The following is a 171,395-nucleotide window of genomic DNA, read 5'->3' as shown; positions in this document are numbered from 1 at the left end:
CTTTGGCGGCAAGCCGCCAAAGAGTGAAAGGCTTCGCTGACGCTCCGCCAAATTCCCGCGCAAGCGCGGGAATTGAATTCCGCAAGCGGAATTCTAAAGGGAGTGCCTATTCGCGCAAGCGCGAATAGGGGGAGCCCCGCAAGCGGGACTCCGGCCCGGTCCGCTGCGCTCCCTGGGCAGGGCGTCCGCTAACGCTCCTGCCCAGGCGGCTACGCCGCCGCTGGCAACGAGGGAGGGTGCATCACCTGCGGGCACTGTGTAGGATCCGGGATTTTCCACCACCACCCCCCAGGACGAGAGGTGACGGGCCGACACCTGACAGGAACTCAAACCCACCCGAATGGAAGGGCTCCGCTGCGCTCCACCCTTCACCCCCGACAGAGATATCGGAGGTGCACAGCCTACCCCCTTCCGGGGTGATGCAGCATGTACCAATGGCGGAAATCGGGGACACCCTGAGGGAAACGCCGGGCCCGACTTCCTGACCAGCCTGCCAAGCCCCTGCATCAGCAGGATGCACTGTGTAGGATCCGGGATTTTCCGCCACTACCAACCCGCCACACACCACGCGACTGCCTAGGAGCACGTCGGCACGGCGCCGGTACTGCGGTGACGCGTGCCGGGCCCAGGCGTACCGAGACCGGCGCACAGCGGACCATGCCTGGGTGCTCGGGCTGATGCTGGCCGAGGCGGAGTGGAACGGCGATACCCGCATGATCAGCCTTCTGACCTGCCCGGAATGCGGCCTGATCACGTTCGCCGGCGGGGGCCGCCGCCAGGACGCGGTGTACTGCTCCGGCCGCTGCCGGTCGCGGGCGTGGCGCAGGCGCGCGGCCAGTCGGGCGCAGCGGTCGTGACGAAGAGCCGTCACGAAATCGAGCGGTACTGGCCGGTATGACGGATTGACGTCACGGGTTGGGTGAGGGCCCGGTGGCGGCGGGGCCCGTCTTCAGCAACAGGAGAGGGCCCGCGCGAGGCCTCAAACGCCCCGCTGACCGCCTCTCACCCGCCCCCGCCAGGGAAAACGTCTGGCAGGCGGGCAAGAGGCCGCCACCGGGGCGTGCAGCGCCCCTTGGGCGCGGGGCGGGTGGTGAGCGCCGCCCTCCGCCGGCACGGCGGCGCCGACACGGCGCTGCCGGCCCGTCATCACCACCGCGGTCCCTCCGTCCAACAGATGGGTGCCCGTCAAGCCCCGAGTTTCAGGGTCATGACCAGCAAGCGGTCGCTGAGGCCCAATGGATTCAGGCCCAACAGGGTCCCGCCGGGCAGGGCCGGTCCTCCGGCCGCCCGGTCGTCTCGCATGTCAAGGAGCACCCTCATGACCCGTACCACCCTGACCCAGCGTCTCGCCCTCCTCGGCGCCTCCGGGGCCCTCGCCGCCGGTGGAGCGCTCCTGCCCACCACCGCCTTCGCCGCGCCCGCACCCTCGCAGGTCACAGCGGCGCAGACCGTACATGAGCAGCCGGAGCACACGGGCCGCAACACCACGACCACCAAAATTGAGACGGGGACCACGACCCGAAACCTGCCCAACGGCAAGACCTTGACCACGAAGACCCAAACGGTCACCCAGACCACCAGGGACCATCACGGCAACAAGGTCAAGGTCGTTACGACCACCACGGTCACCAAGACCCTGAAGGACCGCCTCGGCAACATCAGGAGGACGGCCACGGTGACCAAGCACCAGCAGAACTTCCCGGCCCCGAACCACAACGAGGAGAGGACCACCGGCTACACCGACGGCTACACGGCGGTCAAGGAGAACTGCCAGGCCAGGCAGCGGCACCAGTCACGAAGCCTCACTGCGCCTTCGGCCTACGACAAGGCCTGGAACGAGGGAGCCTCCGCAGCGGCCGACAAGTACTGCTGATAAACGACCCGGCCCGGCGGCCCCGCGCCCGCGGCGGTTGGGGCGGCCCGGGGGTACTGCTTGCCCCAGACAGTGGTTGTGCTTTGACTGATTGGCCGCCCAGTGCCCCGCGACGACACCGCCCCTCCTCTGACAACGGCGTTCGGGCCGCGCACCCGATGGGTGCGCGGCCCTCGCCGTTGCTGGGTTCCCGGCTCGGCCGGGAGAACGTCACCTCCGGCGGATGAGGGCGAACGTTGCGGCCAATGCTGCCCCCACGGTGGCCACTGCCCCGATCTGGGCGGTCAACGACGGGTGGACGACGCACACGTAGCCCGTACCAGCCAGAACGATGACGATCACGAGAACCAGGAGCAGCGTCTGCACCGGGTCCATGCCCTGCGAAGCCGGGTGGGCCAGCTGGGGCTGCTGCGCGGGCTGCTGCTGTTCGTTGGCGGACAAAGAGGTTCCCCCTCGGCCTCGAGGGTCCGCCGCGTGCTGGCGCCGACGGACCCGACTCTCCAGGCCCACGCACCGGCCTGCCTGTCGTCAGAGGCGGAGGACGACCAGGGCGGTGTCGTCGGTCATGCCGGCGGGCGGGATCAGATCGGCCAGGAGGGCGTCGGCGAGCTGCTCGGGGGCTGCGGTGCGGTGGCGCGTGAGGGATTCGGCAAGCCGGTGGAGGCCGGTGTCGATGTCTTCGTGGCGGCGCTCGATGAGTCCGTCGGTGTAGAGGACGAGAGTGGAGCCGTCGGTGAAGGCGGCCTGGCTCTGGGGGCGGGGTACGTGTTCGGGGCGGGCTCCCAGTGGGGGGTCGGTCGCCTGGTCGAGGAATGTGATGGTGCCGTCCGGGTGGCAGAGCAGGGGCGGCGGGTGACCGGCGCTGCTGTAGGTGAGGGTGTGGCCGGCCCAGTCGACGAACACCGAAACGGCGGTGGCGGACTCCGCGCCGTCGACATGGCGGGCGTACAGGCCGAGCACTTCAAGGGCCTGGGCGGGCCCGGCTGCCACCCGGGAGGCGGCGGACAGGGCGCTGCGAAGCTGGCCCATGACGCCGGCGGCGTGCAGTCCGTGGCCGACGACGTCACCGACGGCGACGGCGGTGTGGTCGCGGTGGGGCAGGTCGGTCAGGTCGATCAGGTCGTACCAGTCGCCGCAGACGTTGAGGGAGCCGGTGGCGGGCCGGTAGCGCACCGCTGCGCGGTGGCCGAGCGGGCCGGGTGCGGGCAGCATCGACTGCTGGAGGTGGAGTGCGATTTCGCGTTCGCGGGCGTGGGCCTCGCGCAGGCGCTGGTTGAGGTCCTGGAGTTCCCGGGCGCGGGTGTAGAGCTCTGCTTCCAGGACCCGGTCTTTATCGCCGCTGCGGGTGCCGCGGGCGTGGATGAGCGCGGTGACCTCCTCCACCCGGTGCAGCGCCATCGCCACGGCGCCGTCCGGACCGCGCACCGGGACGTTGACCGGGCTCCAGTACCGCTCCTCCCACACCCCCGGCCGCTCGGGGTCCTCCACGTCGTAGCGCTGCAGTGCCATGCTGTCGCTTTCCCCGGTGGAGGCGACCCTGCGCAGGGACGCCTCCACGTTGCGCATGCCGCTCGCAGCCGGGTCGTCGGGGTTGTCGGGGAAGACGTCGAATAGGTAGCGGCCCACCACCTGCTCGCGCGTGCGGCCCGACAGCGCCAGGTAGGCGTCGTTGGCTTCGGCGAACACCAGGTCCGGGCTCAGCAGGGCAACGGCGCCCGGCAAGGCATGAAAGACCGCCTCGAAGTCGATCTCGGAAGTGCTCACCGATTCCCCCTTCAGGGTGGGCCGTCGTGCTGCGCGAGTGCGTTCCCGCAGGGCCCGGTGTGACGCGGAGGGTCCGGGTAGGCCATGCGCTGTAGCGGTCGCCTAGGAAAGGCCTTGAAAGATGCGGAGTCGGACCCTATGGCTCTGCTGGCCAGGCCACGGGAACCCGACTCCCAACGCGCTCAGCTCGGCTCAGTCGGCCCAGCGAGCGTCGGTCCCACCGGGCCACTGCGACGCAACTGCGGCTGGGGCCGCGCTTCCGTGGGTGGCTACTGCGGGCGTGGCCAGGGCGAGGGCGGCAGCAGCGCCGAGCGCCGAGGCGATGAGAATTGCCGGAGTCTTCACGCAAGGTGAAACGATCACGAAGACCACGGGTGCGGGTGATCTTGCGTAGAGGGAACGGCGCACGGAAGGCAGCCACACCTCATGAGACCGGCGGCGCGGCTGCGACGTCGTCTCGCGGCTCCTGTTGCACGCTGCCGCCCGTTCTCAGGTACCGGCTCAACTGCTGTGGTGCCGTTTCGACGCTAGTACGACGGGACCCTGAATGACGAGAACCAGCAGGTCAGGGGACGCGGGCTCGGCGCGCACAGCGCAGCTCACACAAGTTGAGCCAGAACGGGTTTGGGTTTCGGATCAACTTCTGTGGACCTGCGTCGCGCGCTCGTGGCCACGGCGGACCAATTCACTGACCCCCTGGTTTCATCGTTCAATGCTCCGATGACTCGAGGACCGAGCCGTCACCACAGATCTGGCTGCGCAGGTCGCCGCCGCCTGCGTGACGGGCATCAAGCCGGGGGGCGGACTGGCCCTGTCCGTCCGCTACGCCGACCGAAGTAGCAGCACCAGCAGCCGCACCCCCGCAAGCCACCGCCCCACCCGCCGATCGCCGCGACCGCGTACGAGCTCTACGACCTGGTCGGTCCCCAGCACGCCCGTGTCCGCGCCATCCGCCTGCGCGCACAAGACCCCGCCCCTCGAACGAAGCCACTCAGTAACTCACGGTCGACTTCCCGGCGACGATCGCGAGCGCGGGGGCCACGGCGTCTACCAGCTGGTGCCTACCAGCTGATCAGCATCACGCCGCCGCTGGCGCCGCTGGCCATACCGAACAGGACCACCTGTGTGCCCGGGCGTAGTCGGCCTTGGTCGGCGGCGTGGGCGAGTTGGAGGGGGATGGTGGCTGCACCCATGTTGCCGGTGCGGTGGAAGGTGGGCACAACCGTGTCGGGCTGGATGTTGAGGCGTTCGCAGAAGGTGCGGACGAAGGGGACTGACGGCTGGTGGAGGCAGACCAGACCGTGTTCGTTCGGATCGGCGTGCTGTTCCTTCAGCCACTGCGCGGCGCGGGTGTCGATGCCGAGAAAGGAGGCGAGGAGCTTTTCGGAGTCGATGTGCAGTCCCGGCGGGCCGTCGGGGGCGTGGTGGGGGTTGAAGAGGGTGGCAGCCGGCCAGCCCGCGGAGTTGGCCATGAACGTGTGAGCGATGATGCCCGGCCGGGGGGAGGCTTCGACGAGCAGGGCGGCTCCCATGTCCCCGCCGGTCAGGGAAGTCAGGCCGGTGCGCAGGGTGGTGGGAGTCAGGTTCCATCGGCTGAGGCGGCTGAGGGTTTCCCCGCATGCGATCAGGATCCGCCGGTAACGGCCGGTGCGGATGAAGGCGTCCGCGACCTCCAGGGCGTTCAGGACACTGTTGCAGGCGTTGGAGACGTCGAAGACTGGACAGGACAGTCCGGTCTGGGCGGCGACGATGTGGGCGTTGGCGGGTTCCTGGACGTCGGCGCTGACCGCGGCGAACAGCAGCAGGTCGACTTCGCCCGGTTCGAGGTCTGCCTGGGTCAGGACACGGCCGACGGCATGGGAGGCGAGGCCGGAGGGCAAGTCGCCGTCCGCGGCGACGACGCGCTCTTCCAGCCCGTAGAGCCTCTGCAGCAAGCCGGCCGGAACCCGTACACCGCTGTGCTCATGCAGCCGGTCCTCGATAGCTCGCGCGGTTTGGCGGTCGTCAGGCAGATGGACGGCGACCTGAGTGATGCGGCTGTAAAGACTCATGCCAACTCCTTCACCACGTCGGCATGCGCCGGTGCTTGGCGAGGCAGGCCGCTGACCGTGTGTTTCACCCAGTCCGACAGCCACAGCGGTGACACGGTGTGAAGCGGCACCAGGAGGCGGGCGTCGAAGCCGACGGTGTACCGGGCCTTGGGCCGGGGGGAGGTCAGCGCCTTCTCGATGATCCGGGCGACCGGCTCGGGACCGGGGACACGTGCGTTGACAGCCCCGAACAGAGACTGCGATCGGTCGTAGCCCGCCGCCCCGCCTCGGTCGACCTGGGCGAGATCGTCGACCGCCCGGTCCAGCATCGCGGTGGCGAATGCTCCAGGCTCCACCAAAGACACGCGGACGCCAGCATGCGCCATCTCCACGCGCAGGCAGTGGGTGAGCGCGCTCAGCGCGTGCTTGCTCGCGCTGTACCAGCCGCCCAGCGGCCAGGGCACTCGGCCGAGACCCGACGACACGTTCACGATCCGACCCTCACCACGTCGACGCATCTGCGGCAGGGCGAAGCGGCAGATCCGCATGGCCCCCAGAACGTTCACCTCCAGCAGGTACCGGGCCTGCTCATCACTCACGTCCTCGAGCGCCCCGGCCTGCGGCACCCCGGCGTTGTTCACCACCGCCCACAAGACACCCCCCGTCATCTCCGCGATACGCGCAATCGCCTCCTCGCAGGAAGACGGCTCGGCGACATCCAGTACCACCGTCCTCAGCCGCTGCCCCCGCGCCGCGGCGGCAGCGAGCAGACCGTCCGCCTTCTCCTGGCTGCGCGCTGTACCGATCACATCGAAACCGCAGCCGGCCAACCGCAGCGCCGTCGCCGCGCCGATCCCCCCAGTTGCCCCCGTAACCAGCACACTGCGTTGAACCCGCCGGCCGCTCGAGGTATCCATCGCCATTCGTACGTCACTCCCGAGGGTCCACAGACGTCCCGGCACCTGGTGTGCCACCGCTCAGTGGGCAACGACCAGGATGAAGCGCAGTTGTGGCCTCGCCGCGGAATCACTGCGAGCCTTCCCTCGCAGGTCGGGGTCACCCTTGGTGAGCATGAGCACGAACCGCTTGTGGTTGGGCCGTCGCGCCTACGACCAGGTCCGGGACGTTTGCGCGGCTGCCGGTATTCGGTGGGGTGAAGACCGTGGGATCGCAGAGCCTGCCTGGACTGCCCCACGAGGAGAGTCGGCCCGCAGGCCGGCGGACCAGACAGGGGGTCCCCACGCAGTTCGTCCTCGCCACGGGTTCACCACCAGCACGGACGACTCATTCGACGAAATCAGTAACTGAGATCCCTGGCCAGTATTTGACCTTGATACTCCCGTCAAGGGGTGCTGCCTGTGCCGTGCCAGCAGTGCTCATGGCAGGTGCGTTTCCCAGGCTGGTGGCGCTGGTGCGGCGCCGTGATGGTGACGTTCAGCGCTGCCGTGTCCTGGCGGCTGCTGCTGCTGGTGGCACGGGAAGTGTTGACGCGTCAGGGTGCGGAGAAGAGTAGGACTGAGTTGTGGCCGTCGAAGCCGAAGGAGGTGGAGATCGCTACGTCCATGGAGCAGGTGCGTGGCCCGCCAGTGACGACGTCGATTTCGCAGGCTGGGTCCTGGGCGATGAGGTTCGCGGTCGGAGGGACGCGCTGTCTCTGCAGGCTGAGGATGGTGATGGCCGCTTCGATGGCCGCCGCAGCGCCGAGAGCGTGGCCGATCACACCCTTGATTGCGGTAACCGGAGGGGTGGCACCGTTGTACAGCCGGTGCAGGAGCTGTGCCTCGATCGCGTCGCCCAGGCGTGTCGAGGTGCCGTGGGCGTTGATGTGTCCGACGTCCCTGGGGGTGCATCCGGCGTCGGACAGTGCGGCGCGGATGGCGCGTTCTGCGCCGGCGCCTTCGGGGTGCGGTGCGGTGGCGCTGTGTGCGTCGGAGGTGGAAGCGAAGCCGCGGAGGATGGCGCGGGGGGTGACGCCGCGGCGCCGTGCGTGACTGGCGCGTTCCAGAACGAGCAATGCGGCACCTTCGCCCAGGACGAATCCATCGCGGTCGGTATCGAAGGGGCGGCTGGCCAAGGCGGGGTGGGCGGAACGGCGCGACAGCGCGCGCATTTGCGCGAAGCAGGTCGCGGTCATGCGGGAGCGGGCTGATTCGCTGCCGCCGGCCAGAACGATGTCGCACGAGCCGGCCCGCACGAGATCGCGTGCGATGCCCAGTGCGGTCGCGCCAGAGCCGCAGGCACTCGACACCGTGAAAGCGGGCCCCAGTGTGCCGAGCTCCCGCGTGATCTCTCCTGTGGGATTGCTCGGGATGCTGCGGTGTACGGCAGTGGGCGAGACAGCTTGGGGTCGTCCCTCTGTCAGGTGACTGAACTCCGCCGGGTATGTCTCCAGGCTGTTGCTTCCGACGCCGAGAACGACGCCGATACGCGTTGATGCCCACGCCCCTGGATCCAGCCCGGCGTCCACCACGGCTCGTCGGGCAGCAGCCAGCGCCAGGTGTGTGAATCTGTCGGTGCGTCGTGCTCGTTGGGGGCCGATCTCTCCGACGACGTCGAGGCCACGAACGCGGCAGGAGAAGTCCACGGGCAGTCCGGCAAGGGCCGGATCCGCCTCGGCCACACTGCGCCCGGCGCAGAGGGTCGACCAGCACGTCTCGGCTTCCAGGCCAGCGGGCGTGACCAAGCCGATTCCTGTCACGGCGATGCCGTCGGTGAACACGCCTTCTCCTCGGTGTTCCCTCTACGGCCTGACGGCAGGGACAGGGCTCGCCGACAGCGCTGTCTTCAGAGTTTCGGCGGCGCGCTCCAGGGTGTCGGAGGGGCGGATGTCGAAGAATTCGTCTTCCAGATGTACTCCTGCTCGACCCTGGAGGACGACTACGACCTCGAGCAGTGCCAGGGAGTCCAGTCCCACCTGTTCCAGCGTCGCGTCGCGGCGCAGCCGATCTGCGGGGACGGCGAACTCCTCTCGCAGCAGTTGGATGAGCGAGTCACAGTCGAATTCAGCTGTGTCGAATTCATCAGACATGCGGGCCTCCGTGCTGGGTGATCAGTTGAAATACTGGCGCGCCACTCATGACTGCCCTTAACGATCACACCGCTTAGCAGGTACCGGTTCGGCGGGCCGCCAGGTCAAGGCGGTGAGGAGCGCAGCGGCTGCGTTGCAAAGGACCTTTGGGGTCCAGCGTCGCCCCCGGAGTGCAGATCGGGCACCCGGCAGGGTGGAAACGAGTAGGTTACGGGTTAAATCCAATATTTGGGTGGGGTTAATTTTGCTAGGGTTCGGGGTGGAGGTGGGCCATGCCGAGCCAGGAAGAACTGTTCGACGCGGTGGACGCCCTGCTGGAGGGCGAGCCGCGATTGCCGGCTCCGGCGGAGCGGGCGCGGCTGCGTGAGGCGGCCGGCATCACGCAGGCGCGGCTCGCGGCCGCGTTGAAGTCGACGCCGCAGACGGTGAAGAACTGGGAGAACGGCCGCTCCGAGCCACGCCCGCCACGCCTGCAGGCTTATCTGCGGCTGCTGGATGGCTGGGCCGAGCGGTACCCCTCACCCGCCGCATCCGATCCTGCCGCCGTTTCGGAGGCATTCACCGGCCCCGTGGAGCAAACCACCCAGGCGGCCACCACCGCCATCGTCGCTGCACCGGAGCCAGTCGTGAAGGCGCCCGTGAAGGCCGGGCCGTCTGCGGCGTCGCGTCGACCGGCGCGGAAAGCCGCCACGCCGGCGCCCGTCGACCCGCGATTCCCGCACGGCCCGCTCGTGGTGCTGGATGGTGACGGGAGCGCGTACGGCGTCAACGGGATCGTGCTGGACTGCCCGGCCAGCACGATCCCGCAGTTGGTGGAGTGGACGCTGAAGGAGTCGGGGCTCGGTACGCCGCGGTTGAACCGCAACGGCAAGGACTCCGATCCGCTGGTCGTACTCACCGCGTCGGCCGCCGTACGGCTGGGGCTGCCCGAGCGGCTGGAGGGCCACGAGCAGCGCCGTTCTCTGCGTCTGCCCGAGGATCACCCGGTCGTCAAGCAGATCGCGAAGGCGAAGTGGAAGCTCACCAAGCGGGGGTTCGGGCCGTGGGCGCGGATCTACCGTCCGGCGCAGGCCGGGCAGCGGCAGTGTGTGCAGCTCGCGGTCCTGTCGTGGGACGCGCTGGATGCGCGGGCTTGGCCCGGTGTCGCTGGCATGGAGCCGGCCGAGGTCGCCCGTGTGCTGGGTACGTACGCGGCCCGGGTGATCACTCCCCGCGGCTCCACCGCCACTGCCGGGCTGGAGCTGATGACCGCGCTGCGTCCGCCGACCCGCGCCGTGAAGAACGAGACCACCGGCGAGTGGGAGGCCGCCTACAACCCGGGCTCGCTCGGCACCGAGCCGATGGACCCCGCCCCGCCGGAAGCCCCGCAAGAGCACCCGGTCGCGCAGGGGTGGACCGGCGGGTTCCTGGACGAAGAGGCGTACCAGTGGGTGCGTGATGTCGAGCTGCTGTCGGATGAGGAGTGTCTGCTGCCGTATGCGGTCGGCCTGGATCTGAACGCCGCGTTCCTCGCCGCGGCCGCGCGTCTGGTCGTCGGCCTGTCCGCACCCGACCACTTCCACGCGCCGAAGTTCAACAAGAAGATCCCCGGTTCCTGGCTGGTCGACCTGTCGGGGATCGAGCTGGACCCGCGATTGCCGTCGCCGTTCACGCCGTCCGGGCAGCGGCCGACGGGGCCGGCCTGGTATCAGACGCACACCGTCGCCTACGCCCAGGAACTCGGCTTCGACGTCGCCCCGATCGAGGCGTTCCTGCGCAGGGAGACCGGCGCCTATCTGGATCCGTGGCACGACCGCCTCAAGACCGCCTACGCCGACACCCTCGCCGATCTCGGTGTGACCGCTGATCTGGACGACCGGCAGTTCCTCGCCGCGATGGAGCACCACAAGGACGTCGACCCTGGGATGGCGGCTGTGCTGGCCGCGATCAAGGCGACCGTCAAGGGCGGCATCGGCAAGCTCCGCGAACGCCCCCAGGGACGCCATTACCGGGACGGGGAGCGGTGGCCGGCGCTGGAGCGGCCGACCTGGCGGCCCGACATCCGGGCCGCGGTCATCTCGAAGGCGCGGGTCAACATGCACCGCAAGATGGCCAACACGGCGAAGGCGACGGGGCGGTACCCGCTCGGTGTGCTGTCGGACTGCGTCGTCTACGCGAGCCCCGGACCGTCCCCGCTCGACTTCCTGCCCTACACCACGTCCGGCAAGCCCCTCCCGGGAGCCTTCCGCCTCGGGACGACGCCGGGCCTCGCGAAGGTCGAAGGCGTCCAGGAGATGGCGTGGGCCGTCGACCTCATGGAGAAGGGCCTCAACCCCGCCCGCCACATCAAGGGCGGCGACGCCGTCCTGGACGAAGGAGAATAGAAGCCGTGGGGGACATCGACGAGGCCCTGGAACGCGCGGACCGCGAGACGTTCACGCGGGAGCCACCCAAGACCTTGAAGGGCCGCATCAACTTCCTGATGGGCAAGCTGAAGACCACCAGGGCCGTGGCCGCCGAGCTCGGCGTCAGCCAGCGCTCCATCGAGCGCTACCGCACCGGGGAACGCAAAACCCCGCCGAAGGCGATCACCGACCGGATCGACACCGCTGTGCGCGCACGCTGGCAGCCTGTGGTGCGCAACCGCCGCCGCAAAGAAGCCGCCACCCGGACGGGCATCACCGTCGAGACCCGCGCACGGTTCGGGTACACCGCCCCGGTCGGCACCACCGACGACGGCCGGATGCGCCGGCTGACCGTCCACCTCCCCCCGGCTTACGCGCAGCGCCTCTTCGACGCCCAGCAGCAGGGCGCCCCAGATCCGGAACTGCGCGCCATCGTCGCCGAAGGACTCCAGGACATCTACTTCAAAGACGGCGGAACCCGCGCCGACCAGCTCGAAGTCGAATTCACCGACATCGACTACATCGACGTCTCCTTCTAGAAGGGGCCGGGCGGGCGCATCCCCCTGGAGCAGGGCCTACCGCTCCAGGAATCGGTGGCGGTCACCATGCCGGTGACCGCCACCGCTCTTCGGCCTGTGCCGCGTAGTCGGGCCCGTGCTCGTGGCCGGGGTCAGCCCGGCGGATGCGTCGGAATGCGGGGCCTCGGGGTCCAGTGCCGAGGATGGCCGCAGCCCCACACCCACGTCGTCCGGATCCGGGCCCGCCCACAATGTCAACGCCAACCGACGACACGTACTGATGCTCTGTCAGTGCTTCTCGGTAGCGTGCGGGTGTCCTGAGACATCGAAGGGGAAGGGGCGCCATGTCAGATACGAGCCGTAGCAAGGTCTGGGCGCTGATCGGGGCCTCGCTCGTCGCCGTCGGCCTGCTGATCAGGCTGGCGATAGCCTCCGGGGGCTCCCACTCATCGACCATACCGACCGAGAGCCTCCCGTCACCCGACGCCAGCGTGACGACCGTCAAGCCGGGCGACTACCCCCCGCCCAGCTACATCTGCGAACACCTCGACTTCAAGGAGTTCGCGGACGTGTTCCAGCTCCAAGGTGCACGCGACGGATACAACACCGGCCTCGAACCGGAGCGGGTCTCCGGCTCCGTGTGCGAGCAGTCGATGTCCCGCGGCGGCACGGACCCGGCGAAGGTCACCGTTCACTGCAGCGCCTGGAGAGACGTGGACACCGCCATCAAGGAGTTCGACCTCAACATGAAGGTCCTCTACGAGGCCCGGGAGACGGTCACCGGCCTGGGGGACCAGGCATTCCGGTACCGCAACACGAACAGTCCCACCATCGGAATGAAAGTCCGGACCGGCAATCTCGAGTGCCAGGTCGAGGCCAAGCCAAGCGCGCCGCTGACCGACGCCGACATCGACAACTCCTTCACCCGAATGACCCGGCTCCTCCAGACACTGATCCCCAAGCTGGGCCCGCTGAAGGCCCAGCCCTGAGCGGTGCCGTCGACAGCGGCCTCCGTGCGGGGCCGAGCCGGCGGCGACCGCGTGACAGAGCCCCGGCCTGGGGACTACGGGCCCGGCCGGGGTTCTGCGTGCGTGGTACCGCTTGCGCTCAGGCGTCCTCGTCGCGGAGCAGGTCCTGCTCGCGGCGCCGCTCCATCTCCTCGGGGCGCTGGCCGTCGCGGGCGCCTCGATGCCGGCCCGTGCGGGCCACGGCAGCGCAACGGACGCGGGCCTGCCCGCCGGCTGGTGCCGGTGGACGGGCCCGCGCCGTCGCTCATCGCGGACTGGCCGCCGAGCGGCCGCGGGACTCAGATCATGTTCTTGTAGATGTTCCAGCCGGTGCCGAACTTCACGCGGGCGGTGAAGGTCGCGGTGCCGGCGTTGCCCGTTGAGGTGTACAGGTACATGACGCCGTTCGGGAGGCGGGCGAGCACGTCGCCCTTGCTGTCGCCGTCGATGTCACCCGGCACGACCAGCATGTCGTACACGTTCCAGCCGGTGGCGATCTGCTCCGGGGCGGCGAATGGCGCGGTGGACGTCCCCGTGCCCTTGTAGAGGAACAGCCGGCCGGAGGTGTCCCGGGCGAGCAGGTCGGGCCGCCCGTCGCCGGAGTAGTCGCCGGCGCCGACGAGCGCGTTGTAGGCGTTCCAGCCGCTGCTCACCTTGATGCGTGTGCCGAGCTTGGTGTACAAGGCCCCGTCGCCGGGGTGCAGCCACAGGACGCCGGCGGAGTCGCGGCTGAGCAGGTCGCCCTTGCCGTCGCCGGTGAGGTCACCGGGGCCGACCATGAGCGTGTAGTTCCACGTCGTGCTGACCTTCTGGCCGCGGATGTACAGGTCGCTGCCGATGTTCTGCACGTAACTGGCGTGGTTGTGGCTGTTGAGCCCGGTGGCGTACGTGTTGCGGGACCCGGGCGTCTCGGTGCCGGCGTTGGTCGGCGGCGAGAGGTAGTCGCCGTTGGCCAGGGCGTAGTACTTGGCCAGGGTGTTGTTGGTCTGGGTCATGAGGTTCTGACCCTTGCCGTAGAGCTGCGTGGTGCCGGCGCCGACCATGAACTTGTTGCGTTCCCACCCGCTGCCGTAGTACGTGGGTGCGGCGAACTTGCCTCCACCGATCGACTTGTGGAAGTACTGCAAGCCGTCACGGTTGCGGGCGACCAGGTCGCTCAGGCCGTCGCCGTCGACGTCGTCCGGCCCGCTGATGACGTTGTACGTGTTCCAGCCGGTGGCGACCTTGACGCGGGGCTTGAGCGGGGCGGTGGCGCTGCCGGATCCCTTGTGGAACCACAGCTCGCCGGTCAGTGTGCGGGTGAGGACGTCGCCGATGCCGTCGCCGTCGACGTCGCTGGCGCCGACGATCTGGTCGTAGATCCCCCAGCCGGAGCCGACCTTGACCCGCGAGTCGAAGGGCTTGCTGACCGTTCCGGTCCCCGTGTGGAGCCACAGGTCGCCGGCGTGGTCGCGGGCCAGCAGGTCGGGGTGGTGGTCTCCGGTGATGTCGCCGGTGGCGATGAGGCGGTTGTACTTCTGCCAGCCGCCGCCGGACCACAGCGGCGCCGACGTGGACTTCAGGCCGGCCTCGTAGAGCGTGAGGACGCCGTCGAAGGAGAGGGAGAGCAGCTCGGGCCTGGCCGTACCGCCCACATCACCCACCGGCAGCAGGTCCTTGAACGAGGCCTCGGGGTCGGTCTTGTAGATCGCGTAGTCGCTCCAGGCCGAGATCGACGACAGGTAGACGCCCGTGCTCTGGTCGTACTCCATCACGATCATGTCGCTGAGCCCGTCGCCGTCGACGTCGTGCCGCGGCTTGGCAGCGGCCACCCGCGCCGGCTCCGTGGCGCGGCCGGGCAGGACGACGCTCGGGTACTGGCGGTCGCTGCGCGGTGCGGGCCCGGAGGCCGACTCCGGTTTCGGGCCGGCCGCGGGCAGGGCGCTGGCGGAGCCGGGTATGCGGTGCTGCTCGGCTGCGCTGCTCGGGGCGGTGACCAGGGCGCCGACGGCCAAGGCGAGTACGCCGGCAGCCAGGGCTCGTAATCGTCCGCAGTGCGATGAAGTCAAGATCCCCCCTGAGGATCGAGCCGGGCCCCGCCCGGACACGTCTTGCTGTGTGCTCGGAGACACGCATCCATGCGTGAACGGTTCCCTATTTCCGTCCGTGCAGCGAATGCCGTGCCCCTAACAACGAATAGGGTCGCTTCACAGCGACTCCATTCACAGGCCCAGTTGCGGTTCGGGTACCCCGCACCCGTCGGCAGCACCGACGACGGCCGCATGCGACGCCTCACCGTCCACCTCCCACCCGCCTACGCACAGCGCCTGTTCGACGCCCAGCAGCAAGGAACCGGCGACCAGGAACTGCGCGCGATCGTCGCCGAAGGACTGCAAGAGGTGTACTTCAAAGACGGCGGCCGCACCGACCACCTCGAAGTCGAACTCACCGACATCGACTACATCGACGTCTCCTTCTGAGACGAGGGCCGGGCGGTCGCGTCCACCCGGACAGGCGTGCCGAAGCGCGCTAGTGCTGTGACCGGGAAGGTTCGCCGGTTCCGCTGAGGGGGCACTTGCGTACTCTGCTGGGGCAGGAGGGTCGGTTGGTGATGGAGGAACAGTGACGGCGCAGGATCCACCGGTGGCACGTCTACGGGTTCGGAACAACGGTGCCGAGCTGTTGGAGTTGGTCCTTGAGTGCTACGGGAGTGACCACTGGCTCCGTCCCGGTGAAACCTTCGTCGTTTGGACGATCGGCTCCTCCGAAGGCGATCCCTGGCCGGGGACGACACTTGGCAACGAGCCCTTCCAGGTGGACTACCGGCCAGGTTCTGTAACGGTGCATTTCAACGGGGTCCACGGATATGTCACGGATGTCGCCGGCAACGAGATCGACTGCGGGCACCGGCGCCCGGCCGACGCTGAGACTGGGTGACCCTGGCGGCTGTGAAGGGTCAGGCCGCCTTCAGCGGCCGTCCACCCCAGCGGAGCCCTTTCTCGCAGCGGATGCGGGCGCGTTCGCGTCGTTGGGCTGCGAGGACGTCGGGGTGGCGGGCGTTTTTGTTGCGCCAGCGCAGGTAGGCGTGCAGGGCCCGGGTCTGGACGGTGTGGTTGGGGTGGTTCGAATTGGCCAGGGTGAACTGCCGTAGCGGTCCGAAGTGGGCTTCGATCGGGTTGGCCCAGGAGGCGTAGGTCGGCGTGAAGCACAGCTCGACCTTGTTCTTCGCCGCCCACCTGCGGATTCTCCAGTTCAGGTGGGCGGAGAGGTTGTCGAGGATCACGTAGATCGGGGCGCCGTCCGGGCGGGCGGCCCGGAGCGTTCTCAAGGCGGCCCAGGTGTGGTCGATGCCCTTGCGGCGCCGGTTGATCCGCTCGGTCCCGGGCCACCGCCAGCCAGCATCCGGCGGTGCCCCTGCCGCTGGCGGTGGCACGGCGTTGGAGGGCTTCGAAGAGCAGCTGGCCGGCGGTGGTGTCCCAGACGACGAGCCCGCCGTCGAGGCCCAGGTCCTCGCTCGGGCAGTTACCCGGCAACGGCGACCAGGACGGGGAACCTGTCCTGGACGAGGGAGCCGCGCCGGGTTTGCAGAAGCAGTCGGCCGCCGTGGCCTGCGGAGGTGAAGAGGATCGCGCGGTGGCCGTGCAGCGCGCTGTCCTGGAAGCCGCGGCCGCCGCCATGGCGTAGAGCGCCTCTTCTCTCGCTGTCGGGAAGCCGGGCGTCAGCGCGCCTCGCACCGCCGCCGTCACGCGCCGGGCCAGGATGGTGGCCCCGCGGGCCCGTTGCCTTCGGGGGAAGGAGATCAGATGATCACCACGGACATCCAGCACTGTGGCAGCTCTGTCCTGGTCAGTGTCGGCGGGGCACTCGACGAGCAAGCGGGGGCGGTGCTTCAGCAGCGCTGGAGGACGTCGCCGTGGCGACAACGAAACGCAGTCAGCGGCCGCTCACCCGCTGGGCCTCTACCCTGCAGTCGGGGCCACTGGCTTCGCGACCAGCCTTGAAACAACGCTGGTCCTTCATGGAGCACTGCCCACGTGTGTCTCCAGCCGTGGACGACGGCATCGTCTACAGCGCCAGTGCCGACACGTTGTATGCGCTGCATACCTGAAGCACGCGCCATGCCTGTTCACTAACAGGTCAACTCCGTCAGACCCTGCCGGTCGAGCACTCCCCTCGGGATCGGTGGGTTCGCATTTTGAGGTGTCGCGTATTCCGTTCCGTACGCGCGGGGGCGGTCTTCCCCCTGCACCGGCCGTCCCTGATCCTCCCCGGCGGCGAAGGGAACCCGAGCCGGGCAGGGGGCTGCCGGCCGGGGCAGTGCGACGGCGACGACCTGATCATGCCGAAGGGCGGCTACTTCCACCGCCGCCACCTGCTCGACGAAGCCCGCCTCCATCTCGTCCTCGTCCAGCGCGGCCGCCGCCGCGAACGCTTCCGCGTCTGGCGGGGTCTGCACCTCCCAGGCGCGGTCGTCGACCGGTACCCAGCCGAACAGCAGGCGCATGTCCGCGGTGCTGCGCGTGGATGGGACCTGTCCCGCGCCTCGGCGGCGCCGGAACTTTCCGGTTCCTGGCCCTCTCGCCGCCGACCTCCACCGGTGGCACCATGAGCCCGGACGGTGCCGACGCTCGGTACCGATTTCCTGGGGTCAACATGAACATTCGGCTCCCACTCGCCCGACTCACCCACTTCTTCGTGACAGCCGCGTTGGGTGCGCTGACCGCCTGCGGCGGCTCCGGTGGGCAATCGCCCCCGCAGGAATCCCCGTCCGTCGTGCCGGGCACGTCCTCGGCGCTCTCCCCGGCTCCGACCGCACCCAGCACGCCCGGTACCACCCCCGGTACGCCCGCACCGACTACCCCCGGGCCCGACGGTGGCACGCCGCCCCTCGGCTCGGCGCTCCTCCAGCCCGTGTGGCCGTTCCCCACGCTCGCCCAAGCCCAGGCGTGGCAACGGGAATTCCGCTCCGGGGGCCACCAGCCCTGGCATCTCGACCCGGAGCAGACCGCTCTCTCCTTCACCCAGGGCTACCTCGGGTTCAAGGATGTCGGCCGAGTCTCCTCGCGCACTGTCACTGGCCGCGATGCCCGGATCGGCGTGGGCCTGAGCCTGCCCCCGGGCGCCGAGGGCTACAGGAGCACGGTCGCGGTCATCCACCTCGTACGGTACGGCGCCGGCCCGGACGCCCCGTGGGAGGTCGTGGGCACCGACGACACGACGTTCTCGCTGACCACGCCCGCTTACGGATCGGTCGTGCGCTCCCCGGTGCGGACCGGCGGCCGGATCAGCGGTGTGGACGAGAGCATCCGCGTGGACGTGCGCCAGCCCTCGTCCACGGCCCCGATCGGCACCTCCTGCTGCATTCCGGCCGGCGGAAGCGCGCAGCCCTGGAATGCGACCGTGTCGTTCACCGGCGCCCGTGACCCGGTGCTGACCATCGTCGCGTCCACCGGCGGGCACATCTCCGATGTGGAGCGCTTCACGGTCACGGCGGTGCGAACCGGCTGACGCGGGACGCGAAAGAGACCCGGGCCGGTTTCCCGGTTGGGGGCCGGGCCGGGCCGCTCGCAGAGCGGATGGTCGCCGAGGGCCGGAGAGCGTGAAGGCAGGCGTGGGGCCGGCGAACCGAGTCGCCTGACTCGGTCTCCTTGGAGCGATCACCGTTGAGCGGTGGTGCTGGCTCCGTCGAGTGATTCCCGGATGATGTCCGCGTGCCCTGCATGCTGGGCGGTCTCCCTGATCAGGTGGAGCAGGATCCGGCGGGCGGACCAGTAGACCGTCTCCGGCGGAGACCACGGAGTGCTCGGTAGGGGCACGCGCCGGTCCATGTCCCGCAGGTCGGCCACAGCCTGTTCGGTCGTCCGTGCCGCGGCTGCGTACTGTTTCAGCAGCCCGGTAAGCGTCTCGTCGTCAGCCATGCCGTACTGCCCCATGTCCAGCATGCCCTTCGGCAGCTCTCCGTCCCCCTTGACCATGATCTGCATCCACACCTGCTCGCCTCGGGTGATGTGCTTGACGATCCCGCCCAGCGTGAGGTCGCTCGCGGTCGTGCGCTGTGCGGCTTGAGCGTCGGTGATGCCGCGAACCGTGATCAGCAGCAACTCCCGCTGCTCCGAGAGCGCATGCAGAAGCTCACCGCGCTCGCCTCGAAGAAGTGGGGTCGGGTTTTGCGACGAAGTGGTCATGAGCAAACCGTAGGAGGCATATAGGCCAGAAAGTGTCCTCGATTGCGGGTGGTGCGCGCGCACCAGGGAGACAACGGCCCCTCCCTCTGGCCGTCGCGTCAGGGGTCCGCTCCCGCAGCTCTCAGGCAACGACCGGTGCGGACACCTGCCCCAGCGGTGCCCGTGGGTGCTCCAGGTGCGCGGCCGCCCCCTCGGGCGACGAGTCGTACCCGAGTGCCGGCACACACTCTCGGCGGCGGCCCGAATCCGTTCGTCCAACCAATCTCGGCTGAGCAGGGGGTTGACGAGCGGTGCCAGATGGCATGCTCAAGCGCTCCGCCATCGGCTCGCGGCCTGGTCAACCAGGTACCACGGATTTGGATTGCACGGGACAGCGGCATTCAGCGGAACGAGGCACTCGGCACAGAGAAACCCCTGCAACGGTGCACAGGGGGGCCGGATGGTTCGGGTGGGGCGGTGGTGTCACCACCCGTGGATGAAGGCTGCGGCCTCGGCAGCGTTGTCGGCGACTCCGACGGGCAGCCACTCGCCGGACTCCTCCTCGAGCTCGAAGAGGACGCGGGGGGCGTCGGGGGCGAGATGCGCGGCTCGGCCGCGGGCCGCCGGGTCCAGGGGTTCGGCTCGGCGGCGGCCGGTGATCTGCCTGTCGGACTCCCGCCGGCGGTCGCGGCGTTCGGCCCACGCAGCCAGCGGTTCCCCGTCGGCGTCCACGTCGCTCTCCTATCGCCAGCGGGCCCCGGGGAGCAGGTTCCCGGGGGCGTCCAGCCATGGTGTCTCACCGTCGGGACCCACCGTAAGGCCGAAGCGGTCCAGGACGGGGCTGCCTTGGGCCTCCCACCACCCGCAGGCCGACTCTACGGCGTCCCACAGGCGCCGCGGGCCGTGCTGGTAGACGATGCCCGGCCCGTACCCCTCCGGCCACCGCACCGCCGCCCACGAGTGATCGGTGAGGGAGTACCACCAGGCGGCCGGGGCGCCGTCGGGTTCGGTGTGGGTGGTGTGCGCGACATGGGTGACGGCGAGGCTGATGGCGTGGTGGGCCTCGGCGAGCTGGTCGGGCTGCACGGCCGTGCCGGTCGAGCCCGGCCACTCCTTGACGTACTTCTCGACGTCCGGCCAAACCGTGCGGTGCGACCGCGCTTTCATGAACTCCACCGCGGTGACGAATGGCCCGGACGCGGTGCCGTCGGCGTGGACCGTGAGGCGGGCGGCGGCGTCGCGGCTGCTGTAGTGCGTGCCGTACGGGGCGACGATGACGCCGCCGGGCCTGACCTGTTCCACCCAGGCGCGCGGGATGCTGCGCACGCCGAACGTGCACAGCAGCCGGTCGTACGGGCCGCGGTCGGGGTGGCCGGCGAGGGCGTCGCCGGTGACCGCCTCGGCGTAGAGGCCGAGGGTGCACAGCCGCTCCCGCGCCGCCGCCGACACAGCCGGGTCCACGTCGATGGTGGTGACGTTGGCGGCGCCGCACCGGTGCGCCAGAAGGGCGGCGGTCTCGCCGGTGCCGGTGCCCGCGTCCAGGACGCGCATCCCGGCATCGGCATCCAGGGCGGCGAGGAGGCGGAACACCACCGAGGGCTGGGAGCTGGACGACGTCGGAACCGTGCCCGGATTAGTGCCGCGATGGGCGCCGTCGTCCCACTGGGTGACCACGGACAGGTCACTATCGGCGTATCCGTACCAGGCGGCCGGATCCGTGCGCCGGTCCACGGTCACCGCGCGGGCAGCAAGGACGCCGGCCGTCTGCTGGCGGTCGGCCGGGATGAACGGCCACATGACCGGAGGCAGGAACGCCGCGCGGTCGACGTCGGCGAAGGCGGGCGCCCAGTCGGAGGAGAGGGCACCGGATTCCATGAGGCAGCGCCCCAGCTCGGTACGGCTGGGGCGCTCCTGGTGTGCGATGACGGTCATGGGTTACCGGTGCTTCCCGCCACCGGAGGGCGTGCTGGTGTCGGGATTGGACGGCGGCGGTGGGGGCGGGGTGGAGATCGGCGCGGACCCTCCGCCGTGGCTCCCTCCGCCACCTCCTCCTCCGCTGCCGCTCCCTCCACCGCTCCCGCTCCCGCTCCCGCTGTTCCCGCTGTTGTTGGCCATGGCGGTACTCCTCTCGGTCGTGCGGTACCGGCCGGGCCTGGTGGCCGGCCGGGGTCGTACGCCCCACGGTCGGGGTGCCGAAGCGTCAGGGGAAGGCCGCCTCGGCAGCCGCCCCGCCGCGCGGCCGCCTCAGGGGTCGGCGATCCGCTCGGCACGACGTCGGATCACGATGAGGGTGTCCGGGGCATCTGTTTCCCACTGGTGGAAGGTGCCGCCGTAGATGGGCCGCAGCACCCACACCGGCACAGGGCCCGGGCCCTTCTCGCGGACGTCCGTGACGATGGCGCCGTGTCCGGCGGCGTCTTTGACCTGGTCGCCGACCCACGCCCGGGGCCCGCTCACCGGGCGCCCGCCACGTCCGGAGCGAGCAGGCGCAAGGGTTCCAGCTCACGGGGGTCGGCCGTCCACTCCCGCCCCGAGCCATCCATGGGACGCATGTGCGCGGTCCGGCCGACCGGCTTGCCGGTGACCTTGGAGGTACGGATGAACACAGTGCCGACGGTGCCGGTGCGCTCCGTTGCGGGGTGGATGACCTCCCGCCCCAACAGGTGGTGGTCGCCGTCCTCCCGCACCCACACGTTCGTGTCGTTCCTGATCACGTCCGTTGCCTCCTGCCTGTCGGCTTGGGGTGGGAGTGCGCCCCGTTGCTAGGCCAGGACGCACCCTCGGGGGGATGTGCTGTGCGTAGTCAACCGGTGACAGGCAAGGTGGGGCGTGGGCTGTGCCGGACTTTCAGGCGGACTTTTCTCCCCCGGTGCGCCTGAAAGTCCGGGCCGGGTGGCTCTACCGTGCGAGGAGAGGTCACACCACGGAATGCGAGGGGGCGTCATGTCCGAACCGGCGGAGGAGCCAAGGGCGTTCGCGGACCTGGTCGACGGTTTCGGGTGGCGTAGCCCCCAGCAGTTCATCCGCGTGTACGCGGCTGTCGCGGCCCGGATCGGTGAACGCGAGGACGTCACCGACCGGCAGATCCGCCGGTGGCGAGCGCCGGCACCGCCGTGCCCGCAGCCGGGCCGTCAACGGGTTTTAGAAGCGATGCTCGGCGTGCCCCTGGAACAGGCTGGCTTCCGGGTTCCGGAGCACCGCCGCAACCCTGTCACGGCCCCCGTGGCGGTGCTGGACCCGATCCCCGAACTCCGCGAGAGGCCCGATCCGATGCAGGACCGCCGCACCATCCTGGCCGCCGCGGGCGGCATCGCCCTCGGCGTGGCCGGAATAGCGGCGCCCGCCACCGCCTACGACGCGCCCCTCATCGGCACGGACACCGTGACCGACCTGCGCCGTGGCCTCGCCTCGCTGTACGGGCTCGACGACCGGTTCGGCGGCGCCACGGTCGGCCCGCTCGCCGCCGCCCACCTCTCCCGCGTGCGGCGCCTGATCGATACCGGGTCCTATCCCGAGACGATCGGTCGCCAGCTGAGGCTCATCTCCGGCGAGACTGCCGAACACGTCGGGTGGCTGGCGTTCGATGCCGGCGACCACGCGCGTGCCCGCTCGTACTGGGTACAGGCGCGCGAGACGGCGGCCGAACTGCGTGACGACTCCCTCGGCGTCCTGGTGCTCGCGTCCATGGCGCTGCTGGAGCTGCGGGAGAAACAGCCCCGGCCCGCGCTGGACCACGCCCGGCAGGCCGCCGAACTCGCCGCGCCTTGGGCGCCGCCGTCGCTGCTGTCCATCCTCGCCACCCGGGAAGCACGGGCGCTGGCCATGTTCGGCGACTCGGCGTCGGCACGCACCACGCTGGCCAACGCGGCCCGCCTGTACGAGAAGGACCGCGGGTCCAGGCCGGCACCGGACTGGACGCTGTTCCACGGCCCCGCCGAACTCGCCTCGGCACAGGCCGAGCTGTTCACCGCGGCCGGGCATCACCGCGCTGCCGTGTCGTGGCTGCGCCGTTCCCTGGAACGGCAGGAAGCCACCTACGCCCGCAACGAGGCCTTGCAGCGGGCCGGACTCGCCGGAGCGCTCGCCCGGTCGGGAGACGCCGACGAGGCTGCACACCACATCGAGCAGGGCGAGGCCCTGCTCACCGAAGTGTCCTCGGGACGGGCGCGGGAATCGCTGGCCGTGGCCCGCCGCGAGCTGGACCGTGTCCGCCCCGCCCGATAAGGAGCCCCCGTGAAATACACCACCGTCACCGACCCTGTCGCCGCCGGGCGGGAGCTGGACGACCTTGCCCCCGTCTATGAAGCCGTGTTCGCCGAGCCCCCATACTTGGAGGGACCGCGTGACGTCGCCGAGTTCCTGGAGCGCTACCAGCGCGAGCACAAGACGCCCGGCTTCCGGCTGGTCCTGGCCCGCGACGCCGGTAAGCTCGCCGGGTTCGCCTACGGCCTCCCCCTCGCGTCCACCACCGGATGGTGGTCCGGATTCCAGGACACCGACCTGCCCGAGGAGTTCACCCGCGAGGACGGACACCGCACCTTCGGCGTGATGGAACTCGCCGTGCTCGCCGACCGGCGCGGCCACGGCGTCGGCCGGGCCCTGCACACCGCTCTGCTCGACGGAGTCACCGCCGAGCGGGTCACCCTCACCGTCCGCCCCGAAGCGCCGGCCGCCGCCTGGTACGAGCGCCTCGGATACACGCTCATCGGCCTTACCCGGCCTTGGGATGGGGCACCCGTGTACCGATCCATGATCAAGCCACTGCGGCCCTGATGTTAGATGATCGCCTCGACGGCCCTGCGGGCTTCGTCCTCGTCCGCGATGCGGGCATTGAGCCGCTGGACCTTCCTGATCGGCATCTCCGCGGCCGCGACAAGGAACGTGCCGATCCTGCAGGACGGCGGTGCGGGGTGGACAGCTAGCTGCCAGAGAGTGCCGGCTCCCTCCTTGACCTGACAGTCGAGGCGCCCCTCGCCATAGGGATGTCGGTTGTAGGGCAGACAGCAAGGTAGTCGACCCCTCGGCCAGCAAGGCCGCCAGAAAGTCCATCCTCCGCATTCTGCCTGGCCCCGCCGACAAGCCGCCCCTCGATCGGCGGCCGGTCACGCGCGCTGGTAGCCGTGACCCGGCGGCGGGTACTCCCGGCCCGGGGCTCCGGCCACCCCGTGGAGGACGCTCCACTCGAACTCCGGCAACTTCCCCGGCAGCCCGGTCCCATCGTCGGCAGCCTCGTCGATCGCCTTCAGGAGCCGCAGCGACCGCTCCTGGTCCGCCTTCGCCCGCTCCGAGCCCCGGGCCGCGGGGCCGGGCCCGGCGGGGGTGGAGCGGTACGCGGGAGGTGCAGGGCGCCCGAGCGCCACGCACCCGCCAGCACCGCGGCCCCGGCCAGCAGGCTCAGGGACAGGCCCGCGGTCCCGTACCCGGACTGGTCGGCCCACCAGCCGCATGCGGCCAGCACCGTCCCCGCCAGCACGCCAGCGCCGGTACGGCGCTGCCTGCCCGTCATCACCACCGCTCCCCCGTCCAGTTGATGCGGGTCAGCTCTGGGGCCCGTGTCCTTGGAGATCTTCACGGCGTATGAGCGGACCTCGTCGGACTCCGGCACCCACGGCCCGGGAAGCGCACCCGGGGGGCCGGACGGCCGGCTCGGGCCGAGGGCCATGCGGACGCAGGTGATCATGAGGACCGCCACGGCGCCGAGCAGCAGCGTCCACGCGGCCGGGCCGCAGCCCGGCCAAGGGGCCGCCGTACCGGGCGCCGTAGTGGTGGACGGCCCAGCCCGCGCCGCTCAGCGCGAGGCCGAGCGCGGTGCCGCCGAGGAATCGTCGCGGGTTCACCGCTGGTTCTCCTTCCGCCGGGCCGCGACCCATCTGGTCGTACCCCCCTGGCAACGGTCCCCACCCGCGAAGGGTCCCAGTCATCCTGGCGGCCGGGTGCTGTCTGAGCACTGGGGCTCCGGGCCGCCCTTCCATCGCCGTGTGGTGGGATGGCTCGATGAACGCTCGCGATGTCGCTCGCCGACTACCGGATATCGCCACCCTGCGAAACCTGTGCCGGTCGATGGCGATGCTGGACGCGATCCTCCAGCCCGGCGCACCGTACCTGCGTCACCACCGGTTCGACGCCCACTGGTCCGCGACGCAGGAACTGGCCTCGATGGACAACGGCGGGGGAGATACGTACTCCATCGTCTTCTCGGCGGCCGGAGCGTACATCCGCGGGTTCGACCACGAGTCTCCAATGAGCCCGTACGCGGGCGACGGGACGCCGTGGCCCGGCGTGGTCGACACCGTCCCGGAGGTCTTCCGGTCCTGCGTCGAGGAACCTGCTTTCCATCTGGATGGCATTGCGCACGTCACCGTCTGCCTGTGGCGGGAGAACACTGACGGGCAGTGGCGGACGGGAGAGGTCGACTTCGAAGGCGGCCGTTTGGTCCCGGACGGGTCCGACTGGCTCTTTCGCCGCCTGGTCGAGGGGACGCCCGAGACGTACCAGGCATGGGCGCAGAGGTACTACCGCACTCCGGTGGACCTGGACGCAGTCATCGATGTGTACGAGCTGCGGCCTCTCACGTCGGAGCTGGTCGTCGCCTTGAACCCCACCGTGACGCTGGAGCAGCTCGGTGACACCATCGCGTCGATCGGCTACCGGGCCTGAGCAGAAGCGGGGCCGTCCCTGCGCTGTGTCTTCCGCTACTGGAACTTCTCCACAGGCGTGCGCCGGCCGGCCCGGAAGTCGATCAGGGCGGCACTGATGTCGAGCGCCGAGCCGAAGAAGAGCACCGAGCGATCAGCCGCCACGAGGATCGTGCCACCACCCCGCACACGGTGCACGACAGCCACCACACCGTCCCCGGGCAGCAGCACGTGACCGGTTTCGGCGTCCGGAGCGATTCGGCGGTACAGCGCCTCGCCGAACTCGATGAGGCGCTGCTGCTCCGGCGTGGGCGGCAAGGCGTCTGCGGACTTCTTCGCGCTCTCCTCGCTCATCCCGCCGCCCCGTCCGGGACTGCGGCGAACTCCGCGATCAGGTCCGCGTCGCGCATTCCGGGCAGGGCGTACCCCTCGGCCTCGTCCCACGGGACGTCGAGGTCGTCCATGTGCACACGCCAGTCGGCATCCGGCATGGCCCGGCGCAACTCCGTGACGGAATCCAGCACATGGGCGATCACCGGCATCAGGCGACCGGGATCGAGCGGCATTTTGGTGGACCCGGCGACGATCTCCTGAGGCCCGGCCGCACGGTCGTACACGTACAGGCTTTCCTCGTCGCTGTAGGGAAACGACGCAATGTGTGCGGCGACGACGTGCGCGATGGAGGCCGACTCGGCCTCGGTCAGTGGTGTCGTGCGGTGCGCGCTGTAGTAGAGGGAGACGCTCATGGCGGGCAGCGTATGACGGGGGTGTGACAGTGCGGGCCGAGCGCCGGGACGAACCCCGCCCGGGGCCGACGCCCGGCCGGGCGGGGAACAGCCCTTGCCTGCCCCTGACTACGCCGTCGGCGCGGCGTGCTCAAGACGGGCCCGGAGTTCGTCCTCGGCTGCGGCGAACTCGGCAGGCAGCCCTGGCAGGAGGGCAAGAGCGGCAGTGATGAGCTCCGCCGACGCCCGTGGGTCTTCCCGGACCGCCCGGAACAGTACGGCGGCGTCCATGGGGGCCAGCTGGTAGCGCCATGCGGGGTGGGCGTGCGTGGCCGCGTAGTGGGCGGTCAGGATCTCGACGGAGGACAGCTCGGCTCCGCACCGGCGCAGGAGCATCGCCAAGCCGTACTGGTTGATGAGCCCGCAGATGTCCTCTGCTCGGGCCTGGTTGCGGTGGTGCGCGTCGTGGATCTCGTAGACCACGGCGTACACGAGCGCGCGTTCCCGGTCCGTGCGCGGCATCGGGAACGGCTCGTCCCTCAGCAGCGCCTCGATGTCGGCCGGACGGAGGAGGGGGCGACGGCTCGTGCCGGTAGTGGGGCAGATCGTCAGGCGGACGGCACCGAGTGCGACGGCGTCCTGCGAGAGCTTTCGCGCGTACCGAAGGCCCTCGCCCGCCGCCGGCTCGGCCTCCCGGCAGGCTGCCCGCACCTGCGCGACCGTCGGCCCGTCGGTCCACGCGAACGTCCACGCGCGTGCGGAGCCGGACCACTCGGCCTCGACCGCACCGTGCCGGTGGAGGTCGAGGCCGAACCGTTCGCTGAGCGTACGGGCGAGTCGGCGAAGGCGCGTCGCGCGGTCGGAAGCCATCGGCCGCCAGTATCCACGGAACGCAGCCGGACCCACGCACCGGTCCGGCCTTCGCGAAGCGCCGGTCCCGGCCCTGGCCCAACGGCATGGTTGCGCGCCGACCCGCCGGAGACGCCGGCGCTGACGCGGCGGTGCCGCGCAGCCAGGCCGGCCAGGCCGGCCAGGCCGGCCAGGCCGGCCAGGCCGGCGTCAGGCGCAGGCCTCCCGATCCCGACCGGAACCGGTCGATCACGCGTGCCTCTCCGAGGACGGCCAGGGGCGGCGTCCCGGGCGTGGCCAGGTGCTTGACGGTCAGTCCGAAGGTGCCTGCGGACAGGGCGGCGAGGGTGTCGGCGTCTTCGTTGGTTGACCAGCCGGAGAGGCGGTCCTCGTCTGCGGCGTCGTCGGCCAGGAGCAGGTGCGGGTCGTCCAGTCGGAACCGGCGCGTCCCGCCCCCGGCGACGGCGACGACCAGGGCGGCGGACGGTGCTTCCATGGGGACGGCGATCTTGCCGTGGGCCAGGAGCCAGGCGACGACTCCGTGCACCTGATCCGGCACGCCCGCGGAGTCATGGTCGGCTGGCTGCCCGACGAAGTCAGCCCGCCTCCCCGGCGGCGCGGCCCTCGCCGCGGCCGCCGGCCCTCGCCCCATGATCTGCCCGGGCTCCGGCACGCCTTCGGCCTCGCCATGGCCGCAGCACTCCGCACAGCCGGCCTGACCGTGGAGACCCGAGGCGATGAGTGGCTCCTGGTCCTCTTCGACAACACAGCCGACGCCTCACCCCCGCAGGTGGCGGGGCCGGCGGGCTGAGAGCGCCTACGGGGCGGGGGTGAACTCCACGTCGGTGCCGCCACAACCGGCAGCGATGTCCAGCAGCCGGTCCCGCTCCGCCTCGTCGACCGCGAGGCCCCAGCAGAGCTTCGTCGCGGTCCATTCGGAGCCGTACCGGCACAGCGCGTCCGGGGCTGGCGGCAGCCACTGCGCCGGGTCCTGGTCGGCCTTGCTCCTGTTCGAGCGGGCTGTCACCGCCACCAGAGAGGCCGGCTGGCCCTGGTCGTTCGCGTACGCCCTCCCGCCGCGTCGGTCACGGAGACCTCGTCGTAGTACGAGACCCACATACCCCCCGTCAGCGCGCAGCCCGGACCGATCTCCGGGTAGTCGACCGCCTCCGCCAGGAGGACCTCCTGGCGGGTGTTGCAGCCGTCGGCCGGAACATCACCGGCATTCCAGTGCTTGAACGAGGTCCGCTGGTAGCCGGTCCGGTCCTCCACCGCGACGGGCAACGCGGACACCGCGACCCCGATCGGCAACACCTGCGGCACGACGGCCGCGACCGGAGCCGGGGTGGCGGGTGGTGCGGCCGCGTGCGCGGCCGTGGGCAGAGACAGAGTCAGGGCGAAGGCGGCGGCCGCGACAGCGGACCGCTTCATGATCATCATGGACCGGTTGTACCGGCCCCGCACCGTCACCAACAGGCCACCCCGACTCGGTTCACCCGCCCGCGCACACCAGTTCACCGGCGAAACGCCACTGCACCCTGCGGCCAGCGGCCCCCGCGGTCTGCTGGGACTACCCGCGCCGCGGCCCTGTCCCGGCAGGGGTGATCAGGCCCTGCGCAGGCAAGACGCCCCGGCAGGACGGCACCACAGGTCAAGGGTGGTGATCAACGATGGCCAGACCCGTCTGGACCGGGGTCCTCTCCTTCGGACTCGTCTCGATACCGGTCGCGCTGTACACCGCGACCGACAGCCACACGATCCACTTCCACCAGCTGCAGCGCGGCACTTCCGACCGGATCCGCAACCGGCGGGTGAACGAGCGCACCGGCAAGGAGGTGGAGCTGGAGGAGATCGTCAAGGGCTACGACACCGGCGAGGAGTACGTGCTCGTCGAGCCGGAGGAGCTCGAGGAGATCGCTCCGGGGCGGTCGAAAACGATCGAGATCAGCGGGTTCGTGGACCTGGACACCGTAGATCCGATCTTCTTCGACAAGACGTACTACCTGGGGCCGAAGGGCAAGGAGTACAGCAAGGTCTACGGCCTGCTGGAGCAGGCGCTGGAGGAGTCCAGCCGGGCCGGGATCGCGACCTTCGTGATGCGCGGCCGCGAGTGCCTCCTCGCTCTGAAGGCGGAGAAGGGACTGCTGGCCGTGCACACACTGCACTGGTCGGACGAGATCCGCGACCCCCACCAGGAAATCCCCGACCTGCCCAAGACCGGCAAGGCGAGCGCGGGGGAGCTGAAAATGGCCCACCAGCTGATCGACGCCCTCGCCATCGACTGGCAGCCAAAGGAATACGACGACGTCTACCAAGAGAAGGTCGCCGCCCTCATCGAGGCCAAGCAGGCCGGCGAGACGGTCGAGAAGGCCGAACCCGCGCCGAAGGCCACCGGCGCCGTGGACCTCATGGAGGCCCTGCGCGCGTCCGTCGAACGCGCCCGCAGCCCCAAGGACACCGGCGAGAAGGCCAGCACCTCCACCACCCGCGCGAAGAGCGCCGGGAAGGGGTCGGGCGCCGCGAAGAAGCGCACCACCAGCTCTCCGGGAACCTCCCGTTCCCGGTCGCTGGAGTCGCTGACGAAGGCGGAGCTGTACGAGAAGGCCACCAAGGCCGGCATCCGCGGCCGATCCGGCATGAGCCACGACGAACTCGCCGACGCCCTCGCCCACGCCAAGAGCAGCTGAGCAGCCGGGAGACGTTCGGCCCTTCAACCGGCGGCCTCGGTCGGCCCGGTTCCGAACCGCAGAACATCCTCCACGCCCATGTCCAAGCGCAGCCGCTGGAACCTGAGCGGGTGGCGGAAGACGCCGCCGTGGTGTCGATGAGCGTTGGCCGCGCGAACTGCGGGACGACCACGCACGAATCAGCATCGCGAAGCGGCTGGCCAAGTAGTCAGCACTCCCCGTTCGTGGCAGCCCCGCCCCACGCGGGGCTGCCACAAGCGTCTAGACGGCCTGGTCCCGGCACTGAGCTGACGCCGCCCGAAACCCCCGTCCTCGGGCGGCGTCAGCTCAGTGCCGGGACCGCGAGAGGCCCCCCGGTCGTCGGCGGGGGCTCCGGTTTCCCGTCCCCTCACCGACCCTCCGGCGCCCACTCTGCCAAGCCCTGGAGCACCGCGCATTGGCCCGGCGTGCACAGTGTCTTGACGGAGAGTCGCCCCGCCGCCCGCGCCCCGGGGCCCCGGCTCTTGTTGCGCGGGCCGCCACGGCCGGTGTAAACCCGTGATCATGCTGCCCGAGAGAACGTTCCGCAGCGCGGAACTAGCGCCCGCCGACCGTTTCGAGAGCTGGCGGGCCCTGATGTCGGAGACGCATGCGCCCATGGAGATGCGCAGTGAGCACGCCGCCGACTTCTGGGTGAACCAGCGCGTCATCTCGCTCGGCGGGATCACGGTCTATCCGATGGAATGCCGTCCCCTGATCTTCCAGCGCACACCGAAGCTGATAGCGAGGTCGGACCCCGAGGCGTTCCACCTCTCGCTGATCAAACGCGGGGCGGGAGCGGTAACGCTGGGCAAGAACACCGTGGTGCACGGTGTGTTTGACATCCACACCAGTGACACGTCACGGCCGTTCGAGATCAGTTCCGGCCCGCATTCCGTCGAGATCATCGGGGTCGAGGTACCCAAGGCGCTGCTGCCGCTGCCCCCGCACACCGCTGGCCGGGTCATCGGCAAGCGCATCTCGGCCCGGGAGGGAATGGGGGCCCTGCTGGCCACCTTCCTCGACCAGGTGACCAAGGACAGCCGGTCGTACCGTCCGGCCGAGGGCCCGCGCCTGAGCGGCGTACTGGCCGATCTCGTCGCCTCGCTCTTCGCCGGTGTCCTCGAAGCGGACCGGTCCTTGACCCCGGAGACGCACCGGCGTGCCCTGGCGCTCCGCGTGATGGCCTTCATCCGGGACAACGCCGACGATCCGCTGCTGGACGTCCCCGCGATCGCCGCCGCCCACCACATCTCCGTCAGCTATCTCCACCGGGTGTTCCAGCAGGCGGGGGACGGGGCGACGGCCGCTGCTTTCCTTCAGGGCCAGCGGCTCGCGCGGGCACGCCAGGACCTGGCGGACCCGCTGCACCAGGAGGTGCCCGTGCACGTCATCGGCGCCCGGCGGGGCTTCCGGCACGCGTCCGCGTTCAGCCGGGCGTTCCGCGAGGCCTATGGCCTGCCGCCCGCGGCCTTCCGCGGGCAGGCCCGGGCGGACAACCTGGCCGGGACGCACGCCTCCTAGTGGGGCGGGGGTGCCCCGGCCCTCTCCCAGCCACTGGGCTGGCCGCCACCGTGTGCAGGGCGATCTCTCTTCGTCCGTCGACGTGGCAGTTCTGCCTGACCGCGGTGTAAGGCCGCCGTAGGAGCTGCTCGCCGTCGAGCTTCAAAAGGTCGAAGGAGATGGAGTAGGTCGACCACCGGGCGGCCAGGCCCGGGGCGCTGCGGGCGCGGGCGGCGGTGCTGCAACGCCTGGAACGACAGCCGGCCGATCGCGGGGTCCCAGACGACGAGCTCGCCGTCGAGGGCCAGGCCGCCGGGGCGCTGCCCGGCGACCGCCACCAGGTCCGACCGCCGCGGTCCTGGACCAGCGCCCCTCGCGGGCCTCCTGTCGTTGACCATTCCCGCCGACCACACCACGTCCTAGACTGCGACCGCTCCAAAACCTGGCGATCATCAGGAGGGCGCGCAAGATGAACCGAGCACTGATCAGCGCATTTGCGGCCGTGACGTTAGTTGTGTCCGGGGGAAGTGCCGCCACCGCTTCCGACGGCGCTCCGCCGCGCACCACGCACGGCCCTTGCCAGTACACACAGACCCCGGACGAGCCGCCCGCGCGTCATGTTCCGCTGCCGCCTGACCCGCGGCGCACCCCTAGCCGTGGCACGGTTGACATGGCTGTTCCGACCAGCCAGGGTCCGCTCCCACTGCGTTTGGACCAGGCCAAGGCGCCGTGCACGGTCCAGAGTTTTCTGCACCTGGCACGGCATGGGTTCTACGACCGGACGGTGTGCCACCGTCTGACGGCGTATCCGACGCTGAAGGTCCTGCAGTGCGGCGACCCGACCGGTACCGGTGAGGGAGGGCCCGGGTACAAGTACAAGGACGAGCTGCCGGTGGATTTGCCACCCGCACCGACCGATCCGACCGGCGCGCGCCGCCTGTACGGGCGCGGCCTGCTGGCGATGGCCAACGCCGGCCCGGACACGAACGGCTCACAGTTTTTCGTCGTTTACGGCGACTCCGCACTACGCCCGAACTACACGGTGTTCGGCACGGTCGGCCCCGACGGCCTGGCAACACTCGACAAAACCGCCGCCGGAGGAATCGAGCCGACCGCGGAGGACCCGGCGCCGGTCGACGGCACACCCGTGCTGCGGACCGAACTGCTCCGCGTCCGGCCGTCCTGCTGGCATTGACTCCCCCGCGGCCGCGCCAAAGCCGCGGCCGCTGCGGTGGCGTCTGTCCGGGGGCCAGGGTGGGGGTGGTGGTGGAGCGGGAGCGGGAGCGGGAGCGGGCCATTGTCGTGAGCCGACCAGGAGGCCCGCTTCCTGGTCCGGCAGGATCTCCTGGACCGGCTGCACCACCGGCAGTTCGAGTTCGCCGTGCGGGACCTGATGCACCGCGACGGCTGCGCGGATGCCCTGCAGGTCGGCGGCCGCGGCAACAACGGTGCGGACGTGAAAGCCACCGATCCGTACGGCCGGCGCTGGGTCATCCAGTGCAAGCACCACAAGGCCGGCTGGTCCGGGAAGCCTGTCGGCCCCCGACCTCCACGTCCTCAACGGCACCGGACGTCAGGTCCACGGAGGTGACGTGCTGGTCATGCTCACCAACGGCCGCATCACCAGCAACGCCGTCACCTTCGCCAAGTCGCAGCGCCTGCACCTGGTCGACCGCCACCTCCTCGCCCAGTGGGCCGCCGGATCCCGCCCCCTGTGGGAACTCCTCCGCGCCGTACCCCCACCCCGCAAACCGACCCCGCTGTCCTGAGCCCCTCCCCCGGCAACGGGCCCCGGGCGGCAGCAGCCCGGTGAAGGGGCCGCCCTCTTCCGGCGCTCGCAACAGCAGGCCATGGCCGCACCCGCCACCGCGGGCGTTACTGCCGCTGTCGCGCAGCCGGCGCCCGCTGCCAGGCGACGTCGCGCCGCCCTGCAGTCCACATCGGTATAAGGGGACGGCCAAGCCCCGCCGCCGGTGTTGTGCTGCGGGGCTGGCGAGGCCACTGGAGCCCGGTTGCTGGCCAGGGTAGTCGGAGCGTCCCAGGCCGGGCGGCCGGTTTCCGCGTCGCTCGATGGGCCGCTGTGGGGGGAAACGCTGTGCGTGGGCAGGCCGGTCGGGGCAGCCTGGAGGTCGTGGACCGGCCTCTCGGCCAGCCCGACCCCGCGCCACGAGGAGGAGATGGTCGTCACGGACAGGGTGCTGCAGGCGTTGGGAGCCGCGCACGAGGGAGCGGTGGGGGTGCTGCTGGCCGACGGCAGCGAGCCGGGCCCGGTCTACTTCGACGTGGGCAGCGGACCGTCCCTGCCGTCCTCGACCGAGTGGCACGCCTATGATGGCCGGTTCGGCCGGCCCCGGGCCGCCCTCCTGCGGGGGACCTGCTCGTGCGGCTGGCGGGCCATGGCCGAGTACCCCCTCGACTGGACCACCGAGCCGCTGTACGAGGCGGACGTCGACCTGTCCGGGCCGGTCGCGGACTACGACGCACACCTGTCGGCGATCCGGGACGCGGCCGTCCAACTCCCCCCGGACCTCACCGGGCTCCTCACCGAACTCGTCCGCCAGCTCGACGGCCTGGCCACCGAGAAGCCGCAAGGCCCGCGGAGGGCGGCGGCCCCTGCGGAATGCACACGTCCGCGCGGACTGCCGGGCGTGACCGCGTGCCTGTGGGGCGGGCGGCGGGTGGCGTGCCCGGTGGCAACGGGGCGGGCGGGCCGGGGTGAGCCACCGTGCCCGTGTTGACGTGGGGCAATCGGGACGGCCCCCGAGGGCCCGCAGGGCGGTCCTGCACTTGCGTTCCCGTGTTCCGGGGCGGGATTGGGCGGCGGAGCCCTTGGTCACCGTTCCGCTGATCCGTTCGATGACATACGCTGCCAAACGGGCGAGGCGATCCACCCAGTCAGTAGTGAGTCGAGAGGTCGATGGCACGGGAGCCGATGACGCACGGACGGGACACCGGTCCGCCGGAGGTCCGTGGCACCTGGAACTCGACGCTGTCGTCCGAGGAGTTCGCCGCGGTCAGGGGCGTCGGGTTCGATCCGGTCGGGCAGGTGTTCGGCACAGCCGTCTTCAACCGGTCCTCTTGGAACAGCCCGGGCCAATGGGCGGGCACCTGCGGCGCGGAGTGGTCCTCCTCGATGCGGGTGTCGTCCTCCTCGCAAACGGTGCAGTCGATGTACGCGGCGCGGACGCTGGCCCTTACCCGCGCGGTGGCCGAGTGCCGCACGCTCGGCGGTGACGGGATCGTCGGGGTGACGCTGCGGGTCGGCAAGTTCCCCGCCGGGGGTCTGGAGTTCACCGCGTGGGGCACCGCGGTCCGGGCCCGTTCGCGCATCAGACCGCGTCTTCCCTTCACCTCGCACCTCAGCGGCCAGGACGTCGCCAAGCTCATGGACCGCGGATGGGTTCCCACCGGTCTCGCCTTCGGCATCGCCCTCGCGACCCGGCACGACGACTGGCGTACCTCCCGCCGAAAAGCGTGGACCGCCGAGAACCAGGAAGTCCCCGCGTACACCCGGCTGCTCCACCACGCCCGCCAGGACGCCCGGGGACGACTGGCCCTCGAGGCCGTGAAGCACGGTGGCGACGGGGTGGTGGTGGAGGGACCGGAGCTGACGGTGAGTGAGAGCGAATGCCCCGGAATCGAAGGCGCGCGCGACCTCACGGCGGAGGCGGTCTTCGTCGGCACCACGATCGCCCGGTTCCGCCGCTCCGAGCGGCCCGCCGGGCCCGGGACACTGACCATCATGAGACTGGAGCGCGAGCGCTGACATGACCGAGCGAACGGGGCAGGGGCCGGCCGGGGGAACCGCAGGGCCGGCTGCGGAGGGCGTGGCCGAGGACGCGATGCGGCGGCTCGCGCAGCTACAACCGGGCGAGAAGGGGTCGCTCTTCACCTCGGACCTGACGGTGAACGAGTTCCTGCTGGTGCGCGAGGTCGGTTTCCGGCCCCTCGGCCTGGTCCTCGGCACCTCCGTCTACCACGTCGGCATCCAGTTCGGCCGGTGGTCGAAGAACCAGGAGCTGACCAAGCTGTCACAGGCCATGTACGACGCGCGCGAGCTGGCGATGAACCGGATGGAGGCGGAGGCGAGCGCCCTGGGGGCGGACGGGATCGTGGGGGTGCGCCTGGACATCGAGTTCAAGGAGTTCGGGTCGGACATAGCCGAGTTCATCGCGATCGGCACGGCCGTGAAGGCGGACGGCGCCGACCCCGGACCGGGCGGGACCTGGCTCAACAACAAGGGCAAGCCGTTCACCTCGAACCTGTCCGGCCAGGACTTCTGGACATTGGTTCGGGCCGGGTACGCGCCACTGGACATGGTCATGGGCTCGTGCGTCTACCACGTGGCACACCAGCGGTTCGGCCAAGTACTCGGCAACGCGGGCCGCAACGTCGAGATCGAGCCGTTCACCCAGGCGCTCTACGACGCACGCGGGCTGGCGATGAGCCGCATGCAGGCGGAGGGGAACGCCCTGGAGGCCGAGGGGATCGTGGCGGTGCAGTTGCAGCAGCACTCTCATACCTGGGGGTCGCACACCACCGAGTTCTTCGCGATCGGGACGGCGGTGCGCCCGCTCCGCGACGACCACGTCATCGACCGGCCGACCATGGTGCTGAGCCTCGATGCCTGAGATGCCTGGGACGCCTGAGATGGAAGTGGAACTGCTGGCCGCGGCGCTGCGCCGGGACAGCGCGGACCTGGACCTGTACGCCAACGTGCTGTTGGCGAGCCTGGCGGACTCGCTGCCGCCCGGCGCCGTGCGGGTCACGCGCAGGCGTTCCGTCGCCGACCGGGTGGCCGGGCGGGAGGGTTCGGTCGCCGATCTGGACGTGGCGCTCGGTGAGCAGCGGCTTTCTCTGCGGATGGACCGGGGGCGGGTGACCGGGGCGGTCTGCCACGAGGTCCGGGGCATCGTGCTCTCACGGCGCCCGGTGGGCCTGGACGAGTGGATCGACACCCTGGCCCGGTCCCTGGCCGGCGTCGCCGCCTCGAACGCCCGTGCCCGCGAGGCCCTTGAGCGCTTCCTGGCCTGAACTTCGCCGGTTTGCCCCGTCAGCCGAGCCGGGCCGGGGAGGAGGCGCCGGGGGCCAGCACGCGCGGGCTGCCGCCGCCGTCGGCGGCGGGGACGGTCCAAAGGCGCGTCTTCGACGACCAGGCAGTCGTGGGGTTCGGCACCGAGCCGCATGGCGGCCTGCAATACGGCGCGGGCGCAGGCTTGCCTTCCACCACGGCGGCCGCGTCCACAAGGACTTCGGGGACCGGCAGGCCGGTCCGGGCGAAGCGGCCGCGTACTCGGTGTTCGTAGTTCGAGGTCACCAGCGCCCACGAGCCCGCCGACAGGGCGCCCAGCAGATCCGCTGCGCCGTCGAAGGCCGCGTAGATGCCGGATCGGACGTCTTCGTCCTCCAACTCGTGCAGAGCCGCCAGGCACTCCGCCGGGTCGCAGTGCGGAGCGACCCAGGCGAATGTCTCCAGAGGCCTGGTACGCAAAGCCGTCTCGTAGACCTCTTCGGGGTCCAGACCGTACTGCTTCGCCCACGCCCGCCAGACCAGCCGCTGGTTTTCCACCGCATTGATCAACGTACCGTCCACATCGAACAGGACGTACTTGGCGGGTGCTGGCCGAGGCGGTCTGTTGATCATGTCACCAGCGCGCCAGCGACAAGTCGGCGGGCCAGACCGCTGGCACGACAGGCTCTGGGAGGTTCAAGTTCGCGGCCACGGCTCTGCAGAAGCCACCCGCCGTCTTCAACAACACGCTTCCGTAGCCAGCCGGCAGTACCGTCGATGCGGCGGCCCACCGGTTCTTCCAGGTACTCGAGGCTTCGGTCAAGCGCCTCGTTCACGGGCTGCGCGCCGGGTCGTGGTCCTCGGCGAAAAATCAGAGGTGGACGGTGGCCTCGGAAGGGCCACCGTCATGACCCGCCACCTGGAGCCAGCCCTTCCTCTGGGCGCAAATCTGCCCGAGAGCGGCCTTGGCATCCCCCTGGTGGCCAGGTCGAAGATCTCCCTGCCGTATCGGGTCCACCTCAGCGCCCATCGCCATGACGGTGACCCAGCCCCCTCGGACGGCAAGTCGGCCCAGTGGTCCCCGGCCTAACTCCGCGTGAGGGGCCGGGGCGGCATGGTGCGGGTGCCCAAGTTCTCCCCGCCGCGGCCGACCGGTACGCTCCCGCCCGTGAACGATCTTCGGGTGGGAGCGTCCGTAGTCGCGGGCGGACTGGTCTTCGGCACACTCACCGTCATAGGTGGCTGGTGGGCCCTCAACGGCGGGATCTACGGCTGCACCGCCGCGGACGCGGCATTGCAGGAGCCGATGGCCGCCCAGGTCCGGGCGCTCGGCACCCCGCAAGGAGCACAGGCCGACGACGCGTCCTTCTCCGGCTGCGACGACGACGACGCCTTCGCGTACGTCGGCCGGGAGTACACCGAGCCCGCCCGCCGGGCGGACGTAGTCGCCTACTACCGGACGGCCGCCGCCCAGAACGGCTGGCTGCCAGCACCGCCCGAGCCGGACGAGCCCGCCGGGCGCAACGACCCGGACGGCGAGCGGATCGGCCTCTGCTTCACCAAGCGGATCGACGGTGCCACCTCCCATCTCGGCGTGTCCTGGGCATTCGACGGGGAGCAGGGCTACACGGTGGAGGCCCGGGCGAGCCAGAGCGGCAGCTCCTGGTGTCCGTGAGGGCGGGCCCTGTGGCCGATGGCGGATGGAGTGCTCCCGACCGCCATTCGCAGGCCAGTACCACCACACCCTCTCCGCAGGACAAGAACGGAAAGACGACTTCATACGGACATCTGCCCACCGCATCACCGCGTTCCCGCGGCGGGCGCAGCAGAGGGCGCAGGAGACCGGGCAGTCACCACCACAACCGCCATTGAAGCCCTGGCCACCCGGCTGCTCACCCGCCGCCTCGCGTGGTCACCGGCCCAGGACGACCAAGCCCGGATCGCAGCCTGTCAAAAGTTCTGACAGCAACACCGGTTTCCTGTCCTACTCGGACCCGAGGACTCCACGGCATCTCCGGTCCGGGCATCAAGGACCACGTCAAGTTCTACTCCCGGGCACGCCAGGGGCGGGCTCATGACCATCTGCCTCGCTCCCGGCCAGGAGGTCGGCTACAACGGCGCGGCCAACGACAACGGCGACTCCCACACCTGGGCCATGAGCTGCTGTAGCCGGGTCCGCCCAGGCCCCTGCCGGACGCAGCCCGCCGGGGGCCTGCCCGCAACGACACGATGCGCGGCGGCCGGGGACAGCTCGTGCCGCCGCCCGCACGGCCAGCCCGCTTACCGCCGTGTCCCACACCGGTCAAGACACGACAATCCGGGAATAGCCGCCCGAACCGAATCGGAAGACCCTGGTGGGGGAGAAGGGAGCACGTCTTCGGGCTGTAGCGCGACCCTCGGCGTACTCCCGCCAGCGCGCACCGAAGGGACGGACATGAACGGCCTGGGACCTTGGATCTTCGCCCTCACGTACGTTGCTGCCGCGGGATTGATGGCGCACGTCATCGTAGCCAGCCGCCGAGCCCGGCACCCACGTCCGTCCGCGCCCGCCGCACGAGCCGCCCCGGCCCTCGGCAACGCGCTGTTCGAAGCGGCCTTCCTCGCAGGCGGCCCCCGGCGCGTCGCGCACACGGTCCTGGTCGCCATGCAACGTGACGGCCGGCTGCACATATCCCGGGACGGCAACGTCACCCGGGTCCCGGGAGCACCGCGCAACGCGGTGGAGGGGCAGTTCGTCGGAGCGCTCGGGCGCGGCGGCGTCGTGACGGCGGAGCGCCTCTGCCGCCTTGTGATGCGCAGCCGCGCGGTCCGGGACATCGGTACCACTCTCGTGCGGGCCGGACTGCTCGTCGAGCCGACGGTGCTCGCACGCATCGTGCGGCGCAGGCGCATCGTGGCCGCCCTGCTCCCGGTCCTTGTGGTGTCCGGCTTCCCGGCGGCAGGGGACCACACCGCCAGGGCGCTCACCCCAGCAGGTCTGCTGGTCCTCCTGTCCATCGCGGTGATCGTATTCCTTGTCCGGACCTCCAAGCGGCGGCTGTGGTGCACCACAGCCGGCGCCGAGCGCCTCGCGTCCCTGCGGCGGGCTCCCTCTGCGGCGCTCCCCGGCACCGAACCGGTACTGGCCGGAGTGGCTCTGCTGGGCGTGGGCCAGCTGTCCGACCCCGAACTGGAGGCGGCCGTGGTGGGGCACGGCAGGTCCGACAGGGGCGGTTCCGGCGAGGCCGGAGCCGCCTGCGGCGGGGGCGAAGCCGGTGGCTGCGGAGGAGGCGGTGACTGTGGCGGCGACTGAGCGGCCGGTGACGCCCCGGCTCGGCATCGGCTGGCGGCCGGAGATTGATCTGACCGTCGAGCAGCTGCCGGCATCGACTTCGTGGAGGTCAACGCGGAGAGCCTGCCCCACGGTCAGCTGCCGGTCTCCCTGCCGGGCATACGGGCCCGCGGAACATCGGTGGTCCCGCACGGGGTGAGCCTCTCCCTCGGTGGGGCGCAACGTCCCGACGCGCACCGGCTGGCACACCTGGCGCACTGCGCCGAGGCGGTGGGGGCCCCGCTCGTGAGCGAGCACCTGGCCTTCGTATGTGCCGATGGTCTGGAGGCCGGCCACCTGCAACGCTCTCGCGCAGGAACGCGCCCGCGTCCGGCCAGGCCGGCGGGACGTGGACCTCGCGCAGGGTCTCGATCAGGTCGGGGAAGCGGCCCTCGCGGCGGGCCTTGGCGAGGTGGGAGGACAGGTGCCGGTACATCGGCGGCGTGTGCGGCAGCACGCCCTCGGAGACGAGCCGGTACATCACCTGCCGCAGCGTGACCTTGAGCGGCGCGTACCCGTCCACGATCTGCCGCGCCCGTTCCACGACGAGGGGCCACCGCATCCGTTCACGCGCCATACCGCATCAGGAAGTTGATCCGCCCCTTCAACGTCTTGGCGGCTCGCGCGTGAACCCTTCCCGGTCCGCGCGGTCCAAGGCGTCGTCGATGTCCCCCACCAGCTGCGTGCCCTTCCTCTCGGCCCCGTCCCGGGCGCAGCGCACGGGACTGGGTTGCCCCGGCCTGGTCTACGACCCGGTCGCCGGGCAGGCCACCGTCGTGTGCAGGGCGGTCTTCTCGTCGTCCGTCGTGGTGGCAGTCTGCCCGACCCCGGAGGGCCGTGTGGCCGCACGGCGGGACAGGTCGGCACAACGGATCCCACCGCCAGAGCGCCAGTCCAGCACCGGTCCCGCGGTAGAGATCCACCACTGCTGGGGGCTGCGCCCCGGCTCCGCAGACGAGGCCGGGGGCGCCGCTGGCGGCGGCGTCCGGGGGCCGCACGGGCGGTTCGGGAACCCTCGGGCACAGCTAGCCGTGCGGCCGTCCGCCCCGACCGCGGCCGAGACGCGCAACGACCGCACGGTCGTGGTCACGATCTGCGCCGCGTCCGACCACTCCGGCGGCCACATGGACACGGGCGGCCCGGGCCGCCTCGTCGGCGAGCTCCGAGAGCACCCGGCCGCCCGCCATTCGGCGCTTGCCGGTCTGGCGGCTGCGCGGAGCCGGCTCCCCCGCGAGCCGGGCCTGCTCGCACCCGGACTCCTCGCCCGTCGACTCCTCATCAACTTCTGACGTGCTGATCGGCACGGCGCATCTGCGGACGGCGGCAGCCACTCCGCCGGATCCCGGTCCGCCTTCGACCGGTTCGACCGGGCCATCACCGTCACTGGGAAGCTGGCTGACCCTGGTCGTTCGCGTACACCTCGCGCCTTCGCGCGGTCCACGAACTGGGCCACCGCACAAGGGGCAACCCCATGTCCTGTCTGACGCGGCTCCGTTTCGGATCGGCGGCGAAAGCCGACGGAGGTACATCGTCAACTTCCATCCCGTCACCCGCTCGGGCTAGGAGCGATGTGGACGGGACGGGGTGCGAACGTGCCCGCCGGCTGGAGCGATCAGCTCCGACGTGGCGGAAGCGGCGGCGCGCAGTCGGACCTGCGCATCGTTCCGACGTCCGGGGAGTGTCCTCCGGCAGAGGAAAGGGGCGGATACTACCGGAAAATCCGGGGTCCGGTGGGGCCGCCTCAGCGAGGCTTCTCGAAGAAGTCGCTGCCTGGATGAAGATCGGGCAATCGCGCTGGTGGAACAGCGCTCCCGTAGGAGAGGCAATGATGGACGGACCCGAGGGGACGCCCGTGGCCGCGTACGCGGCCGCGCTCCGAAAGGCCACGGACGGCTACTTCGGAAGCGGGGCCGACATTGCGTCGGCCCCCGCCGGGGCGGTGGTCGCCGGCGGCACCCAGGTGGCGATGGCTGAGGCCATGGGGATATCGCCGTCCGTCTTCTCGCGCTGGTTGAGCGGGAAGCGCGTCGCCCCGCTGGCAGGGCTGCATGCCATCAGGGCTTTCCTCGAGGCGCGGTCCTTCACGTTCCCCGACGGGTTCTGGGGAGAGCTGGACGAGCTGTGCGGCCGGGCGCTCTTCCACAGCGGAGCCCCAGCAAGCACAGCCGATCGGCTCGCCTACCTTGAGGCAAAGGTGCCCGGTGTGCTCGCCGCGCACGAGCGGGCTGCGGCCCGCGCGCAGAGCGCGGAGCGCGCATGCCAGGTCCTTCAGAAGCGGATCACGGAGCAGAGCCAGAGCCTGCTCAAGGCACAGTGCTACATCCGCAACATGGAGACGGACGTAGCAGAGCAGAAGAAGCGAGGCGACCTGCTCCGGACGGAGCTCGACGTCCTGAGCGAACAGAACCGCCGGCTCCTCGATGAGAAGCCCGCCCATCCGGCCATGCCGTACTACGTGTACATCCCGGTTCCGTCCGCCTCCGCCCTCGAGCCGGTGGCGGCTGCGAGGGTCTGCGCCGCGGCGGGCTCTGCCCCGGTGCTGGCGTACGCCGGGCCTGCCGCCCCGCTCGGGACGACGCTCCTGGCCCCAGCAGCCTCGCCGGGGTCCTGGTATCCGGATGTCCATCCGGGGGAACCGATTCCGCAGTACTTCGAGGACACGGAGATCGGCCCGAGCGGGTACCCGGAACGCTCGGCCTCTCCTCGCTACCCCGACCAAGGTCACCTCGACCTGACGGTCCTGCGGCTTCGGGAAGCGCAGAGGGCGGCTGTTGGCCTCCACGATGCAACGGGCTACGGCACCGGTACAGCCGATCTTCACTACGCGGCGGCAGGGGCAGCTGTCCCCACAGAGGGATGTGAGGGGCTGCCTGCCGGCCCCGACGCCCTCGCGGACGACGAACCGCCCGTGACCGCCCCGGCCAGCCTGCCCGCCTCCTCTGCTCGCCGGGCAGATGATGAGCAGGCCCCGCAGCCCTTCCCGGAGCCTCTGCCGGGACACACGGCGCTCGCCCCCCGTGTGGAGCGGGCACTGCCGGCTGGTGCAGCCGTTCTCGCTTCGCTCCTGTGCGCTGCCCTCCTGTGGGTGGCCGCTGTGGTCTTCGGCAAGCTCACCGACGGGGCGCGGAAGTAGCGCGCGGGGTCGGACGTCATCGGCTGGGTCCTGTCGGTCCGGTCGGCGGCGTGCGGTAGATGTGCCCGCCCGCGTACGGCTCTCTGTGGCCAATGACCAAGCTGGGCAGGAAGACTTGGTGGCTCGGGGGAACCACGTGGGAGGGCACAGTCTTGGGCAGCGAAGACATCATCGTGCGGTGTGCGGTACCCGGCCACCCGGATCGGACCTGGCGACACGGTGCGATCCGGGAGGCGGAGATACAACGGGACAGGATCCTGGGCCTGTACCGCGACCGGGGGGCGGCTGTCACCGTCAGCATCGAGTTCTCCACGGGAGCGGTGCTCACCCAAACCCTGGAGGCCCGGCTCTCCCGGACCGCGGCCTCTCAAGCCGCCCCCGCTCCACCGGCCTCCGGCCGGCAGGCCGGTCGGGGGACGGACGGGGGCGGGGAAGACGAACGCCCGGCGCTGCAGGTCCTCAAAGCGGTCGCCATGATGGCGGTGATAGCCGTAGTGGCCGTAATGGCCGCCGCTTCCATGGACGGTGACGGCGGGAAAGGCGACGGGTATGCGCCCAGGCCCGGCAGCAGCGGGTGGGTGGACGGGACAGGGGCGCCGGGCTCGCTCCTCGACCCGAAGGACGACCTGGACGGCGACGGCTGGGTGGACGATCCGTGCCCCGACAAGAACACCCCCCTGTCCGCGGAGTGCTGACAAGCACCGACCCCACCCCCGCCACCCCCACTGCGTCCGACGCCGGCAGCGCCGGTTGCCGTGCACGCGCCCGGCTGCGTCCAACAGTCCGGAAGCCTCCGCCCTGAAGAGACGCACAACGGCGGGCCCGGGTTGGGGCCCGCCGTTGTTCCCCGACTGCCCGGCGGCAGCCGGGGGGTGGGGTCAGCGCTGGGAGTACAGCGCCAGGAACGCGTGGCAGACGGTGCCGACGGAAGCGAACGCCTTCGCCGCCTTCCAGATCGCCTCGCGCAGGGTGGCGCCCCCGTGAGCCAGGCAGCCGTAGACGACCCCGCACACGACCGCCACGAGCGCGATGAGCAGAGAAGCGCTGTGGGGCGAGGCCAGAAGGGTAGTCATGCTGAGTGCTGTCGCGCCGAAGAACGCCTGCCCGCCACGCATGAAGGCGTCCTGAAACGGCCTGGGTGCCGGCGCGGGCGGGAGCGGTACGTCAGCACGGTGAAGCACACCGAATACCAGCGCCGCGAGCACACCGGACGTCACAGCCAGCGAAATGGTCCAGGGACTCGGTCCACTGAACTGTTCCACGCTCCCGGTGTGCATGTAAGAGGCGGCATGAATATGCCTGAGCATCGTTTTCTCCTGAGTCGATCCAACCTTGCAGCTCCCCACTCTGACCGTTGCAAAATCGGCAAGGAAGCAGCTCAGCGCGCTGCTTGCCCGGAAATTCACCCAGCCGCGATCCATTCCATTGCGGGCCGCTATGCTGCTTGCTCCCGGCTCACCGTACGGAGGGGACATGACTAAAAAAAGGATCCAGCGCCACCGGAAGTCCAGTACTACGCGCAGGCGCTCAACAAGATCTACGATGCGAGTGGGATATCCCAGACCGCACTTGCCGCCGGGATCGATAGATCAACCTCCACCGTGTCCCGGTGGTTTTCGGGCAAAGAAAAAGGTCATGTGCCCACGGGCGGAGACGTAGCGAAGATCCTCGAGTTCTACAAGAGCCAGGGCGTCATGATCGAGGCGTCCCTGCTGGTAGACCTGCCCAAACTGCGGGAAGCGGCACAGAGGGCCAGCGGAACCGTGCACAAGACGGCGGACCGTCTCAAAGAGCACGAAGCCGAGATCGAGCGCGCGAAGAGATCCACGGCAGAGCTCCTCCGCCAGAAGACCGAGGAGTGCCAGGCAGAAGCAGAACGCGCCGACCGAGCCGAATCGGGCGCGGAGGAAGCCACCGCCCGGCTCCGCAGACAGCTCGACAACGCCACGAACTACATCCGTGAATCCGAGGCTCTGATCGTCGAGCAGGGCCTGCGCATCAAGGCGCAGGAGGAGGAGCTGGAGAGCCGCCGGGCAGAGGTCAAAGTCCTGCGCCGACAGGTCCGACAGCTCTCGGAGGAGGCTTCCGAACCAAGCGTTGCGGGCGATGCAACGCAGGTCAGGCCCCTGGTAGGTGCAGTGGTGAACTACCGGCCGTTCGACCCGAGGATCTACGGCCCGGGGAGGCCCAGGCCCACGTTCGACCCCGACTCCTCAAGCCTGCTGGACCTCTCGACCAACACGCCGGCAGCGATCCCCGACCGGCCGACTGTGGCCGACCGGGTGCTCCAACATGTCCTGCGTCTGGTTGTCCCCTCCCAGGTCGTGGGGTTCTGCGGAGCCCTCTTTCACTCGGCGATGAACGCGGGGATGCTTCCAGGTCCGTCGCTGGTCGCGGGTCTCGTGTTCGCTGTCGTCGGCTCCGGGGTTCTCTGGCTTACCTACAAGTGGTTCCTTCGCAGGAACCGCATCGCCCTCCCGTCGGTTGCCCTGCTCATCGGGTGCACCGCCCTGTCCGTCTCCGGATACTCCATTGCCCTCCATCCGGCCCTGGCTGGAATTGCGAAGGAGGACGGGACCCAATGGGCGGAAGAATTTGACAGACTTCCGTGCAATGACGGCACATCCATCTGCCCCACATGGATCCGGAATAGCTGAGGAAGTTCCGCCACCGCATACGGGCGGCGGTCATTTCCACTCACTCGATTCCAACCAGATCCGACACTACGCCGCCCGTCCTGTTTTCCAGGACGGGCGGCTGCGTATGCCCTCGCGGTGTCCGGGCCACCGGCAACCTCCGATACCCAGCAAGCGGTGCCGGAATTGATGGTTGCGCATCGCCTGCAACACTGGATTGAGGAAAACGCACCATAAAGCGTACTTTCCGGCCGCCCGCGGGGGGAGGCCGGGAAGGGGAATCGTCATGGCTCTCGCGCAGAACCTCGTGCCCGGAATTCTGGGCGGGGTAAGCGGGCTGGCGCAGGCGCTCATGGGCGCTCCCGCGTGGGTCATCGTGGCGTGCCTTGCCCTGAGTCTGGGGCTGGGCGGTGTGCAGGCGGTGTTTCCCCAGGATTCGGCGGATCGGCTGGCATGGTGGGAGGGACGGCGCGCCTACCTCCTGCGCCGCCGGGAACTGCGTGACGCGCGGGCGAAGCTCCGTGGTGCGAGGAGGGAACGGCGGCTCGGTCGCCGGGGCGGCGAGGGGTAGAGGGGACTTGCCGGCGTACGTGGCCTTGGCGGTTCGCCAAGGCCACGTACGCGGCGCCGTCTATGGCTGGACAGCGGATGCCGAATTCCGACTCCGGCGGATATCGGAGTGGGCCACAATGCGAGATCCGGGGGAAGAGGCTGCAAGGGGGACACGGCGTGGCGACGGACGAGCAGGCGCGTCGGGATGAGGCCCGCAGGGCCGCTGAGCGTTACGGGGAGGCGCTGAAGTCGCTGTTCGAGCCAGCGCTCGAGCGGGGTTCGTCGCAGCGTACGTTGGCGAAGGTGCTGAAACGGGACGCCGCGACGGTCTCCCGCTACTTCAACGCAAAGATCGTGGCACCACGCCTGTTCGTCGACAACATGGTCAAGTACCTCGCCTCACTGGGGGTACAGGTCACCAAGGAGCAGGTGGAGAGCGTCCACGCCTTACGGCAGACCGCACAGAAGCTGGGGGACCAGAACGAGACCGATCGCCTCAACGATCGCATCGCTGCTCTGCGCAGGCAGATGAATCGACTCCGCGCGCAGTTCAGCGAGGAGCACCACCAGCTGCGCAATCAGCGGGACGCGCTGGTGCGCGGCCGGGAGCAGCTCGCCGATGCGCTGGCCGCGCAGAAGGCCGTGGAGAACGCGCGCGTGGAGGAGCTGTCCCGCACGCTGGCCTCCGCCGCGGACGAGATCAGCTTGCTGGAGGAGAGCCTGGGAACCGTCACAGCACGCCTTCAGGAGGAGAAGTCCGGGCGGACGCCTTTGGCCGAGCTGGTGGTGCGGCAGCAGGGCCAGCTCGAGCACGCCAAGACGTACACCCGCGATCTCGAAGCCGACCTCGCCTCGGCCCGTGCCGACTTGAAGACCCTGAACCAGGAAGTGCAGGTCCTGCGCCGCCAGGTCGCGCTCCTGATGGAGGAGACCCGCCCCGCCGGCACGGCCCACCCTGCCGACGGGGACGACGCAACACAGGCCGGAGCAAGTGAACCCCAGTACGCCGCACCGGTCCCCTCGCCCACGGTCAGCAGTGATGCAGCCGATGCAACACAGACCGACCCGGGCGGGCCCCCGTACGCCTGGCCGGCGTCCACGCCGCCGGCCACCGGTGATATGGGCAACGCCGCCCAGCCCTCAGGAGGTGAACGCCGGCACACCTCGCCCGCTCCGCCGACGGGAGGAGGCCGGGCTGCATCCCGGCGCAACGCGAGCCCCCAGTACGGCGGGCAGCGGCCGCGTGGGCCGTGGGGAGGTTCCGCCGCCGAGCCGACGCGCAGCGGCAGGGAAGCCGGTGTGCCGGTGGCACCCCGCGCCGGTAACACGGCGTCAGCCCCGCGGCGCAAGCCGACGCCTGCACCCCACGCCCCGGCTGCAGGTCCTGGTGGGCGACGCGGGCGCACCATCGGTCTGGCCGTCGCGATCCTGGCCTGCGCCGGCTTCCTGTACTGGTGGCCGGGGGACCCGACCACCGGCGCCCTCCTGCCCTGGAACGACCGACCGACAACCACCGCCTCACCCAAGCCCAGCCCCTCACCCACACCGGCACCGTCACCCTCCAAGGCCCCCGTGCTCGACACCAGCGCCGCGCCCCTCAGCACTTCCGAAGTACTCGCACTTCCCGCCTGCCCGAGCGACGAAGTCCGCGTTGTCTTCTTCGCCCCCACCGCCGACGTCAATGCCGGCAGCAACGTCCGCTTCGAGATGATCCTCATGCATCACTTCTTTGCGAGCGGCTCATGCCGCGTCGACATCGGCCAGCACGCCCTGGCCCTCACCATCAAGGACACTGCCGGCGACACCGTGTGGAACTCCGCCGACTGCGCCTCTGAGTCACCGACACCGCGCTGGGCCCGTCTCGAGGATGATGAATTGGTCAAGGCGACACTTACCTGGGACCAGCACACCAGCAGCTCTACCTGTCCCACGGCCACCCGCCTCGTGCCTGCGGGCACCTACATCGCCCAGGCGTCCAGTACACAGGCCGCCGAGCCGTCGGAACGCTCCTCCTTCGTCATCCGCTGAAGAAGGACATCCCGGCGGGTATCAGGCTGCCGGCCGCCCGGAGCCATAGAGTCGGCGGATGAGCCTGCCGACCAAGCCGGCCACCTTCCTTCGCCGCGATGATGTGATCGGCTACGAGGGCCGGTGGCGCAGGGTGCGAGCACTCACGAGGCAGACCGACACTCTCGAGGGTGAGGTAGTGGTCGTGGCAGTGGCATGGGAAGAAGGCGGCTTCGACCGCTTCCCCGCCGAAGCCGAACTACTGCTCAAGCCAGCAGCCGAGCACGGCTGAGTCCTCTGACGCCAGCAGTGCAACCCCCACACCTTCAACGACTTCACCAGAAGAGCTGCCTCCTCCGACATCTGAGCAGGCCAGGGCCTGGGCAGCCGAATCCTGCCCTGGGGCACGACTACCGACACTGGTGACGCTCCGTCTCGGGACCGATTCCGGAGCATGATGAAGGGCCGCCATCCCACCCGGCAGGAAGGCGGCCCTCGGCCAGACCTACGGGGCGGGGGTGAACTCCACGTCGGTGCCGCCGCAGCCGGCCGCGATGTCCCACAGCCGGTCCCGCTCCAGCTCATCGACCGCGAGACCCCAGCGGAGCTTGGTCGCGGTCCACTCGGCGCCGTACCGGCACAGCGCGTCCGCCGACGGCGGCAGCCACTCCGCCGGGTCCTGGTCCGCCTTCGACCGGTTCGAACGGGCCGTCACCGCGACCAGGGACGCCGGCTGGCCCTGGTCGTTCGCGTACGCCTCTCGACGCGCCGCCGTCCAGGCGGAAGCGCCAGCTGGCGGGGAGCGTCATCCGAAGGGTGCCGTATTCCGCTGCATGCTCGTATCCACCGTCTGGTACGCCTGCCCGGAGCCGCCTACAGCAAGGCATCCACCTAGCCGATGAGTTCGTCCCACGCCGGCATCACCGGGGTACTTGGCAAGGAGTTGCAGGCCTCAGGCGAGCCGTGGGGCCCTGGGCCCGGTGCTCCTGGTTGCGCCAGTGGTCTCACGTGTCATCGTGCGTCGCTCCTCCTGCCTTGACGGCGACGCCCAGGCGCGGCTCGCCGGCCATCTCGTAGCCGCCCTCGCCCTTTGACCGTGACACGTCCTCGATGCCCGGGTGGCGGCGGGCCGATACGACGAGGAAGGTGATAGCGCCAAGGAAGACCACGACCGAGGTCCAGCCGTTCAGACGGAGGCCGAGGAACGTGTGGGATGTATCGATGCGCAGATATTCGGTCCAGAACCGGCCGACCGTGTAGGCGGCGGCGTACAGGGCGAAGGTCCTGCCGTGACCGAGCGTGAACCGGCGGGCCGCCCAGAGGACCAGTGCGGCGACGCCGATGTTCCAGAGGGACTCGTAGAGGAAGGTGGGGTGGTACGTCGCGGTGTCGAGCATGGTGGACGGACGGTGCGCGCGGTCGATCTCCAGGCCCCAGGAGAGTGTGGTGGGGCGGCCGTAGAGTTCCTGGTTGAACCAGTTGCCCCAGCGGCCGATCGCCTGGGCCACGGCTATGCCGGGGGCGACCGCGTCCGCGAAGGCGGGGAAGGGGATGCGGTGGCGGCGGCAGCCGATCCACGCGCCGACCCCGCCCAGGGCGATGGCGCCCCAGATGCCGAGCCCGCCTTCCCACACGTACAGGGCTCGGATCGGCTCGCCGTGGTCGCCGAAGTACGCGTCGGGGCTGGTGACCACGTGGTACAGACGTCCCCCGGCGATGCCGAACGGCACTGCCCAGAGGGTGACGTCTGCGATGACGCCCTGGTCCCCGCCCCGCGCGACCCAGCGCCGGTTGCCGAGCCAGACGGCGACGAATATGCCCAGGATGATGCAGAAGGCGTACGCCCTCAACGGAACCGGGCCGAGGTGAAGGACCCCGGTCGAAGGACTGGGAAGGTAGGCAAGATCCATGGTCACTCCGTAGAGGTCTCAATCAAGTGGACTGGTAAGCATCTGATCAATCAGGCGTGCACTGAACGAGTCCTTGATCAGAAGCCCTGCGGGCGACGGCGCACTTTGCAGCGGGCTCACCCACGAACCGGGCCGCTTCCCGGACACGCTCCTGCTTTCCCGCCTGAGGGGCGGCCGATGTCGGCGACGCCCGTCTGGTCGAGTGAGCGGTCAGGGCCGGTGCCTGAGGGCTGCGCCGAGTGCGGCGATCCAGATCAGCAGCAAGGGCAACGAAATGAGTGCCGTCGGGGTCAAGGCAGTGGACAGGAGCAAGCAACCCATGCCGGACGCGGTGATCGTGGCCGCGAGGACCCAGCCGATGACGACCTCCCAACGCCGCAGTAGTGTGCCGTGGCGGCAGGCTGCGCAGGCAGCCGCCGCGAGTGCGGCGAGTGCGAGCATCTTGACACCGTCCACGCGCTGGACCATCTCGAACATTGCGCCGCTCCTGCCCGGTGACGCTGGATCAGCTCCAGGTACTGCGATCAGTTCCAGGACAAGTTGCAGGGATGCGAGCGCGCCCGCGACTCTGCCGGCCCATCCGGCCAGGCGAGCCGCATCGTTGCCGGAATGGCGGGCTCAGTCGAGCAGTCCAGATCCGACGACCACGAGGCAGACAGCTGCCACACCGTGAACGAGCAGCGCCTGGGCCAGCGCATGGACTGGCCGGTCGGCGTACGCGGTCGTGATCCCGGCGTATGTGTCACCGACCTCGGGTGTGGCTCCCCACCCGGCGGCGAGCCCAAGGATCCATGCCGCAGCGTGTGTGTATCCGGCGGCGCTGGGGGTGATTCCGGTAACAGGCCCCTTGGCAACGGTGGTCATGTGGTGTCTGCCCCGGTCCTGTTCCGGATCGCCTGGGCGAACGTCTCGCAGCCGGTACGCCATGCGGCATCCAGGTCCGCGCCAGGCGGGAAGCGGCCGTCGAGTTCGAGCACGACCATGCCGTGCGCGAACGCCCAGAACGAGCGTGCGATGTCGATGTCGCCGCGCACCGCGTGGGCCAGCGGCGTCGCTGCGCGATCTTCGAGTCCCTCGGGGAGCGCGTTGCGGGCGAGCGGCCGACTGTGGGTGATGCGGTAGAGGTGCGGGCCGGCGAGCGCGTGCCGTCGGTAGGCTCGGGCGAGCACAAGCAGGGGTGGTTCGACGCCGATCTCTGCTTCGGCAGCCTCCAGCTCCTCCGCCAACTGGGTCATCCCCTGGGCCTGGAGCCCGGCCTCGACAGCGGCCTTGTCAGGAAAGTGCTTGTACAAAGAAGGCGCCCGGATACCGACACGCTCGGCGATGCGCCGCATCGACAACGCATCCGGCCCTTCGGCGTCTAGCAGTTCCCGGGCAGCGGCCATGATCTGCTGCGCGCGGTCAGCCATGGCAGGCCGTCCGCGCGATCGCGATGCCGGATGCGGCCAGCGTGGGACATCGGATTCCAGCAGTGCGCCGTGCAGGGTTCCGCGGAAACGGGCCCCGTCCAGCGAGGAACACGGGCGCGGTAACGGCTTGCGGTTGGTGCCCTTCCCCAGGGACCGCCAACGCCCCGGACGAAAGCTCTGACGCCTCCCGTGTACCCCGGAGGGGACGGGGCAGGTCGCTGCCGAACGGGGTACTGCTGGCTGTAGCGGCGTTCACTGCGGCCCTCTCACATCGCGACCGATCGAAATTGGCTAACAGCGTTAGCTAGGCTTGGCGTCAAGCTACGGCTAACGCCGTTAGCCGTCAAGGGTGGAGCCTGTCGAACTCTGACCGGCCGAGCCTGAACCTGAAGTCCCGATCGGCGAGTTCCGCCTGACCGCAGCACCGAGCCCGTAGCCTCGGTCATGCGTCCCCGGCCGCCACTGTGCGCTGTGAGCCAGAGGCAGGAGACGGGGGCCGATTCGGACCGCGTCGGCGAGGACGGCACCGCTGTAGAGCATGCGCCGTCCATGTTCAGGTGCACCTCAGCTGGACCACCGGACGTCTTGCCCGCGCCGCCTCGGAGTCCACTCCCATGGGTACGTGCCGTTGAACAGCGCGAACCGGCGCACCAGACTCAGCCGGTCTTCGATCGTCTTCCTTGCCAGCAAGCGGCTCTGCTGCTGCCGCATCCACCCCGTCAGCATCGCCTCGAACATCGCCGGAGCCGGGTCCAGCGCCCGGACGTTACCCGGCACCACCAGGCTGATCGCGCCCGGCACATCGGCAGAAACCACACCAGCTCCCACGGTTGCGTCAGATGCAACATCCTGGCGTTTAACCAGGATCTCCCGAGGTAGAAGGCCTCACCGTCACCTGTACGAGCTACAGACCGCACCTTCTCGACCAGGTCAACGGCGGTCACCGAGCCGGGCGGAATGATGCAGGCGACACAACTCCGCCTACTTCGAGTCCCACGCCTCGGCCAGGGGGACCATGTGGTCAATGTTCAAACTGTTGGCCGAATTGACGGTCTGCTCGTCGTAGTACGACCACCAGCTGCCGCCGGTCAGGGTGCACCGCGATGCCGTCCAGGTCAGGCCCGCCGTGGCGCCGCGCATGGCGCGTACGGAAGCGAAGCGCTGCCGCTCGATCTCCCGCCGGGCCGGACAGCTCTACCAGCGCTACCAGGAAGGCTTGGAGGACCAGATCGGCGCGCTCGGCCTGGTCGTCAACGCCCTGGTGCTCTTCAACACGAGGTACATGGACGCCACCGTCACTCAACTGCGCGAGGACGGATTCAATGTCCTCGACGAGGACGTGGCCCGCCTCTCCCCGTTCGCCCGCCACCACATCACATGCTCGGCCGGTACTCCTTCCAACTCCCCCACCTGCCCCGGGGGGCCTGCGTCCGTTGCGTGAGCCGGACGCCATCGACGGGGAATGACGCCCGGCGCTGGCCCCGGGCTCTCATCTCTGACCCCAGCCGCAAAGTAGCGGTCGTAGTCGTTGTCAGTCGATGGCCTGGTAGAGCGTGGTCCAGAAGTCGTTCATGGCACGCGGCGAATCCGGGGTGGACAGTCCGACCTGGGTGAGCAGGACTCCGGTGAGCTGGTTGGTCCTGTCTGCGTAGGCGGTGGTGCCGGTACCGCCGAACCAGCCGAACTGGCCGATGGGCGCGTAGTCGCCGCGATGTGTGCGCACCGCCATCCCGAAGCCCCAGCCACCGTTCGACCCCTGGCCGGACGACAGGTGGGCGACGTTGCTGAACATGGTGTCTCGGGCGGCAAGTTGCTCGGGCGAGAGACGGTTGGTGGTCATCAGCTCGACGGCGGCCCGGGACAAGATCCGTTCACTCCCGCGCATCCCGTGGTTCAGCAGCATCTGGAAGTAGGCGTGGTAGTCGTCGGCGGTGGAGACCAGCCCGCCGCCAGCGCCCTGGAACGCGGGAGGCACGCTGGACCTTCCCCCTGCCGCCTCGTCCCACACGACGAACTCGCCGGTCTGCGGGTCGGGCCCGTACAGGGGCGGCAGTCGGTCGATCTTGTCGGCGGGCACGTGGAAGGCGGTGTCCTTCATCCCCAGCGGATCGAGGATGCGTGTCCGCAGGAACGCCTCCAACGACTGTCCCGTGACCCTGGAGACAAGCACGCCGACTACCTCGTTGCTGAGGTCGTACTGCCACCGCACTCCGGGCTGGTACTGCAGCGGCAGCTCGCCGAGGCGGCGCATCCACTCGTCCGGCTCGGGCGCCGGCCCGGATGCCACGCTGTAGTCGAGACGCTCGAAGGTCGCGGCCCTGATCGGGGAAGCCATCGACTCGAAGTCCACTCCGAGCCCGAACGTGGAGGTGAGCAGGTCTCGTACGGTGATCGGCCGCTGTGCGGGCACGGTGTCGTCCAGCGGTCCGTCGGGCCGCTTCAGCACCTGCCGGTCGGCGAGTTCGGGCAGCCACTGATCCACCGGGTCGTCCAGCCGCAGCCGACACTCGTCGAGCAGGATCATCGCCGCCGCCATCGTGACCGGTTTGGACGTGGACGCCATCCGGAAGATCGTGTCCCGGCGCATCGGCGCGCCACCGTCATGACGCATCGTCCCGATCGCTTCGACGTGCGTCCGGCCGCCATGGCTGACGAGAGCGACAAGGCCGGGAATCTTCTTGGACTCGACGTGCTGTGCCAGCACCTCGCGCAGTCGGCGCAGCCCTGCGTCGGAGAAGCCGCTGTTGCTTGTTCCCATGATGAATCTCCTGTTCATGGTGTGGTTCTCACGGCGGCCCTGGTGGCTGCCTGGCCCTTCGAGCGGCCATGTGAAGAGCCTGCAGCCTTGACCCAAGGTCAAGGTCAACCCCCTGTACGGATCAAGGGGTGACCGGCACCGATTGCAGACGTCCCGGTCCCTCTTGGCAGCAGGGGGTGGGCTGGAACTGGTGCGCGCTATCCTCGTCCCGGTGATCATCCGGACTTCCCGGCCGTCGCCGACGCGGTGCGCGAGACCGCGGCCGCCCACGATCCGGAGGTGCGCCGAGCCGATGGCAGACGGGCTCACGATCGGTCAGGCGGCTGCGTTCGTCGGTGTCACGATCAAGACCGTGCGGCACTATCACCGGCTCGGCCTGGTCGCCGAGCCGGAACGCGACGGTTCCGGCTACCGCCGCTACCAATCGGACGAGCTGTACCGGCTGGTCCAGGTCCGGACCCTGGCCGCAGCCGGCGTGCCGCTGGCCGAGATCGGTGACCTGCTCGACGCCGATCCCAAGACGTTCGCCGCCACCCTGGACGACGTCCACCACCAACTCACCGAACGGATCGACGACCTGATCGCGCGCCGCGACAGGCTGCACCGTCTCGACCACGGCGACCGGGCACTGCTGCCCGACCGGGCCTGCGCAGTCTTGGACCGACTCGCCGAACTCGGCTTCAGTCCCGACTACGTGGCTGGTCAACGGGAGGCTCTGGTGCTGGCCCGGGCACTGGTCCCTGAGATCTTCGACAGCTTCCTGACCCGGCTTGAACATTCGCTTGACGATCCCGAGTCCGTCGAGCTGACCAAGCGCGGTTGGGATGCGAGGGCCTGGGATCCGGACGACCCACGGATCGAGGAGCTGGCGTCCACGCTGTCCGACAAGCTGCTGACCAACCGCGCGCTGCTGGCGATGCCGACCGGGTTTCGGAACCAGCCCGACGCCGCCTCCCGGTACGGAATGGTCAACCACCACCGGGAAGACCAGTCACCGTCCATCGCCCGGTTGAACACGCTGGTCGAGGCGAACCTGCGCGCAGCCGGCATCGCCGTTCCGCATCAGTGACGGCCGCCTGGCAGACCCGGCACTGCGGCAAAACGCCCGCCTCATCCCGCCGTGTGGACGGTCACGTAATTCCCCATCCCGACGGTCACGTAATTCCCCAGGTAGTCGTGGTGGGGACGCCTGGTCGGTCGCGGGTCAGTCCCACCAGAGCACGACGAGCAGGTGGCGCTTGGCTGCGTCGAGGTAAAAGTCGTACAAGGCGTTGAAGTGCTCCAGCAGGTACGCCCTCATACCGCCGGTGATGTGGTCGGCTCCGTGGCCGATCAAGGATCCGGCGTCACGGTCGTCGGCCGGCAGAGCGGCAAGAAGGGCGGGCATGTCGATCTGGCCAAGCACTTCGGAGACGCACGCCACTTGAGAGACGCCCAGGGCGGTGGGCGCGGCTCCGAAGGGGGCTATGGCGTGCGGGTGAGTGTTGAGGAAGCCGAGGTCCAGAGCAGTGTCGCCGTCGGTGGCCCGGCGCAGAGCATCGAGATGGACCTCTTCGAGTCCGGCCGCCTCGCCGACGCGTTCCAGCAGTGCCGGTGCCCAGTCCAGGTCCAGCACGTCGTACGCCGGTGGATCCCAGTGGGGATCGCGGTCCGGTGACGTGCTGGAGGACTGACGGCAGGCGGCGAGATACCCCTCGGGGATGCGGGCGAGCTGCTGAGTAACGGCCATGACAGCAGTATCGCTACCGCGTCCACCGGATTTCGGCTGCAGGCTGGGCGCCGCCCACGGTCACCGCCCCCATGGGGACTCGTGACCGGCGGGGTGGGGAATTACGTGACGCTCAGATCCCGAAGCCTGGGGAAATACGTGACCGCCCACACGCCGCGTCCGAACCGGGATCTGCCCGGCGGACGGCCATGTGTACAACCATTGACCTGCACGGCCGTCAAAGATGACGTCGCATGACATTCCCCGTACCGGGCCTCCGCCTCAGCCCGGCGCGAGCAGGCTGGTGACTTCGGCGATCGCCTTTCACCCTCGTGCGGTGGCGGGCGTGTCCGTCGCCCTCGCGTGCGCGTGACGTCGCGGAACCCGGGCAGGTGCGGTTCATGGGCACACTGAAGGGCTGGGAGCGGGCGATCGAGCAGGCCGAGCAGGCACTGGCGGAAAAGCTGTTCGGCAGTAATTCGGCCGAGGCGGAGGTGGTCGAGGCGCTGCTCCGAACGTGCGACGAGCAGGCCGTCGTGTGCAGCTCCCACCGCACCGTGGTGCCGAACGTGTACACCGTCGAGCTGCCTCCGCCCGTGTACGCCGAGATCGGCCCGCACCTCACCGTCGTGGGGCAGGAGCTGACCGACCGGTTAGAGCGCCATGGCCAGTCCGAGGGGTACGAATGGGCCGGGCCGCTCACCGTGCGGCTCGCCGCGGCCGAACACGTCCCCAACGGCCGCTACCAGGTCCGCTGTGCAGCCATGGCACACATCACGTCCGCGCCGCTGAGCGCTCCGGACGCGTAACCCGGCGGCGCCGCCGCGAACCTGCCCGGACAACACACCTCGGGCCATCCCTGGCTGGGCCGGCCGCCTCAACAGCGCGCCGGTACCCGAACTGCGTGCCGCGGCCGTGCGCTGAAGGCGACCTTGGCTCTCCGCGCTGGGCACGGTCCGTACGGGGTGATTCGACCGCGCCTCCAGCGGGTACGCACGCGGCTCGGCGTGCACCTGGTGCAGCGCCGGCCCTCGGGGCGGTCAGTACAGCAGGACGTGGGTCATGAGGATGTGGGGCGGGTCGGCGTCCAGCACGATGACGTACTCGGCGATGCCGAGCGCTCCCTCCTCGCCGAGGGCAAGGCGTCGCTGCTGAGGCCGGCTCGCAGACGCTGTACTTCCAGGGATCATCCCCGCGGTCTCGCTGACAGAGACCATCGCAGCGACGAGCGCGCCGAACGCCTCCGGTGGAAGTGCAGGGTCCATCATCAGCTGCGCGACGTCTTCCGACAGTTCGCACGGAAGCCCACCGTCGTACGGGTCATTCAACGGGGAGGCCCGCCTCCTGGCGTCGCGTCATCAACTCACTGAGCGAGACCGTTGGCATCGTGCCCGCCAACGCGGCATCCGCACGCCGGTCTGCCTCCGGATCCGTGTCGAGCATCGCCTCCAGCCACCACCGCCGCAGGACGTTCTCCGCCTTCTCCGGCGCGGCAGCCAGCAGCTCCCGGTAGAACTCCATCCGGCGCTCCCCGGACAGCGCGGCCCCGATGCCGTCGGCGTTGCGCGGTACCCGCTCCGGCTCGTGCCCGTGAATTGGCTGTGCTGTCATCGTGTGCCCCTTTCCCTCGACTCCGAGTCTGCCCTGAATTCAGGTCTGCGGTCGACCCGCTGTGGGGGAACGGCCGCTGCGCGCTGCGTACTCCAGCAGGCGGCGGCGCTGATCGGACGAGCGCGTCGACGTCGGCCACGGCCCTTGTCCGGGTCGCCGACATTTCGTTCAGCACCTCGTGGACGTCGTTGAGGGCTTTGTGGACGCTGAACGCCCCCGGGCTGTGGGTGAAGGTGCCCGGGCGCGTCGACCAAGTTCAGCCTTGGCAATATCACGGCTCGGGTTCCCTCAGGTGCGCAGGGGTCTTGGCCTTGATGACGGTGTCCAGGATCCGACGCATTGCGGGGTAGATGGTTTCGGTGGTCGACAATCGCTGGCGGCGTCCTCGGCGGGGAACCTCCGGCAGCGCACTCGTTTCAGTCGCTTGTGAAAAGCTACAGGTCACAGCCCTACGGGCACGAAATCAGCGACTGAAGCGACTGAAGGCCACACATACGTTCTGTTCTCGCGAAGTCGGGGAGCGTTAGACGTCAGCCGCTTGCGCCGGCCTCTCCGACCGTTCGGTCTTCCGGCCCTTGCTCCCAGCTGCCAGCGTGGTTGGGTCGACTGCTTCGGCCGGGGCTCCAGAGGCGTAGAGGCCGTCGGGGACGGTGTCGCGGTCGTGCGGCAGGAGCCAGAAGACGCGGCGGCGGAAGGTCCCGCTGGAGCGGGATGGCTTTGCCTGCGGCCCCAGCTGGGCGTAGCCGACGAGGCGGCCGTCGCGGTGGTAGGCGGGTTTGCCTCGGCGGGTGGGGAGCCGGTCAAGGGACTGGCGAACGTAGTCGAGTTCGGTGACGTCTTCGAGCCAGATCAGGTCAATTTCGTGGTGGATCTCGTCGTCGGAGATGAGGGAGCTCATGCGTTCTCCTCCTCTGCGAGCAGTCCGATGCCGGGGTAGTACTTCTTCGAGTTGGACAAGATCATTTCTTTGGGTGATGCGAGGCCTACGAGCTCGCGGGCCCGCGCCGCGAAGGCGCGGGAGGAGATGGTGGGCGCGCCTTCATTCTGACACCAGGTGCGGTAGACGCTGTAGAGGCGGGCTTGTTCGGCCCTGTGGTCGGCGTGGAAGGTACAGCATTCTTCGAAGAAGCGGCCGGTGTGGTCTTCGGTTTCCGCGTACGCGGTGGTGGCGATCCGGACCGGGGCGGGGCCGGTGAGGTCCTTCTCACCGGCAAGGTAGCGGCGTGCGCCGTCGATGAGCCACGCGAGGATGCCGGGGCCTTCCTCGGTGACGAGGATGTCGGCGAGGTTGTCGATCTTCCGGTCGTCGGAGACGACCTTCTCGAAGGGGACCAGCCGCATGCGGCGCCAGAAGGCGAAGCCTCCGGTGCCGACCTCAGGGCGATGGTTGCCGATGAGCCAGAGCTTGTGGGTGGGGGCGAAGGAGAAGAAGTCCTGGCGCATCCGGCGGGCCTTGATCCGGTCGCCGCCGGTGAGGAGTTTGACGCGGGCTTCGTCGAACTTGTCGCCGGGCTTGACCTCGGAGCAGACGATGACGCGCCGGCCGTGGAGCTCGGCGAGTTCGGTGGGGTGGCCGTCGAAAGTGCGGGCCATCAGGAAGCCGGGCGGGGCGGCGTCAGCATAGTCGCCCAGGAGCTTCATGAGGACGTCGAGGAGAACGGACTTGCCGTTCTTGCCAGCTCCGAAGAGGAAGGGCATGACCTGGGCGCCGACGTCTCCGGTGATGGAGTAGCCGAGCATCAGGTGCAGGAAGTCGATCATCTCCCGGCCTTCGGCATCGGCGCCGAAGGTGTCGGTGAGGAACCGTTCCCAGCGGGGAGTGGGCTGCTGCTTGGGGCCGGTGGAGGTCGAGCGGGAGTGGAAGTCCTTGTCGGGCTTGGGCGCCCGGATGAGTCCGGTGTAGAGGTCGACGATGCCCGCGGGCGTGCACAGGGCGTACGGGTCGGCGTCGAGGAGCTCGGCCCGCAGGACCATGCCGGGGGCCGACTTGGCCTGGGTGAGCATCGCGTTCATACCTGAGGTGCTCAGAGCCCTGCGGCGGTGCTTCTGCAGCGACTGGTTGCTGTGGATGCCGCGGGGGTCGGTCGTTGCGATGGCTTCGGCCAGATCCCCGGCGGCCCAGACGACCGTGTCGTCCTCGTCGACCTGCCAGCGGGTCGTGTCCCAGCGGTACCAGCCAAGGCCCGGGACGTGGCGGTAGTCCCCCGCGTACAGACGGACGAAGAGCTTCGCGTTCCCGCGGTCACTGAGGGTGTCGGGCAGGAGCCCGGAGGGAGTCGCGTGATCCAGGTGCGCCCGTTCGCCGCCCTGTGCAGGCAGGGGCGGCGGCGGGGCCTGGGCAAGGATCTGCGCGGCGACGGCCTCGGGGTCGAAGTCGAAGAGGTAGCCGTCGGTTTCGGGTGCGGGGCTCACCGGCGGCCTCCAAGGTGCAGGGGGCGCTGGGCGCCGGCGGCCATGCCGCTGCGGATGATCTGGGCCGAGCGCTGCTCCTGGCCGGGACGGGCTGCCGTGGCGGCTTCCCTCAGGGCTTCCTGGGCGGCGGAGTCGGTGAGATGGCCTGCCGCGACGAGCCCGCCCAAGCTGTACGCGGCCCTGTTGAGTTTCTCGGTGAAGCCGGCGCCTTCGGCGACGTGGGCGCACGATGCGACCTCGGCGAGGAGGGCGGTAAGGAGGCGTGAGGTCTTGTCCTGGCCGCCGCCGGCCGCGAGCACGGCCTGTCGGGCACGTGGTGGCACAGGGCGGGGGGCGGGAATGTGGGGGGCGGGCAGGTGACCGGTCCGCTGGAGTTCCTGAGCCAGCCATGCGGGGAGAGGGGCAGGCTGACGTACCTGCCCCAGCGGCTTGTACGTGCCGGCGGGGGTGCTGGTACCGGGCGCGACGATGTATCCGCCATGCGCACGGACATCGACCTGCCAGGCGAGAGCCCTCTTTCCGGATCCCGTCGAGCACTGCCACTGACGTCCGTCGGTGGCCCGGTACCAGACGTGCATGCCGCCCGAAGGCGTCCGCACACGAAGGGTCGAGTCGTCATCGGCCGGCGAGGTCTCACCGCGGAGAGCCGCCAGCACAGCCAGAGAGTGAAAGCCCGTTCGCAGGCCTCGCAGATCGACAGCGTCCCCGACGGGGATCCCCGGAAGGAGCCGGTCCCGGGACGGCAGTTCACTCGTGTGCGCATCGATGTCGATGACGACAAGGTCCGCGGGTCCGCAGGCAACGCCGACGCCCAGGGCCGGGTTGGTGGTCCACCACTGCTCGATACGGGAGTAGTCCAGGGTCGCTGCATGGAAACCGTGACACCACCGGCCAGCCGGCAGGCAAGGGCAGTTGGTGTGGGTGTGGCCCGGTTCAGCGCAGTCTCCGCAATTTGCGGTGGGCGTTTTGCGACCAGGAGCAAGGGGGTGGACGGGCCAGCCGTTACTGGCACACCACCGGGCCAGCCTCAGACCAGCGACCGAGCGCTCAGAGGTCGACTGCCCTGAGTCGCTGCGAGAAAACCGCAGCTCAGAAGGCATCTACTTCCCCTCACAGCGACTGAAGCGACTCAACAACGAACACAGCCTAGCGAAGTTAGCCAGGAACCGTGCGCAGTGTGTCGGGGCCGTCTGGCCCGGCGTGTCGCCTTTCGACCCGGAGGGAGCTCGGAAGCGACTGACGGGAAGAGCGGAGCGACTTAACCGCTTCCGTCGCTTTGAGTCGCTCGCATAGAAACCGCAGGTCAAAAGCCTGAGATGCTCCCAACAGCGACTGAAGCGACTGAAGCTCCCTATATATAACGCACACGCGCACACAGGAATGTCTTCATATATAAGAAGTTGAGTCGCTTCAGTCGCTGCCTGAGTGTACAAACGTGCTCTGACCTGCAGTTTTCTGTAGCGACTCAGGCAGCGACTGAACGCTGCAAGGTCGCTCCTCGACCATGACACCGAGGCCAGCATGCGCACCGCGGCCGCTAAGAGCAGGATGCAGCGAGGGTGGACGAAGGCCAGAAGAAGCTACGCGGGTCTCGTGAGGGCAGTTCCATAGGTGAGTCGCTTCAGTCGCTGAAGCCCGGTCCAAATTTCTCCTGACCTGCAGTTTTCTGAAGCGACTCAAGCAGCGACTGCTTGGTACCGACCAGACCGTCCCGGCACGCACAGTGGAAGTGCCGGCCTGGGACGGCGTCCGGGCCGGTCCTTGTTGCCCGTGGTTCGTCTCGGCCAGACCGTCAGACAGACAGGAAGAGTGGAATGGCCACCGCCACATGGCTGCCGGCACCGTTCTTCGACCTGTTCTCGGCGCACGGAGCGTCGCCGTTCGGGACCCAGCGGTTCCCCGCCCTCACGGGGACAAAGCCGCGTTGCAGAACGCGGCCCTGGAGTCGAAGCTCGATCGAGGAGGAACATCTGCGTCACCAGGTCGTATCCGTCCCGCGTCGGGTCGCGACCAGCCAAAGCCCTCGTGGGGTCGTATCCGTACCCGCCTTGGCCATGCACTGCCCGAGGACTACAAGCAGCTCATCGACACATACGGCGGGGGGCTCTTCGACGAGACGATCTGGGTCCTCGAACCCGACTGCCCGGACAAGAACTACGACCTCTTCACCATGGTCGAGGAACGTGCCGAAGTGCTGGCCCGCCTGTTGGCCGGAGAACGCGGGGAGCCCCAGCCCGGCGAGCTCTCACCCCACGGCAGCGGCCTTGTTCCCTTCGCCTACATCGAGGGCACCGGCGCCTTCCTGTACTGGCTCACCCACAACGGCCAGGACCCCGCCGAATGGACCGTCATGGCAGATGCCGGCTGCGGCCCCGAATGGGAACATCACCCCGTATCGTGCGTCCAGTTCGTCCTGGATGCCCTCACCGGAGAGATCCGCACCGACGTCCTCAGCGAGCTTCCCGCTGACGCCCACATGTTCGAATCCAACGACGATATTCTGTAGCCGCCCTCCGATCTCCCAGAGCCCGACCCCTGGGAGATCAGCACTAGGCCCCAACCCTCGAGCCCGTCGCGACGCTTACACCCCTGCCCCGGTTCTCTTCACAACTCGCGCTTCTAGCACAGATTTTGCGAGCGGCTCACGCTGTGCGACAACCAAACGCCAAGTTGATTCCCGTCGCTGCGTCCGCGAAGGCACCACGGGGACAGCGGTCTGGCGGATGGTCTCCCGGCTGCCTGACTGGACCGCCTCCCCCGCCATCCCGCCGAGTCCCTCGACCGGATACCGCACGACCCGAGGCCCAACGACGTACGACGTCACACCGCCCTCGCGGCCGCTGCTGCGCATACTCACTGCGCAGGTCAGCGGAGTGACGGCGCGCGGTGAGGTGCACGGGCCATTGGCTGGGCTCGGCGACGGGCGGCCTGCCGAGCCGGGCCGCCCAGCCCAATAGAGCTCGTGGCCTGCCCTGGCCTGACTCAGGGCACAAACCCGTGATTAAGCCCAGAGAAGCCCGCCTGCGCACGGGGATCAGCTTTGTCAGGGCGACCCGGCCCGATAGTCCTAGCTCGGACACCAGGGGACAAGTAACCCACCGGTAGCTTTCAGGGCTGCACCACGGCGCTCTTCTTCGGCTGGCGGGGGACGGTCTTGGTCTTGTCGAGGTGCCCGTACACCGTGGAGCGGGGCACGCCGAAGAGGTCGGCGATCTGCTGGACGGTCTTCTCGCGGGCGTCGTAGAGCTGCTGGGCGAGTTCGGCCTGGTCCTCGGTGAGCTTGGGCCGGCGCCCGCCGACCCGGCCGCGGGCCCGTGCGGACGCGAGTCCGTCGTTGGTGTTCGCCACGATCAGCTCGCGCTGGAGCTCGGCGAGGACGGACAGCATCCCGAACATGGCGCGACCCTCCATGGTGGAGGTGTCGATGCCCTGCTCGATGACGTGCAGGCCGATGCCTCGCTCGCGCAGTTCGGCGCCGAGGGTCACCAGGTGGAGGACGGAGCGGGAGAGCCGGTCGAGACGGGTGACCTTCAACGTGTCGCCCTCGCGCAGCAGCTGCATGACGAGGTCGAGCTTCGGGCGGGATGCCTTCGCGCCGCTCGCGGTGTCGACGTGGATGTTGTCGCGGTTGACGCCGGCCCGCAGCAGGGCGTCGATCTGGTGATCGGGGTTCTGGTCGGCGGTCGAAATCCGCGCGTAGCCGATGAGCATGTGTCGGAATCTATCGGCCGGGCCGTTCACCGACGTTGATTCTCGACGCGAGTTGCCGACACTGCCCACCTGAGGGTTTGCAATCAGTGGGGCGAGTGTCGGCAGACGTTCGTTTGTCGACACTGGGTATCCGGCCACCAAGCTCTCGGAGCGATCGGAGTGAGATCACCCCGAGGCCGGTCAATCTCATGCAAACCCAGCTGTTGCCCTTGTCCGATCGGCCGAGCCTGCCTGGCGGGGCGCCACGATCCCTGAGAAGCCCTTGTTGACCGCTCCTTACCAGCCCGACTGGCATGTAGTGGCACGCCAGGAAGCCGGGGCTTTGGTGGCTGGAACCTAGGGCTGATTGTTCTGCAGGAAGGCCAGGGCGTCGACGGCGAACCGTTTGTCCGTGAAGGTTCCGCTATGGCTGCGGTCCCGGTAGACGACCAGCCGGGCGTCTGGAATGCCCTTGACGGTCTGCCGGGCCAGGTCAAGTGGGTAGACGATGTCCTTCTCGCCCTGGAGGAGCAGCGTGGGCGCCTTGATCTCGTGCAATCGGCCGCGAAGGTCGAAGCCGTCCTCGGCGCTCAGCATGGTGGCGGCGTCAAGGTGTTCGCGGTGGCCGTCCATGAGCCAGAGCAGACCTTTGAGCACCGTCCGGCCGATCGTCGAACCGGTGAGCATCTCGGCCAGTGCAGGGCTCGGCCGCTTGCCTTGCCGTGCGCGCTCAATGTAGCGGCGCTGGGCGCGCCTGCCGACCGGGCCGAGGGTGCAGGCCGTACCGCCCAGGACGAGGCGGTAGACCAGCTCGGGATGGTCGGCGGCGAGCTGGATGGCGAGCGACCCACCGGTGGACAGGCCCAGCACGTTCACCGGCCCGCTGAAGGTCTCCCGGATCGCGTCGGCGTGGACAGCGGCGAGCTGGGCCATCGTTGTTGTTGGCGGCAGGCCGGGCGGGCGTATGAGGAGGTGCGTGGTGAACCGCTCGGAGAAGGGTCGCAGCATCCGCAGGGTGAGCCGGCGGCTCGCACCGGTGGGGACGGCTGCCTCCGGCGTGAAGAGCAGGACGATCAACGGTGGTCCTTCGCCAGCCGACAGGCAGGGCAGTCCGTGCATCATGACGCGGCTCCGCGGACGCCGCCGCCGGCGTCGAGGCGGGTGATGCGCCGCTGCGCGGCGAAGGCGGCGGCCGGATAGCGCGGGTCGGGCCGCAGGGCGTATTCGCGCAGGCACGCTTCCGTGAACTTGATGACGTGCTCGTCGCCGTGCTCGGCGGCGCGGGCGCCCAGCTCGTCCAGTGGTGGCAGATCCGGTATCTCCGACTGCCAGGCCGCCGTGCCCTCGTCGCGCCGGTCTGAGGTGAAGGCGAATAGGAACGCCGACTGCACCTGCCAGAGCCGGGCCAGCGTCGGCTCGTGCAGCTCGTGCGGTAGATGCGGGAGTACGAGGCGGACGGCGGCGGGGGCCGTGACGCCGTGGATCAGCGGGACGGGGTACACCTCGGGGTGGCCGAGATAGACATCGGCGAACTGGGCCGTCATCTCGCTCAGCAGCCGGGGTGCCTGCTGTGGGGCCAGCGTTTCCAAGGACTCGCCGTAGCCGGGGAGTTCGGCGAGCGTGTCCAGGCGGTGGAGGGCGGTACCCGGCCCCATCGGGCCGTCGAGCGGTACGCGGGGCAGCGTGGCGACCGCGTCGGGCAGCTCATGGGGGCCGTGCAGTCGCGGGCGGCCGGGGAGTTCGCTGTAGCGGGCCGCCCAGTAGGCCAGGCCGCGGGCCAGTTCCTTCAGCTGTAGCGCTGTGCTTCTGTCGCCGGTCGCGTACAGGCCGCGTACGGCGTGCGCGGTGCGGATGACCCCGTGGGTCAGGCCTGCGAACAGCCCTGGAAGCAGGCGGGGCCACCAGCGCACGAGCACCTCGCGCCAGTGCGCCTTGGCCAGTTCGCGGACGAAGAGCCGTTCCCAGTCCCCGGCCCGCCGGAAGGTGCCGAGGGCGGGACGCCACGAGGCCTCGTCCGCGGGGTCCAGGGCGAAGCGGGCGGCGGGAGGCTCGTGGTGTTCCATCGCCTTCCGGTAGCGCCCTACCCACCGGGCGACTTCGTCCACTTGTCCGAGCAGGGCGAGTGCCTCGGCGCCCATCGGGCCGTGGTTGGCGAGATCCACCCCTTGTCCTCGCTCGTACCCCAGGTCGTCCATGCGTTCCAAGGCGCCATTGAGCGCATCGCTGTAGCTGATCGACGGCATAAGAGAACCCTTCGGAAAGCCAAACAGTTTGGATATCAGAACCATATACACTTGTAGCATGTCGCAGAGCGAGAACGCCGGGAAGACGTCACGGAAGCCGACCCCGGATGAGCTTGAAGTCGCCGGTCTCGTACCACTGTTGGAGCCCTTCTTTCGCGGTTCGGCCGTACGGGATCTGATGCCGGAGCCTTTGCGAGGCGTCATGGAGGCGCATGGCCTGACGCCTCGCCACGGCGCCGTACTGCCCCAGTTGCTGGCCGGACAGCCGCTGGCCGTCAGTGAGATCGCCCGACGGCTTCAGGTGTCACTCTCCACCGCCAGCGAACTGGTCGGAGCCCTGAGCCGGGCCGGCATCGTGGATCGGGCCGAGGATCAGACGAACCGCCGCCGCGTCCTGGTGTCCTTGGCCGAGGAACACCGCCTGCCGCTCGAAGCCTTCATCGTTCGGCGGATAGAGCCGCTGCTACGCGCGCTGGAGGGGCTGTCGCCCGACGAGAAGGCGGGATTCCTGACAGGCCTCACGGCATGGGTCCGCGAAGTGCAGAGGTGAGCGTGTGGCGCGCTTCCGCGCGCGAGCGCTGGACGCCGAAGCCGGCACTGAGAGGTCTAGGCAACACAAAAGCCCCAGGTCGCTGACCTGGGGCTTTGCCATGGAGCGGATGACGGGAATCGAGCCCGCGCTATAGGCTTGGGAGGCTCATGGCGCCTGCTCCGGCCGTCGCCAGCCGGGGATGAGGCACGGTGAGCCCCACCCCGAGGTCGAGCCGTTTGTCCATCTCCAGACGGAAGGTGCCGTACGGGTTGATGTTCGACCAGAACAGCGCGGTCAGCCCGCGCCGGTCCTCATCCGACAGCTTCTTCGCCCACACCGGTTCGGCGAGGACCTGCTGAAGCAGCAGAGTATTGACGTGCACCAAGGCGGACTGGAGCAGATGCAGCGCGAGCATCGAGGTCTCGGCGTGCTCCTTGTCCGGCCCTGTGAGGGCGCCATCCTTGCCGTAGTGCAGGACGGTGTTCGCACTGTTCCAGTTCTCCACGACCTGGAGGCCGCCATGGATCTCGCGGCGCAGGTCGGGGCTGGCGAGGTAGTCGCAGGCGAAGATGGTGCGCACAGCCCGGCCGAGTTCTTCGAGGGCCTGGTAAGTGGGGTGCTTGGGACCGCCGCGAGTGAAGCGCCTCAAAACCTGCTCGGCCTCGGCAGTGCCCAGGCGCAGCGCGGTGGCGTACTTGACCATCTGATCGTACTGCTGCTCGATCAGCTCCCAGCGGATCGGCCGCGTCAGTGACCCGCCGAGCGCCGGCCAGCCGGGCGGCGCGTCGTCGGGGCGGTACAGGCGGATGCTGCCGATGTTCTTCAGCCGGGGCAGCAGACGGAAGTTGAGCAGCTCGGTGAACGCGAATCCGACGACCGAGGCGCCGTGGGTGTCCACGTAGTTGGACTCGATCTCGGCGTCCGTGCAGTGCCGCAGCAGGCCCTCGATCATCGCCGCGACCTCGGACGACGAACAGCTCTTGAGCTGGGAGTAGATACAGACGTTCTTCCGCTCCACATGCGAGTAGATCATCACGCCGTTGCCGCCGTACCGGGCGTGGTACTCGGTCATGAAGTTGCTGGACCAGGAGCCGAACTTCTTCGAGTCCGATGCACAGGCGTTTCCCCGGCCCCACCAAGCGGTGTCGCGGGCGGCGAAGGTGGCGTTCACCAGCTTCGTCACGGCCGCACGGAGGTTGTCGACGGTGATGAAGTGCCGGCGGACATGCCGCAGCGCGGCCTCGCTCTCGCCGTGCTCGCCGGTCGCCACGATGGCGCGGATGCCCATGTTCGTGCCGAGCCCGAAGAGCGCGAGCAGGAGGCGGCGCTGGAGGGTGTCGCGGTCGATGCGTTCATACGCGGCGACGGAAGAGAACTCGTCGGTGAAGGCGGTCAGAAAGTCTGCGTTCTTCAACACGTCCAGGAGGTCGAGGACGCCCCCTCGGCGGACGACCTCATCCTTGAGCGCCGCCAGGCCGGTGGGCTCGTCGAGCGGCTCCAGCTTCGGAACGGTGATCCACGGCTCGCCCTTGCGGGTGGTGACCTTGACTCCGCCTGCCGAGCCGTCGGCCAGCGCGGCGGACAGCCGGTCCAGGCCATTCGTCATCCGCTGCTTCAAGCCGGTGATGAACTCCTTCGGGTCCTGGGGCTGGCGGATCGCGGCGTAGTGCACGGTCCGGGTGGCCTCGAAGTCGCCGGGCAGGTCGTCCTCCGGATTGCGCCACCGCATCGCGCCCTCGACGTAGATCTCCCGGCGCCGGACGGCATCCCGCAGCGCGACCAGGACGCACAGCTCGTAGGGGATGCGCTCGACCCTGCCCTTGTCGTCGACGACCGCCTCGCGCCAGTCCTTGCGCACGACGCCGTCCATAGCCACCTCGTCGTCGGCGTCGTAGAAGCGGGTCTTGCCGTCGACCTCGGCGTACTTCTCCAGCAACTTCATCGCGTCCATCACTGGCCGGTAGGCGGTGTTGTTGCACTTGAAGCCCAGGGTCTTCAGCAGCGGCGGCAGGATCTGCCGGTAGTACGAGCTGTACGAGGAGCGCAGGGTGGTGCGGACCTTGGCCTTGAAGACCTTCTCGTCCGCCTTCGCTTCGGCGACCAGATCCTTCAGGGTCTTCTCCCCGACCACCGGGAACAGGGCTCGCCGTACGATCTCGTCCGGCTTGCCGACCGCGGCCTCCGCGAGACGGAAGAGGATGCCCTCCTTGCCCCGGACCTTCTTCAGCTCGGCCGTCAACTGCTTCTCCACCCGCCGCTCGGCACGGGCGTTGATCTTGTGGACCAGGGCGATCAGCAGCTCTACCAGCGCGTCCGTGATCTCCGCCTGCCGGGAGGAGCACAACGCGGCCAGTAGCGTGATCCGGACGTCCTCGCTGGTGTCGCGGAAGTCCGAGGGATACATCTTGATCGCCCTCGACCGCCAGGCGGCCACCAGCTTCTCCGAGCAGTCCGCGAACAGCCCCTCGGGCAGACCGAGCTTGCGCACGCTGTTCAGCTTCGTGATCTCGGTAAGCAGCGAGTCCAGCCCCACCGCACCCGGGTCCCGCTTCAGAGAGGCCAGCAGCGCGGTGCCGTCGTCGTTGCCCTCGGCCACCAGCGCCAGCAGCCGGCCCGCGCACACCTCGCCCAGGCGCTTGATAGTCAGGGTGCAGAACGCGCGCTCCCACCGGTTACGCGCCGCCACCAGTACCTTCTCGACGCGGGTACGACCCGGCGGCTCGATCCGCTCGACACGATCTGCACCAGCAGGGCCTCCCGCTGCCGGTCCTCGACCAGCTCGACCGGGCAGACCTCAGTCGCCAGCCACTCCGTCAGCCGTTCCTCATCCGCCAGCGTCGACGGCCGGAACCCCAACGCCTCGCGGATCTGCTTCCGGTGCCGCTTCGCGCCCGCCAGGTCGTACGTCGCGAGTTTCGCCGGCGGGACTTTAACCAGAGCAGCGACGTACTCGACGGCTGGCTGCGGAAACTCCTCGATGAACTCCGGAAACCGTCCTTCGATCTCGAAGAACTTGAGCATCAGGCAGAAGCCGAGCCTGGTCGGGCCGGACTTGTTCGCCACCAGGTCCCAGTCGCCGTCCACCAGCGTCCAGCACGCCACCACGTCTTCCGGCGACCACTCCTGTCGCACGCCCGCCCCTTGTCGTTGACCCTTCGGGCGTCCACCCGGTCAGCCCAACGAGGCGCCCCAGCGCCAGGAAACGGCAGCTACAACCCCCTCCGGACTTACCGAGGGGTTACTTGCCCCCTGGTGTCCGAGCTAGGACTACAGGGCCGACCCTGACCGGACGTGGGTCCATGCAGCGGAGGCTACCGCCGCCAAGCTGCACGCAAGGAAGTCCTGATTTGCCTGAAGTTCAGTCGCTTCAGTCGCTCCCCCAGCACGCCATGGCCCTGACCTGCGTCTTCTCGAGCGACTCAGCCAGTACCGGAATCCCCACCGGGCAATCGCCCTTCCCTTGTCTCCTTGACGCAAGTTTCCGCACTGCTCACCGTGGCCCGACACCTGACCGAGTCGCCCTTCAGGGAGGCTCCCCCACGCACGGGTCTGGTCCCGACACGAGCGCCGGGTGCAATGCAGTCGAGCCGTCCGCACCCTGTGCGTGACAGATATAGTGAGGCAACCAACTGTTACTCAGGCGCAGAAGGCCCTCCACCGTGGTGGAGGGCCTTCTGTCATGTACGGCTCGGGCGGTCAGGCGACCTGCAGCTTCGGCCGGCCCGTAGGGGCGGGCGGCGCCTGATGGTAGGTGGGGAGCTTCAGGTTGGGCAGGTCCCCGGTCTGGATGCGGACGAGGGTGTCCCGGAACGCAGCCTCCATGGCGTCGTGGCTCTCGTACTTCGCCGCGAGAGGATGGAGGCGGTATGAGTTGCCGTTCCGCTCCTCGGTTCGCGGCCTGAGGACGATGTTCAGGTCACAGAGGGGGGCCATGAGTCCACTGACGGCCTGGGGTGTGACGCCGTACTCGGCAGCCATGTCCTTCTGACGTACCGGCAGCTGTCCCCCGAAGTCGCTGCGGGAGACGAGATACTGGAGGAACTTGACGGCGGACCCTGACAGGGGCAGGGCCCAGATACGCTCCGCGACGATCGGAGACATGACGTTAGCCATGGGATGGCCTTCCTCGTGAGCGGTCGCCCGTGAGCGGGCCTGGCAGCGCTATCACCCTGTGCGTTTCCTTCCCCGGAATCCGGAGCCGGACCCAAAGTCGAGGTCCAGCTCCTCCTGACGGGCGCCTTCCGGCCCGACAGCGTATGGGAACGCGTCGGGGTCACGGTCGTGTCGTTCGGCGATCTCGGCCAGGACCTCCTGCTGGGACGTGCTGTTGCCCTGGAACCAGAGGCGGACGTTGATCTGGATCCGGCCGTTGCCGGCCTTTTCCACCCAGTTGTAGCCGCAGAGTGCCTGGACGGCGCGGTTCACGGTGGAGCGTGACGTCATCTTGCCGCCTTTCTGGGCGGCGATCTTGTTCAGTCCGTCGGTGATTTCCTGCTGTGTGTACTGGGTGATGCCGGTGCCCGGTACCTGACCGCCCGCGACGTAGAGGAAGACGCACAGCTGGGACTTGGTGATGCTGTTGGCGACGGCGAGCTGTGCCAGCAGTTGTGTGAACCAGTTGCTGGCCAGGCTGTAGCCGGCGTCGCCCGCCATGTCGTGGACGGCGCGGGGGTCAGCCGCGTACTCGAAGTGGATGCCCTTGAGCTTGCGGCGGCCGCGGGGGTCGGCGGCCTCGGAGACCTTCTCACCGAGTTGCCGGCCGAGGACGGCCAGGATGTCTCCGTATTCGGCGTCGTTCGCTGCCGCGGCGGGAGGGGGAACTGGCCGTGGCCCGCGCTGTCGACGACGAGCGGGCGGATCAGATGTCACAGGACCTCCTTGTTACTCAGGCGGTCCGAGACTATCGAGAAAATCAACGTGGGCTTGTCTTTTGGTGCGTCGGCGCGCCGAGGAGAGACTCTGGCAGCCGCCAAGCTCGCCAGATGTACCAAAAATCCACGAGGGTTTTAGTTTTGATGCCAGCTGGCATCAAAAGTCCACGGCTACTTGAGTTCATGTGCCGTCATGGCGGCACATTCCGAACGTCCGCAATGGACGCCAGCAGGCGCATCCGCCTCTACCCTCGGCGTCCTGACCTGCGATGATCCCGAGCGAGACAGTCTTCCCCAAATATCAACGACTGCTTGACTTTCGCCCCGAGTGTGCTGGCTTCGTACACACTTCAAGGATCAAAATGTGCTGCTGACGACACGCCACTTCACATAAAAGCGCAGGTCAGAAGCGTGCAAAAGCGGAGCGCTCTTACTCAAGAGCAACACACGGTCCTGCAGTTCCAAGGCGTGGCGTGAGCCACGTCTATGACCTTCCGTCAGTAGCAACTGCCCTCCTTCCAACTGGAAATCAACCGCCCGGCCATTACTGACAGGAACTCCCTCCACGGTGACGGCATCAAACCTCGGCCCCACCTTGCAGCCGGTGACACAGCAGCCAGCGCCTGCCTCCCCCTGAAAGCCCCAGGGAAGCTGCCCCCACCGCACGCCTACCCACTCAGCGAGGCAGCCCACAACCTGAGCCGGACCTAGCCCAGGCAACCCGTGGGCCTGGCGAGGGTTGTGGCGGAGCGAACAGCTCAATTCCTCGGGTTCCCCGCTTGGGTTCTCCATCCGGTCCTTCTCTACTGGCACCACCGAAAGCCAGCCCCAACGGCGGGTGCGTCACACAACCACGATCAGCGGCTACCCGCACCACCACCGACCTCAGCCACGCTTCCACTTTTCGAAGCAAAGCCGGCCCGCAGCCGCCAACGGTGCCCCGCCACCCCGGCGGGGCACCGCAAGCCCGCCAGGGCTGAGGAGCTACCGACCCTGGGCAAGAGGCCTTGAACAGCGAAAATCCGTTTCTCCACCACAAACACGGGGATACCTGCTCAACAGTGCGTACCCGGCCCCCGATGGCGTCGGCTCTTCGCTGACGCTCAAGCCGGCGCGTACTACCTGGACATGGACTGTCCCACTCTGCAGGAGCCGGAGGTATCACTCAGCTCAGCTGGCCGCCGCCGGCCCGACCTGAGAGGTGTCCTCGTACTCGCTGCGGGCGGCCTCGAGCAACCGCTGCCAGGAGGTGACCGTCGGCCTTCGCTTCAGAAGCGCGCGCCGCTCACGCTCGGTCATGCCTCCCCAAACCCCAAACTCCACTCGGTGGTCAAGCGAGTGGGCCAGGCATTCTGTGCGCACCTGGCACCCTGAGCAGAGCTCCTTCGCTCGTGCCTGGGCGGCTCCCTCGACGAACAGCTCCTCCGGGTCGGCGGTCCGGCACTTGGCCCGTTCCCCCCAGCCTTGATCCCTGCCCAATGTCTGCCGTCCTCTCCCCGATCCGGCTCGCCCACCACTCCACCCGGATGAGGGCGGGCTGAGCGCGACCGTACGGAAGACTCTCCCTGGCTGGTACCCCCCGGTCGCCATGGCCATCAGATCGAGTGAACCGGCAGGGGGCGAATCGCAGCGCAGAGCGACAACGCTCTTATGGCCAGAACTCGACCGTGTATGCGTCGAGCTGAAGCTGTCCTCACCCATGCCAGTGCGGCTGGATGGCAGGCACCAAGCCGGGGCACCGCGAAGTGTTCTGGCCGAATCACGTTTCCCTGCTGTCGGAGCCACTAAGCAGATGATCACGGGGAAACGCTTGGGGCATGCGCTCGGCTTCTGTCCCGAGGACCGATGGATACGCCGTCCCTCTGAACCCACACACGCCGACATGGCGTCCGCGCCGAGAAAATACGCTCGCAATCTGCGGAAGGTCGGTCAGCGGCGACAGTAGCCGAACCGAACGCTCCTGGTCCGTCTCTGCCCGCGCCCCGCCAGACCTGTCCCGTACCGCACAACGTCCCCCAACCGTGTTGTTGAGGGACGTTGGTCCGGCGATTCGAAGAACCTTGGCCCGAAGGCGTCAGGGCGGCCGGCCACCCCTTGGCATTCACACTACAAGCCCGCCGCCAGCTACCGCCGCCGTTCGAGGAGATCCGTACAAGCAGACCGCACACGGAGCAGCCGCTGGGATGGCTGTCAGTGGTCCCGGTCTGTGAACACGCGGTCCGTCCTCTTGTCGTGGCCGCTCCGCTGAGGCCGCCTGCATCGGGTGGCTTGGATGAACGTCGTCTTAGCCGCGGCAGGCCTCTTGTGGGCGGCAGTTGCGCCGATTTTAGGTCTCGCTCCCCGACCCAAAGGCCGTGTAAGGCCTGCTGACGGCCTCTCAGTCGCTCCGAGGCCTCTTCCTATGGGGGGCAGCGAGTTCGGCGGCCTATGCCCCCGTTCTGCGGGTCGCTTTTGACCTGTTCATCGCGAAAATACGATTCGCGCTCAGCGGCTGGTCCGAGTCGCTCGCTACGGGATGAGAGAGCTGTCGGCGCAAGAATCAGCTCTTCGAAATTTTGTCCAGCGCGTGGTTGATCCAATACCCCGGCTGCCGCGCCGCGGCAGCCGGAAGGGCTTCAGGGCCGCCACCACATACGGGCTCGAGGTCCAACCGCGTTCAGGTGGCTACAACCCAGGACGGGCCGATGTCTGTTGCGCCCGTCGCCGCCCAGCATCGGCTGGGGGTGGGGCTGTGCTCAATGACGGAAACGCGCCCACTGACTCCCCCGCCTCGCAGCCGGCCGGCATCGCCTCAGCAGGCCCTTTCCGCGGCACAGCCAGCATGCTGACCTCGGCGCCCCCGGCATCCAACTCTGTACTGCCCTCGTAGATCGAGGGTTGGTAGGGGCCGGGCCGATGAGCCAGGAGGCGTGAGGCGCAGGGGCATATATCGCCGAGGGGTTGCCCGAGACGCGCCACCAGTTGACTCAGGACGACCGCCATGATCGCAACAGATCGGGCAAAACACCCGCGTATGTTTCTTGCCATAGCGACTGAGGAGAGTAAGGTAACCGCCATGACCGCTCCTTACGACCCGTCCGACAGGGAAAAGGTAGTCGCCAAGCTACCCCTGGCCCTCCGTCAGGAACTCAAGGTCCGTGCTGCCCAGCTCAGCGTGGACATCCAAGACGCTGTCACCGAAGGCATCCACGCCTGGCGCAGCAACCCGGAAGCCGCCAGGACTGTGGACACCACCGGTGGCTCATCCTTCGCGACCTACCTCCCCACCGGCCTGTACGACGAGTTCAAGAAGGACTGCAAGGCGCGGCCCGTCGCGTACAACCAGGGCCTGGCCCAGTCGATCCGTCTGTGGCTGGACACGCACACGATGCCGACCCTGGTGCGCCCAGACCACGTGCGCCGTCTCGTCGTGTGCAACCAGAAGGGCGGTGTGGGCAAGAGTGCGGTCAGCAACGGTCTTGCGCAGGCCCTGGCCGAGGCCGGTGCTCGCGTCTGCGTCATCGACTTCGACCCGCAAGGTCACCTGACGAAGCACCTGGGCCATGTGCCGCTGGGTATCAAGGAGCCGAGCCTCGCCAAGCACATGCTCGGTGAAGCGGACGGCAACGTCCGGGATCTCCTCGTACCCATCGAGTACGAGTCGTTCACGGGCCGGCTCTTCCTCCTGCCCGCATGCAAGGACGCGTTCCTCCTCGACGCCAAGCTCGCCACCACCAGGAACGTGCGCGTCAAGGAGACCGCGCTGGAGAAGGCAGTCGAGGAACTTGAGAAGGACTTCGACTACGTAGTGATCGACTGTCCGCCGAGCCTCGGCTACACCATGGACACGGCGCTGTACTACGCCCGCACGCGCGACGGTGAGGACCCCAAGGCCTCAGGACTCGTCGTCATCGTCCAGGCCGAAGACACCTCCGCCGACGCCTACGACCTGCTGCTCGAGCAGATCGAAGACATGGAGGACGACCTCGAGGTCGCCGTCACCCAGCTGGGCTTCGTCGTGAACCTCTACGACGCCCGCAAGGGATTCATCGCCACCTCCTCCCTGAGCCAGTGGGAAGAGTTCGGCGACCCGCCGGTCCTCGTGGTCATCCCCGACCTGAAGGAGCAGCGCGAGGCGGTACGCCTCAAGCGTCCACTCCTTGAGTACGCACCGGACTGCGAGCAGGCCATCGCCATGCGCGACCTGAAGAAAGCACTGACGAAGTGAGCAAGAAGGACCTCCTGGGCAGCGGCGCCTCCTTCTCCAGCGCCCGACGGCCGAGCGAACGAAGCGAACGGGGACGGGCCAAGGCACTGGCCCAGGGCGACATCCCTGCCTACGAACTCGTCAAGCACCGGCTCGACGAGGTCTCCCCCACTCCCCTCAACCCCCGCCGCAACTTCGGCTCCGACGAGGAACTCACCCGGTTCGGTGAGGAGCTGCGCCAAGCACAGCTCGCGGCTTGCGTCACCGTCTCGCGTGGCGCCTACCTGGCACTGTGGCCCGAACACGAGTCACTCATCGGGCCGGCCGAGTTCATCCTCATCAACGGCGAGCGCCGCTACCGCAGTGCTCGCCACGTGGGCCTTGAGAGCCTGGACTTCGTTGTCCGGGACGATCTCGCGAAGACCCGAGAGGACTTCGTCGACTACCTCCTCGCAGAAAACCTCGACCGTGAGGACTTCGACGTCATCGAACGCGCCCGGGGTGTGGCACAGCTCGTGGCGATCTGCGCCGAGGAGAAAGAGTTCGGATCGAAGTCGCGTGCCGCCGAGCGCCTCGGGAAGTCACCATCATGGGTCACGCACCAGCTGGTCCTGCTCGAACTGCCTGACCAAATCCAGGCCATGCTCAGCTCTGGAGACATGCCCGAGCGCGACGGCCGAACCCTCGCCCGCGCCCTCAAGGACGACCCCTCGCTGGGACCCGCAACTCTCCTTGAGCTCCTCAAGTCCACCAAGGAGCAGGAGACCCGGGCCAAGGAGGAGCAGCAGGCGGTCCTGCGAGCAGCAGCGCAGCCGGTGGCGGAGCCCCTCCCCCGCCCGCAGGCGCCTGTAGTCCTCCCCTCCCCCTCTCCCGGCATGGACCAGCTGGCGCCCACTGCGCCTGAACCTTTGACCGCGGTCAAAAGTTCTGCTGCTCCGTTGCCGACGCCGGACGCGCCACGAGCGGGCGACGCTCCTGAACCGGTTGCCATCGAATCGGCTTCGCCAGCCACAACACAGCCCTTGGAGGCAGACCGACCTGCCCCTGCGAACGAACTGCACACTCCCCCGACGGCGGCCACTGTTCCTGCGGTCGAGGACGAAGAGGCTCCGGCCGATGCAGACGACGATGTCCATCTTGTGGACATCCGGAAGATTCCGCGGGTGCCGTGGCATGACGGCAGCGCTGTCGCGGACCTGGTCTTCGTGAAGATGGACAAGAGCCAGCGGACCGTTCTCCTGGAGAAGCTCCTCGAAGATCACGCCAAGGATTCCTCGCCCGAGAACGCCTCTGGCGCTGCCGACTTTTGACCGCGGTCAAAGGTTGCCGGCCTCGGCGATGGTCAGTGAATGAGCGGTGGAACGTGAAGAGGGCCTCACCGGCCGTGCGCCGGTGAGGCCCTCTTCACGTGTGAGCTGGGCGCCGCCAAGAGGTCTAGGGAGACGCCGCCAACCACATGTCACGCAGGAACCCCAAGAACCAAATAGACCGGACACACCGGTCGGCTGACTGAAGCAGTCACCCAGTTGGCGGCACTTGCCGCCGCGGGGTGGAACCGCCGTCGTGCACGCCGCCGGGACTGGGACCGGACCATCCCGACTGCCATCACCCGGCAGCACCTCGACTAGGGCGTTTCCATCGGATCATCTGATCATTGGTTGATGCGTGTCGTTGACTGACGCGACAAGACCGCCAAGATCTACCTCGCCGGATTCCACCTCGCCGCCATCTTCATCTGGTCAGCGAGGTGATCCGCAGCAAACGGCTTAGGAGTGAGGTGCGAGGGTGCTGGACGGGTTGTGCCGGGGAGCCGGTGTCAGTACGCGCTGAAGGACCAGAAGACCCCGACCTCGTCGCCGGACACGGCGACGAGGCCCAGTTCTTCGAGCAGGTCGAGGCCGTTGATGTACTCGCCCGTGATGAACCCGGCTCTCCGTACCCCCACCGCAGGAGTTCGGTGGCCGCACCGTCCGCAGCGGCCCCTCCCAGCTCGCGCGGCACCTCGGGGACGACGGCCCGGTTTCCCCGGTGGAGTTCGCAGGCTGCCCGCCACACGTCTTTCAGGTGGGCGTCGAGGAGGTCGAGGGCGATGCGGTCGTCGTCTGCCGTGCTCATGAGCCAACCCTAGGCCGTCTCTACCGGATCTTGCTCCCCCAGCGGTAGCCGGGGGAGACGCGGGCTCGACCGGCAAGCTCCGGCCGAGACGGCCTAGTGGCGGGCTCACGCCGGTCAATCTCCGTGAAACCCGTAGGCGACGAGGTCAGGCGCGGTGGCCCGTTCGGCATTGGCTACTGCCGTAGCCGGACTCGATCGTGGCGAGGACGAGGTCCACCGGAAGGAGAGAACAGTCCAGAGGGGCTGCCAGGGCGGGCTTCGAAGCGGTCGGTGGTCAGGGCGTTCGCGGCTACCAGGACGTCGGAGGGCGCTGCTGCCCAGGCTTCTGCGTTGAACGTCACGGACAGCGTGGCCCAGTGCGTCCGCGCACGGGGAGGCTGAACCTTTGACCGCGGTCAAAGGTTCAGCCTCCCCCGCCTGCTCTGCACACCCGCAAGCAGCCCCCGTTTCCGCCCGGACGCAATGCGTTCGTCCTCGCCGACTGCAACGCACCCCCTGGACGCGGCCCGCCCCGGCTCTGGGATCTCGGGGTCTCGCGGACTCCCCGGAGACGGCACCGGACTCTTCGGGTTCCGTTGCACGGACGGCAAGCCTGTCGCCCGCCAGGTCTTCGAGAAGATGGGCGGCTCCCCCGCGTCTGAGGTAGCTGACCGCTCGCATCCCATCGAGGCGTTTACTCGGCGAACCCAGTCGGTCGGCCTCCTGTTTCAGTGAACCCCGTCGTGCGAGTGATCGCACCGGGGGTGCTGAGTGGCTGTACCGGCTGTGGTGGATCTTGCGAGACCGTACGTCGAGCCGTCGTACGTGGACGCCCCGTGGGCGCCGTACATGAGCGGCGACGACATCCGCCGCTGGACTGTGTGACTGCTCGGTTCGAAGACGTGGCGCCAGTGCGGACGTTCCGCTGGTCGCGGGGTGAGGGTCACTTCGCGGGCTGGTACCGGTCGGGGACAACTGGGCTGAGGGAAATCCGCTGGCTTTCGACTGTCGAATCAGCCATGGTGCAGTGGTGAGCACTGAAGAGAGTCCCGTCGAACACGAGGACCGGTGGATCCTGAACCTTCGCGGGATGCGCGTCACGAAGATCAGTGCGGACTTCCGGCTCGTGCTGGTTCTCAACTCGGATTGGGAAGTCGCGTTGGAAGCGCCCTTCAGCCTCTCGCACGGGGCAGTCCACGCCGGCCGGTCGGTGCTCCTGAATCCGGAGTCCCAGGACGTCACAGCGGCCCTTGATCTGTTCGGAGCGAAGGTTCTGTCTGCGGTTGCGTTCAAGTCCGGAACCCTGCGTCTCGTTTTCGACACGGGCCTTCACCTGACTTGCTCGTCCGATCCGTCCTTCGAAGCGTGGCAGGTCACGGGCCCAGCGCAATGGCTCTTCGTGTCGCTGCCTGGAAGCGACCTGGCTGTCTGGGCCGGCTCAGGAACAAGAGAGTCCTCGTCATAGCGCCGACGCTGCTGGGCGCCTGTTTGTCGGGAAGCCTCGCTTAAAGGCTGCCGCATGTCAGCGTCGGCTGAATCGTTGGGTCGCCGTCCCGTGAGCATCTCGGGCCCTGCCGACTTTTGACCGCGGTCAAAGGTTGCCGACATCGGTGGGGAGGGGATGAGCGGTAGAACGTGGAGGGGGCCTCACCGGCCGCGTGCCGGTGAGGCCCCCTCCACGTGTACGCTCGGCGCCCCCAGTGGGTCCCTGGAGGCGACGGCCAGCTGTCAGTGCGGGATTCCGTCGATCAACTCGCGGGCTCCTTGCCGCAGAAGAGCGACTGCGACGGACGTACCGAGAGTGGCCGGGTCGAGCGGGCCGGCCCACTCATGCGCGTTGAGAACCGTCTTGCCGTCGGGAGTGAAGACGCAGGCGCGTAGCGACAGATCTCCGCCGCGTTCAGCGCGGGCGTAGCCGGCGATGGGACTGTTGCAGTGCCCCTGCAGGACGTGTAGCAGCATGCGCTCGGCGGTCGCTTCACGGTGGGTGTCGGGGTGGACGAGGCTGCTGACCACGTCGATGACGTGGGCGTCGTCTTGGCGGCACTGCAGGGCCAGGATTCCGGCGCCGATGGGCGGCATCATTGTCTCCGTCGAGAGGATCTCGGTGATCACGTCGGTGCGTCCGATGCGTTCGAGCCCGGATACGGCGAGGAGAGCGGCGTCGACTTCTCCGGCGTGAAGCTTTTCCAGGCGCCGGTTGGCGTTGCCGCGGAAGGGCACGCACTCCAGGTGGGGGTGGCTGGCCGCGAGCTGGGCGATTCGGCGGACGGACGAGGTGCCGATGCGGGTGCCGGGCGGCAGCTGGTCCAGGGTGATGCCGCTGGGGTGGATGAGTGCATCGCGGATGTCGTCGCGCTTGAGGAACACAGCGAATGTCGTGCCGACGGGCAGCGGGCGGTCGCACGGGATGTCTTTGAGACAGTGGACGGCGAGGTCGGCGCTGCCCTCCAGCAGTGCGGCGTCGACCTCCTTGGTGAACGCCCCCTTCCCTTCGACCTGGGCGAGGTCGCCCATCCACTTGTCTCCGGTCGTGACGACGGGGACGACTTCGGTGCGGATATGGGGGTGGAGCACGGCCAGTTCGCTGCGCACACGTTCCACCTGGGCCAGTGCCATGGGGGAGTTCCGGGACACGATGCGGATCAGCTCAGGGGCGGACATGCCGCCCACGATAGACCTGTCAGATGCGGGCCCCGACCGCGATGCCTAGGCCGATCTCATGCGTTGGAGAACAGGTTGCGCCATGCAGCAGCCAGGCAACGACATGACGTAGCGGCGGCGCCGTCGAGGGAAGACCGACCGTGGGGCGTGCACCGATCCGGTGAGCAGGAGGGTGGGGGAGTCGAGGGCGGAGCTGGCCTCAGGACCGCCCGGTTCCCTGGGTGCGATGGGTTCTGAGCTCGCCCGCCGAGGGCCGGACCTTTGACCGCGGTCAAAGGTCCGGCCCTCGAAGACTGGGAGTGTGCGGTTCATGTGTGGACGGCCTCGGGCTCTTGAACGCCGTCAAAAGCCAGCGCGCAGTAGCAGCATCAGATCCAGCAGACCACTAAAAGCGACTTCAGGAGCTTGCCGCGGCAAGGGTCAGCAGGACCTCGGCCTTCATGTCCGGACTCGGCTGACCCGGGCACCTCAGCGCCCACCCTGGAGCTTCAAGCCGCACTGGCCGGAGTCCCAACAGCCGCCCTTCAACAGATCTGTGCCGACCCCGGGCCAGCCGGATGGGCAGCGGCACATATTCACGAGCCGAATCGGCACGATGCCGCGCTACGTGCCCTCGGCCGCCTGGCCGCGCCCCTCGAAGACGTCGATCAGTTCATCGATGGAGTCCGGGCTCGCAGCCAGGCCGGCCCAGACGCCGTACTCGGTGAAGACCGGTACGGCGTCGGTGTCCGCGTCGAAGATCACGGCGTACGGGCCGTACCGGTCGAGGACCATGTCGTGCAGCACGGGGGCCGGCGCGGCCTCCAGGACCTCCAGGGCGTCGACGGTGAGCCGGGCCGGGGTGCCCAGGGCGGCGGGCTGGACGACGGTGCCGGTGACACGCAGGAGGTCGCCGGGCTGGATCTCGCGCAGCAGCACGTCGGCGATGCGCGGGTCTCCGGTAGTGCAGGCGTACACGGTGTCCGGGGCGTCGGGTGCGATCCGGTCCGCGTCGGCGGGGGAGTGGATCAGGTCGAAGCAGGCAGTGCCCCAGCTGGTGCCGGGAGCCGGGATCGCGTCGACGTAGCCGTCTATGGCGAGGTGAGTCTGAGGGCTCATCATCATCGGGTCTCCGCCCGGGGCTTGGCGGTGCGCGGGGAGCGGGGTCGGGGGGTGTGCTGCTCGCGGAGCAGGAGCTCGCAGTTGCGCTTCTGCTGCCAGGGCGTGATCGGTCGGGCCTTGGGGCCGTTGCGGTGCCAGCGCGGCGAGGCTGGCGGTTCCGGGTAGGCGAGGGCGTGGTCGACATCGCGGTTGGACGACATACTTGGGGTCTCCGTCTCGTCTCGTACGGGATGGGTGGGCCCGGGACAGGCGAACTGGTTTGGACGCCGATGTGCGTCTGTCCCGGGGCAGATCTACAGCTCGATCGGGCTGGAGTTGAGCCAGCTGTACGGGTTCTTCCAGGGGCCGGCGGTCGCGGCGAGCCAGTCGAGCTCCCAGCCAGGCCTGTAGCCGCAGGCGCCCCAACCGTCCGGGCGCCCGTGGGGCATCTCGAGTCCGGCCTCGGCAGCGGTGCGGGCCGCGTCGTACGCCTCGTGCGCGGCCTGGAGGGCGACGCTGTCGCTGTCAGCCCGGCCGGTGAAGACGTGCACGCCACGCAGGCCGGGCGTCTCGGTGCTCCGTATGGGGACGTCCACCTCGAAATACGGCGGCCGCAGCGTCATGACGTCCATCTCCCTTCGGTGCTGTGAGGGGCCACCGCGACCGCCCCGGCCCCACGGGTGCGGAGTCGGGGCGCCACGGAGTGCTCTCAGTACAGATCGAGCCGGACGGTGATCGGCGTGCGCGGGTCGTCGCCGTGGTGGTGAACGGTGCGGCAGTGCGCGGCAAGGCCGGCGGCCCCGCCCTGGACCGGCAAGTAGCACTCGTCTCAGCCATGGACCCACTCGTCACCAGCAGAAAGCTCCGCCGGGGTGAGCGGGTGGGAGTGCGGACCGGGGGCCGGCCTGCTCACTGCAAGGTTCCGGCCAGGCCGAGGTCGGAAATCAGGTGCACCTTGGCGAAGCCCTCGCCGTACAGCTGGTCGGCGTTGGGCAGCAGCTGGTGGTGCTCGCGCACGATGCGCACGGGTATCGCACGATCGCGGCTGGCGTTTCGCGCCTCCACCGTCGCCAGCGGTACGTCGAACAGGACGGCAACAGCGGGGCGCTGCCAGTAGCGGGCGCGGGCGAGCAGCCCGGCCCTGACGTGGCCGTGCACGTTGGTCGAGTCCACCAGCGTGGTCAAGCCGCGGGCGAAGCGGGCGTCCAGGAGCAGGTTCTGGATCTCGACGGCGACTGGTGTGGACGACTGGTCGATCTCGGAGTCGGTGGCCAGGCGCCGGTAGAGGTCCAGGGAGACACGCCAGCTGTCGGAGTAGCGGGCGACGAAGGTGGACTTGCCGGAGCCCGGAGGTCCGACCATCACGCAAATGGCGCCTGCAGGGAGATTCAGCGGGTCCATCTCAGATCCTTCCGGTAGGTGGGCCGGGGTTCGGCTACGGAGTTCGTCGACCCTGCCCGCGTCCGCGGCGAGCCTGGCGCCGATCTCACGGAGCTGTACTGCTGGTTCGGTGCCGGGCTCGCGCCGGATGAGACCGGCACCGAACCGGTCGGCCAGTTCGATGGCGATACCGGCCAACGTGCTCAGCACCCCTTCTGCCAAGCCTGCTTCTGACACTGAGCCACCAGCAGCGCGACCAAGTCGAACGGCGCATCCGCGCGGCCATGGACCGGTTGCTGACCGAGCAAATCCCGCCCGGAGGTGCCTGCGACGTCAAGACGCTCGCCAGTGAGGCCGGATGACCTTGTTACGCAGGGTCATGGCATTGCCCGATCCGCAGTTCGGTACTCCGCGCGTGCTGGGCGTGGACGACTTCGCGATCCGCCGTGGCCAGACCTACTCCACCGTCTTGACCAGTGTCGAAGACCATCGCGTGGTCGACGTGCTCCCGACCCGCGAGGCCGGGCCGCTGGCCGCCTGGCTGATCCGCCACCCCGGCGTGGAGATCATCTGCCGGGACCGGGCGGGCGCATACGCCGAGGGAGCACGGCGCGGTGCCCCAGACGCTCTGCAGGTCGCCGACCGGTTCCACCTGTGGCAGGGCCTCGGCCGAGCCGTGGAAACCTGCGTCGCCGCCCACCGCGACTGCCTGCGCGACCCTTCGCCCAGCAGCATGTTGCCGGAGGCCACCCGACTGTCTTCCGGCCGACCGCAGGACGACCCGGCGCCCATCGGCCGGCGGGCTGAGCGCAAGAAGGCCGCGCACGCCCGGGTCCACGAGCTCCTTGCTCAAGGTCACTCACGCCGAGCGATCGCCCGGCACCTGAGCTGGGGCCTCAACACCGTGCTCAGATACGCGAATGCCGCACGCTGGCAGGACACCATCCGCGAGAACCGGCCCCGACCCAGCAGGCTGGACCCTTACAAGCCCTACCTGGAGCGACGATTCGCCGAGGGATGCACCAGCGTCACCCGCCTCCACAGCGAACTCGTTGCCAACAATGCGCCCGTCACCTACCAGATGGTCCGCAGCTACATCGCCACCCTCCGCGGGGCTCCGGCTGCCGCGCCGCCCCGGCCTCCGACGGTGCGGCAGGTGACCGGCTGGCTCACCCGACACCCCACCGCACTGAGCGAGGACGACCGCGCCAGCCTGAAGGATGTCCTGGCACGCTGCCCAGAACTGGACACGGCCGCCGGGCAGGTCCGCGACTTCGGCGAGATACTCACGGGCCGCCTCGGCTCCAGGCTCCCTGCCTGGATCGACGCAGTCGACGCCAGCCAACTGCCCGGCCTCACCGGCTTCGCACTCCACCTGCTCCGGGACCTCGACGCCGTGATAGCCGGCCTCACCTTGGACTGGAGTTCCGGCAGTGTCGAAGGCGCCGTGAACCGCATCAAGAAGATCAAAAGGCAGCTCTACGGACGAGCCGGATTCGAACTCCTACGCAAAATGATCCTGCTTCAGTGACCCTCAGCAGCGACTCCCCAGGATCTTTCCGAACGCCGGGTCAGGCCAGCTCAACAAAGCGGTGGACACGAAAGGACGTCAGGTCGTCGGGTTCGATGCTTGCCGAGTCCACTCGGTAGCGGCCAGCGGCGAGTTCGAGAGCGGTGCTGTCCGTGAGTGTCCCGACCTCGGTGCCGAAGTAGGCGGCGCCGAACATGACGAGCTCGCCAGTGGTGCTCAGTACGGGTCCTTCCTCCCACTCGGCGGTGGCAAGCCCAGCCCTGATGATGTCGGCGACACCTTCCTCGCTCTCCGCGTAGTGCCAGCGGACGAGGACTCGATGCTCGGGAAGGTAGGCGGTGGAGAGAGGTTCGTCCCCGAGGACCAGCGCCTCGGCTCCGTCAGGCAGTGCGAGGACCCCGACGAATTCCATCACCTCGCAAGCCCGGTCGTAGTCGCCCTCCGTTCCCGACCAGTGCGGCAGCGCCGTGCGCGGAACCACGATGAACGGGCCGCCCTCCGTCTCCAGCCACGTCAACGACATGCCGCCTCCACCTTTCGGATCTCTCTTCCGTGGCGACAGCGTATGTGCCGGGTCGGACAAGGCTCATGCCTGTGGTGGTCGAGGTGCGCGGTGACGGGCCCAGGGTCTTAACCATCCCTTGCAATCGAACGATGTCGTCACCCTCCGCGACCGCTCCCCAAGATCTGTGCCAGAACCGAGACTTGGCAACGCCTGTATGGCGTGTCGGCGTCGGCCGATGGCGGGCAGAGGTTGCCCCGCCTGTGATCGCTACGCGGGCGTCGTCTCTCAGCATCCCGCCGCCGGCGACGGGGTGGCGTCGCCGTTCAGGCAGCGGTCGAGGAGCGCGTGCATGCGGGGGACGGAGAGGGACGGATTGGCCGCAGCGCCCTCTGCGGTGCGGGGGTCGGCGAGAAGGGCCTCCAGGACCTTGGCCGTCAGGATCGGATTGGCGGCAGCCGCCCGGCGCACCGACTCGTCGGCGTCTTCCACCGGGGGGTCGGGCAGAGTGGGATCGGCTGCGGCCAGGGCGCGTACCTCGGGGTCAGGGTGGCCGATGAGGTGGGTCAGGCCGGTGCGGGGGAACGCGGGCAGGGTCAGCAGGTGCGGACGGTGGGCCCGGCGGGTCACGAAGACGTCCAGGAGGAGGTGCGGCGGAGCCAGCGGGTGGTGGCAGGCCAGCCGGATCCGTACCTCCTCGTCATCGTCCAGCGCCAGTGTCTCGACGAGTGCTGCCGGCAGGCCGGGCCAGCTCGCCGCCACCCGGCGGAGCACCGGTTCCTCGGACGTCGCGCAGGCGGCGAACCAGTCAGGTGACGGCTCGGTGTCGGGCTCGGTGTCGGGCTCGGTGATGGGGCAGGTGCAGTCCGGGCCGTGCCCGATGACCCGGTGGATCGCCCAGTACTCGGCCCAGGTGCGGGGGAAGGGGTGCAGGCGTGCGCGCACCCGCACGTCCTCGTTCGGGTCCTCCCTCAGCTCGGTGACCAGGTCCGGTCCCAGGTCGGGCCGGGCGGCGACCCTCGTGCGGACCTTGGCGTCGGGGTGACGGGCGAGCCGGGCGACGGCGTCGGCCGGGGTGTGGCGGTTCCAGGTCAGGGGGTGCACCGTGTCGTCCGCGAAGCACTGTTCGACGAGCGCGGGGGACAGGGCGCACGTGCCGAGCACGAACGGCTTGCTGTGCGAGCCGAAGGACGGCAGCCTGGCCTCCACGGCTTCCGGGTCCAGCTCCCAGATGCTTCCCTGCGCTGCTTCCCGTACGGCGGGGTCGGGGTCGTCGAGCAGGGCCTCCTGCTGCGCAGGGGTGAGCGACTGCCACCTCCAGGTGGCGCGTACGCGGAGCTCGGGGTGCTCGTGCCCGGCCATGGCTCGGTAGAAAGACAGAGGGATCTGCCGTGAGGCGCTGAGCTCCTGGGTGATCTCGTGCTCGGTGAGCATGCCGTCCTCGCCCCCGTCCTGGGCGGTCAGGAAGGTGACGAGGATGTCGTCCGGCAGCGGTCGGACCCATCGGGGTCGGGAGCGGGGCCCGCCGGCAAGCCCGGCGCGGACGATCCCCGACGGGTCGGTTGCCAACGGGGCGAGTTGTGCGGGGTCGACGTGCTGGTTGCCGGCGAGCCGGCGGCGGATCCCGCGGTCCGGGTGGCGCAGGGCTGCGTCGATGACGGCGTCGGGCAGGTCGCGACCCTCGCACATCAGCCGCCCGGCCTCACCTGCCGCTTGTTCCAGAAGGCGTATCAGTACGTCGGAGGGCGCCGCCGGATTGAAAGCGATGCCGCGCAGCCACAGTTCAGGGAGAGTCTCGGACACCACGTCATCCTGCCACCGCACCCCTTACCCGTCGTGCATACGATGACCGCCCGCGGCCCGCAGCCAGGAGAAGCCACAACATCAGGGCCGAGTCAAGCAACCGGGCGTTGCTGAAACTCGGCTACATCGTCTGCCTTGTCCACCGGGTGTTCTTGCCCTTGGGTGACAAACGCTCTCGCTCCTGAGCAACAAAGCCAGTGGTCCGCGGGTCTGCTGGGCTACCTGACAGGCCATATGCTGGTGGCTAACGCGCTCGCGGCCAAGCGCATCCCCCGCGACAAGATCTTCGCCGAGAAGATCAGCACCCGCGTGAGGGTCCGCCCGCAGTTCGAGGCAGCCCTCACCGCCGCCCGCGAGATCAAGGCCCATGCCCCGCACTGCCGGGTGATCTTCACCGTCTACGAGATGAAGCGCCTGGGACGCGATGCCGCAGAGCTGACAGCCCTGGCCGATCACCTCACCGCCCACGGCCTAGTGCTGGAGATGCTCGCCGGACCCCTCCAGGGGATGTACGACCCCAGCGGTCCAGGACGCCTGCTGTTCGGGTTCTTCGCCGCGATGGCCGAGACCGAACGCGAGAACATCCGCGAGGCCACCCTCGAAGGACTCGACACCGCGGCCCGCAAGGGCAACCACGGCGGCCGGCCCCCGGTCATCACCGACGACATGCTGCACACCGTGCTCCGCCGCCGCGCGAACGGCGAGACCGTCGAGGACATCCAGCCCGACCTGCTCATCCCCACCGGCCGCCGCAAAGGACAGAGCCCCAGCCTCTCCAGCATCTACCGGGCGCTGGCCGAGCACGAGAAGACCCAGGCGTACCCGGAGGCCGTCGAGACGGCGCACGCCGACTTCGCCGCCCTCCAGCAGCGCGACCGCAGCCCCGCGTAGTTACTCAGCGCTACATGACGGGTGGCGGCAGCTATACGAGAACACGGCCGTCGAGCACGGGGCGCGGGGAGACGATCGGGTCGGGGGCGAAGGCGTACAGCTCGGCCCGGTAGGCGTAGCCGTCGGTGGTCCAGTCCCGGATGCGGAACAGGTCGGGCGCGGCACCGACGCGGGGAGGGCGTGGGAGGTGGATGGGCCGTTCCACAGCGTGCCGCCCTCAGTGCCGGCCTCCGCGCAGACCACGCGGAGCCAGTGCGGGCCGGCGGCCGACGACAGGGTGCGGCCCCGGTACCCCCACACCCGGCGGCCGGTGACTCGCAGACCGAACTGGTCGGCGGCGTGCTGCCGGGCGGCCAGCATCCGGTCGACGGTAGCGGGGGCGGGGGCCTCGAACATGGCGGGTCCTACCTGTGGGAGACGGCGGCCGCGTCCTTGGATACCAGCTCGGTGGCGAGAGCCGCGACCTGTTCCACGGTGAGGCGGGAGCGCTCGGCCAGCTCCCCGAAGGTCAGGCGGGCGCCGGAGACAGGGCCTCCAGCACGGGGCGCACGGAGGTGTGGAGCTCCCATTCGTGTCCGGCGGCGCGCAGCACGACGGCCTCGTCGGCTCCCTCCAGCGCGGCCCGGGCGGTGGTGAGGGCCAGGACCAGGCCGGGGTCGGCGGGGACGTCGCCGATGCACGGCAGGGACGAGGCCGGGCGGCCAGGGTCGCGGGCGTCCAGGGAGGCGGCGAACTCCGAGACGATGTGGGGGTGGAGCGCCTCGGCGACTTCTTTGCGCAGCTGCTCGGCGTACGCGGTGCGCTCGGCGGCCCCGGCCACGGAGGGTACGTTCGCGTGCAAAGTGGGGGAGTGGAGGAGCTGTCCGGCCAGCCACACCAGGAGGTGGTGGCCGGTCGCCGGGGTCAGCCCGCACGTCAGGTGCAGGGACCGACCCTGGGTGGCGGCCACCGCCTGCCACCAGCCCCGCGGCACGTACAGCATGTCCCCGGCCTGCAAGACCACTTCGACGAGGGAAGTGCCGCTCCAGCGCCTCGGCTAGGGCCTGGACGCCGGGGTGGAGCTTGTCGACAGCGTCCAGCACCAGGGAGGCTCCGCTGGCGATCGACCGGCTACCGCCCGCCTACCGGAGCGGCCTCGTGCACTCTCGAGCCCAACTGCTCCACCGACGCCTGGACGGCGCCCCTCGCCGGCTGCTGGGTGACGTCCTCGCCTGATGGAGTTTCTGGCTCACCCGCGGAGGCACCTGCGCCATTGTTCATTCATGGCCCTCTATCCGATTACTTACCCTTTGTGGTCTTTTTGGGTGCAGTTTCGTTTCCAGCCAAATCGTTGATCCTGAAATTGTAGCTATTTATGCGTGTACGCGTCAGACGTGGCAAGGAGTTTGGTCCGTCTGAGGGCCCGTACGCGGGACGGGGTAGCGCAGATTCCGCGACCGTGGGCGCCGGGTCCAGCGGAATGATGAGCTCCGCCGGAATCGGGCCACGGCTGTTCGCTGACGCCGAATAATCCCGATCCCGTTCATCAAAACGACCCTATGTTCGAACGATCATCGAGGGCAGTTTCCCGTTGCACCGCCTTGAAGTTCTTCGAATGAAGGGTGTACTGCGTGAGAGTAAGCACAGCACTCCGGTCTCTCGGGGTCGGGGCGTCTACGGCTGCGATTGTCCTGTCGGCTGTAACAGGCGCGGCGGCGCAGCCATCCGCCCCCGGGCCCTCGACTGGAGGGCCATCGCCCGATGCCGCCCCCTCATGGACCGCGAAGGAAGCACAGGCTCTCCTTTCACCGAAGCGCATGGCTGCGGCCCAGCCGTGGACCCTGCAGGGCGGCAAGGAACTCAAGGGCCACACGCTGGGGTCCCGGTTTCCGACACAGAACGCTGCAGGCCCGGACACCGGAGTCCTGTTCCGCTTGACCAAGAAGGGCCTGTACTTCTGCGGTGCGGGCGTCACCTCAAGCCCGAACCGAAACCTGCTTGCGACGGCCGCTGACTGCTTGACCAGCGACCCCGCGGACAAGCTCGCATTCGCGCCCCAGGTCTTCAAGAACGCCACCGGCGCCCTGGAGGCACCGAAGGGTGTCTACACCGTCAAGAGGCAGGGAAACCGGTCCCTCGTGTGGACCGGCTCCGAGTCGGGCGGCGCCGCCCCGAGTGCTGCTGTCGGCTTTGCCATGGTCGACAAGGGCATCAACGGCGACCAACTCGAGGACACGGTGCCCGGCCACCGATTGCTGACCGACGCAGGCCACACCCACAAGGGTGTTCGGGTTGCAGGCCACGGCGCCTCAGAAACGCGGCCGGGCGACCCATGCACCGGTGACACATCCAAGGCGAAAACAGGCGCCCCGAACCCGTACCTGCGGCTGGACTGCGGCCCAGCCGGTGCGGGAATCGCCGCCGGCTCGGTCTTCATCGCCGACTACGACGCAAAGACACGCGTAGGCAACCTCATCGGCGTCTCGCAGCGCATCGCCGCTCCCGAAAACCCTTTCGCGATCCACAGTGCGTACTTTGACAACACGGTCCAAGCCCTTTACGACGAGGCTGTCAGCGGCAGCAAGCCGACCGTGACACCGCCGATCACCCCGCCCGGCGTCTCCCCCTCGCAACCGGCCCCCCGTGCCAAGCCTTCCACCACTGCCAGTCCCTCCCCTTCGTCCCCCAAGCCATCAGATCCGGCAGCCCCTGAAGACGACAGCCTCAAGGCGACGCCCGCCCAGATCGCGGCCGCGAAGGAGGCCGAGGCGTACTGGACACCTGAACGCATCGCCAAAGCCACTCCCAAGGGCGCCAAACAGTCCGCCCCAGGAGTCGCGCGTGAAAACGCCGTCACCGCGGCCGCACCTTCCCACTTCGACAACAACGGCGTCGCGACGGTGGGCGTGTTCCTCATCAATGAGGACGACGACCCGCAGTCAGACCCGGGCGGACGCGACCAGTTCTGCTCGGCGAGTTCCGTGGCCTCGCCTACCAAGTCGATCGTGCTCACCGCAGCCCACTGCCTGAACGACAATGACCGCTGGAAGCGCCTGGCCTTCGCACCTGGCTGGAAGCCGGACCCCGCGAACTCGAACCGGGGTGTGGCACCGTACGGCATCTTCCCGATGGTGGCGGGGAAGCTCTACATCGACGGCAGGTACCTCACCCAAGGGCCGTCCAAGGCGGACGATCTCGACTTCGCGTTCATGCGGGTCGGCCCTAACTCGAAGGGTCAGTTCCTCGAAAACGCCACCGGCATGGGCAATTCCCTCACCACTCTGTCATCGCAGCAGCTCAGCCAGAAGAACGTGAGCTTGTTCGGCTTCCCCGGAGGATCCAAGGCTCCGCTCGTCTGCCCCTCGACGAACACCACCGGCTTCTCCGGACGGTTCCTGAAGATCGCCTGCAAGGGTTACGCCGGCGGTGTGTCCGGCGGCCCCTTCCTTCGCAACTTCGACGGCAAGCGCGGAGACGTGATCGGCGTCATCGGGGGGTGGAAGACCGGCGGCACCATCGACGACGAGTCCTACTCTTCCCAGTTCGACGCGGATATCATCCGCCTCTACAACCAGGCGGTGAACGACTACGAGCCCGACAAGCCCACCGGCGGGACCATGGGCACGGGAGACCTCTGGAAGCACGCCACCGGCGCCGTGTCCGGCTCCTTCCACACCAGCTCTCAGGAGTTCGGGGACTCGGACCTCATCGTCAAATGGGACGACGGAGAGGTCACGCTGTACCCCGGCGACCAGAACTTCGGCTTCTACGCCGGCTGTAAGCCCAACGAACCCTGCGAGACGCAGCTGGCCGGGCCCAACGCCATGTGGAAGAACTACGCGGACCTCATCACGACAGGCGACTACGCGGGCACCAACGCCTACGACCTCATGGTCAAGTGGGTGGACGGCGAAGTCACCATCTACCCCGACGTCAGCCAGAACACCAAGCTCCCTACCGCGCTTGACCAGCACCTTCCCAACGAGATCACCATCGCTGCGGCGGACTCCGTCTTCAAGTACGCCCGCGGTTTCGCCACCGGCAAGTACGGCGGCAACCAGTGGCCGGATGACCTGATCGTCCGATGGAGCGACGGTGAGCTCACCAAGTACACGGACATCGACGGGGCTGGACTCCACGCCGAGGAGCAGCTCGCGGCGCCGAACGATCTCTGGCAGACGGCCAGCCTCATGACGGGAGGCGACCTTGATGGCGACAGCAATGGCGCTGCCCCCAATCACGACCTGCTGGTCGTATGGGCCAGCGGGAAGGTGAGCGTCTTCCCCGACGTGAACACCGGTCGGCTGCAGAACGAGAGCGTCGTCGCGTCAAGCTCCACATGGACCCATGCGCGGGTGATCGCCCTGGGGGAGTACGGCATGAACGACTGGGAAGACGACCTCTTCGTCCGCTGGTCGGACGGCGAGGTCACCGTGTACGGAAACACCCAGGCCGACGCGGTGGGCCGCGAGTATCAGCTTGTTCCGCCGGCGGCGGCAGGCTTCGCGGCCGCGACAAATGGCGCCGTCCGTCCGGACGACCCCTGTGCCAAGGTGTGTGGACCAGAGCTGTATCGCCGTAGCCACTAAACCCCCTGACGGTGGGGGGCTTCGCCTGGAGCGAAGCCCCCCACCGCACGAACCAAGGACACTGCCGTGCGTATACCGAAGCTCCTCGTCCTCCTGGCTGTCGTCACTGCTCTCGCCGGATGCACCGGGCAAGGGGGTGGCCCGGCTCCCCAGGCGGAATGGGAGCCGGACGATGCGCTGCAAAGGGCGCAAGCGGCCCTGAAGGATGATCCTGCCTCGGCGCAGCGTGTGCGGTTCGGTTCCCCCCACGTCGGTTCAGGCCTGAACGAGAAGTTGGAGACGAGTGGCAACAAGCCCTACCGCCTGGATCTCGTCTGCGACAGCACGGACGTAGGGCGGGTGACGGTTTCCCTCACCCGGGAAGCTTCGAAGAAGGAATTCGAAGTCACCTGCGGGGGTACCGCTCGCAAAATCCCGGTACGCATCAACTTCCCCGCTGGACCGCCCGTCACGATGACAGTCGCACCGGCGCCCGGCGACCCGATGGGCCTTATTGTCTGGGAGCTTAAATCCCTCGACCCCGCGAACGTGCAGGGATGTGCCGACGAGATCGTGGGCTGCTGACGCCACCAGTGCGACGGGCGAACGGAGTCGGGTGGTTCACCTCGATGAGGTGAGGAGAAGCTCACCGCGGCCAGGATCGGCATTGATCGAACCCAGCAGGTGCAACTTCTCGATCACCGAGCGTGCGAGGACCGCGCTGCCCGCATGGCTTCCCATGCCGTACGGCCTGCTGTCAGGCGCCGCCCATAGCCGGCCGTGGATGACGGACCGGGCCCGGAAGACCGGGGCGGACACGGGATCCGGCCTCGTCGGCGAGGCGGCCACCGTCATGACGGCGCTCATGGTGGCCATGGCGTCGCTGGAGATGTCCCTGATTGCGTGGCAAGGGTACTTCAGCCTTGATCTGGGCGAGACCCTCGCCAAGCTGGAGGAGCACCGCCGCCAGGGGCACCTGTACCTGTTGGGCATGGCCCACGGCGTAGAGGGCTGATCGCGAGCCGCCGTAACCGGGGCACGGTGGCTTGAGTCGGGTGGAGCTCGGGTACACGGCGGGTCTACCCGAAGCCAGGCGGAGACGTCCCTATCGATGTCCCCGTCGCGCCGGCGGCGCCGGTCGTGGTGCCCACGCGGCGGCCCTGCCACCGCCCTGGTCCGGTCCCGGAGGGTGCGGACGTCGAGGAGGACCAGGAGCTGGTCCTCTAGCACCTCATCCGGGAGCAGGTCCTGGACTGGCGCGACCGCGCGGCCGCTGACCATCAGATCGTTCACGCCCACATCGCCCGGTATGGCGAGCACTCGGCGCAGCGCCTGTTCACCCGGGCGTTCGTCGCGACCGTGCAGCGCCTTTGCGGTCTCGGGCACCTGGACCTCGGCTACACGCCGTGGGGGCAGGCATGAGCGGCAGCGAGGTGTCCGGCGTGGACCTGGCGCGGGTCGCTCTGCTGGCCGCGATGGAGGCGGCGCGGCGGAACGGCAGCGCCAGAAGGCGAAGTCGAAGCCGCGGCCGGTGCGTACCGTGCGGCGGGACGGGCGCGAGCCGATGGGCCTCGGCGCCGCGCTCGGCGCGCTGGTCACCGAGCGGGCCTGGACGCTCCCGGCCGCCGGCGCTTCCCTGTGCGAGCGGTGGGCGGCCATCGCCCCGACCTCACCAGGCACGTCGCCGCCGTGGGCTTCGACCCGGAGTCCGGCCGGCTCACCGTGTGCCCGGAATCGTCGGCCTGGGCAACGAAGGCGCGCCTGGAACAGGCTCGGGTCATCGCGGCCGCCAACGCTGCGGCCGCCGTACGGTCGTGCGCGCCCTGCGGATCCTGCCGCCTGGCGCCGTACCCGCGTCCGGCCGGGCCGACGCCGCCCCGGCACCGGTCACACCGCCGGCCGCTCCGGTGCAGCGACGGACCCCGCCTGAGGGCTACCGCCGTGCCATCGAGGCGCCACCTCCACCCCTGACCCAGCCACGCCCCCAGCCGGCCCGTCCCACCCCACGCGCCACCCCAACCGGCCCGCAGACAACAACTGCGCCTATGACCACTTCCGCACCACGATCACACGCCCCGAGAATCGCCGAAAAGCAGGCAGCATAGGCGAAAACGACCTCCAAGCAGAGTCGGTCTCTACTCTCACCGCAATTGCACTGTGCGCCGATTCCTTGCCTTCTTTCAGCCAGGCCGGGGAACCAGGGTAGGCTCCGCCTGCCCGCGAACGCCTGTGCAGATGACAGGGTCGGGCCTGCTTGAACTGGGGGGTTCATGAGTTTGCTGCCACGTGGTACACGTCTGTCTGGAACGCGGGGCAGACGCGGTACAGTCCTCGCCTCCGGCGCCCTGCTGCTCGCCGTGCTGACTACGTTTACCGGCCAGAGCGGGTCCGCTCTCGCGGCCCCGGTGCCCGGTCCCACCTCTGGCCCCGCCGCTGCTCCAGCCGCCGGTCCGCAGACCGCGCCGAAGCCAGACCCGAAAGCCGCCAGGGAGGCCGCGGTCCGCGCGCTCCAGGAGAGCGGCCCGGCGGGCGCCTGCCCGCCGGCCCTGAAGCCGCACGAGATCGTCACCTGCACCATCCCGGCGAACACGTCGATCCAGGTCGGGCTGACCCTGTCGACGCAGAAGGACATGGTCCTGGTCCAGACGGTCGCCGAGCAGGGACTCATGCAACCGCCTCGGCTCACTGCACCGGACGGCTCGAACGTCGACTGTGAGTACCTGCGCGGCAACAGCATCAACTACGCCCCTCTGAGCTGTGCCACCGCCGCAGCGGGCGCGTACACGCTGACGCTCACGAACGCGTACAGCACGGAGAACGCCATCTCCGTGGCGTACGCCCCGCTGCTCTCCACGACCGTCTGCACGCCGGTCGGCCCCGCCGACAGCAGGCTCGGCGCCCCGAAGGTCTTCAAGCGCTCACTGCCGACCGGTTCGGCCGGCGACTGCTACCAGCCGGACCTGGCCGCCGGCGAGGTGCTGCGCAGCTCCGCTGGCAGCCGCGCCTGGCAGAGCGTCTTCGACGCCACCGGCCAGGCAATCTGCAACTCCCGGCACAATGGGGGCGCCACGATCGACTGCACGCTCTCAGGCACCGCTCCGTTCCGCGTGGCGGTGATGGATCTCGATGGTGCGGCCCTGCTCTACGAGTTCACCGCCGCCCGGCTCTCGAAGGCCGAGGGCTGCCCGGTCGTGGAGCCCCAAGCCTTCGGGGTCTCCCCGGACGTGACCTCCACGGTGCGCTGCCGTGTGCTGCGCGTACCGGCCGCCGCCCTATACACGGTCAGCCCCGTCTCCTCCGGTGTCGTCCCCTACGGCATGCTGTTCACGTCCGAGGGAACCGCCGCCATGGGCTGCCTCGGCGGTGAACGCGGTTACTGCTACCTGGAACCCGGGGACTACACCTGGGCGGTCGACCACCGGAGCACCGACGCCGGCGCCTTCGGCATGGCCTTCCACTCCACCAAGGAGACGCGGGGCTGCACCGCGACTCACGACAACGGTCTGGTGGCCGGCGCGGTGACCGGTACATTCACCGGCCCCGGGCAGAAGTTCTGCCTGACCCTGCCCACCGCCGCCGGCCAGGGCCTCTACCTGCTCAACCGGCCGCCTGCCGGAGGCAGCATCGTAGAGCCGGAGGTCTACGACGCTTACGGCGCCAAGAACTGCTACGGCTCCCCGGAAGCGATCTGCACGCTGACCGGTGACGGGCCGTTCCGCCTGGTGCTGAGCAGTACGGAACCCCAGGCGTACGGGCTGGTCGTCCACCGCACCGGTGAGGCCGCCGGCTGCACCCCATGGCCACAGACCGTCTTCGGCTCCTCGTCCGGTACCCAGGTCAAGCTGCCTGGCGACGTCCGTCAGGCCTGCCTGAGCCTGCCCGCCGATCAGCACTCGACCGCCGAGCTGATCAGCTACACAAACCTCCAGAACAAGCCGAACGCCATGGTCCGGGTCGTCGACCCCGAGGGCAACCTGGCATGCGCGACGGACTTCTACAGCGCGACCAGCACATGCTTTCTCACCGCCGGAGTCCCCTACACTGCCCTGCTGACCGGCTGGGGCGGAGCGGACACGTACACACTGGTGCGGCGCGATGTGTCCCCCACGGGCGAGAACCCGACCGGGATCAGCCCCGCGTCCAGCCCCGCTGGTACGCGGTCCCAGGCGGTCGTGAACGGTACCGGGCTCACCCTCGGCACCAAGCTCACGCTGAAACGAGACGGGTCCCCGGACAAGGCGCTGGAAGTGGTCACCGTGAACGCGGACGGTACCGCGCTGACGGTCACGGTGGACACCACCGACCTGACGTCCGGGGCGTACGACCTCGTGCTCGATGGCGTCGGCTACACCACCGGGGTTCCCTCCTACGGGTACCTCCCCAAGGCGTACATGGTCACTGCCCCCGCGCCCGTCCAGAAGGGCAGCCGGTTCGTGCCGCACGGTCCGTCCCGGTTCCTGGACACGCGGGACGGCACCGGTGCCAAGAAGGAGCGGGTCGGTCCCGGCGGAGTCGTCACCCTGCAGGTGGCCGGCGTGAAGGGCGTTCCGGCGACCGGGGTCACGGCCGTGGTCATGAACGTGACCGCCGTCCACCCCACCGAGGCCGGGCACGTGATGGTCTACCCGAACGGTCAGCCCATACCCAAGGTGTCGAACCTCAACTTCGCGCCCGGACAGATCGTCCCCAACCTGGTGACCGTCCCAGTCGTCAACGGAAAGGTCGACCTGCGCAACAACGCCGGATCGGTCGACCTGATCGCCGACGTCACCGGCTATTACACCGACGAGGCCGGGGCCGGCTCCGCGCTGAACCCGCTCACACCGTCCCGGTTCCTGGACACGCGCGACGGCACCGGTGCGAGGAAGGAGCGCGTCGGCCCCGGCGGGGTCGTCACCCTGCAGGTGGCCGGCGTGAAGGGCGTTCCGGCGACCGGGGTCACGGCCGTGGTCATGAACGTGACCGCCGTCCACCCCACCGAGGCAGGGCACGTCACCGTCTACCCGAACGGGCAGGTCGCGCCAGGCGTGTCGAACCTCAACTTCACGCCCGGACAGATCGTCCCCAACCTGGTGACGGTTCCCGTGGTGAACGGAAAGGTCGACCTGCGCAACAACTCCGGTTCGGTCGACCTGATCGCCGACATCACCGGCTACTACGCGGCCACCGGATCGGCCTTCTCCACAGCGGGCCCCGTGCGACTCCTGGACTCCCGCGACGGCACCGGCGCCCGAGCCGGGGCGGTGGGACCGGGCGGTCTGGTGAGCCTCCAGGTGGCCGGCGTCGCGGGAGTGCCCGCTCAGGGGGTGACCGCCGTCGTCCTGAACGTCACGGTCACCAACCCGACCGAGGCCAGTCACCTGATCGTCCACCCCCACGGGGTCACGCGTCCCAACGTGTCGAACCTCAATTACACGGCCGGGCAGACTGTCGCCAACCTGGTGGTCGTCCCCGTCGTGGACGGCCGGGTGACGTTCTTCAACAACTCGGGCTCCGTCGACGTGATCGCCGACCTGAACGGCTACTTCACGTCCTGACGCCCGGGGAGAAGCACGAGTGCCCCGCCCGATCCCACGATCGGGCGGGGCACTCGCTGGTTTCGAGGGCGTTCCGTTCCCGAGCAGGTGGTCGCCGCGAGGGGGAGCTCGCCCCCGGGCCTTGACCCCGGATTTTGAACACATCTATGCGGCTTGGGTCAGGGTAGTTGTTGCTGGTTGGAGGTCGTTCTCGTAGGCGATCGGAGATCGCTGGCCGAGGCGGGAGTGCCGGCGGCGGGTGTTGTATCGGGTCAGCCAGCGGAAGGCGTCGAGTCGCGCTTCATGCTCGTTCGACCAGCCTTTGCGGCCTTGGAGCGTTTCTCTCTTGAAGGCGGCGTTGAAGCTTTCCGCGGCTGCGTTGTCCGCGCTGGACCCGATCGCGCCCATGCTCTGCCGGACCCCTGCTGACCTGCAGATTTCAGCGAAGGCCCTACTCGTGTATTGCGAGCCGTGATCCGTGTGCATGACTGCTCCGGCCATGCTCCCGCGGGTCCGCTCGGCTGCCGCGAGGGCGTCGGTGACGAGTTCTGTCCGCATGTGGTCAGCGATGGCCCATCCGGCCAGCCGGCGTGAGGCGAGGTCGATGACGGTCGCGAGGTAGAGCGGCTTCGCGCCGCTCACCGGCAGATACGTGATGTCGCCGACGTACTTCGTGTTCACCTCGGACGCGGTGAAGTCACGGCCGATCAGATCTGGTGCCTTCGGCGCCGCATGGTCCGCGAGGGTGGTGCGGTGCCGGCGGCGCAGGCGGACTCCCTCGAGCCCGATGGTCCGCATGATCCTGGCGACCCGCTTGTGGTTGACCGCCGGGCCGCCTTCGTCACGGAGCTCGGCGGTGATCCTGGGGACTCCGTAAGTGCCGTCGGATTCCTGGTGGGCCTTGCGTATCCGGGCCGCGATCCCGGCCTCGGCGATCTGCCGGGCCGCCCTTGCTGCCGCGGTGCGGCGCCAGTAATAGAAGCTCGAGCGGGAGAGGCCGAGGATGTCGCAGAGCCGCTTCACGCCGTGACGGCGCTGGTGATCCTCAACGAACTGGCAGCGGGTCACCAGCGCGTCTCCGTCGCGAAATATCGGGCCGCCTTGCGGAGAATGTCGCGCTCTTCCTCCAGCTCGCGGATCCTCTTCCGGGCCGCGGCCAGCTCCGCCTGAACGTCGTCACCGCTGGCCAGCGCGGCGGCCGGCTGCGTCGAGTGGGCGCCGGGCCGGCGCCCGTCGGCGGCCCGGATCCAGTTCCGCAACGTCTCGGTGTTCACCCCGAGATCACCGGCGACCGACTAGATCGTCGCCCCCGGCCTCGACCGGTACAACGCGACCGCGTCCGCCTTGAACTCGGCGGGGTAATGCTTCATCCCCACGGGGACTCCGTTCTCCTGGACCATCAAGATCCAAGTCTCTCCGGTGTCCAACATCCGGGGTCAAGGCCCCCTTCTTCCTCCGTGCCTCCAACGGGCTGTACCCGTCAGGGACTTCCTTCGCGGCGCGACGGTCCCGTGCCGGTGGGGGTGTCGGGTTGCGGTGTTCCAGGGCGATCGCGATCGGGACCGCGGTGAAGATGGTCGAGGCGATGCCGACCAGGACGCCCGCGATCAGCGCCACGGAGAAGTCCGCCAGCGAGTCGCCGCCCAGTACCGCCAGTGCGGTCAGGATGAACAGGGCTCCCATACCCGTGTTCACCGTGCGCGGGAGTGTCTGGACCACCGCGTGGTTGGCCGCTTTCTCCAGGTCGCCTCGGGGGTCTCGGCGGCGCGCTTCGCGGACGCGGTCGAAGACGACCACCGTGTCGTTCACGGAGTAGCCGATCACCGTGAGCAGCGCCGCCAGGAAGACGCTGTCCACCGGCCTGCCCAGCCAGGCGAACAGGCCCACCACGATGGAGACGTCGTGGACCATCGCAGAGACTGCCGCTGCCGCCAGGGTCCAGCGGAACCGCACGCTGAGGTAGATCAGCTGGGCGGCCACCGCGATGCCCAGGGCCAGGAGTGCCTTGTGGCGCAGTTCGCTGCCGAGGCTCGGGCCGATCTGTTCGTCACGCTCCACCGTGACGGTTCCGCCGGGCTCCTCCAAGGCTGCCTTGACGCGCTGCTGTTCGTCGTCGGTGAGCTTCACCGTGCGTACGGTGATGTCGCCGTCGCCGGACTCCTGCACCACCGCGCGCGGGAACCCCGCGTCGGACACGGCGTTCCGGGCCGTGTCCGCGTCGACGGACCTGCTGGTGCTGTACTCGACGAGGCGGCCGCCGGTGAACTCCACGCCGAAGTCCAGGCCGCGGATGAGGATTCCTGCGACGGCCACCGCCACCAGGAGTGCGCTCGCGCCGAGCCAGCGGCGACGGTGGCGGACCAGGTTCGGGTTGCGGCGGGACAGCCATGTGCGGACCCGGCCCGTCGAGGCGATGCCCGTCAGACCGGGGCGCTTGCGTACGAAGCTGCGGGCGACGGCGAAGTCCGCGAGCGCGCGGGTGATCACGAGCGCCGTGAGCATCGATGCCAGGACGCCGATGCACAGGGTGACCCCGAAGCCCTTGACCGGGCCCGTGGCGAAGAAGAACAGCAATCCCGCGGCGAGCAGCGTCGTCACGTTCGAGTCGATCACCGCGCTCCACGCCTTCGCGAAGCCGGTCTTCACCGGCTTCGCCAAGTCCTTGGAACGGACGCCCAGGTACTCCTCCCTGGCCCGTTCGAAGACCAGGACGTTCGCGTCCACCGCCATGCCGATCGCCAGGACGAACCCGGCGAGCCCCGGCAGCGTGAGCGTCGCGCCGAGCGCCACCAGAGCGGCGTACGAGATGAGGCCGTACAGCGCGAGGGCCAAGGCGGCGAGCGCGCCAAGGAGCCGGTAGACGACGGTGATGAACAGTGCGGTCAGAGCGATGCCGATGAGCGCGGCCTTGGTGCTCGCCTCGATTGCGTCGGCGCCGAGCGTCGGGCCGACCGTGCGCTGCTCCACGACGTCGAGGGGCACCGGCAGCGCGCCGCCCTTCACGAGCGCCGCCAGCTCGCGCGCCTCGGCCCGGCCGAAGCCGCCGCTGATCTGCGTGGAGCCGCCGGTGATACCGGTCCCGCACACCACGTCCGCGGTGACGCCGGGCGCCGAGATGATCTTGTTGTCGAGGGCGATGACGACGCGGCGTTCCGGAGCGCCCTGAGGCGCGCACGCCGCGTCCGAGGTGATCTTCGCCCAGGTGTCGCCCGCGCCCTTGCGGAAGTCGAGGGAGACCATCCAGCCGCTGAGCGACTGCTGGTCCAGGACCGCCTCGGCGTCCTTGACCCCCTCGCCGGTGAGGGCGGTGGGGCCCAGCTTCAGGTGGTTGCCCGGCTGGTCCGGGTCGGGCAGGGTGCGCGATCCGTCGGCCTCGGGCTTCGCGGAGCCCTTGTCGGCCGTCGCCCCCGTCACCGGGTGGACCGTGAGCTGTGCGGTGCGGCCGATGACCTCGGCGGCCTTGCGTGGGTCCTGCACTCCGGGCAGTTCGACGATGATCCGTTTCTCGCCGGAGCGGGCGATGCCAGGTTCGGAGACGCCGAGGGCGTCGACGCGCTGCCTGAGGACCTCCAGAGCGCGGTCGGTGGATGCGGCGTCGGCCTTGACGGTGGGTGAGTCCCGGGTCTCCAGGACGATCTGGGTGCCGCCGCGCAGATCGAGGCCGAGGCGGGCGGATTGGGTGAGGGCGATGTAGAGGGACAGCGCGACGGCTGCCAGCGCGACGATCGCCCTCCACAAGGGTGGGCGGGACAAGGGTGCGCGAGACATGCGTACTCCACGATGAGGGCAGGACGGAGGGACGCGTGACCGGCCCCGCGCGGTGTGCGCCGGGTCAGAAGGGTCAGGCGTCGATGACGGTCTGCATGCTCATCGGTGGGGCGGGCCGCGCGGGGCGGCGGACTCGGCCGGCCTGCGCGGCGGCGCGAGTGCGGTGGCGGGGCCCGTGTCGGGCCCGCCCAGGGCGCGGCTCGGGGCCGTGTCGACGGCCGTACGCGCGGGGCCCGCAGGCTGCGGGCCCGGGATGTGGGCGTCAGGTCGGTGCGTGACCGCGACATGCCGCGCCGGGACGTCGTCCGGTCCTGCCCCTTGTCCGGCGTGCCCCGCCACCGTGTGGTGGGCGAGCGGCCTGTCGGCGGGCATGGGCATGCCCTGCGCCCCGGCCACCGGGACGAACAGCGCGAGGACGGTGACGACGAGGGTCAGCGCGGACGCGGCCAGGCGCGCGGAGCGGCTCTGTTGCGGCACCCGTCCCCCCATCCCTTCGGTGCTCGTCGGGTACGCACGGCGTGGCCCCGCCCTGCTCAACGTCTGGGGCGCCCCGGTCCGTTCCGTGTCCCTCGACAGTTCTTCGGAAGCCGAAGAACTTCAGCAACAGCGCGAAACCCAGCCGGTTCGCCGCCCCCGACTTGCTCCGAAGCCGCTCCTGGTCCTCCTCCAAACAGCGTCCAGACCTCGATCAAGTCCTCCGGCTCCCACTCCTGCCGCACTCCGCACTCCCTCCGGTCTTCGTGACCGGACCAACGTCGCCGAGCGGCTCCTCAAGAATCCGGAAAGATCGAAAACCCGGACAAGCCCACCCCGGATTTGCTACAGAGAGCTACTTGTCACTTCGTGGCAGCTTCGGGAGGACAGGGCCTCTTGGTGTGCCTGCTCCCCGCGCACGCGGGGATGACCCCCCGCCCCCGGCACCGCCAGTGAGGCCCAGCCCCTGCTCCCCGATCTGAACATGCCTTTGACCTGCTCGTTTATCGATCGTTTTCCAGGTTTGGGAACTGGCCGTAGAGCGGCACAGCGTCCAGGGGGTCGTGCTTGCTGGTGTCGATGCTGCCGTCGGGGCGGTTGTAGTCGTTGTCGGACAGGGTGGACCCGGAGCTCGAGTCACCGGCGGTGTTGCGCTCGTCGAGGGGGACCTTCGCCTCGTCCATGTCGGTGTTGGGGCCGGCCCGCAGACTGTGGGAGGTGACCTTGAGGCCGTTGATGAAGGAGACGCCGGCGGCGGCCGATCGCGCCTTCACCATCTCGTTGACGGCCCGGCCGGTGAGGAAGAGGCCGCGGACCGTTGCGTTCTTGCGGTGCTTGAGATTCCCCAGGACGGTCAGGGCCCGGAAAAGCGGCTTGGTCGGCTGGTAGGCCGGTTCACCGCTGGCTGGGTTCTGGTCGTGCTCGGTGGGCTCGCGCAGTTCGCGGAGGTCGGCGATCCAGGCCCGTGCGCGGGCGACGATCTGCAGGTCGGCGCGGTCGCGGATGAACCGCCACCGGCCCTTGCCCTTCCGGCGGGTCTTGGACATCGCGGTCCACACCCACACGCCGTCGGTGTCGATCCGGACCTGCCGGACGAGAAGGTTGGTTACCTCGATGGAGCGGTAGAGCATGCCGTATTGCAGCACGAGCATGGCCGCGTCGCGGCGCCCGATCCGGGTGGACTCGTCGATCCCGGCCAGCACCTTGACCAGGTACTTCAAGGTCAGGCCCGCGGACTGCTCGCGCTCCCCGCCAGCCGGGATGTACTCGTTGAGCCGGTAGTCCTCGATCATCTCGCGGATGAGGGAGCCGTCGGGCCGGTCGCCCTTTTTGTACCAGGAGACGATCCGGGCGCAGTAGGCGAGGAGCGTGTCCGGGCTGTACCGGGAGCCGTCTTCCTTGCCCTTCTCCATGAGGTGGCCGAAGTACGCGGCGACGTTCGCCGTGGTCGTCGCCGGCTGGGCGACGCGGCCCTGGCTCTCGCACCACTGCTCGAAGCGGGTACGGGTGGAGTCCCGGTTGACCCGGGTGTTGCGCGCCCCGCGTTCCTCGATCCGCCTCTTCACGCCCGCCGGCACGGTGAAGTCGATCTCGGTGAGGGCCGGCTGCTCACCGGCCAGGGGCGGGAGCTCACCGGGGCCGAGCACGGTGTGCCGGGTGATGAGGTACCGCGGCGCCTCGGTGGCCTCCGCACGTGTGGGCATCACGGCCGCGTCGTCGACGAGTTCGGCGGCGAAGACCTTCAGCTCAGTCGCTTCGGTCGCTGTGTTCGCGGTCACCGGGTACCCGCCACCAGCTCGACGCACAGGGGGTCGCCGCACGTCGCCTCGGCGCGCGCGGTGTACTCGGCGAAGGGCCCCTGCTCCACTTGGATCGTCACGCCGCCGATCGTGCTGGTCAGGCTGCAGTGCACGCCCGCGATCAGCTGCTCCAGGGCGGCTCGGTGCAGCGCAGCAATCCCCTCCGGGGGCAGGTCGCTGCTCCCCGAGACCCGAACCTGGTGCACGACACGGTCAGACATGGTTCTCCGTCCGGGCCTCCGCCGGGCCGGTCTCTCTACCCGCCCCGCTCACCGGACTTCCCCTGCCAGCGCGAGGGCGCGCAGTACCCGCAGGGCGGCCCGCGCGTAGTCCGGCGGGGTGGCGCCGGGCCGGTGGACCTCGGCGACGGCGGCAAGCATGGCCAGGTACTGCGGGTCAGCGTCGGCCGGGTCTTCGATCAGCTCGAAGGCCGCGGACCGCAGCCGGGCCGCGCTCGCGTGGGTCTTCCGGCCGGCCTGACCGCCGAGGTCGTGTTCGACGACGAGGTCGGCGCGTCCGTCGCGGACCGCGGTTACGCGCAGGCGCCGGTCCCGCGACTTCATGTCGGGGGCGAGGTCGCGGTACAGCTGGTTCTCCGCGACGGTGCTGCTGCTCACTGGAGGTACCTCTTCGTCGGTGCGGGGCGGGTTACGGATGGGCCTCGGTACGGCTGCGCGCGATGCGAACTGACCTCACCTCGTGGCGAGGTATTCACACTCCCCGCAGAGGCCCATGGTGTCCTTGTCCGGCACGTAGACCCTCTCGCAGGCGTTGCACGCTGGAAGATCGTCGTGCCTGGTGCCGCAGCTGAAGCAGAGGGAACAGCGTGTCAGGGGGTCGGCGGCGACCTGTACGCAGTCAACGAGGAGCGCCTTGACGCCACACGTCGGGCACGGCTCGATCACGGTGCTGTCTTCGGTTCGCTCCCACTGGTACAGGTCGGCTGCCCCGTTGGCTCCGCGGGGCCCCCAGTCCTGGTGGCAGAAGTGGCAGGTCGGCTCGCCCTCTTGGCCGCCGACGACCATCGCCCACTGGTTGCAGGAGGGGCATTCCACCGTCTTGTCCTGTACTCCTTTCAGCTCTCCCCTGAGGCGGTTGAGCCGGCGCTTGATGAAGGCCTGGATGGTGCGGACGTCTTCGCCGACCGTCTCCAGCGTGCCGGCCACCTTCCTCACTTCGTCGGGCGACAGCTTGGGCAGCAGCTCGGTGTGGACGAAGGCCAGCAGGAAGTCGAGGACCTTGACCGCGTGGGATTCGACTGATCGGGCGCTGTAGGTGAGGCCGTAGTGCTGCAGGGCGTTGCGGGACTTGATCAGGTCCTTCACGTACCCGACCGTCTTGTCGTCTATGACGACGCCCGCGATGCCCTGCAGGCGGGCGATGGTGCCTTCGGTGGTGCAGCTGTCGAACGTGCCGGATTCGAAGTTCTTGCGGGTGGCGGTCTCCGGCTTGGCGAAGACCAGGCTCCAGTGTTCGCGCTGGAGGCGGGCCTTGAGGAGGACTTCGGTGGCGGCCTGGAGGTGGAGCACGGCGTACTTCAGGTGCCGCGGGCCGGGCGGCTTCTCCGCGGTGAGGTGCTCGACGACGCTGAGGAGGTAGTCGACGCCGTTTTCCACCGGCGGGAAGTCGACCTCGTGGGCGGAGGGCGGGCGCTTCGGCTCGTCGTCGCCGGGACGCTCTTCGTTCGGTTCGCTAACGGTCAAGGTCTCAACCCTCTTTCCCCCGGCGTCTCGTGACGCTCCCTCACTACCTCCTATTCTACGGCGAATAGGAGGTAAGGAGACCCTTAGCAACTGCGTTGGGGCGCACCCACCCTGCGTTTCGCTACAATCGGCTACATCCAGCTACGTTTTCTGAGAGGGTTCCTGCCGTGACTCTCCATCTGCACCTCACCGTGAACGGCGCCTCGCCGGACTGGCTCGACCGCTTCCTGGCCGAGCCCGGCCTCACCTTCGCCGCCACCGAGCCGGCGCATCCCGTACCGGTGCACGCCGTCCACCGCCTGCTCACCAAGGTCTCGCTCGACGGGGCCTACCTGCTGCGGCTGGCCGCCGACTCCCGCGGCCGTGCCGACTGCGCCGTCTTCCGCGCGACCAGGGGAGCGGGCCGCGAGCTCAACGCCGCGGCCGGCAGCATCACCAAGCAGGTCAACGCCGCGGTCAAGGGCGGATGGTGGCCAGCAGAGTACGCGGCTGTGCTCACGCCCACCGGGCCCGGGCCCAACGGGTGGAGCAAGACCACCGCGTACCACATGGACACTCGCCTCATCGGCGTGTTCGGGGCCGCGTTCGCCCAGACCGAGACGCCCGGGGCAGCGCAGCCCATCCCGCCCACCACTTCCCGCACCGCCGCACGGCTGGCCGCGCTGGCCCGCGAGGCCAGCGTTCCCGAGCACCTGGTCGACCAGTTCGTGGACGCGGCCTGTGCGCTGCACTCCGTCGAACTCGGTGCAGCCCTGCGCGTGCGCGGACAGTCCGCGGCCGCAGATCTCCTCACGCCCGACCCCGCGCTCATCACCGGCATGTGGGAGGACGAGAACCCGGCCGGCGCGAGCACGGCGGACACTGCTGCCGGGTAGGGCCGAACGGAAGATGCACCGTTACGCGGAAACGAGCTTCCTGCGGTTCGGAACTTTCGACCAGAACGAGGATTTTAAATAATCTCCGTTCCGCCGAAAATAACGAAACGGGGGAAGTTCACGTTTTTCGGAGAGCCGCGAAACGTCGAAAAATACCGTCCTGGCGATTTTAAAATCTGGGAAACGTGATTTTGCGGTACGCTACGAACCTGCGGACATCGCTGAAACGTGTTCGCTGGTACGAAAGACAGCGGCCCGCCCATGCTCGTAACACGGGCGGGCCGGTCTCTCGTGCGGCCGGTCCGGACGTATATGCGACGTCCGGACCGGCTACTTGCCGGTGATCACCTGGACCCCGTGGATCACGGCCAGGCCTTCCGCGGCAAGGGTGACCAGCGGCGGAACGTATCGAGCCGCCTTGCGCAGGTCCCGACAAGCCTTCGTGGCCTTGTCGCGAATCACCCTGCGCACGCGGTCGAGCCGCCGTTCCTTCTGCTGGCCGTCTTCGCTGCTGAGACCCATGCGGGCCTCCTCTCTGTGGAGGGACGCCGGCGCTCACCGGCAGAACGCCGCGCCCGTATGGCGCGACGTTCTCTCGGAGAAGCACCGAACACCTCGTCGCAGAGAGTTGCTCAGCGATTACTCACATCACGCTACCCCATTCGGGCTTCCTATTCCAAACCTTAAGGAGCCGAGGGGATTCCCTCCAAGAATTGTTGGAGAAATGCCGGGCCGACGGGGGGTAAGTCTCGAACGAATATTCGCAATCGGCTGCGTAGGTGCCCTGTCCTCCGCAGGTACGGGAGCTCCGCGACGCAAAGCGGGGCGTCCACGCAGGGTGCGGGTGCACCGAATCGCCGCCACCCGGGAGGGCCGACCATGGCCAGGATGACCGCCGCCGTCGGCCGCGCCCACGTCTACGAGCTGACCTGGCCCGCCCCGGGCATGGGCAGCGTCCTCGGCGCCTGCCAAGGCCTCGACGTACCGCTCGTCTTCGGCAGCCTCGACCGCGGCCAGCCCGCCGTGTCCGTCTCCACGGCGGTCAGCCGTGGAGTCCGTGCCACGGAGTCCGCACGGCGACGGTGGGTTCGGTCAGGACGCGGGAATCGTGATTGCCCACACCGGAGCCTCGGTCACGTCGCCGCCCAGCCAGTCGAACCGGATCAGCACCTCGTTGCCCAGCTCCTTGCGCATGTGGAAGTCGGCGTGGAACTGAGCGCTTCGCCCAGCGGCGATCGTCCCTTCGACCTCGCGAAAATCGGGGTCGTTGGGCATAAGGCTTTCGGCCTTTCCGCCGACGGTCGCGCCGTCCACGGCCGTGAACGAGCCGTTCAGCTCGAACGGGGCGCCCGACTGGTTGTCGATGGAAACGGTGACGCGAAAGACGTTGTCGCGGTCGGGCTTGACCTCCCAGTCCCTGGTGTAGGTGTCGATCCACTTCCGGGTGTGGGGCTGCACGGACGCGATGGTGACCTTCTGGCCTCCCGAGAACGCATACGTTTCGCCGATGGCAAGGTTCTTGTTCTGCTTCGGGGCCTGGGCGGTGGGCTTCCCGCTGGGAGTGACGGGGTCGGCGCACCCCCAGCGCTTTTCGGGGGGCTGGCTCGGGTCAGTGCAGTCCACGGTGTAGCTGGACGCGGTCGGACTCGCGCCCGCGCGGGCGCCGTCTGCGCTGTTGCCGCAGGCGGTCAACGTCGCGGCTATCAGGGCGGTCGCTGCGGCGGTCTTCGCGCTCACTCTCATGGCGGTCACTCTTCCTCGGTACGGGGCGGTTGGGCTCTGCGTTGGGTGCTGTGGACGTGGCTGCCGTCGGCGTCACGGAGGCTGATCGGCCCCTGCAGCGTGCCGCCGGTCAGGCGCACCGCGAGCGGGTGTTGGGGCTGGCATCCTCGGTCTCCTCCGGAGCGTCAGGGTGGCACTCGCGGTCGCTCCTGGCCCTCGGGTGGTGAGGGCAAAGCCGTTGAAGCGGACGGTCTCGGCCACGTCGAGCAGGTCCGGCGGCGAGACGCAGGTTGGGCTTCTCGCGCCTCAGTTGGTAATGGGCCTGCGGTGCTGAGTTCCGTTCTGACAAAACGTGTCGCGATCCGCGCGCAGCCTATGCGGCCGTCGGCGCAGCCGGTAGAGCGCGGCGGTGTGCGCAGCCCGGCCTGGGAGGGGTGGCGTGAAGGTAACAATGGGCAAGCGAGGCGGGGGAGTCGGCCGCCCAGGGGGATGTCGACGTTTCCCATAGCGGTAGGGCTGGGGGTAGCCGTTACCGGGCTGCGCGGGCGTGGACACGCGTGCACTCCTGAAAGCAGGGAAGGTGAGCGCCGGCCAGCTTAAACAAGCTGTTAAAACGTGCCACTTGTTGTACGAGGGGTGAGACGGGCGCTCGGTACCTCCCCCCGTGCGCGGCGCGACGTGCGCTCTGTCGCTGTCGTCGCCCCCTCGTGAGAACGGTGGTAGTTGCTGCCAGGCGTCCCGAGAGGCTGTGACCCTGCGGTGAACAGGCTCTGGCGCCCAGGTCCTGCCACGCGATATCGGCTTCAGCATGATCGGCGTATCCGAACGCCCGCACCGTAGAAGGTTCATAAATGGCTGGCGCGGCGTCGAGATGCGGCGGATCATCCGCAGGGGCCGGGGCCGCCGTGAGCCCGCTCCATCCGTCGAGGGGATGCCGTGATGACGGTTGTTGCGTCCGAGCTGTCCGGCTCCGACCCCGAGGTCCGCGTGGTGGCCGGGGTGGTGCGTGGCTGCCGGGAGGCGGGTGTTGCGGTCTTCAGTGGCATCCCGTTCGCCGAGCCGCCGGTCGGTGCGCTGCGTTTCGCCGCGCCGCGGCCGGTACGGGGGTGGGACGGGGTGCGCGCGGCTATGGCGTACGGACCGCCGCCCTCTCAGGGGGGCCATTTCGGGATGGACGCGCTGGCGCTGGATGCGGCGGGCGACGACTGGCTGACGGTCAACGTCTGGTCGCCCGCGCCCGGCCCGGACGCGGGGCTGCCGGTGATGGTGTGGATCCAGGGCAGCGCGTACACGATCGGCATGTCCGGTCTTCCCGAGTACGACGGCGGCCGCCTGGCCCGTGACGGCGTCGTCGTGGTGACGTTCAACTACCGGGTGGGCCTCGAAGGTTTCGGGCAGATCGAAGGGGCACCCGCCAACCGGGGACTGCTCGACCAGGTCGCCGCCTTGGAGTGGGTGCGGGACAACATCCGGGCCTTCGGCGGTGACCCGGACCGCGTCACGGTCTTCGGCCAGTCGGCGGGTGGTGGGTCGGTCACCGCTCTGCTGGCCATGCCGCGCGCGGCCGGGCTCTTCGGCAGGGCCGTCGCACAGAGCGTGCAGGTCGCCGGAGCTCGCCGCCGACATCGCCGCCGCGTGCGCCGCCGAGCTGGGGCTGCAACCTACGGTCGCCGACCTGTGCACGGTGGAACCGGCCCGGCTGTCGGCCGCCGACGATGCGGTCGGCGCCAAAATAACCCAGTGGGCGGATCGCTGGGGTCAGGCCGCGCACCGGTCGATCCTGTTCTCGCCGGTCGTCGACGGAGGCGTCCTGCCGGTCACGCCGTGGCAGGCCCTGGCCGACGGCGCCGGCCGGGACGTCGAACTCCTCGCCGGCCACACCCGGGACGAACAGCGGCTGCTCACCGCGCTCGACGGCCTGCTCGGCCAGGTGACTCCGGAGCAGGCGGCGACCGCCCTGCGCCTCTTCGCCCCCGGCGGCCAGGACGGCGCACTCCGATACCGCGACGGCTATCCGGCCGCGGGCCCGGACGAGCTGTACGAGCTGGTCCACTCCGACTGGCTGTTCCGCATGCCGAGCCTCCACCTCGCCCAGGCCCAGACCGCCGCCGGCGGCCGCGCCCACCTCTACGAGCTGACCTGGCCGGCTCCGGGCATGGGCGGCGTACTCGGCGCCTGCCACGGCCTCGACGTACCGCTCGTCTTCGGCAACCTCGACCGCGGCCAGCCCGCCCTGCTGATCGGTGAGGCGCCCTCCCCGGAGGCCGAGGCCCTGTCCGCTTCAATGCGCGGCGCATGGACGGCGTTCGCCACTCACGGCGACGCCGGCTGGCCCGCGTACGACAGCGAACGACGTCTCGTACAGCTCGTCGACACCCAGCCGGCCGTCACCGCCTATCCGGAGGAGACCTCCCGCCTTATCTGGCAGAACCACCCCTTACCCGTACTGCCGCTGAGGACCGGCCGCGGCTGACCTTGTCCGTAGGGGCCCGTTGCCCTCGGCGTCGCTGATGACGCTCCTTCTCCACCCTGCGCTCGGGCACGGGCCATGCCTGCTCACTCGGGTTCCCCACTCTGACGCGCTCCCTTGCGCGCGCCCCGCTGATCGGAGGAGCGGCGCCCACTCGATCAGTCACCGTCCGTGCGACCCGCCGTCCGGCTCCTCGTACCGCCCGGGGGCGGTGGGGATGCTGGCCACCCACCCTCGGGAACGGCCGTTCCCATGGTGAACAGCCATCGGAGGCGACCATGGCGCACATGACCCCGCTTGACCACAAGGTCAAGCACACATCGACCATCCCGGCGAACTACGGCGAGGAGATCGAGCTCTTCGTACGGCAATACGCGCGCGCATCCGGCAGCACCCCCAAGCCGGTCCTCATGCTCCACGGCAGGAGCGTTCCGGCCCTCCCCGGCTTCGACCTCGTACTCCCGCCGCCCGGCAGCTCACCGCACTCGGACACCAGCTACAGCTGGGCGCAGGCCCTGGCGGGCAAAGGCTTCGACGTGTTCATCATGGACCTCCAGGGATCCGGGCGGTCCCACCGCCCGAGTCAGATGGATGACCCGTGCAACGCCAATCCGGCCCAGCGGGACCTCCTGAAGACCAATCCGGGTACGGGGAACTGCTCCGCGACAGCGACCTACGCGCACCAACTGGGCAATTCCCAGAGTGAATGGGACGAGCTCGCCACCGTCGTCAAATACGTCAGGGGGCTGTGCGCCAACAAGAAGGTCGCGTTCGTCGGCTGGTCCGCGGCCGCGTTCGTGATGGGTCCGTACGCGATGCGGAACCCCGGGGACGTGGCGAGCCTGTTTCTTCTCGCGCCCATGTTCCCCCCGAACGGCCGATGGTCGACGAACGCTGCCGCACCCTTCGATCCGCCCCCCGGAACGTCCCTGCCCACGAAGCCCGAGTCCACGCCGGCCGCGGTGTTCGGCTTCCCGATGAATCTGACCAGCAAGGCATCATTCAAAGCCGTCATCAGCGATAAGAATCTGGCCGACCACGTCTGGAAGACCGTCATGGACAGCGACAGCCTCGGCCAGAAGTGGGGCGGGGCGACCCCGGGGGCACCCGATGGCGTCATGCGGTGGCGCAACTCCTATTGGTGGGGCTGGAACGAGAGCACCGTGACGCACAACTCCACGCTCGGCGACGCCGTGCCGGTGTGCATCGTCTACGGAGACCTGGACAGAACGGCCAACACGCCGGAGTCGATGGGGCCGGTGCTCCACTTCTCCGTTCCGAAGCTCTACAAGAAGATCCCGAAAGCCGAGAAGCTGATGTTCTGTGTCGAGGGCTGGGACCACAACCCGGTCTGGGAACGGAAGCCCTCCCAGGTCCTGCAGCACATGTGCGAGAAGTGGCTCGACGGCAAGAGGGTGTACGGCGTCGAGCGCGGAAGCTGGGTCATGGACGCGGACAACGTGCTGTCGCAAGTGGAGTGAGCCCCCGGGCCCGCAGGTGACATGAGGACGAGCCGGGGCTGGCCTACACCGGGCCCGGCGTAAGCACGGCCGCCTCTGCGTATGGCTCGATCATGTCCGGCACCCGCTTCTCGATCGGCCTCGACCCTCGGGGCGGAGGGTCAGCTCCTCGGCGCCTCAGCAGGAACACGGTCTAGCGGCCGGATCAGGTCACACGGCTTGGCCTTCTCCACCGGCAGCGACGCGACATCGAACTGCGCGATCCTCCGTGATGCGCAGGAGCTGTGAAGGGCCGTCACGCTGCTGATTCACAAGCCCTGCACGGCTTCCTCGATCAAACCTTGATCATTACCGTTACGGTGATGATCCCTTTACCAGGAGCATATTTCCTACCAGGAAGCACAAGCGTGAAGAAACGCACTACCCTCATATGCGCGGCAATTGGTGCGGCAGCTACCCTTGCCGGGGTCTTCCCCCACCAGACCCCGGCCACGGGACAGGACACCGTAACCCCCGTCGCACAGACCAGAACCCTGACACCGCAGTACGCCACAACGGCGAACGGCGAGATCACCATGACGGTCGACCTGACGCAGGAGCAGATCGGCAAGGCACGCGACCGCGTCAAGGCGGACAAGCCGCTCGAGAAACCGAAGCAGACCGGCGAGCGCCCTGCCGATGCGAACCGGCAGAGCGGCAAGCCCATGACGCTCGCCGACGCCTACAAGCAGGCCGCGGACAGTGTCAAGGAAGCCAACGCCAAGCCCTACAAGGACTTCGGCAAGGCAGCGCAGACCGCGACCGCAGGCGACGGCAGCAAGATGAGCATGAGCCTCGCCGCTTCCTACGACCTCAACGAGAGCACTGTCGGCTACCCGGTCGGAACCACCCCGCCAGCCACCCTGGAAGCCTTGTGCTTCGGCGGTACCGCAGAGTTCGACGCGGTCATCGACCGCTTCACCGCATGTGGGCGCACCAAGCTCATCGCCAAGTACTACGAGGTCGACTCCAAGACCGGTGCCCGCGAGTACATGGGCACGAACACCGGCATCGTGCAGCTGTACACCCAGCAGTACAACAACGACCGGTCCACGCGCATGTTCGCCAAGGTGCAGAAGGACTCCGTCACCTACGACTGGGGCTGGTGGGACAACATCTGGACCGCCCCCGGCGTTGATCTGACCGTCATCGGGAACTGCTTCGGCAATACCCTCAGCTGCGCGGCGACCGGCTCTCCCATCACGCTGACGTGGGAGAACTGGAACAGCATCGACACCTGGTTCAACTGGAACGCTTACAGCCAGGCGACGTACGGGGTCGGTCGGGACAAGCTCGGCGCCCACGGTACCCACGTCGAGTTCTACACCGACACCGGCGACTACAGCTCCGAGGCCCGCGCCTCGCTCTCCCGCCGTCTCGTGCGCTGCGACTCCGCCACCTACATCTACGCAGACTGGCAGCAGGGCTGCGTATTCCTCGAGACCATCCCGCGGATGATGTATTCGCGCGCCGCAGACTCCCCCCACAAGGGGGTGGCCGACCATATCTACAAGGCGCAGAACCAGCCTGACTCGACGTACCCGACGAGCGCCGCTTCGAAGAGCATCCCCGGTAAGTACGTAGCCGGCGACTACTCTGCGGCCGGACTGCACCGTCTTCACGAGAACTTCCACCTGACGACGATGAACGCCAACACCTCCCACAAGGACCAGGCGTGCACCGCGACCGGCGACTACTCCACCACCGGCCTGCCGCTCTCCCTGCGGCCTGAGCCAGGCGTCGAGGACTGCGACGAGTACCCGTTCCGCTCCACGCTCGAGGGCGCTGCAAGCCAGGCCTGGGACTTCTCCGTGTATCCCGTCGACTTCAGCCAGAACCGGTCTGGCGGAAACACGCTGATGAACTACGTGCGCAATCACCGCATCCTCGCGTGGGATGACACCCTCCCGTCCCCGAACGACAGCAACGACCGGTACTACGTGCAGATCGTGGACTTCTAACCCACAGGACTGTCACACCCGGAACGTATGATGAGCGGCGCTCCTCGAACATCGAGGAGCGCCGCTCCCGTTCTCGCCGGAGGCCTCGTGGACCTGATGCAGACCCTCGACAGCTACTTCGGCGGCTGGTCCTTCACCTTCACCACGCTGCCCCCGCTCGAGGCGCTGCAGGCCATGGAAGCCGTCTCCATCCGCCCCATCGAGAACCCGCTCGAAGCGCTCCGCGAAGAAGAAGACGAAGGCCTTGCTGAAGACGGTGTTCTTCTCGTCGCCGGCCGCGTGCACCCTGGCTGGAGCATCATCGTCGAGACCAGCGGCTACACGGGACTCGTGGGAGCCGAACGGTCCGTTCTCCTCGAGCTGTGCAGCGCCGAGCATCCCGCGATGACCGTCTTCAAGAATCCCAACCGTCTCGAGCTGCTCTACGCGGACCTCGACGACAGGTGGGGCGGCATGGCGCTCGACAGCGGGATCCGATGGGGCGAGATGAGCCCGCCCGTCTCGGCTGCACTCACCGCGGCCGGGTTCCTTCCCGATGGCCAGGGCATCTCCACGGAGATCGCCGACCGTGCGTACAACGATCTCGCGCAGCGCGCTATCGCCGCAGCGACGGGAGTATTCCTGGACGACGTCGAGACAGCTGGCGGCTGGGCCTCGGGGATGGTCCTGGCGGAGACGGCAAGGACGCAGGTCTCACGGAGCAGATCGCTTCGCTGACCGCCGCGCAGCGACACCGGCCGTGCTCCGGCCTCGACCATCTCCCGCTCGGCGAGCCGGATCTCCTCGAGCTCGGCCATGGCCTTCTTGATCTTCGTGGCCACATGACGGGCGGGCGGCCCAGGCGGGTCATGCGGACGACGGTCGACCATCGCATGGGCCCCCGGCTCAACGACCACGTCCGGGCGCACTTGGAGCGGCTGCGGCGGTCCGGCGCCACCCTCCACCTCACCCGGACAAAGGCCCGGACCATCGCATCCGCACCGTGGCTCTTCCTCCGCCACACCACGGGACGGCAGCTGCCGTACTTCCTGCCGGCGGGCGGTTCCGCGCCGATCGGCACGCTCGGCTACGCAGAGGTGGCCCTCGAGCTCGCGGCACAGGTCGCGGACGGAACCCTGCCGGAACCTCGCACATCGTCACCGCCGTCGGCTCAGGGGGTACCGCTGCAGGGCTGACTCTTGGCCTCAGGCTGGCCGGGCTGCGTACCCGTGTCGTGGGCGTGGTCGTCAACGACACGCTGCGGCTGGATGACCGGGCCGTGGTCGCGCCGACCGACCGGGCGGAGAGTCTGCTGCGCAGGCGAGGCGCGAACCATCCTCGGACCCCTTTCGTGCCGGACGCGGTGACGATGGTGCGGGACTGGCTGGGACCGGGCTACGGGCACACCACACCGGCGGGCGTGAGGGCGCAGCGCCTTGCCTCGGAGAGCGGGCTGACGGAGCTCGATCCGGTCTATACGGCGAAGGCGTTAGCCGCCCTGCTCGCCATGGCAGCCGACGGCCGTCTGGGCACCGGGCCTGTTCTGTTCCTCCATACCCATGGCCCCCGGGACGCCTTCTGAGCAGCACCAGCCGCCCGACTCGGCGCCGTGGCCGGCAGAGTTTCAGGCGTACCAGGCCCAGGCTTCATGCCCAGAGGGCGTCTCGGCGAGGGGACCGGATCCGGTGCGCCGCGACGCCCGCGCGCAGCGGTGCCTCCAAGCCGCGGCCATCAAGGCCACCGCCCTCCGCCGGGCCCGCGCCGAGGGTGCCCAGCGCTCCGGAGCGGCAGTTCTGCTGCCTCAGGCTGCGCCCCGCGGACGACGGCTTGATCACGCGATGGCCTGCGGCCTCAACGTTGCTGGTGGCACGATGAGTTGGGATGAAAGGTGGGATCCGTGCGGGGTGACAGGCGGCAGATACAGACGGCGGTTCTGGGCGGTGCGGATTCGGAGGAGCCGCTGATGCTGCCGCTGGAGGCGATCGAGCTGGACGCCTTCCGCCAGCGGCACGAGCACGACACGTTCTGGTGCGGGCTGCTCCTTGGTGGCTGCGGCGTCCAGCTGACGACGAAGCTCTACACCGACCGGGTCTGCCACTTCGCTCACCACCCCGGCCCGGACGGATTGCCGCACTGCGGGCGCAGCGCCCGGGGCGTGGCCAGCGCTGATCACCTGTACGTGAAGTCCGCAGCCGCCGCGTGGCTGCGTGGCGGCGGTGTGCAGGCCGACTTCGACTTCGGCCGCCCGATCGGCTCGGTGCTCGACATCCGGTTCCAGTCCAGAGGGCTGCGTGTGCACCTGGACGCAGCGGTGGCACCCGTGTGGGATGAGGACGGCAGGGAGCCGGTGCTGGGGGTATCGGTGCCGGTGGACCAGGACACGCTGATCAGCCGCTGGTATGTCCACCGCATCCGTCTGGACAGCGAGGGCACCAGCCGGCGGGTCCACATCGGCACCGAGGCGTTCGCGCGGGACAACGAGTGGTTCGGGCTGGACGAGTGCGAGATGACCGAGCGTGGGCTGTCGACGCCGGCGGTGGAACGGATCGTCCGTTCCCGCGGTACCCGCCCCAGCTCGACGTGGGCGGTGGGAGGGGCTGGCCGGAAGGTCCCGGACGCGCTGGCGCGTGCGCAGCTGCTGCTTCGCAAGCTGGCCGACGCCCGCAGGGTGGAATCCGTGCTCCTCGTGACCCAGGTATCGCGCGAGATCTCAGCGATGACCGGCGTTCCGGGTGAGATTCGGAGTCAGTTGAAGGCTGCCGTCGCGGATGCTGCGCGTTGGCTCACAGGTCAGGCCGAGGTGAGAGGGGACCTGTTCGCCCGCTTGGAGGGGGCCGTCGCCTCACGGAACCCCGAGGAGACCGGCCAGCTCCTGGTGCGTGTCAACGCCGCGGCGGGTCATGACCGCACTGCGGCCGAGGACGCCGTTGCGGACGCGGCGGCCGCGTACCTGACCGCCCTGGCACGGCAGAGGCAGGCCGACGCCTCAGCCGTGCGGGCTGAGCAGGAGGTCCTTCGGGCTCAGCAGGCCGCAGACCGGGTCCGGAAACTGCTGGGCGATCTGCAGCGGAATGAGGCCAACCTGTCGCGGCAGACGAGGCGCAGGCTGGTGAACGAGCTCGTGCATGCGGCAGCACTGGCCGGTGATCAGGTTGATGCCGCTCAGCAGTGGAAGATCGACTACTGGAAGACGAAGGCGGACGCCGGAAAGCCGCCGGTGCAGACCGCTCGGGCGACACCGGTGCCGACTCCGCGTGCACCCCGGCCAAAGCAGAACGTGCCGCTGCACGAGCAACTGAGCCGCGGCCTGTGGCTCAGCAAACCCTGCCCGGTCTGCGACGCCGCCAGGGGCATGAAGTGCCTCAACGACGATGCCGCGAGAAACTAGGGCCGGTGGCAGATCCCCCATGACGAGCGACTTCGGCTCATCATCCGCGAGCGGAACTCCCGAGCCGCAGAGAACAAACGCACCGAACGGCCGGAGGGGCGTTCGCGGCGATCACAGCCAAGTTCGCCGTCCCCGCGCGTCACGGACATTGCCTGTCCTACCTGCGGGGCCCGGCCCGGCGCACGTTGCACGACACCGGACGGCAACCCGCACCACCCCCGCGTGGCACAGTTCCGACGCCGGTTCTCCTCCCGCTGACCGCATCGTCGAACGCTGACAGAAAGGAACGTCCACGTGAGCCAGCACGCCATCGCGTACGTACACAGCAGGAACATCGCCGACGAGACGGCCCGGCGGGTGTTCCTGGCCGTGGCCGAGCAGAGCAAGGGGGAGGGCGACATCCTCGGCCTGAACCTGTGGGACGCCGACATTCCCGTGCTCGCCCAGCGGGCCGGCCTCGAGGCGGACGAGTTCCGCCGCCAGCTGCGCACCCTCAAGCAGCACGTGCGGATGGACGTCCTCGAACACTCCGACGGCCTGTGGGAGATCGTTTACGGGCCGACGTACACCCAGCCTCCCCGGTCCCGACCGGTGACCCCGGACGCGCTCCGGGCCGGTCCGCAGGCGTTCTGGATGCCGGGCTGGGACCACTACAGCACCTGGGGCTACGACGAAGGACTGGGCCGCCTGTACGCCCAGCTCTTCGCGAACCAGGACGACCCCGATGCCGCGCCCCGCATCTGGATCACCCCGCCCAGGTACCAGGTCCGCACCGTCGACGAACTCGCGGCGGCCATCGCCGAGGCCCTGACCCCGTATGTACCGGTGCCGGTGCCGGCCGAAGTCATCAAGTCCTGGCTGAGCACCCCGCCACACTGAGCGGGCCCAGGCGCCTTCTCCCGCCCGGTACGCCCCGCCATGGCCGACGCCGAGTGCGCCCTGCCCGCCGGCTCCCACCAGGCGCGGCGCGACATCCTCAACCGCCACCTCAACCGCGTTGGCGGCCGCCGCCGGTAGAGCCTCACGCTCCGACGAGGCGTCTCGCGATGCTGCCCACGTCGTAGCGGGTGGCAAGGGTCCACCGGGCTTCTTCCCCGCTCGAAGGAGACCGATGATCACTGGACTGCTGTCTCGCGCGCGCACCGCGCTCGGCCGGGGGCCCCGCAGCGGATCGCGCCGCTCCGGTCGACCTTGTCTGGGCGCGCCTGGACCGTCCGGCTGCCCGTCGCCTGGTGGAGGCTGCTGCCCGCAGCGAGCTCGCTCGGTTGGTCGGGTTCGCTGGTCGCGCCGATGCGCCGCAGGTCCTCGCTGACCGGATCGGCCGCCGCCTGGAGGACCAGATGCGGCTGGGCGGCCCGATCGCGGACCCGGTGGGCTGGCTGATCGGGCGGGCCCTGCCCCAGCGGCAGCAGTGCGGCGACGCCAGGTGTGACGACCGGGTGCTGCTGGACTCCGGCCAGGACTGCCCGTGGTGCGAGGACCGGCAGGCCGACCGCCGGGCCACCCGCCACGCGGTCGCGGCCGCTGTCGACGCCTCGATGCCCGGTACTTCGGAGGCGGCGCGCCGGGCGGCCACCGACCGGCAGCTGCACGAGACGGTGACCGCCGAGGCGTGGATGCGTGAGCACCGGTGGGCGCAGGTCCGCGAGCAGCAGGCGGCCGCCCAGGCCCGTGCCGAAGCCGCAGCCGCGCAGCCGGACTTCGATGTCCCAGCCGCGCCGGTGGCCCCGGTCGTGGTGCCCGCGCCGCGCCCGGCCGCCGACACCCCGGCTCCCGTCCCGGAGCGTGCCGGCGTCGACGAAGACCATGAGCTGGTCCTCGAGGACCTCACACGGGAGCAGGTCCTGGACTGGCGCGCCCGCGCGGCCGCCGACCACCAGATCGTCCACGACCACATAGCCCGGTACGGCGAGCACTCGGCACAGCGCCTGTTCACCCGGGCGTTCGTCGCGACCGTGCAACGCCTGTCCGGCCTTGGGCACCTGGACCTCGGCTACACGCCGTGGGGGCAGGCATGAGCAGCAGCGAGGTGTCCGGCGTGGACCTGGCGCGGGTCGCTCTGCGGGCCGCGATGGAGGCGGCGCGGAAGAACGGCAGCGGCCAGAAGGCGAAGTCGAAGCCGCGGCCGGTGCGTACCGTGCGGCGGGACGGGCGCGAGCCGATGGGCCTCGGCGCCGCGCTCGGCGCGCTGGTCACCGAGCGGGCCTGGACGCTCCCGGCCGCCGGCGCTTCCCTGTGCGAGCGGTGGGCGGCCATCGCCCCGACCTCACCAGGCATGTCACCGCCGTGGGCTTCGACCCGGACTCCGGCCAGCTCACCGTATGCCCGGAATCGTCGGCATGGGCGACGAAGGCACGCCTGGAGCAGGCCCGGGTCATCGCGGCCGCCAACGCTGCGGCGGGTCGTACGGTGGTGCGCGCCCTGCGGATCCTGCCGCCCGGCACCGTGCCCGCGCCCGATCCGGCCGACGTCGCCCCGGCAGCCCCGGCCGGTATCCCACGGATCCGGTGAAGACACGGGAGACGACGTGCGAGGGCTAACGCCGCGCACTCGCCGCACACCAGAAGGCCTTGGGACCGCGCCGGGGGTTGACACGGCCATCGCGGCAGCGGTGGAGCGACAGAACGCCGTGATGCGGGAGCTCAGCCAGTGGGCCTTTCCCAATCCGCAGGAGCTAGCCGACGAGCAGCCGGCGCCGATCGACTCTGCCGTCCTGCAGCGTCGCCACGAGTTCGCCGCCACCGAGGCCGCTGCCCTGCATCGGGCCCGAGCCGAACGCGCCCAGCGGTCCGGTGCGGCGGTCCTGCTCCCGCAGGACGTTCCGTTGCGGTCCTCGGCCTAACCCCGTTCGAGCCGCATTTCAGTGGGGTGTCCCACAGTCGGCGACGCCCCTTTATCCATGGGTAGTTGAGGGAGGTTCAGCGTGCAGACCGAGGTTCTTCGGGCGTTCCGGTTCGCGCTGGATCCCACTGCCGGGCAGGTGAAGGTGCTGCAGCGGCATGCGGGAGCGGCGCGGTGGGCGTTCAACCACGCGCTCGGGATGAAGAGGACCGCGCACGAGCGGTGGCGGTATGAAGTCCAGCAGCTCGTCGCGGTCGGCACCGAAGAGGCGGAGGCCCGCAAGAAGGTGCGGATCCCGATCCCGTCGAAGCCTGCAATCCAGAAACACCTCAACCAGATCAAAGGCGAATCACGGACCGGCGGTCTGCCGGAGAACGTACACGGGCCGGAGCGGCCCTGCCCGTGGTGGCACGAGGTGAACCGCGATCTCCTGCGGGGCCATCTCCGCTTGCGCGGGGAGCAGCTGACGCTACACCGCCTCATGTGCCCGGAGCAGGGTTCATCCCCGCGTGTGCGGGGAGCAGGCTGTCTGACCTGGCACTCTACGGCCGAGCACACCTTCGCCCGCATGAAGACCTGGAAGATCCTCCGCGACTGCCGCCTGAAAGGCGACGTGCGTCCACATGCTCGGCATCGCCCGCCTCCACAACCTCGCCCTGACCGGATAGCGGATCTATGCCGACGGCTGATGAGGAGCACGTCTGAGATCACTTGCGGGACAGCCCTTAGGGATTGCAGATCATCAAGGTGTTGCTTCCCGACCTGGGGCTCGTTGGTCTGGTATGCGCATCCCGGACGAGACCCGTGACCAACTCTCCGCGAAGTTCGCGGTGTTGTTCCCGCATCTGGACGAGCGGCAGCGACGGCTGTTGATGGGAACCGAGGCCCGGCTGCTGGGGCATGGCGGCATCCGCGCTGTCGCTCGGGCGGCCCAGGTCAGTGAGACGACGGTCCGCAATGGCGTGTTCGAGCTGGAATCCGGAGAGGAGCCGTTGGGGCGGGTCCGGCGTCCCGGCGGAGGACGCAAACGGGTCGCCGATCTGGATCCGGGTGTGCGGCCGGCACTGCTGGCGCTGGTCGAGCCCGATGAGAGAGGCGACCCGATGTCGCCTCTGCGGTGGACTGTGAAATCGACCCGTACGATCGCGGCGGAGCTGGCCCGGGCCGGGCACCGGATCAGCGCCGATACCGTGGGCGATCTGCTGCGGGAGGAAGGCTTCAGTCTTCAGGCCAACGCGAAGACGCTCGAGGGCAGTCAGCATCCGGACCGGGACACCCAGTTCCGCTACCTCAACGAGCAGGCCCGCAACCACCGGGACACCGGCCAGCCGGTCATCAGCGTCGACACCAAGAAGAAGGAACTCGTCGGCGAGTTCAAGAACAGCGGCCGCCAGTGGCGTCCCGCCAGCGAGCCTGTCCCGGTCAGCGTCCACGACTTCGCCGACCCACAGTTGGGCAAAGCCGTCCCCTACGGGATCTACGATCTGACCGCGAACACCGGCTGGGTCAACGTCGGCACCGATCACGACACCGCCGCGTTCGCCGTGGAATCGATCCGCCGCTGGTGGCTCGGCCAGGGCCAGGCTGCCTACCCGCAGGCGACACAGCTGCTGATCACCGCCGACGCCGGCGGATCCAACGGCTACCGCACCCGGGCCTGGAAGCTCGAGCTGGCCCAACTCGCCGCTGAAACCGGACTGACGATCACCGTGTGTCACCTACCACCAGGCACATCGAAGTGGAACAAGATCGAACACAGGCTGTTCTCGCACATCACCATGAACTGGAGTGGCCGCCCGCTGACCAGCCACGAAGTCATCGTGCAGTCGATCGCCGCGACCACCACCCGCACCGGACTGCGCGTGAGGGCCGAACTCGACACCAACACCTACCCGACCGGAGTCCGCATCAAAGACGCGGAGATGGCCGCCCTGCCGCTGACCCGGCACGCGTTCCAGGGCGCCTGGAACTATGCACTGCACCCCCAGCCATCACCCGTAATCCCGGCGGCCCGGACCCCGCAGACGCCGGATCCGGAGTGGGACCAGGCCTTGCTCTCCGATCCCGCACTGACCGGGATGACCCGCCGGCAACTGAACGACCTCACCGAGACCCTGGCCCCGGACGGGGATATCCGGCGCGGCCGCCCGCCCCGGCTGACCTTCCCCGACCAGATCCTGGCCACCGTGCTTCACCTACGGGCCGCCCTGGCCGCGGAACCCCTCGCCGTGCTGTTCGCCACCAGCCGCACCGCGATGCACCGCACCCTCCTGAAGAACCGGCGCCTGCTCGAGACACACGGCATCACCATCCCACCGGCGACAACCCCACCCACGGCCCTCGCCGCCCTTCAGGCCCGGGTCCAGGCACAGACCTGCGAAGACAACAAGATCAAAACAACGTGTTAATGATCTGCAATCCCTTAGCGGGCCGGTTCCCCCAGTTCGTGGAGGAGTGGCCGCGGTCGATTACGTGGCCGACGTGGTCAAGGTGCCAGCCGATGCAGCTCAACATGCTGCGAAACGTACTCCAAATAGTTGACATAAAATCCGCCACGCACCTAATTCTGACTTGCGCAGTCGTGGACTCTGCACGATTGACATCAGGATCGAGTGTAGGTGGAGCTTGGTAGGTGCCAGAGGGGTTTGCGAACGACCCCCGCATGACGGACCCGGCCCCGCTGCGTTCCTCCACGCCCGCAAGATGGCCAAATGATGGCGCCTTGGCCTCGTGCGCCCATCTACGGATCCAAGGCCACTCAACACTGAGGAGGGCAGTATGGGCTGCGACTGTGCAAGTAAGTGCCCCGGGTCGGATCACTGCGCATGCATCAAAGATCTCAAATCAGGGGTCTGCACCTGTGACTGCAACGCCACCGGGGTTCACTTGCTTATGGCGGTAGAACAGAAGCTGAATCCTGACGCACTGATTGACCTGACGGTGAAGGGTGCGGACCTGGCCTCGCTGGGAAGACTCTTCGCTTCCGTGAGTACAGCTGAGGTCGCCGTCCCAGCAATGGAATTGGACAAGAGTGTCACGCTGAGCTTGAAAGAGGTCCGTCTTGATGAGGCAGCGCAGCAGGCTGGACTGATCCTTCGGGCCCCCGACCGGCAGGCCACGTCCGATTGAGTCCTCGCACCAGTGACATGCAAGCGCCGGTCCCGTGTTGGGCGACTCGGCGCCTGCTCGCCCGCCCGTCATTAGCTCAACGTCTCCCGGTGCGAGATGCTCCCGCGTCCGTACGAGGCGGACGGGGTGCCGCCAGCAGACGTGATCGACGGTGGTGTCTCCCTCGAATTCAACCGCGAGATCGGGCGTTACGAGTACAGCGTCCAGTGCGTTTTGACTGCCCCAGGTGGCCGTAAAGCGGACCCCGCCCCAGGGTGGTCGGGTGCTCCAGCGACCAGGCGATGGCCTCAAGGGTGCGGCGGCGGTCGGCCCACCATCGTCCACGGACCGGATCGGCCGGCATCAGCGGCTCGATCCGGTCTCTCCCAGCGGTAGCTGGGGGAGACATGGGCTCGACCGGCAAGATCCGAAAGACATCCTGCGGATCATCGGCTCCATCCACACCGGCGCCGTCCGCGCCCACGACGTGATCCGGATGCTGTCACGCGAGGGCCGCCCGACCCCGCTCGCGACGCGATCGCGCACTACGGGCGGATCGTGAAGACCCTGCACATCCTGCGCCTGGCCGACGAGCCCGGCTACCGCCGCTAGATCAAGGTGCAGGCCAACCTCCAGGAGGGCCGTCACGCGCTCGCGCGGAAGATCTTCCACGGCCGGGCCGGGCAGCTCTACCAGCGCTACCAGGACGGCATGGAGGACCAGATCGGCGCGCTCGGCCTGGTCCTGAACGCCGTGGTGCTGTGGACGACCCGGTACATCGACGCCGCCGTTGCGCAGCTGCGCGCCGAAGGCCACGAGATCCGCGACGAGGACATCGCACGGCTGTCCCCGCTGAAGCACCGCAATCTCAACGTGCTGGGCCGCTACAGCTTCACCGCATCCGTCCCAGCCGGCGGCAGCCTGCGGCCGTTGCGTGACCCAGACACGGCCGGTCTCGATGACGACGAGGACGGCGTGGAGGACTGAATACACCTGAGAGCCACCGCCACATCCTCGTAAATGTCATGAACGGCTCAGGCGCGGTACTCAGGCCAGCTCACAGCGGTCAGTCCAAGGTATGCCTCGTCCTTCCGGGTGATGTCAGGGCCAATAGTCGGGGCAAGCACAGCCTTCGGCGTAGGCGTCGCTCTAACGTGCGGCTATGCAGAGCACACTGGCCAAGATCCCGGGTGCGGGGCCACGATCGACGACGGAGGCGCGTTGGCAGCTCTGACCCGGATTCCGTTGGACGGCGGGGGTTGCATTCTGGTCGAGCAGCCAGCCGAGTGGGACGGGCCGGTGAAAGCTGGCCGTATCGGTGACGCCGTACGCGAGTTGCCGGTGACTCTGGAAGGGGCCCTGGAGCCGGTCACGGAGGCTGTCCGCGCCACCCTCGGCCAGCTACGCAGGGCCGGCCCAGATCAGGTCACTGTCGAGTTCGGCGTCGACCTGGCGGTCGAGGCCGGGGCCGTGATCACCAAGAGCCAGGCCGGCTGTCACCTGAAGGTGACCGTTTCCTGGCAGGGTGACGGCTCCGGTCACCCTCGCGCAGGCACGGGTACGGACTGATCCCGGTGACTGGCACGGAGAAGGAACCGGCTGACGGCACTGCATCAGACCTGCTCACCGCCATGGTCCAGGTGCTCCGGCCGGATGGAGCGGTGGCCGGGGCGGGGTTCCTGGTGTCCGACAAGGTCGTGGTCACCTGCGCGCACGTCGTCGAAGCGGCCGGAGGCCGGCCGGGGGCTGCGGTGCAGGTGGCCTTCCCTCATGTGAGGGGTGTGGGTCAGGTGGAGGGCCAGGTCCCGGGCGAGCTGTGGCGAGCCACCCAAGACGAGGACGTGGCCTTCATCCGTCTGAGTAGCATGCCGGCTGGGGCGCGGGTGCTGCCGTTGGGCTCCGCGGAGGGGTGCCGGGGTCACCAGGTGCGCTCGTTCGGATTCCCCGCGCAGGCCCCGCCGGAAGGACACTTCGGCTTCGGCGTGGCCGGCGATCTACTGCCGGGCTCGGGCAGCCGGAGTGCGCACCTGCAGCTCACCGCAGCCAACGATCTCACCACCGGGTTCAGCGGCGGGCCCGTGCTCGACGAGGTGACCGGCCTGGTCATCGGCATGCTCACGGAGATCGCCGCGCCCGACGAGTTCGGAAAGGGGCAGGGCGTCGCGTATGTCACTCCGACACAGGTACTGCGGGGGATCCTGCCCGAGCTGGTGGAGCGGGAAGTATGCCCGTACCGGGGACTGGAGCCGTTCACCGCGGAGCACGCCCGGTGGTTCCAGGGCCGGCAGGAGGCGGTACGGCAGGTCGTGACGAACCTGGCACAGCAGCGGCGGCTGACGCTGCTGCTGGGGCCGTCGGGGTCGGGCAAATCGTCGCTGATCCAAGCGGGGGTTCTGCGGGAGCTGACGGAGGGGGAACTGCCGGGGAGTGATCGGTGGCTGGTGCTGATCGCACGGCCGAGGCAGGACCTGGCGGCAGAGATCGAACGTGCAGGGCTGCCGGGAGCCATCACCGAGGGCATCGCCGGGGCGGTCACCCGTCGGCTGGCAGCCGAGCCCGACCATCAGCGCATCCTGCTGATCATCGACCAGTTCGAAGAGCTCTTCATCCAGACAGCCGACGGCCACCGGCGGAACCAGCAGTCCGTCGCGGACCAGATCGCCGCAGCGGTCGACTCACATACCGCGCTCAGCGTGATCCTGGTCATGCGGGACGACTTCTATCCCCAGCTGGCCGCCCTGGCACCAGGGCTGCTGAAAGCAGCGACCTCGGGGCTCCTCAATGTTCCGGGCACCTTGAACCAGCGGGACCTGAACGACATCATCACCCTCCCGGCCCGGGACGTGGGTCTCCATTTCCAACCAGGACTGCCTGAGCGGATCGTCTCCGACGTCCTGGCCACCAATCCCGAGGAAGCGCCCACCCAACAGGCACCCGTTACGGTGCTCCCCCTGCTGGAGCTGACACTCAGCCAGCTGTGGGTCCGGCGCCAGAACGGCCACCTCACCCATGAGTCCTACCGTCGCCTCGGAGCGGTCAGCGGGAGCCTGACCACCTGGTGCGACAGCGCCCTCAACGAACTACCGCCCGATCAGCAGCTCATCGCGCGACGCATCCTGACCTCACTGGTGAGACCCGCCGACCGCAGACGCCGTGTCCCGGCCGTCCGTGCCCAAGTCCCCCTCGACGAACTGCGCGACCTGGCGGCGGGCCCCGACGGTGCACCCGATGGCGACGTCGACACCGTCCTGGCCGCCCTCGCCCGTCATCGCATCATCACTACACAGACGCTGCGCGACCCCCAACGCCCCGATGCGCCTCCCGGGGAGCCGGTAGCCGAACTGATCCATGATGCGCTCATCCGTGACTGGGGAACATTAAGCGAGTGGGTCAGGCAGGATCACCGTTTCCACGACTGGCTCGAACGGACCCGTGAACGGCATGCCAGCTACGCCGAGAAGGGAGATCCAGGAGACCTGCTCGGGGGAACAGCGCTCGCGGAAGGGCTGGAATGGGCGCGGCAACGCCGGCTGCCGGGCGAAATCTCAGCCTTCATCATGGGCAGCAAGCAGCGACAACAGGCGGCTATCCGACGTACCAGGCGCCTCAACACAGCGCTGGCGACGCTGGTGGTCGTCATGCTCCTGGCACTCCTCGCCGGAGGGGCCGCCGTGTGGCAGTGGCGGACGGCGGCCGTCCAGCGCCAAGCAGCACAGTCCCGGCAATTTGCCATCCAGGCTGACACTCTCATTGATACCAACCCTGAACTCGCCTCGCTGCTGGCCATCGAGGCATATCGAACCAGCAGCACTGCAGAGTCCATCGCAAGCCTGCAAACCGCTGCAGGTCCCTCACGGCGCCGCCCTTTGACCGGGCACTCCGGCGCAGTGAATTCGGTGATGTTCAGCCCGAAAAAGGGTCAGACCTTCGCCACCGCCAGCAGCGACCGCACCGTACGGCTGTGGGACGGGGACACAGGCAAGACCCACGGTGTCCTGCCCAAACAAGCAGGTGCGGTGCTGTCAGTGGCCTTCAGCCGTGATGGAACCCTCGCCACTGCCGGCAAGGACGGCACCGTACAGCTGTGGGACGTGGACCCAGTCAAGTCCCGCGCTGTCCTGCCCAAACAAGCAGTTGCGGTGCTGGCAGTGGCGTTCAGCCCTGATGGATCGACCCTCGCTACCGGAAGCGCCGACAGCACGGTACGACTGTGGGACCGTGCCACAGGCAAGATCCGCGCCACCCTTACCGGGCATACGGACGCGGTGCAGTCCGTGGCGTTCAGCCCCGACGGACGCACCCTCGCTACCGGAAGCACCGACAGCACGGTACGACTGTGGGACCGTGCCACAGCCGAGATCCGCGCCACCCTTACCGGGCATACGGACGCGGTGCAGTCCGTGGCGTTCAGCCCCGACGGACGCACCCTCGCTACCGGAAGCACCGACAGCACGGTACGACTGTGGGAGGTCGCCACAGGCAGGTCCCGGACCCGCTTCGCCCTGACCGGGCACACGGACGCAGTCCAGTCCGTGGCGTTCAGCCCCGATGGAAAATCCCTCGCCACCGCCAGCACCGACAAGACTGCCCGGCTATGGGACGTGCCCACCGGCACGTCCCGCGCAACCCTCGTTGGGCACACGGCCGCAGTCTGGTCGGTGGCGTTCAGCCCTGACGGGCGCAGCCTCGCCACCGCCAGCGCCGATCGCACCGTACAACTGCGGGGCGTGGTCGTTCTCTCCTCCTCCGCGGCAATCCAGCAGATCTGCCGCACAGTCAAACGCGACTTCACCCCAGAGGAACGAGAGGCATACCATCCAAGCCGAGGGCCCGTATGCCCAACCTCTGGTAGCGGCTGAAACGGATCTGGACCGAGCAGTGGGAGTCGCGCCCCTGCTGCAGTCCCCGCCCGTACGAGACCGCCTCGGTCGAGGACGTACGGAGCAGGGCGCGCGAGCTCGCCGCCTCGCGCCCGACGACGGTGGCCGCCTGGACGCCGATGCCGCCCTCGCCGCGTACAACAAACGCCGCCGCCCGCCGATGGACATCCACCGCCGCCACCGGCCCGTCAACGGCGGCTCCACCCACCTCCGTCCCGGCGAAACCCGGGTCCTGGAGGAGTGGAGCGTGTTCGCATACGAACCCGTCGGGACCGCCCCCAACCTCGCAGCGGCCCAGGAGTGGCTGCACGAACTCCAGATCCGCAACGGCCCGGCCGCGTGACAACTCTTGGTGAAGGTTGTCACGGGCCTTGACCCCGGATTTTGAACACGTCTATGCGGCTTGGGCCAGGGTAGTTGCTGTTGGTTGGGAGTCGTTCTCGTAGGCGATCGGGGACCGCTGACCGAGGCGGGAGTGCCGGCGTCGGGTGTTGTATCGGGTCAGCCAGCAGAAGGCGTCGAGCCGGGCCTCGCGCTCGCTGGACCAGCCTTTGCGGCCTTTGAGAGTCTCCCTCTTGAGGGCGGCGTTGAAGCTTTCCGCGGCGGCGTTGTCCGCGCTGGACCCGACCGCGCCCATGCTCTGCCGAACCCCTGCTGACCTGCAGATTTCGGCGAAGGCCCGACTCGTATATTGAGACCCGTGGTCCGTGTGCATGATCGCTCCATCGAGACTGCCGCGGGTTCGCTCGGCGGCCGCCAGGGCGTCGATGACGAGCTCGGTTCGCATGTGATCGGCGATCGCCCACCCGGCCAGCCGGCGGGAGGCGAGGTCGATTACGGTCGCGAGATAGAGCGGTTTCGCGCCGCTGACCGGCAGGTATGTGATGTCGCCGACGTACTTCGTGTTCACCGCGGCCGCGGTGAAGTCACGGCCGATCAGATCCGGCGTCTTCGGCGCTGTCTGGTCCGCGAGGGTGGTGCGGTGCCGGCGGAGCAGACGGACTCCCTCGAGCCCGATGGTCCGCATGATCCTCGCGACGCGTTTGTGGTTGACCACCGGGCCGCCCTCGTCGCGGAGTTCGGCTGTGATCCTGGGGGCTCCGTAGGTGCCGTCGGAGTCCTGGTGGACCTTGCGCATCCAGGCTGCGAGCCCGGCCTCGGCAATCTGCCGGGCCGCCCTTGCCGCTGCGGTGCGGCGCCAGTAGTAGAAGCTCGAGCGAGAGATTCCCAGCAGTGAGCACAGCCGCGTGACGCCGAACCGGCGCTGGTGATCTTCAACGAACTGGCAGCGGTTCACCAGCGCGTCTCCGTCGCGAAATACCGGGCCGCCTTGCGGAGAATGTCGCGCTCTTCCTCCAGCTCGCGGATCCTCTTCAGAGCTGCGGCCAACTCCGCCTGCACGTCGTCACCGCTGGCTTGCGAAGCGGCCGGCTGTGTCGAGTGGGAGCCGGGGCGGCGCCTGTCGGCGGCCCGGATCCAGTTCCGCAGCGTCTCGGTGTTCACCCCGAGATCGCCGGCGACGGACTTGATCGTCGCTCCTGGCCGTGACCGGTACAACGCGACCGCGTCCGCCTTGAACTCGGCGGGGTAGTGCTTCATCCCCACGGGGACTCCGTTCTCCTGGACCATCAAGATCCAAGTCTCTCCGGTGTCCAAAATCCGGGGTCAAGGCCCGATCCGGAGGTTCACCGACTTCTGCACCGGTTCGCCACCTGGCACCAGATGCGGCGCCTTCGAGCCAAGGCAGAGAAGGGACCATTGGGACGCTCACCGACCCACGAGGCCAAACAGCAGGTCACCCAGGCCGGCGCTTTCCTCATCTGGCTCCTCGACCGCGGCAGGACTCTCGATCACTGCCAGCAAGCCGATCTCGACGCCTGGCACACCGAGAAGTACGCCACCCGACGCCCGGCCCAGGTCTTCCTCCGCTGGTGCATGGAAGCCGGCACGATGCCACGACTCGTCCTGCCAACCCACATCGTCAAGCAGGACCAAACCCCGATGCACCAGCACCGGCGTCTCACCTTGCTCCGGCGTGTCCTGAACGATGACAGCCCCCCCCCCCGCTGCGGAGCCGAGTCGCCGCCGCACTCGTCCTGCTCTACGCCCAACCAGTCAGCCGGATCGTCCGCCTCACCACCGAAGACATCGTCGACGACGGCACCACAGTCACAGTTCGGCTCGGCGATCCACCATCCCCGCTGCCAGCTCCCGTTGCCGACCTCATGCGTTGCTACCTCGCAGAACACCCGAACCTCGCCTACGCGAGCAGCCGGAGTTCCGGTTGGCTGTTCCCCGGCCGCCAAGCCGGACAGCCCATGCACCAGACGAGCCTGCAGGACCGCCTTCGTGACATCGGCATCCCACCCCAGCGGGGCCGCGCCTCCTCGATCCGCCAGCTCGTCCTCCAGGCCCCCGCCCCCGTCATCGCGAAGGCGTTCGGATACCACGACAAGACCACCACGCATCTGGTCACCGAAGCCGGTGGAACCTGGAGCCGATACGCCCCTGGTGATCACAAGCGGTGATCGCCGGAAGAGGTTCGGCCCACGCCTCACACCACCGATGCCCGGAAAGGGTCAGTGGGAATGATCCCCGCCTCGTCGAAGAGTTGCTCCAACGCTTCATGACCCTGGTGCCTGCGAAACTCGATTTCGGCGGCTGTCACGGGCAAGGTCCACAGGATGCGGGCGTGGCCCCCGGGCAGCGGACAGTGCTCAAGGTCCGGTCCGTGGTGATAGGGCAGGCTGATCAGCAGGTGGTCGCAGGTCGAGCCCGGAACCCATGGTTCACCGATCGGCATGCTGTGCTCCAGATCGAGTTGATGCCCACCGCAGTGGTAGTAGGCGATCATGGCCATGAGGTCGATGAACCGCTGGTCGCGAACGTGGGCAGTCATGACGAACTCAAGCCCGTGGCCGTCCTTCTCCATCGCGGCCCAGCACCCGGCGGTTACGTAAGCCCAGCTGTCGCTGCGGGGACCGGGGCTCACAACGAGCACTCGCAGTTCGGGCACGACCTCGCGCCGTTCCGGCCCAAGGTCGTAGACGACGACCTCCACGGAATGCCCCTCGAAAAACGCCCGGACATGTGACTCAACGGCCTCCGCGGCCAGCAGCCTCGCATCACTCACCGCGTGATCATGCCAGACCTCAGCCAACCGGCCCGACTGCTTACCCAGCGTCATGACTCGTGGGCATCAGCCACGAATACGCGACACTTCAACATGCGCCCTTACCAGTCCCGAGGGCCTATCCGCAGGCCGGTCGCAGCCTTCTAGGCGAGAGAGGCAGCGGTTCGCCAGCTGGTACGGCTCGCCCTTCGCGTCGGGCCACTGCGTCTCGCGAGAGGGTCCGAAGGGACCGAATCAGGCAACCGTCGGCGCGGACGCCGACAGCCCGCGCTGCGAGCGGACGGTCTTCCTGCCGACCTGCCGCGGCGCGATCGTGCGGGGGTCCACTGCCTCGCCCGGCGCGCCTTCCTTGTACAGGCCGTGCGGCTCGGCATCCCGGTCGTGCGGCAGCAGGTAGAACACCCGCCGCTTCTGCAGGCCGCTGTCGGGGTCCGCCTCCGCGGTGTCGCCGAGCTCGGCGAAGCCGATCATGCGCCCGTCACGGTGGTAACGCGGCTTCCCTCGGCGCCGGGGGGTCTTGTCCAGGGCCTGGCGGACGTAATCGAGTTCTGCGGGGTCCTCTAGCCACACCACTTTGTCCTCGTGGGTGAGATCGCTTGCCGTCAGTAGCGAGCTCATGGCCTGGATCCTTCCTCGTTCACGTCGGCCCTTACGGGCCCTCGATTCCTCCACGCCGCGAGCGGCGCCGATGCCGATGGCGATATGCGGCAGCGCTCGGTGGGCCACCGCCGGATGGTGGGTCTGTTCATCTTCCTTGTCCATCGTAGGCGTGCCTACCCCGGGGCGGCAGCACACATCGGCCGATCACGTCGCGTTTGCCCGGTTGCGTGGTGCGGTGTCTACTCCTCGTCGGCCAAGAGAGCCAGACCGGGGTAGAACTTCTGCCCGTTCGAGCGCAGCATCTCACCGGGTGAGGCCACACCGACCTCCGCGCGGATGCGTGTGGCGAACGCGCGGGTCGTGGCCGGGCGCAGGCCCTCGCCGTCCTGGCACCAGGCACTGTAAGCCCGGTAGAGGGCTCCCTGCTCCACTTTCAGATCTCGTGAATCGGGCAGGTCCGCCCCAGTGGTGCAGCATTCCACAAGGAACCGTCCGATGTGGTCCTCGGTGGTGGCGTAGGCCTGGGTGGCGGTGCGGACAACGCTGGGCCCGGTCAGGGCCGGCTTGGTCGCGAGGTAGGCCTTGGCTCCCTGGATCATCCAGTGCAGAATGCCCGGGCCCTCCTCCTGGACGAGTGCTTCCGCCAGGTTGTCGATCTTACGGTGGTCGGGTACGACCCGCTCGAAGGGGATCAGCCGGATCCGCCGCCAGAAGGCGTGGCCGCCGGTGCCGACCTCCGGGCGGTGGTTGCCGAGCAGCCACAGCTTGTGGGTGGGCTCGAAGCTGAAGAAGTCCTGCCGCATGCGGCGCGCCTTGAGGCGGTCACCGCCGGTGAGGAGCTTGACGCGGGCCTCGTCGAACTTGTCGTGCGGCTTGAGCTCGCTGCACACGAACAGGCGGCGCCCGTGGAGCTCCGTCAGCTCGGTGGAGTGCTCGTTGAACTTGCCGCGCTCCATGAGGAATCCGGGCGGGGCGACGTCCGCGTAGTCGCCGAGGATCTTGATGACGACGTCGAGGAGGGCCGACTTGCCGTTGGCGCCGACGCCATACAGGAAGGGCAGGACCTGGCCGCCGACGTCGCCGGTGATGGAGTAGCCGAGCAGGAGATGAAGGAAGTTGATCATCTCCTTGCCCTTGCCGTCGTCGCCGAAGGTCTGGTGGAGGAAGTCGTGGAACCTCGGGGTGTGCATGGCCTCGGGGGCCAGGTACGTGGCGCGGGAGTGTAGGTCCCGGGTGGGGTCGGGCTTGTGCAGGTCGCCGGTGCGCAGGTCCACGACGCCCGCAGGGGTGCACAGGGCGTACTTGTCGCCGTCGAGGGAGTCTGGGTCCAGGGCGAGTTCGGGGGAGGCCTTGGCCTGGGCGAGCATCGCCTTCACGCCCGAGGTGGACATGGCGCGCCTGCGGTGCTGGGCCAGTTCCCGGTCGGTGAAGACGCCGCGCGGGTCGTGGCCGGGTAGTTCCTCTGCCATCTCGCCGGCGGCCCAGATCGCGGCCTTCTCGCCACCGGTGCGCTTCCACCGGTACTCGTTCCACACGTACCAGCCCAGTCCCTCGACGTGGCGGAACCGGTCATGGTGGAGGTGCGCGAACAGCTTGGCGTTGCCGCGGTCGGTGAGGTTGCGCAGCAGTCCGACGGAGATGAAGTCGCCTGCGGCGGTCGCTGCCGGGGTCGCGGTCTGCTGCGCGGGCAGGCGGCGCTGGTCGCCCCGTCGGCCGGGCTTGGCCGTGTCGGTGGGCGGGGCGACCGCGGGGGTGTCGGCGGAGCTGTCCGTGGTGAACGCGGCGAGCTGTTCCGCCGCGGCCTGGGCGTTGAACCCCCTGCTTCCGGCATTGCTCATGGGCGTTCCTCGGTGTGGATGGGTCGGTTTCTTCCGGCGCACAGCCCTGTTTCGACGATGAGGCGGTTCCGGCGCGGCTGGTGGGGGCGTGCGTGGTCGGCGGCTTCGAGGAGCAGCCGGCGGCACTCCTCCGGGTCGAAGTGGCCCGTGGCCGCCAGTCCTCCTGCGGTGAACGCCGCTCGGTTGAGCTTCTCGCTGAACGCCGCCCCGGCAGGTCTGGTGGCGCAGGCTCGCACCTCGTCGACGAGCGGGGTCAGGATGCGTTCTGCGGCCTGCGTGCGCCCCTGAGACCGAACGCGCGGGAGCTGACGGGCCGCCACAGGGCCGCCGGGGGGCATTGCGGGGGAGTCCTCGACCAAGTGCCCGGTGCGGGCGAGTTCGGTCGTCAGCCACAGCGGCAGGGGGGCGGGGAGCCGCGCTCCGGGCAGCGCCTCGTACACACCGGCGGCCGTGCGTGTCGCGGGCGCCACGATGTATCCGCCGACCGCACGGACGTCGACCTGCCAGGCGAGCGCGACCTTGGGGCTCGATCCGCTGGAGGACCGGAAGCGCGGACCGTCCTTGGGCGCCCGATACCAGACGTGCATGCCTCCGGAGGGCGTACGGACGCGCAGGGTCGACCTGTCCTCGCACGGATTGGGCCGCGAACGGTACGCCGCCAGCAGCGCGAGGGTGTCGAAGCCGCTCTGCAGTCCGGTCAGGTCCACCCTGTCGTCGACGGGGATGCCCGGCAGCAGCCGCCTGCGGTCGGGCAGCGGGCCCGGGTGGTTGTCGACGTCGATGGCCACGAGCCGGGCCGGGCCACAGGAGACACCCGCACCGAACCCGGGCTCCGACTCCCACCATCGCAGCACCGTGGGCACGTCCGTGGTGGCGGCGTGGAAGCCGTGGCACCAGCGGCCCAGGGCGTGGCAGGGGCATTCTTGCGGGGGGTGCCGGCCGTCGCGGCATTTGGGGCAGTTCGGGGCGGGAGTCTTTGTCCCCGGCGCCAGCGGGTGCACGGGGTGGCCCTTCCGGGCCAGCCAGATGGCCACGTCCCGCGCCGTCCTGCCACTTTCACGATGTGGCAGGCTCTGGGAATGGACGGGCACTGGCTCTTCCTTGACGCATCGTGAGCGGCGGCTGCTTCGGTCCCGGGGCGGTTCTCCACGGAGCACCTTGACCTGTGCCTCAGGGACCAGAGGGACTGAAGATTCACTATGCCGGAGGCTACCCCAGAGACCGCCACAGGCAGGGATGCAATCTCCGCTGTATCAGAAGTTCAGTCCCTTCAGTCCCTCGGTCCCTGATCTTTTTCCAACAGGTTCGTCCGGGTAGGCCCTTCTCTGAGGTCCGTTCGCACCCGGGCGTGTCGCAGCGGCATCCGGTACCGGGCAAGGTTCGGGGCCCTGCGCCGCCCGTCGCCTCAAGGTCGCCGCAGCCCCTCTGAGACGAACCCGCCAGGCGGTGGCCGTCCCCCTCCCGCGTCGGGTCCCCCCCAGCAGTCGGAACGACAGTCCGTCGGTCTCGCGCGCTATGACTCGGTCCCTTCCGCTCCAGGGTCTGAATCTGCCGGATTCGCGTTCAGTCCCTGGTCGTTGAGTCCCTGGAGAAAACCGCAGGTCACAGCCCTGCGTATCGAGCCTCAGGGACTGAAGGGACTTGGAATCACTATTCCAGCCTTTACGTGTGTGCGTGTATGCGCGCACGTAAGTAGTCAGTAGGTATTACTGCAAGTAGCGTGGGCAGCTCATAACTAGAGATTTGAGTCCCTTCGGTCCCTCTCGGTCCCTGCCGGAGCCGCTGACCTGCAGGTTTCTTCAGTGACCGAAGGCGCAGGGACTCAAGGGTGCCCACCGGGCTTCAGTCCCCCCGAGCCGGGGAGGGAGTACCGAGGGAGGGGGCGGCCCAGGTTCCTGAAAGTAGGAACAGGGCCTGAATGACCGTCACGCATTCCTCCGCAGTATTCGACGCGGGCCGGAATCGGGACCGTCGCTCACAAACACCTGGAGGGGACCAAGATCATCTCTTCCTGTCCAGGGCCACCCGCCCTGCCGGGAGTTCGAGCGTGCCCGCTGCAGGAAACCGCAGGCGCTGACCGCGACAGAGCCGGGCCCCTATTTCGTCCTGCCGGACGAGCCCCGGGACGTCCGGCCCGTCCGGCAGGGTTCGCCGCTCGGTGGTCCTGACCCCTTGGGCGTCGAAGAGACGGCCGATGAACTCCTGCCGGAGGGCGGTGGGGTGGCGCAGGGTGGCGTCGGACCGGTAGATCCACGCCCACCGTCCGAGCCCGCGACGCGTCAGCTGCCACTGCGCGCATCCGTCCGTTACGTGACGGCCTTGTCGTCGTCCGGCAGCCGCCCGGTGCGCCCCTCGATGATGGGGGAGAGAGCACTGCGGGAGGCACGCCAGGAGCCGGGCAGCCAGCAGGAGGTGCGGAGCGGAGGTCGGCCGTCACCGGGGACACCAGCGGCGTCGGCGGTGCCACTTCCGCGGCCGGGGCGACAGCAGCCCCCGGAACGTCGGCCGGGGAGGGGGCAGAGGCAGAGCCTTCCGGCTCGGGCAAGCGCTCGACCGGACCCTCGAGCAGCCGGGCGTACGCGGCACGCTTCGGTGGGCGCGGCTCGATCTAGCGAGTACCGGTGGCCCGTTTCCTCGGCGAGGGCACGGGCCACCGGGATCATGGCGGCGGGGCCTCGGCTCAGCGCAGTGGGTGGTGCAGCCTCCGCACCGTAGCGCCGCCGCCCGCACCGGCGTTGCCGGCGGCACCCGGGAGCGGTTCGGCCGTCATTGCCTGGCTCTTGCCGGTCAGGGCGATCTGGTAGATCTGCGCCAGCACCCCCCACGGCGTGTGCATCGGAGCGTCACTCACCTCGGAGGCCCAGCCGGTGTCCGCGCGTGCCACGACGGTCACCCGCGACGGACGGTCAGGGGGAGCGAGCGGGCGCCGAACAGCCCCTCGCGGTGGAAGTCGTACGGCGCGCCCGGAGTGACCCTGATGTCCTCGAACCGGTCCAGCAGCATCTCCAGGGCGATCCGACCCTCCAGGCGGGCCAGCGGGCCGCCGAGGCAGTAGTGGATGCCGTGGCCGAAGGCCAACTGCGGGTTGGGGCTGCGCTTGGGGTCGAAGACCTCCGGGTCCGGGACGTGCCGCTCGTCGTGATTGGCCGAGAGCAGGGACGCCATGACCATCCGGTCCTTCGGGATGGTCACCCCGCCGACGACGACCTCCCCGGTGGTGACCCGGGCCGCGACCGTGATCGGGGGCCGCATCCGCAGGACCTCCTCGATGACGCCCGAGAGCAGGGCGCGGTCGGCCCGCAGCGCGGCGGCGGTCTCGGGGTTCTCCTCCAGGCAGAGCACCGTGTTGCCGAGCAGCATCGACGTGGAAACGTGCCCGGCCATCAGCAGCAGCGCGCCGAACTCGACGATCTGGCGGTCCGTCAGCTTCTCGCCGGCGATCTCCGCGGTCACCAGTCGGGACAGCAGGTCGTCGCCCGGCGTCTCGCGGCGGGCGTCGACGTGCCGTTGGAGGTAGGCGTGCATCTCCTTGAGCGGCTCCTTGACCAGCCGCTCGTAGTCCTCGCCCGCCTCGTCCCCGAACTGCATCTCGACGGCGTCGTCGACCTGCATCGAGAGCATCCGGTCGGACCAACCGCGGAACAGCTCGCGGTCCTCGGCCGGGACGCCCAGCAGCTCGGCGATCACGATCACGGGGAGCGGGTAGGCGAAGTCGCCGACCAGGTCGAACTCGCTGCCCTCGACCTTCTCCAGCAGCTGGCCGGCGAGTTCGGTGACGCGAGGCTCCAGGTCGGCCACCGTGCGCAGGGTGAACGCCTGGCTGACGAGGCCGCGCAGTTTGCGGTGGAGCGGCGGGTCGATGACGGAGAGGATCTCCTCACTGAGCGCGCTGGAGTCCGGGCGCAGTCGGCTCAGGTCGGAGGAGAAGACGGCGGGGTCGGAGGTCACCGCCAGGACGTCGCTGTGGCGGTAGACGTGAAACACACCGTACTGGTCCTCGTGGACGGGGTGTTCGTCACGCATCGTCCGCAGCCAGGCGAGCATCGCCTTGCCGCCGTCCGCCATGGACGGTGGTGCGGGAGGGGTCTGCTGGGCCATTGTCGGCTCCTTCGGTGCAGGGGGCTGGCGGTGCGCTGGGGGTGGGAGATGTCCGGTACGGGGGCCGGGGCAGGGCGGCCTCGGGCACGGGCACGGGTCACATGCGCGGGGCACAGTGTGCGGGTGCGGTCCCGCGGCTGCTCAGGTGCGGTCGACGGCCATGGCGGCCGTGTTCGCCGCGGTGTCGGCGTCCGTGTGCGCGCCGGTCAGGGCATACGGGTCGAGGGCGTCGGCGGGGTGGTGCTCGATCTGGAGCCGCAGGCCGAGGTCGTGCTCGGCCGCGATCTCCAGCAGCACCTCCATCGCCAGGTGGTCCTCCAGCGCGAAGCCGGTCGAGTCGAAGACCGTCAGTCGGCTGCGCAGAGCGTCGGCGGCCGCCGGATCGGCGCAGAGCTCGCCGAGGCCGAGCCCGATCTCGTGCGGCTCCAACTGCTGGCACTCGCCCTCGTGGCGGGCCTGCTCGGGGTGGTCGGGGCTGACGTAGGCCCGCCGCAGCAGGTCGAGCGGCAGCTCGGTCTTGCCGACCAGGTCGGCGCCGATGGCGTTGACGTGCAGGTGGGGGCGGAACACGGCGTCGGCCGGGAGGACGGGCCCGCCGCCGACCGGGACGGTGGTGGCGGTGCAGATGATGTCGGCCTCGGCCGCGATCCGGTGCGGTTCGGCGACCTGCACGTCGAGTCCGAGGAACGCCACCCGGTCGGCGAGGCTCGCAGCATGCGATGGGTCGGTGTCCCAGGTGAGCACCCGCTCGATGGGAAAGACGCGGGTGAGGGCGTGGAGCTGGGTCACCGACTGGGCGCCGGACCCTATGAGTCCGACCACGCGGCTGTCCGGTGCGGCCAGCAGCCGGCTGGCGACGGCGCTCGCCGCGCCCGTACGGATCGCGGTGAGCAGCACGCCGTCGATCAGCGCGGTCAGCGAGCCGGTCGTGTCGTCGAAGCGGGCGACCGTGCCGATGATGGTCGGCAGGCCGAACCGCCCCGGGTTGGCGGGGCTGTAGCCGACGGCCTTCAGGGTGATGCTGTCGCCGGCTTCGCGGTGCGGCATCCACTCCCAGATACCCGGGACCGGTTCCTCGCGGTTGAATCCGCCGCGCTGCGGGGAGAGCGCGCGGCGGCCCCGGCCGACCTCGGCGAGGCCCTCGGTGAGGCGGTCGATGACGCGGTCCATCAGGGCGTCGCGGCCCACGCTCTCCACAGCTCGTGTCACGTCGCGCTCGCTCAGGACCCAGGTCTCCATCAAACGCTCCCAGAGTTTCTCGTCGGCCGGCGCTTCGGGCCCCGGCCGGAGGCTGAGCGGACATCGTCGGAGGGCCTGTTGACACGCGCCTGACACCACTGACGGGGCTGGGAGCCCCCGCGACGCCGTCAGCCGGCTCAGCGCCGTGTCAACGGGCCTGCCGAGACTCGCCGGGCACCCATGCCGGCGCCCGCCCGAGGGCGCCGGACCCTTGGTGAGCACGACGGAAGGACAAGCGATGCTGGATGGATGCGTGCCGTGGCCCCCTGAGGCCGCCGAGCGCTACCGCGAGGCCGGGTATTGGCGCGGTGAGACGCTCGGTGCCCTGCTGCGCGGCTGGGCCGCGAGGTACGGGGACCGGGTCGCCTTGGTGGGTGACGACGGCACCCGGGTGACGTACCGCGAACTGGACATGTGGTGCGACCGGCTGGCCGCCGGTTTCGCCGGGCAGGGTGTGGCGCCGCGTGAGCGGGTGCTGGTGCAGCTGCCGAACACCCCGACGTTCGTGGCGGTCTGTTTCGCCCTGTTCCGGGTGGGCGCGGTGCCGGTCTTCGCGCTGCCGTCGTACCGCAGTGCGGAGCTACGGCACCTGGCGGAGCTGTCCGGTGCAGTCGCGATGGTGATCCCGGACGAGGTCAGGGGGTTCGACCACCGTGCGCTCGTGCGCGACCTGCTGCCGGAACTCCCGCGCGTGGCCCGGGTCTTCGTGGCGGGCGATCCGGGCGGAGAGGAGGACGGCCTGGTCGCCCTGGCGGCCCTGGAGCAGGATCCGGTCGCACTGCCCGAGCCGGACGCCTCCGACGTCGCGTTCTTCCTGCTGTCCGGCGGAACGACCGCGCTGCCGAAGATGATCCCCCGCACCCACGACGACTACGCGTACCAGACCCGGATCACCGCCGGGATCTGCGAACTCGGCGAGGACACCGTTTACCTGGCGGTGCTGCCGGTGGAGTTCAACTTCCCGTGGGGCTGTCCCGGCATCATCGGCGTACTGGGCGTCGGCGGCCGGGTGGTGTTCGCCCCGGACCCGACCCCGCAGACCTGCTTCCCGCTGATCGAGCGGGAGCGGGTCACCATGACCTCGGTCATCCCGACCATCGTGCACCTGTGGCTGGACGCAGCCGGGCGCACCGGCCACGACCTGTCCAGCCTGGACGTCGTACAGGTCGGCAGTTCCAAGCTGCACGACGAGGTCGCCGCCCGGATCGAGCCTGAACTCGGGGTGCGGCTCCAGCAGGTGTTCGGCATGGCGGAGGGGCTGCTGACCTTCACCCGCTACGACGACCCGCGGCAGGTCGTCCTGACCACCCAGGGCCGGCCGGTGTCGCCGGCCGACGAGATCCGGGTGGTGGACGGCGACGACCGCGAGGTGCCGGACGGTACGGTCGGCGAGCTGCTGACCCGCGGCCCGTACACGCTGCGCGGCTACTACCGTGCTCCGGAGCACAACGCCTCGGCATTCACCACGGACGGCTTCTACCGCAGCGGTGACCTGGTCCGCAGGACCCCCACCGGTGAGATCGTGGTCGAGGGCCGGGTCAAGGACGTGGTGATCCGCGGCGGCGACAAGGTGTCCGCGACGGAGGTCGAGGGCCATCTGACGGCGCACCCGGGCGTGCAGCAGGCCGCAGTGGTCGCGATGCCCGACCGCATGCTGGGCGAGAAGACATGCGCCTACGTGGTCGCCGACCGGGACGGGCCGGCGCCCACTCTGCCGGAGCTGCGCCGGCTTCTGCGCGCCCGCGGCTTGGCCGACTTCAAACTGCCGGACCGGCTGGAGGTGGTGGAGGACTTCCCGCTGACCGGTCTCAACAAGGTGGACAAGAAGGTCCTGGCGGCCCGGGCCGCGGCCCTGGCCGGGCTCCTGCCGAGCGGTGGCGGTGCGGGCCGAGGAGATGCGCGGTGACGGCGGCGCAGCGCTACCTGGTGCCGTTCCAGCGCCGGGGGAGCATCGTGGGCCAGGCCGACCTGGCGGCGCTCGCCTCGGTCGTGCACTCGGCGGAGCCGCTGTCGGCGGGGGTGTGGCGCGATCGGTTCGAGCAGCGCTTCCGGGAGGTCACCGGTGCCCGCCACGCGCTGACGGTGACCAGCGGGACGGTGGCTCTGGAGCTGGCCGTCCGGCTGCTCGACCTGCAGCCCGGCGACGAGGTGATCGCCACCCCGCAGACGTTCCAGGCGACGGTGCAGCCGTTGCTCGACCACGACGTCACCGTCCGGTTCTGCGACGTCGACCCGGATACCCTGAACATGGACCCGCAGGTTCTGGATTCGCTGATCACCGACCGGACGAAGGCCATCCTGCTGGTGCACTACGGCGGCCTTCCGGCGGACATGGCGGCCATCCTGGCCCGGGCTCGCCGCGCGGGCGTCGTGGTGGTGGAGGACTGCGCGCACGCGCTGGGCGCTTCCTACCGCGGGGGCAGCCCCGGCGCGCTCGGCGACATCGGGTGCTTCAGCTTCCACTCGACGAAGAACATCACCACGCTCGGCGAGGGCGGCATGATCACGCTGAACCGGGCCGACTGGGCCGAGCGGGTCGAGCGGCTGCGGGGCAACGAGGTGGACGGGGTGTTCGCCCCGGTGCCCGGCTTCGCGGACGACGAGCCGGCGCTGCTGCCGTGGATGCGTTTCTCCGCCGACGTCTACCGCCGCCAGGCCGTCGGTATCCGGGGAGCGGGCACCAACGCCACCATGTCCGAGGCCGCCGCGGCGGTCGGGCTGGTCCAGCTGGATGCGCTGGAGCGCTTCACCGAGCGCCGCCGGTGGATCGCGGCCCGGCTGGACGCCGCCGTCTCGGCGTTCCCCGGCACCCGCCTCCAGCGCACGCCGGAGGGCAGCACCCACGCCTACCACCTGTACACGTTCTTCGTCACGGCCGGGCGTGAGGTGCGCGAGCACTTCGTGCGCGCCCTGGACCGCATGGGCGTGGAGGTCCAGCTGCGGTACTTCCCGCTGCACCTGCTGCCCGAGTGGCGGCTGCGCGGCCACGGTCCGGGCGAGTGCCCGCAGGCCGAGCGGGTCTGGTTCGACGAGCACCTGAACCTGCCCTGCCACCCGGGGCTTACCGACGAGCAGGTCGACCACCTTGTCGAGTCGGTCACCGCTGCGATGCACGAGGCCACGGCCCTCGCCGGGACGGGCCGGCGGCTGGCGGTCCGATGACGACCCGCCGGCGGCATCCCCTTTTTCACAGACCAACCCGAAACGGACCCGAGAAAGGCTCCTGACGTGCCCTTCATCGACGTGAAGATCTACGAGCGCCGCCTGGACGAGCGGACCGAGCGCGAGCTCGTCGAGCGGATCACCCAGGCCGTGGTGGACGTCTTCGACGAGTCCATCCGGCCGCAGACCTGGGTGGCGCTGACGGGCGTCGAGCCGCGCCGCTGGGGGATCGGCGGTGTCACCGGCAGCTGACCGGCTCCTACCCGTGCGGGCCTGTGGGACTCAGTCCGACAGGCCCGCACACATGCCGGCGATCAGCCAGTCGAGGGCGCGGTCGAAGTCGCTGTCGCGCATCTCGTCGAGGCTGAGGCCGGAGCGGCGTTCGATCAGTCCGCCGCCGGCCTCGATCTGGGGGGCCTGCGCGATGCTGCCGGCGACCTCCTCCAGGAACTCGTCGGCCGTACGGCCCACTTCCTTGCCGTACTCCAGCCAGCGACTCTCCATCGAGGTGAAGCCGTACACGTACTGGAACACGGCCGACAGCGCGGCGGGTCGTTCGGCCTCGGGCAGCGGCGACCGGGCGATGACCGCCTGAGCGCAGGCGGAGAACCGCATGCTGTGGGGGCCGATGTTGAGGTACTCGCCGTACGAGCGGATAGCCCAAGGGTGGCCGACCATGGTGCGCCGCCAAGAGAGCGCCAGTGCACGCAGGTCCTCTCGCCAGTCCCGGCCGGCCGCCGGGTCGGGGAGCTTTATCTCCGCCGCCACGGCGTCGAGGGCCAGCTCCATCAGGTCGTCCTTATTCGCGATGTACCAGTAGACCGACATCGGGGTGACCCCCAGTTCGGTGGCCAGCACGCGCATCGTGAACTTCGCGTCGCCCTGATCGTCGAGCAGTCGCACCGCGGCGGCGACGATTCTTTCCCGGTCCAGGCTGCCCGCTCCCGAACCGCGTTCGGGACCCCGGCGGCCGCGGGTCGTCGGCTCCGGAGTGAGCCACACGCTGCTTCTCGGTTGCGAGGCGCGCTTGGCGGCCACGTTCGTCCTCCCTGGGGTCGTCCTTCGGCTACGGGCTGTACAAAGGTACGCGGCCGGGTGCGAGCAGGCTCGCACCCGGCCGCGTGGGGATCAGGCGGCAGCGGGGTCCCCGGCGGGGGCCGCGGAGGTTTCCGCCGCGGCGGCCTCGGCACGCGCCGCGCGGTGAAGCAGCAGGCCGGCCAGCAGGCCGCCCGCGAACACTGCCGCGGCGCCGATCAGCTGGCTGGTGCCGACCCCGGAAGCGAACGCGTCCCGGATCTGTTCCTGCACGTCCCCGGAGGGGTCGGCGGCGAGTGCCTCGTGCAGCGACCCGGCCGTGCCGGCCGCCACGGAGGCCGGGAGCAGGGCCGCGAAGCGGGAGTTCAGCACGGCACCGAGGACCGCGACGCCGAGGCCGCCGCCGAATTCGGTGATCGTCCCCTGGACGCCTGCTCCGACACCGGCCTTCTCCGGCGGGATGGAGCCCATGATGGCGTTGGCCATCGCCGGCATCGCCAGGGCGATGCCGGAGCCCATCAGCACCAGGCCGACCAGCATGCCGCTGTAGCCGAGGCTGCCGCCGACGGTGGCCACGGCCGCGAGCCCGCCGGCGAGCAGGGTCATGCCGGAGGCGATGGTCCCGGCGGCACCGAGCTTCGGCAGCACCTTCGCGCCGACACCCGCCAGGTTGAGTCCGACGATGGTCAGGGCGAGCGGAGCCATCCGCAGGCCGGCTTCCAACGGGCTGTAGTTCAGGACGAGCTGCAGGTGCTGCGTGAGCAGGAACAGCGAGCCCGCCATGCCGAACGCGACGAGGATGCCGCCGGCCACGGCGCCGTTGAAGCGCCGGTTGCGGAAGAAGCTCATGTCGAGCATCGGCGCCGGGACGTGCAACTCCCAGCGGACGAAGGCAGTGAGGCCTGCCAGGCCGACCAGGGCCGGCACCAGCACGATGACGGACGTCCAGCCGTGCTCCGGGCCGGAGATGATCGCGAAGACCACGCCGACCATGCCGACCGTGGAAAGTACGGCGCCGACCAGGTCCGGGCGCTTGCCCAGCGGGTTCTTGGTCTCCGGGACGAGCTTGGCGACGGCCAGCCCGCCGATCAGCGCCACCGGGATGTTGATCAGAAAGATCGAGCCCCACCAGAAGTGGGCCAGCAGAACGCCGCCCACCAGGGGGCCGCCTGCGAAGCCGAGCGAGCTGACGGCACCCCACAGACCGATCGCCTTCGGCAGTTCCTCGCCGTCGAACACCTGCATGATCACCGCCAGGGTGGTGGTCATCAGCAGGGCGCCGCCGACGCCCATGCCCGCACGGGCGGCGATCAGCTGGCCGGACGACGCGCTGAAGGCCGCGGCCGTCGAGCACAGGCCGAATACGACCAGACCCGTGATCAGCGCCTTCTTGCGGCCGTACCGGTCGCTGAGGCTTCCGGCGGTGAGCAGCAGGCCGGACTGGACCAGCGCATAGGCGTTGATCATCCACTGGATGTCCGACGTGCTCGCGCCCAGGTCTTCGGTGAGCGCGGGGATCGCGAGGTTCAGGACCGTGTTGTCCAGGAGGACGACGAGTTGGGCGAGGCAGATGACGCCGAGGATCACCCAGCGCCTGGGGTTGCGGGCCGTTACAGGCGCCGCCGTGATCTGTGTGTCTTGCAAGGAGACCTCCCAGGAGTGAGTGAGGAACTGTTCTACAACGTATATGAGAGCTATACGATGTACAAGTGAATTACGGGTGAAGCCTGCCCGGGGCGCGTGAAGTGCGACCCGGACACGGAAAGGAGCCGTCCGGTCGGGGACGGCAGGGACGAGGGCCGGTTCTCAGACGGCGGTCGCGCGCCGGGCGTCGGCCGGGACGGCGGGCTCGCAGTCCAGCTCGCCGCGCTCGACCGGACCGGCCGCGATCAGCGGGAGCATCAGCTTCCAGAATCCGCAGAGGGGTCCGGAGGCGAGCCAGGCGGAGTCGAACCTCGCCAGCACGCCGAATCCGAGGACGGTGGCCGTTACGACCCCGGCGACGTCGGAGGGCGTCACGGCCGAGGTCAGCGAGCCGTCCCGGCCAGCCCGCGCCAGCAGCCGCACGACACTCTGGCGCCACTGCTCCGGGAGGTCGTGAGTGGCCTGTCGGGCCGCGTCGCCGCTGAGCCGGAACCCGGCGCGCACCACCACGTCCTGGCGCAGCCGGAGCATGATGGCGTGGCTGGTGTCGACCAGGGCCTGGAGCGCGGAAGCGCCCTTCCGGGCCGCTCCGTCGACAATCGTACGCATCCGCTCGGCCGCCTCCGCTTCGACTGCGGCGGCGAGCGCTTCCTTGCTCTCGAAGTGGAAGTGCAGGGCCCCGTTGCTGACACCAGCGCTGTTGCTGATGGCGGTGAGCGAGGCCACCGCGAAGCCCTGCCGATCGAAGGCCTCGGCCGCCGAGAGCACCAGCTGGGTGCGGGTGCGGAAGGCGCGTTCCTGTTTGGGTGTCAAGGAAACTCCTGGCGTGCACCGTCCGGCTGAGGCAAACGAACCGCTCGGTTTGCTGAACGGCTCGTGTGCTGCCGGCGGGCGTGATTCGGATGCGGGCAGGTCAAGGCCGCGCGCAGGGCGACCGAGCCCCCGGATGAAGGGAAGGCGGCCGCTGCCCGCACGTGACGCCGAGCGGGCACCCGGTGCGAGTTGCGGCGCTGCGGCATCACGATACAAACCGTCAGACCCGATTGCCAAGTCAAAGCAGACCACTTGCCTTGTTTTTGGCCGAAGTTCTTGCTGCCCTGTCGTCCGGCGGTCCGTTTGTGGGCGGGTGGGACGGCGGACGCAGGCATGCCGGGCGCCCCCTGGGTGCCCGGCATGACCTGATGTCGGTGTTCCTATTTGTCGGAGGCGGCCTCAGTGGCCGCAGCAGCCTCGGCGGCCTCCGCAGCCGCGGCTGCCGCCGCGACCTTCTCGATCCGCTCCTCGCCGGTTTCGATCCAGGTCAGCATGGACGCCGGCACGATGCTGGGCAGCACGTGGTTCCACATCACCGAGATCCGGTGGCCGAGGTCCCGGCGGTCCGAGGTAACCCGGGAGACCGCCTGGAGTCCGGTGAAGCAGCCGACGATGAAGTCGCCGGTCTTCTGCGGGTTCACGTGCGGAAGCACCTCCCCCCGCTCCTGTGCCTCCGCCAGAAGCCGGGCGCAGATGTCGCCCCACGCGCCGAACGGGTTGGCGTCGGAGAAGTCCACCGCCCCCTGGTCCAGTGCGAGCCGCGTGCCCGCCCGCAGGATCGGATCGTGCACCATGCCGTGGGCGACCAGCATGGTGAGGTCGACCAGTTCCTGAGCCTTGGAGCTGGATTCCGGCACCGCCACGTGCAGGGTCTGCTCGGCCAGCACGCCGCGGGCCAGCTCTTCCTTGGAGGCGAAGTGGAAGTACATCGCGCCCTTGGTGACCGAGGCCCGCGAGAGGATCTCTGCCACTGAGGCGGCCTCGAACCCGTACTCGTCGAAGACCGAGGCGGCTGCCCGCACGATCGCCTGCCGCGTGCGGACGGCCCGTTCCTGTCGCACTGCCACCCGTTCGTGTCGCACTGCCATAGGGGCTACTCCTGTCATGCATCCGCCGCTGTCGGGCGACCCGGCCAGTCAGCCTAGATAGATCAACATCGGCTATCAAAAGAACCGGTTGGTATGTATCTTATCGGCAGGGGAGACGGGGAGGTGCCCGTTCCGTGACATCGGCTTCTATGGGGGATTCCATGTCTGTTGTGTTGGTTGAACACGAAACCCTGCCTGCGGCGATCCCGGCCAGGCGAACGGCGTTCCAGACCGGCCGACCGGCCCGCGCATCGGCCATGACCAGCACGGTTCCGCGGGAGCTGGTCCACCGGGCGGCGGTCGCCGAAGTGTTTCTGACGGGCTGGAGCCGGACCGCGGAGAACCGCTTCGCCCTGACCGCGCAGTGGCCCAGGGCGCACAGCTACTTCACCCCGGTGAACGGTTGCTACGACCCGCTGCTGGCCTCCGAAACCATCCGACAGGTCGGTACCCTTCTCTCCCACGCGGAGTTCGGCGTCCCGTTCGGGGAGCAGTTCCTGATGTGGGACCTGCACCACAGCGTCAGGCCCGAGCAGGCGGGCGTCGGTGCCGCGCCGGCCGACCTCGAACTGGACGTCATCTGTTCCGACATCCGCCGCCGCGGCCGCCGCCTGGCGGGCATGCGCTACGAGGTCACCCTCTACTGCGGCGGCCAGGTGATCGCCACCGGCGGCGCCGCCTTCGACTGCACCAGCCCCGCCGTCTACCAGCGGCTCCGCGGCGACCGGGTCGGTGCCACGGGCATGCGGCCCCTGCCGCAGCCGCTCGCCCCCGCGTCGGTCGGCCGCTTCCTCACCACGGACGTCGTCCTGTCCGCCACCGAGCGTCCGCTGGAGTGGCAGCTGCGGGTGGACGAACAGCATCCCGTGCTCTTCGACCACCCTGTCGACCACGTTCCCGGCATGGTGCTGATGGAGTCCGCCCGCCAGGCCGCCCAGGCCATCGACCCGTCCCGGCCGTTCCTGCCGACCACGATGCGCTCCGAGTTCAGCCGGTACGCGGAGCTCGACAGGCCCTGCTGGATACAGGCGGAGCAGCTGCCTGCGGCCGACAACGGCGACCGGCAGGTCCGCGTCACCGGCCACCAGGACGGCAACACCGTCTTCAGCTGCCTGATCGGGACCCGAGGCGCAGCCGAGTGAGCCGCCCAGCCCCCGTCGCACCCGCCCCCGAGCGGCTTTCGACAGCCGGGGCCGCCCCGTACGGCCCCCCGGTCACCCGGCGGATCCTGGTCACCGGATCGACCGGCTTCATCGGCGGCCGGGTCGCCGCCGCCGCCCGTACGCTCCCGGGCGCCCGACTGGTCGTGGCGAGACGCTCGACCGGTCCCGACGAAAAAGATCCTGCGGTCCGGTACGTCCACGCCGACCTCACCGACTCGGCAAGCCTGTACGGCGTGTGCGAGGGCATAGACATCGTGCTCCACTGCGCAGCGCTGGTCGGCGGCCCGGAGCACTCGGCCCAGGCGGTCAACGAGGAGGGCACCCGGGCACTGCTGGCCGAGGCCGAACGCGCCGGAGTCCGCCGCTTCGTTCAGGTCGGCACCGCTTCCGTGTACGGCCGGGGGGTATTCCGGAACGCCGGACCCGAGCACCTCCCCGTCGCGCCGCATTCGCCCACCAGCCGGACCCGTGCCGCCGCCGAGAGGCTCGTGCTCGCGGCCGGCGGGACGGTGCTGCGCCCGCACCTGGTCATCGGCGCCGGCGACCGCTGGGTGGTCCCGGGTCTGGTCCGCCTCCACCAGCGGCTCGCGGCTTCCGTCGACGGCTGGCAGGCCCGGATGTCGGTGGTCGACGTCGACGACCTCGCCCGTGCTGTGACCGCCGTCGCCGTCGCCCCCCAGGACACCTCCGGCGTCTGGCACCCCAACCACCCCGAACCGGTCGACTGCGCCCGCATCTTCGACGCGCTGGTACGCCTGCTCGGCCTGCCCGCGGGCACCGGCGACATCGAAGCCGGTGAGGCCCGTCGCCGCCTCGCCGAGCACCCGGTCCTGCTGCACCACCTCGCCATGCTGACCACCGACCACTGGTTCGCCAGCTCCCGGCTCTGGCGGGAGACCGGTTGCCCGGCCGGGGGCGCGTTCGAGGAGAGCCTCGCCCGCCACGCCCCGTGGTACCGGGAGCACCTCGTGACGGACACCAGAGGCCGGCCGGGCCGGACGGGTATGCCGGAATCCGGACGGTCTTCCAGCGGATCGTGAATTAGAGGATGGTGAACCCGCCGTCGACCACCAGGGTCGACCCGGTGACGAAGGACGCCCGCTCGCTGCACAGCCATGCAGCGGCCTCGGCGATCTCCTCGGGCTCGGCGGTACGGGGCTGCGGCGTGGCCCGGTGCAGCATCTCCTCGGCGTCCGGGTTCTGCGCGAACCAGTCCGCCACCATCTCGCTGCGGGTCGTGCCGGGGGCTATCGCGTTGACCCGAATGCCTTGGGCGCCGTACTCGGCGGCAGCCGCCTTGGTCAGACCGATCACCGCGTGCTTGGACACCACGTATGGCGCGGCGACCGGAGTGGCGACCAGGCCGCCGGTGCTGCTGGTGTTGACGATCGAACCGCCTGCTCCGGATTCGAGCATCGCCGCGATCTCCGGGCGCAGGCAGTTGAACACCCCGCGCACGTTGGTGTCCATGATGTCGTCGTAGACGCGGTCGTCCATCAGGTGCAGCGGTGTGCGGCCGGCCCCGTAGCCGGCGTTGTTGAACGCGGCATCGAGCCTGCCGAAACGTTCCACCGTGAACTCCACGGCACGTACCGCGTCCTCGGACCGGGTCACGTCGGCGACCACGTATGCGGCCCGGGCGCCCTGCGCCCGCAACTCGTCCACCAGCCCGGCCAGCCGCTCCTCGCGGCGGGCGGTGACCACCACTGCCGCGCCCTCCCTGGCGAACACCCGTGCCGCGGCGGCGCCGATGCCGCTGCTGGCTCCCGTGATCAGTACGGTCCTGTCTGTCAGAAGCCCTTGTCGATCAGTCATTTCCGGAGTCTTTCATCCGATGATCACGCTCCGGCAGGCGGGTGTTGGCGGGCGTGGTTCCCGGCGCAGTGGGCCGGGAACCACCCCCGCCGGAAAAGACCGGCACCCGACCTCGCCCCCGGGGGTTAGGGCGTACGGCCGGGTGCCGGCGGCTGCGGGCGGCGGCACCGATCACATCGGATCGATGTCCGCCGTCCCGCCGTCCACCCGGATCCACCGGGTGATCTGGAGGTCCCGCAGGAACGCCAGGTCGTGGCTGACCACGATGAGCGCGCCCTGGTAGGACTGCAGCGCCTGGGTGAGCTGCTGCACGCTCGCCAGGTCCAGGTTGTTGGTCGGCTCGTCGAGCATCAGCAGCTGCGGCGCGGGGTCGGCCAGCAGCAGCGCCGCCAGCGTCGCCCGGAACCGCTCGCCACCCGAAAGAGTACCAACCAGTTGGTCCGCTTTCCGACCACGGAAGAGGAAGCGGGCCAGGCGGGAGCGGATGAGGTTGTCGGTGGCGCCGGGAGCGAACCGGCCGACATTCTGCGCCACCGTCAGCTCCTCGTCGAGCAGGTCGAGCCGCTGCGGGAGGTAGCGCATCGGGACGGCAGCCTTCACCTCGCCCGCCACCGGCGGGATCTCGCCGACGACGGTGCGCAGCAGCGTGCTCTTGCCCGCTCCGTTGCGTCCCACCAGGGCAATCCGCTCCGGCCCTCGCACCTCGAAGTGGGCCCGGCTGCCGAAGCGGAGCTCGACGTCGCGCAGGGTGAGGACGGTGCGGCCCGCAGGTACCGAGGTCTCGGGCAGGTCGACCCGGATCTCCCGGTCGTCGCGCACCGCCTCCTCGGCCTCGGTCAGCCGCTCCTTGGCCTCCTCCAGCCGCTCCAGGTGCATGTTGCGGTGCTTGCCCGCGGCCACTTGGGCCTGGCGCTTGCGCTCCTTCATCACCACCTTGGGCTCGCGCTTGGTCTCGTACATCTTGTTGCCGTAGCGGACGCGGCGGTCCAGCTTGATCCGTGCGTCGGCCAGCTCCCGCTTCTGGCGGTGGACGTCGGACTCGGCCACGCGCACCATGCGCTCGGCCGCCTCCTGCTCCACGGCCAGGGCCTCCTCGTAGTCGCTGAAGTTGCCGCCGTACCAGCGCACTTCGCCGCTGCGCAGGTCGGCGATCTGGTCTACCAGGTCGAGCAGTTCCCGGTCGTGGCTGACGATCACGATCGAGCCCTTCCAGGAGCCGACCGCCTCGTACAGCCGGCGGCGTGCCTCCAGGTCGAGGTTGTTGGTCGGCTCGTCGAGCAGCAGGACATCGGGACGGAGCAGGAACTGGGCCGCCAGGCAGAGCATGACGGACTCCCCGCCGGACAGTTCGCCGATCCGGCGGTCCAGCGTCACGTGCGTCAGCCCCAGCTTGTCCAGCGTCGCCCGGGCACGCTCCTCGACGTCCCAGTTGTCACCGATCACGGCGTACAGCTCCTCGGAGGTGTCGCCGCCCTCGATCGCGTCGATGGCGGCGCGGATCTCCGCGATGCCCAGCGCCTGCTCGACGCGGACTTCCGGCTCCAGCGCGACGTTCTGCGGCAGGTAGCCGAGTTCGCCGGTCACCTTGACCGAGCCGCCGCTCGGCTTGAGCGCTCCGGCCATCAGCCGGAGCAGGGTGGATTTGCCCGAGCCGTTGACGCCGATCAGCCCGGTCCGGCCGGTGCCTACGACCAGGGAGAAGTCGGTGAACACCGGGGTCCCGTCGGGCCAGGCGAAGGAGAGGTTGGCGCAGACGACGGATGTGTTGGTCAAGGTCATGAGTCCTCCTGAAGTCATGTCTGTCCCGGGACGGCGGGACGGCGGTCGCGGTCGGACGCCGTCGGCCCCGCGGCATGCGGGTGACGGATCGTCTGGTGGCGGGCCGCAAGCGGCTCGCCGTCGGGAGCGCTGCACGCACCACCCCTTTGGGGGCGCGGGCACCACATGACTTCAGAAGAGCAACGGCCTTCTCCTATGGACGGCAGCAGTTCTTCTACAGCGTATACCTATCGGCACCCGAGCGCTCCACCGTTCGGATGCACCGTCAACTGACGGCCCGGTGGGCGGTGGTTGGGGTTGTGTGCGGCCCCGGCATCCCGGACGCCACTCTAAAACAGACCGACTGGTCTCTGACTTACAAACCGTATAGTCTGTTTTCATTGTGGGGGCGGCGCACTCGTCGGCCCCAGGGCCCCATGCTGGGCAGAAGAACAGGGGAGACAGCGTGGACATCGACGTGCTGGGATCGCTGACCGTACGAGAGGGCGGGGCGCCCGTGGCTCTGACTGCCCCCAAGCCGCGCCAACTGCTCGCCGTCCTGGCGATGCACGCGGACCGTACGGTGCCGGTGCCGCTCCTGATCGAGGAACTGTGGGACGGCCGGCCCCCGCGATCGGCCCGCAACACCCTCCAGACCTACATCCTCCAGCTCCGCGAACTGATCGGCCAGGCACTGCGGCTCGCCGGCGACCCGCACGACGCCAAGCGGGTCCTCGCCACTGAACCCGACGGCTACCGCCTCGACACCAGAGGCGGCGCCATCGACACCCACGAGTTCGAGCGTCGGGCCGCATCCGGCTACCGGGCCATGGCCCAGGAGGACTTCGCCGCCGCCTCCCGCCGCCTGCACGACGCGCTTGCCCTGTGGCAAGGGCCGGCCTTCGCGGGCATACGCACCGGCGCGCTGCTCGAGATGGAGATCCGCCGCCTCGAGGAGGCCCGGCTGTGCGCCCTCGACCAGCGGATCGAGGCCGATCTGCGGCTCGGCCGGCACCGGGAACTGGTCGGCGAGCTGACCGTTCTGACGTCCCGCCACCGCATGCACGAGTCGCTGCACCGCCAGCTGATGATCGCGCTCCACCGCTCGGGCCGGCGCGCCGAGGCACTCGCCGCCTACCAGCGGCTGCGTGCGACGCTCGTTCGCGACCTGGGCCTGGAGCCCTCACCGGCCCTGCGCCGCCTCCAGCACTCGATGCTCGCGTCCGGCCCGGAGCAGGAGGCCGTCGAACCGGCCTGGGGACGGCTCGCCCACGCCGGCTGAGCGGATCCGGTCCCCGAAGGGAACCGGATCCCGGACCGAAGGAAACGGACCGGATCCCCGACCAAGGGAAACGGATCGGATCCCCGACCATGAGAAGGGAAACCTGCGATGCAGGAGAGATCGATGATCACCTGCCGGAGGCTGGTGACCGCTGCAGCGGAACTGTTCGACCGCAAGGGGTACGTGAACGCGACCCTGGGGGAGATCACCGGTGCGGCACGGGTCACCAAGGGGGCCCTGTACTTCCACTACGCCTCCAAAGGCGAACTGGCCCACGCCGTACAGGAGCACGGCTGCACCCTGCTCGCCCAGTCGGTCGACCGGCTCGCCGCCGGCAGCAGCTCACCGCTGCAGACCCTGATCGACTTCACCCACTGGCTGGCCCGGGGGCTACGCGAGGAAGCCGCGCTGCGCGCCAACTTCCGCCTCAGCAGGGAACTGCGCGGCGAGGAGGCGGCCGGCGGCGGCTTCACCGAGGCGTGGATGACCACCGCCTGGTCGCTGCTCGACCGGGCTGGCGCGGCCGGGGAACTACGGAACGGCGCCGACCGCGCGGGACCGCAGACGCTGCTCGCCTCGGCGGTGGCCGGCATCGAACTGCTTGCTGCCACCGACATGCCGGACGAGGAACTCACCGCTCGGGTCGCCGCCCTGTGGGACCTCGTTCTGCCCGGCCTGGCCGGGCCGTCCGGACGGACCGATTATCGGACGACTCCCCGCTGAGAGGGGTTCCCCTCCCGCATCTGGTCCTTTCGAGGGAGCAGGTCCCGGCCGGTCCTCATTCTGGGGGAGCGGGAACGAGGGGAGATCCCCCGGATGGTCCTTTGGGACCACCCGCGAATTCCTCACCGCGAGCGATGGTTCGGAACCCGGGGCGCCACCAGAATTCCCTTGTACCCAAACCGGGTTGGAATCCTGAAGACCGTGGAGACCTGCTGTGCCCGACGCTGCTCCGGTTGCGAAGACGAAGAAGGCCAAGAGTTCCGAGAATGTGCTGTCGCGCGCCGGCGGAACCGGGGACATGATTCCCCGGGACCGGCGAGCGGCCTTTCTCGAGCAGATGATGCTCTCCCGCGAATGCGACCGGCGTTCCGGGATCGTTCTGCGGCAGGGCCAGGCGTGGTTCCACATCTCATCGGCCGGCCACGAGGCCCTCGCAGCCCTGTGTGAATTGCTGGAACCCGAGGATCTGATCTTCCCCCACTACCGCGACCGCACCCTGATGCTGGCGCGTGGAATGGACGCCGAAGGACAGGCCCGTGACCTCATGGCCAAGGGCGGATCGCATTCCGCCGGACGTAATATGAGTTCGCACTTCAGCCACCGTCCGGGAAATGTCTTCTCCCTCGCCAGCCCGACCGGAAGCCAGTGCCTGCCTGCGGCCGGCGCCGCGTGGGCGTCCGTACTGCGCGGCGAGAAGCAGGTCGTTGTCTGCTCCATCGGCGACGCCTCGACGCGACAGGGCGAATTCTTCGAAGCAGTCGCCTTCGCGGTCGAACGGAAACTCCCGGTCGTCTTCCTCGTCTCTGACAACCGCTACGGCATCAGCACCCCGACCGACGGCCTCTCGCCGCAGCGGCTCGGCCTGATGCCGGACGCGATCACCAAGGTCGTCGACGGGTCGGACCCGGACGCCGTCCATGCCGCGGCCGCGGCCGTGCTGCCGGACGTCCGTGCCGGCCGGGGCCCGGCCGTGCTGTGGTGCCGGCTGGACAGGCTCGACTCGCACACCTCTTCCGACGACCAGCGGCTCTACCGCACCAAGGACGAACTCGCCGCCATGCGCGACCCGGTGGCCCTCTTCACCGACCGACTGGAAGCCGAGGGGACGATCATCCCCGGCTGGGCGGACCAGGTCCGGGCCCGGCTCGCCGACGACGTCGAGGAGGTCTTCGACCGTGTGGCTGAGGAACCCTCCGCCCACCCCGGCCAGGTGATGGACCACCTGTTCGCCGCGGCCGACGAGCAGCCGACCGCCCCCGCAGACACCCGGCCCTGCGGTGGAACGATGGTCGAGGCGGTGAACCGAGCCCTGCGCACCGGGCTGGAAAGCGACCCGACGCTGGTGCTGTTCGGCGAGGACATCGAGGACCCGAAGGGCGGCGTCTTCGGATTCACCAAGGGCCTCGGCACCCTCGCCGGCCCCCGGATGACCAACTCCCCGCTCGCCGAGGCCACCATCGTCGGCGCCGCCGTCGGGCTCGCTGCCGCCGGCATGCGGCCGGTGGTCGAGCTCCAGTTCGTCGACTTCGCCGGACCGGCCTGGAACCAGATCGCCTCCCAGCTGACCACCCTGCGCTGGCGGACCGCCTCCGCCTGGCGCTGCCCCGTCGTGATCTACGCACCCTGGGGCGGCTACCTGCCGGGCGGCGGAATCTGGCACAGCCAGAGCAACGAGAGCCTGTTCACCCACCTGCCCGGGCTGCGGGTCGTGGTGCCCTCCACCCCCGAGGACACCGAGGCGGTCTTCCTGGAGTCCTTCGCATCGCCCGACCCGACGCTGATCCTGCTCCCCAAGCACCTGATGCGCCGCCAGCACCCGCCGCAGCCCGGACCGGCACCCGCCCGGGGCGCCCGGCTGCTGCGTACCGGAGCCGACGTCACAATCGCCACCTGGGGCAATGGCACCGAACTGGCCACGGAGGCGGCGGACCGGCTGGCCGCCGAGGGCGTCGGCACCGAGGTGATCGACCTGCGCTGGTTGACCCCACTCGACCGGGAGGCGGTCGCCGCCTCCGTCCGGCGGACCGGCCGTCTGGTGGTGGTCCAGGAGGACAACCGCACCAGCAGTTTCGGCGCCACCGTCCTTGCCGACCTCCTCGGTAGTGACGACGAGTTCTACTCGCTGCTCGCGCCGCCCCGGCTCGTATCCCGCCGGGACGTCCACATCCCCTTCCACCCCGACCTGGAGAGCGCCGTGCTGCCCGCGGCGGACGACGTGGTCGCGGCCATCCGATCGGTGCTGGCATGAGCGAGAAGAAGACGACGACCACCTTGACCGTCCCGCGACTGGGGGAGGGGATCGTCGAGGTCCTGATCCTGCGTTTGCTGAAGCAGCCCGGCGACCTCGTCGCCAAGGACGAACTGCTCTACGAGATGGAGCACGACAAGGCATCCCTGGAGATCGAGTCGCCGACGGCCGGTAGGCTGACCGCCTGGCTGGTCGAAGAGGGCCGGCGGGTGCCGATCGGCGGAGCCGTCGCCGAGATCGAGCCAGTCGCCGAGACCGGAGCACCCGCCGAGCCGGGCGCAGCCGCCGACGGCGCCGGCCCGGCTCCCGCACCCGCGCAGGGCGCGTCCCCCGCCGGACCGCCCGGACAGCCCCGGACCGGCACCGTCCGCATCCCGCCCCGCACCCGGGCCCACGCCCGCAGGCTGGGCCTGGACGAGACGGTCCTGGCGACACTGGTTCCCGCCCGGGGGCGCAGCCTGATGCCGGCCGACCTGGAACGCCACGTCGCCGACCGCGCCTGCGCCGCCCCCGAGCCGCAGCAGGTCCGGCCTCAGGACCGGTCCCAGGACCCGGTCGAGGCTGCGAAGCCCGTCGCCGCGGCGCCGCTCACCGGCGCCGGCCACGACTTCACCGACCTGCCCGTCAGCCGTCGCCAGAAAGAGCTCAACCGGGCGCTGCGTTCCGGCACCGGTGACGTGGTGCCTGCCGTTGTGGCCACCGAGGTCCGGGAAGAACTCCTCGCGAGCGCGCTGCGCGCCCGCCGCGCCGCCGGCGACGGCCAGAGCTTCACCACCGCCTTCCAGGTCTTCGCACACCTGGCCGCCCGTGTCGCCGCCGACTTCCCGTTCCTGAGGTCGCGCCGCCTGGGCGAGGACCACCTGCGCGTCTTCGAGCACGTAGACCTCGGCATCGCCTGTGCCGGTGAGGACGGTGATCTGACGATCGGCGTGGTGCGCGGCTCCGACCTGCTGGACGCCGACCGGTTCGATGAGCGCTACGCCGACGCCGTCGAGCGCGCCCTCGGCGGCGAGTCCCAGGCCGACGGCCGGGTCACCCTGATGCTCTCCCACCTCGGAGACCAAGGCGCGACCTTCGCCGTCCCCGTCGTCGTGCCGCCCGCCGCCGCCACGCTGTTCCTCGGAGCGCCGTCCGGCAGCGGGCCCAAGGCGGTCCGCCGGATCGTTCTGGCATTCGACCACACCGTGTTCAACGGCCAAGAGGCCGCCCGCTTCCTGGACGCCCTGCGGGCCGAGCTCGCGCAGGCCGGTGAACCGGAGGCACCCGTCCCGGCCGCGACGACCGACCGGACCCGGGTCGACGGACAGCAGGCCCGGGAGGTCCGGGAGAGCGCGCTGGAGCGGCTCACGGCTCTCGCGAGCGAGGTGGCCGACCACGCGGTGAACCCCGACCGCCCACTCGGCGAGCAGGGCATCGACTCCGCCAAGGCCCTGCGTCTGACCCGCGAAGCGGGCCGGATCTTCGGGACCAAGCTGCCCGCCACCGCGATCTGGAAGTACCCGACCCTGCGGGCCCTCGCCGAGCTGCTCCCGCAGACCGCACCCGGCGAGACACCCCCGACCCTGCCCACGCCGTCTGCGCCGGTTGCGTCTGCGCCGGTCGCGTCCGCGGCGGCCATGTCCGTGCCGGTTCCGGTGGCTGTTCCGGGTGCCCACGGGCCGGCCGAGGACGATGTCCGGGGCGCCGTCGCCGTCATCGGAATGGCCTGCCGTGTCCCCGGCGCCGACGACGTGGACGCGTTCTGGTCCCTGCTGGCCGAGGGTCACTGCCGGATCGAGCCGGTTCCCGCGGGTCGTTTCGCGGGGTCCCCGGCCGGGGACCCGGCCACCGCGCCGCGGGCCGGCCTGCTGGACCGGATCGACCTGTTCGACGCCCGCTTCTTCTCCGTCACCCCGCGCCAGGCCGCCTCGATGGACCCGCAGCAGCGCGCGCTGCTCGAACTGAGCTGGCATGCCCTGGAACACGCGGCCCTCGACCCGGACGACCTGGCGGGCACGCCGGTCGGCGTGTTCGCCGCCGCCTGCAGCTACGACTACCGCGAGCAGCTGGTGGAGCGGGACGCCGCCGACGGGTACGCCACCGTCGGGACCTTCCCCGCCTTCCTCGCCAACCGGATCTCCCACACCTACGACTTCACCGGACCGAGCATCACCGTCGACACCGCCTGCTCCGGCGCGCTCACCGCGCTCTCGCTCGCCGAGCGGGCGATCCTCTCCGGAGACTGCGAGATCGCGCTCGCAGGCGCCGCCAACCTGCTGAGCAACGGCTTCAACAACGAGGCCTACCGCCGCGCCGGCATGCTCTCCCCGCAGGGGACCAGTCTGGTGTTCGACCGAGGAGCCGATGGGTTCGTCCGCGGCGAGGGCGCCGGCTGGGTGGTGCTCAAGCGGCTCGACCGGGCGATCGAGGACGGCGACCCGGTGCTGGCCGTCCTGCGGGCGACCGCCGTCAACCATGGCGGTCGCGCCGCCGCCCTGACCGCCCCCAACCCCCGCGCGCAGGCCGCCCTGGTGCGCACCGCCCTGGACCGGGCCGGTCTGCACGCCGAAGACCTGGGTTTCCTGGAGGCTCACGGCACCGCCACCCCGCTCGGCGACCCGATCGAGATCGACGCCGTCCGGGAGGTGCTGGAGGGTGGCGCCGGGGGACCGGTCACCCGGGCCGCCGGCCCGCTGGACCGGCTGTGGGTCGGCTCCGCCAAGGCGAACATCGGGCACCTGGAGGGCGCGTCCGGCCTCGCCGGCCTGATCAAGGCCGTCCACGTGCTGCGCAACGAACTGATCCCCGGAACACCGAACTTCACCGAGCTCAACCCGCACATCGACCTCGAGGGCACCCCGCTCACGGTGGCCGACCGCCCGGTCCGCTGGCCGCGGGTGGACGGGTCCCCGCGTCGAGCCGCGGTCAGCGCCTTCGGTTTCGGCGGCAGCAACGCGCACGCCGTCCTGGAGGAAGCCCCGGCCCTCGACGGCCCAGGCGCGGCGAACGGGAACGGCGTACCGCTGGCCGTCCCCCTGTCGGCCGCCACCGCGCGGTCGCTCGCCCGGCTGGCCGGCCGCCTCGCCGACCGGATCGGAAGGGAACCGTCCGACCTCGACCTGCAGCAGATCGCCTGGTCCCTGCAGAGCGGCCGGCGCGCCCTGGCCGAGCGGATGCTCGTCGTCACCCGCGACACCGGTGAACTGGCCGACGCCGCGAAGGCGTTCGCCGCAGGGGAGACCCACCCGGCGATCGCCACCCTCGGGTGCCCGGACGCCCTCGCCGCCCTGGCCGACGACCGGGCCCGCACCGCCCTGCTCGAGTGGCTCTCCAGCGGTACCGCCGACTGGGCGGCCCTGTGGACCGGCGGGCAGCCGCCCCGGCGCGTCCCGCTGGTGCCCTACCCGTTCGAGCGCGAGCCGTACTGGCTGCCCGGCGAGCCCGCGGCCCGCCCCGCGTCGACGGCCGTCGTGGCGACCGCTGCCGCCGTGACCGGCGGTCGCACGGACGCACTCGTGCTGCCCGCCGGCCACCCGCTGGCCGAGCACCGCGTGGCCGGCCGGGCCGTCGCCCCCGGCGCCCTGCTGATCGACGCTCTCGCCGGCGGCGGACCCGTCGCCCTGCGCGGCGTCCGCTTCCTGCGCCCCGTCCCGTTCGGCGACGGCCTGCGACTGGAACGCGGCACGGACGACGGCCACGGCCGGACGGCCCTCACGGTCACCCACGACGGCCACGTCCACGCCAGGGCCGTCGCCGACCCTGGGACCCCGGAGCCGCTGGCGGCCGGCGACCGCACCCTTGCCGACGGCACCCCCGTCGACCTCGCCGGTGTACTGCACCGGGCCGGCATCCACGTAGGCACCGCCTACCACGCCGTCACCGCCCTGGTGAGGTCCGGCAGCCGGGCAGCCGGCCTGCTGACCCCGCCGGCCGGCGACCCGCTGACCCGCCGGGTCGGCTGGCTCGACGCCGCCCTGCAGGCAGCCTGCGCACTGACCGCCCCCGGCAGCACCCTGATGGCCGGCGCCATCGGCCGGGTGTCCTGGAGCGGCGAACTGCCCGACCGCGCGGACCTGCTGCTGCACCTCGTGGAGGACTCCCCCGGACACCTCCTGGTGGACCTGGACGCCGTCACCGAGGACGGCCGGGCCGTCCTGCGGGTACGCGGCCTCCGCTTGGTTCAGGCACCGGCCGCACCCGCGTCGGCCGCACCCGCGTCGACCGCACCCGCACAGGCCGCGCAGGACAGCGCCCCGATCCGCGTGCTGTCGCCGGTCTGGGCCGAGGAGAGCACCCCCCGCCCCGCCCCGGCCGACACCGCAACCCATACCGTCGCGCTGTACGACCGGCACACCGAGCGGGCCGCCGACGGCCTGCGCGGAGGCGTCGCGACCCTGCTCCCGGTCGGCCCGGACGGCGTCGACCGCGACCGCCTCGGCACGGCCGTTCGCGCCGCAGCCGGATCCCCCCTCGCCGTGACCCTCCTCGTCGGCGGCTGCCGGTGGACGGAGGACACCGCCGGCGTCACGGCGCTCCGCCACTGGCTCACCGCACTGCTGACGACCGCCCAGGTCCTCGCGGAAAGCGGCACACCCGCCGAGGTGCGGCTGCTGACCACCGGCCTCGGAGCCCCCGACGGCGAGTCCCCGGCCGCCGGCGCCTCGCTCCAAGGCGCGCTCCTCGGAGCGCTGCGCACCCTGCCTTTGGAGGTGCCGGCCGTCACCGCCGCCGCCGTCGACCTGCCCGCCGACGCGCTGCACCGCGCCGCCGTCGAACTGATCGCCGCCGCCGTGGCCGAGCCTTGCGGGCGGGCCGTCCCCCTGGTCGCGCTGCGCGGCGCCCGCCGCTTGCGCCAGGTGCTCGCCGAGCGCCCGCTGCCCGACGCCCAGGGTTTTCGCACCGGCGGGGTGTACGTCGTGTTCGGCGGCGCCGGAGGAATCGGCGGCGAGGTCGCCCGCCATCTCGCCGCCCGCTACCGCGCCTCGCTGCTGCTCGTCGGCCGCTCGGCCGAGGGCGAGGACGTCCGGAACCTGCTGGACGACCTGCGGGCAGCCGGCGGGCAGGCCCACTACCACCGCGGCGACGTCACCGACGCCGGCGACGTCGCCGCCGCACTCGCCCGCTGCCGCACCGCCTTCGGCGAGCCCGACGGCCTGCTGCACAGCGTCGGCTCCGTGAGCGACGGCCTGCTGACCGGGCTCACCGCCACCGACATCGACCACGTGCTCGAAACCAAGGTCACGGCCGTCCTGACGCTGCGCCGAGCCTTGGCGGGCCGGCCGGGCACCGCCCTCGTCCTGTTCTCCTCCGTCGCCGGCCTGTTCGGCAGCGTCGGCGGCCTCAACTACGCGGCGGCCAACGCCTTCCTCGACCACTACGCGGCCGCCGTCGACGGCGACGGCGGGCTGGTGGTCCGCACCTTCGACTGGGGCCTGTGGCGTGGTACCGGCCTCGCACGCCAGTACACCGCACACGTCCGGCGCCAGTACCCGGGACTGACCGACTTCGAACCAGAGAGAGGGGTGGCCGCCTTGGAAGCGGGCATGTCCGGCACCGATCCGCAGACCGTCGCCATCAGTGGCGATCCGGAGCCGCTGCGGGCCCTGACCCGTCCGGCCGCCGCCGACCCGGCGCACCTGCTGGAGCGCTACGCACGCGGCGCCCTGGCCCGGACCATGGCCGACCTCGGCCTCGACCACGGCACCGCCCAGGCGGGCTGCACCGCCGCCGCCGACCTGCTGGGCGTCGTCCCCGAGCACCACCGCCTGCTCGCCGCCGTCCTCGACCTGCTGGAGGGCGAGGGCCCCGACGCCCCGTCAGCCGCGCACCTGGCCGCCGACCGTGCCGCCCTGCTGGCCGGCCACCCCGACCTGCTCGGTCACGTCGAGCTGCTTGACCGCGCCCTCGCCTCGTACGGCCCGGTGCTGCGGGGCGAGCAGCCCGCCACCGCGGTGCTCTTCCCGCGCGGCGACCTCGGCGCGGTGTCCGCCATCTACAGCGACAACCAGCTCTTCGACCCGGTCAACGCGGCCGTTGCCCGTGAGCTCGCCGCCGACGCTGCCCGGATCGCCCGCGAGGGCCGGCGCCCTCGGGTCCTGGAGATCGGTGCGGGCGTGGGCGGCACCACCGCCTCCGCGCTGGCCGCGATGGACGCCCTCGGCGTCACCGACGCCGAGTACGCCTACACCGACGTGTCCCGCGCGTTCCTCCAGCACGCCCGGCGTCGGTTCGGCGAGCGGGTCAGCCCGCAGCTGCTCGACATCGAGAAGAGCCCCGCCGGGCAGGGTTTCGCCACCGGTCACTACGACCTGGTCGTCGCCAGCAACGTGCTGCACGCCACCCGCGACCTGACCCTGGTGCTGCGCCACGTGTCCGAGCTGCTCGCCCCGGGCGGACGGCTGCTGCTCGTCGAGATCACCGTCCCGGCCGCGGTCTACACCCTCACCTTCGGCCTGACGGACGGCTGGTGGCGCTACGTCGACACCCAGTACCGCCTGCCGCACGGGCCGCTGCTCGACGGCGCCCGCTGGCAGGCCCTCCTTGAGGCTGGGGGCTGGACGCTCGCCGGGATCGGGCACCTGCGCGACGTACCCGGTTGTGTGGCGCTGCTGGACTGCCGCGCCCCGTCCGCCCCCGCCGCAGACGTGCCGGCCGCCGACGGCACGGACGGCACCCGCGACCGGCTCCGGGAGATCGTCCGGGAGCTGCTGGGCGACCCGCGGGCCGATATCCCCGGCGACCGGCCGTGGCAGGAGCTGGGCATCGACTCGCTGCTCAACCTGGAGCTCGTCACCGCCGTGTCGAAGGCGTTCGGCGAGATCTCCAGTACCGCGCTGTTCGAGCACCGGACGCTCGACGAACTGGCCCGGGCACTCGGCGGACAGGCCCGCCCGGCCGGCGCCACCGCTCCGGCCACCGCCTTCGCCCCGGCCGAGGCCCCGGCCGCCGGCAACGGCGACGCCACCGGCGACGGCGCGGGCGCCGCGGACCTGCTCGCCGAACTGACCGGGCTGGCCGCCGACGTGACCGGCCAGGACCACGCACTCATCGACCAGGACTCCGACTTCCCCAGCATCGGGGTGGACTCACTGCTCAACGGCGAGTTCACCGCCGCCCTGCGGCAGCGCTTCCCTGCCCGGGCGATCCCCTCCACGGTGCTGTTCGAGCACACCTCGCTGCGCTCCCTGGCCGCCTGGCTGGCGGCCCCCACGCGCCAGGCCCGCCCGCACACGGTCACGGGTGCGGCCGCGACACCGCCCGCACCCGTCACCGTCCCGGCCACCTCGGCCGTCTCCCCGAACGCCGCGGCCCGCAGCGGTGCCGACCTGCGCCCGGCCCGCCGGGCGGTGCCGGCCGCGCCGAGCGGGCACCGTGCACCGGTCGCCATCGTCGGCCTGGCCGGACGCTACCCGGGCGCCGAGGACATCGACGCCTTCTGGCGGCTGCTGTCCGAGGGCCGGACCCCGGTCACCGAGGTCCCGGCCGAACGCTGGGATTGGCGCACCGCCCGCACCCTCGGCGGCGGCTACGCCCGCTGGGGCTGCTTCCTCGACGGCTGGGACCGTTTCGACCCCGAGCTGTTCCGCATCACCCCCCGCGACGCCGCCGTGATGGACCCCCAGGAACGGCTCTTCCTGGAGGTTTCCTGGGAGGCGTTCGAGACCGCCGGCTACAGCCGCCGCACCCTGTCCGGCAGTGCCGGCGGGCCGAAGGTCGGCGTCTTCGCAGGCGTCACCTCCAACAGCCACCTGATCGCCCAGCACCAGGCGCGGCTGGCAGGCGCCGACAACCCGGAGTACGCCGTCACCGCGGCGGCCTCCGTCGCCAACCGGGTCTCCCACGCGTTCGACCTCAGCGGCCCCAGCCTGACGGTCGACACCATGTGCTCCTCCTCACTGACCGCCCTTCACCTGGCCTGCCGCGCCGTCCAGGACGGTGAGGCGGACCTCGCCCTCGCCGGCGGCGTCAACCTCTACCTGCACCCGGACCGATTCGCCGGCCTCTGCGCGCTCGGCATGCCCTCGCGCGGCGACCGCACCCGCGCCTTCGGGGCGGGCGGCGACGGCTTCGTCCCCGGTGAGGGCGTCGGAGCCGTCGTCCTCAAGCGCCTGGACCGGGCCGAGGCAGACGGCGACACCGTCTACGCAGTGATTCGCGGCACCGGCCTCAACCACGGCGGCGGCACCGGCGGATACACCGTGCCCAACCCGCTCGCCCAAGCCGCCGTGATCGGCACCACCCTCGACGCCGCCGGGATCGACCCCGCCGCAGTCGGCTACCTGGAGGCCCACGGCACCGGAACCGAACTCGGCGACCCGATCGAACTCCGGGCACTGGCCCTCGCCTTCGACGGCGACCGCCCCGCCACGGCCAACCTGCGGATCGGCTCGGTCAAGTCCAACATCGGACACGGCGAGGCCGCCGCAGGCATCGCCGGCCTCACCAAGGCCGTCCTCCAACTGCGCCACGGCCAACTCGTCCCCACCCTGCACGCCGAGCAGCTCAACCCCAAGCTCGACCTGGACGGCACCTCCCTGCACATCCAGCGCCGCGCCGAGGCCTGGCCGCAGCCCGCCGACGCCGAAGGCCGGCCCCTGCCGCGGCTGGCCGCCGTCAGCTCCTTCGGCGCCGGCGGGACCAACGCCCACGTCCTGCTGGAGGAGTACCCGCAGACCGCACAGCCCGCGCCCGCCCGGTTCGAGGCCAACCGCACGCCGGTGGTCCTTCCGCTGTCGGCCCCCGACCCCGAGCGGCTGCGCACCCTCGCCGCCCGGCTCGCCGGCCTGATCGCCCATGCTCCCGGCAGCGAGACGCTGCTGGCCGCCACGGCCACGCCGACCGACATCGCGCACACCCTGCGGGTGGGCCGCGAGACCTGGCCGCACCGCGCCGCGGTCACCGCCTCCGACCCGAGGCGGCTGCGCGAGGCGCTCACCGCCCTCGCCGAGAGCCGCCCCCACCCGGACGTGGCCACCGCCGACACCGCCGACCACGCCGAGGCCGATGCCCGGGCCTGGGTCGTCGAAGGCCGACTGCCCGCGCAGGACCTGCCCGGCCGCCGCGTGGCGCTGCCCACCACGCCGTTCACCCGCCGCCGCTGCACCCTGACCGCGCCCGAGGGGCACGACCCACGGCTGGGCGCCCCGATCGACCTGCCGCTGGCCGACTCCGTACGGATCCCTGCGAGCCGGACGGTGACGGCCCGCCTCGGCGGCGCGTCCCGCTGGGTGGCCGATCACGTCGTCGACGGCACCGCGCTGCTGCCCGGAGCCTTCCACCCCGAACTCGTCCACGAGGCGCTCCTGACCGCCGGCGAGTCCCCGTACCGCCAGGTCATCCGCGACCTGATGTGGCCCGCCCCCGCCGCCGGGCTCCCCATGACGGTCCGAGCGGAGCTGGCCGAACCCGACGCCGACGGTGCGCGTAGCTTCACCGTCGAGGCGGTCACCGCCGCAGACGGCGAGCGGACCGCGGCACGTGGCTGGACCGAAGCCGCCGTCGCCGACCGGGTCCAGCCCTCCCTGCGGTACCGGCCGGAGGACCTGGCCCGGCACCTCGCCGAAGGCGTCGACGCCGAGGACTTCTACCAGGTCTTCGCCGCCCACGGCTTCGCCTACGGTCCGCTCTACCGGACCGTGCGCCGTGCGCTGCGCGACGGCGAGGAGACCACCGCCCGGCTCCGGCTGCCTGACGGCGAGGATCGTGACGGCAGGCAGGTGCTGCACCCGGCGCTGTTCGACGGCGCCTGCCAGACTGCGGCCTTCCTGCTGCTCTGCGAGGATCCTGCCGCCCGGCGCCGCTACCGGCCGCTGTCCGTGAACCGGCTGGCTGTGCACGCCCCGGTGACCGGCGAGGCGTACGTCCACGCGCGCCGGGTCCGCGCCGAGGAGGCGTCCGGCACGCACGTCTTCGACGTGCGCCTGGTCGACGCCGGCTCCGGCGAGGTGCTCGCCGAGGCCGAGGGCTTCCGCATCAGGGTGGAGGACCGTGACGCCCCGGCGGCCCCGGCCCGTACCGCCGACACGGCCACGGCTGCCGCGTTCGCTCCGGCGGACGGCGACCGCGCCCCGGCCGTCGCCACCTACCGGCTCGGCTGGCCGGACGCCCCCCGGCCCGCCGCAGGGCGCCCGATCGGCACCCTCTGGACGGTGGGCGACGGCGCCCTCGCCGACGGCCTGGCCCCGCAGGCCGCCGCCCGCCTCTCGTTCGACCGAGCCTGCGACGTTGCCGCCCTGGAGGAGACCGCCGGGCGCACCGGAGCCCCCGCGACTGTCCTGGTCGACCTCACCGGCGGCCTGCGCGGCCTGGGGTTCGGCGCCGACCCGCTGCCCGCAGGGCAGATCGCGGCCGACTGGACGGACTTCAGGACCGGCCCGATCGCACAGGTCTTCGGCCTGCTCCGGGCCCTGGTCTGCTCCCGCGCCCTGGACGGCGTCCTGGTGCTGTTCGTCACCGACGACTCCGCCACCGGACCGTCGCCCTTCCAGCGCGCCCTGCACAGCCTGGTGCGCACGGTGGCCGGTGAGACCGGCAGGCTGCGGCTGCGGATGGCCTCCGTCGCCGCCGGCACGGCCGGCACCGTACTGCCGGACGCCGTCGCCGCCGTCCGGGCCGAGCTCTCGGCCGAACCGGCCGACGGCGAGGACTGGGTGCGGATCGGCCCCGGCGACCGCCGCCGGCGTGCTGCCCTGGCCCCCGTCCGGGACACAGGTACGGCCGACCCGGCCGGCCTTCTTCGCGCGGACGGAACCTACCTCGTGATCGGCGGGCAGGGCGGCCTGGGCAGCGAGATCGCCGCCGCCGTCCGGGCCGCCCGGCCGACCGCACGGCTCGTCCTGGTCGGGCGCTCGGCCCCCGACGAGGCCGCCCTGGCCGAGCTCCGCGGGCCGGCCGGCACCGGACCGGTGGACTACCGCCGGTGCGACGTCACCGACCTCGCCCAGCTCGCCGAGCTGGCCGCGGAGTTGCAGCGCTCCGGCACCGAGCTGCACGGCATCGTGCACACCGCCGGCGTCCTGCGGGACGGCTTCCTGCGGGGCAAGACCCCCGAGGTGATCGAGGAGGTCTGCCGGGCCAAGGTGCTGGCCGCGATCGCGGTGGACGCGGCCTTCCACGACCACCCGCTGGACTTCTTCGTCGTCGCCTCCTCGCTGGCCGCCCTGGTCGGCAACCAGGGGCAGTCCGACTACGCCTTCGCCAACGGCTTCCTGGACGGCTTCGCGGCCGCCCGGACCCGTTGGACGGAACTGGGCCTCCGGTCCGGGCGCAGCCTCTCCGTGGGCTGGCCGGTGCTGGAGGGCGCCGGCATGGCGCCCGAGCCCGCCGCCCTGGGCTACCTGTCCGACACCTTCGGGCTGCGCCCACTGCCGGTGCGCGAGGCCGTACGCCGCATGTGGCCGCTGCTCGACCTGGCCACCGGACCCGGGCAGGCGCACGCCGCCCTGGTCGCCGGCGACCAGGACATGTGGTCCCGGGCACTGGGAGTTGTCGCCGACGGCACCGCGGACACCCCCGAGGTACCGGCCGCTGCCGCTGATGCCGACGCTGCCGTGGACCGGTCGCCGGCCGCCCCCGCAGACGGCCGCCCCGCAGCGCTGCGGTGGCTGGCCGAGCGGGTGAGCCGAGCGATCGGCGTCCCTGCGGCGATGATCGCCGCCGACCGCCCGATGCTGGACTACGGCGTCGACTCCATCGCGGTCATGCGCCTCAGCCGACTGCTGGAGGACGACCTCGGCCGGCTGCCGGTCGCCCTGTTCCTCGACAGCTCCACCCTCGGCGAGCTGACCGACCGCCTGCTGCGCGACCACGGAGCCCAGCTCACCGCGGCGGTCGCCGCAGAGCCCGCACCGGCCGCCCGCGAAGCTGCTGAGGCCCGTACGGTTGCCTCGGCCACGGCGACGGCCCCCACCCCGGCCGCCGAGGCCGTCCCCGCAGACGGCGCCGGACGCGCCGCGGCCGTACCGCTGCCCGACCGCCTGATCGGGATGTGGACCTCCGACCAGGCAGCGGCTCCGCTGGCTCCGTACAACGTCTCCCTGTCCTGGCAGTCGGCCGGCGTCGACCGCGCCGCGCTCGCCGCCGCAGTGGACGACCTGGTGCGTCGTCACCCGGTGCTCGGCTGCTGCGTTCGTCCGCACCGCGGCGAGCCGTCGTTCGTCCCGGCGCAGACGGCGGCCGCCCTGGTGGACCGCTCGCCCGAGGCCGGCATGGACCTCGCCGCCGCCGTACGGCAGGAGGCCGACCGCCGCTTCGCGCTCGCGACCGAGCCACTGCTGCGGGCCGTGCTCTGGCGGGACGGCACCGACACCGTCGTCCAGCTGACCACGCACCACCTCGCCGCCGACGGCCGGTCGGCCGAGCTGATCGGCCGCGACCTCACCGCCCTCTACGCGGCACGGACCGGCGGGGGCCCGGCCCTCGCCCCGGCGCCCTCCTTCGCCGACGTCCTCCGCCGCGAACGCGAGGACGCCGCCCGGACCCGTGCTGCGGACGAGTCCTTCTGGGCCGGCCGGCTGGCGGGGCCCACGGCCGAGCCGCTCTTCCCGGACACGGGCGCCGGCGCGGCCTCCGCGCAGCGCGAGTACGGACTGGGCGCGGACCTGTCGAAACTGCTCTTGGGCACCGCCCGCACCGCCGGGGTGACCCCGTTCACCGTGCTGCTGGCCGCCTTCGCCGCCTCCCTCGGCCGGCTGACCGGACGCCGCTCGTTCCTCCTCGCGGTACCCGCCTACGGCCGGGCCTCGGCGAGCGAGGACGAAGCGGTCGGCTGCTTCGTCAACTCCGTGCCGCTGCGCATCGACCTGGACCCGGCACGCCCGGTCGCGGACTGGCTGGCCGTGCTCCACGACGAGGTGCGCGGCGCGATCGGCCACGCCGGACTGCCCTACCCACGGCTCGCCGAGCTGTGCCGGGCCGCCGGGGAACACACCGTCCCCACCGTGACCGTCGCCTACCAGAACTGGCGCCGTGAGACCGATGGCTCCGCCCCTGCGGCCGGACACACCGAGATCGGCCTGCCGTTCCACCGGCGCGGCCAGCGCGGCCACTTCGACCTCGGGTTCGAGGTCACCGACGGCCCCGACGGGGTGGAAGTGCTCGCCAACCACCGCACGGATGCGCTCGACGGCACGGCCGTCGACGGCCTCGTCGAGGACCTGCGGCGCATGGTGGTCGAACTGGCACGGGACACGGACGGCGGCCGGGTCGGCCAGCTGCTCGACCCCGCCGGGTCCACCCTGGTCAGCCGGTTCGCCGACTCGGTCCGCCGCTCCCCGGACCGCCCCGCGGTCGAGGACCGGGACGGGACGCTCAGCTACGCCGCGCTGGATGAGCTTTCCGACGCCGTCGCCCGGCAGGTGTCGCGGGCCGTCGGGCCCGGCGAGCCGGTCGCGGTGCTGATGCACCGCTCGGCCCGGCTCGCGGCCGTCCTGCTCGGCATCCTCAAGAGCGGCCGCCCCTACGTCCCGCTCGACGACTCCTACCCCGCCGACCGCCTGCGGATGGTGGTCGAGGGAGCGGAGTGCCGGCTCGCGGTCGCCGACCCGGACCTGGCCGCACTGCTGCCCCCCACCCTGCGGGTGCTGCCCGCGGCCGAGGCCCTCGACCCGGACGCCGCGCCGCAACCGGGCTCCGGGCAGGGCACCGCACCCCTCCCCGGCGACCTGGCCTACCTGATGTTCACCTCGGGCAGCACGGGCCGGCCGAAGGGGGTCGGCGTCACCCACGGGAACGTCGTCCACACCCTGGAGGCCATCGCGGCCACCACCGGAACCGGCCCGCAGGACCGGCTGCTCGCCGTCACGACGGTGTGCTTCGACATCTCCGTCCTGGAGCTGTTCATGCCGCTGCTGACCGGCGGCACCGTGGTGGTGGCCCGCCGCACCGACGTCGTCGACGCCGGGCGGCTGGCCGGCCTGATCGAGAGCCGGGACGTCACTGTCCTCCAGGCCACCCCGGCCGGCTGGCAGCTGCTGCTGGACGGCGGCTGGCGGGGCCGCGCGGGGCTGACCGCGCTGTGCGGCGGCGAGGCGCTGCCGCCGAACCTGGCCGCCGAGCTGGTCTCCCGCACCGGCAGCCTGTGGAACGTCTACGGGCCCACCGAGGCCACCATCTGGTCGACGATCGGCCGCGTGGACGGTGCGACCGTGCACCTCGGCGGTCCGATCGGCGCGACCGGCCTGACCGTCACCGAGGTCGACGGCACCGCCGCGCCCGCCCCGGGCGAGCCCGGCGAGCTGTGGATCGGTGGCCCCGCTGTCGCCCAGGGCTACTGGCACAGGCCGGACCTGACGGCCGAGCGGTTCACGGCCCACCCGGCCCGGCCCGAGGGCGGCGGACGCTGGTTCCGCACCGGCGACCTGGTGCGTCGCGATGAGCAGGGCCGGCTGGTCTTCCTCGGCCGGGCCGACAGCCAGGTCAAGATCCGCGGACACCGCGTCGAGCTGGGCGAGATCGAGGCCGTGCTCGGCACCCATCCGGGCCTGGCCCGGGTCGTGGTCGTGCTCCGCGGCACCGGGGCGCTGGTCCGGCTGGTGGCCGTCGCCGTCCCGGCGCGCGGCGCCGCCGCGCCCGGCCTCGATGAGCTCCGCGCGTTCGCGGCGGCGAGCCTCCCGGCCTGGATGTTGCCGGACCGGCTGGTCACCACCCCGGAGCTGGCGCTCACGCCCAACGGCAAGGTGGACCGCAAGGCCGCCGCACTGCTGGCCCAGCCCGCAGCGGAGCGGGAGGCCGCCACCGATCCGGTCCGGTCCGCAGATCCGGCGCCCGCGCCGGTCCCGATGCCGCCTGCGGCCCACGCGCCGGCGCAGGCCGACCCGGCGGAGATCCGACAGGGCGTCACCTCCTTCTGGGCCGAGCTGCTCGAACTCGACCGCGTCCCCGGTGACCGGCGGTTCTTCGACCTCGGCGGCAACTCGCTGCTGCTGGGCCGGCTGTTCGCCCGATTGGAGGACCGCTTCCCCGACACCGGTCTGGAGGTCGCTGACCTCTTCGCCCGCCCCACCCTCGACGACCAGGTGGCGCTGCTCACCGAACGGCTCGCCCCGGTCGTACCCGCCGTATCCGCAGTCCCGGCCGAATCCGCCGGCCGGACCGCGCTGCCCGCTCCCGCCGCCCGCCCGTCCCGCCGCGAGGCGCGGCGCGCCCTTCGACTCGGAGACGACCACCGATGAACCACGACCACCACCCGTACGACTCGGTCGACGACCCGAACGCGGTGGCCGTCGTCGGCATGTCCTGCCGCTTCGGCCCCGCCACGTCCGCGGACCAGCTCTGGGAGCTGCTGGAGCAGGGCCGCAGCGGGATCCGCCACCACTCCACCGAGGAGCTCGTCCGGCTGGGCCATCGGCCGGAACTGGTCCGACGCCCCGGCTTCGTCCCCGCCGGCGTCGTCATGGAGGACGCCGACGCCTTCGACAACGAGTTCTTCGGCTACAGCCCGGTGCACGCCGAGTGGCTGGACCCGCAGCAGCGAGTCCTGCTGGAGACGGCCTGGCACGCCCTGGAGGACGCAGGCTTCGCACCTGACCGCACGGGGCTGCGCACCGCCGCGTACGTCTCGGTCGGCCAGTCCACGATGCCGCAGGTCGGCATCACCGAGCTGGACGCGGCCGGCATGATCCGCTTCTCCTCCTCCGACAAGGACTTCGCCGCAAGCCGGATCTCGTACAAGCTCGGCCTCACCGGTCCCAGCCTGACCGTGCAGTCCGCCTGCTCCAGCGGACTGGTCGCCGTCCACCTCGCGGTGGAGAGCCTGCTCGGCGAGGAGTGCGACCTGGCCGTGGTCGGCGCCGCCTCGCTGCACTTCCCGCAGGCGGGCTACCTCGCCGCACCGGACATGATCCTCTCGCCGAGCGGCGAGTGCCGGCCGTTCGACGACGGCGCCGACGGCACGGTCTTCGGCAACGGTGCCGGCGCGCTCGTACTGCGCCGGCTGGCCGACGCCGTCCGCGACGGCGACCCGATCCGCGCTGTGATCCGCGGCAGCGCCGTCAACAACGACGGCGCCCGCAAGATGGACTACCACGCCCCGTCCCCGGAGGGACAGGAGGCAGTCCTGCGCGAGGCGCTGGCCGTAGCCGGGATCGACGCGCACACCGTTGGCTACCTGGAGACCCACGGCACCGGCACCCACCTGGGCGACCCGATCGAATACGCGGCC

The 171,395-nt window shown here is 69.9% G+C and carries 138 protein-coding genes and 14 pseudogenes (1 of these 152 cut by a window edge); 76 read left to right on the top strand and 76 right to left on the bottom strand.

Features of this window, described 5'->3' with window-relative positions:
- The first annotated feature begins 665 nt into the window (after positions 1–665).
- On the top strand, positions 666–857 hold the full coding sequence (locus tag OG534_RS38500; protein ID WP_326594342.1) for a hypothetical protein: 192 nt from the start codon (positions 666–668) through the stop codon (positions 855–857).
- Between the two features lie 461 nt (positions 858–1,318).
- Positions 1,319–1,873, top strand: a complete 555-nt coding sequence (locus OG534_RS38495) for a hypothetical protein (protein WP_326594341.1) — start codon at positions 1,319–1,321, stop codon at positions 1,871–1,873.
- A gap of 210 nt (positions 1,874–2,083) precedes the next feature.
- Here OG534_RS38495 and OG534_RS38490 read toward each other — a convergent pair whose 3' ends face one another.
- The 6 genes from OG534_RS38490 to OG534_RS38465 all read right to left on the bottom strand — a co-directional run bounded on the left by OG534_RS38490 (position 2,084) and on the right by OG534_RS38465 (position 8,695).
- Complete coding sequence (locus OG534_RS38490; RefSeq protein ID WP_326594339.1) at positions 2,084–2,314, bottom strand: hypothetical protein; 231 nt, start codon at positions 2,312–2,314, stop codon at positions 2,084–2,086.
- Positions 2,315–2,401: 87 nt separating this feature from the next.
- The gene (locus OG534_RS38485) at positions 2,402–3,637 is read right to left on the bottom strand and encodes a PP2C family protein-serine/threonine phosphatase (protein WP_326594337.1); all 1,236 of its coding nucleotides are present in this window, start codon (positions 3,635–3,637) and stop codon (positions 2,402–2,404) included.
- Between the two features lie 1,061 nt (positions 3,638–4,698).
- Positions 4,699–5,688 (bottom strand): 3-oxoacyl-ACP synthase III family protein, encoded by a 990-nt coding sequence (locus OG534_RS38480; RefSeq protein ID WP_326594335.1) that lies wholly within the window; start codon positions 5,686–5,688, stop codon positions 4,699–4,701.
- Positions 5,685–6,590 carry an SDR family oxidoreductase gene (locus OG534_RS38475; RefSeq protein WP_326594334.1) on the bottom strand — a complete coding sequence of 302 codons (906 nt, stop codon included), beginning with the start codon at positions 6,588–6,590 and terminating at the stop codon, positions 5,685–5,687. The genes OG534_RS38480 and OG534_RS38475 overlap by 4 nt, the downstream gene beginning before the upstream one ends.
- A 569-nt stretch (positions 6,591–7,159) precedes the next feature.
- On the bottom strand, positions 7,160–8,386 hold the full coding sequence (locus OG534_RS38470) for a beta-ketoacyl-[acyl-carrier-protein] synthase family protein (RefSeq protein ID WP_326594332.1): 1,227 nt from the start codon (positions 8,384–8,386) through the stop codon (positions 7,160–7,162).
- 21 nt (positions 8,387–8,407) lie between these two features.
- Positions 8,408–8,695, bottom strand: coding sequence for a phosphopantetheine-binding protein (locus OG534_RS38465; protein ID WP_326594330.1), 288 nt, complete (start codon positions 8,693–8,695; stop codon positions 8,408–8,410).
- A 272-nt stretch (positions 8,696–8,967) separates the two neighbouring features.
- Between OG534_RS38465 and tap the strand changes: the two genes are divergently transcribed.
- The 3 genes from tap (at position 8,968) to OG534_RS38450 (ending at position 12,586) form a co-directional block, all read left to right on the top strand.
- Positions 8,968–11,058: a telomere-associated protein Tap gene (tap, locus tag OG534_RS38460; RefSeq protein WP_326594328.1), complete on the top strand. Its 2,091-nt coding sequence runs from the start codon at positions 8,968–8,970 to the stop codon at positions 11,056–11,058.
- A 5-nt stretch (positions 11,059–11,063) separates the two neighbouring features.
- Positions 11,064–11,618 carry a telomere-protecting terminal protein Tpg gene (tpg, locus tag OG534_RS38455; RefSeq protein WP_326594327.1) on the top strand — a complete coding sequence of 185 codons (555 nt, stop codon included), beginning with the start codon at positions 11,064–11,066 and terminating at the stop codon, positions 11,616–11,618.
- Between the two features lie 323 nt (positions 11,619–11,941).
- On the top strand, positions 11,942–12,586 hold the full coding sequence (locus tag OG534_RS38450) for a hypothetical protein (protein WP_326594326.1): 645 nt from the start codon (positions 11,942–11,944) through the stop codon (positions 12,584–12,586).
- 317 nt (positions 12,587–12,903) lie between these two features.
- On the opposite strand, the gene OG534_RS38445 is transcribed toward OG534_RS38450, so the two are convergent.
- A complete protein-coding gene (locus tag OG534_RS38445; RefSeq protein WP_326594325.1) occupies positions 12,904–14,598 on the bottom strand; it encodes an FG-GAP repeat domain-containing protein in 1,695 nt (564 codons plus the stop codon).
- A gap of 123 nt (positions 14,599–14,721) precedes the next feature.
- Here OG534_RS38445 and tpg (OG534_RS38440) point away from each other — a divergent pair, with 123 nt between their 5' ends.
- Positions 14,722–15,063, top strand: coding sequence for a telomere-protecting terminal protein Tpg (tpg, locus tag OG534_RS38440; protein ID WP_442807277.1), 342 nt, complete (start codon positions 14,722–14,724; stop codon positions 15,061–15,063).
- Between the two features lie 476 nt (positions 15,064–15,539).
- On the opposite strand, the pseudogene OG534_RS38435 reads toward tpg (OG534_RS38440), so the two are convergent.
- Positions 15,540–15,953, bottom strand: a pseudogene (locus tag OG534_RS38435) (transposase); the annotation flags it as partial.
- A gap of 759 nt (positions 15,954–16,712) precedes the next feature.
- The gene (locus OG534_RS38430) at positions 16,713–17,087 is read right to left on the bottom strand and encodes a hypothetical protein (RefSeq protein ID WP_326594323.1); all 375 of its coding nucleotides are present in this window, start codon (positions 17,085–17,087) and stop codon (positions 16,713–16,715) included.
- 149 nt (positions 17,088–17,236) lie between these two features.
- On the opposite strand from OG534_RS38430, the gene OG534_RS38425 reads away from it, so the two are divergent.
- Positions 17,237–18,091, top strand: coding sequence for a hypothetical protein (locus tag OG534_RS38425; RefSeq protein WP_326594321.1), 855 nt, complete (start codon positions 17,237–17,239; stop codon positions 18,089–18,091).
- A 149-nt stretch (positions 18,092–18,240) separates the two neighbouring features.
- Here OG534_RS38425 and OG534_RS38420 read toward each other — a convergent pair whose 3' ends face one another.
- The 5 genes from OG534_RS38420 to OG534_RS38400 form a co-directional block, all read right to left on the bottom strand.
- A complete protein-coding gene (locus tag OG534_RS38420) occupies positions 18,241–18,768 on the bottom strand; it encodes a DinB family protein (protein ID WP_326594320.1) in 528 nt (175 codons plus the stop codon).
- Positions 18,769–19,230: 462 nt separating this feature from the next.
- Positions 19,231–19,479 carry a DUF6087 family protein gene (locus OG534_RS38415; RefSeq protein WP_326594319.1) on the bottom strand — a complete coding sequence of 83 codons (249 nt, stop codon included), beginning with the start codon at positions 19,477–19,479 and terminating at the stop codon, positions 19,231–19,233.
- Between the two features lie 9 nt (positions 19,480–19,488).
- Entirely contained in the window at positions 19,489–20,679 is a 1,191-nt protein-coding gene (locus tag OG534_RS38410) for a methyltransferase domain-containing protein (RefSeq protein WP_326594318.1), read from the bottom strand.
- Positions 20,680–20,991: 312 nt separating this feature from the next.
- The gene (locus OG534_RS38405; RefSeq protein WP_326594316.1) at positions 20,992–21,204 is read right to left on the bottom strand and encodes a hypothetical protein; all 213 of its coding nucleotides are present in this window, start codon (positions 21,202–21,204) and stop codon (positions 20,992–20,994) included.
- Entirely contained in the window at positions 21,201–21,461 is a 261-nt protein-coding gene (locus OG534_RS38400; RefSeq protein ID WP_326594314.1) for a hypothetical protein, read from the bottom strand. Before OG534_RS38400 ends, OG534_RS38405 begins: the two co-directional genes overlap by 4 nt.
- A 229-nt stretch (positions 21,462–21,690) precedes the next feature.
- Between OG534_RS38400 and OG534_RS38395 the strand changes: the two genes are divergently transcribed.
- Together OG534_RS38395 and OG534_RS38390 are read left to right on the top strand one after the other, a co-directional pair.
- The gene (locus OG534_RS38395) at positions 21,691–22,971 is read left to right on the top strand and encodes a hypothetical protein (protein ID WP_326594313.1); all 1,281 of its coding nucleotides are present in this window, start codon (positions 21,691–21,693) and stop codon (positions 22,969–22,971) included.
- A 9-nt stretch (positions 22,972–22,980) separates the two neighbouring features.
- The gene (locus tag OG534_RS38390) at positions 22,981–23,520 is read left to right on the top strand and encodes a GNAT family N-acetyltransferase (protein ID WP_326594312.1); all 540 of its coding nucleotides are present in this window, start codon (positions 22,981–22,983) and stop codon (positions 23,518–23,520) included.
- A 329-nt stretch (positions 23,521–23,849) separates the two neighbouring features.
- Here the strand turns inward: OG534_RS38390 and OG534_RS38380 are convergent, their stop codons facing one another.
- Positions 23,850–24,107, bottom strand: a complete 258-nt coding sequence (locus OG534_RS38380) for a hypothetical protein (protein WP_326594355.1) — start codon at positions 24,105–24,107, stop codon at positions 23,850–23,852.
- Positions 24,108–24,741: 634 nt separating this feature from the next.
- Here OG534_RS38380 and OG534_RS38375 point away from each other — a divergent pair.
- The gene (locus tag OG534_RS38375) at positions 24,742–25,404 is read left to right on the top strand and encodes a hypothetical protein (RefSeq protein WP_326594311.1); all 663 of its coding nucleotides are present in this window, start codon (positions 24,742–24,744) and stop codon (positions 25,402–25,404) included.
- Positions 25,405–25,439: 35 nt separating this feature from the next.
- Here the strand turns inward: OG534_RS38375 and OG534_RS38370 are convergent, their stop codons facing one another.
- From OG534_RS38370 to OG534_RS38360, 3 genes are all read right to left on the bottom strand, one after another.
- Positions 25,440–25,736 carry a hypothetical protein gene (locus tag OG534_RS38370; protein WP_326594309.1) on the bottom strand — a complete coding sequence of 99 codons (297 nt, stop codon included), beginning with the start codon at positions 25,734–25,736 and terminating at the stop codon, positions 25,440–25,442.
- Entirely contained in the window at positions 25,733–26,128 is a 396-nt protein-coding gene (locus tag OG534_RS38365) for a hypothetical protein (RefSeq protein ID WP_326594307.1), read from the bottom strand. The genes OG534_RS38370 and OG534_RS38365 overlap by 4 nt, the downstream gene beginning before the upstream one ends.
- Positions 26,129–26,236: 108 nt before the next feature.
- The gene (locus OG534_RS38360; protein ID WP_326594305.1) at positions 26,237–26,977 is read right to left on the bottom strand and encodes a hypothetical protein; all 741 of its coding nucleotides are present in this window, start codon (positions 26,975–26,977) and stop codon (positions 26,237–26,239) included.
- Positions 26,978–27,470: 493 nt separating this feature from the next.
- On the opposite strand from OG534_RS38360, the gene OG534_RS38355 reads away from it, so the two are divergent.
- Positions 27,471–27,767 (top strand): hypothetical protein, encoded by a 297-nt coding sequence (locus OG534_RS38355; protein ID WP_326594303.1) that lies wholly within the window; start codon positions 27,471–27,473, stop codon positions 27,765–27,767.
- A 6-nt stretch (positions 27,768–27,773) separates the two neighbouring features.
- Here the strand turns inward: OG534_RS38355 and OG534_RS38350 are convergent.
- Positions 27,774–28,387, bottom strand: a pseudogene (locus OG534_RS38350) (HNH endonuclease).
- Positions 28,388–28,626: 239 nt separating this feature from the next.
- Here OG534_RS38350 and ku point away from each other — a divergent pair.
- The 8 genes and pseudogenes from ku to OG534_RS38310 all read left to right on the top strand — a co-directional run bounded on the left by ku (position 28,627) and on the right by OG534_RS38310 (position 36,198).
- On the top strand, positions 28,627–29,643 hold the full coding sequence (gene ku, locus OG534_RS38345; protein ID WP_326594301.1) for a non-homologous end joining protein Ku: 1,017 nt from the start codon (positions 28,627–28,629) through the stop codon (positions 29,641–29,643).
- Between the two features lie 543 nt (positions 29,644–30,186).
- Positions 30,187–31,185 (top strand): AraC family transcriptional regulator, encoded by a 999-nt coding sequence (locus OG534_RS38340; RefSeq protein ID WP_326594300.1) that lies wholly within the window; start codon positions 30,187–30,189, stop codon positions 31,183–31,185.
- 448 nt (positions 31,186–31,633) lie between these two features.
- Positions 31,634–32,359, top strand: a complete 726-nt coding sequence (locus OG534_RS38335; protein WP_326594298.1) for a peptidylprolyl isomerase — start codon at positions 31,634–31,636, stop codon at positions 32,357–32,359.
- Positions 32,360–32,509: 150 nt separating this feature from the next.
- Positions 32,510–32,933: pseudogene (locus OG534_RS38330) on the top strand (restriction endonuclease); the annotation flags it as partial.
- Between the two features lie 330 nt (positions 32,934–33,263).
- Entirely contained in the window at positions 33,264–33,902 is a 639-nt protein-coding gene (locus OG534_RS38325; protein ID WP_326594296.1) for a hypothetical protein, read from the top strand.
- A gap of 194 nt (positions 33,903–34,096) precedes the next feature.
- Entirely contained in the window at positions 34,097–34,930 is an 834-nt protein-coding gene (locus OG534_RS38320) for a heavy metal-binding domain-containing protein (RefSeq protein ID WP_326594295.1), read from the top strand.
- 76 nt (positions 34,931–35,006) lie between these two features.
- Complete coding sequence (locus OG534_RS38315) at positions 35,007–35,795, top strand: heavy metal-binding domain-containing protein (RefSeq protein WP_326594352.1); 789 nt, start codon at positions 35,007–35,009, stop codon at positions 35,793–35,795.
- Positions 35,788–36,198 carry a hypothetical protein gene (locus OG534_RS38310; RefSeq protein ID WP_326594294.1) on the top strand — a complete coding sequence of 137 codons (411 nt, stop codon included), beginning with the start codon at positions 35,788–35,790 and terminating at the stop codon, positions 36,196–36,198. Before OG534_RS38315 ends, OG534_RS38310 begins: the two co-directional genes overlap by 8 nt.
- Positions 36,199–36,299: 101 nt before the next feature.
- Here OG534_RS38310 and OG534_RS38305 read toward each other — a convergent pair.
- A pseudogene (locus OG534_RS38305) lies at positions 36,300–36,808 on the bottom strand (HAD-IA family hydrolase); the annotation flags it as partial.
- Between the two features lie 535 nt (positions 36,809–37,343).
- Here OG534_RS38305 and OG534_RS38300 point away from each other — a divergent pair.
- The 7 genes and pseudogenes from OG534_RS38300 to OG534_RS38270 all read left to right on the top strand — a co-directional run bounded on the left by OG534_RS38300 (position 37,344) and on the right by OG534_RS38270 (position 43,313).
- A complete protein-coding gene (locus OG534_RS38300) occupies positions 37,344–37,850 on the top strand; it encodes a hypothetical protein (protein ID WP_326594293.1) in 507 nt (168 codons plus the stop codon).
- 329 nt (positions 37,851–38,179) lie between these two features.
- Positions 38,180–38,339 (top strand): annotated as a pseudogene (locus OG534_RS38905) (peptidase inhibitor family I36 protein); the annotation flags it as partial.
- Positions 38,331–39,467 (top strand): TIGR04222 domain-containing membrane protein, encoded by a 1,137-nt coding sequence (locus tag OG534_RS38295; RefSeq protein WP_442807281.1) that lies wholly within the window; start codon positions 38,331–38,333, stop codon positions 39,465–39,467. The pseudogene OG534_RS38905 and the gene OG534_RS38295, both read left to right, overlap by 9 nt.
- 81 nt (positions 39,468–39,548) lie before the next feature.
- Complete coding sequence (locus OG534_RS38290; RefSeq protein WP_326594290.1) at positions 39,549–39,983, top strand: multinuclear nonheme iron-dependent oxidase; 435 nt, start codon at positions 39,549–39,551, stop codon at positions 39,981–39,983.
- Between the two features lie 167 nt (positions 39,984–40,150).
- On the top strand, positions 40,151–40,774 hold the full coding sequence (locus tag OG534_RS38280; protein WP_326594288.1) for a hypothetical protein: 624 nt from the start codon (positions 40,151–40,153) through the stop codon (positions 40,772–40,774).
- 536 nt (positions 40,775–41,310) lie between these two features.
- Positions 41,311–42,618: a helix-turn-helix domain-containing protein gene (locus OG534_RS38275; RefSeq protein WP_326594286.1), complete on the top strand. Its 1,308-nt coding sequence runs from the start codon at positions 41,311–41,313 to the stop codon at positions 42,616–42,618.
- Between the two features lie 92 nt (positions 42,619–42,710).
- Entirely contained in the window at positions 42,711–43,313 is a 603-nt protein-coding gene (locus tag OG534_RS38270) for a hypothetical protein (RefSeq protein ID WP_326594284.1), read from the top strand.
- Between the two features lie 183 nt (positions 43,314–43,496).
- Here OG534_RS38270 and OG534_RS38265 read toward each other — a convergent pair whose 3' ends face one another.
- On the bottom strand, positions 43,497–43,691 hold the full coding sequence (locus OG534_RS38265; RefSeq protein ID WP_326594283.1) for a hypothetical protein: 195 nt from the start codon (positions 43,689–43,691) through the stop codon (positions 43,497–43,499).
- 564 nt (positions 43,692–44,255) lie between these two features.
- On the opposite strand from OG534_RS38265, the gene OG534_RS38260 reads away from it, so the two are divergent.
- From OG534_RS38260 to OG534_RS38245, 4 genes are all read left to right on the top strand, one after another.
- A complete protein-coding gene (locus tag OG534_RS38260) occupies positions 44,256–45,275 on the top strand; it encodes a hypothetical protein (protein ID WP_326594282.1) in 1,020 nt (339 codons plus the stop codon).
- Between the two features lie 265 nt (positions 45,276–45,540).
- On the top strand, positions 45,541–45,825 hold the full coding sequence (locus OG534_RS38255; RefSeq protein ID WP_326594281.1) for a hypothetical protein: 285 nt from the start codon (positions 45,541–45,543) through the stop codon (positions 45,823–45,825).
- A 158-nt stretch (positions 45,826–45,983) separates the two neighbouring features.
- The gene (locus OG534_RS38250; RefSeq protein ID WP_326594279.1) at positions 45,984–47,834 is read left to right on the top strand and encodes a hypothetical protein; all 1,851 of its coding nucleotides are present in this window, start codon (positions 45,984–45,986) and stop codon (positions 47,832–47,834) included.
- Between the two features lie 58 nt (positions 47,835–47,892).
- Complete coding sequence (locus OG534_RS38245) at positions 47,893–48,105, top strand: hypothetical protein (RefSeq protein ID WP_326594277.1); 213 nt, start codon at positions 47,893–47,895, stop codon at positions 48,103–48,105.
- A 213-nt stretch (positions 48,106–48,318) separates the two neighbouring features.
- On the opposite strand, the pseudogene OG534_RS38240 reads toward OG534_RS38245, so the two are convergent.
- From OG534_RS38240 to OG534_RS38215, 6 genes and pseudogenes are all read right to left on the bottom strand, one after another.
- A pseudogene (locus tag OG534_RS38240) lies at positions 48,319–48,606 on the bottom strand (HNH endonuclease); the annotation flags it as partial.
- Positions 48,607–48,817: 211 nt separating this feature from the next.
- Complete coding sequence (gene lgt / locus OG534_RS38235) at positions 48,818–49,723, bottom strand: prolipoprotein diacylglyceryl transferase (RefSeq protein ID WP_326594276.1); 906 nt, start codon at positions 49,721–49,723, stop codon at positions 48,818–48,820.
- Between the two features lie 210 nt (positions 49,724–49,933).
- Positions 49,934–50,200: a hypothetical protein gene (locus tag OG534_RS38230; protein WP_326594275.1), complete on the bottom strand. Its 267-nt coding sequence runs from the start codon at positions 50,198–50,200 to the stop codon at positions 49,934–49,936.
- Positions 50,201–50,583: 383 nt separating this feature from the next.
- Positions 50,584–51,132 carry a TetR/AcrR family transcriptional regulator gene (locus OG534_RS38225; protein WP_326594273.1) on the bottom strand — a complete coding sequence of 183 codons (549 nt, stop codon included), beginning with the start codon at positions 51,130–51,132 and terminating at the stop codon, positions 50,584–50,586.
- Positions 51,133–51,696: 564 nt separating this feature from the next.
- The gene (locus tag OG534_RS38220; protein ID WP_326594271.1) at positions 51,697–51,948 is read right to left on the bottom strand and encodes a hypothetical protein; all 252 of its coding nucleotides are present in this window, start codon (positions 51,946–51,948) and stop codon (positions 51,697–51,699) included.
- A 171-nt stretch (positions 51,949–52,119) separates the two neighbouring features.
- Positions 52,120–52,233, bottom strand: a pseudogene (locus tag OG534_RS38215) (HNH endonuclease); the annotation flags it as partial.
- Positions 52,234–52,312: 79 nt separating this feature from the next.
- Between OG534_RS38215 and OG534_RS38210 the strand changes: the two are divergent.
- Positions 52,313–52,598 (top strand): annotated as a pseudogene (locus tag OG534_RS38210) (Tn3 family transposase); the annotation flags it as partial.
- Between the two features lie 65 nt (positions 52,599–52,663).
- On the opposite strand, the gene OG534_RS38205 reads toward OG534_RS38210, so the two are convergent.
- Entirely contained in the window at positions 52,664–53,890 is a 1,227-nt protein-coding gene (locus OG534_RS38205; protein WP_326594270.1) for a serine hydrolase domain-containing protein, read from the bottom strand.
- A gap of 292 nt (positions 53,891–54,182) precedes the next feature.
- On the opposite strand from OG534_RS38205, the gene OG534_RS38200 reads away from it, so the two are divergent.
- On the top strand, positions 54,183–54,959 hold the full coding sequence (locus tag OG534_RS38200; protein ID WP_326594268.1) for a MerR family transcriptional regulator: 777 nt from the start codon (positions 54,183–54,185) through the stop codon (positions 54,957–54,959).
- A 135-nt stretch (positions 54,960–55,094) separates the two neighbouring features.
- Here the strand turns inward: OG534_RS38200 and OG534_RS38195 are convergent, their stop codons facing one another.
- Complete coding sequence (locus OG534_RS38195) at positions 55,095–55,619, bottom strand: DUF1877 domain-containing protein (protein ID WP_326594266.1); 525 nt, start codon at positions 55,617–55,619, stop codon at positions 55,095–55,097.
- A gap of 380 nt (positions 55,620–55,999) precedes the next feature.
- Here OG534_RS38195 and OG534_RS38190 point away from each other — a divergent pair, with 380 nt between their 5' ends.
- On the top strand, positions 56,000–56,407 hold the full coding sequence (locus OG534_RS38190) for a DUF3662 domain-containing protein (RefSeq protein ID WP_326594264.1): 408 nt from the start codon (positions 56,000–56,002) through the stop codon (positions 56,405–56,407).
- 231 nt (positions 56,408–56,638) lie between these two features.
- On the opposite strand, the gene OG534_RS38185 is transcribed toward OG534_RS38190, so the two are convergent.
- From OG534_RS38185 to OG534_RS38165, 5 genes are all read right to left on the bottom strand, one after another.
- Positions 56,639–56,815 carry a hypothetical protein gene (locus tag OG534_RS38185; protein ID WP_326594263.1) on the bottom strand — a complete coding sequence of 59 codons (177 nt, stop codon included), beginning with the start codon at positions 56,813–56,815 and terminating at the stop codon, positions 56,639–56,641.
- A gap of 103 nt (positions 56,816–56,918) precedes the next feature.
- Positions 56,919–57,209 carry a hypothetical protein gene (locus OG534_RS38180; RefSeq protein WP_326594261.1) on the bottom strand — a complete coding sequence of 97 codons (291 nt, stop codon included), beginning with the start codon at positions 57,207–57,209 and terminating at the stop codon, positions 56,919–56,921.
- A 523-nt stretch (positions 57,210–57,732) separates the two neighbouring features.
- Positions 57,733–58,107 (bottom strand): DUF6009 family protein, encoded by a 375-nt coding sequence (locus OG534_RS38175; RefSeq protein ID WP_326594259.1) that lies wholly within the window; start codon positions 58,105–58,107, stop codon positions 57,733–57,735.
- Entirely contained in the window at positions 58,104–59,621 is a 1,518-nt protein-coding gene (locus tag OG534_RS38170; protein ID WP_326594258.1) for a DNA primase family protein, read from the bottom strand. The genes OG534_RS38175 and OG534_RS38170 overlap by 4 nt, the downstream gene beginning before the upstream one ends.
- Positions 59,618–60,721: a bifunctional DNA primase/polymerase gene (locus tag OG534_RS38165; RefSeq protein WP_326594257.1), complete on the bottom strand. Its 1,104-nt coding sequence runs from the start codon at positions 60,719–60,721 to the stop codon at positions 59,618–59,620. The genes OG534_RS38170 and OG534_RS38165 overlap by 4 nt, the downstream gene beginning before the upstream one ends.
- 824 nt (positions 60,722–61,545) lie before the next feature.
- On the opposite strand from OG534_RS38165, the gene OG534_RS38160 reads away from it, so the two are divergent.
- Positions 61,546–62,127, top strand: a complete 582-nt coding sequence (locus OG534_RS38160; RefSeq protein WP_326594256.1) for an SMI1/KNR4 family protein — start codon at positions 61,546–61,548, stop codon at positions 62,125–62,127.
- Between the two features lie 602 nt (positions 62,128–62,729).
- Here the strand turns inward: OG534_RS38160 and OG534_RS38155 are convergent.
- The 3 genes from OG534_RS38155 to OG534_RS38145 form a co-directional block, all read right to left on the bottom strand.
- The gene (locus OG534_RS38155) at positions 62,730–63,332 is read right to left on the bottom strand and encodes a recombinase family protein (RefSeq protein WP_326594255.1); all 603 of its coding nucleotides are present in this window, start codon (positions 63,330–63,332) and stop codon (positions 62,730–62,732) included.
- Between the two features lie 336 nt (positions 63,333–63,668).
- Entirely contained in the window at positions 63,669–64,433 is a 765-nt protein-coding gene (locus tag OG534_RS38150) for an alpha/beta fold hydrolase (protein WP_326594254.1), read from the bottom strand.
- On the bottom strand, positions 64,430–65,554 hold the full coding sequence (locus OG534_RS38145) for a hypothetical protein (protein WP_326594253.1): 1,125 nt from the start codon (positions 65,552–65,554) through the stop codon (positions 64,430–64,432). Before OG534_RS38145 ends, OG534_RS38150 begins: the two co-directional genes overlap by 4 nt.
- Positions 65,555–65,612: 58 nt before the next feature.
- Between OG534_RS38145 and OG534_RS38140 the strand changes: the two genes are divergently transcribed.
- Entirely contained in the window at positions 65,613–66,104 is a 492-nt protein-coding gene (locus tag OG534_RS38140; RefSeq protein ID WP_326594252.1) for a MarR family winged helix-turn-helix transcriptional regulator, read from the top strand.
- Positions 66,105–66,234: 130 nt separating this feature from the next.
- Here the strand turns inward: OG534_RS38140 and OG534_RS38135 are convergent, their stop codons facing one another.
- The 5 genes from OG534_RS38135 to OG534_RS38115 all read right to left on the bottom strand — a co-directional run bounded on the left by OG534_RS38135 (position 66,235) and on the right by OG534_RS38115 (position 72,547).
- Positions 66,235–68,772 carry a Tn3 family transposase gene (locus OG534_RS38135; RefSeq protein ID WP_326594250.1) on the bottom strand — a complete coding sequence of 846 codons (2,538 nt, stop codon included), beginning with the start codon at positions 68,770–68,772 and terminating at the stop codon, positions 66,235–66,237.
- The gene (locus OG534_RS38130) at positions 68,730–69,218 is read right to left on the bottom strand and encodes a DUF4158 domain-containing protein (protein WP_326594248.1); all 489 of its coding nucleotides are present in this window, start codon (positions 69,216–69,218) and stop codon (positions 68,730–68,732) included. The genes OG534_RS38135 and OG534_RS38130 overlap by 43 nt, the downstream gene beginning before the upstream one ends.
- A 564-nt stretch (positions 69,219–69,782) precedes the next feature.
- Positions 69,783–70,199, bottom strand: coding sequence for a hypothetical protein (locus OG534_RS38125; RefSeq protein ID WP_326594247.1), 417 nt, complete (start codon positions 70,197–70,199; stop codon positions 69,783–69,785).
- A 51-nt stretch (positions 70,200–70,250) separates the two neighbouring features.
- Complete coding sequence (locus OG534_RS38120; protein ID WP_326594246.1) at positions 70,251–70,955, bottom strand: hypothetical protein; 705 nt, start codon at positions 70,953–70,955, stop codon at positions 70,251–70,253.
- 1,172 nt (positions 70,956–72,127) lie between these two features.
- Complete coding sequence (locus OG534_RS38115) at positions 72,128–72,547, bottom strand: WhiB family transcriptional regulator (RefSeq protein WP_442807279.1); 420 nt, start codon at positions 72,545–72,547, stop codon at positions 72,128–72,130.
- A 1,465-nt stretch (positions 72,548–74,012) separates the two neighbouring features.
- Here OG534_RS38115 and OG534_RS38110 point away from each other — a divergent pair.
- Positions 74,013–75,164 carry a ParA family protein gene (locus OG534_RS38110; RefSeq protein WP_326594242.1) on the top strand — a complete coding sequence of 384 codons (1,152 nt, stop codon included), beginning with the start codon at positions 74,013–74,015 and terminating at the stop codon, positions 75,162–75,164.
- On the top strand, positions 75,161–76,453 hold the full coding sequence (locus tag OG534_RS38105) for a ParB/RepB/Spo0J family partition protein (RefSeq protein WP_326594240.1): 1,293 nt from the start codon (positions 75,161–75,163) through the stop codon (positions 76,451–76,453). Before OG534_RS38110 ends, OG534_RS38105 begins: the two co-directional genes overlap by 4 nt.
- Positions 76,454–76,959: 506 nt before the next feature.
- On the opposite strand, the gene OG534_RS38100 is transcribed toward OG534_RS38105, so the two are convergent.
- The gene (locus OG534_RS38100; protein ID WP_326594239.1) at positions 76,960–77,088 is read right to left on the bottom strand and encodes a hypothetical protein; all 129 of its coding nucleotides are present in this window, start codon (positions 77,086–77,088) and stop codon (positions 76,960–76,962) included.
- A gap of 1,179 nt (positions 77,089–78,267) precedes the next feature.
- On the opposite strand from OG534_RS38100, the gene OG534_RS38095 reads away from it, so the two are divergent.
- On the top strand, positions 78,268–78,702 hold the full coding sequence (locus OG534_RS38095; protein WP_326594238.1) for a DUF6188 family protein: 435 nt from the start codon (positions 78,268–78,270) through the stop codon (positions 78,700–78,702).
- A gap of 263 nt (positions 78,703–78,965) precedes the next feature.
- Here the strand turns inward: OG534_RS38095 and hemC are convergent, their stop codons facing one another.
- From hemC to OG534_RS38070, 5 genes are all read right to left on the bottom strand, one after another.
- The gene (hemC, locus tag OG534_RS38090; RefSeq protein ID WP_326594351.1) at positions 78,966–79,901 is read right to left on the bottom strand and encodes a hydroxymethylbilane synthase; all 936 of its coding nucleotides are present in this window, start codon (positions 79,899–79,901) and stop codon (positions 78,966–78,968) included.
- A 603-nt stretch (positions 79,902–80,504) separates the two neighbouring features.
- A complete protein-coding gene (locus tag OG534_RS38085; protein WP_326594237.1) occupies positions 80,505–80,999 on the bottom strand; it encodes a hypothetical protein in 495 nt (164 codons plus the stop codon).
- Positions 81,000–81,001: 2 nt separating this feature from the next.
- Positions 81,002–81,202 carry a hypothetical protein gene (locus OG534_RS38080; RefSeq protein ID WP_326594236.1) on the bottom strand — a complete coding sequence of 67 codons (201 nt, stop codon included), beginning with the start codon at positions 81,200–81,202 and terminating at the stop codon, positions 81,002–81,004.
- Between the two features lie 93 nt (positions 81,203–81,295).
- Complete coding sequence (locus tag OG534_RS38075; RefSeq protein ID WP_442807276.1) at positions 81,296–81,604, bottom strand: hypothetical protein; 309 nt, start codon at positions 81,602–81,604, stop codon at positions 81,296–81,298.
- A gap of 286 nt (positions 81,605–81,890) precedes the next feature.
- Positions 81,891–82,343, bottom strand: coding sequence for an AAA family ATPase (locus tag OG534_RS38070; protein WP_326594235.1), 453 nt, complete (start codon positions 82,341–82,343; stop codon positions 81,891–81,893).
- A gap of 403 nt (positions 82,344–82,746) precedes the next feature.
- Between OG534_RS38070 and OG534_RS38065 the strand changes: the two genes are divergently transcribed.
- Entirely contained in the window at positions 82,747–83,892 is a 1,146-nt protein-coding gene (locus tag OG534_RS38065; RefSeq protein ID WP_442807275.1) for an ISL3 family transposase, read from the top strand.
- Positions 83,893–83,932: 40 nt separating this feature from the next.
- On the opposite strand, the gene OG534_RS38060 is transcribed toward OG534_RS38065, so the two are convergent.
- Both OG534_RS38060 and OG534_RS38055 read right to left on the bottom strand, forming a co-directional pair.
- Positions 83,933–84,415: an Imm21 family immunity protein gene (locus tag OG534_RS38060; RefSeq protein ID WP_326594227.1), complete on the bottom strand. Its 483-nt coding sequence runs from the start codon at positions 84,413–84,415 to the stop codon at positions 83,933–83,935.
- Positions 84,416–84,682: 267 nt separating this feature from the next.
- Positions 84,683–86,197 carry a hypothetical protein gene (locus OG534_RS38055; RefSeq protein WP_326594225.1) on the bottom strand — a complete coding sequence of 505 codons (1,515 nt, stop codon included), beginning with the start codon at positions 86,195–86,197 and terminating at the stop codon, positions 84,683–84,685.
- 240 nt (positions 86,198–86,437) lie between these two features.
- Here OG534_RS38055 and OG534_RS38050 point away from each other — a divergent pair, with 240 nt between their 5' ends.
- On the top strand, positions 86,438–87,088 hold the full coding sequence (locus OG534_RS38050; protein WP_442807274.1) for a recombinase family protein: 651 nt from the start codon (positions 86,438–86,440) through the stop codon (positions 87,086–87,088).
- Positions 87,089–87,119: 31 nt separating this feature from the next.
- Here OG534_RS38050 and OG534_RS38045 read toward each other — a convergent pair whose 3' ends face one another.
- Both OG534_RS38045 and OG534_RS38040 read right to left on the bottom strand, forming a co-directional pair.
- A complete protein-coding gene (locus OG534_RS38045) occupies positions 87,120–87,293 on the bottom strand; it encodes a hypothetical protein (protein ID WP_326594223.1) in 174 nt (57 codons plus the stop codon).
- A gap of 303 nt (positions 87,294–87,596) precedes the next feature.
- Positions 87,597–88,091, bottom strand: coding sequence for a JmjC domain-containing protein (locus OG534_RS38040; protein ID WP_326594222.1), 495 nt, complete (start codon positions 88,089–88,091; stop codon positions 87,597–87,599).
- A gap of 793 nt (positions 88,092–88,884) precedes the next feature.
- Here OG534_RS38040 and OG534_RS38035 point away from each other — a divergent pair.
- The 5 genes from OG534_RS38035 (at position 88,885) to OG534_RS38015 (ending at position 97,172) form a co-directional block, all read left to right on the top strand.
- Entirely contained in the window at positions 88,885–91,656 is a 2,772-nt protein-coding gene (locus OG534_RS38035; RefSeq protein ID WP_326594221.1) for a trypsin-like serine peptidase, read from the top strand.
- A gap of 66 nt (positions 91,657–91,722) precedes the next feature.
- The gene (locus OG534_RS38030) at positions 91,723–92,220 is read left to right on the top strand and encodes a hypothetical protein (RefSeq protein ID WP_326594220.1); all 498 of its coding nucleotides are present in this window, start codon (positions 91,723–91,725) and stop codon (positions 92,218–92,220) included.
- 82 nt (positions 92,221–92,302) lie between these two features.
- Entirely contained in the window at positions 92,303–92,650 is a 348-nt protein-coding gene (locus OG534_RS38025) for a hypothetical protein (RefSeq protein WP_326594213.1), read from the top strand.
- Between the two features lie 623 nt (positions 92,651–93,273).
- Complete coding sequence (locus OG534_RS38020; RefSeq protein WP_326594212.1) at positions 93,274–93,606, top strand: DciA family protein; 333 nt, start codon at positions 93,274–93,276, stop codon at positions 93,604–93,606.
- 386 nt (positions 93,607–93,992) lie between these two features.
- Positions 93,993–97,172, top strand: a complete 3,180-nt coding sequence (locus tag OG534_RS38015) for a hypothetical protein (RefSeq protein ID WP_326594211.1) — start codon at positions 93,993–93,995, stop codon at positions 97,170–97,172.
- A 144-nt stretch (positions 97,173–97,316) separates the two neighbouring features.
- On the opposite strand, the pseudogene OG534_RS38010 reads toward OG534_RS38015, so the two are convergent.
- The 7 genes and pseudogenes from OG534_RS38010 to OG534_RS37980 form a co-directional block, all read right to left on the bottom strand.
- Positions 97,317–98,527 (bottom strand): annotated as a pseudogene (locus tag OG534_RS38010) (IS3 family transposase).
- 112 nt (positions 98,528–98,639) lie between these two features.
- Positions 98,640–100,919: pseudogene (secD, locus tag OG534_RS38005) on the bottom strand (protein translocase subunit SecD); the annotation flags it as partial.
- 99 nt (positions 100,920–101,018) lie between these two features.
- Positions 101,019–101,396, bottom strand: coding sequence for a hypothetical protein (locus tag OG534_RS38000; RefSeq protein ID WP_326594210.1), 378 nt, complete (start codon positions 101,394–101,396; stop codon positions 101,019–101,021).
- A gap of 500 nt (positions 101,397–101,896) precedes the next feature.
- Positions 101,897–103,171 carry a hypothetical protein gene (locus OG534_RS37995; protein ID WP_326594209.1) on the bottom strand — a complete coding sequence of 425 codons (1,275 nt, stop codon included), beginning with the start codon at positions 103,169–103,171 and terminating at the stop codon, positions 101,897–101,899.
- On the bottom strand, positions 103,168–103,413 hold the full coding sequence (locus OG534_RS37990; RefSeq protein ID WP_326594208.1) for a hypothetical protein: 246 nt from the start codon (positions 103,411–103,413) through the stop codon (positions 103,168–103,170). Before OG534_RS37990 ends, OG534_RS37995 begins: the two co-directional genes overlap by 4 nt.
- Positions 103,414–103,461: 48 nt before the next feature.
- The gene (locus tag OG534_RS37985; protein WP_326594207.1) at positions 103,462–103,809 is read right to left on the bottom strand and encodes a DUF6354 family protein; all 348 of its coding nucleotides are present in this window, start codon (positions 103,807–103,809) and stop codon (positions 103,462–103,464) included.
- Between the two features lie 75 nt (positions 103,810–103,884).
- The gene (locus OG534_RS37980; RefSeq protein WP_326594206.1) at positions 103,885–104,895 is read right to left on the bottom strand and encodes a hypothetical protein; all 1,011 of its coding nucleotides are present in this window, start codon (positions 104,893–104,895) and stop codon (positions 103,885–103,887) included.
- Between the two features lie 167 nt (positions 104,896–105,062).
- Here OG534_RS37980 and OG534_RS37975 point away from each other — a divergent pair, with 167 nt between their 5' ends.
- Positions 105,063–105,770, top strand: a complete 708-nt coding sequence (locus OG534_RS37975; protein ID WP_326594205.1) for a hypothetical protein — start codon at positions 105,063–105,065, stop codon at positions 105,768–105,770.
- Between the two features lie 330 nt (positions 105,771–106,100).
- Here OG534_RS37975 and OG534_RS37970 read toward each other — a convergent pair whose 3' ends face one another.
- Positions 106,101–106,292, bottom strand: coding sequence for a hypothetical protein (locus OG534_RS37970; protein WP_326594204.1), 192 nt, complete (start codon positions 106,290–106,292; stop codon positions 106,101–106,103).
- A 570-nt stretch (positions 106,293–106,862) separates the two neighbouring features.
- Positions 106,863–107,507, bottom strand: a complete 645-nt coding sequence (locus OG534_RS37965) for a hypothetical protein (RefSeq protein WP_326594354.1) — start codon at positions 107,505–107,507, stop codon at positions 106,863–106,865.
- A gap of 924 nt (positions 107,508–108,431) precedes the next feature.
- On the opposite strand from OG534_RS37965, the pseudogene OG534_RS37960 reads away from it, so the two are divergent.
- The 19 genes and pseudogenes from OG534_RS37960 to OG534_RS37870 all read left to right on the top strand — a co-directional run bounded on the left by OG534_RS37960 (position 108,432) and on the right by OG534_RS37870 (position 127,961).
- Positions 108,432–109,965: pseudogene (locus OG534_RS37960) on the top strand (carboxylesterase/lipase family protein).
- A gap of 284 nt (positions 109,966–110,249) precedes the next feature.
- On the top strand, positions 110,250–111,443 hold the full coding sequence (locus OG534_RS37955) for an alpha/beta hydrolase (protein ID WP_326594203.1): 1,194 nt from the start codon (positions 110,250–110,252) through the stop codon (positions 111,441–111,443).
- Positions 111,444–111,829: 386 nt separating this feature from the next.
- Positions 111,830–113,422: a NucA/NucB deoxyribonuclease domain-containing protein gene (locus OG534_RS37950; RefSeq protein WP_326594202.1), complete on the top strand. Its 1,593-nt coding sequence runs from the start codon at positions 111,830–111,832 to the stop codon at positions 113,420–113,422.
- A gap of 87 nt (positions 113,423–113,509) precedes the next feature.
- Positions 113,510–114,139, top strand: a complete 630-nt coding sequence (locus OG534_RS37945) for a hypothetical protein (RefSeq protein ID WP_326594201.1) — start codon at positions 113,510–113,512, stop codon at positions 114,137–114,139.
- Between the two features lie 131 nt (positions 114,140–114,270).
- Entirely contained in the window at positions 114,271–114,597 is a 327-nt protein-coding gene (locus OG534_RS37940; RefSeq protein WP_326594353.1) for a hypothetical protein, read from the top strand.
- Positions 114,555–114,983 carry a pyridoxal-phosphate dependent enzyme gene (locus OG534_RS37935; protein WP_326594349.1) on the top strand — a complete coding sequence of 143 codons (429 nt, stop codon included), beginning with the start codon at positions 114,555–114,557 and terminating at the stop codon, positions 114,981–114,983. The genes OG534_RS37940 and OG534_RS37935 overlap by 43 nt, the downstream gene beginning before the upstream one ends.
- Positions 114,984–115,364: 381 nt before the next feature.
- Positions 115,365–116,789, top strand: a complete 1,425-nt coding sequence (locus OG534_RS37930; protein WP_326594199.1) for a hypothetical protein — start codon at positions 115,365–115,367, stop codon at positions 116,787–116,789.
- A 294-nt stretch (positions 116,790–117,083) separates the two neighbouring features.
- Entirely contained in the window at positions 117,084–117,668 is a 585-nt protein-coding gene (locus tag OG534_RS37925) for a hypothetical protein (protein ID WP_326594198.1), read from the top strand.
- 353 nt (positions 117,669–118,021) lie between these two features.
- Positions 118,022–118,807 carry a hypothetical protein gene (locus OG534_RS37920; RefSeq protein WP_326594196.1) on the top strand — a complete coding sequence of 262 codons (786 nt, stop codon included), beginning with the start codon at positions 118,022–118,024 and terminating at the stop codon, positions 118,805–118,807.
- Between the two features lie 226 nt (positions 118,808–119,033).
- A complete protein-coding gene (locus OG534_RS37915) occupies positions 119,034–119,300 on the top strand; it encodes a DciA family protein (protein ID WP_326594195.1) in 267 nt (88 codons plus the stop codon).
- Positions 119,301–119,400: 100 nt separating this feature from the next.
- Complete coding sequence (locus OG534_RS37910) at positions 119,401–119,631, top strand: hypothetical protein (RefSeq protein WP_326594194.1); 231 nt, start codon at positions 119,401–119,403, stop codon at positions 119,629–119,631.
- A gap of 81 nt (positions 119,632–119,712) precedes the next feature.
- Positions 119,713–119,841, top strand: a pseudogene (locus tag OG534_RS37905) (helix-turn-helix domain-containing protein); the annotation flags it as partial.
- Positions 119,842–120,180: 339 nt separating this feature from the next.
- Positions 120,181–120,298: pseudogene (locus tag OG534_RS37900) on the top strand (IS5/IS1182 family transposase); the annotation flags it as partial.
- Between the two features lie 114 nt (positions 120,299–120,412).
- The gene (locus tag OG534_RS37895; protein ID WP_326594192.1) at positions 120,413–122,038 is read left to right on the top strand and encodes an ISAzo13 family transposase; all 1,626 of its coding nucleotides are present in this window, start codon (positions 120,413–120,415) and stop codon (positions 122,036–122,038) included.
- A gap of 484 nt (positions 122,039–122,522) precedes the next feature.
- Complete coding sequence (locus OG534_RS37890) at positions 122,523–122,759, top strand: hypothetical protein (protein WP_326594191.1); 237 nt, start codon at positions 122,523–122,525, stop codon at positions 122,757–122,759.
- Between the two features lie 412 nt (positions 122,760–123,171).
- Positions 123,172–123,725 (top strand): annotated as a pseudogene (locus tag OG534_RS37885) (Tn3 family transposase); the annotation flags it as partial.
- A gap of 312 nt (positions 123,726–124,037) precedes the next feature.
- Positions 124,038–124,307 (top strand): CU044_2847 family protein, encoded by a 270-nt coding sequence (locus OG534_RS37880; protein WP_326594190.1) that lies wholly within the window; start codon positions 124,038–124,040, stop codon positions 124,305–124,307.
- Positions 124,308–124,312: 5 nt separating this feature from the next.
- Positions 124,313–127,597, top strand: coding sequence for an nSTAND1 domain-containing NTPase (locus tag OG534_RS37875; RefSeq protein ID WP_326594188.1), 3,285 nt, complete (start codon positions 124,313–124,315; stop codon positions 127,595–127,597).
- 19 nt (positions 127,598–127,616) lie between these two features.
- Positions 127,617–127,961, top strand: a complete 345-nt coding sequence (locus OG534_RS37870; RefSeq protein ID WP_326594187.1) for a hypothetical protein — start codon at positions 127,617–127,619, stop codon at positions 127,959–127,961.
- A 51-nt stretch (positions 127,962–128,012) separates the two neighbouring features.
- On the opposite strand, the gene OG534_RS37865 is transcribed toward OG534_RS37870, so the two are convergent.
- Positions 128,013–129,223, bottom strand: a protein-coding gene (locus OG534_RS37865) for an IS3 family transposase (RefSeq protein WP_442807273.1) whose coding sequence is annotated in 2 segments (ribosomal slippage) — positions 128,013–128,929 and positions 128,929–129,223 — 1,212 coding nt in all. Because the reading frame shifts where the segments join, the coding sequence is not laid out codon by codon here.
- 162 nt (positions 129,224–129,385) lie between these two features.
- Entirely contained in the window at positions 129,386–129,631 is a 246-nt protein-coding gene (locus tag OG534_RS37860) for a hypothetical protein (protein WP_326594183.1), read from the bottom strand.
- 305 nt (positions 129,632–129,936) lie between these two features.
- Here OG534_RS37860 and OG534_RS37855 point away from each other — a divergent pair, with 305 nt between their 5' ends.
- The gene (locus tag OG534_RS37855; RefSeq protein WP_326594182.1) at positions 129,937–130,146 is read left to right on the top strand and encodes a hypothetical protein; all 210 of its coding nucleotides are present in this window, start codon (positions 129,937–129,939) and stop codon (positions 130,144–130,146) included.
- A gap of 26 nt (positions 130,147–130,172) precedes the next feature.
- Here OG534_RS37855 and OG534_RS37850 read toward each other — a convergent pair whose 3' ends face one another.
- The 7 genes from OG534_RS37850 to OG534_RS37820 all read right to left on the bottom strand — a co-directional run bounded on the left by OG534_RS37850 (position 130,173) and on the right by OG534_RS37820 (position 138,526).
- Complete coding sequence (locus OG534_RS37850; RefSeq protein WP_326594348.1) at positions 130,173–130,751, bottom strand: suppressor of fused domain protein; 579 nt, start codon at positions 130,749–130,751, stop codon at positions 130,173–130,175.
- 234 nt (positions 130,752–130,985) lie between these two features.
- Positions 130,986–131,369, bottom strand: coding sequence for a DUF6009 family protein (locus OG534_RS37845; RefSeq protein ID WP_326594347.1), 384 nt, complete (start codon positions 131,367–131,369; stop codon positions 130,986–130,988).
- A 221-nt stretch (positions 131,370–131,590) separates the two neighbouring features.
- Entirely contained in the window at positions 131,591–133,189 is a 1,599-nt protein-coding gene (locus tag OG534_RS37840; protein WP_326594181.1) for a DNA primase family protein, read from the bottom strand.
- Positions 133,186–134,223 carry a bifunctional DNA primase/polymerase gene (locus OG534_RS37835; protein WP_326594180.1) on the bottom strand — a complete coding sequence of 346 codons (1,038 nt, stop codon included), beginning with the start codon at positions 134,221–134,223 and terminating at the stop codon, positions 133,186–133,188. The genes OG534_RS37840 and OG534_RS37835 overlap by 4 nt, the downstream gene beginning before the upstream one ends.
- 1,646 nt (positions 134,224–135,869) lie before the next feature.
- The gene (locus OG534_RS37830) at positions 135,870–136,073 is read right to left on the bottom strand and encodes a hypothetical protein (protein WP_326594179.1); all 204 of its coding nucleotides are present in this window, start codon (positions 136,071–136,073) and stop codon (positions 135,870–135,872) included.
- A gap of 5 nt (positions 136,074–136,078) precedes the next feature.
- Entirely contained in the window at positions 136,079–137,287 is a 1,209-nt protein-coding gene (locus OG534_RS37825; RefSeq protein ID WP_326594177.1) for a cytochrome P450, read from the bottom strand.
- Between the two features lie 141 nt (positions 137,288–137,428).
- Positions 137,429–138,526, bottom strand: coding sequence for an ornithine cyclodeaminase family protein (locus OG534_RS37820; protein ID WP_326594176.1), 1,098 nt, complete (start codon positions 138,524–138,526; stop codon positions 137,429–137,431).
- 238 nt (positions 138,527–138,764) lie between these two features.
- Between OG534_RS37820 and OG534_RS37815 the strand changes: the two genes are divergently transcribed.
- The 3 genes from OG534_RS37815 (at position 138,765) to OG534_RS37805 (ending at position 141,940) form a co-directional block, all read left to right on the top strand.
- Positions 138,765–140,432, top strand: a complete 1,668-nt coding sequence (locus tag OG534_RS37815; RefSeq protein ID WP_326594175.1) for a (2,3-dihydroxybenzoyl)adenylate synthase — start codon at positions 138,765–138,767, stop codon at positions 140,430–140,432.
- Entirely contained in the window at positions 140,429–141,688 is a 1,260-nt protein-coding gene (locus OG534_RS37810; protein WP_326594174.1) for a DegT/DnrJ/EryC1/StrS family aminotransferase, read from the top strand. The genes OG534_RS37815 and OG534_RS37810 overlap by 4 nt, the downstream gene beginning before the upstream one ends.
- Positions 141,689–141,754: 66 nt before the next feature.
- Positions 141,755–141,940, top strand: a complete 186-nt coding sequence (locus tag OG534_RS37805; RefSeq protein WP_179175028.1) for a tautomerase family protein — start codon at positions 141,755–141,757, stop codon at positions 141,938–141,940.
- Between the two features lie 30 nt (positions 141,941–141,970).
- On the opposite strand, the gene OG534_RS37800 is transcribed toward OG534_RS37805, so the two are convergent.
- The 4 genes from OG534_RS37800 to OG534_RS37785 form a co-directional block, all read right to left on the bottom strand.
- Complete coding sequence (locus tag OG534_RS37800) at positions 141,971–142,726, bottom strand: TetR/AcrR family transcriptional regulator (protein ID WP_326594170.1); 756 nt, start codon at positions 142,724–142,726, stop codon at positions 141,971–141,973.
- A gap of 90 nt (positions 142,727–142,816) precedes the next feature.
- Positions 142,817–144,310, bottom strand: coding sequence for an MFS transporter (locus tag OG534_RS37795; RefSeq protein WP_326594168.1), 1,494 nt, complete (start codon positions 144,308–144,310; stop codon positions 142,817–142,819).
- 219 nt (positions 144,311–144,529) lie between these two features.
- Positions 144,530–145,180, bottom strand: a complete 651-nt coding sequence (locus OG534_RS37790) for a ScbR family autoregulator-binding transcription factor (protein ID WP_326594167.1) — start codon at positions 145,178–145,180, stop codon at positions 144,530–144,532.
- A 380-nt stretch (positions 145,181–145,560) separates the two neighbouring features.
- Positions 145,561–146,268: a ScbR family autoregulator-binding transcription factor gene (locus tag OG534_RS37785; protein ID WP_326594166.1), complete on the bottom strand. Its 708-nt coding sequence runs from the start codon at positions 146,266–146,268 to the stop codon at positions 145,561–145,563.
- A 257-nt stretch (positions 146,269–146,525) separates the two neighbouring features.
- On the opposite strand from OG534_RS37785, the gene OG534_RS37780 reads away from it, so the two are divergent.
- Positions 146,526–147,410, top strand: coding sequence for a ScbA/BarX family gamma-butyrolactone biosynthesis protein (locus OG534_RS37780; RefSeq protein ID WP_326594164.1), 885 nt, complete (start codon positions 146,526–146,528; stop codon positions 147,408–147,410).
- Positions 147,407–148,471 carry an NAD-dependent epimerase/dehydratase family protein gene (locus tag OG534_RS37775; RefSeq protein WP_326594162.1) on the top strand — a complete coding sequence of 355 codons (1,065 nt, stop codon included), beginning with the start codon at positions 147,407–147,409 and terminating at the stop codon, positions 148,469–148,471. Before OG534_RS37780 ends, OG534_RS37775 begins: the two co-directional genes overlap by 4 nt.
- Before the next feature lies 1 nt (position 148,472).
- Here the strand turns inward: OG534_RS37775 and OG534_RS37770 are convergent, their stop codons facing one another.
- Both OG534_RS37770 and OG534_RS37765 read right to left on the bottom strand, forming a co-directional pair.
- The gene (locus OG534_RS37770; RefSeq protein WP_326594159.1) at positions 148,473–149,246 is read right to left on the bottom strand and encodes an SDR family NAD(P)-dependent oxidoreductase; all 774 of its coding nucleotides are present in this window, start codon (positions 149,244–149,246) and stop codon (positions 148,473–148,475) included.
- 171 nt (positions 149,247–149,417) lie between these two features.
- Entirely contained in the window at positions 149,418–151,025 is a 1,608-nt protein-coding gene (locus tag OG534_RS37765) for an ABC-F family ATP-binding cassette domain-containing protein (protein ID WP_326594157.1), read from the bottom strand.
- Between the two features lie 445 nt (positions 151,026–151,470).
- On the opposite strand from OG534_RS37765, the gene OG534_RS37760 reads away from it, so the two are divergent.
- From OG534_RS37760 to OG534_RS37740, 5 genes are all read left to right on the top strand, one after another.
- Positions 151,471–152,286, top strand: coding sequence for an AfsR/SARP family transcriptional regulator (locus tag OG534_RS37760; RefSeq protein ID WP_326594156.1), 816 nt, complete (start codon positions 151,471–151,473; stop codon positions 152,284–152,286).
- Between the two features lie 123 nt (positions 152,287–152,409).
- Complete coding sequence (locus tag OG534_RS37755; RefSeq protein WP_326594155.1) at positions 152,410–153,009, top strand: ScbR family autoregulator-binding transcription factor; 600 nt, start codon at positions 152,410–152,412, stop codon at positions 153,007–153,009.
- Positions 153,010–153,223: 214 nt separating this feature from the next.
- Positions 153,224–155,257: an alpha-ketoacid dehydrogenase subunit alpha/beta gene (locus OG534_RS37750; RefSeq protein ID WP_326594153.1), complete on the top strand. Its 2,034-nt coding sequence runs from the start codon at positions 153,224–153,226 to the stop codon at positions 155,255–155,257.
- Positions 155,254–170,406 (top strand): non-ribosomal peptide synthetase, encoded by a 15,153-nt coding sequence (locus OG534_RS37745; RefSeq protein ID WP_326594152.1) that lies wholly within the window; start codon positions 155,254–155,256, stop codon positions 170,404–170,406. Before OG534_RS37750 ends, OG534_RS37745 begins: the two co-directional genes overlap by 4 nt.
- Positions 170,403–171,395, top strand: the start of a protein-coding gene (locus OG534_RS37740) for a beta-ketoacyl synthase N-terminal-like domain-containing protein (RefSeq protein WP_326594150.1). It continues 6,276 nt past the right edge of the window; the window shows 993 of its 7,269 coding nt (coding positions 1–993); its start codon is at positions 170,403–170,405; its stop codon lies off the right edge, out of view. Before OG534_RS37745 ends, OG534_RS37740 begins: the two co-directional genes overlap by 4 nt.

The organism is Streptomyces sp. NBC_01294 (assembly GCF_035917235.1).
GTDB classification, from domain to species: domain Bacteria; phylum Actinomycetota; class Actinomycetes; order Streptomycetales; family Streptomycetaceae; genus Streptomyces; species Streptomyces caledonius.
Note: the sequence above shows the minus strand (reverse complement) of the source record. Positions and strands in the feature narration are given on the sequence as shown.

What these genes read in the sequence shown, in the direction of transcription:
- OG534_RS38280 (WP_326594288.1), top strand. Translation starts at nt 40,151, where the DNA reads ATGTCCCCCACCAGCTGCGTGCCCTTCCTCTCGGCCCCGTCCCGGGCG.
- OG534_RS38450 (WP_326594326.1), top strand. Translation starts at nt 11,942, where the DNA reads ATGTCAGATACGAGCCGTAGCAAGGTCTGGGCGCTGATCGGGGCCTCG.
- OG534_RS38265 (WP_326594283.1), bottom strand. Translation starts at nt 43,691, where the DNA reads ATGACTACCCTTCTGGCCTCGCCCCACAGCGCTTCTCTGCTCATCGCG.
- OG534_RS38115 (WP_442807279.1), bottom strand. Translation starts at nt 72,547, where the DNA reads ATGGCGACCGGGGGGTACCAGCCAGGGAGAGTCTTCCGTACGGTCGCG.
- OG534_RS38335 (WP_326594298.1), top strand. Translation starts at nt 31,634, where the DNA reads ATGAACCGAGCACTGATCAGCGCATTTGCGGCCGTGACGTTAGTTGTG.
- OG534_RS38270 (WP_326594284.1), top strand. Translation starts at nt 42,711, where the DNA reads ATGACCAAGCTGGGCAGGAAGACTTGGTGGCTCGGGGGAACCACGTGG.
- OG534_RS37970 (WP_326594204.1), bottom strand. Translation starts at nt 106,292, where the DNA reads ATGGGTCTCAGCAGCGAAGACGGCCAGCAGAAGGAACGGCGGCTCGAC.
- OG534_RS38425 (WP_326594321.1), top strand. Translation starts at nt 17,237, where the DNA reads ATGAACATTCGGCTCCCACTCGCCCGACTCACCCACTTCTTCGTGACA.
- lgt (WP_326594276.1), bottom strand. Translation starts at nt 49,723, where the DNA reads ATGGATCTTGCCTACCTTCCCAGTCCTTCGACCGGGGTCCTTCACCTC.
- OG534_RS38310 (WP_326594294.1), top strand. Translation starts at nt 35,788, where the DNA reads ATGCCTGAGATGCCTGGGACGCCTGAGATGGAAGTGGAACTGCTGGCC.
- OG534_RS38085 (WP_326594237.1), bottom strand. Translation starts at nt 80,999, where the DNA reads ATGAGCCCTCAGACTCACCTCGCCATAGACGGCTACGTCGACGCGATC.
- OG534_RS37895 (WP_326594192.1), top strand. Translation starts at nt 120,413, where the DNA reads ATGCGCATCCCGGACGAGACCCGTGACCAACTCTCCGCGAAGTTCGCG.
- OG534_RS37765 (WP_326594157.1), bottom strand. Translation starts at nt 151,025, where the DNA reads ATGACCTTGACCAACACATCCGTCGTCTGCGCCAACCTCTCCTTCGCC.
- OG534_RS37955 (WP_326594203.1), top strand. Translation starts at nt 110,250, where the DNA reads ATGACCCCGCTTGACCACAAGGTCAAGCACACATCGACCATCCCGGCG.
- OG534_RS38080 (WP_326594236.1), bottom strand. Translation starts at nt 81,202, where the DNA reads ATGTCGTCCAACCGCGATGTCGACCACGCCCTCGCCTACCCGGAACCG.
- OG534_RS38395 (WP_326594313.1), top strand. Translation starts at nt 21,691, where the DNA reads ATGTCCGAACCGGCGGAGGAGCCAAGGGCGTTCGCGGACCTGGTCGAC.
- OG534_RS38195 (WP_326594266.1), bottom strand. Translation starts at nt 55,619, where the DNA reads ATGGCCGTTACTCAGCAGCTCGCCCGCATCCCCGAGGGGTATCTCGCC.
- ku (WP_326594301.1), top strand. Translation starts at nt 28,627, where the DNA reads ATGGCCAGACCCGTCTGGACCGGGGTCCTCTCCTTCGGACTCGTCTCG.
- OG534_RS38150 (WP_326594254.1), bottom strand. Translation starts at nt 64,433, where the DNA reads ATGATGCACGGACTGCCCTGCCTGTCGGCTGGCGAAGGACCACCGTTG.
- OG534_RS38180 (WP_326594261.1), bottom strand. Translation starts at nt 57,209, where the DNA reads ATGACAGCACAGCCAATTCACGGGCACGAGCCGGAGCGGGTACCGCGC.
- OG534_RS38155 (WP_326594255.1), bottom strand. Translation starts at nt 63,332, where the DNA reads ATGCTCATCGGCTACGCGCGGATTTCGACCGCCGACCAGAACCCCGAT.
- OG534_RS38125 (WP_326594247.1), bottom strand. Translation starts at nt 70,199, where the DNA reads ATGGCTAACGTCATGTCTCCGATCGTCGCGGAGCGTATCTGGGCCCTG.
- OG534_RS37755 (WP_326594155.1), top strand. Translation starts at nt 152,410, where the DNA reads ATGATCACCTGCCGGAGGCTGGTGACCGCTGCAGCGGAACTGTTCGAC.
- OG534_RS38275 (WP_326594286.1), top strand. Translation starts at nt 41,311, where the DNA reads ATGATGGACGGACCCGAGGGGACGCCCGTGGCCGCGTACGCGGCCGCG.
- OG534_RS37855 (WP_326594182.1), top strand. Translation starts at nt 129,937, where the DNA reads ATGCACCAGACGAGCCTGCAGGACCGCCTTCGTGACATCGGCATCCCA.
- OG534_RS37770 (WP_326594159.1), bottom strand. Translation starts at nt 149,246, where the DNA reads ATGACTGATCGACAAGGGCTTCTGACAGACAGGACCGTACTGATCACG.
- OG534_RS38165 (WP_326594257.1), bottom strand. Translation starts at nt 60,721, where the DNA reads ATGCCTTCTGAGCTGCGGTTTTCTCGCAGCGACTCAGGGCAGTCGACC.
- OG534_RS38245 (WP_326594277.1), top strand. Translation starts at nt 47,893, where the DNA reads ATGAGCCTGCCGACCAAGCCGGCCACCTTCCTTCGCCGCGATGATGTG.
- OG534_RS38315 (WP_326594352.1), top strand. Translation starts at nt 35,007, where the DNA reads ATGCGGCGGCTCGCGCAGCTACAACCGGGCGAGAAGGGGTCGCTCTTC.
- OG534_RS38140 (WP_326594252.1), top strand. Translation starts at nt 65,613, where the DNA reads ATGTCGCAGAGCGAGAACGCCGGGAAGACGTCACGGAAGCCGACCCCG.
- OG534_RS38295 (WP_442807281.1), top strand. Translation starts at nt 38,331, where the DNA reads ATGAGCTGCTGTAGCCGGGTCCGCCCAGGCCCCTGCCGGACGCAGCCC.
- OG534_RS38190 (WP_326594264.1), top strand. Translation starts at nt 56,000, where the DNA reads ATGGGCACACTGAAGGGCTGGGAGCGGGCGATCGAGCAGGCCGAGCAG.
- OG534_RS38225 (WP_326594273.1), bottom strand. Translation starts at nt 51,132, where the DNA reads ATGGCTGACCGCGCGCAGCAGATCATGGCCGCTGCCCGGGAACTGCTA.
- OG534_RS38230 (WP_326594275.1), bottom strand. Translation starts at nt 50,200, where the DNA reads ATGTTCGAGATGGTCCAGCGCGTGGACGGTGTCAAGATGCTCGCACTC.
- OG534_RS38035 (WP_326594221.1), top strand. Translation starts at nt 88,885, where the DNA reads ATGGCTGCGGCCCAGCCGTGGACCCTGCAGGGCGGCAAGGAACTCAAG.
- OG534_RS38370 (WP_326594309.1), bottom strand. Translation starts at nt 25,736, where the DNA reads ATGAGCGAGGAGAGCGCGAAGAAGTCCGCAGACGCCTTGCCGCCCACG.
- OG534_RS38410 (WP_326594318.1), bottom strand. Translation starts at nt 20,679, where the DNA reads ATGACCGTCATCGCACACCAGGAGCGCCCCAGCCGTACCGAGCTGGGG.
- OG534_RS37745 (WP_326594152.1), top strand. Translation starts at nt 155,254, where the DNA reads ATGAGCGAGAAGAAGACGACGACCACCTTGACCGTCCCGCGACTGGGG.
- OG534_RS38175 (WP_326594259.1), bottom strand. Translation starts at nt 58,107, where the DNA reads ATGAGCTCCCTCATCTCCGACGACGAGATCCACCACGAAATTGACCTG.
- OG534_RS38060 (WP_326594227.1), bottom strand. Translation starts at nt 84,415, where the DNA reads ATGTCGTTGACGTGGCTGGAGACGGAGGGCGGCCCGTTCATCGTGGTT.
- OG534_RS38205 (WP_326594270.1), bottom strand. Translation starts at nt 53,890, where the DNA reads ATGGGAACAAGCAACAGCGGCTTCTCCGACGCAGGGCTGCGCCGACTG.
- OG534_RS38070 (WP_326594235.1), bottom strand. Translation starts at nt 82,343, where the DNA reads ATGGTCGGACCTCCGGGCTCCGGCAAGTCCACCTTCGTCGCCCGCTAC.
- OG534_RS38360 (WP_326594305.1), bottom strand. Translation starts at nt 26,977, where the DNA reads ATGGCTTCCGACCGCGCGACGCGCCTTCGCCGACTCGCCCGTACGCTC.
- OG534_RS38145 (WP_326594253.1), bottom strand. Translation starts at nt 65,554, where the DNA reads ATGCCGTCGATCAGCTACAGCGATGCGCTCAATGGCGCCTTGGAACGC.
- OG534_RS38320 (WP_326594295.1), top strand. Translation starts at nt 34,097, where the DNA reads ATGACGCACGGACGGGACACCGGTCCGCCGGAGGTCCGTGGCACCTGG.
- OG534_RS38420 (WP_326594320.1), bottom strand. Translation starts at nt 18,768, where the DNA reads ATGACCACTTCGTCGCAAAACCCGACCCCACTTCTTCGAGGCGAGCGC.
- OG534_RS37845 (WP_326594347.1), bottom strand. Translation starts at nt 131,369, where the DNA reads ATGAGCTCGCTACTGACGGCAAGCGATCTCACCCACGAGGACAAAGTG.
- OG534_RS37815 (WP_326594175.1), top strand. Translation starts at nt 138,765, where the DNA reads ATGCTGGATGGATGCGTGCCGTGGCCCCCTGAGGCCGCCGAGCGCTAC.
- OG534_RS38255 (WP_326594281.1), top strand. Translation starts at nt 45,541, where the DNA reads ATGGCTCTCGCGCAGAACCTCGTGCCCGGAATTCTGGGCGGGGTAAGC.
- OG534_RS37825 (WP_326594177.1), bottom strand. Translation starts at nt 137,287, where the DNA reads ATGGCCCAGCAGACCCCTCCCGCACCACCGTCCATGGCGGACGGCGGC.
- OG534_RS38430 (WP_326594323.1), bottom strand. Translation starts at nt 17,087, where the DNA reads ATGCGCCTGCTGTTCGGCTGGGTACCGGTCGACGACCGCGCCTGGGAG.
- OG534_RS37785 (WP_326594166.1), bottom strand. Translation starts at nt 146,268, where the DNA reads ATGGCAGTGCGACACGAACGGGTGGCAGTGCGACAGGAACGGGCCGTC.
- tpg (WP_442807277.1), top strand. Translation starts at nt 14,722, where the DNA reads ATGCGTGAACGGTTCCCTATTTCCGTCCGTGCAGCGAATGCCGTGCCC.
- OG534_RS38200 (WP_326594268.1), top strand. Translation starts at nt 54,183, where the DNA reads ATGGCAGACGGGCTCACGATCGGTCAGGCGGCTGCGTTCGTCGGTGTC.
- OG534_RS38340 (WP_326594300.1), top strand. Translation starts at nt 30,187, where the DNA reads ATGCTGCCCGAGAGAACGTTCCGCAGCGCGGAACTAGCGCCCGCCGAC.
- OG534_RS37840 (WP_326594181.1), bottom strand. Translation starts at nt 133,189, where the DNA reads ATGAGCAATGCCGGAAGCAGGGGGTTCAACGCCCAGGCCGCGGCGGAA.
- tap (WP_326594328.1), top strand. Translation starts at nt 8,968, where the DNA reads ATGCCGAGCCAGGAAGAACTGTTCGACGCGGTGGACGCCCTGCTGGAG.
- OG534_RS38365 (WP_326594307.1), bottom strand. Translation starts at nt 26,128, where the DNA reads ATGAGCGTCTCCCTCTACTACAGCGCGCACCGCACGACACCACTGACC.
- OG534_RS38465 (WP_326594330.1), bottom strand. Translation starts at nt 8,695, where the DNA reads ATGTCTGATGAATTCGACACAGCTGAATTCGACTGTGACTCGCTCATC.
- OG534_RS37820 (WP_326594176.1), bottom strand. Translation starts at nt 138,526, where the DNA reads ATGGAGACCTGGGTCCTGAGCGAGCGCGACGTGACACGAGCTGTGGAG.
- OG534_RS38480 (WP_326594335.1), bottom strand. Translation starts at nt 5,688, where the DNA reads ATGAGTCTTTACAGCCGCATCACTCAGGTCGCCGTCCATCTGCCTGAC.
- OG534_RS37930 (WP_326594199.1), top strand. Translation starts at nt 115,365, where the DNA reads ATGCTGCCGCTGGAGGCGATCGAGCTGGACGCCTTCCGCCAGCGGCAC.
- OG534_RS37780 (WP_326594164.1), top strand. Translation starts at nt 146,526, where the DNA reads ATGACCAGCACGGTTCCGCGGGAGCTGGTCCACCGGGCGGCGGTCGCC.
- OG534_RS38475 (WP_326594334.1), bottom strand. Translation starts at nt 6,590, where the DNA reads ATGGCGATGGATACCTCGAGCGGCCGGCGGGTTCAACGCAGTGTGCTG.
- OG534_RS38495 (WP_326594341.1), top strand. Translation starts at nt 1,319, where the DNA reads ATGACCCGTACCACCCTGACCCAGCGTCTCGCCCTCCTCGGCGCCTCC.
- OG534_RS37890 (WP_326594191.1), top strand. Translation starts at nt 122,523, where the DNA reads ATGGCGGTAGAACAGAAGCTGAATCCTGACGCACTGATTGACCTGACG.
- OG534_RS38375 (WP_326594311.1), top strand. Translation starts at nt 24,742, where the DNA reads ATGAACGCTCGCGATGTCGCTCGCCGACTACCGGATATCGCCACCCTG.
- OG534_RS38075 (WP_442807276.1), bottom strand. Translation starts at nt 81,604, where the DNA reads ATGACGCTGCGGCCGCCGTATTTCGAGGTGGACGTCCCCATACGGAGC.
- OG534_RS37940 (WP_326594353.1), top strand. Translation starts at nt 114,271, where the DNA reads ATGCGGACGACGGTCGACCATCGCATGGGCCCCCGGCTCAACGACCAC.
- OG534_RS37990 (WP_326594208.1), bottom strand. Translation starts at nt 103,413, where the DNA reads ATGTCTGACCGTGTCGTGCACCAGGTTCGGGTCTCGGGGAGCAGCGAC.
- OG534_RS38110 (WP_326594242.1), top strand. Translation starts at nt 74,013, where the DNA reads ATGACCGCTCCTTACGACCCGTCCGACAGGGAAAAGGTAGTCGCCAAG.
- hemC (WP_326594351.1), bottom strand. Translation starts at nt 79,901, where the DNA reads ATGTCCGCCCCTGAGCTGATCCGCATCGTGTCCCGGAACTCCCCCATG.
- OG534_RS38185 (WP_326594263.1), bottom strand. Translation starts at nt 56,815, where the DNA reads ATGGTCTCTGTCAGCGAGACCGCGGGGATGATCCCTGGAAGTACAGCG.